223 protein-coding genes, 2 pseudogenes and 1 riboswitch (2 of these 226 running past the window's edge) are annotated in these 223,167 nt (G+C 71.8%); of the genes and pseudogenes, 112 read left to right on the forward strand and 113 right to left on the reverse strand.

All coding sequences use genetic code 11. The annotated features are described in order from the left end of the window. Together H4W80_RS07735 and H4W80_RS07740 are read right to left on the reverse strand one after the other, a co-directional pair. Nucleotides 1–240 carry the start of a sulfatase gene (locus H4W80_RS07735; protein WP_192784434.1) on the reverse strand. It extends 1,530 nt beyond the left edge of the window, so only the first 240 of its 1,770 coding nucleotides appear in the window; it begins with the start codon at nt 238–240; its stop codon lies beyond the left edge, outside the window. Then, nucleotides 237–830 (reverse strand): PadR family transcriptional regulator, encoded by a 594-nt coding sequence (locus tag H4W80_RS07740; protein WP_192784435.1) that lies wholly within the window; start codon nt 828–830, stop codon nt 237–239. The genes H4W80_RS07735 and H4W80_RS07740 overlap by 4 nt, the downstream gene beginning before the upstream one ends. A 66-nt stretch (nt 831–896) precedes the next feature. Here H4W80_RS07740 and H4W80_RS07745 point away from each other — a divergent pair, with 66 nt between their 5' ends. Continuing rightward, nucleotides 897–1,856, forward strand: coding sequence for a formylglycine-generating enzyme family protein (locus H4W80_RS07745; protein ID WP_318786751.1), 960 nt, complete (start codon nt 897–899; stop codon nt 1,854–1,856). A gap of 152 nt (nt 1,857–2,008) precedes the next feature. On the opposite strand, the gene H4W80_RS07750 is transcribed toward H4W80_RS07745, so the two are convergent. After that, entirely contained in the window at nt 2,009–2,641 is a 633-nt protein-coding gene (locus H4W80_RS07750; RefSeq protein WP_192784437.1) for a LysE family translocator, read from the reverse strand. A gap of 107 nt (nt 2,642–2,748) precedes the next feature. Between H4W80_RS07750 and H4W80_RS07755 the strand changes: the two genes are divergently transcribed. After that, complete coding sequence (locus H4W80_RS07755; RefSeq protein WP_192784438.1) at nt 2,749–3,534, forward strand: helix-turn-helix domain-containing protein; 786 nt, start codon at nt 2,749–2,751, stop codon at nt 3,532–3,534. A 4-nt stretch (nt 3,535–3,538) separates the two neighbouring features. Here the strand turns inward: H4W80_RS07755 and H4W80_RS07760 are convergent, their stop codons facing one another. Beyond that, on the reverse strand, nt 3,539–3,910 hold the full coding sequence (locus tag H4W80_RS07760) for a DUF4345 family protein (RefSeq protein ID WP_192784439.1): 372 nt from the start codon (nt 3,908–3,910) through the stop codon (nt 3,539–3,541). Between H4W80_RS07760 and H4W80_RS07765 the strand changes: the two genes are divergently transcribed. The 4 genes from H4W80_RS07765 (at nt 3,909) to H4W80_RS07780 (ending at nt 7,043) form a co-directional block, all read left to right on the forward strand. Beyond that, nucleotides 3,909–4,085, forward strand: a complete 177-nt coding sequence (locus tag H4W80_RS07765) for a hypothetical protein (RefSeq protein ID WP_192784440.1) — start codon at nt 3,909–3,911, stop codon at nt 4,083–4,085. The genes H4W80_RS07760 and H4W80_RS07765 overlap by 2 nt on opposite strands. Next, nucleotides 4,070–4,900, forward strand: a complete 831-nt coding sequence (locus tag H4W80_RS07770) for a TIGR02452 family protein (protein ID WP_192784441.1) — start codon at nt 4,070–4,072, stop codon at nt 4,898–4,900. Before H4W80_RS07765 ends, H4W80_RS07770 begins: the two co-directional genes overlap by 16 nt. Before the next feature lie 41 nt (nt 4,901–4,941). Then, nucleotides 4,942–5,718 carry a nucleotidyltransferase family protein gene (locus H4W80_RS07775; protein ID WP_192784442.1) on the forward strand — a complete coding sequence of 259 codons (777 nt, stop codon included), beginning with the start codon at nt 4,942–4,944 and terminating at the stop codon, nt 5,716–5,718. A 104-nt stretch (nt 5,719–5,822) separates the two neighbouring features. After that, on the forward strand, nt 5,823–7,043 hold the full coding sequence (locus tag H4W80_RS07780; protein ID WP_225963313.1) for a cytochrome P450: 1,221 nt from the start codon (nt 5,823–5,825) through the stop codon (nt 7,041–7,043). A gap of 47 nt (nt 7,044–7,090) precedes the next feature. On the opposite strand, the gene nuoH is transcribed toward H4W80_RS07780, so the two are convergent. Both nuoH and H4W80_RS07790 read right to left on the reverse strand, forming a co-directional pair. After that, nucleotides 7,091–8,371 (reverse strand): NADH-quinone oxidoreductase subunit NuoH, encoded by a 1,281-nt coding sequence (nuoH, locus tag H4W80_RS07785; protein WP_192784444.1) that lies wholly within the window; start codon nt 8,369–8,371, stop codon nt 7,091–7,093. A 58-nt stretch (nt 8,372–8,429) separates the two neighbouring features. Further along, nucleotides 8,430–9,230, reverse strand: a complete 801-nt coding sequence (locus H4W80_RS07790; RefSeq protein WP_192784445.1) for a helix-turn-helix domain-containing protein — start codon at nt 9,228–9,230, stop codon at nt 8,430–8,432. Nucleotides 9,231–9,367: 137 nt separating this feature from the next. Here H4W80_RS07790 and H4W80_RS07795 point away from each other — a divergent pair, with 137 nt between their 5' ends. Further along, nucleotides 9,368–9,820 (forward strand): hypothetical protein, encoded by a 453-nt coding sequence (locus H4W80_RS07795; protein WP_192784446.1) that lies wholly within the window; start codon nt 9,368–9,370, stop codon nt 9,818–9,820. A gap of 162 nt (nt 9,821–9,982) precedes the next feature. Here H4W80_RS07795 and H4W80_RS07800 read toward each other — a convergent pair whose 3' ends face one another. Together H4W80_RS07800 and H4W80_RS07805 are read right to left on the reverse strand one after the other, a co-directional pair. Then, nucleotides 9,983–10,201, reverse strand: coding sequence for a hypothetical protein (locus H4W80_RS07800; protein WP_192784447.1), 219 nt, complete (start codon nt 10,199–10,201; stop codon nt 9,983–9,985). Between the two features lie 103 nt (nt 10,202–10,304). Next, on the reverse strand, nt 10,305–11,525 hold the full coding sequence (locus H4W80_RS07805) for a pyridoxal phosphate-dependent decarboxylase family protein (protein WP_192784448.1): 1,221 nt from the start codon (nt 11,523–11,525) through the stop codon (nt 10,305–10,307). A 117-nt stretch (nt 11,526–11,642) separates the two neighbouring features. On the opposite strand from H4W80_RS07805, the gene H4W80_RS07810 reads away from it, so the two are divergent. Beyond that, nucleotides 11,643–12,584 (forward strand): GlxA family transcriptional regulator, encoded by a 942-nt coding sequence (locus H4W80_RS07810; protein ID WP_417629235.1) that lies wholly within the window; start codon nt 11,643–11,645, stop codon nt 12,582–12,584. A 142-nt stretch (nt 12,585–12,726) separates the two neighbouring features. Beyond that, nucleotides 12,727–13,935: an MFS transporter gene (locus tag H4W80_RS07815; RefSeq protein ID WP_192784450.1), complete on the forward strand. Its 1,209-nt coding sequence runs from the start codon at nt 12,727–12,729 to the stop codon at nt 13,933–13,935. A 61-nt stretch (nt 13,936–13,996) separates the two neighbouring features. Here H4W80_RS07815 and H4W80_RS07820 read toward each other — a convergent pair whose 3' ends face one another. Beyond that, nucleotides 13,997–15,526 (reverse strand): AMP-binding protein, encoded by a 1,530-nt coding sequence (locus tag H4W80_RS07820; protein WP_225963314.1) that lies wholly within the window; start codon nt 15,524–15,526, stop codon nt 13,997–13,999. A gap of 418 nt (nt 15,527–15,944) precedes the next feature. Between H4W80_RS07820 and H4W80_RS07825 the strand changes: the two genes are divergently transcribed. Continuing rightward, entirely contained in the window at nt 15,945–16,952 is a 1,008-nt protein-coding gene (locus H4W80_RS07825) for a hypothetical protein (RefSeq protein WP_192784452.1), read from the forward strand. Nucleotides 16,953–17,043: 91 nt separating this feature from the next. Here the strand turns inward: H4W80_RS07825 and H4W80_RS07830 are convergent, their stop codons facing one another. After that, complete coding sequence (locus tag H4W80_RS07830; RefSeq protein WP_192784453.1) at nt 17,044–17,589, reverse strand: TetR/AcrR family transcriptional regulator; 546 nt, start codon at nt 17,587–17,589, stop codon at nt 17,044–17,046. Nucleotides 17,590–17,743: 154 nt separating this feature from the next. On the opposite strand from H4W80_RS07830, the gene H4W80_RS07835 reads away from it, so the two are divergent. Both H4W80_RS07835 and H4W80_RS07840 read left to right on the forward strand, forming a co-directional pair. Continuing rightward, the gene (locus H4W80_RS07835; protein WP_192784454.1) at nt 17,744–18,517 is read left to right on the forward strand and encodes an SDR family NAD(P)-dependent oxidoreductase; all 774 of its coding nucleotides are present in this window, start codon (nt 17,744–17,746) and stop codon (nt 18,515–18,517) included. A gap of 324 nt (nt 18,518–18,841) precedes the next feature. Next, the gene (locus H4W80_RS07840) at nt 18,842–19,765 is read left to right on the forward strand and encodes an aldo/keto reductase (RefSeq protein ID WP_192784455.1); all 924 of its coding nucleotides are present in this window, start codon (nt 18,842–18,844) and stop codon (nt 19,763–19,765) included. 28 nt (nt 19,766–19,793) lie between these two features. On the opposite strand, the gene H4W80_RS07845 is transcribed toward H4W80_RS07840, so the two are convergent. From H4W80_RS07845 to H4W80_RS07865, 5 genes are all read right to left on the reverse strand, one after another. Then, the gene (locus H4W80_RS07845; protein ID WP_192784456.1) at nt 19,794–20,633 is read right to left on the reverse strand and encodes a hypothetical protein; all 840 of its coding nucleotides are present in this window, start codon (nt 20,631–20,633) and stop codon (nt 19,794–19,796) included. A gap of 3 nt (nt 20,634–20,636) precedes the next feature. Next, nucleotides 20,637–20,963, reverse strand: coding sequence for a hypothetical protein (locus tag H4W80_RS07850; protein WP_192784457.1), 327 nt, complete (start codon nt 20,961–20,963; stop codon nt 20,637–20,639). 75 nt (nt 20,964–21,038) lie between these two features. Further along, a complete protein-coding gene (locus H4W80_RS07855) occupies nt 21,039–22,433 on the reverse strand; it encodes a carboxylesterase family protein (RefSeq protein WP_192784458.1) in 1,395 nt (464 codons plus the stop codon). Between the two features lie 68 nt (nt 22,434–22,501). After that, on the reverse strand, nt 22,502–22,750 hold the full coding sequence (locus tag H4W80_RS07860; RefSeq protein ID WP_192784459.1) for a hypothetical protein: 249 nt from the start codon (nt 22,748–22,750) through the stop codon (nt 22,502–22,504). A 76-nt stretch (nt 22,751–22,826) separates the two neighbouring features. After that, entirely contained in the window at nt 22,827–23,252 is a 426-nt protein-coding gene (locus tag H4W80_RS07865; RefSeq protein ID WP_192784460.1) for a hypothetical protein, read from the reverse strand. A gap of 290 nt (nt 23,253–23,542) precedes the next feature. On the opposite strand from H4W80_RS07865, the pseudogene H4W80_RS63445 reads away from it, so the two are divergent. After that, nucleotides 23,543–23,977, forward strand: a pseudogene (locus H4W80_RS63445) (FAD-dependent monooxygenase); the annotation flags it as partial. 97 nt (nt 23,978–24,074) lie between these two features. Beyond that, nucleotides 24,075–24,674 carry an FAD-dependent monooxygenase gene (locus tag H4W80_RS63450; protein ID WP_318786753.1) on the forward strand — a complete coding sequence of 200 codons (600 nt, stop codon included), beginning with the start codon at nt 24,075–24,077 and terminating at the stop codon, nt 24,672–24,674. 90 nt (nt 24,675–24,764) lie between these two features. On the opposite strand, the gene H4W80_RS07880 is transcribed toward H4W80_RS63450, so the two are convergent. Then, nucleotides 24,765–26,270 carry a hypothetical protein gene (locus H4W80_RS07880; RefSeq protein ID WP_192784461.1) on the reverse strand — a complete coding sequence of 502 codons (1,506 nt, stop codon included), beginning with the start codon at nt 26,268–26,270 and terminating at the stop codon, nt 24,765–24,767. A gap of 143 nt (nt 26,271–26,413) precedes the next feature. On the opposite strand from H4W80_RS07880, the gene H4W80_RS07885 reads away from it, so the two are divergent. Next, nucleotides 26,414–26,920 (forward strand): hypothetical protein, encoded by a 507-nt coding sequence (locus tag H4W80_RS07885; RefSeq protein WP_192784462.1) that lies wholly within the window; start codon nt 26,414–26,416, stop codon nt 26,918–26,920. Nucleotides 26,921–27,082: 162 nt separating this feature from the next. Here the strand turns inward: H4W80_RS07885 and H4W80_RS07890 are convergent, their stop codons facing one another. Further along, nucleotides 27,083–27,637 carry a TetR/AcrR family transcriptional regulator gene (locus H4W80_RS07890; RefSeq protein ID WP_192784463.1) on the reverse strand — a complete coding sequence of 185 codons (555 nt, stop codon included), beginning with the start codon at nt 27,635–27,637 and terminating at the stop codon, nt 27,083–27,085. A gap of 116 nt (nt 27,638–27,753) precedes the next feature. Here H4W80_RS07890 and H4W80_RS07895 point away from each other — a divergent pair, with 116 nt between their 5' ends. Both H4W80_RS07895 and H4W80_RS07900 read left to right on the forward strand, forming a co-directional pair. Further along, nucleotides 27,754–28,401: a class I SAM-dependent methyltransferase gene (locus tag H4W80_RS07895; RefSeq protein ID WP_192784464.1), complete on the forward strand. Its 648-nt coding sequence runs from the start codon at nt 27,754–27,756 to the stop codon at nt 28,399–28,401. 322 nt (nt 28,402–28,723) lie between these two features. Beyond that, nucleotides 28,724–29,071, forward strand: a complete 348-nt coding sequence (locus H4W80_RS07900; protein ID WP_192784465.1) for an STAS domain-containing protein — start codon at nt 28,724–28,726, stop codon at nt 29,069–29,071. Between the two features lie 31 nt (nt 29,072–29,102). On the opposite strand, the gene H4W80_RS07905 is transcribed toward H4W80_RS07900, so the two are convergent. Then, nucleotides 29,103–30,803 (reverse strand): sensor histidine kinase, encoded by a 1,701-nt coding sequence (locus tag H4W80_RS07905; protein WP_192784466.1) that lies wholly within the window; start codon nt 30,801–30,803, stop codon nt 29,103–29,105. A 141-nt stretch (nt 30,804–30,944) separates the two neighbouring features. Next, nucleotides 30,945–31,352, reverse strand: a complete 408-nt coding sequence (locus H4W80_RS07910) for a pyridoxamine 5'-phosphate oxidase family protein (protein WP_192784467.1) — start codon at nt 31,350–31,352, stop codon at nt 30,945–30,947. Nucleotides 31,353–31,576: 224 nt separating this feature from the next. On the opposite strand from H4W80_RS07910, the gene H4W80_RS07915 reads away from it, so the two are divergent. Then, nucleotides 31,577–32,218: a response regulator gene (locus tag H4W80_RS07915; protein ID WP_192784468.1), complete on the forward strand. Its 642-nt coding sequence runs from the start codon at nt 31,577–31,579 to the stop codon at nt 32,216–32,218. A gap of 170 nt (nt 32,219–32,388) precedes the next feature. Here the strand turns inward: H4W80_RS07915 and H4W80_RS07920 are convergent, their stop codons facing one another. Beyond that, entirely contained in the window at nt 32,389–32,826 is a 438-nt protein-coding gene (locus H4W80_RS07920) for a hypothetical protein (protein WP_192784469.1), read from the reverse strand. A 324-nt stretch (nt 32,827–33,150) separates the two neighbouring features. Between H4W80_RS07920 and H4W80_RS63455 the strand changes: the two genes are divergently transcribed. Further along, nucleotides 33,151–33,957 (forward strand): TNT domain-containing protein, encoded by an 807-nt coding sequence (locus H4W80_RS63455; RefSeq protein WP_192784470.1) that lies wholly within the window; start codon nt 33,151–33,153, stop codon nt 33,955–33,957. 113 nt (nt 33,958–34,070) lie between these two features. Here the strand turns inward: H4W80_RS63455 and H4W80_RS07930 are convergent, their stop codons facing one another. The 4 genes from H4W80_RS07930 to H4W80_RS07945 form a co-directional block, all read right to left on the reverse strand. After that, nucleotides 34,071–34,985, reverse strand: coding sequence for a universal stress protein (locus H4W80_RS07930; protein ID WP_225963316.1), 915 nt, complete (start codon nt 34,983–34,985; stop codon nt 34,071–34,073). Between the two features lie 300 nt (nt 34,986–35,285). Continuing rightward, nucleotides 35,286–35,810, reverse strand: coding sequence for a hypothetical protein (locus H4W80_RS07935; protein ID WP_192784471.1), 525 nt, complete (start codon nt 35,808–35,810; stop codon nt 35,286–35,288). 94 nt (nt 35,811–35,904) lie between these two features. Beyond that, nucleotides 35,905–36,561, reverse strand: a complete 657-nt coding sequence (locus tag H4W80_RS07940; protein ID WP_192784472.1) for a CBS domain-containing protein — start codon at nt 36,559–36,561, stop codon at nt 35,905–35,907. A gap of 96 nt (nt 36,562–36,657) precedes the next feature. Further along, entirely contained in the window at nt 36,658–37,500 is an 843-nt protein-coding gene (locus H4W80_RS07945; RefSeq protein WP_192784473.1) for a universal stress protein, read from the reverse strand. A gap of 124 nt (nt 37,501–37,624) precedes the next feature. On the opposite strand from H4W80_RS07945, the gene H4W80_RS07950 reads away from it, so the two are divergent. Next, nucleotides 37,625–38,293 carry a helix-turn-helix domain-containing protein gene (locus H4W80_RS07950; RefSeq protein WP_225963317.1) on the forward strand — a complete coding sequence of 223 codons (669 nt, stop codon included), beginning with the start codon at nt 37,625–37,627 and terminating at the stop codon, nt 38,291–38,293. Nucleotides 38,294–38,304: 11 nt separating this feature from the next. On the opposite strand, the gene H4W80_RS07955 is transcribed toward H4W80_RS07950, so the two are convergent. Then, complete coding sequence (locus H4W80_RS07955; RefSeq protein WP_192784474.1) at nt 38,305–39,699, reverse strand: WS/DGAT/MGAT family O-acyltransferase; 1,395 nt, start codon at nt 39,697–39,699, stop codon at nt 38,305–38,307. A gap of 367 nt (nt 39,700–40,066) precedes the next feature. Here H4W80_RS07955 and H4W80_RS07960 point away from each other — a divergent pair, with 367 nt between their 5' ends. From H4W80_RS07960 to H4W80_RS07980, 5 genes are read left to right on the forward strand one after another with little or no spacing between them, the layout of a single operon-like run. After that, the gene (locus H4W80_RS07960) at nt 40,067–41,614 is read left to right on the forward strand and encodes an ABC transporter substrate-binding protein (protein WP_192784475.1); all 1,548 of its coding nucleotides are present in this window, start codon (nt 40,067–40,069) and stop codon (nt 41,612–41,614) included. Further along, complete coding sequence (locus tag H4W80_RS07965) at nt 41,614–42,573, forward strand: ABC transporter permease (RefSeq protein WP_192784476.1); 960 nt, start codon at nt 41,614–41,616, stop codon at nt 42,571–42,573. The genes H4W80_RS07960 and H4W80_RS07965 overlap by 1 nt, the downstream gene beginning before the upstream one ends. After that, on the forward strand, nt 42,570–43,439 hold the full coding sequence (gene opp4C, locus H4W80_RS07970; RefSeq protein ID WP_192784477.1) for an oligopeptide ABC transporter permease: 870 nt from the start codon (nt 42,570–42,572) through the stop codon (nt 43,437–43,439). Before H4W80_RS07965 ends, opp4C begins: the two co-directional genes overlap by 4 nt. Further along, on the forward strand, nt 43,436–44,416 hold the full coding sequence (locus H4W80_RS07975; protein WP_192784478.1) for an ABC transporter ATP-binding protein: 981 nt from the start codon (nt 43,436–43,438) through the stop codon (nt 44,414–44,416). Before opp4C ends, H4W80_RS07975 begins: the two co-directional genes overlap by 4 nt. Beyond that, nucleotides 44,413–45,444, forward strand: a complete 1,032-nt coding sequence (locus H4W80_RS07980; protein ID WP_318786754.1) for an ABC transporter ATP-binding protein — start codon at nt 44,413–44,415, stop codon at nt 45,442–45,444. The genes H4W80_RS07975 and H4W80_RS07980 overlap by 4 nt, the downstream gene beginning before the upstream one ends. Here H4W80_RS07980 and H4W80_RS07985 read toward each other — a convergent pair whose 3' ends face one another. Continuing rightward, nucleotides 45,445–45,651 (reverse strand): RNA polymerase sigma factor, encoded by a 207-nt coding sequence (locus tag H4W80_RS07985; RefSeq protein WP_225963318.1) that lies wholly within the window; start codon nt 45,649–45,651, stop codon nt 45,445–45,447. Nucleotides 45,652–45,733: 82 nt separating this feature from the next. Beyond that, on the reverse strand, nt 45,734–46,675 hold the full coding sequence (locus H4W80_RS07990) for a LacI family DNA-binding transcriptional regulator (RefSeq protein WP_192784479.1): 942 nt from the start codon (nt 46,673–46,675) through the stop codon (nt 45,734–45,736). Between the two features lie 164 nt (nt 46,676–46,839). Between H4W80_RS07990 and H4W80_RS07995 the strand changes: the two genes are divergently transcribed. The 6 genes from H4W80_RS07995 to H4W80_RS08020 all read left to right on the forward strand — a co-directional run bounded on the left by H4W80_RS07995 (nt 46,840) and on the right by H4W80_RS08020 (nt 51,934). After that, a complete protein-coding gene (locus H4W80_RS07995) occupies nt 46,840–47,631 on the forward strand; it encodes an ABC transporter permease (RefSeq protein WP_318786755.1) in 792 nt (263 codons plus the stop codon). Beyond that, nucleotides 47,628–48,419 carry an ABC transporter permease gene (locus tag H4W80_RS08000; RefSeq protein ID WP_192784481.1) on the forward strand — a complete coding sequence of 264 codons (792 nt, stop codon included), beginning with the start codon at nt 47,628–47,630 and terminating at the stop codon, nt 48,417–48,419. The genes H4W80_RS07995 and H4W80_RS08000 overlap by 4 nt, the downstream gene beginning before the upstream one ends. Further along, nucleotides 48,416–49,405, forward strand: coding sequence for an ABC transporter ATP-binding protein (locus H4W80_RS08005; RefSeq protein ID WP_192784482.1), 990 nt, complete (start codon nt 48,416–48,418; stop codon nt 49,403–49,405). The genes H4W80_RS08000 and H4W80_RS08005 overlap by 4 nt, the downstream gene beginning before the upstream one ends. Nucleotides 49,406–49,421: 16 nt before the next feature. Further along, nucleotides 49,422–50,474 (forward strand): ABC transporter substrate-binding protein, encoded by a 1,053-nt coding sequence (locus H4W80_RS08010; protein WP_192784483.1) that lies wholly within the window; start codon nt 49,422–49,424, stop codon nt 50,472–50,474. After that, a complete protein-coding gene (locus H4W80_RS08015; RefSeq protein WP_318786756.1) occupies nt 50,471–51,544 on the forward strand; it encodes an adenosine deaminase family protein in 1,074 nt (357 codons plus the stop codon). Before H4W80_RS08010 ends, H4W80_RS08015 begins: the two co-directional genes overlap by 4 nt. A 144-nt stretch (nt 51,545–51,688) precedes the next feature. Continuing rightward, nucleotides 51,689–51,934 (forward strand): hypothetical protein, encoded by a 246-nt coding sequence (locus H4W80_RS08020; protein ID WP_192784484.1) that lies wholly within the window; start codon nt 51,689–51,691, stop codon nt 51,932–51,934. An 87-nt stretch (nt 51,935–52,021) separates the two neighbouring features. Here H4W80_RS08020 and H4W80_RS08025 read toward each other — a convergent pair whose 3' ends face one another. Together H4W80_RS08025 and H4W80_RS08030 are read right to left on the reverse strand one after the other, a co-directional pair. Then, nucleotides 52,022–52,735 (reverse strand): hypothetical protein, encoded by a 714-nt coding sequence (locus H4W80_RS08025; RefSeq protein WP_192784485.1) that lies wholly within the window; start codon nt 52,733–52,735, stop codon nt 52,022–52,024. Between the two features lie 101 nt (nt 52,736–52,836). Then, nucleotides 52,837–53,220 carry an ArsR/SmtB family transcription factor gene (locus H4W80_RS08030; protein ID WP_192784486.1) on the reverse strand — a complete coding sequence of 128 codons (384 nt, stop codon included), beginning with the start codon at nt 53,218–53,220 and terminating at the stop codon, nt 52,837–52,839. A gap of 65 nt (nt 53,221–53,285) precedes the next feature. Here H4W80_RS08030 and H4W80_RS08035 point away from each other — a divergent pair, with 65 nt between their 5' ends. Further along, entirely contained in the window at nt 53,286–55,322 is a 2,037-nt protein-coding gene (locus H4W80_RS08035; RefSeq protein WP_318786757.1) for a heavy metal translocating P-type ATPase, read from the forward strand. Between the two features lie 101 nt (nt 55,323–55,423). Next, complete coding sequence (locus tag H4W80_RS08040; protein WP_192784487.1) at nt 55,424–56,365, forward strand: esterase/lipase family protein; 942 nt, start codon at nt 55,424–55,426, stop codon at nt 56,363–56,365. An 857-nt stretch (nt 56,366–57,222) separates the two neighbouring features. On the opposite strand, the gene H4W80_RS08045 is transcribed toward H4W80_RS08040, so the two are convergent. Beyond that, nucleotides 57,223–58,644, reverse strand: coding sequence for a glycoside hydrolase family 10 protein (locus tag H4W80_RS08045; protein ID WP_192784488.1), 1,422 nt, complete (start codon nt 58,642–58,644; stop codon nt 57,223–57,225). Nucleotides 58,645–59,173: 529 nt separating this feature from the next. Between H4W80_RS08045 and H4W80_RS08050 the strand changes: the two genes are divergently transcribed. Further along, nucleotides 59,174–61,153 carry an alpha-L-fucosidase gene (locus tag H4W80_RS08050; RefSeq protein WP_192784489.1) on the forward strand — a complete coding sequence of 660 codons (1,980 nt, stop codon included), beginning with the start codon at nt 59,174–59,176 and terminating at the stop codon, nt 61,151–61,153. A 48-nt stretch (nt 61,154–61,201) separates the two neighbouring features. Here H4W80_RS08050 and H4W80_RS08055 read toward each other — a convergent pair whose 3' ends face one another. Next, nucleotides 61,202–61,312: an aldo/keto reductase gene (locus H4W80_RS08055; RefSeq protein ID WP_192784490.1), complete on the reverse strand. Its 111-nt coding sequence runs from the start codon at nt 61,310–61,312 to the stop codon at nt 61,202–61,204. Between the two features lie 284 nt (nt 61,313–61,596). On the opposite strand from H4W80_RS08055, the gene H4W80_RS63460 reads away from it, so the two are divergent. The 4 genes from H4W80_RS63460 (at nt 61,597) to H4W80_RS08075 (ending at nt 66,366) form a co-directional block, all read left to right on the forward strand. Further along, nucleotides 61,597–62,832 (forward strand): CE1 family esterase, encoded by a 1,236-nt coding sequence (locus tag H4W80_RS63460; protein ID WP_318786758.1) that lies wholly within the window; start codon nt 61,597–61,599, stop codon nt 62,830–62,832. Nucleotides 62,833–62,915: 83 nt separating this feature from the next. Further along, nucleotides 62,916–64,475, forward strand: coding sequence for a cellulose binding domain-containing protein (locus H4W80_RS08065; RefSeq protein ID WP_318787609.1), 1,560 nt, complete (start codon nt 62,916–62,918; stop codon nt 64,473–64,475). A gap of 33 nt (nt 64,476–64,508) precedes the next feature. Next, entirely contained in the window at nt 64,509–65,936 is a 1,428-nt protein-coding gene (locus H4W80_RS08070; protein ID WP_192784492.1) for an arabinofuranosidase catalytic domain-containing protein, read from the forward strand. A 172-nt stretch (nt 65,937–66,108) separates the two neighbouring features. Further along, the gene (locus H4W80_RS08075; protein WP_225963321.1) at nt 66,109–66,366 is read left to right on the forward strand and encodes a hypothetical protein; all 258 of its coding nucleotides are present in this window, start codon (nt 66,109–66,111) and stop codon (nt 66,364–66,366) included. A 40-nt stretch (nt 66,367–66,406) separates the two neighbouring features. Here the strand turns inward: H4W80_RS08075 and H4W80_RS08080 are convergent, their stop codons facing one another. Further along, nucleotides 66,407–67,138, reverse strand: coding sequence for a class I SAM-dependent methyltransferase (locus H4W80_RS08080; protein WP_192784493.1), 732 nt, complete (start codon nt 67,136–67,138; stop codon nt 66,407–66,409). 86 nt (nt 67,139–67,224) lie between these two features. On the opposite strand from H4W80_RS08080, the gene H4W80_RS08085 reads away from it, so the two are divergent. Next, nucleotides 67,225–67,662, forward strand: a complete 438-nt coding sequence (locus tag H4W80_RS08085; RefSeq protein WP_192784494.1) for a MarR family winged helix-turn-helix transcriptional regulator — start codon at nt 67,225–67,227, stop codon at nt 67,660–67,662. 57 nt (nt 67,663–67,719) lie between these two features. On the opposite strand, the gene H4W80_RS64430 is transcribed toward H4W80_RS08085, so the two are convergent. Continuing rightward, a complete protein-coding gene (locus H4W80_RS64430; protein WP_192784495.1) occupies nt 67,720–67,830 on the reverse strand; it encodes a helix-turn-helix domain-containing protein in 111 nt (36 codons plus the stop codon). 150 nt (nt 67,831–67,980) lie between these two features. Here H4W80_RS64430 and H4W80_RS08095 point away from each other — a divergent pair, with 150 nt between their 5' ends. Beyond that, a complete protein-coding gene (locus H4W80_RS08095) occupies nt 67,981–68,802 on the forward strand; it encodes an alpha/beta fold hydrolase (protein ID WP_192784496.1) in 822 nt (273 codons plus the stop codon). A gap of 42 nt (nt 68,803–68,844) precedes the next feature. On the opposite strand, the gene H4W80_RS08100 is transcribed toward H4W80_RS08095, so the two are convergent. Beyond that, nucleotides 68,845–69,309: an RICIN domain-containing protein gene (locus H4W80_RS08100; RefSeq protein ID WP_192784497.1), complete on the reverse strand. Its 465-nt coding sequence runs from the start codon at nt 69,307–69,309 to the stop codon at nt 68,845–68,847. 146 nt (nt 69,310–69,455) lie between these two features. Continuing rightward, on the reverse strand, nt 69,456–70,763 hold the full coding sequence (gene xynC / locus H4W80_RS08105) for a glucuronoarabinoxylan endo-1,4-beta-xylanase XynC (RefSeq protein WP_192784498.1): 1,308 nt from the start codon (nt 70,761–70,763) through the stop codon (nt 69,456–69,458). Between the two features lie 583 nt (nt 70,764–71,346). Between xynC and H4W80_RS08110 the strand changes: the two genes are divergently transcribed. From H4W80_RS08110 to H4W80_RS08145, 8 genes are all read left to right on the forward strand, one after another. Then, the gene (locus H4W80_RS08110) at nt 71,347–71,610 is read left to right on the forward strand and encodes a hypothetical protein (RefSeq protein ID WP_192794437.1); all 264 of its coding nucleotides are present in this window, start codon (nt 71,347–71,349) and stop codon (nt 71,608–71,610) included. A 257-nt stretch (nt 71,611–71,867) separates the two neighbouring features. Beyond that, nucleotides 71,868–72,038 (forward strand): hypothetical protein, encoded by a 171-nt coding sequence (locus H4W80_RS08115; protein ID WP_192784499.1) that lies wholly within the window; start codon nt 71,868–71,870, stop codon nt 72,036–72,038. Continuing rightward, nucleotides 72,035–74,056, forward strand: a complete 2,022-nt coding sequence (locus tag H4W80_RS08120) for an RICIN domain-containing protein (RefSeq protein WP_318786759.1) — start codon at nt 72,035–72,037, stop codon at nt 74,054–74,056. Before H4W80_RS08115 ends, H4W80_RS08120 begins: the two co-directional genes overlap by 4 nt. Nucleotides 74,057–74,136: 80 nt before the next feature. After that, nucleotides 74,137–75,552 (forward strand): non-reducing end alpha-L-arabinofuranosidase family hydrolase, encoded by a 1,416-nt coding sequence (locus H4W80_RS08125; protein ID WP_225964615.1) that lies wholly within the window; start codon nt 74,137–74,139, stop codon nt 75,550–75,552. Nucleotides 75,553–75,664: 112 nt separating this feature from the next. Continuing rightward, nucleotides 75,665–77,029 carry a glycoside hydrolase family 43 protein gene (locus tag H4W80_RS08130; RefSeq protein WP_318786760.1) on the forward strand — a complete coding sequence of 455 codons (1,365 nt, stop codon included), beginning with the start codon at nt 75,665–75,667 and terminating at the stop codon, nt 77,027–77,029. Nucleotides 77,030–77,164: 135 nt separating this feature from the next. Continuing rightward, a complete protein-coding gene (locus H4W80_RS08135; protein ID WP_225963322.1) occupies nt 77,165–77,986 on the forward strand; it encodes an SAM-dependent methyltransferase in 822 nt (273 codons plus the stop codon). A gap of 154 nt (nt 77,987–78,140) precedes the next feature. Continuing rightward, nucleotides 78,141–80,429, forward strand: coding sequence for a polysaccharide lyase 8 family protein (locus H4W80_RS08140; protein ID WP_192784501.1), 2,289 nt, complete (start codon nt 78,141–78,143; stop codon nt 80,427–80,429). A gap of 104 nt (nt 80,430–80,533) precedes the next feature. Then, nucleotides 80,534–82,339, forward strand: coding sequence for a bifunctional copper resistance protein CopD/cytochrome c oxidase assembly protein (locus H4W80_RS08145; protein ID WP_192784502.1), 1,806 nt, complete (start codon nt 80,534–80,536; stop codon nt 82,337–82,339). A 57-nt stretch (nt 82,340–82,396) separates the two neighbouring features. Here H4W80_RS08145 and H4W80_RS63465 read toward each other — a convergent pair whose 3' ends face one another. From H4W80_RS63465 to H4W80_RS08160, 4 genes and pseudogenes are all read right to left on the reverse strand, one after another. Further along, nucleotides 82,397–82,537 carry a hypothetical protein gene (locus tag H4W80_RS63465; protein ID WP_318787661.1) on the reverse strand — a complete coding sequence of 47 codons (141 nt, stop codon included), beginning with the start codon at nt 82,535–82,537 and terminating at the stop codon, nt 82,397–82,399. Nucleotides 82,538–82,727: 190 nt separating this feature from the next. Further along, nucleotides 82,728–82,847: pseudogene (locus H4W80_RS63470) on the reverse strand (SAM-dependent methyltransferase); the annotation flags it as partial. A gap of 188 nt (nt 82,848–83,035) precedes the next feature. Next, a complete protein-coding gene (locus H4W80_RS08155) occupies nt 83,036–83,347 on the reverse strand; it encodes a hypothetical protein (RefSeq protein WP_192784503.1) in 312 nt (103 codons plus the stop codon). Between the two features lie 38 nt (nt 83,348–83,385). Beyond that, the gene (locus H4W80_RS08160) at nt 83,386–83,904 is read right to left on the reverse strand and encodes a PadR family transcriptional regulator (protein ID WP_318786761.1); all 519 of its coding nucleotides are present in this window, start codon (nt 83,902–83,904) and stop codon (nt 83,386–83,388) included. A 127-nt stretch (nt 83,905–84,031) separates the two neighbouring features. Between H4W80_RS08160 and H4W80_RS08165 the strand changes: the two genes are divergently transcribed. Continuing rightward, a complete protein-coding gene (locus H4W80_RS08165) occupies nt 84,032–84,253 on the forward strand; it encodes a hypothetical protein (RefSeq protein ID WP_192794438.1) in 222 nt (73 codons plus the stop codon). Between the two features lie 106 nt (nt 84,254–84,359). Here the strand turns inward: H4W80_RS08165 and H4W80_RS08170 are convergent, their stop codons facing one another. From H4W80_RS08170 to H4W80_RS08180, 3 genes are all read right to left on the reverse strand, one after another. Further along, complete coding sequence (locus H4W80_RS08170; RefSeq protein WP_192784504.1) at nt 84,360–84,617, reverse strand: hypothetical protein; 258 nt, start codon at nt 84,615–84,617, stop codon at nt 84,360–84,362. A 113-nt stretch (nt 84,618–84,730) separates the two neighbouring features. Then, entirely contained in the window at nt 84,731–85,552 is an 822-nt protein-coding gene (gene modA / locus H4W80_RS08175) for a molybdate ABC transporter substrate-binding protein (protein ID WP_192784505.1), read from the reverse strand. A 10-nt stretch (nt 85,553–85,562) separates the two neighbouring features. Further along, complete coding sequence (locus H4W80_RS08180; RefSeq protein ID WP_192784506.1) at nt 85,563–85,856, reverse strand: MerR family transcriptional regulator; 294 nt, start codon at nt 85,854–85,856, stop codon at nt 85,563–85,565. Between the two features lie 81 nt (nt 85,857–85,937). Here H4W80_RS08180 and H4W80_RS08185 point away from each other — a divergent pair, with 81 nt between their 5' ends. After that, on the forward strand, nt 85,938–86,435 hold the full coding sequence (locus H4W80_RS08185; RefSeq protein ID WP_192784507.1) for a hypothetical protein: 498 nt from the start codon (nt 85,938–85,940) through the stop codon (nt 86,433–86,435). A 155-nt stretch (nt 86,436–86,590) separates the two neighbouring features. Here H4W80_RS08185 and H4W80_RS08190 read toward each other — a convergent pair whose 3' ends face one another. After that, complete coding sequence (locus tag H4W80_RS08190; protein WP_318786762.1) at nt 86,591–87,352, reverse strand: FadR/GntR family transcriptional regulator; 762 nt, start codon at nt 87,350–87,352, stop codon at nt 86,591–86,593. A gap of 138 nt (nt 87,353–87,490) precedes the next feature. On the opposite strand from H4W80_RS08190, the gene H4W80_RS08195 reads away from it, so the two are divergent. The 7 genes from H4W80_RS08195 (at nt 87,491) to H4W80_RS08225 (ending at nt 94,938) form a co-directional block, all read left to right on the forward strand. Then, nucleotides 87,491–88,783, forward strand: coding sequence for an ABC transporter substrate-binding protein (locus tag H4W80_RS08195; protein WP_318786763.1), 1,293 nt, complete (start codon nt 87,491–87,493; stop codon nt 88,781–88,783). A 29-nt stretch (nt 88,784–88,812) separates the two neighbouring features. After that, nucleotides 88,813–89,763, forward strand: coding sequence for a carbohydrate ABC transporter permease (locus tag H4W80_RS08200; protein ID WP_225963324.1), 951 nt, complete (start codon nt 88,813–88,815; stop codon nt 89,761–89,763). Beyond that, on the forward strand, nt 89,760–90,575 hold the full coding sequence (locus tag H4W80_RS08205; RefSeq protein ID WP_192784510.1) for a carbohydrate ABC transporter permease: 816 nt from the start codon (nt 89,760–89,762) through the stop codon (nt 90,573–90,575). Before H4W80_RS08200 ends, H4W80_RS08205 begins: the two co-directional genes overlap by 4 nt. 4 nt (nt 90,576–90,579) lie before the next feature. Beyond that, nucleotides 90,580–91,728 (forward strand): galactonate dehydratase, encoded by a 1,149-nt coding sequence (gene dgoD, locus H4W80_RS08210; RefSeq protein ID WP_192784511.1) that lies wholly within the window; start codon nt 90,580–90,582, stop codon nt 91,726–91,728. 31 nt (nt 91,729–91,759) lie between these two features. After that, nucleotides 91,760–92,989, forward strand: coding sequence for a D-mannonate dehydratase ManD (manD, locus tag H4W80_RS08215; protein WP_192784512.1), 1,230 nt, complete (start codon nt 91,760–91,762; stop codon nt 92,987–92,989). Further along, nucleotides 92,979–93,524, forward strand: a complete 546-nt coding sequence (locus H4W80_RS08220; protein WP_192784513.1) for a gluconokinase — start codon at nt 92,979–92,981, stop codon at nt 93,522–93,524. Before manD ends, H4W80_RS08220 begins: the two co-directional genes overlap by 11 nt. 205 nt (nt 93,525–93,729) lie before the next feature. Continuing rightward, on the forward strand, nt 93,730–94,938 hold the full coding sequence (locus tag H4W80_RS08225) for an FAD-dependent monooxygenase (protein ID WP_192784514.1): 1,209 nt from the start codon (nt 93,730–93,732) through the stop codon (nt 94,936–94,938). Here the strand turns inward: H4W80_RS08225 and H4W80_RS08230 are convergent. Continuing rightward, nucleotides 94,932–95,858 carry an NmrA family NAD(P)-binding protein gene (locus tag H4W80_RS08230; protein ID WP_192784515.1) on the reverse strand — a complete coding sequence of 309 codons (927 nt, stop codon included), beginning with the start codon at nt 95,856–95,858 and terminating at the stop codon, nt 94,932–94,934. The two genes, H4W80_RS08225 and H4W80_RS08230, sit on opposite strands and share 7 nt — an antisense overlap. Before the next feature lie 96 nt (nt 95,859–95,954). Between H4W80_RS08230 and H4W80_RS08235 the strand changes: the two genes are divergently transcribed. Further along, nucleotides 95,955–96,557, forward strand: coding sequence for a TetR/AcrR family transcriptional regulator (locus H4W80_RS08235; RefSeq protein ID WP_192784516.1), 603 nt, complete (start codon nt 95,955–95,957; stop codon nt 96,555–96,557). Here H4W80_RS08235 and H4W80_RS08240 read toward each other — a convergent pair. Both H4W80_RS08240 and H4W80_RS08245 read right to left on the reverse strand, forming a co-directional pair. Next, nucleotides 96,548–97,840: a condensation domain-containing protein gene (locus H4W80_RS08240; protein WP_192784517.1), complete on the reverse strand. Its 1,293-nt coding sequence runs from the start codon at nt 97,838–97,840 to the stop codon at nt 96,548–96,550. The two genes, H4W80_RS08235 and H4W80_RS08240, sit on opposite strands and share 10 nt — an antisense overlap. Before the next feature lie 10 nt (nt 97,841–97,850). Beyond that, nucleotides 97,851–99,266 (reverse strand): condensation domain-containing protein, encoded by a 1,416-nt coding sequence (locus tag H4W80_RS08245; RefSeq protein ID WP_192784518.1) that lies wholly within the window; start codon nt 99,264–99,266, stop codon nt 97,851–97,853. 257 nt (nt 99,267–99,523) lie between these two features. On the opposite strand from H4W80_RS08245, the gene H4W80_RS08250 reads away from it, so the two are divergent. From H4W80_RS08250 to H4W80_RS08260, 3 genes are read left to right on the forward strand one after another with little or no spacing between them, the layout of a single operon-like run. After that, on the forward strand, nt 99,524–100,435 hold the full coding sequence (locus tag H4W80_RS08250) for a thiamine pyrophosphate-dependent dehydrogenase E1 component subunit alpha (protein ID WP_318786764.1): 912 nt from the start codon (nt 99,524–99,526) through the stop codon (nt 100,433–100,435). Between the two features lie 4 nt (nt 100,436–100,439). After that, a complete protein-coding gene (locus tag H4W80_RS08255; protein ID WP_192784520.1) occupies nt 100,440–101,441 on the forward strand; it encodes an alpha-ketoacid dehydrogenase subunit beta in 1,002 nt (333 codons plus the stop codon). After that, entirely contained in the window at nt 101,438–102,568 is a 1,131-nt protein-coding gene (locus H4W80_RS08260; protein ID WP_192784521.1) for a 2-oxo acid dehydrogenase subunit E2, read from the forward strand. The genes H4W80_RS08255 and H4W80_RS08260 overlap by 4 nt, the downstream gene beginning before the upstream one ends. 31 nt (nt 102,569–102,599) lie before the next feature. Here the strand turns inward: H4W80_RS08260 and H4W80_RS08265 are convergent, their stop codons facing one another. The 8 genes from H4W80_RS08265 to H4W80_RS08300 are packed head-to-tail and all read right to left on the reverse strand — an operon-like array spanning nt 102,600 to nt 117,593. Further along, the gene (locus H4W80_RS08265; protein WP_225963325.1) at nt 102,600–105,623 is read right to left on the reverse strand and encodes a non-ribosomal peptide synthetase; all 3,024 of its coding nucleotides are present in this window, start codon (nt 105,621–105,623) and stop codon (nt 102,600–102,602) included. Next, nucleotides 105,620–107,491, reverse strand: a complete 1,872-nt coding sequence (locus H4W80_RS08270; protein ID WP_192784523.1) for a non-ribosomal peptide synthetase — start codon at nt 107,489–107,491, stop codon at nt 105,620–105,622. Before H4W80_RS08270 ends, H4W80_RS08265 begins: the two co-directional genes overlap by 4 nt. A 15-nt stretch (nt 107,492–107,506) precedes the next feature. Beyond that, complete coding sequence (locus tag H4W80_RS08275) at nt 107,507–107,671, reverse strand: MbtH family protein (protein WP_192793361.1); 165 nt, start codon at nt 107,669–107,671, stop codon at nt 107,507–107,509. Between the two features lie 8 nt (nt 107,672–107,679). After that, nucleotides 107,680–108,963: a condensation domain-containing protein gene (locus H4W80_RS08280; protein ID WP_192784524.1), complete on the reverse strand. Its 1,284-nt coding sequence runs from the start codon at nt 108,961–108,963 to the stop codon at nt 107,680–107,682. A gap of 8 nt (nt 108,964–108,971) precedes the next feature. Further along, the gene (locus H4W80_RS08285) at nt 108,972–109,211 is read right to left on the reverse strand and encodes a phosphopantetheine-binding protein (protein ID WP_192784525.1); all 240 of its coding nucleotides are present in this window, start codon (nt 109,209–109,211) and stop codon (nt 108,972–108,974) included. Further along, nucleotides 109,205–110,704 (reverse strand): condensation domain-containing protein, encoded by a 1,500-nt coding sequence (locus tag H4W80_RS08290; protein WP_192784526.1) that lies wholly within the window; start codon nt 110,702–110,704, stop codon nt 109,205–109,207. The genes H4W80_RS08285 and H4W80_RS08290 overlap by 7 nt, the downstream gene beginning before the upstream one ends. Beyond that, complete coding sequence (locus tag H4W80_RS08295) at nt 110,701–112,206, reverse strand: class I adenylate-forming enzyme family protein (protein ID WP_192784527.1); 1,506 nt, start codon at nt 112,204–112,206, stop codon at nt 110,701–110,703. Before H4W80_RS08295 ends, H4W80_RS08290 begins: the two co-directional genes overlap by 4 nt. Beyond that, a complete protein-coding gene (locus tag H4W80_RS08300) occupies nt 112,203–117,593 on the reverse strand; it encodes a non-ribosomal peptide synthetase/MFS transporter (RefSeq protein WP_192784528.1) in 5,391 nt (1,796 codons plus the stop codon). Before H4W80_RS08300 ends, H4W80_RS08295 begins: the two co-directional genes overlap by 4 nt. Before the next feature lie 515 nt (nt 117,594–118,108). On the opposite strand from H4W80_RS08300, the gene H4W80_RS64435 reads away from it, so the two are divergent. Genes H4W80_RS64435 through H4W80_RS64440 form a run of 4 tightly spaced genes read left to right on the forward strand, consistent with a single transcriptional unit; the run spans nt 118,109 to nt 119,142 of the window. Beyond that, nucleotides 118,109–118,405, forward strand: coding sequence for an MBL fold metallo-hydrolase (locus H4W80_RS64435; protein ID WP_378526160.1), 297 nt, complete (start codon nt 118,109–118,111; stop codon nt 118,403–118,405). Beyond that, a complete protein-coding gene (locus H4W80_RS63475) occupies nt 118,402–118,608 on the forward strand; it encodes an MBL fold metallo-hydrolase (protein ID WP_192784530.1) in 207 nt (68 codons plus the stop codon). The genes H4W80_RS64435 and H4W80_RS63475 overlap by 4 nt, the downstream gene beginning before the upstream one ends. A gap of 35 nt (nt 118,609–118,643) precedes the next feature. Next, the gene (locus H4W80_RS63480; RefSeq protein WP_192784531.1) at nt 118,644–118,871 is read left to right on the forward strand and encodes an alkyl sulfatase dimerization domain-containing protein; all 228 of its coding nucleotides are present in this window, start codon (nt 118,644–118,646) and stop codon (nt 118,869–118,871) included. Nucleotides 118,872–118,878: 7 nt separating this feature from the next. Continuing rightward, on the forward strand, nt 118,879–119,142 hold the full coding sequence (locus H4W80_RS64440) for a hypothetical protein (RefSeq protein ID WP_378526161.1): 264 nt from the start codon (nt 118,879–118,881) through the stop codon (nt 119,140–119,142). Here H4W80_RS64440 and H4W80_RS08325 read toward each other — a convergent pair. Continuing rightward, a complete protein-coding gene (locus H4W80_RS08325; RefSeq protein ID WP_192784532.1) occupies nt 119,069–119,755 on the reverse strand; it encodes a TIGR00266 family protein in 687 nt (228 codons plus the stop codon). The genes H4W80_RS64440 and H4W80_RS08325 overlap by 74 nt on opposite strands. Before the next feature lie 166 nt (nt 119,756–119,921). Here H4W80_RS08325 and H4W80_RS08330 point away from each other — a divergent pair, with 166 nt between their 5' ends. The 4 genes from H4W80_RS08330 (at nt 119,922) to H4W80_RS08345 (ending at nt 123,935) form a co-directional block, all read left to right on the forward strand. After that, a complete protein-coding gene (locus H4W80_RS08330; protein WP_225964624.1) occupies nt 119,922–120,185 on the forward strand; it encodes a metal-sensitive transcriptional regulator in 264 nt (87 codons plus the stop codon). Between the two features lie 82 nt (nt 120,186–120,267). After that, nucleotides 120,268–121,755: an MBL fold metallo-hydrolase gene (locus H4W80_RS08335; protein WP_192784534.1), complete on the forward strand. Its 1,488-nt coding sequence runs from the start codon at nt 120,268–120,270 to the stop codon at nt 121,753–121,755. Between the two features lie 734 nt (nt 121,756–122,489). Next, nucleotides 122,490–122,633, forward strand: a riboswitch (cyclic di-AMP (ydaO/yuaA leader). Between the two features lie 13 nt (nt 122,634–122,646). Continuing rightward, nucleotides 122,647–123,414, forward strand: coding sequence for a glycoside hydrolase family 25 protein (locus H4W80_RS08340; RefSeq protein WP_192784535.1), 768 nt, complete (start codon nt 122,647–122,649; stop codon nt 123,412–123,414). 269 nt (nt 123,415–123,683) lie between these two features. Next, complete coding sequence (locus H4W80_RS08345; protein ID WP_192784536.1) at nt 123,684–123,935, forward strand: MarR family winged helix-turn-helix transcriptional regulator; 252 nt, start codon at nt 123,684–123,686, stop codon at nt 123,933–123,935. Nucleotides 123,936–124,008: 73 nt separating this feature from the next. Here the strand turns inward: H4W80_RS08345 and H4W80_RS60400 are convergent, their stop codons facing one another. After that, a complete protein-coding gene (locus tag H4W80_RS60400) occupies nt 124,009–124,356 on the reverse strand; it encodes a hypothetical protein (protein WP_225963327.1) in 348 nt (115 codons plus the stop codon). A gap of 130 nt (nt 124,357–124,486) precedes the next feature. Between H4W80_RS60400 and H4W80_RS08355 the strand changes: the two genes are divergently transcribed. After that, on the forward strand, nt 124,487–125,392 hold the full coding sequence (locus H4W80_RS08355; protein WP_192784537.1) for a helix-turn-helix transcriptional regulator: 906 nt from the start codon (nt 124,487–124,489) through the stop codon (nt 125,390–125,392). A 193-nt stretch (nt 125,393–125,585) separates the two neighbouring features. Here H4W80_RS08355 and H4W80_RS08360 read toward each other — a convergent pair whose 3' ends face one another. Then, nucleotides 125,586–126,008 (reverse strand): hypothetical protein, encoded by a 423-nt coding sequence (locus H4W80_RS08360; RefSeq protein WP_192784538.1) that lies wholly within the window; start codon nt 126,006–126,008, stop codon nt 125,586–125,588. A 185-nt stretch (nt 126,009–126,193) separates the two neighbouring features. Next, entirely contained in the window at nt 126,194–126,865 is a 672-nt protein-coding gene (locus H4W80_RS08365; protein WP_192784539.1) for a DUF6766 family protein, read from the reverse strand. A 128-nt stretch (nt 126,866–126,993) separates the two neighbouring features. Between H4W80_RS08365 and H4W80_RS08370 the strand changes: the two genes are divergently transcribed. Continuing rightward, nucleotides 126,994–127,950, forward strand: a complete 957-nt coding sequence (locus tag H4W80_RS08370) for a YihY/virulence factor BrkB family protein (RefSeq protein ID WP_192784540.1) — start codon at nt 126,994–126,996, stop codon at nt 127,948–127,950. A gap of 28 nt (nt 127,951–127,978) precedes the next feature. Here H4W80_RS08370 and H4W80_RS62540 read toward each other — a convergent pair whose 3' ends face one another. Then, complete coding sequence (locus H4W80_RS62540) at nt 127,979–129,019, reverse strand: patatin-like phospholipase family protein (RefSeq protein WP_192784541.1); 1,041 nt, start codon at nt 129,017–129,019, stop codon at nt 127,979–127,981. Between the two features lie 27 nt (nt 129,020–129,046). After that, entirely contained in the window at nt 129,047–129,430 is a 384-nt protein-coding gene (locus H4W80_RS08380) for a hypothetical protein (protein WP_192784542.1), read from the reverse strand. A 110-nt stretch (nt 129,431–129,540) separates the two neighbouring features. Here H4W80_RS08380 and H4W80_RS08385 point away from each other — a divergent pair, with 110 nt between their 5' ends. Further along, on the forward strand, nt 129,541–130,137 hold the full coding sequence (locus H4W80_RS08385; RefSeq protein WP_192784543.1) for a TetR/AcrR family transcriptional regulator: 597 nt from the start codon (nt 129,541–129,543) through the stop codon (nt 130,135–130,137). A 10-nt stretch (nt 130,138–130,147) separates the two neighbouring features. On the opposite strand, the gene H4W80_RS08390 is transcribed toward H4W80_RS08385, so the two are convergent. Then, on the reverse strand, nt 130,148–131,092 hold the full coding sequence (locus tag H4W80_RS08390; RefSeq protein ID WP_192784544.1) for a LysR family transcriptional regulator: 945 nt from the start codon (nt 131,090–131,092) through the stop codon (nt 130,148–130,150). A gap of 107 nt (nt 131,093–131,199) precedes the next feature. Here H4W80_RS08390 and H4W80_RS08395 point away from each other — a divergent pair, with 107 nt between their 5' ends. Beyond that, complete coding sequence (locus H4W80_RS08395; RefSeq protein WP_192784545.1) at nt 131,200–131,898, forward strand: MBL fold metallo-hydrolase; 699 nt, start codon at nt 131,200–131,202, stop codon at nt 131,896–131,898. Nucleotides 131,899–131,907: 9 nt separating this feature from the next. On the opposite strand, the gene dgoD (H4W80_RS08400) is transcribed toward H4W80_RS08395, so the two are convergent. The 6 genes from dgoD (H4W80_RS08400) to H4W80_RS08425 all read right to left on the reverse strand — a co-directional run bounded on the left by dgoD (H4W80_RS08400) (nt 131,908) and on the right by H4W80_RS08425 (nt 138,947). After that, on the reverse strand, nt 131,908–133,053 hold the full coding sequence (gene dgoD / locus H4W80_RS08400) for a galactonate dehydratase (protein ID WP_192784546.1): 1,146 nt from the start codon (nt 133,051–133,053) through the stop codon (nt 131,908–131,910). 11 nt (nt 133,054–133,064) lie between these two features. Next, complete coding sequence (locus H4W80_RS08405; protein ID WP_192784547.1) at nt 133,065–133,808, reverse strand: SDR family NAD(P)-dependent oxidoreductase; 744 nt, start codon at nt 133,806–133,808, stop codon at nt 133,065–133,067. After that, nucleotides 133,805–135,037, reverse strand: a complete 1,233-nt coding sequence (locus H4W80_RS08410; protein WP_192784548.1) for a cellulase-like family protein — start codon at nt 135,035–135,037, stop codon at nt 133,805–133,807. Before H4W80_RS08410 ends, H4W80_RS08405 begins: the two co-directional genes overlap by 4 nt. Before the next feature lie 10 nt (nt 135,038–135,047). Further along, complete coding sequence (locus tag H4W80_RS08415) at nt 135,048–135,875, reverse strand: carbohydrate ABC transporter permease (protein WP_192784549.1); 828 nt, start codon at nt 135,873–135,875, stop codon at nt 135,048–135,050. Beyond that, on the reverse strand, nt 135,872–136,489 hold the full coding sequence (locus H4W80_RS08420) for a carbohydrate ABC transporter permease (protein ID WP_318787610.1): 618 nt from the start codon (nt 136,487–136,489) through the stop codon (nt 135,872–135,874). The genes H4W80_RS08415 and H4W80_RS08420 overlap by 4 nt, the downstream gene beginning before the upstream one ends. A gap of 109 nt (nt 136,490–136,598) precedes the next feature. Beyond that, nucleotides 136,599–138,947 carry a beta-galactosidase gene (locus H4W80_RS08425; RefSeq protein WP_192784551.1) on the reverse strand — a complete coding sequence of 783 codons (2,349 nt, stop codon included), beginning with the start codon at nt 138,945–138,947 and terminating at the stop codon, nt 136,599–136,601. Between the two features lie 80 nt (nt 138,948–139,027). On the opposite strand from H4W80_RS08425, the gene H4W80_RS08430 reads away from it, so the two are divergent. Continuing rightward, nucleotides 139,028–139,900 carry a helix-turn-helix domain-containing protein gene (locus H4W80_RS08430; RefSeq protein ID WP_192784552.1) on the forward strand — a complete coding sequence of 291 codons (873 nt, stop codon included), beginning with the start codon at nt 139,028–139,030 and terminating at the stop codon, nt 139,898–139,900. A gap of 21 nt (nt 139,901–139,921) precedes the next feature. Here the strand turns inward: H4W80_RS08430 and H4W80_RS08435 are convergent, their stop codons facing one another. Continuing rightward, nucleotides 139,922–140,149, reverse strand: coding sequence for a hypothetical protein (locus tag H4W80_RS08435; protein ID WP_192784553.1), 228 nt, complete (start codon nt 140,147–140,149; stop codon nt 139,922–139,924). On the opposite strand from H4W80_RS08435, the gene H4W80_RS08440 reads away from it, so the two are divergent. Beyond that, nucleotides 140,132–141,184: a glycosyl hydrolase 53 family protein gene (locus tag H4W80_RS08440; RefSeq protein ID WP_225963328.1), complete on the forward strand. Its 1,053-nt coding sequence runs from the start codon at nt 140,132–140,134 to the stop codon at nt 141,182–141,184. The two genes, H4W80_RS08435 and H4W80_RS08440, sit on opposite strands and share 18 nt — an antisense overlap. Before the next feature lie 178 nt (nt 141,185–141,362). On the opposite strand, the gene H4W80_RS08445 is transcribed toward H4W80_RS08440, so the two are convergent. Next, nucleotides 141,363–142,295: a U32 family peptidase gene (locus tag H4W80_RS08445; protein WP_192784555.1), complete on the reverse strand. Its 933-nt coding sequence runs from the start codon at nt 142,293–142,295 to the stop codon at nt 141,363–141,365. A 137-nt stretch (nt 142,296–142,432) separates the two neighbouring features. Here H4W80_RS08445 and H4W80_RS08450 point away from each other — a divergent pair, with 137 nt between their 5' ends. After that, nucleotides 142,433–143,221 carry an IclR family transcriptional regulator gene (locus H4W80_RS08450; protein WP_192784556.1) on the forward strand — a complete coding sequence of 263 codons (789 nt, stop codon included), beginning with the start codon at nt 142,433–142,435 and terminating at the stop codon, nt 143,219–143,221. A 49-nt stretch (nt 143,222–143,270) separates the two neighbouring features. Here H4W80_RS08450 and H4W80_RS08455 read toward each other — a convergent pair whose 3' ends face one another. From H4W80_RS08455 to H4W80_RS08465, 3 genes are all read right to left on the reverse strand, one after another. Next, complete coding sequence (locus H4W80_RS08455; protein WP_318786765.1) at nt 143,271–143,987, reverse strand: transglutaminase domain-containing protein; 717 nt, start codon at nt 143,985–143,987, stop codon at nt 143,271–143,273. Nucleotides 143,988–144,088: 101 nt separating this feature from the next. Then, a complete protein-coding gene (locus H4W80_RS08460) occupies nt 144,089–145,480 on the reverse strand; it encodes an MDR family MFS transporter (RefSeq protein WP_318786766.1) in 1,392 nt (463 codons plus the stop codon). A 590-nt stretch (nt 145,481–146,070) separates the two neighbouring features. Then, on the reverse strand, nt 146,071–146,697 hold the full coding sequence (locus tag H4W80_RS08465) for a TetR/AcrR family transcriptional regulator (protein ID WP_192784558.1): 627 nt from the start codon (nt 146,695–146,697) through the stop codon (nt 146,071–146,073). A 72-nt stretch (nt 146,698–146,769) separates the two neighbouring features. Between H4W80_RS08465 and H4W80_RS08470 the strand changes: the two genes are divergently transcribed. Then, entirely contained in the window at nt 146,770–147,186 is a 417-nt protein-coding gene (locus tag H4W80_RS08470; RefSeq protein WP_192784559.1) for a VOC family protein, read from the forward strand. Nucleotides 147,187–147,401: 215 nt separating this feature from the next. Here H4W80_RS08470 and H4W80_RS08475 read toward each other — a convergent pair whose 3' ends face one another. Further along, a complete protein-coding gene (locus H4W80_RS08475) occupies nt 147,402–148,595 on the reverse strand; it encodes an FAD-dependent oxidoreductase (RefSeq protein WP_192784560.1) in 1,194 nt (397 codons plus the stop codon). Nucleotide 148,596: 1 nt separating this feature from the next. Next, on the reverse strand, nt 148,597–149,151 hold the full coding sequence (locus tag H4W80_RS08480; protein ID WP_192784561.1) for a TetR/AcrR family transcriptional regulator: 555 nt from the start codon (nt 149,149–149,151) through the stop codon (nt 148,597–148,599). Nucleotides 149,152–149,256: 105 nt separating this feature from the next. Here H4W80_RS08480 and H4W80_RS08485 point away from each other — a divergent pair, with 105 nt between their 5' ends. Continuing rightward, nucleotides 149,257–150,078 (forward strand): patatin-like phospholipase family protein, encoded by an 822-nt coding sequence (locus tag H4W80_RS08485; RefSeq protein ID WP_192784562.1) that lies wholly within the window; start codon nt 149,257–149,259, stop codon nt 150,076–150,078. A gap of 21 nt (nt 150,079–150,099) precedes the next feature. On the opposite strand, the gene H4W80_RS08490 is transcribed toward H4W80_RS08485, so the two are convergent. After that, nucleotides 150,100–150,549, reverse strand: a complete 450-nt coding sequence (locus tag H4W80_RS08490) for a cellulose binding domain-containing protein (RefSeq protein WP_192784563.1) — start codon at nt 150,547–150,549, stop codon at nt 150,100–150,102. Between H4W80_RS08490 and H4W80_RS62545 the strand changes: the two genes are divergently transcribed. Then, the gene (locus H4W80_RS62545; RefSeq protein ID WP_264085968.1) at nt 150,548–150,679 is read left to right on the forward strand and encodes a hypothetical protein; all 132 of its coding nucleotides are present in this window, start codon (nt 150,548–150,550) and stop codon (nt 150,677–150,679) included. The genes H4W80_RS08490 and H4W80_RS62545 overlap by 2 nt on opposite strands. Nucleotides 150,680–150,683: 4 nt before the next feature. Here H4W80_RS62545 and H4W80_RS08495 read toward each other — a convergent pair whose 3' ends face one another. Beyond that, nucleotides 150,684–151,628 carry a methionyl-tRNA formyltransferase gene (locus H4W80_RS08495; protein ID WP_192784564.1) on the reverse strand — a complete coding sequence of 315 codons (945 nt, stop codon included), beginning with the start codon at nt 151,626–151,628 and terminating at the stop codon, nt 150,684–150,686. Nucleotides 151,629–151,752: 124 nt separating this feature from the next. Here H4W80_RS08495 and H4W80_RS08500 point away from each other — a divergent pair, with 124 nt between their 5' ends. Further along, entirely contained in the window at nt 151,753–153,051 is a 1,299-nt protein-coding gene (locus H4W80_RS08500) for a lysine N(6)-hydroxylase/L-ornithine N(5)-oxygenase family protein (protein ID WP_192784565.1), read from the forward strand. A gap of 44 nt (nt 153,052–153,095) precedes the next feature. Here the strand turns inward: H4W80_RS08500 and H4W80_RS08505 are convergent, their stop codons facing one another. Continuing rightward, nucleotides 153,096–154,172, reverse strand: a complete 1,077-nt coding sequence (locus H4W80_RS08505) for an alpha/beta hydrolase-fold protein (protein WP_192784566.1) — start codon at nt 154,170–154,172, stop codon at nt 153,096–153,098. Nucleotides 154,173–154,266: 94 nt separating this feature from the next. Between H4W80_RS08505 and H4W80_RS08510 the strand changes: the two genes are divergently transcribed. The 7 genes from H4W80_RS08510 to H4W80_RS08540 are packed head-to-tail and all read left to right on the forward strand — an operon-like array spanning nt 154,267 to nt 172,137. Then, nucleotides 154,267–155,322 carry a FecCD family ABC transporter permease gene (locus H4W80_RS08510; protein ID WP_192784567.1) on the forward strand — a complete coding sequence of 352 codons (1,056 nt, stop codon included), beginning with the start codon at nt 154,267–154,269 and terminating at the stop codon, nt 155,320–155,322. Further along, nucleotides 155,319–156,383: a FecCD family ABC transporter permease gene (locus H4W80_RS08515; RefSeq protein ID WP_192784568.1), complete on the forward strand. Its 1,065-nt coding sequence runs from the start codon at nt 155,319–155,321 to the stop codon at nt 156,381–156,383. Before H4W80_RS08510 ends, H4W80_RS08515 begins: the two co-directional genes overlap by 4 nt. Before the next feature lie 58 nt (nt 156,384–156,441). After that, complete coding sequence (locus H4W80_RS08520; protein WP_192784569.1) at nt 156,442–157,485, forward strand: iron-siderophore ABC transporter substrate-binding protein; 1,044 nt, start codon at nt 156,442–156,444, stop codon at nt 157,483–157,485. A 43-nt stretch (nt 157,486–157,528) separates the two neighbouring features. After that, entirely contained in the window at nt 157,529–159,325 is a 1,797-nt protein-coding gene (locus H4W80_RS08525; protein WP_192784570.1) for an ABC transporter ATP-binding protein, read from the forward strand. A 7-nt stretch (nt 159,326–159,332) separates the two neighbouring features. Continuing rightward, complete coding sequence (locus H4W80_RS08530; protein WP_192784571.1) at nt 159,333–170,234, forward strand: non-ribosomal peptide synthetase; 10,902 nt, start codon at nt 159,333–159,335, stop codon at nt 170,232–170,234. After that, the gene (locus H4W80_RS08535; RefSeq protein WP_192784572.1) at nt 170,221–171,909 is read left to right on the forward strand and encodes an ABC transporter transmembrane domain-containing protein; all 1,689 of its coding nucleotides are present in this window, start codon (nt 170,221–170,223) and stop codon (nt 171,907–171,909) included. Before H4W80_RS08530 ends, H4W80_RS08535 begins: the two co-directional genes overlap by 14 nt. Before the next feature lie 18 nt (nt 171,910–171,927). Continuing rightward, nucleotides 171,928–172,137, forward strand: a complete 210-nt coding sequence (locus H4W80_RS08540; protein ID WP_192784573.1) for an MbtH family protein — start codon at nt 171,928–171,930, stop codon at nt 172,135–172,137. On the opposite strand, the gene H4W80_RS08545 is transcribed toward H4W80_RS08540, so the two are convergent. Together H4W80_RS08545 and H4W80_RS08550 are read right to left on the reverse strand one after the other, a co-directional pair. Continuing rightward, entirely contained in the window at nt 172,130–173,242 is a 1,113-nt protein-coding gene (locus H4W80_RS08545; RefSeq protein ID WP_192784574.1) for a cellulose binding domain-containing protein, read from the reverse strand. The genes H4W80_RS08540 and H4W80_RS08545 overlap by 8 nt on opposite strands. A gap of 58 nt (nt 173,243–173,300) precedes the next feature. Then, on the reverse strand, nt 173,301–175,085 hold the full coding sequence (locus H4W80_RS08550; RefSeq protein WP_192784575.1) for a cellulase family glycosylhydrolase: 1,785 nt from the start codon (nt 175,083–175,085) through the stop codon (nt 173,301–173,303). Nucleotides 175,086–175,258: 173 nt separating this feature from the next. On the opposite strand from H4W80_RS08550, the gene H4W80_RS08555 reads away from it, so the two are divergent. After that, on the forward strand, nt 175,259–175,552 hold the full coding sequence (locus H4W80_RS08555; protein WP_192784576.1) for a hypothetical protein: 294 nt from the start codon (nt 175,259–175,261) through the stop codon (nt 175,550–175,552). Between the two features lie 14 nt (nt 175,553–175,566). Beyond that, a complete protein-coding gene (locus H4W80_RS08560) occupies nt 175,567–176,910 on the forward strand; it encodes a translation initiation factor IF-2 (protein ID WP_192784577.1) in 1,344 nt (447 codons plus the stop codon). Here H4W80_RS08560 and H4W80_RS08565 read toward each other — a convergent pair. Further along, complete coding sequence (locus tag H4W80_RS08565; RefSeq protein WP_192784578.1) at nt 176,901–178,991, reverse strand: hypothetical protein; 2,091 nt, start codon at nt 178,989–178,991, stop codon at nt 176,901–176,903. The genes H4W80_RS08560 and H4W80_RS08565 overlap by 10 nt on opposite strands. A 205-nt stretch (nt 178,992–179,196) precedes the next feature. Here H4W80_RS08565 and H4W80_RS08570 point away from each other — a divergent pair, with 205 nt between their 5' ends. From H4W80_RS08570 to H4W80_RS08595, 7 genes are all read left to right on the forward strand, one after another. Next, complete coding sequence (locus H4W80_RS08570; RefSeq protein ID WP_192784579.1) at nt 179,197–179,592, forward strand: hypothetical protein; 396 nt, start codon at nt 179,197–179,199, stop codon at nt 179,590–179,592. A 195-nt stretch (nt 179,593–179,787) separates the two neighbouring features. Beyond that, nucleotides 179,788–180,441, forward strand: coding sequence for a family 16 glycosylhydrolase (locus tag H4W80_RS08575; protein WP_192784580.1), 654 nt, complete (start codon nt 179,788–179,790; stop codon nt 180,439–180,441). Nucleotides 180,442–180,465: 24 nt separating this feature from the next. Next, complete coding sequence (locus H4W80_RS62550) at nt 180,466–180,597, forward strand: hypothetical protein (protein WP_264085969.1); 132 nt, start codon at nt 180,466–180,468, stop codon at nt 180,595–180,597. Beyond that, complete coding sequence (locus H4W80_RS08580; protein WP_192784581.1) at nt 180,594–181,025, forward strand: hypothetical protein; 432 nt, start codon at nt 180,594–180,596, stop codon at nt 181,023–181,025. The genes H4W80_RS62550 and H4W80_RS08580 overlap by 4 nt, the downstream gene beginning before the upstream one ends. After that, nucleotides 181,022–182,251: an NRAMP family divalent metal transporter gene (locus H4W80_RS08585; RefSeq protein ID WP_192784582.1), complete on the forward strand. Its 1,230-nt coding sequence runs from the start codon at nt 181,022–181,024 to the stop codon at nt 182,249–182,251. The genes H4W80_RS08580 and H4W80_RS08585 overlap by 4 nt, the downstream gene beginning before the upstream one ends. Next, a complete protein-coding gene (locus H4W80_RS08590; protein WP_192784583.1) occupies nt 182,248–182,625 on the forward strand; it encodes a hypothetical protein in 378 nt (125 codons plus the stop codon). Before H4W80_RS08585 ends, H4W80_RS08590 begins: the two co-directional genes overlap by 4 nt. Further along, nucleotides 182,612–182,971: a hypothetical protein gene (locus H4W80_RS08595; RefSeq protein WP_192784584.1), complete on the forward strand. Its 360-nt coding sequence runs from the start codon at nt 182,612–182,614 to the stop codon at nt 182,969–182,971. The genes H4W80_RS08590 and H4W80_RS08595 overlap by 14 nt, the downstream gene beginning before the upstream one ends. A 7-nt stretch (nt 182,972–182,978) precedes the next feature. Here the strand turns inward: H4W80_RS08595 and H4W80_RS08600 are convergent, their stop codons facing one another. From H4W80_RS08600 to H4W80_RS08645, 10 genes are read right to left on the reverse strand one after another with little or no spacing between them, the layout of a single operon-like run. Further along, the gene (locus H4W80_RS08600; protein WP_318786767.1) at nt 182,979–183,275 is read right to left on the reverse strand and encodes a gas vesicle protein K; all 297 of its coding nucleotides are present in this window, start codon (nt 183,273–183,275) and stop codon (nt 182,979–182,981) included. Between the two features lie 10 nt (nt 183,276–183,285). Beyond that, nucleotides 183,286–183,525: a gas vesicle protein gene (locus tag H4W80_RS08605; RefSeq protein ID WP_192784586.1), complete on the reverse strand. Its 240-nt coding sequence runs from the start codon at nt 183,523–183,525 to the stop codon at nt 183,286–183,288. Further along, nucleotides 183,522–184,298 (reverse strand): GvpL/GvpF family gas vesicle protein, encoded by a 777-nt coding sequence (locus tag H4W80_RS08610; protein WP_192784587.1) that lies wholly within the window; start codon nt 184,296–184,298, stop codon nt 183,522–183,524. Before H4W80_RS08610 ends, H4W80_RS08605 begins: the two co-directional genes overlap by 4 nt. Further along, complete coding sequence (locus H4W80_RS08615) at nt 184,291–184,719, reverse strand: gas vesicle protein (protein ID WP_192784588.1); 429 nt, start codon at nt 184,717–184,719, stop codon at nt 184,291–184,293. Before H4W80_RS08615 ends, H4W80_RS08610 begins: the two co-directional genes overlap by 8 nt. Continuing rightward, complete coding sequence (gene gvpO, locus H4W80_RS08620; RefSeq protein ID WP_192784589.1) at nt 184,716–185,087, reverse strand: gas vesicle protein GvpO; 372 nt, start codon at nt 185,085–185,087, stop codon at nt 184,716–184,718. Before gvpO ends, H4W80_RS08615 begins: the two co-directional genes overlap by 4 nt. Before the next feature lie 4 nt (nt 185,088–185,091). Continuing rightward, nucleotides 185,092–185,337 carry a gas vesicle protein GvpG gene (locus H4W80_RS08625; protein WP_192784590.1) on the reverse strand — a complete coding sequence of 82 codons (246 nt, stop codon included), beginning with the start codon at nt 185,335–185,337 and terminating at the stop codon, nt 185,092–185,094. After that, nucleotides 185,337–186,143, reverse strand: coding sequence for a GvpL/GvpF family gas vesicle protein (locus tag H4W80_RS08630; RefSeq protein WP_192784591.1), 807 nt, complete (start codon nt 186,141–186,143; stop codon nt 185,337–185,339). Before H4W80_RS08630 ends, H4W80_RS08625 begins: the two co-directional genes overlap by 1 nt. 2 nt (nt 186,144–186,145) lie before the next feature. Next, nucleotides 186,146–186,556 (reverse strand): gas vesicle protein GvpJ, encoded by a 411-nt coding sequence (gvpJ, locus tag H4W80_RS08635; RefSeq protein ID WP_192784592.1) that lies wholly within the window; start codon nt 186,554–186,556, stop codon nt 186,146–186,148. Between the two features lie 18 nt (nt 186,557–186,574). After that, nucleotides 186,575–187,732, reverse strand: a complete 1,158-nt coding sequence (locus tag H4W80_RS08640; RefSeq protein ID WP_192784593.1) for an SRPBCC family protein — start codon at nt 187,730–187,732, stop codon at nt 186,575–186,577. A gap of 5 nt (nt 187,733–187,737) precedes the next feature. Then, the gene (locus tag H4W80_RS08645) at nt 187,738–188,211 is read right to left on the reverse strand and encodes a hypothetical protein (RefSeq protein WP_192784594.1); all 474 of its coding nucleotides are present in this window, start codon (nt 188,209–188,211) and stop codon (nt 187,738–187,740) included. 641 nt (nt 188,212–188,852) lie between these two features. Here H4W80_RS08645 and H4W80_RS08650 point away from each other — a divergent pair. Beyond that, a complete protein-coding gene (locus tag H4W80_RS08650; protein ID WP_192784595.1) occupies nt 188,853–189,092 on the forward strand; it encodes a hypothetical protein in 240 nt (79 codons plus the stop codon). Nucleotides 189,093–189,140: 48 nt separating this feature from the next. Here the strand turns inward: H4W80_RS08650 and H4W80_RS08655 are convergent, their stop codons facing one another. Together H4W80_RS08655 and H4W80_RS08660 are read right to left on the reverse strand one after the other, a co-directional pair. Continuing rightward, on the reverse strand, nt 189,141–189,461 hold the full coding sequence (locus H4W80_RS08655; RefSeq protein ID WP_192784596.1) for a plasmid stabilization protein: 321 nt from the start codon (nt 189,459–189,461) through the stop codon (nt 189,141–189,143). A 108-nt stretch (nt 189,462–189,569) separates the two neighbouring features. Continuing rightward, complete coding sequence (locus H4W80_RS08660; protein WP_192784597.1) at nt 189,570–190,136, reverse strand: SRPBCC family protein; 567 nt, start codon at nt 190,134–190,136, stop codon at nt 189,570–189,572. Between the two features lie 103 nt (nt 190,137–190,239). Here H4W80_RS08660 and H4W80_RS08665 point away from each other — a divergent pair, with 103 nt between their 5' ends. Next, entirely contained in the window at nt 190,240–190,845 is a 606-nt protein-coding gene (locus tag H4W80_RS08665) for a flavodoxin family protein (protein ID WP_192784598.1), read from the forward strand. A 12-nt stretch (nt 190,846–190,857) separates the two neighbouring features. On the opposite strand, the gene H4W80_RS08670 is transcribed toward H4W80_RS08665, so the two are convergent. Genes H4W80_RS08670 through H4W80_RS08710 form a run of 9 tightly spaced genes read right to left on the reverse strand, consistent with a single transcriptional unit; the run spans nt 190,858 to nt 199,915 of the window. Continuing rightward, entirely contained in the window at nt 190,858–191,805 is a 948-nt protein-coding gene (locus H4W80_RS08670; RefSeq protein ID WP_192784599.1) for a UDP-glucuronic acid decarboxylase family protein, read from the reverse strand. Then, a complete protein-coding gene (locus H4W80_RS08675; RefSeq protein ID WP_192784600.1) occupies nt 191,790–192,659 on the reverse strand; it encodes a glycosyltransferase family 9 protein in 870 nt (289 codons plus the stop codon). The genes H4W80_RS08670 and H4W80_RS08675 overlap by 16 nt, the downstream gene beginning before the upstream one ends. Then, nucleotides 192,650–193,327, reverse strand: a complete 678-nt coding sequence (locus H4W80_RS08680; RefSeq protein ID WP_192784601.1) for an SDR family oxidoreductase — start codon at nt 193,325–193,327, stop codon at nt 192,650–192,652. The genes H4W80_RS08675 and H4W80_RS08680 overlap by 10 nt, the downstream gene beginning before the upstream one ends. Nucleotides 193,328–193,338: 11 nt before the next feature. Next, the gene (locus H4W80_RS08685) at nt 193,339–194,691 is read right to left on the reverse strand and encodes a PfkB family carbohydrate kinase (protein ID WP_192784602.1); all 1,353 of its coding nucleotides are present in this window, start codon (nt 194,689–194,691) and stop codon (nt 193,339–193,341) included. Next, on the reverse strand, nt 194,688–195,239 hold the full coding sequence (locus H4W80_RS08690) for a D-sedoheptulose-7-phosphate isomerase (RefSeq protein WP_192784603.1): 552 nt from the start codon (nt 195,237–195,239) through the stop codon (nt 194,688–194,690). Before H4W80_RS08690 ends, H4W80_RS08685 begins: the two co-directional genes overlap by 4 nt. Beyond that, nucleotides 195,224–196,411: a glycosyltransferase gene (locus tag H4W80_RS08695; protein WP_192784604.1), complete on the reverse strand. Its 1,188-nt coding sequence runs from the start codon at nt 196,409–196,411 to the stop codon at nt 195,224–195,226. The genes H4W80_RS08690 and H4W80_RS08695 overlap by 16 nt, the downstream gene beginning before the upstream one ends. Further along, nucleotides 196,408–197,403, reverse strand: coding sequence for a glycosyltransferase family 9 protein (locus tag H4W80_RS08700; protein WP_225964638.1), 996 nt, complete (start codon nt 197,401–197,403; stop codon nt 196,408–196,410). The genes H4W80_RS08695 and H4W80_RS08700 overlap by 4 nt, the downstream gene beginning before the upstream one ends. Then, nucleotides 197,397–198,299, reverse strand: coding sequence for a glycosyltransferase family 2 protein (locus H4W80_RS08705; protein WP_192784606.1), 903 nt, complete (start codon nt 198,297–198,299; stop codon nt 197,397–197,399). The genes H4W80_RS08700 and H4W80_RS08705 overlap by 7 nt, the downstream gene beginning before the upstream one ends. Beyond that, nucleotides 198,296–199,915: a carbamoyltransferase family protein gene (locus H4W80_RS08710; protein ID WP_192784607.1), complete on the reverse strand. Its 1,620-nt coding sequence runs from the start codon at nt 199,913–199,915 to the stop codon at nt 198,296–198,298. Before H4W80_RS08710 ends, H4W80_RS08705 begins: the two co-directional genes overlap by 4 nt. Before the next feature lie 128 nt (nt 199,916–200,043). Here H4W80_RS08710 and H4W80_RS08715 point away from each other — a divergent pair, with 128 nt between their 5' ends. From H4W80_RS08715 to H4W80_RS08725, 3 genes are all read left to right on the forward strand, one after another. Further along, nucleotides 200,044–200,958, forward strand: a complete 915-nt coding sequence (locus H4W80_RS08715; RefSeq protein WP_192784608.1) for a glycosyltransferase — start codon at nt 200,044–200,046, stop codon at nt 200,956–200,958. 68 nt (nt 200,959–201,026) lie between these two features. Then, nucleotides 201,027–201,182, forward strand: a complete 156-nt coding sequence (locus H4W80_RS08720; protein ID WP_192784609.1) for a DUF6131 family protein — start codon at nt 201,027–201,029, stop codon at nt 201,180–201,182. 36 nt (nt 201,183–201,218) lie between these two features. After that, nucleotides 201,219–202,172 (forward strand): LLM class F420-dependent oxidoreductase, encoded by a 954-nt coding sequence (locus tag H4W80_RS08725; protein ID WP_192784610.1) that lies wholly within the window; start codon nt 201,219–201,221, stop codon nt 202,170–202,172. Between the two features lie 56 nt (nt 202,173–202,228). Here the strand turns inward: H4W80_RS08725 and H4W80_RS08730 are convergent, their stop codons facing one another. Next, nucleotides 202,229–204,022 (reverse strand): thiamine pyrophosphate-requiring protein, encoded by a 1,794-nt coding sequence (locus tag H4W80_RS08730; protein WP_192784611.1) that lies wholly within the window; start codon nt 204,020–204,022, stop codon nt 202,229–202,231. Between the two features lie 108 nt (nt 204,023–204,130). On the opposite strand from H4W80_RS08730, the gene H4W80_RS08735 reads away from it, so the two are divergent. From H4W80_RS08735 to H4W80_RS08745, 3 genes are all read left to right on the forward strand, one after another. Beyond that, nucleotides 204,131–204,322: an FAD-binding protein gene (locus H4W80_RS08735; RefSeq protein ID WP_318786768.1), complete on the forward strand. Its 192-nt coding sequence runs from the start codon at nt 204,131–204,133 to the stop codon at nt 204,320–204,322. A gap of 71 nt (nt 204,323–204,393) precedes the next feature. Further along, nucleotides 204,394–204,735 (forward strand): DUF3147 family protein, encoded by a 342-nt coding sequence (locus H4W80_RS08740; RefSeq protein ID WP_192784613.1) that lies wholly within the window; start codon nt 204,394–204,396, stop codon nt 204,733–204,735. Next, nucleotides 204,732–205,124 carry a DUF3147 family protein gene (locus H4W80_RS08745; protein WP_192784614.1) on the forward strand — a complete coding sequence of 131 codons (393 nt, stop codon included), beginning with the start codon at nt 204,732–204,734 and terminating at the stop codon, nt 205,122–205,124. The genes H4W80_RS08740 and H4W80_RS08745 overlap by 4 nt, the downstream gene beginning before the upstream one ends. 24 nt (nt 205,125–205,148) lie before the next feature. On the opposite strand, the gene H4W80_RS08750 is transcribed toward H4W80_RS08745, so the two are convergent. Beyond that, nucleotides 205,149–205,379: a hypothetical protein gene (locus H4W80_RS08750; protein ID WP_192784615.1), complete on the reverse strand. Its 231-nt coding sequence runs from the start codon at nt 205,377–205,379 to the stop codon at nt 205,149–205,151. An 80-nt stretch (nt 205,380–205,459) separates the two neighbouring features. Beyond that, nucleotides 205,460–209,008, reverse strand: a complete 3,549-nt coding sequence (locus tag H4W80_RS08755) for an alpha-N-acetylglucosaminidase TIM-barrel domain-containing protein (RefSeq protein WP_192784616.1) — start codon at nt 209,006–209,008, stop codon at nt 205,460–205,462. A 107-nt stretch (nt 209,009–209,115) separates the two neighbouring features. Here H4W80_RS08755 and H4W80_RS08760 point away from each other — a divergent pair, with 107 nt between their 5' ends. The 7 genes from H4W80_RS08760 to H4W80_RS60410 all read left to right on the forward strand — a co-directional run bounded on the left by H4W80_RS08760 (nt 209,116) and on the right by H4W80_RS60410 (nt 215,513). Next, nucleotides 209,116–210,387 (forward strand): ROK family transcriptional regulator, encoded by a 1,272-nt coding sequence (locus H4W80_RS08760; protein WP_192784617.1) that lies wholly within the window; start codon nt 209,116–209,118, stop codon nt 210,385–210,387. Nucleotides 210,388–210,619: 232 nt separating this feature from the next. Beyond that, the gene (locus H4W80_RS08765; protein WP_192784618.1) at nt 210,620–210,769 is read left to right on the forward strand and encodes a hypothetical protein; all 150 of its coding nucleotides are present in this window, start codon (nt 210,620–210,622) and stop codon (nt 210,767–210,769) included. A 50-nt stretch (nt 210,770–210,819) separates the two neighbouring features. After that, entirely contained in the window at nt 210,820–211,779 is a 960-nt protein-coding gene (locus tag H4W80_RS08770) for an MvdC/MvdD family ATP grasp protein (protein WP_192784619.1), read from the forward strand. Then, entirely contained in the window at nt 211,776–212,774 is a 999-nt protein-coding gene (locus H4W80_RS08775) for a TIGR04500 family putative peptide maturation system protein (protein WP_192784620.1), read from the forward strand. The genes H4W80_RS08770 and H4W80_RS08775 overlap by 4 nt, the downstream gene beginning before the upstream one ends. Next, on the forward strand, nt 212,771–212,959 hold the full coding sequence (locus H4W80_RS08780; RefSeq protein WP_192784621.1) for a hypothetical protein: 189 nt from the start codon (nt 212,771–212,773) through the stop codon (nt 212,957–212,959). The genes H4W80_RS08775 and H4W80_RS08780 overlap by 4 nt, the downstream gene beginning before the upstream one ends. Before the next feature lie 20 nt (nt 212,960–212,979). Then, entirely contained in the window at nt 212,980–215,091 is a 2,112-nt protein-coding gene (locus H4W80_RS08785; RefSeq protein WP_225963329.1) for a peptidase domain-containing ABC transporter, read from the forward strand. A 62-nt stretch (nt 215,092–215,153) separates the two neighbouring features. After that, complete coding sequence (locus H4W80_RS60410; protein ID WP_225963330.1) at nt 215,154–215,513, forward strand: class I SAM-dependent methyltransferase; 360 nt, start codon at nt 215,154–215,156, stop codon at nt 215,511–215,513. Between the two features lie 48 nt (nt 215,514–215,561). Here the strand turns inward: H4W80_RS60410 and dmpG are convergent, their stop codons facing one another. The 4 genes from dmpG to H4W80_RS08810 all read right to left on the reverse strand — a co-directional run bounded on the left by dmpG (nt 215,562) and on the right by H4W80_RS08810 (nt 218,967). After that, entirely contained in the window at nt 215,562–216,593 is a 1,032-nt protein-coding gene (gene dmpG, locus H4W80_RS08795) for a 4-hydroxy-2-oxovalerate aldolase (RefSeq protein ID WP_192784623.1), read from the reverse strand. Continuing rightward, nucleotides 216,590–217,480 carry an acetaldehyde dehydrogenase (acetylating) gene (locus tag H4W80_RS08800; protein WP_192784624.1) on the reverse strand — a complete coding sequence of 297 codons (891 nt, stop codon included), beginning with the start codon at nt 217,478–217,480 and terminating at the stop codon, nt 216,590–216,592. Before H4W80_RS08800 ends, dmpG begins: the two co-directional genes overlap by 4 nt. Further along, nucleotides 217,477–218,268 carry a 2-keto-4-pentenoate hydratase gene (locus H4W80_RS08805; protein WP_192784625.1) on the reverse strand — a complete coding sequence of 264 codons (792 nt, stop codon included), beginning with the start codon at nt 218,266–218,268 and terminating at the stop codon, nt 217,477–217,479. The genes H4W80_RS08800 and H4W80_RS08805 overlap by 4 nt, the downstream gene beginning before the upstream one ends. A gap of 105 nt (nt 218,269–218,373) precedes the next feature. Further along, complete coding sequence (locus H4W80_RS08810; protein ID WP_318786769.1) at nt 218,374–218,967, reverse strand: TetR/AcrR family transcriptional regulator; 594 nt, start codon at nt 218,965–218,967, stop codon at nt 218,374–218,376. A gap of 112 nt (nt 218,968–219,079) precedes the next feature. Between H4W80_RS08810 and H4W80_RS08815 the strand changes: the two genes are divergently transcribed. Continuing rightward, nucleotides 219,080–219,796 (forward strand): NADPH-dependent F420 reductase, encoded by a 717-nt coding sequence (locus H4W80_RS08815; RefSeq protein ID WP_192784626.1) that lies wholly within the window; start codon nt 219,080–219,082, stop codon nt 219,794–219,796. Here the strand turns inward: H4W80_RS08815 and H4W80_RS08820 are convergent. From H4W80_RS08820 to H4W80_RS08840, 5 genes are all read right to left on the reverse strand, one after another. Beyond that, nucleotides 219,793–220,194, reverse strand: a complete 402-nt coding sequence (locus tag H4W80_RS08820; protein ID WP_192784627.1) for a (R)-mandelonitrile lyase — start codon at nt 220,192–220,194, stop codon at nt 219,793–219,795. The two genes, H4W80_RS08815 and H4W80_RS08820, sit on opposite strands and share 4 nt — an antisense overlap. Nucleotides 220,195–220,347: 153 nt before the next feature. Beyond that, nucleotides 220,348–220,953, reverse strand: a complete 606-nt coding sequence (locus H4W80_RS08825) for a bifunctional 4-hydroxy-2-oxoglutarate aldolase/2-dehydro-3-deoxy-phosphogluconate aldolase (protein ID WP_192784628.1) — start codon at nt 220,951–220,953, stop codon at nt 220,348–220,350. Next, entirely contained in the window at nt 220,940–221,701 is a 762-nt protein-coding gene (locus H4W80_RS08830; RefSeq protein ID WP_192784629.1) for an IclR family transcriptional regulator, read from the reverse strand. The genes H4W80_RS08825 and H4W80_RS08830 overlap by 14 nt, the downstream gene beginning before the upstream one ends. Next, nucleotides 221,673–222,638, reverse strand: a complete 966-nt coding sequence (locus H4W80_RS08835) for a sugar kinase (RefSeq protein ID WP_192784630.1) — start codon at nt 222,636–222,638, stop codon at nt 221,673–221,675. The genes H4W80_RS08830 and H4W80_RS08835 overlap by 29 nt, the downstream gene beginning before the upstream one ends. A gap of 88 nt (nt 222,639–222,726) precedes the next feature. Next, nucleotides 222,727–223,167, reverse strand: partial view of a sulfatase family protein gene (locus H4W80_RS08840; protein WP_192784631.1) — the 3' end only. 927 nt of this gene lie beyond the right edge of the window; 441 of the gene's 1,368 nt are visible here — the last part of the coding sequence; the start codon falls outside the window, past its right edge; the stop codon is at nt 222,727–222,729.

Consider the following 223,167-nt stretch of genomic DNA (forward strand, 5'->3'; position numbering starts at 1 on the left):
CTCCGGCATCGAGTCGTCGAACGGCTCCAGCGGGCCCCAGCTGCGGTGCAGGAAGTTGTACCGGCCGGTGTGCATCTCGCGCCGCGCCGGCATGCACGGCAGCGACCCGGCGTAGAAGTTGTCGAACGTCACGGCCTTGGCCGCCAGCCGCGCGAAGTTGGGCGCGTCGACGAAGGTGTCGGCGTAAGGGGCGAGCATGTGCCGGTTCAGGCTGTCGAACATGAGGATGACGGCTCTCATCGCGTCGCCTCCTCGGCGTGGTCGGCGTTGATCGGCTCTCCGTCGAGGAGCCGGCGGCGCAGCTCGACCAGTGAGGCGATGTGGCGGTCCATCGCCTCGGCCCCGCGCCGGTGGAGCCACTCGTCCATCTGGCCGCCGAGCTCGACGTCGTAGCCCCGCGGCGGCTCGTCGAACCGGCTGCGGTCACGATGGCGGTACCGCGCGACCTCGGCGACCCGGGTGTTGATCTCGACGTCGAGGATGCCGATCACCTGCTCGACCGTCATGAACCCGGCACTGCCCAGCCGCGCGTACAGGTCGGGGTCCTGGAAGCGGGTGGGCGGGTTGTAGGGGCGCGTCAGCCAGTCGGTGAAGACCGTGTGGCCCTCTTCGGTCACGTGGTAGCGCTTGGCGTTGCTCGCCCCGGGGCGCTCCTCGATCGTGTGCTCGACCCAGCCGCGCTCCTCCATCGCCGCCAGCGTCCGGTACGCCTGGCTCATGGTCGTGTTCGAGCGCATGAACCGGCCGTGCGTGTCGAAGAACCTCTTCAGCTCATAGCCGGTGCTGGGGCGACTGAGCAGCGCGCCGAGCAGCAGAATCTCAAGCTTCATCAAATGTGCCCGTCCTTGTAACGGAGCTAACCGTGCCACAAGTGGAATGGTGATACCATGACACAAGTGGCACACCCTGTCGATAGGTCCGGCTCCTCTTCCTGCTGCGCGCCGCACCTGGCGGCTTCCCCGGGTCGCGAGCCGATTCCGGCCGGGCGCGGCGCCCATCCGATCGAGCAGTGCCACGTCGGGGCCGGCGTCTTCCGCATGGGCGACCCCTTCGGCGACGGCCTGGCCGGGGACGGCGAGACGCCGGCGCACGAGGTGTCGCTCGACGCGTTCGACATCGACGCGACCGCCGTCACCAACGCCGACTTCGCCCGCTTCGCCGACGACACGGGATATCGCACCGAGGCGGAGCTCGCGGGGCTGTCGGCGGTCTTCCACACGCTGGTCCACCCGCGGGCGGAGGTGGTCGGCAGGTCGCCCCGCGCCCCCTGGTGGCTCGGCGTCGCGGGCGCCGACTGGCGGCACCCGGAAGGCCCGCGGTCCGGCATCCTCGGGCGGGAGGACCATCCCGTCGTCCACGTGACCTGGCACGACGCCCGGGCCTACTGCGCCTGGGCCGGGCGGCGCCTGCCCACGGAGGCCGAGTGGGAGCGCGCTTCACGCGGCGGCCTCGAAGGCGCCCGCTACCCGTGGGGCGACGACCTCCTCGACGCCCACGGCAACTGGCGGGCCAACATCTGGCAGGGCTCGTTCCCTGATCACGACACCGCCGAGGACGGCTGGCCGGGCACCGCGCCCGTGCGCACGTTCGCGCCGAACGGCTTCGGGCTCTGGCAGACCGTGGGCAACGTCTGGGAGTGGTGCGACGACCCGTTCGACCCGCGCGCGTACGCGAAACGGGCCAGGGGGCCGGTCCACGACCCGCGTCCCCGGGTCGCCCCGGCGCTCCGGGTCCTGCGCGGCGGCTCGTACCTGTGCCACGACTCCTACTGCAACCGCTACCGCAACGCCGCCAGATCGTCGAACACGCCCGACTCCAGCATGGGCAACGCGGGCTTTCGCACGGTGGCGCTCTGAGGCGGTGGCCGGTCCTGACGGGCCCCCAGTTCGCGGTCCTCACCGCGCTCGACCACCGTCCGGGCGTCGATCAGGGCTCGCCGGCCTCGCCGGGTGCTGCGCGAGCTGACGGCGTGTACGGTACGATCGTCTCGGGCCGGCGATCGCGAAGGTCACTCGGTGGCCACGCGGACTCCGAGCGCGATCAGGGTGGCGCCGAGGAGGGCCTCCTGGACGCGCCGGACGCGCCGGGAGCGGAGCAGGTGACGAATCCGGTGAACGCTCAGGGCGGTCAGGCCCAGCCCGGTCATGCTGAAGGCCACGGCGATCATCGCCAGCCCCAGGGCGACCGGCACGGCCTGGCCCGGCGAGCCGACCGGCACGAACTGCGGGAGAGCCGCCAGGAAGAACAGGGTGGCCTTCGGATTCGTGAGATTCGTCAGGAGCCCCTGCAGGAAGGGCGTGCCGCGCCGTCCGGGCTCGGTGAGGGCCGGGACGGCGGCACCGTGCGCGGGGCCGATGCGCCAGGCCGCCCACAGCGAGCGGAGGCCGAGGCCGACCAGCACCACCGCACCGGTGAACTTGACGAGCGCGAACAGCGCCTCGCTGCGCAGCAACAGCTCCGCCAGGCCGAACGCGACCAGCGTGGCGTGCACGAAGAGCCCCGCCGCGCAACCGAGCGCCGTGCGGATGCCCGCCGACCGGCCGAACTTCATCGTGCTGCGGACGACCACGGCGGTGTCGAGACCGGGCGTGATCGTGATCAGCAGGCACAGGCCGATGAAGGGCATCAGATGATCGGTCATCACCCGATTGTGCCGCAGGACGACGCGGCGCGGCCCCCACGGGCGAACATAGGCGAACATGAGCGCCGTATCCTCCGATGAACGTTCCGAATCTGCGGGAGACGTCGATGTCAGCGCTTTCACGGACCGGTCGCGACAGGGAGGCGGCGGTGTGGCTGTGGCCCGGCCGCGCCCTGTACGCCGGGCCGTCCCTGCGACTGGGCCCGCACTCCGGCGCGGTGGCGTGCGTGGCCGTCGGCGTGGACGCGCCCTTCGCCGTACGGCGCACGCCCGGCGGCGAGCTGCGGGCGCGGACCGCTCTCGTCCCGCCGCGCATCCGGCACCACCTCACGGCGGGCGGCGACCGCATGGTCTTCCTCTACCTCGACCCGGGCTCGGCCGAGGACCGGGCGTGCCGGGCCAGATTCACCGCCGGCGACGACGGCGTCCTGACCGGGCACGAAGCCGAGGCCGGCCTGCTGGTCCGGGCGGCGGCCATCTCCGCGCACAGCCCGGACCGGCAGATCACCGCCTGGACGGACGAGGCCACCGGCCGCACGACGGCCTCGTTCACCGATCCCCGGATCGCCGCCGCCCTGCGCCGCCTGATCGGCGCGGACGAGCCCCTGCCCGCCGCACTGCTGGCCGCCGAGCTGGGGCTGTCGGAGTCACGCTTCCTGCGGCTGTTCAGGGAACGTACGGGCACCTCGTACCGGCGGTTCCGGCTGTGGGCGCAGATGCACCGGGCCGCCCGCGCGCTCGCCGCGGGCGAGAACCTCACCCGCGCCGCGGCCGACGGCTACTTCGCCAGCCCATCCCACTTCAGCACCGCGTTCCACGCGATGTTCGGCCTGCCCCCGAGCGACCTGCTCGCCCGGCGTCTCACGATCCGGTGCCTGGATCCCCTGGTGTGACGGCTCACCAGGCGACGGCGGCCAGCAGCGCGCCACCGCCCGCGGCCTCCACCCAGAAATACAGCCACGAGGGGTAGAACGCCGACGGCCGCTCGACCGACCGCGCCACCAGCCGGCCGGCGGCCATGCCCAGCAGGGACACGGCGACTGCCACGACCACGCCGGTCCGCATCCCGCCCGCGCCGGCCGCCGCGACCAGCAGCAGGCCCGCGACGGCCACGCCGAAGCCGCCGTACACGGCGCGGACCTCGGTCCGCGCCTCGGCCGAGTCGGCCACGATCCGGAACGGCCTGATCAGCGCGGCAGGCGCGAGGAGGCCGTAAACGCCCATCCCGAGGAAGAAGACCGCCGCGGCGGCGATCACGACAGTCGACATGAAAGTGCTCCTCAACGTCACGGCAGCTTGCCCGGCCAGGACAGCGTGCCGCTCGCGCACCGCCCCCGGCTTTCACCAACCCGCCGCGGTCGGGGCCGCTCAGATCGTGCCGCAAAACCGTTCGATCGCGGCGGTGGTCACGATCTACGATGAGGCCGCGTGGGCAACAGATTGAGCGGTGTCGCGACGGTCAACGAGCGGATCGCCACCGACGGGCACTACACCGCCGAGGACGGCACCCTCGTCACCGTGGGCCCCGCGCTGGCGGCCGCGGTCTCGGGCACGGTGAGCCATCCGCCGGACGAGCCGATCGCGGCGCCGACCCCCGGCGGCCACCGCACGTCTTTCGAGGTCACCGCGGAAGGCAGCCTGCAGGCCGCGCGGCGGCTGCACCTGGCGGGCGCCGAACGGATCGCCGTGCTGAACTTCGCCTCGGCCCGCAACCCCGGCGGCGGCTACCTCGGCGGGGCCAAGGCGCAGGAGGAGGACCTGTGCCGCGCGAGCCTGCTGCACCCCTGCCTGCTGAATGCCCCCGACTACTACGCCGCGCACCGCGCCTCCTCCGACCTGCTCTACAGCCACCGGGTCATCTGGTCTCCCGACGTGCCGGTGCACCGCGACGAGCGCGGCCGGCTGCTCGGTGAGCCGTACCCGGTCTCGTTCCTGACCTCGCCCGCGCCCAACGCCGGGCAGCTGCTGCGGCGCGATCCCGGCGCGGGGCCGCGGATCCGGCGGGCGCTGCACGAGCGTGCCGGGCGCGTGCTGGCGGTCGCCGCGCACCACGGCGCGCGGCAGCTCGTGCTCGGGGCGTGGGGGTGCGGAGTGTTCCGCAACGACCCGCGCGAGGTCGCCGCGGCCTTCCACGCCCACCTGGCCGGGGGCGGGGTGTTCGAACGGGTGGTGTTCGCGGTGTGGGACCGGTCGGAGGAGTCGGTCAACCGGGCCGCGTTCGCCGAACGCTTCGGTGAGCCGGTCACCGGGTCCGGGTGAGCGTGTCGGGGCCGGCGCCGCCAGACGGATAAATTGCGGGGATGACCTTCGACGATCTCATCCCCTCCGCCGGCGAGTCGCCGCCGGTGTCGCGGCCGGTGACCCAGGCCGTGATCCTCGCCGGTGGCAAGGGATCACGCCTGCGCCCTTACACCGACACCCGGCCCAAGCCGATGATCGAGATCCCGGGCACCGGCCTGCCCATCATCGGCCACCAGCTCGAATGGCTGGCGGCGGAGGGGGTGACCGATGCGATCATCTCCTGCGGCTACCTCTCCGAGGTCGTGCTCGACTGGCTGAGCGGCGTGAGCCTGCCGCTCAAGGTGACCCCGGTGATCGAGACCGAAGCGCTGGGGCGTGGTGGCGGGCTGAAGTTCGCCGCCGCCTCCCTGCCCCGCCCGGGTGAGCCCTGGTACGCCACCAACGGCGACATCTGGACCCGCTTCAGCCTGCGCGCCATGGCGGACTTCCACCATGAACGCGACGCCCATGCCACCCTCGCCCTGGCCCGCCCGCGCCTGCCTTGGGGGACCGTCGACATCGACCGCTTCGGCAACGTCCTGGACTTCGTCGAGGCCCCGCCGTCGCCCTATCCGATCAACGCCGGTGTCTACGTCTTCTCCGCCGAGTTCGCCTCGATGCTGCCGGAGGTCGGCGACCATGAGCGCAGCACGTTCCCCCACCTCGCCCGCCGGCGCCGCCTGGCGGGTTACGAGCTGCCTCAAGGGGTCTACTGGCGAGCCATCGACACGGCCAAGGATCTGAACGAGGCCGCCGAGGAGCTGGCCGCCTTCCGCAAGAAGAACCCGGCGCCCTGATCGCGAACGCCACGCCTCAAAAGAGTGCGTGGCGCGTTACTTCATTTTCGCCGCGGTGCCGGGGGAATGTGGACCGTACGCCCATCTCCGCAGGGAGGATGACGTTGTCGACATCCGTGGGCCAGGCACCCACTGCCCCGAACGTGCCGTTCCTCGACGTCCTGGATCCGGCCTTCGACTTCGGCGCCCCCGAGGTCGTCGCGGCCCAGGCGGAAAGCTGGTACGCGACCAGCCCCATCGGCCTGCTCGTGCTGCGCTATGAGCAGGCCAACGACCTCTTACGCGACCGGAGGCTGGACCACAACGGCAAGCGGTACCTGGAGACGAACGGGATCTTCGACGGCCCGATCTACGACTGGTTCGTCCCGATGATCGTCAACCACGAAGGAGAGGATCACCGCCGCCTGCGCCGCCTGACGAGCAAGGCGTTCACCGCGCGCACGGTGGAGAGCCTGCGGCCGTTCATCCGGGAGCAGGCCGAGCAGCTGGCCGAGGGCCTGGCATCGGCCGAGACGTGCGAGTTCGTCGAGGACTTCGGCTCCCGGCTGCCGCTGACGGTCATGTGCCGGTTGCTCGGCGTGCCGCCCGAGGACTTCGACGTCTTCGGCGCCTGGACCAGGGACATCGGCCTGGTCTTCAGCCTCGCGTCCGGCGGCGACGTCGTCGCCAGGGTGGAGGCCGCGGTACGCGGCCTGAACGACTACGCCGACTTTCTCATCGAGGAGAAGTCGGCCAGGCCGACCGACGACCTCAGCTCCGCCCTGGTCGCGGCCTACCATGCCGACGACGGCCGCGTCAGCAGGGACGAGCTGCGCAACCTCCTGGTCACGCTGGTGTTCGGCGCCCAGGACAACACCCGCTACCAGCTCGCCAACGCCATGGTCGTCTTCGCCGAGCACCCCGGCCAGTGGACCCTGCTGGGGCGGCGGCCGGAGCTGGCGGCGCAGGCCGTCGAGGAGGTGATGCGCTGGCTTCCCTCGGCGGGCACCATCTACCGCTTCGCCGCGGAGGACTTCGACTACGAGGGACTGCACATCGCGCGCGAGACGTTCCTCACGATGTGCGTGAGCATCGCCCAGCGCGACCCGCGCGCGCACAAGAACGCCGGCCGGTTCGACATCACGGCGGTCAGGGACAATCCCCCGCTGCAGTTCGGCGCGGGCCCGCACCACTGCCTGGGCGCGGCTCTGGCCCGCGTCGAGATAGGGGAGGCACTGCCCATCCTCGCCGCCCGGCTGGGCCCGCCCTCCGTCGCGGGCCCGATCGCCTGGCAGGGCCCCCTCGGGATCCAGGGCCCGGACACGCTGCCGCTGCGCTTCGGCTGATCGGGACCGGCGGCCCGCCCTCCTCCCGGGGAGGGCGGCGACGCGCCTCACGGCCGGGAGACGCCGTGGTAGTGCGGCAGATCGAGCGGCGGCACCGGGAAGCCGCCCGCCGCCGGCTCTTCGGACAGTTCCTCGAACTCGGCTTCGACCTGGGCCTTCCGGTCCTCCTTGCGCCGCTGGCCGACGGTGTCGAACCGCATCCAGATGGCCAGCCCACCGATCACGATGACCCCGGTCACCCCGAGGGCGATCATCCGGGACTCCTCGTTGAGCATCACGCTGCGCACGCCGGCCACGAGCATGATCCACGCCAGGTTGACGGGGATCAGCACCTTCCAGCCCAGCGACATGAGCTGGTCGTAGCGCACGCGCGGCAGCGAGGCCCGCACCCAGATGATGAAGCTGAAGGTGAGCACGAACTTGATGAGGAACCACAGCACCGGCCAGTAGCCCTGGTTGGCGCCCTCCCACCAGGAGATCGGGATCGGCGCCCGCCAGCCGCCGAGGAACAACGTCACGGCGATGCCCGAGGCGGTGAAGGTGTGCAGGTATTCGCCCATCATGATCAGGGCGAACTTCAGCGACGAGGAGTATTCGGTCTGGAAGCCTCCGACCAGCTCGCCCTCGCCTTCGGGCAGGTCGAACGGGATGCGCGCGGCCTCGCCGAACATGCAGATCACGTAGATCACGAACGACGGGATCAGCAGGAACACGAACCAGGTCTGCCCCTGCGCGTTGACGATCTCCGAGGTGGACAGCGTCCCGGCGAACAGGAAGATGGCCACGAACGACAGGCCCATGGCGATCTCGTACGAGACCACCTGGGCCGCCGAGCGAAGACCGCCCAGCAGCGCGTACGGCGAGCGCGACGACCAACCGGCCAGCACCACGCCGTAGACCGACACCGCGCCCATGGCGAGCATGAACAGCACCGCCACCGGCAGGTCGACCAGCTGCAGCGGCGTCCGCACGCCGAACAGGTTGACCATCCCCGCGAACGGCACGATCGAGAAGGCCAGGAACGCCGGCACCACCATGACGACCGGGGCGAGCAGGTAGAGCACCCGGTCCACCGTGCGCGGGAAGAGGTCCTCCTTCAAGCCCATCTTGATCGCGTCGGCGACCGACTGCAGGAGGCCGAACTTGCCGGCCCGGTTGGGGCCGTACCGGTGCTGCATCCTGGAGATCAGCTTGCGCTCGAACCAGACCCCGAAGACGACTCCCAGCGACAGGAAGAGGAACAGCAGCACGGCCTTGACGATCGTGATCCACAGCGGGTCCTCGCCGAAGTCGGCAAGGGTGGGATCGGCCGCGAGAACGCCTGCCATGACGTGTTGCCCCTTCCTCTCCCCCGGGCGCCCGTTCGGCCCGGAGCGGAAGGTCACGCTAGCCGGTGAGCTGATCGGTGTATTGAACGAATGCGAACAGCTGCTTCGGCGTCAGCTGCGCCATCGCCCGCGTCTCGCGGTTGAGGTGCGGCTGGTCGGCGTAACCGCAGGCCAGAGCCTCGTCCAGGGTGGCCGATGGCCGTCTCCACGTGTCCACGGTCCGCTGGAACCGGGCGATCCGGGCCACCGTCTTGGGCGACAGGCCCACCGACCGGCGGAATCTGAGCTCGACATAGCGACGGCTGACGCCCAGCTCACCGGCGAGTGACGCGATGGTGGGCGGGCCTGCCGGCTCCTGCAGCCGCCACCAGGCGCGCATGATGAGGTCGTCGGCACCGGTGCCGGGACGCAGCCACGCCGTCAGCCGCTCCTCCAGCAGCCTGAAGCGGTCCGCCCAGCTCTCCGGCGCGAGCAGCCGGCCGGTCAGCTCCTCGGCACGGGTGCCGAGGAGGTCCTCCAGACGCACGCTCGTGCCGGCCACCTCGCGCAGGGGCGCCCCCGTCAGCGCCGGCATCCCGGCGGGCGTGAGCCCGACCGCGACCCCGTGACGCCACGGCGTGTGGGCCGAGAACGTCGCGGTGGCACGGGGACCGGTGACGATCGGGCTCATGCCGGTGAAGTCGATGATCAGGGTGGCCGCGTTGAGCGGCAGCATCCGGCTGGGGTGGGCGGGCTCTCCCGCCCGCGTGCGAAAGCCGGCCCACCCCAGCACGTACGGACGCAGGTGCGGCGGTGGCAGACGGGTGATCAGCTGGTACGGCTCCGCCTGCCGCTGCGTGGGCAACGAATGAATCGCCATCACAACGGCTAGCCTGCCGTATCTCCCTGCGCGGAGGGCGTTCAACACCTACTCAACGCTGACTCAACACGCTCCACGGCACCTTGTTGCTCAGAAACGGACCGACAACGTCGCTGGAAACAGAAAGGCAGGTTCCCATGCGTCTCGCAAGCGTCTCCCTCGCCCTCGCCGCCACCGCCTCCAGCTTGTCCCTGGTGACGGCCGCACCGGCCGTCGCGGCCCCGGCGGCACACAGCGAGGTCTCGGCCCACGCGAGCACAGCGACGATGGCCGCCTGGCACACCCAGCGGCACGAGGCGCTGGGCCCCCAGAAGGGCTACTTCTCGACCGCGACCTGGCAGCGGCCCTCGGGTGTCCGCGTGATGCAGGTCAAGGCCCGCTGCTGGGGCAACGACTCGCAGCTCAAGGTCGACCTCTGGTTCCTGCGCCGCTGGGGTGGCGGTGAGAAGGTCGCCAAGTCCGGCAAGTGGCCCTGCAACGGCAAGTACGGCATCGTCCGCATCAGCAACGCCGGACACTCGACGTACTGGGCGACCTTCTCCCTCAGCAAGAAGCACACCGTCGAGTACTGGGTGCAGTACTACAAGTAGCCGACCCGACCCGACGCGGTGCGCTCCTTGACCTGACCTGCGCCGACGCCGCCTCCGCACGCTCGCGCGCCGCGGCGACGGCGTCGGCCGGGCCGGTGGTGACGACCACGTCGAAGAGCCGGCGGCCGAGGACGACGGCGCCCGGGCGGGCGGTCGCCTCCCCTACCGGACCCAGAGTTCCCAGTAGGTCCCGCCCCCCGAGCACTCGTACGCGTTCCACCCCTCGCGGACCCACATCTGGCCGGCGTCGACGCAGTTGTGCTTGCTGGTGTACACGCCGATATACGTCCAGGCGGCCGCCTGGGCGGAGGCAGGCGTGCTGAGAACGCTCACGATCGCGGCGGCCATGCCGGCCACCAGAAGCCCTGCGCGAAGACGCATCCGTTCCTCCTTGGAACCCGGGAAACGATCCATCAAGATCATGCTGGAAGGACGCGTCAGAACACAAGTGTTCAGCAAATCTGTTCACGATCGGTTCAAGCGGTCAAACAGCCTTGCGGGCCTGGTTGAGGGCGGTGACCGCGGCCTCGACATCCGAGACGGTCGTCCGGTGGCTGGTCAGGCAGAGGCGTAGCGCGGGCCGCCCGGCCAGGCGTACGGTGCTCAGCCAGGCCTGGCCGCCGCTCACGACGTGGTCGGCGACGGCGGCGTGCCAGGCGGCGCTGTGCTCCGGCCCCTGCGACTCCGCCTCGGGGTCGGCGACGCAGACCACCGGGAGCGGGGTGTCGTTGACGCGCGGCCAGCCCTCCTCGGACAGCCGGCGGGCGAGAAGTTCGCCGAGCCGGACGTCGCGTTCGAGCTGCTCGGCGTAGGCCGGTCGGCCGGCGATCGCCAGCGCGAGGAACACCTTCAGGCCCGCGAACCTGCGCGACCACTGCACGCTGGTCGCATACGGATCGGGGAACTGGCCGCTCTGCGCGGGCATGTAGGAGGTACTGGCGTGGAAGCTGCCGGCGAGCGCGTCCGGGTGCCGGGTGAGGAACATGCCCGCGCCCATCGGCGCCGACAGCCACTTGTGCGCGTCCACGGTGACGCTGTCGGCCAGCTCCACCCCGTCCAGCAGCGGGCGCAGGCGGTCGGACAGCGCGACGGCGCCCGCCCAGGCGGCGTCGACGTGGAAGTCCAGGCCCCACTCCCCGGCCTGGCGCGCCAGCTCCGGCAGCGGGTCCAGCGCGCCCCCGGCCGTGGTGCCGGCGGTGCCGATCAGGAGGAAGGGCTCGAACCCGCCGGCCAGATCGGCCCGGTGCAGCTCGCGCAGCGCCGCCAGGTCCATGCGGTGCCGGGAATCGGTGGGTACGAGCCGTACCGCGTCGCGGCCGAGCCCCGTCATGTGGGCGATCTTGAGCCAGGCCAGATGGCTCTCGGCCGAGGCGTACAGCACCGGCCTGCGCGCCAGACCGGCCAGGCCGCCGCCCGCGTAGGCCGGGAACCTGCGGGTCGGCGCGACGATGACGGCGGTCAGGTTCGCCTCCGCGCCGCCCACGGTGAAGCTGCCCTCGGCGGTGGGCAGGCCTAGCCGGCCGGCGACGAAGCGCAGCACGTGCCGCTCCATCTCCACGGCGGCCGGGGCGTGGCTGTAGGCCGCCAGCTGCGGATTGACACCGGCCGCCAGGAGCTCGCCGGCGATGCCCCACCAGGTCGGGGTCGGGTTGAACAGCCCGAAATAGCGTGGATGCGTCGTGTGCACCCCCCACTTCCGCAGCATCCCCATGACCTCGGCCAGCGTGTCCGCCGCCGGTGCGGGGCGGGCGAAGTCGTGGCCGGACAGCCAGTCGCCGAGCTGCTCGGCTCCCGGCCCGGCGGGCGCGACGGGCCCGTCCCCGTGCCGGTGCTTGACCGATGCCCGCTGTTCGAGCTGGCGGTGCCCTGCGAGGTCTTCGGCCGGGACCGGCGCGACCTCACCCCCGACTGGTACGACCTGACCCTCTGCCACAGCACGCCGGGCGAACAGGAGTCGCTGCCGGGGCTGTGGCTGCGCGCCCCCGGCGACCTGACGGTCCTGCGTGACGCGGACCTCGTGGTGGTGCCCGCCTGCGTCGACGCCTCCTACCGGCCGCCGGAGAAACTCCTCGACGCGCTGGTCGAGGCGCACGAGCGCGGCGCCCGGATCGCCGCCCTGTGCACGGGCGCCTTCGTCCTGGCCGCCGCCGGCCTGCTCGACGGCCGGGAGGCCACCACGCACTGGATGCACGCCGAGGAGCTGCGCAGGCTCCACCCCCGGGTCACCGTGAACGAGCGGGCCCTGTATGTCGACGACGGCGACATCCTGACCAGCGCGGGCACCGCGGCCAGCATCGACCTGTGCCTGCACATCGTCCGGCGCGACTTCGGCGCCGCGGTGGCCGCGGAGGTGGGCCGCCGGATGGTGATCGCGCCGCACCGCGAGGGCGACCAGGCCCAGTACGTCGCGCCCGCCCCCGCCGTCACCGGCGACCGGGGCCTGGCGCCGGTGCTGCAGTGGGCGCTGGAGCGGCTGGAGGCGCCGCTCACCGTCCCGCGCCTGGCCGAGTACGCCTCGATGAGCACCAGGACGTTCGTACGCAGATTCCGCCAGGAGGTCGGCCTGCCGCCGATGCGGTGGCTCAACCAGCAACGGCTGATCAGGGCCCGCGAACTCCTGGAGACCACCCACCTGCCCGTGGACGTCGTGGCCGAGCGCTGCGGGTTCGGCACCGGCACCGGGCTGCGTCAGCACTTCACCCGGTATCTGGGGACCACGCCGTCGGCGTACCGGCGCACGTACCAAGGGGCTTTCCGGGAGTAAGCCCGCATCACGGCAAAAGGCGACACTCCCGACTTGTCTGCTTCATCACCTATGTGCGCGCTTCTCCCCATTAACATTCATCTGTACGCCCGGCCGCCTCAGCCTGCCGAACATCCTCAGCCACCACGGAGACCCATCCTCAATGGACCTCGCCACGCGCCGACGCCGGCAGGCGCTGTTCCTGCTCTTCTTCCTCCCCGGAATCGCGCTGTCGTCATGGGTGACCCGCACCCCCGACATCCGCGACCGGCTCGAGGCCTCCACCGGCCAGATGGGCTTGATCCTGTTCGGCCTGTCACTGGGCTCCATGATCGGGATCCTCTGCTCCGGCCGGCTCACCTCCCGGTACGGGACGAGACCCGTCATCGGCACCGGAACCGCGCTGGTCGTCGTGAGCCTGGCCGTCATCAGCGCCGGCGCCCTCCTGCCGTCCGTACCGGTGGTCGTGGTGGGCCTGTGCGGGTTCGGCGCCGGCGTGGGAGCCGGTGACGTCGCCGCGAACGTCGATGCCGCCGACATCGAGCGCGTCACCGGCAAGACGACGCTGCCCACCCTGCACGGCTGCTTCAGCCTGGGCACCGTCGTCGGCGCCGGCGCGGGCATCGCGGCCACCGCCGCCCGGCTTCCGGCGCACTGGCATCTGGCCGCGGTCACCCTGATCTCAGCCGCGATCTTCCTGTACGCCATGCGCGCCATCCCCGCCGGCACCGGCATCGGCGCACCGGGCCAGGCCGGGTCCGGCGGCACGGAATCGAAGGTCTGGAAGGACGGTCGGCTGCTGCTGATCGGCGCGATCGTCCTGGCGATGGCCCTGGCCGAGGGAGCCGCCAACGACTGGCTGCCGCTGCTCATGGTCGACGGGCACGGCCTGGACACCGCCTCCGGGTCCCTCGTCTACGCCGGGTTCGCCGCGGCCATGACCATCGGCCGCTTCGGCGGCTCCTTCTTTCTCGACCGCTTCGGCCGCACCGCCGTCATCCGCGCCAGCGCCGTCTCGGGAGCGCTCGGTCTCGTCCTGGTGATCTTCTCGGACAACGCGGTGCTGGCCGGGGCGGCCGTGCTGTTCTGGGGGCTCGGCGCGGCGCTCGGCTTCCCCGTAGCGCTGTCCGCCGCGGGAGAGACCGGACCGAACGAGACCGCCCGCGTCAGCCTGGTGGCCACCATCGGCTACATCGCCTTCCTCGTCGGCCCGCCCGGCCTCGGCTTCCTCGGCGACCACTGGGGCCTGCGCGCGGCCATGCTCGTGGTGCTCGCCTTCGTGGCCTCCGCCGTCTTCCTGGCTCCCGCCGTCGACACCCGCCGCCGCGCCGCCACCGCCGCCCACGACGACGAGCGCTCCCGGACTCTCTGACGTCCGCCGCGGAGGCCGGCCGTGATCCGGCCGCGCCTCTCGGCACCCCCCGGACCCGGCGTCAGTTGACACCTCTGTCACGCCCGGCCCAGTACGGCTCCCGCAGCTTGAACTTCTGGATCTTGCCGGTCGCCGTGCGCGGAATCATGTCCCGGAACTCCACGCTCGTCGGCGCCTTGTATCCGGCCATCCGTTCCTTGCAGTACGTGATGATCTCCGCCTCGCTCACCGTCGCGCCCTCGGCCCGTACGATCAGTGCCTTGATCGTCTCCCCCCACCTGTCGTCCGGCACTCCGATGACCGCCACTTCGGCCACCGAGGGGTGGCTGAAGATGGTGTCCTCGACCTCGATCGAGGACACGTTCTCGCCGCCTGTGATGATCACGTCCTTCTTGCGGTCGGAGATCGTCAGATGCCCGTCCGCATCGTCGACGTCGCCGCCGTCGCCGGTGTGGAACCAGCCGTCGTCCAGCGCGTTCGCCGTCTCCTCGGGCTTGTCCCAGTAGCCGTCGAACACGACGTTCGACCGCGCCAGCACCTCCCCCGACTCGGCGACCCGCAGTCTGACCCCCAGCGCCGGGAGCCCGGCCCGCGAGAGCCTCCGGGCCCGTTGCTCGCCCGGCAGGTCCGCGTCCTGCGGCCGGGCGCGGTTGACGGTCAGCAGCGGCGAGGTCTCCGTCAGGCCGTAGATCTGGATGAACTCCCAGCCGAGCTCCTCCTCCACCCGCTGGATCAACCGGCTCGGGGGCGGCGCCCCCGCGCACACGATCCGTACGCGGTCACGGCCCGGGATCTCCCCCTCCCAGCCGGCCGCGGCGTCCAGCACCATGCTCCACACCGCGGGCGCGCCGCACATCAGGGTCACGCCGTGCTCGTCCACGCGGCGCAGGATCTCCGCGCCGTCCACCTTGCGCAGCACCACCTGCTTGACGCCGAGCCCGGCCATCACGAACGGCATGCCCCAGCCGTTGCAGTGGAACATCGGCAGCGTGTGCAGGTAGACGTCGCGCTCCCAGGCCCGCGTGTGCAGGCCGAGGGTCAGTCCGTTCACCCAGATGTTGCGGTGGGTGAGCTGGACCCCCTTGGGGCGGGCCGTCGTCCCGGAGGTGTAGTTGATCGTCGCGGTGGCGTCCTCGTCCGGGTTCGACCAGGGGCGCGGCTCCACGTCGAACCGCATCAGCTCCGTCTCGGTCTGCTCGCCCAGGACGAACCGGTGGTCCGTCTCGATTCCCGCGGTCACCTCCCGGACCTCGGGGTCGACCAGCACCACCGAGGCTCCGCTCTGCCGCACCACGTACTCGATCTCCTCGGCCTTCAGGCGGAAGTTGACCGGGACGCAGACGCGGCCGCTCATCGGCACCGCGAACAGCAGCTCCAGGAGGCGGGCGGAGTTGTGGCTGACGACCGCCACCCGGTCGCCTTCGCGCGTGCCGAGCGCGTCCAGCCCCGCCTGCCACGCCCTGACCCGCTCACCCAGCCGCCCGTACGTGGACGCCGTCACGGGCGGTGCGGGCTGGTCCGGCTCGTCGATCACTCCAGGGCTGTCCGCGAACCCCAGCTCGGCCCGGTCCAGGAAGTCCGCAATCGTCATCGGAACCCGCATCGCTCTCCTGACTCTCGTACCGTTCGATTCTGATGTTTACCGACGTACAAGAGATCCGCCAGTCCTTCAGGGCCGGCCGTGATCACGGGGAGACGTTTTCGGCTGCGCCGTGTGGTCGCGAGAAATCGCCCGGAACACCGGGACCACCCGGCACACTACGTGATGCCGAAAGATCGCCCGTGCCGCCATACGGGCATGGGCGGAGCTTGTCCCGACCGTCTCGGAGGATGACATCAAGACATCAGATCATCAGGACATCCAGCACCACCGGCGCCTTCCGCTCTCCCGCGCGCTCGCCCGGACCTGCTTCTCCGCCGTCGTCGCCCTCGCCTTCGTCGCCGCGGCCGCACTCTCCACGAGCGTCGTCACCGGCCCCGAATTACGTACGCGCGGCTCGGAGGAGGTCGTGAACGCCATCGACGCCCGGCCCAACGACGGCTCCGGCTACTGGCCGGACTTCTCCAACACCGGCTACGCCAACACCCCGGCCAACGCCGGAGGGCTGGGCCTGGGCGCGTATCCGGGCAAGCTCACCGACTACGCGCCGGACATGAGCGCCGACAAACCGCTGAGGCTCGAGTTCCCGGACAACAGCGTCATCTCCTTCACGCGCTTCCTCGCCGTGAAGGTGATGATCTACGGCGACAACCTCACGTTCGTCGGCTGCCTGTTCGAGGGCACCAACCCCAACGACAACCTCGTCCAGATCTACTCGGACAACAACATCAAGTTCCTCTACTCGACGTTCAAGCCGAGCTCCTACGCGATGCCGCCCGGCAACGACGGCACCGTCTCCTCGTCCCACACCAAGCCGGGCACGCCCTTCGAGAAGTCCTGGCAGCTCGCCACGACGATGAAGGAAGCCGTGGCCGTCATGGACCACAACGACATCTGGGGCAACGCCGGCATGATCATGGTGACGGGTTTCCCGGACCGCCCGTCGACGTGGACGAACAACTACATCCATGACATGGCCGACACCTCGCACGACGAATACCACCACGACGGCATAGGCCCGCAGAGCGAAGGCGACGGCGGCCCCATGATCGTCCACCACAACACCCTGGCCTCCCTGGGCAACACCAACGCCCTGGCCCTGCAGGGCGACGGCGTCTACGACCACATCTCGTTCACGAACAACTACGTCTCCGGCTGGGGTTACGCGATCAGCATCGGCGTCGTCGACAACGCCACGAACATCACCGTCACCGACAACGTCTTCTCGGCCGAGCTCGAGCAGCTCTACGGCTTCCTGTACGGCAACATCTGGGGCGGCTCGGCGCGCGGCTCCACCTGGCGTCGCAACCTCGTCCAGGCCCGTACGGGAGACGGCAACCGGACCTACACGACGGCCGACCACGGCAGATACCTGTGGCCGAGCGGCGAGACCCGCGCCACCGACTACACGGGCTGAGCCCCTTCCCGCCTGACGCCCGCCTCGCCGCTCCCCGCGAGCCGCTCCGGACCGGGAGCGGCGAGGCCGCCACCCCGAGGGCCGGCGGGCGTCAGCGGGTGAAGAGGGCTCGGTGCAGCATTTCCCGTGCGCGTTTGTGACGGCTGTCGCGCTGGGCGACGTCGCTGGTGGCGACGGCGCTCTCCCCCATGGAGATGGCGAGCATCAGGTCGTCCACGTCGACGACGGGGTGGACGACGCCGGCCGCGCGGCCGGCGTCGAGGAGAGGCTCGAAGCAGGCCGCGATGCGGCGGGCATGCTCGATGAACCACTGCAGGTCTGCGCTGGACAGGACCTGGGCGAGGCCGCGGTTTTCCAGCTGCATGTCCAGGACGAAGTCGAACAACCTGACCGCGCCGTCGGGCTGTCCGCGCAGCCCGGCGGCATGGTGCTCGATCTGGGCGACGTTGTCGGCGAAGACCGTGGCCGCGAGCTCCTCGCGGGTGGCGAAGTTGCGGTAGATCGTGGTGCGGCTCACCCCGGCGTCCCGGGCGATCTCCTCCAGCGCGACGTCGTGGCCGTGTTCGGCGAACATCCGCCGCGCCGCAGTGAGCAGCCGGTCCCGGTTGCGGACCGCGTCCTTCCTTGTCACTGGCACCCGCTTTCCTGCACGGTCCAACCCTAACTTGCCGCGAACCGTACATGATTGTACGTTTAGCGGCAGACAGAAACGTACACATATGTACGTTTTGACCGAGCGGGTGGCCGGATGGGATCGCGCCACCGGCCTTCATCGCCGATCGGAGCGGACAATGCGTGGTTTGAAGGACAAGTCGATCATCGTGGCCGGCGGGGCGACCGGCATCGGCGCGGCGACCGCGATCAGGCTCGCGGAGGAGGGCGCCAACGTCGTCGTCGGCGACATCAACCTCCCCGGCGCGCAGGCCACCACCGCCAAGATCACCGAGGCCGGCGGTTCGGCCGTCGCGGTGCGCTTCGACCTCGCCGACGAGGACTCCGTCAACGCGATGGTCGCCAGGACCGTCGAGGAGTTCGGCGCCGTGCACGGCCTGTTCAACGTCGGCGCGGACCTGTCGCCGGGCACCCTCGGGCGTGACAAGTCACTGCTCGACACCGACCTGGACGTGTGGGAACGCACTCTGGACGTCAACGTCCTGGGTTATGTCCGGACCGCGCGCGCCGTCCTGCCGCACCTGCTGGGCAACGGCGGCGGCGGCATCGTCAACTGCTCCTCCGGCGCCGCGGTCAGTGCCGGCGACCGCAAGCGCCCCGCCTACGGGGCGTCGAAGTCGGCGGTCAACGCGCTCACCCGGCACATCGCCGGGCGCTTCGGCCCCGAGGGCGTGCGCTGCAACGGAGTGATGCCCGGCCTGGTCATGGGCGAGACGCAGGCGGCGCAGAACGACGTCCAGCTCCAGAAGATGTTCCTGGACCACGTCCCCACCACCCGTCTGGGCCGCCCGGGCGACCTGGCCGCGGTCGTGGCCTTCCTGCTGTCCGACGACGCCGAATGGATCAACGGCCAGGTGTGGGCCATCGACGGCGGTGCGAACATGCGCGCCTGAGCTTCGTCCTCGTCTTGATCGCCTCCGGAAGGGCGACGCTGCCCCGCTGAGCCTGGCCGGTGGGTCCATGACCCTCCCGCCGCCCGCTCGCGTCAGGTCGCCGAGGGCCGGGGCCCGCCGGACGAGCGCCGGCCCGGACCGCGTCCCCGCCGTGATCGCCCTGGAGCCTCCGAGCCGGCCAGAGTAGAACTCGACCTGGACCTGGTGGAGCGCCCGGCCGTGCCGGCGGCCGAGGTGCCGACCCGTGACAGGATGGTGGACCGCCTACCGGTGACCTAGGGCGGCGCTGCGGCGGGCCGTTCGAGCGAAAGGTGACTTCGGATCATGCGTTACAGGACCTTGGGCGACTCGGGCCTGCGGGTGTCGGTGGTCGGCCTGGGCTGCAACAACATCGGCTCGCGGATCGACGTCGCCCGTACCAGGGAGGTGGTGGACGCGGCGATCGAGGAGGGCGTGACGCTCTTCGACACCGCCGAGGCGTACGGCGCCTCCGAGGAGATCCTCGGCGAGGTGCTGGCCGGCCGGCGGGACCAGGTGGTGCTGGCCACCAAGTTCGGCAGACCTGGCGACCAGGGTGCGGCGTGCGGAACGCTGGGCGGCCGGTCGTACATCCGGCGGGCGGTGGAGGGGTCGCTGCGCCGCCTGCGTACCGACTACATCGACCTCTACCAGTACCACTTCCCCGACGGCGTCACCCCGATCGAGGAGACGCTGGAGGCCCTGACCGAGCTGGTGCGCGAGGGCAAGGTGCGCTATCTCGGCAGCTCCAACTTCGCCGGCTGGCAGATCGCCGAGGCCGCGCACGTGGCCCGCGCGAGAGGGTGCGCACCGTTCGTGTCGGCGCAGAACCACTGGTCGTTGCTGGAGCGCGGCGCCGAGCGCGAGGTGGTGCCGGCGGCCCGGCACTACGGGGTCGGCGTGCTGCCGTACTTCCCGCTGGCCAACGGGCTGTTGACAGGGAAGGTGCGGCGCGGGCAGGAGCCGCCGGCCGGGAGCCGGCTCGCGGAGCGGCCCCACCTCGTCACGCCGGAGAAGCTGGACCGGGTGGAGGCACTCACGTCCTGGGCCGACAAGCACGACCGGTCTCTCCTGGACGTGGCCATCGGCGCGCTGGCCGCGCTGCCCGGCTGCGGCTCGGTGATCGCCGGCGCGACCTCCCCGGAGCAGGTCCGGGCCAACGCGGCCGCCGGCGGCTGGGAGCCGACCGCCGAGGAACTGTCCGAGATCACTGGGTTGGTGCCCGCTTGACGGCTGGGGCAGCCGGAGCCCTCGTACGTCAAGGCGTCCCCGCCAAGCTCGCGACCTCCTGGCCCGACCCGCCGTCCACGGCCACCCGCCCCGCCGCGACGAGCCCGTCCAACACCCGCGAAAACTCGAACAACTGCAGCCCCGACATCGCCTGAAGCTTGCGCAGCTCGGACTTGCCGTTGGTGCGCAGCACGTCCAGCAGCACCTGCTCGGCGGGCGGCGCCTGCTCGAAGGCGGGCCTCAACGACTCCACCAGCTCCCGCAGGACCTTCTCACCGATCAGGGCCTGCAACGACAGACCCAGCACGTACGACTTGACCTGCTCGGGAAGGGTGGCCTCGCGCCCCGAGCGCAGGGACCCGATCCGATCCTCGACCGCCTTGACCTCGGCGGGCGTGAAGTTCTGCAGCGCCGCCACCGCGTAATGGAACAGCGCGTCCGCGCCCCGCTCGAACGGGAACCCGCCCATGATCTCGCCGACCCCCTTGGACCTGATCCTGGCCCGCCCCCGATCCACCGCCCGGTCGGCGGCCGACAAGATCACCGTGAGCACCGCGCTCGGCCCGACCCCGATCACCTGGTTGCCCGCCGTGACGTTGAACAGCGAGCTGCGGAACAGCGCCCCCGACCCGAACCCCGCCACCAGCACCTGCGTGAACGTGACGCTCTCCCCCGTGGCGCCGAAGGTCCACCCGAACTGCGTGACCGTCCACAACGCCGCCGCCGCGCCGCCCGCGTTGACGGCGACGTAGAAGGCCGCCGGCACCGACCACAGCGCGCCGGCGGGGTTGTCGCGATAGCGCGACACCAACTCGGCCAGCGCGACGAGCGCGCCGATGAGAACGACCGCGAGAAAGGGCACCCACATGGCTCACACCTCGCGATACAGGTGGACGACCTCGTCGCCGGGAGGTCCCTTGACCGTCACCAACCCTTCTTCTGTCAGCTCGGCCAGCACCGCCGTGAACTGCAGGAACGACAGCTCCACCCGGTCCTGCAGCTCCGCGATGCGCATCTGGCCGCCGGCGTCGACCAGTGCCCGGACGGTATCCTGGGTCCGGGGCGAGTCCAGGGCGCGGCGGAACGCGGAGCCTCCGCCGTCCTCACCCGTGGCCCTCGAGAGGTCGTGCACCGAGCTGTCGCCCCGGCGTGGAGGCGGAGGGACGTTCGACGGTCCCGGAAGGCGCTCAGACGACATGGGAAATCCTTCTCTCAGCCTGCGCTCACCTTCCGGCAGCCGGTAACCGGTGTCAATGTCGGCCGGCGTATCGGCTCAGCCGCGTCCCTCCGGATGCGCTGGGCGTGGCGGCTCCACCGCCCGTGCCAAGGGGTCGTACACGCCCGTGGTGTCGGCCGCGAGGGCCGCTCCGGGCCGGCCGTATTCGCGCGCCGGATCGCCGAGCGCGCCGGTCGCCCGCGCCCAGGCGGGGTCCTGGCCGCGTACGAACCCGACCAGATCGGCGTGCATCAGCGTGGCCAGGCCGGCGGGCGGGTTCGGCCCGAGTGCCTCGGCGACGCCGGGCGCGTCGAGCACGTCGAAGAAGAACGGGAGGTCGGCGCAGTGCGCGGCCCCGCCGAGCACGGGAGACGGCCATTCGAAGGAGTACAGCCAGGTCCCGGCGGCGGCCCGGCGGCGGGCGGCCGCCGTGCGGGCGCAGGCGGAGCGGAACAGGGCGTCCGTCACGCGGGTGCCCGCCGCGCGGGCGGCGGCCCTCGCCTCCTGCTCGGCTCCGCCGTCGAACTCGTCGCCCGTCGCGCCGAGCAGCAGGGGCACGTCGTGCCCGTGGACGGCGAGGCCGTCGGCGACGGGCACCGGCAGGAGGTCGTCGCCGACGCGGGGCCCGAGCACGAGCCTGCCGCCGCTCTCGTCCCGCAGGTCGATGACCGCCTGCTGGATCTGCTCCACGGTGCGGCCGGCGAATCCGGCGCGCGTCGGCGGCACGCCGAGCCTGCGCCCGAGCCGTTCGAGCAGGTCGCGGGCGGCGTCCGCGTCCCCGCCGAAGAGGCCGCCGGACAGGCTGACCGCGCGGTGGAAGCGGCCGCCGCCCGCGGGTGAGGAGAGCAGCGCGAGCACCGCCGCGCCCCCGGCCGACTGGCCGGCGACCGTGACCCGGTCCGGATCGCCGCCGAAAGCGGCGATGTTCTCCCGCACCCAGTCCAGGGCGAGCAGCAGGTCGCGCAGCCCGAGGTTCGGCCGGACGCCGTCCAGCGGCGCGAACCCGTCGACGCCCAGCCGGTAGCCGACGGTGACGCAGACGACGCCGTCGCGGGCGAAGGCGCGGCCGTCGTACCACGGGCTGGCCGGGCTCCCGGCCAGGAAACCGCCGCCGTGGATCCACACCAGGACGGGGAGGGGTCCCCGGTCGTCGTCGGCGGCGGGGGCGACGACGCCGAGGTTCAGCACGTCGTCGCCCGGTATCGACGGCTCCGGGATGGTCGTCGTGGCGAACAGCGGCACGCGCTGCGAGGTGGCGCCGTGCCGGGAGGCGTCGAACGGCTCCGGGAGCCGGCCACGGGGGACCGGCGGGGCGAACCGCCGCATCCCGGTGGGGGCTTCGGCGTAGGGGATGCCGAGGAAGCGCCTCACCTGGCCGGCGCGACGGCCGATGATCGTGCCTGCGGGAGCGTGAACGGTGACCGGCTCGCCGGGCGCGTCGAAGGAGTCCATCCGCTCATCCAACACGGCTCACCGCAAGGGCGAGGGGCCGGATGGCGCCTATGGCGAGGGCGAGATGATCAGCCCAGCGACGCCTTGTCCGGCGCGAGGACGCGCGGCGCGACGGCGAGCCGGCCCCTGGAGGGCAGGGGGACGCCGAGGTCGGCCCGCGGGTCGCCTCCAGGCTGGACCACGTGCGCGGCCACCCGGCGGATCTGACGCACCTGGTCCCATCGGCCACGGTGCAGCATCAGGTGAGAAAGGGACGAGGCGAGGCCGATGGTGAGGTCGTCGTCGCCGGTCTCGGCCGCCTGCCGGACCACTGCCACCAGATTGGGCGCCTCGGCGTCGGCCCACTCCCGGGCGGCCTGGGGCCGGCCAGCCGCGATCCGGCGTGGACGGGTGTCACGGGATCGATGGCGGCCGGCCACTCGGGATGCGGGTTGAGCAGCCGGACGGCCCGGCGGGCGGTGGCCAGGAAGTGATGCAGGACCCGCCGTACGGCCTGCGGGGCGTCGGGGCCACGGGTCGCCGCGCGTTCGCAGGCGAACAGCCGTGCCAGGTGGTGCATCCGGTACCTGCCGGGCTCATCGGTCTGCAGGAGCCGGACGTCGGCGAGGAGTTCGAGCAGCTGCCCAGATGGCCGATCTCGTGCAGGATGATGTGCTCGCGGTGCACCGAGCCGGCGGATTCCTCGTAGAAGATGTAGTCGGCGGTCTTGGCGGACACCCACAGGCCGGAGGGGTTCGACGGCCGGGAGGACAGCGGGAGCAGGCGGATCGGCCGGTCGCGTTCCCTGGCCAGGTCCTCGCACAGTGCGGCGACGTTCAACGGCGGCGAGATCCGCAGTCGCCGGATCTGTTGCTCACAACGTTCTCGCACGCGGGCCAGATCCATGGACTCCGTCTTGACCGGTTCAACCGCACGACGCCATCCGGGCTTGTCAAAGATTCTCCGCCGAACGGCGCGCGGCCGCGCACCGGCACGTCCCCGGGGCCGGCTCGTTCTCCAGGCCGGGCGCAGGGCTGTGCCGCTTTCGTTGCGGTAAGGGACATCCCGCGTTCTAACGTCCCGCCATGGAGGTCGATGTGGTCATTGTCGGGGCCGGTCCCACCGGCCTCATGCTCGCCGCCGAGCTCGGTCTCGCGGGGGTGTCCGCGATCGTGGTGGAGGAGCTGCCCGCGCGCAGCGGCCAGTCCAAGGCACTCGGCCTGCAGCCGCGCACGGCCGAGGTGTTCGAGTCGCGTGGTTTGCTGGGCCCGCTCACCGACCGGGCGATCCAGCGCGTGCCCGGCGGACATTTCGCGGGGCTCCGGCTCGACTTCACCGCCTGGGACACGGCTCACCCGTACATGCTCGGCATCCCGCAGGCGCGCGTCGAAGAGCTCCTCGAAGCCAGGGCGGCGGAGCTGGGGGTCAAGGTGCTGCGCGGTCGAGGGCTGAGCGCGCTCGCGCAGGACGATCAGGGCGTCACCGCCGTCGCCGGAGCGGCCAGGCTGCGCGGCCGGTATCTCGTGGGCTGCGACGGCGGGCGCAGCACGGTGCGCGAGCTGCTGGGGGTCGGCTTTCCCGGGCTGGACGGCCGGTTGCGGATGGCGGTCGCCGACCTCACCCTCACCGGGCCGGCAGGTCACGCGCTACCGGCACGGCCGGGTGCTGCCGGCCGGGGACGCCGCGCACATCCACTCCCCGATGGGCGGCCAGGGGCTCAACCTCGGCCTTCAGGACGCCCACAACCTGGGCTGGAAGCTGGCCGCGCGGATCGAGGGCCGCGCCTCGGACGAGCTGCTCGACACCTACCACGCCGAACGGCATCCCGTGGCCGCGCGCGTGCTGGCCAACACCCGCGCCCAGGCCGTCCTGCTGGTGCCCGACGAGGAGAACCTGGCCCTGCGCGACATCGTCGAGGAGCCGCTGACGGTGCCGGACGCCAACAAGGTGGTCGCGGGGATGATCTCCGGGCTGGACATACGCTATGCCCTCCCCGGGCCGCCGCACCCCCTGCTCGGGCGGTACCTGCCGGGCCTCGATCTACGCGCCGGCCGGGGCTTGCTGCTCTCCGGCTCCGAGCGCCTGCGTGCGGCCGCCGCCCCGTGGTCGGCGTGGGTGGGCTACGAGGTGACGGGGCGCGAGCTGGGCGCCGAGGCCGTGCTGGTACGCCCGGACGGCTACGTCGGCTGGACCGGATCGGACGCCGCGCCCTTGGCCGACACCCTGTCCCGATGGGCCGGGCCGCCGGCGGGGAACCGCTGAAGGCATGGGCCGGGCCGTCGGTGGGGAACCGCTGAAGGCATGGGCCGGACCGCCGGCGGGGAACCGCTGGCGGCGTCGCGAGGCCGGGCCTCAGCCCGCCGCCAGGGTCTGGGCGGGTCCGCCGATGTGCTGCCAGGTGCCGGAGCCGGCGGACCAGCGCAGGATCCGCGAGCGGTCCTCGGTCAGGACGTACACCGACTCCCGGCCGACCACCACTTCCGCGCCCGCCGGGCCGATGTCCTGCCAGGTCTGGCTCACTACGGCGGTCGGCGAGTCCGCGAGGACGCGCAGCCGTGTGCGCGAGGGATCGGTGGAGAAGAGCCCGGCGGGGCCTCCGTACAGCTCTGCCGCCGGACCTGCCGCGTAGGTCCAGGGCGGCGAGGGTGGCGACGGATCCTTGGAGAGCCAGCGGTGGACCCTGGTGCGTTCTGGGCTGAGGCCGTACAGGTGACGGTCGGTGAGCGCGAACGAGGCTCCCGCCCACCCGATCCACTGCCAGTCGAAGGGGCCCGAGTAGCGGAAGATCCGGCCGTCCTTCGGATCGGTCGCGAACAGGCCCGGCTCGCCGCCGTACAGCCGCGCCGCCGGGCCGCCGACGCTGGTCCACGACGTGCCGTCCCCGTTCCACACGTCGACGGACTGACGGTCGGCGGTCAGCCGGAAGACGTGCGCGCCGCTGACCGCGAAGTCGCCGCCCGGCTCGCTGATCAGCGACCAGCGGCCTGGGCGGCCTTCGTACCGGTAGAGACGATCGTCGATCCCGGTCGCGAACAGGCCGGCCGGCCCGGAGTAGAGGCGCTTGGCGCCGTCCCCGATCCTGGTCCACCCGGCCGCGTCCGCGCCGTCCCAGCGGAAGACGCCGACGCCGCGCGGCCCCACGGCGAACACGGTGTCCCCGCCCGGATGACCCCATCCGAGCAGCAGCGCGAGCAGCGTGAGGAGCGCGATCGCTGTGCCGCCACCAGCGAGCAGGAGGGGACGCGGACGGCGTCTTCCCGCAGGCGCCGCGCCAGGGTCCGCGGACGATCTATCCGCAGACGCCGTACCGGGGTCGGCGGCCGGCCTTCCCGCAGGCGCTGTACCGGGGTCGGCGGCCGGCCTTCCCGCAGACGCCGTACCGGGGTCGGCGGCCGGCCTTCCCGCAGGCGCTGTACCGGGGTCGGCGGCCGGCCTTCCCGCAGGCGGCGCGCCGGGGTTCGCGGACGATCGTTGCGGCGCGATCGCCGGTTCGGCGGCCTCCGCCGGCGGCGGCGGGGCCGCCGGGGCGAGCTCATGGCGGGCCGCCTCAAGGGCCGCCGCGTGCAGCCGGGCGGCGGTCTCCAGGTGAACGTGGCGGGTGCGGTCGTCCGGCGCGTGGTCCTGGACCAGCAGCTTCAGCAGCCCCAATGGGATGATCTTCTGGCCTGAACGGTACTCGCCCCAGAGCGTCTTGCCCACGTGATACCGCGCGGCGAGCTCGCGGACGGTCATCCCGACGGTGAGCGTCAGCAGGAACTCCGCCAGCGCGTTCGCCTGCTCCGTGCCACCCCGGGGACCGCCCTGGGGCCTGCCCGCCTTGCGGTTCATCGCGGCCGCCTCCTCCCCCCCGATGATCAAGTCAACAGAACCGATTGTCCGCGGACAACTCATTGTCCGGATTTGGTGTCGGCCGCTTCCGGACAAACGCCGGGCCCGCCAGCCTCGAAGACGCCGGGTGATCACATCCGACGCTGTCCTGCCGACCCCGAGTGAGGAAATCCATGACCGGTAACGTCATCACGCGACTCGCCTCAGCGACCCTGCTCGCCACCGCGCTCGCCGGGTTGCCGGCGCCCGCCGGCGCCGCGAGCGGGTACACCCCCGAGCAGGTGTGCGGCAGCGGCTTCCACAGGGTGGCGCTGGGCACCCGGCCGGTGGCCGACCAGACGAACACCGTCCGGGGGGAGGTCCACCTGCTCTACAGCCCGTACACCGGGGAGCACTGCGTCGTCACCATCAAGTCGGACTTCGTGGGCACGCCCACCAGCACCACGGCGACCCTCCTCGTGAGGAACTCCTTCTTCGCCCCGCCCCTCACATACGAGGACCCGGCAGAGCCCAAGTACTTCAAGTACTACGCGGGGCCGGTGAAGGCGAACGTCCACGGCAAGTGCGTCAGTTTCAAGGGGACGATCAGCTCTCCCGACTCCGCCATCCGGGCCTCCGGCGGCTGGGGATCGTTCGGCGACTGCGGCAGGCAGCCCAGACGCCAGCGAGCCTTCCGTTGACAAGGACCCGGCCCTCGATGCCCGAACGCCGCCCGCCCTCGGGCGGGCGGCGTACCCGAACACGTCTGGGAGCGGAGGGAGGCCGTGCGCCGCTGATCCGGGCGCCGAATCCCATGCCCATGCCCAGCGTGGCGAGGCTCACCCCGCGTCGCGCGTACCCGGCTACCCCTGACCCAGCGTCGCCCGCACGCCCGGCTCGATCGCCGCGCGGAAGGCGGCGTCCAGTTCGGCGGGCGTGGCGGTGCCCTCGCCGTCCACCCACGCCCGCAGCAGCCCCATGAACGCGCCGACCACGCACACCACCAGCAGGTCGAGCGAGGCCGACGCCCGCGCGCCCGCGGCCACGAGCTCGTTCCTGACCACGGCCGAGAGCAGTTGCTCGCCGCGCGCGTACACCTGGCCGCCGCCGCGCCGCCCCAGCAGCGCGCGCACCAGCCGCCGCTGCTCGCGCACGTGCTCGAACATCGGCAGGCTGAATGCGAAAAGCTCGCCCGATCGGGTAGCCGGTACGGGATGGAGGAACGCGAGCTCGTCGAGGTTGCTGAACAGCACGTCCTGCTTGTCCGTGAAATGCGAGTAGAACGTGGACCGGCCCACGTCCGCGCGGTCGATGATGTCGGTGACGGTCACCGCGTCATACCCCTTCTCCAGGATCAGCGCCACGAGCGCCTCCTGGACGATCCGCCGGGTGCGCCGCACCCGCCTGTCTCCGGACACTTCCTCACCCTCTGGTCGGTAGCGCACAGCACGGCCGATCTGCTCGTTGCTCCCCGCGCCATTATGAACGCATCATTCATAACTGAACACCTTGTTCATCATCGGGAGGTAACACCATGGCTCTGGGAAAGCTCCTGCACACCCATGAAGAGCACGCCGACGCCGGCGGCACCATCGACCACCCGCGCGCCTACGACACCTTCGTCTCGATCGGATTCCTGGGCGGCCGCCGCGCCGCCTACACCCGCGTGGCGACGGCGGCCAGGCCACGAGCCGGCGATCGCGTCCTGGACGTCGGCTGCGGCACCGGCTATCTCAGCCGGATCGTCGCCCCGGTCGTCACACCCAGCGGCCACGTCACGGGGGTGGACCCGTCCCCCGCGATGATCGACTACGCGACCCGGCACGCTCCGGCCAACTGCACCTACGTGGAAGGCGAGGGCCAGGACCTGCCGTTCCCCGACGGCTCGTTCGATCTGGTGATCTCCAGCCTCGCCGTCCACCACATCCCCGCCGAGGCCCGGCCCGGGGCGCTGCGCCAGATGTTCCGCGTGCTGCGACCCGGCGGCCGCCTGCTCATCGCCGAGTTCCGCCCGCCGGCCAACCCCCTGGCCAGGCGGGTCATCGGCGCTCTCACCGGCCCCGCCATGCGGCACGACCCCCGCGACCTTCTCGGCACCATGATCCCCGACGCCGGTTTCCAGGTGGAGTCCGAGGGCGACCTGCCGTACCTGCTCTACTACGTCCGCGCCACGCGGCCATAGGCGCAGCGGGCGGAGGAACGCGCCCCGCGGCGTGCCGACGCCGGTGAGGACGACGGGCGGGGGCAGGTCCCGCACCAAGGAGCGGGGCCCGGCGCCGGCGACGCGGATCTCCACCCGCGTCGCCGCCCGCCCTCGCCGAGGCCGGCGCCGCAGCGGGGCGCGCGGGCACGCCTCCCGGCCGTACGGCGCCTGGGCACGGCGATCCGGCCGCTCAGCCGTCGTCCCGGAGGACCATCGGAGGACGACGGCCGGGACTTTCGGCCCTACTGCGGCCACCTGGGCCGCGACAGCATGGAGCGAGGGGATCCGGTGGGAGGCGAAGATGACCACGGAACGTGCCAATCCAGGCCCATATATGGAACATTTTCAACTTTCCGAGCAGGCGACGAACGGCGCCGCGAAGGTCATGGTCAGTGGAGAGATCGACCTGGCCGCGGTGTTGCCCCTGCAGGAACTGCTCTTCGGCACGATGAACGGCCCGAGCTCGACCACCGAGGTCGACCTGGGCAACGTGTCGTTCATGGACGCGTCAGGGATCACAGCGCTCATCCGGGCCGATGACAAGGCCCGAGACGTCGGCGGACGGCTGCATCTGTCCCATGTCCCCGAACGCGTCTTCCGCCTTCTCAGGATCTTCGATCTGGATCGCCGATTCACCATCCTGACCTGATCACGCCGCGCGTACAGGACCATGGCCCCCTTCACAGAGGGACGTGCCAGCGTAGTCGCGTGCCTTTCCCGTTCGGGGCCGGGCTCTCGAGCTCGGCGGCGCCGCCCAGGCGGACCGCCCGTTCCTCGATGTTGCGCAGGCCACTTCGTCGCCCGCCCTCCCCCAGGCCGACGCCGTTGTCGGAGACCACGAGGGTGACGCCGTCCCCCGACACCTCGGCTGAGACGTCGGCGCGGGTGGCGCGGGAGTGGCGTACCACATTGGACAGGGCCTCGCGCAGGACGGCCAGCAGCTGTTCCGCGACGCCTTCGGGCACGAGCGTGTCGATCTGACCCTCCATCCGCAAGCCCGGCATGAACCCCAGATGGCCGCCGGCGCCCTCCACCAGGTCCACGATCTGCCCCCGCAGGCTGGGCGCGGCCTGGTCGTGGGAGATCTGGAGGGCGAAGATGGACGAGCGGATCTGCCGGATCGTCTCGTCCAGTTCGTCGATGCCGCGCTGCAGCCGTTTGGCAGCCTCCGGATGCTCCACCAGCCGCACGGTGCTCATGAACGTCATCGCGGTCGCGAACAACCGCTGGATCACCACGTCGTGCAGGTCCTTGGCGATCCGGTCCCGGTCCTCCAGCAGGCCGAGCCGCTCCGCGTCCCGGCGCGCCTCGGCCAGTTCGAGGGCGATCGCCGCCTGGCCCGCGAAGGCATGCAGCATCTGCCGGTCCGCGGCGCTGAACGGCAGCCGCCCGCCCCGCTTGGCCAGCGCGAGCACCCCGCGCACCTTCGGCGGGGCGCCGAGCGGGATCATGAGCCCGGGGCCGTAACCCAGCCGCCGCAGCGGCGAGTCCAGATAGGGAGCGCTCTGCAGGTCCGCGTCGGTCAGCGGCTCCCCCTGGGCGAACGCGTCGCCGGCGAGCGTGGCCGACATCCCGAAGGCCGTTCCCAGCACTTCCTCGGCGCCCTCTCCGTCCACGACCTCCGCCCGCAGCGAGTCCCCGGCCGGGTCCGGCAGCAGCACCTGGACCAGGTCGGCGTCGCTCATCTGGCGGGCGCGGGCGGCCACCAGGGCGAGCACCTGACCCGGTTCGGCGCCGGACAGCAGGCTCGTGGTCACCTCCGAGGAGGCCTGCAGCCAGGTCTCGCGCCGCCTCGACTCCTCGTACAGGCGGGCGTTCTCGACGGCGACGCCGGCCGCGGTGGCCAGCGCGATCACGATCGCCTCGTCCTCCTCGTCGAACTCGCCACCGCCGCGCTTCTCGGTCAGGTAGAGGTTGCCGAACACCTCGTCGCGCACCCGTACGGGGACACCGAGGAAGGTGCCCATCGGCGGGTGGCCGGGCGGGAAGCCGTACGACTCCGGGTGATCCGAGATGCGGCGCAGCCGCAGCGGCCGGGCATCCTTGATCAGCAACCCGAGCAGGCCCAGCCCGTGCGGCCAGTGCTCGATGCGAGCGATCTCCTCCTCGCTCAGCCCGACCGGGATGAACTGGATGAGGCTGTTCTCCTGGCCCACCACGCCGAGCGCGCCGTAGCCGGCGTCGACCAGCTTGGTCGCGGTCTCCACGATGCGGCGCAGCACCGTTTCGAGGTCGAGGTCGCTGCCCACGGACACGACGGCCTCGAGCAGCGCGTGCACCCGGTCCCGGGTGGCCAGCACGGCGTTGAGCCTCACCTGCAGCTCGGCCAGCAGCTCATCGAGCCGCATGTGCGGCATCAACGGACGGTGCTCGCTTTCCATGTCGATCAGTCTGGCACCACGCCGAAACGCTTCCTACCCTCTGTTCCCGGGACTCTCCCGCCGAGGTCGGACGGCCGTCCGGCGGGCGTCGTCCGCCGACGGAACCTGCGCGACGATGACCGGATCAGGCGCCGCAGGCCCTCATCCGGGGACCAGCTCGTAGCCGGTGATGATCTGCGGACGGATGCGGATCACCTGGTCCAGTTGCCCCGTCACCCAAGGTGTGATCATGGACCTGAGCCGGGCCACCTCCCCAGGATCCTGTACGAGCTCGGCGAAGCCGGTGACGACCACGCTCCAGCCGAGGCGTTCCTCGACGTCCAGTTCGTCCGCTTCAAAGGCCACCACGGCCTCGACCGCCGCCACTTCCGCACTCAGGATGGTCCCCGCGCTGGAGCGGATGACGATCTGCCCGTCGATGACGACGTGATTCACCGGCCGTACGGCCGGAAGCGCGTGCCGCGTGAACACGACACGTCCGAGCGGCACGTCGGCCAGCCGTCGCAGTGAGTCCGCCGCGGACAGTTCCTTGAGGTTACGGCCGTTCATTCCACCAAACCACCTGTTGTCCTGTAGTCCACCGCGACAGCTTGGTCCACCGGCGGACGCCAGGAATAGGGTCCAACGTCCCTTCTTCTTCCGGACTTTCGCCGCTTCCATCTCCGCCCGGCCCTTCCCGGTGTAGCGGCCGACCGCGTACGCCGGCCCCGGCGCGCCCGGCTAGGGACTTTGGCCTCTTTGTGACCATGGATCGTGTGACTAGCGTCTGAGGCATGATTCGTGTGTTCCTCCTTGACGACCATGAGGTCGTACGGCGCGGGGTCGCCGCCTTGCTGGACTCCGAGGACGACATCGAGGTCATCGGCGAGGCGGGAACCGCCGAGTCGGCCATCGCCCGCATCCTCGCGCTCAAGCCCGACGTCGCGGTGCTGGACGTGCGGTTACCGGATGGCAACGGCGTCGACGTGTGCCGAGAGGTCCGTTCCCGGATGTCCGGCCTGGCGTGCCTGATGCTGACGTCGTTCGCCGACGACGACGCGCTCTTCGACGCGGTGATGGCCGGGGCGTCCGGCTACGTGCTCAAGCAGATCCACGGCTCCGACCTGGTCGGCGCCGTCCGCACGGTCGCCTCGGGGCAGTCGCTGCTCGACCCGCAGACCACCGCCGCCATGCTGCAACGCCTGCGCGACCAGGCCGCCAGGAAGGATCCCCTCGCCGCGCTGACGGAACAGGAACGCCACATCCTCGACCTGATCGGCGAAGGGCTGACCAACCGGCAGATCGGCGAGCAGCTGTTCCTGGCGGAGAAGACGGTCAAGAACTACGTGTCCAACCTGCTGGCCAAGCTCAACATGCAACGCCGTACCCAGGCCGCCGCCCTGTCCGCCCGCCTGCGGGCCGCCAGGCCGGAATGATCACCCGCAGCGCCCTCGGTGGCACGCCCGCCGGTTTCTGAGCGCCCGCCCACTGCGCCCTCGGTGGCGCGCACCCTCGGCCTGCTCGCGCGGAACGGCGGCGGGCGTGTCCTCGACGTTCTGTGCCGTCACCGCGAGTCGGCGGAGCGGACGGGGTTGAGCGGTGCGGCTCAGGTCGCGGGCAGGGCGGTGGCCAGCAGGACGACACCGAGCGACCCCACCAGCGAGGCCACCGCCATGGTCCGCGCCAGCCGGGGACGGGCCGCGCCCGAGGCCCAGCCGTGGAGAGCGGCGGCGGCCATGACCGCGCAGAAGAGCAGCAGCTTGGCGGCCAGGATCCGGCCATAACCGGGATCGGCGAGCGAGGACCAGGTGACGCCCTTGTGGCCGGCGAGCGCGACGCCGGTGCCGATCTGGACGGGCAGGAACGCGGCCACGGTGATGATCCCGAAGCGGCGACCGACCGCGGTCAGCACCTCGGCCCGCGGTCGATCCTCCAGCAGGCGGCGGGCCAGGGGCAGCACCACCAGCGACACCGTGAGCTGCCCGCCGACCCACAGCGCCGCCGACAACACGTGCAGGAACCGGACCGTCGTCCACCAGGTCATCGCGCACCCCTTTACATTGTAGATCAACTAGTGGTAGCAACAGGTGCGGAATCGACACATATCCGAAAAAGCGTAACATGCACAATAAATCTCATGAATGACAATTCTTATCACTTTTGTCGCACCATCTTTACGTTTTCCTTATAACGCCGAAGATGCGCCGCGGGCGGCACTGGGAATGTAGAAGCCGATCACCGCATTCAGCGCCTCCGTATGGACATACTCGGGCTGCCGGTGATCTATTTTTTCGTCTTCCTCAGTGCAAGCAACGGATAAATCATGAGATATCACCGACGAGGTGCCGTACTGGCTGCCGCGATATGCGTGGCCGCCGGCACCCAAAGCGGCGCGACCGCGCATGCCGACATCGCTCCCCCGCCGAACGGGAGCACGCAGATCACCGGCGAGGTATGCGGATCGCCGTACATCACCGGCGACCCGGATCTGGGGCCGACGACCCTGCCCCAGACCGGCTATCTCGGCAATCTCCTGCGCGGCTACGTGCCGCTGGGCGGGCTGAGCCCCCAGCATTTCCTCGGGCGCTACTGGGACTACGTCGTGAACAACTATCGTTTCCCGCCCGACGCCGGATTCGCCCGTTCCGGCGATTATCCCAACGGCAGGCTGCTGCTCAAGACGACGTTTCTCCAGCCTGGCATGAGACTCGACCGTTTCGGCGGCTACACCGGGTCATTCTTGGCGCCCTTGGGCGACCTCTACACCAGACGCTCGCTGCCACCCCGGAATCTCAACACCAACCCGCAGGATCCGGAGCACCTGTGCAACTATCATGCGTTCCGGGTGCTCAAGTCGTTCCGCGTCGACGTGGGCCCGGCGGCGCCCGCCTTTGAGCAGCCAGGCGGCGGCACGCAATATCACGTGCTCAGCAAGTACATTCCCGAAGCTCCTCAGACCAGCGACGAAGTCCCGATCAGCTGGCTGCTGCAGAACGGCTATCTGGAAGAGATCGAGCCGGTCACCGTAACCGACCTCGTTGCCGGCTATCCCATCACCAAAAGCGGCACAGTGAGCAACCAGAACACCGCCGTCGGCCGCGTCACGACCCCGCGGACCATGAGCGTCAAGGCCGGCGGACACCAGCCGAGCCGGGCACTCGCCGGAAAGGTGTGACGGGAAAGGCTCGCCTGTCCGCTGAGGCGCGGCAGATCGGCCGGCAAGGGCGGCGCTCGCCTTCAGTGGCCTCCCACTGGAGGCGAGCGGCCGGGCCCGGCCCCGCCGCCGCGTCATCGGACACGTGCGCCTGGGGTGCGGCGGAGTGGCCGTCTCCTCGGCGCGCTGACCACGCTCACCGGGCAGTGCGCTCGTTGCAGCACCCCACGGCTGACGGAGCCCAGCATCGCGGAGGTGAACCCACCGAGCCCGCGCGAACCCACCACCACGAGATCGGCGACCCGGGAGGCGGCCGCCAGGGCCGGAACGGGGTGCTCGTCGACGATCGACTCGATCAGCTCGACATCCGGGTATTTCTCCCGCCGGAGCGCCAGACGCCGTCCGATCTCATCGGCCTCGCCGACCGGCAACGGCCCGTACCCGACGGGGTGCGGAGCCGTGTACGGATATCGCCTGCCGTACAGGACCCGAAGGCGCGCCCGCCGGGCGACCGCCTGCGCCAGCGCGTACTCCAGCGCCATGTCCGCGCACGGCGAGGCGTCGTAGCCCACCACGATCTCCCCGCTGCCGTCGCGCGGGGGCCTCCTGACGACCACCACGGGGCTCTCGGCGTACCCGGCGAGGCCGAACCCGACCGAGCCGAGCACCAGCCCGGCGAAACCGCCCAGTCCCCGGCTGCCCACCACGACGGTGTCGGCCGTCTCCGACTCGCTCCTGAGCCGCTCGATCACCGCCCCGGTGACCAGGGCCGTCGAGGTTCGCGCGCCGGGGGCGAGCTCGTGCGCGCGATCGGCCGCAGCCGCGAGCAGCCTGTCGCACCGCTCGGTCAGGGTCTCCTGGTCGCTCGATGCGCTGAGCGGACGCTCGGCCAGCCAGGGCTCGCGTACGTGGACGATGCGCAGCGGCAGCTCTCGGCGTCCGGCGTCGCCGGCGGCCCAGGCGAGCGCCGCCCACGCGGTCCGCGAACCGTCGACTCCCACGACGACCGCTCCGTTCATCGCCGCCCTTTCGCCGGTCCTCGTACTCATATCTCCAGCTCACGCCCGGCGAGGCCACGTCTCCAGGGGAGGAAGTCCTCTCCGCGAGGGACCATTGGGCTCCACGACCGATACCCGGGACCTTCGCCTCTGGTGCGACCGGTGGCCGGTGGCGTGGGCTGGAAGTGCCAGGTCTCCTCGGGAAGGGGCCGTCATGGATTGGCCGCCTGTCGCGATCGTCATCGTCTCCGTGATCCTGGGTGTGGCGGTCGTCGTCACGACGTTCATCGCCCGTCCCAGGAAGTAGACGACGCCCACCCCTTCCGAGGGGTGGGCGTGGGGATCGCCAGGCTACCTGAGGTAGGGGTTACGCCGGATGATCGGGAGGTTGCCGAGTCCGAGGGTGGTTCCCGCGTCGGCGAGGGCGAGGCCGGCCAGGACGACGGAGTAGACGATGTGCTCGTCCATGAACGGGTTGTTGGCCAGGGGCAGCTCGGCCGCCCACATGAGAACCAGCATCAGGCTGCCGGTGACCGCGGCGATCCTGATCCCGACGCCCAGGGCCAGCGCCAGGCCGATGCCCAGCAGGCCGGCCATGAACAGCCAGTCCACCCACGGCTGCCCGGCCAGCGAGCCGAAGAAGCCGCCCAGCGCGTTCTCGCCGGTGCCCTTGAGGAACCCGGTCGTCGGGCTGCCTCCGGAGATCCAGGCGCGTTCGGCCGGGGTGGCTAATCCCCAGCCGAAGGTCTTGTCCAGGAACGCCCACAGGAAGATCCAGCCGATCGAGATCCGGGCGATCGCCCAGACGTAGCCGACGGGACGGCGTGCGGTGGCGGCGCCGGTCTGCGTGACGGGCCTGTTGACAGTGGCGGCCATGACGGCCCCCTTTCCATGGGAATCGATCGTTCTTGTCACACCTCAAGCACACCGTCCGTTGCTCGTGCTTGGGGTGCGGTTGCCGGACGGCCCTCTACATCCCCGAGGGGAGGATGAGGAGGTCGTCCTTGTCGAAGGTGATCTCGGATCTCACGTCCACGACCCCCTCGATCAGCCGGATCTGCTCCGTCAGCGCGAGGGCCTGAGATTTCCACTCGACCACGCCGCCGATCGTCACCACCCCCTGGTGGATGCCGACGGTGAACGCCGCGGGATCCGGCAGGACGGCTCTGATGTCCGCGGCCAGTTCCTCGGCCGGACGGATGAAGACGCGCAGCACATCGCGCTGGTGGAGGGTGCCGACGATGCGCCCGGTGTCCATGTCGATCACGGGCAGTTGCTTGACGCGCTTGGCGTGCATCAGCCGGGCCGCGTCCCGCACCGAGGTGCCCGGCGTGACGGTGATCACCGGGGAGGTCATCAGCTGAGCCGCCGTCACGCCCGCCGCCTTCCGGTGCTCCTGCTGCCGCCGGCGGGACTCGAAGATCGGCACGCCGAGCCTGACCGTGTCGGCCTCCTTGAGGAGCAGATCGTCTTCGGAGACGACTCCCACGGGCCGTCGGTAAGCGTCGATCACGGTGACCGCGCCCACCGCGAACCGCTCCATGGCCTCCACGATCTCGGTGAAGGAGGCCTCCTTCAGCACGGCGATGGCCACCCGGCCCATGATGTCCTTGACTTCGAGTGACATGACTCCACCTCCGCTTTCACGATCTGCCGGAGCGGCCTGCTCCGGCAGTGGCCAACGTCCCCGATGCCGGGTGACCAAGGTCCTGACCGGCGCTGATCAGGCCCGGACCACCGCCACCGGGCAGTGCGCGTGGTGCAGGACACCCCGGCTGACCGAGCCGAGCAGCATCGAGCCCACGGCTCCGCGCCCGTGCGAGCCCACCACCAGCAGGTCCGCCCGCTCGGACGCGTCGGTGAGCGCTTCGACCGGATGGGCGGACTGGACGTCCTCGACCACCTTCACCTCCGGGTGGTCATCGCTGAAGATCTTCACCCGGTCGCGGACGAGCTGATGCTGCGCCGTACGGATCTCGTCCATGTCGTACGCGATCTCCGGCGCGAAGGCGTGCACCGGCAGCTGCCAGGCGTGCACCACCCGCAGCGTGCTCCCGCGCAGCTTCGCCTGCCCGAAGGCGTAGGCCAGCGCGGGCTCGCACTGCGGCGAGTCGTCCACCCCGACCACGACCTCCTGGAACACCGGCCGCCGCTCCCCGCGCACCACCACGACGGGACAGGGCACGTGGCCGGCCACTTTCATGCTGACGGAGCCCAGCAGCGCGCCGGCGAACCCGCCCAGCCCCCGGCTGCCGACCACGACCTCGGTGGCGTCCTTGGCCTGCTCACGCAGGACCTCGGCGGGCGAGCCCTCGACGTCCTCGGTCGTGACCTCGACGGCGAGCTGCCGCTCGTGTACGAGCACCTCCGCCTCGCACAGGATCCTGCGCCCCTCGCGCCGCAGCGCGTCCGGGAGAGCGTCGATGGAGTATTTGCGGATCTGGTACGGCGAGCGGTCCACCGCATGGACGATCCGCAGCGGCACTCGCATCCGGAACGCGTCGTCGGCCGCCCATTCCAGCGCGGCGCGCGAATTCTCCGAGCCGTCGGCTCCTACGATGATCACGATACGCCTCCTTCGTCACCTCCATCCCACCCGCTCGCGCCCGCCCGCAGCAGGGCCGGAGGTCGGTCCGGCAAGGGCCGAAGGACCCTGTCCGCCGAACGGGCGGCTGGCTAGCTTCGTGGACATGACGAGGGAGGACGCACTCATGACCGGTACCGGCGACTTCGGGCGTCGCATCAGCTACCACCGTCACAGGCTCGGCCTCACCCCCGGACAGGTGGCCGACCGGGCGGACATGTCCGCCGGATACGTCCAGCACCTCGAAGGCCATCTGGGCACTCCTGACACGGGCACGGTGACCCGCCTGGCCGCCGCCCTCGAGACGACGGTCGAGGACCTGCTGGGCGGCGGGCGCGACCGACCGCCCGGCCCCGGATCCGGCGCGGCCGACGCGGTCCTGGAGGTGCTCGACCCCGAGGAGTGCCTGCGGCTGGTCGCGCCGGGCGGGATCGGCCGGGTGGCGTTCAACGGCCCGGAGGGGCCCACGGTGCTGCCGGTGAACTACAAGGTCCACGACGGCGCCATCGTCTTCCGCACCGCCCACGGCGGCCCCATGGACCAGGACCTGCGCACCGGTGCGGAAGGGGTGGAGATCAAGATCGGCTTCCAGGTCGACCGGATCGACGAAGCCCGGCGGGAGGGCTGGAGCGTGCTCGTCCAGGGCCCCGCCCACCACGTGCCCGAGGACGAGGCCGTCCAGGCCGACGTCACCCCGTGGGCGGGGGGCGAGCGCCGGCTCTACATCCGGATCATCCCGCACCGCATCACGGGCCGCCGCATCCACGGCCTCTGAGCAGCCCCGCCCTAGGTCCTCCTCCGGCTCGGGCTGAGCTCCTCCAGGGCCTCGCGCAGGTAGCCGGGAAAGGCCCACACGTCGGGAACCAGCTCCCCGCAGGCGGTGAACCCGACGTCGAGGCGCCCGTCGTAGGAGAAGGCCGTGATGTTGACGGCGCCGCTCACGTCGGTGACCACGGACACCGGGTAGTGCGCGAGCAGCCTGACCCCGGCGATCCGCAACGGGAACTGCGGGCCCGGAACGTTGGAGACGACCACGTTGACGGGCGGCCCCGTACGCCCCAGAAGATCAAGCGCGGCGCGGTCGGCCAGGCCGTTCAGGGCGGCGGGCATGCTCTCGCTCAGGTCACGCAGCAAGCGCGCGGGGGTCAGGGCGAACCGTTCCTTGAGCTGCCGCATCCCCTCGCTCACGAGTTCGAGCCGCCTGCGGGGATCGTCCACGTGCGTGGGCAACGGTGTGATCATCATGGTGACCTGGTTGCCCTCGTTCACGCCCTCCTGGCCGCGTACGGAGAACGGCACCCCCGCGACCAGGGGGATCTCCGGCAGCGCCGCGTGAGCCAGCAGCCAGCGCCGCAACGCGGAGGCCGCGAGCGCCATCACGACGTCGTTCACCGTGACGCCGAAGGCGTTCTTGACCCGTTTGATCTCCTTCAGCGACAGCTCGGCGAAGGCGTAACGGCGGCGGGAGGAGACCGGGCCGCTGAGCGGGGTGTGCGGGGCCTCCAGGTCCGGCAGTTCGGGCCGGGGTTCACGCCGGATCAGCCGCGCGACGCCGCTCGCGCCGGGCAGCCGGGAGATGACGGGGAGCTGGTCCAGCACCGGCAGGGCCTCCCCGGCGAACCGCAGCAGGTGCGCGGGATTCCCCGCGAGGTGCCAGGCGCTCCTGGCCAGCATGCGCCACAGCCCCGGAGGGGCTTCGAGCTCGTACGAGGCCGCTTCGGGCACGGGATCCATGAGCGCGGCCAGCACCTCCGCCCCCGTGAGCCCGTCGACGGCGGCGTGGTGGACCTTGGCGTAGATGCCGCAGCGGCCCCCGGCCAGGCCGTGGATCAGGTACATCTCCCACAGGGGACGGCTCCGGTCCAGCCGGCGCTCGTGCAGGCGGGCCACCTGCTCGCCCAGCTGCTCATCGTCGCCCGGAGGGGGCAGGGTGAGCTCCCGGACGTGATGGTCCAGGTCCACCTCGCCCTCGTCGGCCCAGTACGGGTGGTCCAGGCCGAGGGGCACGTGGACCAGGCGCTGGCGTAGCTGCGGCACCCCGGCCATCCGCTCCGCCAGCCTGCGCTGGATCCTCTTCCTGGACAGGTCCTTGTACAGCACGGCCAGGCCGCCGACGTTCGCGACGTTGGTGGCGGTCTCGAAGTTGAGGAACTGCGCGTCCAGCGCGCTGAGCTGCCGCATGTCTCCCCCCACCTCAGGCGGGCTCGCTACAGGGACCGCTACCCCTCATCCCACCGTGCGTCACCGCGCCGCCCCGACGCAAACGGATCCGAGGGGCTGAGAGCGGGACGGAACGGGCCTGGCGCGAGCGACGCGCGACCTCCTATGGAGACGCCGGAGAGCAGTATCGCGCGGCCAGAGCCCACCCTGTCAGAACGGTGGGACGTCGCACGCACCTGACCCGCTTGCGCCAACCCTACATTACTGTAAGTATTTACAAGGTAACCCATTGTGCATGATCCCTCCAGGAGGCGCCTCCGCCGGGCGGCGAGGTCCCGATCACCGGCCTCGGCGCGCTCGCCAATCCCCTCACGCCCAGGGAGGCCCCATGAACCGCCTGTCAGGCGCGCTGGCCGTCCTCGTCCTCGTGCTCGCCGCCGGCTGCTCCGGCCCGGCCGGCTCCCTCGCCCGGGACTCCTCGCACAACACGATCAGCATCCACCTGTACCAGAAGCCGAAGCGCTTCTCCCCGCTGGATCCGCCCACCGGCCCCGACCAGCAGGTCATGACGTTGATCTTCGACAACCTGCTGACGCTCGACGATTCCTACTCCTACGCGCCGCGCCTGGCCGAGCGCTGGGAGGTGCGCGCGGACCGGATCACCTTCCACCTGCGCCGGGGCCTGAAGTGGAGCGACGGCATGCCGTTCACCAGCAAAGACGTGCTGTTCACCTACAGATTGCTGGCCGACGCCAAGAGCGGCAGCGCGATGGCGGGCAAGCTGGCCGGGGCCGCCTTCGAGGCCCCGGACGACACCACGTTCGTGATCAGGCCGGCCAGGCCCAACGTCGGCTTCCTCAGCCTGATCGCCGGGCCGTTCGCCTTCATCCTGCCCGAGCACGTGCTCGGCATGGAGCCGGTGGACAGGATCGCGGGCAGCGTCTTCTTCAACCACCCGACGGTCGGCATGGGCCCGTACACCTTCGTGACCTACAAGACCGACCAGTACGTGGAGCTGGCCGTCAACCCGCACTACCGCAAACCCATCGCGATCTCCAGGATCTTCCTCAAGCCCATCAGCTCGGACGTGGCGGCGGCGCAGCTCGGCACCGGCGAGATGGACCTCGTGCAGATCTCCCCCACCGACCTGCGGGCGGTGGAGTCGCTCAAGGGCGTCACCGTCTCGGCGAAGCCGAGCCCGGGCTTCATCAGGATCGCGGTCGACCAGAGCGACAGGCGCTTCGCCGATCCCCGGGTACGGCGGGCGATGCTCCACGCCATCGACCGCGAGGCGCTGGTCGCCAAGCTCCTGGCCGGCAGGGGCCGGGTGCAGAACTCCTCGTTCGTCACTTCCTGGGCGCTGCCCGGCACGCTGGAGGCGTACGCCTACGACCCGGCCAGGGCCAGGTCGCTGCTGGCGCAGGCGGGCTGGAAGGCCGGCGAGAAGGTGACGCTGTCGTGGATCCCCGGCCAGCGCGACCGCGACGTGACGGCCACGGTGGTGCAGGGCGCGCTGAGCGCGGCGGGCATGACCGTCGAGCTCAAGCAGGTGCAGGCGGCCGAGCTGCTCGAATCCTATGAGAAGCGCACGTTCGACCTGGCGCTCTTCGGCGGCGGCAGCTACGCCGTGGACCCCTCCAGCAGCGTCACGATCATCAATTGCACCGCTTTCTACCCCAGCGGGGGAAATATCAGTAACTTCTGCGACGAGTCGTTGGACACCCTCACCGCCCGGGCCGACGCCGGCACCGACCGCGGCCAGCGTGCCAAGCTCTACCAGGAGGCCGCGGGCAAGGACAACGCCCAGGTCCCGTACCTGTGGTTGTACAACCCTGACACCCTGTGGGCCACCGGCTCGCGGCTGCGCGGCTTCAAGCCCAGCGGCGACTTCGCCACCGGCTTCTGGAACGCCGACGAGTGGACCCTGGCCGGCTGATGCTCGCCTACCTCATGCGCCGGCTCCTGACCAGTGCCGCCGTCTTCCTGCTCATCAGCGCCGGCGTGTTCCTCCTGATCCGCGCCGCGCCCGGCGACCCGGTCCGGATGATGGTCGACCCCGAGCGGCTGGCCTCGGGCGGCCCGGCGTTCGTCGCCGCCAAACGCGCCGAACTCGGCCTGGACCGGCCGGTCCTGGTCACGTACGGCATCTGGCTGCGCGACGTGCTGGGCGGCGATCTCGGCCACTCCTTCGTCAGCCGCCGCCCGGTGGCCGAGGTGCTCGGCGAGCGGATGGGGCCCACCGTGCTGCTCATGGGCACCGCCCTGGCGATCGGCCTGGTACTGGCGGTGGCGGCGGGCACGCTGGCCGCGATCCGGCGCAACACCGCGATCGACTACGCCACCACCGTCGCCGGCCTCGGCACGATCTCGGTGCCCGGCTTCTTCCTGGGCATCGCCGCGATCTACCTGTTCTCGCTGCGGCTCGGCTGGGTGCCGTCCTCCGGCATGTCCACGCCGGGCGACGGCGGCGCCGCCGACGTCCTGGCCCACCTGGTGCTGCCCGCGGCCGTCCTCGGGCTGTCCATCGCCGGGCCGTTCACCCGGTACGTGCGCGCCGGGCTGCTGGCGGAGCTCGGCGCCGACTACGTGCGCACGGCCGAGGCCAAGGGCGCCGGTCCGGCCCGGGTGCTCGTGCGGCACGCGCTGCGCAACGCCCTGGTCCCGCTCATCACCGTCGTGATGATCTCCATCCCGCAGCTGCTGGCCGGGGCGGTCGCCGTGGAGCAGGTCTTCGCCTGGCCGGGCATGGGGCAGCTCGCCGTCAGCTCGACAGCCCAGCTCGACCACCCGGTGGTGATGGGGTTCGCGATGTTCGTGGCGGTGCTCGTCCTGGTCTGCAACCTCGCCGCCGACCTGCTCTACGCGGTGGCCGACCCGCGGATCAGCCTGTCATGACCGCGACCGCCGCCCCCGCCTCGCCCCGCTCGCTCGCCGCCCGGCGCTTCCGGCGCAACCGCATGGCGCTGGCCGGCGCCGTGTTCCTCACCACCGTCGGCGTGCTGGCGCTGGCCGCGCCGCTGGTGGCCGGGCACGACCCGAACGCGGTCGATCTGGCCGCCTTCCGCGAGCCGCCGTCCGCCGCGCACCTGCTCGGCACCGACTCCTCCGGGCGCGACGTGTTCGCCAGGCTCCTGCACGCCGGCCGGGTCTCGCTGCTGGTCGGCCTGCTGTCGTCGCTGGCGGCGGTCGTCCTCGGCACGCTGCTCGGCGCCCTGGCCGGCATGTTCGGCGGGACGGTCGACGCCGTCGTCATGCGCGCCGCCGACGTGGTGCTCTCCTTCCCGCCGCTGGTCGTCATCGTCGTGCTGGCGGGCGTGCTCGGGCCGGGCGCCGCGATGCTCGTGCTCGTCTTCGCCGCCTGCAACTGGCCGACCGCCTGCCGCGTGGTGCGCGGGCTGACGCTCTCGCTGCGCGAGCGCGAGTACGTCCAGGCGGCGCGCGCCTTCGGGGCCGGGCGGCTGACGGTGATCGGCCGGCACGTGCTGCCCGCCGTCCTGCCGCAGGTGGCGGTGGCCGGCACGCTGCTGGTGGCGCAGCTGATCCTGCTGGAGGCGGTGCTGTCCTTCCTCGGCCTCGGCGTACGCCCGCCGCGGGCCAGCTGGGGCAACATGCTGACCGACGCCCAGAACCTCACCCTCATCCAGACCATGCCGTGGTTGTGGCTGCCGCCCGGCCTGGCCATCGCGCTGACCGTCCTGGCCGTGAACTTCGTCGGCGACGGCCTGCGCGACGCCGTGGACCCGAAGGGAGGCCGCGGATGACGCCGCTGCTCGCGGTCGACGACCTCACGGTCGAGTTCGCCACGCGGGAGGGCGTGCTGCGCGCCGTCGACGGAGTCAGCCTGGAGGTGGGGCCGGGCGAGATCCTCGGCGTGGTCGGCGAGTCCGGCTCGGGCAAGAGCGTGACCGCGATGTCGGTGCTCGGCCTGGTCCGGCCGCCGGGGCGGGTGGTGCGCGGCAGCGTCCGCTTCGACGGCGAGGACCTGCTGGCCCTGCCCGCGCGCCGGCTGCGCCGGATCCGGGGCCGCCGCATCGCGATGATCTTCCAGGACCCGATGACGGCGCTCAACCCGGTCGTCCCGGTCGGCGCCCAGATCGCCGAGGCCATCAGGCTGCACCAGCCGCGCCTCGGCCGCGCCGCCGTGCGGGCCCGCGTGCTGGACCTGCTGGCCTCCGTCGGCGTCGCCGACCCCGCCGGCCGGTACGGCCGCCACCCCCACGAGTACTCCGGCGGCATGCGCCAGCGGGCGATGATCGCGATGGCCCTGGCCAACGAGCCCGACCTGCTCATCGCCGACGAACCGACGACCGCGCTGGACGTCACCGTCCAGTCCCAGGTGCTCCGCCTGATCGACACGGCCAGGCGGGAGGCCGGCGCGGCGGCGGTGCTCATCACCCACGACCTGGGCGTGATCGCCGAGCTGGCCGACCGGGTCGCGGTCATGTACGCCGGCCGCGTCGTCGAGCACGGCGACGTGCACCAGGTCTTCGCCACGCCCCGCCACCCCTACACGCGCGGCCTGCTGTCCAGCCGTCCCCGCCTGGAGCCGGCGACGCGGGACCTGGTGCCGATCCCGGGCAGCCCGCCCGACCTGCTGGCGCCGCCGCCCGGCTGCGCCTTCGAGCCGCGCTGCGCGGTGGGCGCCGGCCGCGCCGCCTGCCGGTCGGAGCGTCCCGAGCCGGTCGCGGTGGCCGCCGGTCACCTGTCGGCCTGTCATTTCCACGAGGAGCAGGTGTGAGCAAACCCGTGCTGGCCGTCGAGGGCCTGGTCAAGCACTTCCCGATCCGTACCGGTGCCCTGCGCGGGCGGACCGGCGCGGTCCGGGCCGTGGACGGCGTGGACCTGGCGCTGCACTCCGGCCGCACCCTCGGGCTGGTCGGCGAGTCCGGCTGCGGCAAGACCACGACGGGCCGGCTCGTCGTGCGCCTGGCCGAGCCCACCTCCGGCCGCATCCTGTACGGCGGGCGCGACCTGGCCGCCCTGTCGCCCGCCCGGCTCAGGCCGCTGCGCGGCGAGATCCAGATCGTCTTCCAGGACCCGTACGCGTCGCTGTCGCCGCGGCTGACCGTGCACGAGATCGTCGCCGAGCCGCTGCGCACCCAGGGCCGCTACCGCCGCGGCGGCCGGGCGCGGGTCGGCGAGCTGCTGGAGCTGGTGGGCCTGTCGCCCGAACACGCGGGCCGCTATCCGCACGAGTTCTCCGGCGGCCAGCGCCAGCGCGTCGGCATCGCCAGGGCGCTGGCCCTGAACCCGCGCGTGCTGGTGCTGGACGAGCCCGTCTCGGCGCTGGACGTCTCGATCCAGGCGCAGGTCGTCAACCAGCTCGCCCAGCTCCAGCGGGAGCTGGGCCTGGCCTACCTGTTCATCTCGCACGACCTGTCGGTCGTGCGGCACCTGTGCGACAGAGTGGCGATCATGTATCTGGGCCGGATCGTGGAGGAGGGCGAGCGGGCGGAGATCTTCGCCCGGCCCGCCCACCCCTACACCAAGGCGCTCATCTCGGCCGTGCCGATCTCGTGCCCGTCGCAGCGGGGCGGGCGCAGGCGGATCGTGCTCGCCGGTGACGTGCCCAGCCCGGCGAACCCGCCGTCGGGTTGCCGCTTCCGTACCCGCTGCTGGAAGGCCCGGGAGCGGTGCGCCGTCGAGGAGCCGGAGCTGACCGGCGCGGGGCATCGCGTCGCCTGCCATTTCCCCGAGGAGAGCACCAGGCCCGGCGTAGGACCGGGAGGTGTCATTTGGGCTGGTCGTCGCTCCAGCCCGCCTTGATCATCGCGGTGGAGTTCCACATCGTGCCGGGCTCGAAGCCGGCAGCGCCGGCTCGGGCACGTCCTCCAACCGCCGCCAGGCGATCGCGAACGTCTCGCTCACCACCTCGTCCGCCACCTGGCGGCCCGCGCGGCTCACGACGTAGGCCCACACCCGTTGCCGGCATTCGTCGTACATGCCGGTGAACCGGTGCTCATCATCTGACACCGCCCAGCCCCTTCGTTCGGGATGCGTTCTTCTGACACCACGAAGTGGCCGCAACCCTCCCGTTGTTACACCCCTTTCGGGATCAGCTGATCGGGACGGTGAGGCGGCGTCTGGCGGGTGACGGCTCCCTGCGCTCGCCGAGGAGGGTCATGAGCTGGTCCATGGCCACCTCGCCGAGCTTCTCGCCGTCCACGTCGATCGCGGGGACGTCGCCCAGGCCGAGGCTCTCGACGATCATGCGCTCCGAGCTGACCACGACGTCGCGGATCCCGCGGTGGAGCAGGGCGAACATGAGGCCCAGGCCGATCGAGGTGGCGTACGGGACCACGGCGGTGGCGCGGGCGGCCAGCACGGCCTCCGCCGTCTCCACCCCGGCGGCGAACGTCGAGGGGTAGGGGCCGAGCATGGTCAGCGTCGCGCCGCTCGCCCCGGCCGCGGCGCGGATGGCCGCCTGGCGCTGGCGGTCCTGCCAGGAGCCCGCCGGGCCGCCGATGTAGACGATGCGCTCGTGGCCCATCTCGACGAACCGGGACACGAGCGTGCCGAAGGCGGTGGCCGTGTCGGCGACCGCGGAGGTCATGCCCTCGATCTCGCGGTCGATGAGCACGGTCGGCTTGAACGACGCGGCGGCGCGGACGATCTCGTCCGAGCCCCGCGGCGCGGTGAGCAGGAAGCCGTCGACCTGGTGCGCGAGCTGCTCGACCGCGGCGACGTGGGCGGCGTGCTCCAGGGAGTGCACCGCGATGGTCAGCTGCATGCCCGAGTCGGCCGCGCGCGCCTGGGCGCCGCCGATGATCGGGGTGAAGAAGGTGTTGTCGAGCGTGGGCACCACGACGGCGACCACCCCGGTCCGCCCGCGGGCGAGCTGCGTGGCCGCCCGGTTGGGGACGAATCCGAGCTGCTCGGCGGCTGCGCGGACGCGGGCCACCGTCTCCGGGGCGGCCAGGTCCGGCCGGCCCAGGGCGCGGGAGGCCGTCGCCTTGGAAACCCCGGCCAGCGCGGCGACGTCCGCGAGTGTCGGCACTGATCCTCCTTGAGTCGTTACACGGATTTCACACAGGGGTTTGTGCGACAGGCCGCTCATAATCTATGGTCAGGCTCATGCAACCGGTTCCGCAACCGGTTCCAGCCAAGCGTACGCCACGGAGAAAGGACGCCGACATCTCCCGCAAATCGGCCCTTCTGCTGGTGCCTGGTCTCGTCCTTCTCGTCGCGGGCTTCCTCATCCCCTCGGCGGCGATGCTCTTCGCGCCCCCGGACGTGCCGACCGGCGAGATCTTCACGCGCCTGGGCAGGATGCTGACGGATCCGTACGACCTGGAGGTGATCGGGCGCACGGTCGGGCTGGCCCTGGCTGTCACGATCATCTGCGTCGTCCTCGGCTTCCCCATCGCCTACTGGCTCGCCCGCTCGCCGTCACGCTGGAGCGGGGTCTTCCTGGCAGTGGCGATCTTCCCATTGATGCTGAGCAACGTGGTAAGGACGTTCGGCTGGCTGGTGATCCTCGGCTCCAAGGGGGCGCTCGGCCGGCTGCTCGTCCAGCTCGGCATCGTGGACGTGGCGCCGCAGCTGCTCTACACCAAGCTGGCGATCGTCCTGGGCCTCACCCAGCTGTTCCTGCCGCTGGCGATCATCTCCTGCTACTCGGCCGTCGCCCAGGTCGATCCCGGCCTGGACGACGCCTCGCGCGGGCTCGGCGCGAGCCGCATCCGCACGATGTGGAACGTCGTCATCCCGCTGACCATGCCCGGCATCGTGGTGGCCGCCACCCTGGTCTTCGCCGGGTCCGTCACCGCCTACACCACGCCGTACCTGCTCGGCGGGTCCAGCCAGCGGATGCTGTCCACGCAGCTGTTCAACTACGCGAGCACCACGGTCGACTGGGCCTCCGCCTCGGCGACGGCGCTCATCATGACGGTCCTGGTCTTCCTGGTCTCCGGGCTGTCCTCGCTGATCGGGCGGAAGGGGGCCACCTCATGAAGCGGCCGATCACGGCGGCGCTCGCGGTCATCGGCTACGTCATCATGATCGTGCCGATCATCTTCGTGGTCGCCACCGCCTTCACCGCCGGAAGCACCCTGAGGTTCCCGCCCGACGGGATCTCGCTGCGCTGGTTCGACGAGGCGCTCGGCTACGAGCCGTTCATCGAGGCCGCGCTCTCCAGCCTGGAGCTCGCCGTGCTCGCCACCGCGCTCGCGCTGGTGCTCGGCGTGCCCGTCACGCTCGCCGTCCACCGCGGCAAGCTGCCGGGCAAGGGCCTGGTCGAGGGGCTGTTCCTGTCGCCGCTCATCGTCCCCGAGCTGGTCGTCGGCCTCGCGTTGTTCCAGCAGCTGATGGTCGGCCTGGACCTGGACAACTTCAGCACCCTGCTGGTCGGGCACACCGCGCTGATGCTGCCGTACGCGGTGCGCGTGACCGGCGCCTCGCTCGCGCTGGCCGACCCCGCGCTGGAGGAGGCCGCCCGGGGTCTCGGCGCCTCGCCGCTGCGCGCGTTCCTCAACGTGACGTTGCCCGTCCTGCGTCCGGGCATCTTCTCCGCCGCGCTGCTCAGCATGGTGACGTCGTTCAACAACGTGCCGCTGTCGCTGCTGCTGCAGGGACGCGACTTCCGGACGCTGCCGGTGACGATGCTCGACTACGTGCAGCAGTCGTACGACCCGATGGTCGCCGCCGCGTCCACCCTCATCCTGGCCGCCACCGTGGTCATCGCGGTGATCGCCGAGCGCACGGTCGGATTCGCCAAGATCTTCGGAGGGATCAACCAATGACCGCCGCCGCCGAGCTGATCGGAGTCACCCAGAGGTTCGGCTCCTTCACCGCCGTCGACGCCATCGACCTCGCCGTGCCGGCGGGGCGGCTGACGACGCTGCTGGGCCCGAGCGGCTGCGGCAAGACCACCACGCTCAGGATGATCGCGGGCTACTCCGCCCCGACGTCGGGGACGATCCGCATCGACGGGGTCGACAGCACGCGCACGCCGCCGGAGAAGCGCGATCTCGGGATGGTCTTCCAGTCGTACGCGCTGTTCCCGCACATGACGGTGGCCGACAACGTCGGGTACGGGCTCAAGCTGCGCAAGGTGCCGGCCGCGGAGAGACGCGCGCGGGTCATGGAGACGCTCGACCTCGTCGGGCTCGCGCACCTGGCCGACCGCAAGCCGAAGAAGCTCTCCGGCGGGCAGCAGCAGCGGGTGGCGCTGGCCAGGGCGATCGCGATCAGGCCCAAGCTCCTGCTGCTCGACGAGCCGCTGTCCAACCTCGACGCCCGCCTGCGCGTCCAGATGCGGGCCGAGATCAGGCGCATCCAGGCGGAGACCAGGCTGACCGTCATCCTCGTCACCCACGACCAGGACGAGGCGCTGGAGATGTCCGACGAGATGGTCATCATGAACGAGGGCCGGATCGTCCAGCAGGGCACTCCCCAGCAGGTCTTCCCCCGTCCGGCCGACCGCTTCGTGGCCGAGTTCCTCGGCTACGAGAACTTCCTCACCGCGGCCGACGGCACGCCGCTGACCATCAGGCCCGAGCATCTGCGCATCGCCGAGACGGGTCCCGGCCTTGGACACAGCCTTGACGCGAAGGTCGTCGACGTGGCCTTCCGCGGCGTCGACCTGCTGGTCTCGCTCGACGCGGTCGATCCGTCGGGCGCGACGGTCAGGCTGCTCGCCGACGTCCGCAGCGGCGCGAGCCTGGCGCCCGGAGCGGCCGTGACGGTGATCGCGCCCGACGACCATCTGGTTCCACTCCCCCGCTGAAAGAAGGAACGACCTCATGCCCACGCGCCGCGCCGTACTGGCCGCCGCTCTGACGGTGCTCGCCGCAGCCGGATGTTCCGGCTCCGGGTCCGCCGAGAAGCAGGCCGATCAGAACACCATCGTCGTCAGCACCTTCCCCTTCGGGGTGAAGGAGTTCGAGCAGGCGGTCGTCGCTCCGTTCAGCAAGCAGACGGGGATCAAGGTCGAGCTGGACACCGGGTCCAACTCCGACCGGCTGTCGAAGCTGAAGCTCGCCAAGGGCGAGCCGGAGGCGGACGTGGTGCTGATCTCCGACTACTTCGCCGCGCTCGGGCAGAAGGACGGCCTCTTCCAGAAGGTCGACGTGCCCAACATGAAGCAGCTCGCGCCGTTCGCGACCGAGGGCTCCTACGAGGGGCCGGCCTACACGCACCAGCTCAACGGGATCATCTACAACACCGGCAAGCTCAGCCAGAAGCAGGCGGCCGACTGGGAGCTGTTCGCCAACGCGGCGAACAAGGGAAAGGTCGCGCTTCCCGATATTTCGGTGACCGCCGGACAACTCATGATTTCGGGGGTGGGTGAGTCGTACGGCAAGGGCCCCTACGACATCGACGGCTCGCTGAAGACCCTGGCCGGCTGGGCGCCGAACGTCCTGCAGTTCTACACCTCCTCGACCGAGGTCACGAACCTGCTGACCCAGGGCGAGATCGTCGCCGCCGACGCGCTGAGCGGCTTCGCCACCAAGCTCGTCACCTCGGGCGAGCCGATCGCCTGGACGGCTCCCGCCAAGGGCCGCTACATGGCCACCAACCGGGCGATGATCCCCAAGGGCGCGCGCAACGCGCAGGGAGCGGCGAAGTTCATCGACTACATGCTGTCGGCCGAGGCGCAGAGCGCCATGGCGAAGGCCGCCGGCGACCTGCCCACGAACCCGAAGGCCGAGATCCCGGCCGACATCGCCAAGGTGACCGGCGAGGCGGCGAAGGACCCGGTGGCCGCCGGGTTCAAGACCCTCGACCCAGCCCAGCTCGTCGACACCCGCGCCACCTGGGTCGACCGCTTCACCCGCGAGGTGGCCGGCAAGTGAACCTTGACCTGATGCCCAAGGTCGATCTGCACTGCCATCTCATCGGCACCGTACGCGCCTCGACCTTCGCCGAGCTGGCCCGGCGGGAGGGGCTCGACCTGCCCGACACGCCCGAGCGCATCTACGCGGACGTGAACTCGCTCCCGCCGGACCCGGCGCTCTACCTGGACACCCGGATCCCGGTCCCGCAGGGCAGGAGCGCGGACGAGCCCGAGGTCTCCTACTCGCTGTTCCAGGTGTCCTCGTGGGTCCTGCAGCTCCTGCGCGACGCCGACGATCTCACCCGGATCACCTACGAGGCGTTCGAGGACGCCCACCGGACCAGCGCGACCAGGCATCTCGAGGTCTCCTTCGACGCGCTGACCGAGCATCAGGAGAAGCTCGGCTACGCCACGGTGATCGAGGCGTACGCCGAGGGCATCAGGATGGCCGAACGCGACTTCGGCATGTCGGGCCGGCTCATCGCGGCCGTCGACCGGAGCAGGTCGGGAGACGAGGCGCTCTCCTGGGTGCGCACGGTCGTGGACAACCCGCACGACTACGTGGCGGGGATCGGGCTGGACAACCTGGAGACCGCCGGGCCGCCGGAGCGGTTCGAGGCCGCCTTCCGGCTCGCCGGTGAGGCCGGGCTGCGCCGTACCGCTCATTCCTCCGAGCACGCGCCCGTCGCCGTCAACACGGTCACCTGCCTCGACGTGCTCGGCTGCGACCGGATCGACCACGGCTACTTCGTGCTCGAGGACGACGAGGTCGTCGCCAGGGTGCGGGACGAGCAGATCCCGTTCACCGTCATCTCGACCACCTCGCGGCGCTCGTGGCGGCCGTGGCGGCGGGCGTCGATCGCGGCGATGCTCGAGGCCGGGCTCAACGTCATCCCCGCCTCCGACGACCCGGGGATGTTCCCGACGTCGCTGGCGAACGAGTATCGGATCCTCTCCGAGCAGCTCGCCGTACCGGATGAGCGGTTGCGGGCGATGGCGCTGGCCGGCGTGGAGGCGTGCTGGTTGCCGGAGCCCGAGAAGGACGCGCTGCGCAGGCGCTTCGAGAGCGAACTCGCGAACGCGGAGTGATCGGGACGGGCGGCTTCACGCGGCCCTGAAGGCGCGGACCGGGTCCCGCTTCGGTGCTCACTTCGGTGATGCCAGGGGCTGGGGCCGGTCGCTTTCGCGATCACGACGAAGACGAGTGCCAGGCCGACGCCGAGGGTGGCGAGCGTGAAGCCCAGGCTCTGGAAACCGAGCAGGTCGCCGAGGGCGGTCCCGGCGGCCGGCGCGAGGAACGCCGTGCGCAGGCCGCCGCCGAGCAGGGGGACGAGGGCCAGGACGGCGGCGGAGATGACCCGGTTGAGCACGAGGGTCGCGGCCGTCGTCCGGTCGACGTCGGGGGTGGCCGCGATGGCCGCCGAACTCGCGGCGACCGCCACCCCGGCCCCCGCGCCGGTCGAACACCGCGAAGCCTGACCCGCCGAACGCCAGATCGCCACCATGCGGCAGTTCCTGGACCTCCTCGGCCTGTCTTCAGCGTGTGCGGCGACCGGGCGCCGGGGCTCAGTCGCTCAGCGGTGAAAGGCCCTGCCACCAGGCGTACAGCGGCTGTGGGGTCCAGGCCTCTGCGGTCATGGCCACGGACCGACCCGTGTACGTCCAGGACATGGCGTAGTACGGCCCGTTGATGGTGCAGAGCAGCTTGCCCCTGACCCAGGTGCCTTTGTACTCGGCCCCGGTGGCGCAGTTGCCTCCCCGGCCGTCGTGCAGGGCCCACCAATACGACTCCACCCACGTCTCGGCGTCGGTGTCGCTGCGGAACAGCACGATCATCGGATCGTGAACCGGACCCGACCGGACGGCCGTGCAGTCGAGAGCGGCCACCGCACCGGCCGGAGGACGAGCGGCAGGCCGGCAGTTCCTCAAGTCCGCCGAGCCGAGCATCTTCTCCAGCCGGCACTCACCCGGCGCCATGACGCACGCCGGCCTCGTCGGCTCCGTCGGCTCGGGCGGCTCCGTCGGTTCCGTCGACGGGGCCTCCTCGGCCGTCGGCTTCGGTGTCCTGGAACGGGAGCGGGAAGACGGTGTCGCCGATTCGGTCACCGTCACCGTCGGCGTCGGTGGCGCCGGCGTGGTCGATGATCCGGGTTCTCCACCCGTCCGAAGCGCGGCAAGAGCGACGATCAATCCGCCGATGCCCGCCAGGGCGCCCACCATCTCCCAGTGGACGCGTTCGCGCCAGGACGTACGGGCACCCTGGGCCGGCCTCCTGCTCATGAAGCAATGTTCCCCCGGACGCGAGCGCGTCGCCTGGGGAACGTGGAGAAGCCTTATCGGGTCCCGGCTACGCCCATCAAGGGCTTGGCCGGCTGGACGGCTCAGCGTGCGTGCGCGGCCGCTCGTTCACCCGGCGGCGCGTCCGGCCGAGCCTCGGCGTGGCCGGCCCGGTCGAGGTGGTCGGCGTGGAACAGCCCTTCGGCCAGCAGGCGCCGAACGTGCTCGTCGGCGGCGCTGTAGTACACGAACGTGCCCTCGCGGCGGCCTTTGACGAGTCCGGCCAGCCGGAGCTTGGCCAGGTGCTGGCTGACCGCCGTGGGGGCGGCGTCGGCGAGCTCGGCCAGGCAGGCGACATTGGACTCGCCCTGCAGCAGCGCCCAAAGGATCTTGATGCGGGTGGGATCGGACAACAGGCGGAACGACTCGGCGGCCAGATGCACCTGTTCCTCGTTCGGCATGTCGAAGTCGGGCAGCGAGGTGTGCATACGGCAAGCCTACCCTCAACCTCACTGCATGCGTATCTGCGTGACTGCGCATATAGGATGCTTCGGTGACTACCGATCTGACCACGCCCGAGGCCGCCGCCGTACGCCCGGCACCCGCATCCAGACCACTGCGCTGGTGGCGCTCGGGAGCAGGCTCGCTGCCGGAGGTGCGCTGGGCCCTGGCGGCCACCGCGCTGTTCGCCGCCGGCGGCCTGGCCCAGCTCGCCGGCGCGCCCGCCTGGCTGTGGTGGGCGCTGTATCTGGCCTGCTACGCCGCCGGCGGCTGGGAGCCGGGCCTGGCCGGGCTGAAGGCGCTGCGCGAGAAGACCCTGGACGTCGATCTGCTCATGGTCGCCGCCGCGATCGGCGCGGCGGCGATCGGTCAGGTCTTCGACGGCGCGCTGCTGATCGTCATCTTCGCCACTTCCGGCGCGCTGGAGGCGGTGGCCACCAAACGCACCGAGGACTCGGTACGCGGCCTGCTGGACCTGACCCCCGACCAGGCCACCCGCGTCGACCCCAACGGCGAGGAGGAGGTCGTGGCGGCCGCCGACCTGCGCGTGGGCGACGTCATCGTGGTGCGGCCGGGCGAGCGCATCGGCGCCGACGGGCGCGTGGTGGACGGGGTCAGCGACGTCGACCAGGCCTCCATCACCGGTGAGAGCCTCCCGGCCGACAAACAGAGCGGAGACGAGGTGTTCGCCGGCACGATGAACGGCACCGGCGCGCTGCGCGTCCAGGTCACCCGGCCCGCCGGCGAGACGGTCATCGCCCGGATCGTGGCCATGGTCGAGCAGGCCGGCGCCACCAAGGCCCGCACCCAGCTGTTCATCGAGAAGGTCGAGCAGCGCTACTCGATCGTCATGGTCGCCGCCACCCTCGCCCTGTTCGCGCTCCCCCTGCTGTGGGGCACCTCGGTGCAGGACAGCCTGCTGCGGGCGATGACGTTCATGATCGTGGCCTCGCCGTGCGCGGTGGTGCTGGCCACCATGCCGCCGCTGCTGGCCGCGGTCGCCACCGCCGGCCGCAACGGCGTGCTGGTCAAGTCCGCGGTGGTGATGGAACGGCTGGCCGACGTCGACCGGGTCGCCTTCGACAAGACCGGAACCCTGACCGAGGGCCGGCCGCACCTGACCTGCCTGCGTGTCCTGCCCGGCACGGCGGCCATCGCGAGAGGCGGATCAGAGGGCGGGGCCGGGGCGCAGGCCGATCGGCTGCTCGCGCTGGCGGCCGCGGCCGAGCAGGGCTCGGAACATCCACTCGGCCGCGCCATCGTCGCCGCCGCCCATCACCAGCGCCTGCCGCTGCCCGCGGCGGCCGGCTTCGCCGCCCTGCCCGGGCGCGGCGTGCGCGCCCGCGTCGATGGACGCCTGGTCGAGCTCGGCAGTCCCGCTCACCTGCTGGACCAGAGCGCGGACGGCGCCACGTCCGGCGATGCCGAGCAGGCCCGCCAGGTCGTGGCCGAGATCGAGGAGGACGGGCACAGCGCCGTGCTGCTGCTCCTGGACGGTCGTCCCGTCGCGGTGCTCGGTCTGGCCGACCGCATGCGTGCCGGCGCGGCACAAGTAGTGGCGCAGCTGACCCGCCTGACCGGGGCGGCCCCCGTCCTGCTGACCGGTGACAACCCCCGCGCCGCGGCCCGTGTGGCCGCACAGGCCGGCATCACCGACGTACGGGCCGGGCTGCTGCCGCAGGACAAGGTCGAGGCCGTCCACGAACTGCGGCGGCAGGGCGCCCGGCCGGCCTTGGTCGGCGACGGCGTCAACGACGCCCCCGCTCTGGCCGGTGCGCACGCCGGCATCGCCATGGGCGGCTCCGGGGCCGACCTCACCCTGCAGGCCGCCGACGCCGTCATCACCCGCGACGACCTGACCACCGTCCCGGCGGTCCTCGCCCTGGCCCGCCGGGCCCGCCGCCTGGTGGTCGCCAACCTTGTCATCGCCGGCGCGTTCATCGCCGTGCTGGTGGCCTGGGATCTGTTCGGTGAGCTGCCGCTGCCGCTCGGGGTGGCCGGGCACGAGGGCTCCACCGTCATCGTCGGCCTCAACGGCCTGCGCCTGCTGCGCGATGCCGCGTGGAAGCGGGTACCGCTCGAACGTTGAGCCTCGCCCGCGCCGGGCGGAATGCCGAATGTTCGAGTGATTCACAGAATGATCGTCTGCGCGCTACTCTGCCTCCGGCCCAACGGAAACGGAGACCGTGGATGCACAAATTAGCCAGATCCGGTTTTGCCCTGCCCTTGGTCGGGGCCATAGTCGCGGCCACCCTGATCGCCACCGCACCGGCCGCCTCAGCCGCGCCCATGCGCGGCAACGGACACCGGGTCACCGTCATGGTCCACGGCTTCGACCGCGAAGCCGACATCAGCTGCTCCGGCGCATGGAACAGCGCCGAGAATGTGCTGAACGCCAATGGCTGGGGCGACGTCGTCACCTTCGGCTACTACAACAAGGCCACCAACTGCGACCTCAGGCTCCAAGGGACCACCGACACGCGCATCCAGGAGGTCGGCCGCCAGTTCGCGTGGACCGTCTACTACCTGTACTCCAGCAAGGACGTGGCGATCGACGTCGTGACGCACTCCATGGGCGGCCTGGTCGCGAAGGCGGCCATCGAGGGCGTCAACAGGTACGGCGTGGGCAAGCCGCCGCCCGACCTGAGCGGGCTGACCGTCGATCCGAACGACCTCGGCGCGACCGTGTGGCCCAGAGCCTGGCCCCCCTTCCTGTACATCGAGGACATGGTCACGTTCGCCACGCCGCACCTGGGCATCGGCAGCGCGGTGGTGACCGCGTGCGCCATCACCCACGAGCAGTGCAGCGACATGCGTCCGGGCAGCGGCTTCATCAGCTGGCTGGGAAAGCAGCCGCAGTCCCAGATGGGTACGGACTACACCTTCCTCGCCTCGAAGCACGACGACACGGTCAGCTCCGACTCGGCGACCAACAAGCGCACTGCCCACCATTGGGCGCTCTACGGCTCGAACGCCGACGGCGGCACGCTGAGTCACACCTCCATCCGGAACACCTCGACCGGCGACTGGCAAGCGTCGTACGGGGGAGAGTTCAGCGACGAGGGTGAGGGCTCGTACCCCGCTCCGCTCCTGCGGATGATGGACGGCCTGTACGACCAGCAGGCCCAGTAGCGCCGGCACGCACGCGACGACCCCCACCGGCGAACGAGACGCGCGAGCCGCGCGGCCCGACGTCAGGACCGGTGGGGGCTCCGAGGCGCGAAGGTGTCAGGTCCGGGTCCGGCGTTGTCCGGCGGATAGCCCGGGCCTGGTCGCCCCACTGCTGGGCGGTATTGATCAGGTTTCCGCCGGAGCCGCCAGGAGGGCGCTCGCGGCGACCAAGGCCAGGACGGCCGCCGCCGGCATGGCTCTGAGCCTTCGCGCCACGCTGTGTCCTTTCGTCGTACGAAGGCCATGGCACGACCACGCTGTGGTCGAACCCCTACACCGTCACCGGCGCGAGCCTCACCGTCCCGGTCGCGAACCAGAACGCCAACGGCGCCTACCGCCTGACGATCACCCCGAGGTGACAGGCGCCGCCCTTGAGACGGGCAGGCGGCTCGCAGATGAGCGTCAGGCCGGCGGCGGGCCGCTGCTCTCCCGCACGATGAGCTCCGGCTCGTTCCAGGACGGGAGGGACAGCGCGGCCGCCGGCTGCAGCAGACCGAAGCACGCGCGGCCGAGGCTTGCCGCACAGGATGGCGGTCACCGAGCGGTCCGCCAGCAGGGAACGCACCGCGAGGTATCCGGAGCGGGGAGTCCAGCCGCCGCGCAGACGTCGTTGAGCGCGGTGATGCCGGGCCAGACGGCGCCCGCCTGCGCGACGGCCTTCTGATGGCGTTCCGAGGCCGGCCACTCCCCCGGTTCCCATGCCTCCTTCGGGTGTTTCGTGCCGGCGTGGATACGGAGGGAGCCGCCGGAGGGATGCTCCGGCGGCGATCATTACCTGATGGTGAGTGGAGTTACCGATAACACCGCGGCCGTCGAGGTCAGCTACGGGTCCACTTCTGGTTGGCCCCGCCCCAGCAGGAGTAGATCTGCACCTTGGTCCCGTTGGCCGTGCCCGCGCCGACGACGTCCAGGCACTTGTTCGCGCCGACCGCGGTGACGGTGCCGTCGGAGTTGATGCGCCATTGCTGGTTCGTCTGCCCGTTGCAGTCCCAGATGATCACGCTGGTGCCGTCCGCCGTGCCGCCGCCGTTGACGTCCAGGCACTTGTTGCCGTAGACCCGCAGCTCACCCGAGCTGGTCGAGGTCCACTGCTGGTTGCCCTGGCCGTTGCAGTCCCAGATCTGGGCCTGGGCGCCGTTGGCCTGGGAGGCGTTGGCCACCTCCAGGCACCTGCCGGAAGGCGTGCTCCTGATCGTGCCGCCGCCCGTGGGAGGCGGGGTGGAGCCGCCGTTGAGGGCGTTCAGCACGGCGTCGTAGGCGGGCTTCTTGTTGTAGTTGCCGTCGAAGAGCAGGGGCGTGTCGCCGCTGCGCCATGAGTATTTGTCGGTGACGCCCCAGACGGTGATGCCGGTGCAGCGGGAAACGGCCATGCAGGCCTGGGTGACGCGGCGGTAGGCGTCGGCCTGGGCCGAGCCCGAGCCGCCGACGTCCAGCTCGGTGATCTGCACGTCCACGCCGAGCGCGGCGAACTGGGCGATGTTCTGCTGGTAGTTGGACGGCGGGTTCCCGAAGTGCGACTGCAGGCCCACGCAGTCGATGGGGACGCCGCGGGCCTTGAAGTCGCGGACCATGTTGTAGACGCCGCGGGTCTTGGCGGCGTTGGCGTCGTCGATGTTGTAGTCGTTGTAGCAGAGCTTGACGTCGGGGTCGGCGGCGCGTGCGGCGCGGAAGGCCTCTTCGATGAAGCCGTTGCCGAGCTTCTGGGTGAACACCGAGCTGCGCAGCGACCCGACCGCGCCGCCGTCGGCGAAGGCCTCGTTGACCACGTCCCAGGCGTAGATCTTGCCCTTGTAGTGGCCCATCACCTGGTTGATGTGGTTGGTCATCGCCGAGCGCAGGTCGGCGGCCGACATGTTGCCGTTCACCCATCCGGGCAGTTGAGCGTGCCAGACCAGGGTGTGACCGCGGATCTTCATGCCCTTGCTCACGGCGTGGTTGACGATCTGGTCGGCCGGGCCCCAGTTGAACGAGCCACGGGAGGGTTCGATGGGGCCCCACTTCATCTCGTTCTCGGCGGTGACCCCGTTGAACTCCCTGTCCCAGGTCGTCACATACGCCGACTCGCCGAGATGACCGGCCGCCACCGCGGCGCCGAAATAGCGCCCGCTCTGCGCCGCCGCCGCGCCCAATGTGCTCGCGGCGGCGGCCGCGGGTGTGGTCACCGCCAGTGCGGTGAGTACGCCGAGCGCGCCGGCGAGCAACGCCCGGGCGCCCGATGCGAGTATGGGTTTTTCGCCCATGACTGAGCCTCCACTACGGGATGCGAAAAAAGGGGATGCGGAAAATCCGCGCGATTCAGCACGCGGCCTGCCGCCTGGGCCGCGCCACGGGCTGCGCTCCCGCCGCCCACCACCGACTTCGGCGGAAGGCAGCCCGCTCGGGGACTCAGTGTGGAAAGCGGCACGAAACATGTCAAGGTTCCACCCGAAAGTTTCGCCGCCCTCTTGGTGACCGCCGCCCTCTCGCCTCGTGGAGAGCGGCCCTCGGCACTGCGCGTTCGCGGTGACCGGCCGCGGGCAGCGGCGATGAACGTTTCATCAACGCCGGCCCCGTGTACGGCGACCGGCCCGGGGAGTCATGTCCCAGCGCTCCGCACCATTCGAGCCTTCCTGGCCGCGGTCCTTTCGCGCGGCTCCATCAGCAGCCAGTACGGCCGATCCTTGACGTGCTCCGAGGAAGCATTTAGACGCTTGTGTTAGCGATAACGCAGCATTCGTCCCAGCCACAGCCCACCGCGTGCCGTCTCCCCGTCCCGAGAGGCTCCCGCCCATGTCCTCGTCGTCGTACCCGTTCAGCCGCCGCAGGCTGCTCAGCACGGCCGCGTTCGCCACCGCCGGCGGCCTGCTGGGCGTCGGGCCCGCACGAGCGGCCAGTGCTCCGACCAGCTACACCCCGAGCTGGTCCTCGGTCGACCAGCACCCACCGGCTCCGGAGTGGTTCCAGGACGCCAAGTTCGGCATCTACTACCACTGGGGCGTGTTCAGCGTTCCCGCCTTCGCCAACGAGTGGTACCCGCGCAACATGTACAACAACGGCTCAAACGAGAACAACCACCATAAAAGCGTCTACGGTGATCCCTCGGCGTGGCCGTACCACAACTTCATCAACGGCGCCCGGGACAAGGCAGGCAACTGGGTGCAGTTCGCGCCGAAGTTGAAGTCCGCCGGCGGCAACTTCGACCCCAGCGAGTGGGCCCAGTTGTTCGCCGACGCCGGCGCCAAATTCGCCGGACCGGTGGCCGAGCACCACGACGGTTATTCGATGTGGAACAGCCGGGTGAACGAGTGGAACTCGGTCGCCACCGGCCCCAGGCTCGACCTGCTGCGGTTACACGCCGACGCCGTCCGGGCCAAGGGCCTGAAGTTGCTGGTGTCCCTCCACCACGCGTACAACTTCACCGGCTTCTACCAGTGGGCGCCGTCGCAGTCCACCACCACCCTCAGGAAGCTGTACGGCCAGCTCGACAGGGCCACGGAGAACCAGCTCTGGTACGACAAGCTCAAGGAGGTCATCGACGGCTACCAGCCCGACATCATCTGGCAGGACTTCAACCTGAGCCAGATCCCCGAGTCCCAGCGCCTGAACTTCCTCGCCTCCTACTACAACCAGGCCATCGCCTGGAACAAGGACGTGGTCGCCACCTACAAGGACGGGTTCAACACCAAGGGCGAGGTCTTCGACTACGAGCGCGGCGGGCCGGCGGACATCCAGAATCCCTACTGGCTGACCGACGACAGCATCTCCAGCTCCAGCTGGTGCTACACCGTGGGCATCGGCTACTACTCCCTCAACGCCATGCTGCACGCACTGATCGACCGGGTCAGCAAGAACGGCAACATGCTGCTGAACATCGCCCCCATGGCCGACGGCACCATCCCGTCCGGGCAGCGGTCGATCCTGCTGGGCATCGGGGACTATCTGCGGCGTTTCGGCGAATCCATCTACGCCACCCGGGCCTGGGCGAGCTACGGCGAGGGCCCGACCAAGATGGGCGGCGGCTCCTTCGTCGAGCCACGCCCCGGAACCAACCGGGACATCCGCTTCACCCGCAGCAAGGACGGCACCGTGCTGTACGCCACCGTGCTGGGCTGGCCGGGCGGCACCCTGGACGTCACGACCCTGAACTCGAACCGGATCAACCTCGGCAACCTGGCCTCGGCGCAGCTCCTGGGCTCCGCGGCCGGCTCGTACATCAACCTGCCCAACCGCACCCAGGACGGTGCCGCCCTGCACCTGTCCATGCCCTCGTCCACCGCACCGTTCAGCGCCCCGGCGTACGTGGTCAAGCTGACCTTCAACGGCCAGATCCCCGCCCTCGGCTCGGGCCCGCTCCCGACCACCTGGGTGCGGATCACCAACGTCACCACCAACCTCGCGCTGGACAGCGGCGGGAACGTCGCCTCCGGCTCGGCGCTCAAGCAGTGGAACTACGACGGCAGCACCAACCTGCAGTGGCAGCTGGTGGACCTGGGCAACGGGTATCACCGGCTCGTCAACCGCACCAACGGCATGGCCGCCGACAGCTGGGGCAACACCGCCAACGGCGCCTACTGCATGCAAGCCGCCTGGAACGGCGGCAACAACCAGCAATGGAGACTCAACAGCCTCGGCAACGGCCGCTACCAGATCATCAACCGCGCCACCGGCACCGCGCTGGACAGCGGCGGCAACACCACCGCCGGCTCCAACGTGAAGCTGTGGAGCCCCGACTCCAGCACCAACCTCCAATGGACCATCACCGCCGTCTGATCGGCTTGCCGCACTTCGACCTGCTCGGGGCCGGCGCCGGTGGCGCGGTCAGGCGAGCGCGGTCAGCCGCGCCACCTCGTCGTCCGACAGGGTGAGCCTGGCCGCCTGCAGGTTCTCGGTGAGGTGCTCCAGAGACGTGGAGCCGGGAATCGGCAGCACGACGGGCGCGGGAAGTCAGTCATGCTGCGGCTCTTGCCGTTGCTCTGACTCGCATCGGTGCCGTCCCATTTTCCGACCAGGAAATGACGGCGATGGCCGCCGACGAGCCACGAAGAAACTTTCACCGAGCCTTGACCTGCGGCAGGCGCACCCTTACATCGTGGTGTGTTATCGATAACGCACTCCATGCGGCTGCCCCTCCCATCGACGTACGCCGGCATCGGATCGGCAGAGAGAGTCCCACGATGTCAAGACGTAGACCCTTGTTGACCGCCTTAGCGGTCGTGGTACTTGCCGTCCTGGTGACCACCGGTGGCCCGGCGTTGAGCGCCAGCCTCGGCACCACCACCACGCGCACGGTCAGCGCCCTGGCCGCATCCGCGGGATGCGGCCAGGCGCCAGGGCTGGCGAGCGGCACGCGTTCGATCCAGACCAGCGGCAAGAACCGCAGCTACATCCTCAAGATCCCCGACAACTACGACATGAACCACCCCTACCGGCTGATCTTCGGGCTCCACTGGCTGGGCGGCACGGCCACCGATGTCGCCACCGGTCAGACCGTGCAACGGGACGTCTGGGCCTACTACGGCCTGCAGCGCCTGGCGAACAACAGCACGATCTTCGTCGCGCCCCAGGGCTTCAACAACGGCTGGGGCAATTCCAACGGCGAAGACCTGACCTTCGTCGACGACCTGGTCAGGCAGATCGAGGGAGCTCTCTGCGTCGACACCACGCAGCTGTTCGCCACGGGTTTCAGCTACGGGGGCGCCATGTCGTACGCGATCGCGTGCGCCCGGGCGAACGTCTTCCGCGCGGTCGCCGTCCAGTCCGGCGGCCAGCTCAGCGGGTGCAGCGGCGGCACCCAGCCCATCGCCTACATGGGGATCCACGGCATCAGAGACGGCGTGCTCAACATCTCCGGCGGACGATCCCTTCGTGACCGGTTCGTCAGGAACAACGGCTGCACCGCCCAGAACCCGCCCGAGCCGGCGCAGGGCAGCCTGACGCACAGGGTCACCACCTACTCCGGGTGCTCGGCCGGGCATCCGGTCGTCTGGGCCGCGTTCGACGAAGGCCACATCGCCGCGCCACAGGACGGGGCCGGCGGCGACAGCGGCTCACGGACCTGGGTGCCGGCAGAGGTGTGGAAGTTCTTCACCCAGTTCCAGAGCGGCCAGGACCCGACGCCGACTCCCACACCGACACCCACGCCGACGCCCGTTCCGGGAGCGTGTTCGGCCACGATCGAGACGGTCAACAGCTGGGACGGCGGGTTCCAGTCGACGGTGACGGTCCGGGCGGGCAGCGCGCCGGTCGACGGCTGGACCGTGAAGTGGACCTGGCCGGGCGGGCAGAGCATCAGCAGCCTCTGGAACGGCACGCAGAGCGGCTCCGGCTCCGCCGTGACGGTCCGCAACGCCTCCTACAACGGCTCCGTCGCCGCGGGCGCCTCCACCACCTTCGGCTTCACCGCCAACGGCACCGCGGCCACGCCCACCGCCACCTGCACCAGCCCCTGATCCCGTGTTCATCCGGGGTGGCCGATGCCACGTCACCGAGGCCGGCCACCCCGATGCGGCCTTGAGGAGGGCCCTTGCGCAAGGTGAGAACGCTTCTCGCCGCCGGCATTCTCGTCGGCGGTCTGATCGTCCTGCAGGACCAGGCCGGCGCCCTGGACAACGGGGTCGCCCGCACGCCCCCCATGGGCTGGAACAGCTGGAACACCTTCGGCTGCAACATCAACGAGACACTGATCAAGCAGATGGCCGACGCCATCGTCAACTCCGGCCTGCGCGACCTCGGCTACAAGTACGTCGTGGTCGACGACTGCTGGTTCGACCCCACCCGCGACTCCGCGGGGAACCTGCGGGGCAACCCGTCGCGCTTCCCCGGCGGGATGAAGGCCCTCGGCGACTACCTGCACGCCAAGGGGCTGAAGTTCGGCATCTACCAGGTGCCCGTGGACAAGACCTGCGCCCAGTACTTCGGCGGCTACCCGGGCGCGACCGGAAGCCAGGGCCACGAGGTCCAGGACGCCAAGCAGTTCGCCGCCTGGGGCGTGGACTACCTGAAGTACGACTGGTGCTCGCCCAGCGGCACCATCGACGACCAGGTCCGCACGTTCGCGAAGATGCGCGACGCGCTGGCGGCGACCGGGCGGCCGATCGTCTACAGCATCAACCCGAACAGCATCCACGCGAAGACCGGGCCGCAGCGCAACTGGGGCGACGTCGCCAACCTGTGGCGGACGACCGAGGACATCACCAACAAGTGGAACACCGGCCAGACGAACGGATACCCGATGGGCATCCAGAACATCGTCGACGTCACCGTCCCGCTCGCCTCGTACGCCAGGCCCGGCGCGTTCAACGACCCCGACATGATGGAGATCGGCCGGGGCGGCATGACCGACACCGAGATGCGCAGCCACTTCGCCCTCTGGGCGATCATGGCCTCGCCCCTCATCGCCGGGAACGACCTGCGCAGCATGGACCCGGCGACGACGACCATCCTGAAGAACCAGAACCTCATCGCCATCAACCAGGACCCGCTTGGCCTGCAGGCAGGCCAGGTCAGCAACGACGGAACCCGGCGCGTGCTGGCCAAGAAGCTCGGCAACGGCGACGTCGCGGTCGCCCTGTTCAACCAGGGCGACAGCACGACCACGATCAGCACCACCGCGTCCGCGATCGGTCTGGCGGGCGATTCGTTCACCCTTCGCGACGCGTGGACGAACGCCGTCAGCGCTAGCACCGGCACCATCTCGGCCGCCGTGCCGTCGCACGGCACCGTCGTCTACCGGGTCAGCGGCGGCACCTCCTCGACGCCGACGCCGACGCCCACGCCGAGCGGCCCGGCGGACGGTTGCACGGCGGCGTACCGGCTGGTCAACGACTGGGGCACCGGCTTCCAGAGCGAGGTGACCGTCAGCAACCCCGGGCCGTCCGCGATCGACGGCTGGACCGTGAAGCTGACGCTGGCCGGCGGCCAGACCATCTCCAGCCTGTGGAACGGCGTGAACACCGGCACCAGCGGCACGGTCACCGTCAAGAACACCGCCTACAACGGCACCGTCGCCGCCAACGGGACGACCACGTTCGGCTTCACCGCCGGCGGCAACGGCTCGGCCGCCCCCACCGCCGTCACCTGCACGACCCCGTAGTGGAGCGTCACGTCTCAAGGAAGGTAAGCACCCATGCGACAGCTCAGCCATTCGCACCGGCGGATGGCACTCTCGGCCGCCTCCGTCGTCGCGCTGTCGACAGCCGGGGTCGGCATGGCCGCGGCGCACGTGGCATCAGCGGCCGCGGCGGGATGCCAGGTCACGTACACGGTGACCAACCAGTGGTCCGGAGGCTTCGGCGCGAATGTTAACGTTACCAACCTCGGCGATCCCATCAACGGCTGGAAACTGACCTGGGCCTTCCCCGCCGGGCAGGCCATCACCCAGCTGTGGAACGGCTCCTACACCCAGTCCGGCGCCCAGGTCACCGTCGCCAACGTGGACTACAACGGCAGCATCCCCGGCGGCGGCACCGCCGGCTTCGGCTTCAACGGGAGCTGGAACGGCTCCAACCCGGTGCCGTCGAGCTTCGCCCTGAACGGCGTCCCCTGCACCGGCAACGTCTCCACCCCCACGCCCACCGTCACGCCACCTCCGCCGCCGTCGAGGCAGCCGTGCGACATCTACGCCGCCGGCGGCACGCCGTGCGTGGCGGCGCACAGCACGACCCGCGCCCTGTACGCCTCGTACAACGGCCCGCTCTACCAGGTACGCCGCTCCTCGGACAACGCCACCCGGGACATCGGCGTCCTGAGCGCGGGCGGGGGCGCCGACGCCGCGGCGCAGGATTCGTTCTGCGCCGGCACGACCTGCCTCATCACCATCATTTACGACCAGTCAGGCCGTAACAACCGCCTCACCCAGGCGCCCCCCGGCGGGTTCCCCGGCCCGGCTCCGGGCGGATACGACAACCTCGCGAACGCCACCAAGGCACCGACCACCGTCTACGGCCGCAAAGCCTACGGAGTCTACGTGGATCCCGGCGTCGGCTACCGCAACAACACCACCAACGGCATCGCGAAGGGGGACCAGCCCGAGGGCATGTACGCCATCTTCGACGGCACGCACTACAACGGCGGCTGCTGCTTCGACTACGGCAACGCCGAGACCAACAGCCGCGACAACGGCAACGGCACCATGGAGGCCATCTACTTCGGCAACATCAAGGTCTGGGGCTACGGAGCCGGCAACGGCCCGTGGATCATGGCCGACCTCGAGAACGGCCTGTTCTCCGGGGTGGACCAGAAGTACAACGCCAACGACCCGACCATCAGCCACCGGTATCTGACGGCCATCGTGAAGGGCGAGCCGAACCACTGGTCGATCCGGGGCGGCAACGCGCAGTCGGGCGGCGTGTCGACCTTCTACAACGGGCCACGGCCCAACGTTGCGGGCTACAACCCGATGAAGAAGGAAGGAGCCATCATTCTCGGCATCGGCGGCGACAACAGCCACGGCGCGGCCGGCACCTTCTACGAGGGCGTGATGACGTCCGGCTATCCGTCGGACGCCACCGAGAACGCCGTCCAGGCCAACATCGTCGCCGCCGGCTACCGATGAATCCGGCCAGCTAGACCAGCCATTGGGATGACCGAGCCCCGCAGCCGGGCCATGCGTCGATCCACCTTTTCCAAGGAGATCTCCGTGCGCTTCAGCCGACCTCGGCGCTGGATCGCGGCCGCGATGGCTGCGGCGCTCGGCGCCCATCGCCGGCACCGACACCGGCAAGGCCGTGCGAGACGCCGGCATCGTCTGCTGCGTCACCACCTCCACTGCGCCGCTGTTCACCCTCGACCAGGCGGCTGAGCACGCTCACGTCAACGCCGTGGGCGCGTTCCGCCCGGCCATCGGGGACCACCTGATCGGGCTGGGCGCCGCACTCGCAGGCGGCGTGCCGCCGAGCGGGGGGCGCACGGTCTTCAAGACGGTCGGCGTCGCCCTCCAGGACTGGGCGATCGCTCAGCTGCTGGCTCAGCGCTGCCTTCAGTGATCGCCCGGTCCCCTGTAGCCCGGGCGAATGAGACGATGTCCTAACCGGCGGCTTGCAGCCGGAATTGCAGGTCGGAGGCGCCTGGCGTCTCCAGGACCGACACCGCGATCAGGCCGGCGGCCGCGGCAAGGCTCTCGAATCCTGAGCGGGTGTACCAGTGCAGTACCCAGGGGCGGTCCACGATGGTGCTCTCGCCAGCGCGGTACCGCTCGTAACGCAACACCGTCGTCTGCGTCCGCGCGGAATCGCTACGCTCCTCGGACAACACCGAGACACGCAACTCAGCACCGTCGTCCGCAATAGCGGTGCGTGCTCGGCCGATCCGTTCGGCAGGCGTGGGCGACGGGACGAACAGCGGCACCAGGGCGGTGCCGCCCACGGCGAGGTGGTTACGGATGCGGTGGAGTGCAGCCAGAGCGATGGAGTCGTCGGGGAGCAGGTTGAAGGTCGGCCCGGCAAGAAAGATCGCACGGTAGCGGCGCGGCAGATCGAGCGCCTCCATGCGCTGGTGGTGGACGACGACATCGACGCCTTGCGTCCGCGCCCGGCTACGGCACCGCTGCAGCATGTCTGCCGAGGAGTCGACACCCTCGACGTCCAGGCCGCGCCGGCGCAGGTCGAGCAATGGATCGCCGTCCCCACACCCCAGCTCCAGCGCCGGGGACCCAGCCTCTTGGACAAACGTCGCATAGGGCTCTGGGTCTTGGGCGACGGACTTCAGCGGCCCATACAACTCGGCGACGATGCCCGTGTAGAAATCAGCAGGAAGCACGCCCGCACCTTACGCTCCAGCCGAAGGCTCGGCGACAGCATTTCCAGCAACTTGCTTTTCTAAGTTAGCATGTTAAGTTAGAGGGCGTGGAACGGAACCTGAGCCTCGACCTGCATGTGCTGACCGCCCGCCTGGACCGGGCGGCCGACCGGCTGCTGCGCGCCAGTCACGGCATCTCCTACAGCCGCTTCCTCGCCCTCACCCTGGTGGGCGAGCTGGGCGCGACCACGCAGCGCACGCTGGCGGAATACCTGGGGGTGACCGAGGCGTCGGTGAGCCGCATGACGGGGGTCCTGGCCGCCGACGGGCTGCTCGACGTGCGGCCCGACCCGGGCGGCGGGCGGCGGCACCGCCTCAGCCTGACCAAGGCGGGCGAGGAACTCGTCGCCTCGGTGCGGCGCGGCTTCGAGGACAAGCTGGCGGTGCTGGTGGAGCAGAGCGGCATCGCCTACGAGGAGTACGCCGAGCAGACCGCCCGGCTGCTGAGCACGTTCGACCGGCTAGAGAAGGAAGCAGGACGTTGACCTCCTCCCCCTCGTAAACGAGGGGGATGCCAACCGCCGCCGGTTGGCCTTCCTGCTTCACCGCCGGTCGCCCGCCCGAGAGGACTCTCGTTGAGGTCTTACACCAGCTCCCTGCTCGGGGGTCGGGTAGAAGCGGTACTTGTAGGCCCGCTTCACCAACTGCGCCACACCTCACATTTTCGCAGGAAGACCAGCCAAGTACTGCCCGCTTGTCGTAGACAGCGGTCCGCCTGACGGCGAATCGCCTGCTCCTGCCCTGCTTCGCAGGAGCCCAATTCCTTCCCCGCCTGAGGGCGGGGGTCTCCTCGGAGGTATCAGATGAACGACACCATTGTGACCTCAGCCGACGGCACGGCGATCGCCTTCCGCACCATGGGCAGGGGACCGGCCATGATCCTGTTCGGCGGGACGTTCCGCACCGCCGACGACTACCTGCCGCTGGCCTCGGCGCTGGCCGGCTCGTTCACGGTGCACCTGGTGCAGCGGCGGGGGCGGGACGGCAGCGGGCCCTTGGGGCCGGACTACTCCTTACGCAAGGAGGTCGAGGACCTGCTCGCCGTACGGGCCGGGACGGGGGCGCGGCTGGCGTTCGGGCACAGCTACGGTGGGCTCGTCCTCCTGGAGGCGGCGCGCACGTCCGGCGTTTTCGACCGGATCGCCGTCTACGAGCCCGGCGTGCCGGTCGCGCCCGTGCCCACCGACTGGATGGCGCCCTACCGGGAACGGCTGGCGGCGGGCGACCCTTATGGGGCGTTCGTGCACTTCATCCGAGGGTCGGGCGGGGCACCGCCGTTCATGGAGAAGCTGCCGCACTGGTACCTGCGTACGGTGATGCGGCTGTTCTACCGGGGGGCGGGCTGGCGACGGATGCGGCCGCTGCTGGCGGCGAACCTCGCCGAACACGGGCAGATCGCCGCCCAGCAGGGCCGCCTGGCCGAGTTCGCGGCGGTCAAGGCGGCGGTGCTGGTGTTGTGCGGGGGGCGTTCGAAGGCGGCGCACCGGGAGGAGTTCGCGGCCCTGCGCGACATGCTGCCGGACGCGGCCCTGGAGACCCTCGACCGGCTCGACCACTTCGGCCCGGAAGGCAGGACGGCCGCGGTGGTGGCCGAGCGGGTGCGGCCCTTCCTTGACCTCCGTTGAATCATGTGGCGGCCCGGTCCTTTGTGATGGCTTCTGGGGCCGTCACACGCCCGTGATGGTCCATTGGTTGTTGGTGGTGTTGTTCGGTGTCCACATGGCCACGGTGGAGCCGGCGGTGTTGTTGCCCATTCCGTCCAGGGCGGTATCGGTGCCTCGGTTGATGATCTGGTAGCGGCCGCTCCCCATGCTGTTGAGGCGCCACTGCTGGTTGTCGCCGCCGTTCCAGGCGGACTGCCGCGCGCCGGCGCCGTTGGCGCCGTCGCCCCCGCTGTCGATGACCATGCCGTTGGTGCGGTTCACGATGCGGTACCAGCCGCCGCCCAGGTCCAGGAGCTGCCACCGCAGGTTGGTGCTGCCGTTGTAGCTCCACTGTTTGAGCACCGAGCCGGAGGCGACGTTGCCGGACACCATGGCGCCCAGGCGGCCGTTGCCGATCGGAAGCGCTCTCAGCCAGTCCGTGCCGGCGCTCTCGTCGTACCAGAGGGCCAGATCGTTCGCGGCGCTCACCTCGGGATGCCGAATCTCAACACTTGCCTTCGCGAAAAATCAGACATCTCCCTTCTCATTTTCTGCGGGGATGTGGTCGGCTACCCACTCGGCACCTACGCGACAGGAGCCGACCGGCGGCGCGGCGATGGCGGGAGGAGGCTGGGTCACGCGGTCACGAAGGTCGTCACGCTTCGGGCGGGTAGCGTGACGGTGAAGGAACCGTTCGACACGCCGGTCCCGCTCTGGGGTGCGACGTTCCTGCTCGCGTCGGTCAGCCAGGACGAGACCCTGGACGCCGCGCTGTTCCTCAAGGTGAACTGCTGGCTCACCGCGGAGGTCCCCTTGTTGATGGCGACGATGACGACCGTCGAGCCACCCCGGTACGCCGACACGTAGACGTTCGACGCCGGGCTCGCCGTCGCCTCGATGCGCACGTATCCGGGGCGGACGAACCTGGCGAAGTGCGCCATGTTGGCGCCCCGCTTGCTGATCTGGCCGTCCTCACGCATGGGGCCGTAGCCGCGCCGGATGTACCACCAGATGTACGCCTGGAACTCCGCCTCCACCATCGCGCGGTGGATGTGCTCCCCCACATCCAGCGCCTGGGGCCACAGGTCCGCCGAATCGCTGCTGTTGGGGTAGTAGACCTCGGTCATCCAGAGCTCCTTGCCCGCGCCCTTCTGCTTGAAGAGGGGGTAGGGGAAGTTCGCGAACGAGGTGCCGTAGAGGTGGGCCCCGATGATGTCCACGTTGGCGAGCGCCGCGGGGTCGTTGAGGATCGGGTCCGACATGTTCTTCAGGTACTGGAAGGACTCGGGCGCGATGACCCTGGTGCCGATCGAGCCGGCGTTCTCCCGCAGGAACCGCACCATCTCGGCGGGAGTCCACCACGTCCAGTCATGGGCGTAATCGGGCTCGTTCTGCACCGAGATGCCGTACAGGTTCACCCCGTTGTTGCGCAGGTAGGTGGTGAAGTCGTTCAGGTGCTGGGCGTAGGCGCCGTACATGTCGTAACTGAGGCGTCTGGCGTTGGTCTGGCTGCCCCGGACGAAGGTCTCGACCATGCGGGCGGGGGGATTCCACGGCGAGGCGATGACGGTCGCCCCGAGCTCGATCGCTCGCCTGGCCGTCGCCACGTCACGGCCCCAGTCCGCCTGGTTCTCGGGGACGGGCATCCTCAGCACGGAGAACCCCAGCCGGCCCTCGCCGGTGCCGAACGCCGTCTCCCGCTGGGCGGCCGTCAGGTCGCCGATCCAGGCCGTGTGGGTCATGCCGCCGAAGCCTCGTATCGTCTGCCGCTGCACCGACGCATCGACGACCGCGGCGGCGGCCGACACGGTTGCGGCGCGCGAGGCCGCCGCGGCCGGCGTCGCGGCCGCGAGGACCGGCAGTGCCCCCATCGTCGCCAGGACGCTTCTCCGGCTCAGCGCCCCTCGCTCGCCGCCGACGGGCTCATTCCGACCTTGCGCCATGTCTCCTCCTCTTGACTGTTGGAACGACCACACGCTTGTCTTCTCGAGCGGCTCGGATGACTTCGACGAGGCTCAAACAGGGACCATCTCGGAGCGCCGATTGTTCGCGCTAACATCCCCAGGAAAGTAAAGCCCCTACTGCGGCCCGTCAACCGTTCACAGGGAAGAAACTTAACCAAGATCAAGACCGCTCCCGCAGCCATGTTGCTCTCCTCACGCGGGGACCGATGGAGAGCGGTGGGCCCTGTCGACGAGCACGAACGCAGACGGCCCACCGGCACGGCCACTCCAGAGGCCGCAAGTTAACGCCCTGCGCGTCGCAAATTAGCCTGTTGCCAACCGGTAACTTCTGTGAAACTTTCACTTGCACGGGCCGTACAGCGCGATCTCGTTGGAGGCGAAACTCCAGACGGGAAGGTATTCCGATGGCAACGCCCAGGTCGTCACGGGTGGCCCCTCGTTGACGACAGGTCGGACCCTCGGATGTACTCCGTGTCAACGCACTCATCGGAGTAGACCACACAGCTCCGCAGGACCGAATGTTAACGCTCACAGCTCCGCATCCCCTGCTGAAAGGAAGCCGGTGTCCCTGAGCCGCAGGCAGTTCGGAAAGGCCGCCCTGACATCGGCCGCGCCGGCGCCCACCGGTGTGGCCGGCTTTGCCCGTGCGGCGTGGGCCGTCAGCCGGGACGGCCTGAACTGGACGCCCCTCAACCAGAACAACCCGGTCGTCACTCCGACCGCCGGGCAACAGGGCCCGCGCGATCCCCAGGTCTACCGCAACCCGCTCAGTTCCTCGTCGAGCGTCGCCGACCGCCAGGACGGGACCTTCCGGGTGACCTCATGAGCGGAATGTTATCGATAACGCACGGCGCCTTCCGGCCGTTGGCTGGACGACCAGAACCGCACCCTGAGCTACCCGCGCTTCGTCGATGCCGACCGGCTGCCGTACGTCTTCCGGGCCAACCATCGCCTCTCCACCAGCGGCGCAATCCACCACTGGCGGTCCGTGCCAGACGGCGGGCGGCGTATCCAGAGCGTGGGCACCGGGATGGTGCTCGGTGTCACCGGCATGTCCACGGCCGATGGCGCGCTCGTCATCCGATGGGGCGATGCCGACCCCGCCGGCGGCTGCGCCGCGGGGTGGGCACCGCCTTCCGCATCCAGTGCGCCAACGGCGGCCGGGTCCTGGGCCTCGGTGGGACGGCCCAAGGCGCGCAGGTCGTGCTCGCCGACGACAACGGCCCGAACAACAACCTCTGGAGGTTCCTGTGAGGCGCGTGCTCGCGATGCTCTCGTCTCTGCTTCTCGTGGGCGTGTTCCTCACGGCCCCGGCGTCAGCAGCGACGGTCGACACCAACGCGTGGTACGTCCTGGTCAACCGCAACAGCGGCAAGGCCCTGGACGTCTACAACGCATCCACCGCCGACGGCGGCCGGATCACGCAGTGGACCCGTAACAACCAGAACCAGCAGCAATGGCAGTTCGTCGATTCCGGCGGCGGCTACTACCGCCTCAAGTCCCGTAACAGCGGCAAGGTCCTGGACGTCAGCGGCTCCTCCACCGCCAACGGCGGCTCCGTCGTCCAGTGGGCCGACCACAACGGCACCAACCAGCAGTGGCGCCTCGCCGACTCGGCAGGCGGCTACGTACGGCTGATCAACCGCAACAGCAGCAAGGCCCTGGAGGTCCAGGGCGCCTCCACCGCCGACGGCGCCAACATCGTCCAGTACGACGACTGGGGCGGCGACAACCAGCAGTGGCAGCTCGTCCCGGTCGGCAACGACCCGGCTCCGGGCGGCGACTACACCAACCCGGTCGTCTGGCAGGACTTCGCCGACGGCGACATCATCCGGGTCGGCGACACCTACTACTACTCGGCCTCGACGATGCACTACTCGCCGGGCGCGCCGATCCTGCGCTCCTACAACCTGGTCGACTGGGAGTACGCCGGACATTCGGTCCCGAGGCTCGACTTCGACTCGGGCGCCTACGACCTCAACGGCGGCCGGGCGTACGTGAAGGGCATCTGGGCCTCGAGCCTCAACTACCGGCCCAGCAACAGCACCTACTACTGGATCGGCTGCGTCGAGTTCAACCGGACCTACGTCTACACCGCCTCGGCCGTCGACGGCACGTGGACCAAGCGCTCGCAGATCAACAACTGCTACTACGACGCCGGCCTGCTGGTCGACACCAACGACACCATGTACGTCGCCTACGGCAACAGCACCATCAGCGTCGCCCAGCTCTCGGCCGACGGGCTCAGCCAGGTGCGCGCCCAGCAGGTGTTCCAGACCCCGAGCGACGTCGGCACCCTGGAAGGCTCCCGCTTCTACAAGCGCAACGGCTACTACTACATCTGGCTGACCCGGCCCGCCAACGGCCAGTACGTGCTCCGCTCCACGTCGCCGTGGGGCCCGTACGAGATGCGGCAGGTCCTGCTCAACATGCCCGGCCCCATCTCCGGCGGCGGCGTCCCCCACCAGGGCGGGCTCGTCCAGACCCAGAACGGCGCCTGGTACTACATGTCGTTCGTCGACGCCTACCCCGGCGGCCGGGTCCCGGCGCTCGCGCCGATCACCTGGACCAACGACTGGCCGACCGTGCAGACCGTCAACGGCGGCTGGGGCGTCAACTACCCGAAGCCGAACATCCAGACCAGCCGGACCGTGGCGTCCATGATCGGCCCCGACACCTTCACCTCAGGCAGCCTCGGCCACCGCTGGGAGTGGAACCACAACCCCGACACCAGCCGCTTCTCTACCGGCGACGGCCTGCGCCTGCAGACCGCGACCGTCACCAACGACCTCTACAACGCCCGTAACACTCTCACCCACCGCATCCAGGGACCGTCCTCGACGGCGACGATCGAGCTCGACTACTCGCAGATGGCCAACGGCGACCGCGCCGGGCTGGCCATGCTGCGCGACCAGTCGGCCTGGATCGGCGTCAAACGCGACAACGGCGTCAACCGGGTGGTGATGGCCAACGGGCTGACCATGAACAGTTCGTGGCAGACCACCGGCACCGGCACCGAGGCGGCGAGCGCGAACATCTCGGGTGGCCGGCTCTGGTTGCGGGTCAACGCGGACATCCGGCCCGGCTCCGGCAGGCAGGCCCGCTTCTCCTACAGCACCGACGGCAGCACCTTCGTGAGCCTCGGCCCGGCCTTCACGTTGAACAACGCCTGGCAGTTCTTCATGGGCTACCGCTTCGGGATCTTCAACTACGCCACCCAGTCCCTCGGCGGAGCGGTGACCGTGCGCCGCTTCGACCTCACCACCCCCTGACCGTCAGCAGTGGCAACTCGCCCGAGTCGGATGAATCGGAGCACATCGTGAAACACAGATCACTGGCCGTCCTCGCGACGCTGGCCGCCTTACTGGTGAGCCTGTTCGTCGCCAACCAGCCCGCCAACGCCGCAACCGTCGACACCAACGCCTGGTACGTCCTGGTCAACCGCAACAGCGGCAAGGCCCTGGACGTCTACAACCTCTCGACCGCCGACGGCGGCCGCATCACCCAGTGGACCAGGAACAACCAGAACCAGCAGCAGTGGCAGTTCGTCGACTCCGGCGGCGGCTACTACCGCATCAAGTCCCGCCACTCCGGCAAGGTGCTCGACGTCTACAACCTGTCGACCGCCAACGGCGGCGCGATCGTGCAGTGGGCCGACGGCAACGGCACCAACCAGCAGTGGCGGCTGGCCGACAGCTCGGACGGCTACGTGAGGTTCATCTCGCGCCACAGCAACAAGGCCCTGGAGGTCCAGGGCGCCTCCACCGCCGACGGCGCGAACATCGTCCAGTACGACGACTGGGGCGGCAACAACCAGCAGTGGCAGCTCGTCCGGGTGGACGGCGGCGGCAACCCCGGTCAGTGCGATCTTCCGTCGACGTACCGCTGGACCTCGACGGGCCCGCTGGCGACCCCGAAGTCGGGTTGGGTCTCGCTCAAGGACTTCACCGTCGCCCCGTACAACGGCAAGCATCTCGTCTACGCCACGACGCACGACACGGGCACGAGGTGGGGTTCGATGAACTTCAGCCCCTTCACCAACTGGTCCGACATGGCCTCGGCCAGCCAGAACACGATGTCCTCCTCCACCGTCGCGCCCACGCTCTTCTACTTCGCCCCGAAGAACATCTGGGTGCTCGCCTACCAGTGGGGCGGCACCGCCTTCTCCTACAGGACCTCCACCGACCCCACCAACCCGAACGGCTGGTCATCACAGCAAGTGCTCTTCTCCGGAAGCATCTCCGGCTCCGGAACAGGCCCCATCGACCAGACGCTCATCGGTGACGACACGAACATGTACCTGTTCTTCGCCGGCGACAACGGCAAGATCTACCGGGCCAGCATGCCCATCGGGAACTTCCCAGGCAGTTTCGGCAGCACCTCGACGGTGATCATGAGCGACTCGACGAACAACCTGTTCGAAGCCGTCCAGGTCTACAAGCTCCAGGGCCAGAACAAGTACCTCATGCTCGTCGAGGCGATCGGCGCGCAGGGCCGCTACTTCCGCTCGTTCACGGCCACCAGCCTGAACGGTTCGTGGACGCCCCAGGCCGCCACCGAGAGCAACCCCTTCGCCGGCAAGGCCAACAGCGGCGCCACCTGGACCAACGACATCAGCCACGGCGAACTGATCCGCGCCGGCGCCGATCAGACCATGACCGTCGACCCCTGCAACCTGCAACTGCTCTACCAGGGACGCAACCCCAGCTCCGGCGGAGACTACGGGCTCCTGCCCTACCGGCCGGGCCTGCTGACCCTGCAGCGCTGATGACGTGACACGGATCCTGTGAACCGGGTCCTGGACGCGGCGGCTGGGAGTGTGCGCCGTGTCCAGGACCCACGAACACCGCCGTCACCTACCTGCCCGAGGGAGACAACAGGTGAGACCCGCCCTGCGCACGGTCCTGTGCACCGTGGGCCTGCTTCTGACGACCGTGCTGTTCCCGTCGGCGGCCAGGGCCGACAACCCGATCGTGCAGACCATCTACACGGCCGACCCCGCACCGCTCGTCCACAACGGCCGCGTCTACGTCTACACCGGCCACGACGAGGACGGCTCCACGTACTTCACCATGCGGGACTGGCACGTCTACTCCTCCTCGGACATGGCCAACTGGACCGACCACGGCTCTCCCATGAGCCTGGCCACCTTCGCCTGGGCCGACGCCAACGCCTGGGCCGGCCACGTCACCCCGCGCAACGGCCGCTTCTACTGGTACGTGCCGGTCCGCGACCGCGCCACCGGTTCGATGGCCATCGGCGTCGCGGTCGCCGACAGCCCGACCGGGCCCTTCCGGGACGCCATCGGACGCCCGCTGGTCAACAACGGCGAGATCGACCCCAACGTCCTCATCGACGACAACGGCCAGGCCTACCTGTACTGGGGCAACCCTCGGCTCTGGTACGTCCGGCTGAACACCGACATGATCTCCTACTCCGGCAGCCCGACCCAGATCCCCCTCACCACCGCCGGCTACGGCACCCGCACCGGCAACGCCAGCCGCCCGACCCTGTTCGAGGAAGCCCCCTGGGTCTTCAAGCGCAACGGCCTGTACTACAACGTGTTCGCCGCCGAATGCTGCTCGGAATTCATCGCCTACTCGACGGCCCCCAGCGCCACCGGGCCGTGGACGTACCGAGGGGCGATCATGCCCCGACAGGGAGGCAGCTTCACCAACCACGCCGGGATCGTGGACTTCAACGGCGGGTCGTACTTCTTCTACCACAACGGCGCCCTCCCCGGCGGAGGCGGTTTCACCAGGTCAGTGGCTGTGGAGAAGTTCACCTACAACGCCGACGGCACCATTCCCACCATCAACATGACCACCGCCGGACCGCCCCAGGTCGGCACGCTCAATCCGTTCGTCCGCCAGGAGGCCGAGACCAGCGCCTGGGCATCCGGGGTCGAGACCGAAGCCTCCGGCGAGGGCGGCATGAACGTGGGCTTCATCGAGAACGGCGACTACATCAAGGTCAAGGGCGTGGCCTTCGGCAACGGAGCCTCCTCCTTCACCGCCCGCGTCGCCTCGGGCACCGGCGGCGGCCGGATCGAGCTGCGGCTCGGCAGCGCCACCGGCACCCTCGTGGGCACCTGCACCGTCGCCGGCACCGGCGGCTGGCAGAACTGGACCTCGGTCACCTGCCCGGTGTCCGGCGCGACCGGCACCCGTGACCTCTACCTCCGCTTCGCCGGCGGCAGCGGCTACCTGCTCAACCTCAACTGGTGGCAGTTCACCAGCGGCTGACCAGGCGGAGATTTTACTCAACGGGCGGCGTTTCGATCGGCAACGCGGCGTCACGTTCCGTTACCCTCCCCACCGCGACCCTGCCCACCGCGGACCCCCACAGGAGAAGACCCGACGATGCTGACCGACCCGTTGATGTCAGAACGGTTCCCGCGGACCTCGCGCTACAACCCGGACTGGATCCGCTCCAGCGTCAGCGGCGGGGCCAACTCGCTGTGGCTGGCCGAGTGGCTCACCGAGGCGATGTCGCTGGGCCCGGGCATGCGGGTGCTGGATCTGGGTTGCGGCCGGGGCGCCTCGTCGATCTTCCTGTACCGCGAGTTCGACGTGCAGGTATGGGCGGCCGACCTGTGGTTCAGCCCCGACGACCGGATGGAGCGCATCCGCGACGCCGGCGCCGAGCACGCGGCGTTCCCCATCCACGCCGACGCCCGGTCCCTGCCGTTCGCCGCGGGCTTCTTCGACGCGGTCGTCAGCATCGACTCGTTCGTCTACTACGGCACCGACGATCTGTACCTGAACTATCTGGCCAGGTTCGTCCGGCCGGGCGGCCAGATCGGCATCGCCGGTGCCGGCCTGACGCGGGAGATCGACGGGCCGACGCCCGAGCACCTGGCGGCGTGGTGGGAGCCGAGCATGGCCAACCTGCACTCGGCCGAGTGGTGGCGCCGCCACTGGGATCGCAGCGGCGTCGCCCACGTGGACGTGGCCGACACGATGAGCGACGGGTGGAAGTACTGGCTGGAATGGCAGCGGGCGATCGCGCCGGACAACCAGGTGGAGATCGACGCCCTGACCGCTGACGGCGGCCGCCACCTCGGCTATGTGCGCGCGGTCGCCCGTCGCCGGCCGGACGTCGCGCTCGACGAGCCCATCTCCTCCGTCCCCGTCACGTATGTCAAGCGGCCCCTGCACCGCCCCCGGAGGAGGGCCCAGAGGTTCGACGCCGGCATGTGAGGGATGCCCGCGCGCCCGGGTTGGCACCTCGCCGTTTCAGCACGTCGCGGTGCCGGCCCGAGGGCCTTCCCGCCGGCAACGCGGGGCCGGGCACGCCACGGAATGGACATATGATCTTTTCTGCTGGTGTTTGCCCGATTGTCGGAAGGCCTCCATGACCCACCCCCTCAGTCGGCGGTCCGCCCTGCTGGGCGCCGCGGCCCTGGCCGGCCTCGCCGCGTGGGAGAGACCTGCCGAGGCGGCGGGCGCCGCCGCGTTCGACGCCGCGCGCGAGCGGTGGGTGAGCCTGCTGGCCGGCGGGTCGTACGACTCCGCGTATGCCGACAAGACGCAGGCGGTCGAGGGCTCGGCCAACGCGGTGCTGCGCAAGCTGAAGCCCGTCCCCGGCGGCCCGAGCCTGTGGCCGGACCTGCCGCTCGCGGACCCCCGGACGGGCAACTTCAACCGCGCCTACAACCGCATGCGCACGCTGGCGCTGGGCTGGGCCACGCCGGGCACCGCCATGCACCGGAACGCGGAGGTCGCCGAGACCGCGGTCAGCGCGCTGGACTTCCTGTACGAGCACGCCTACCGCGAGGGGCTCGACCGGCAGGGCAGCAACTGGTACTGGTGGGAGATCGGCGTGCCGCGCGCGCTGACCGACACCTGCGCCCTGATGTACGACGGCCTGCCCAGGGACCGCATCGAGCGCTGGCTGCGCCCGTTACGCCGCTGGTGCCCCGACCCCGAGCGCCGCGTCAGCCACCCCGGCGTCGTCGAGACCGGCGCCAACCGGGCGGGCAAGGCCATGGCGGTGGCGATGCGCGGCCTGCTCACCCACGACGCGCGCCTGGTCAAGCGGGCCAGGGACGCGGTCTCCGACCTGCTGCGGCGGACCAAGGGCCCGGGCGACGGGTTCTACCGCGACGGGTCGTTCATCCAGCACGACGTGTTCCCCTACACCGGCAGCTACGGCGTGGACTACCTGGACAGCGTGGCCAAGCTGATCGCCATGCTCGCGAGGTCGCCGTGGGAGATCGGCGGGATCGGGAACGTCTACGAGATCGTGGACCGCTCGTTCGCGCCGTTCATCTTCGACGGGCTGATGATGGACTGCGTACGCGGCCGGCAGATCTCGGTGCAGGGCCACCGCGACTACCACTCCGGGCAGAAGGCGGTCGAGGCCATCCTCACCTTGCTGGAGGCCGCGCCCGAACGCTATGCCCAGCGCTGGCGGCCGCTGGTCAAGGGCTGGCTCACCCGCAACCAGGCCATCCCGTACGACACGCTCGCGCCGCTGCCGAGCATCGCGGGGGCCAAGGCCCTGCTGGAGGACCCGTCGGTGCCGGTGGGTCCGCGCATGACGGGCACGTACGTCTTCGCCGACATGGACCGCGTCGTGCACCGCCGCCCCACCTGGGCGTACGCGATCGCGATGAGCTCGGAGCGCATCGGCGCGGCCGAGGCCATGAACCTGGAGAACCTGCACGGCTGGTACACCGGCGACGGCATGACCTACCTCTACACCGGCGACCTCACCCACTGGAACGACGACCTGTGGCCCACGATCGACCCGTACCGGCTGCCGGGCACGACGGTCGACACCCGCGGACGCGCCGATCTCCGGCACGGCAAGCGTCGCCTGCCGCCCACCCCGTGGGCGGGCGGCGTGGCGCTCGACGGGGAGTACGGCGTGGCGGCCATGAGGCTGATCGCCGACGGCTCCTCGCTGCGGGCCAGGAAGGCGTGGTTCCTCCTCGATGACGCGGTGATCGCCCTCGGCGCCGGCATCACCGCCTCCGACGGCCGCCGTATCGAGACCATCGTGGAGAACCGCAACACCCACGACACCCACCCGCCGCTGACCCAGGGCGACGGCTGGTTCCACCTGTGCGGGGTGGCCGGTTACGCGCTGCTCGACGGCGTCAAGGCGAAGGTGATCCGCGGCAAGCGCACCGGCCGCTGGCGGGACATCGACAAGGGCGCCACCACGGGAGGTGACGACACCCCCGTCACCAGGCACTACACGACGATCGTGGTCGACCACGGCGTGGATCCGCGCAGGGCGCGCTACGCCTATGCCGTGCTGCCCGACGCCTCCGCCGCCCAGACGGCGGCGTACCGCGGGCGGGTCGAGATCCTCGCCAACTCCCGTACGGTGCAGGCCATCGCCCGCGACGACGTGCTCGCCGCCGTCTTCTGGCGCGCGGGCACCGTCGAGACCGCGGACGGCCCGCTCGCCGCCGACGGCCCCTGCACGCTGCTGATCCGCCGCGACCACCAGCGGGTGCGGCTCGCGGTCTCCGACCCGTCCAGGACCGCCGACGAGGTGCGGATCAGGCTGCCCTGGCCGGTGAAATCGGTCAAGGAGAGCGACCGCAGCGTGCGCAAGTCCAAGAAGGCGGTCAAGGTGGAGGTCGGCGGCAGCCGCGGGCACGCCCACACCGCGGTGGTGCGCGTCTGAGACCTCCCGGGCGAGCCCGTCGGCCGATCACCGTGGCCGGGGCGCCGCCGGTGTGGCACCATGCGAATGTCCCAGCGTGGTCACCCTAGCCGGGCGGAGCCGCCATGAAGGCCCCGGAACGGATCTACGCCGGTGCGGCGGTGGCCGCCGGCGTGGTCGTGCTGGTCGTCGTGCTCCGGTTCGGGGGCGCGATCCAGCCGGAGCTCCCGGGACTGCCCACCGCGGGGCCTGTCACCGTGTGGGGGCTGCCGCTGGTCCGCTTCTGCTACGACGTGTGCGCGCTCGCCTGCGTCGGAACGCTCACGGCGGCCGCCCTCGCCCCGGCCGGTGCGAAAGAGACCGAGACGTGCCTGCGCGCGGCCGGCTGGTGGGCGCTCGGCTGGACCTTCGCCGCGCTGCTGAGCTACGTCCTGACCCTGTCCAACCTCATCCCCCTGCCCGTCGCGGACCTGCTCGCGGCCCCTGACCTGCTGCGGTTCGGCACGGCGCTGCCGCAGACCCGGGCCCTGCTGTGGATCCCGGCCGTGGCGGCGCTCGCGGCCGTCTCCACGCGGCTGCGGACGCTGCCCGCCTGGTTACGGCCGTTGATCGCCGCCTTCGGCCTGCTGCCGCCCGCGTACGTGGGGCATGCCGCCTCCGCCGCCGACCACGACATCGCCGTGTCCGCGTTGATGTCGCACCTGGTCTCGGTCTCCGTCTGGGTCGGCGGCCTGGCCGCGGTGCTCGTCCACTTCCGCCGCTCTTCAGACCTGCCGGTGGTGCTGCCCCGCTTCAGCACGCTCGCCCTGTGCTGCTTCGCCGCCGTCGCCGTCTCCGGCGTGGCCGGCGCCTGGGTACGGCTCGGCACCCCGTCCGACCTGTGGCAGAGCACGTATGGGCAGCTCCTGGTGGCCAAGACCGTGGCGCTCGTGACCCTGGGCCTGTTCGGCTGGACGCACCGCCGCCGCACCGTCGCGGGCGTCGCCGACCGGACCGTACGCCACACCTTCGTACGGCTGGCGACCGGCGAGCTGACCGTGATGGGGGCCGTCGTCGGGCTGGCCGTCGGCCTGTCCCGCACCCCGCCACCCCCTGGCAGCGGCGGCGGCCACGACCACCTCGTCCTGGAGTACCCGCTCGCCCCCTTCACCCCGGGCGCGCTGGTCACCGAGGTCCGCCTGGACCCGACCGTCCTGCTGCTCCTGGCGCTGCCGGCCGTCGCGTACCTGGCCGGCGTGCGCCGGGCCGCGTCGTGGCCGGCCGGACGTACGGTCGCCTGGTGCGCGGGGGTGGCGCTCATGGCGGTGGTGCTGCTCGGCGGCGTGGGCGGGTACGCGCGGGCGATGCTGTCGGCGCAGGTCCTGCAGCACGTCGTGCTCACCGCCGTCGCCCCGCTCCTGCTCTGCCTGGGCGCGCCGCTCACCCTGGCCGCGTCCTTACGCCAGGACCTCGGACTCCCCGCCCGCCGCCTGACCCACCCGACCTTCCTGCTGGCCGCCTACCCCGTGGCGTTCCTGCTGCTGTACGCCACCCCGTGGCTCCCGTGGTCCCTGTCCGGCTACGCCCAGCACCTGCTCACCCAGGTGCTGTTCTTCCTCCTCGGCCTGCTGACCTTCTGGGTGCCGGCAGGCGTCGACCCGCTCCCCCGCCCGATTCCCTGGGGCGTCCGCGCCCGGCTGCTGGCCGCCGTCGCCCTGACCCATCTGGCCCTGGGCGCGTTCCTGCTGCTCGGGCCGCCGGTCGCGAACGACTGGTTCTCCCTCGCGGCCCCGCCCGGCGTCCCGGACCTCCTCGCCGACCAGCGGCTCGCCGGAGCGGTGGCCCTGCTCCTCCCGCTGCCCGGGTTCGCCCTGCTGGCCGTGCGCATGGCCTGGCTCAGGCAGGCGGCGCTCGACCGCGTGCGGACGAGCCCGCCCGCTCAGCGGCGGTGAAGTGGCGGAGGTAGACGGCCTGGCGCGACTCCGCGGCCGCGGCGCGTGACCCTCAGCTCACGGATGTCCGGCCACGAGCCGGAGCGAGCCGACGAACTCGGGCTGCTCGCGCAGCCGGCCGAAGCGGTCGTCCCAGGCGTCGCTGTCGAGGTCGCGCCGCAGCCTGTCGACGGCCCGCGCCTCGGCGTCGTCGTCCACGAACCCCCGGGCCGACTGGGACGCGCGGACCCGCGGGTCGAGGAAGCGTTCCGGGCGGGCGTAGTACGCCTCGGTGAAGCAGGTCGAGGGCGTCGCCGTCGAAGGTGAGGATGACGACCGGGCCGTGGGAGACCCGGCGCAGCTCGCGCAGGCCCTGTTCGGTGTCGCTCCCCTGGTGGACGGTGACGGTCGCCATGGCGGCGTCGAAGCTGTCGTCGTCGAAGGGCAGGCGTTCGGCGACGGCGTCGAGGGCGGGGGCCAGGTGGCGGGGGCGCTGGGCGCGCATCGCCGCCGAGGGTTCGACCGCCACGACGTGGCGGTCCTCGGGCTCGTACGAGCCCGCGCCGGCGCCGACGTTGATGACGGTGCGGGCCTGGCCGAGCGCGGCGTGGACGCGGGCGGCGTGGACGCGGGCGGCGATGCGCGGGTCGGTACGGCGCTGGCGGGCGTAGCCCTGGCCGTGACGGTCGTAGTCGAAGTCACCGGCGAGCGTGGCGGTCAAACGGGTCTCCGATCGGTTTCAGCGGTGTGCAACGAGCGTGTCCACGCCCCAGCCGCGCAGCAACTCCTCCAACCGCGTGCGGTAGAAGGCGCCCAGCGCGGCTTGGACAGGGCGACCTCGCGCTCTCCCAGGGGCTGCGGCTCGCCGGACAGCGGCAGGCCGGCCTTCAGCGGCGGCGCGTCCGGCGGGAGCAGTTCGGGGGCGAGGTCGCTGCCGGGGCTGCCGGGCACCACGATGGCGGCGCCGGACGCGAGCAGCGTGCGCCGTACGAGGTCGGCGTCGTGGCCGTCAGGGTCGTACAGGCGCACGACGTGGACGATCGGCCGTCCGGCGGCGCGGTCCGGGGTCAGTGCCGGGCCGTGTGCATCAGGCGCAGCGCCGCCTCGGCCGTCTCACACCGCCAGGCGGCCACGACGTGGTCGAAGCCATGCGCCCGGTCCCGCTGCCTGCGCAGGCTGAGGATGATCGGCTCGATGCGCCGCGCCTGCGCGTCCAGCAGCGGGCGCGGGTCCGCGCCGGACCGCTGGAGCAGGGCGAACTTGATCAGGAACTCCGTACGGATGTCGCGGATGTGCTCGACCGGGCGTATCAGCCATCCGTCCACGGCCGACGTCCCGGCCGCCGTGGCGGTGAACACCGTACGCTGTGGACCGCCCTGTCCCCGCTCCCTGCCGCACGGCTCGATGAGGGACAGGTCGGCGAGCCGATCGAGCGCGCGGTAGACCCGCGGCCGCGGCACCTGCCAGATCGCGCCGACGGCACCGGTGGCGGCGGTGAGCCTCGCGACGGCGAAGCCGTGCGTGGGCCCCTCCGTCACGAGCGCGAGCACGATCCACTCGGTGAGCGACAGGGCGCGAGGATTCACAGGCTCAAGGGTAGGGCCAGTCGCGGGCGTCAGAAGGTCGCCAAGTAGTCTCGCATTGACTAGCCACGGCTGCGGAGGACTGCTCTGTGAGGGAGAACGAGGCCGGCACCTTAGGGCGTCGCCAGGGATGAAACCCGCCCCGAACGCCATCTGCGTCGGCGGCCCCCACGACGGCATGCTGACCCGCATCGACCAGGAGGTCGGCGTCGTGGAGGTCTTCGCGTTCGAGGCGGACGGCTCGACGCGCGGGGCCCCCTATCGGGTCACGGCGGGTCGCGTCCACCATCCTTCGTGCGCCGCTCCGTTCGTCGTGCTCAGCTGGGTCGAGCCCGCCCACGATCAGCCCTGAGGCCGCGGACCGAAGGCGGCAGGCGCTCACCCGCGGCCTGGCTCGTAGTCCCTGTGAGACTATCGACCGGGTGCTGCTCCACCTCGCGGTGCGCGCGGACGACCGGTCATGCGTCCAGGCCACAGGAGCAGGGCGGGTCGGCCCAGTGCAGGGCGATGTACGGTTCGGCCTGGCCGAAGTAGCGCACCCGCTCGCGGGTGATGCGGTAGCGGGCGCACGTCTCGGGCTCGTCCGGCGACAGGCGCGGCACGGGGACGGTCAGGATGCCGATGTCCTGGTCGACGTGGGTGAGCACACCGTGGCAGGGCCCGCCGAGACAGATGGCGTTGCAGTCGTGGCGGCCGTCCGGCGGGAGCTCGTTCATGCGGGGTAGGCGTGGGTCTCGGCCGCCTTCACTGAGGCCCAGATCTGCCTGGCGGGCCCGCCGTGCGGACCCGCCGGGTCGAGTTGCTCCGGCGCCGAAGAGCTCATCCTCGATCAGGGAGCCTCGAAGCCGGCCTTGGTCAGCACGTCCTTGCCCTGCTGCGATAGCACCAGGTCCACGAACTGCCTGGCCAGGTCACCCGCGGGCGCCTTGGCCAGCGTCGCGATCGGGTAGTCGTTGATCGCCTTGTCGGCCTCGGGGAACTCGATGCCCTGGACCTTGCCCGCCGACGCGATCACGTCCGTCTTGTAGACCAGCGCCGCGTCCACCTCGCCCAGCTCGACCTTGGTCAGCGTGGCCTTGACGTCCTGCTCCAGCGTCACCGGCTTGACCTTGAGCCCGGCCGCGTCCAGCGCCTTGATCGCCGCCGCCCCGCACGGCACCTGCTCGGCGCACAACGCCACCTTCACCTTGCTGTCGGTCAGATCCTTCAGCTCGTCCACCTTGGCCGGATTGTCCTTCGGCACGGCGATCTCCAGCTTGTTGCGCACGAACGTGGTCGGCGAGCTCGCCAGCGACGCGTCGGTCACCGTCTTCATCGTGGCCGGGCTCGCCGCGGCGAACACGTCCGCCGGAGCCCCTTGGATGATCTGCTGGGCCAGCGTCGCGCTGGAGCCGAAGTTGAACTTCACCGTCGTGCCCGGGTGCGCGGCCTCGAAAGTCTTGCCGAGGTCGGTGAACGTCCCGGTCAGCGACGCCGCCGCGAACACCGTCACCTCCTTGGCCCCGCCACCGGCGGCCGGGGCCGACGAGGCCCCGGCTGTGGACGCGGTCGTGGACGTGGCCGGTCCGCCGGAGCCGCAACCGGCCAGGCCCGCCAGCGCGAATGCGACGGGCAGGGCGATCGCCCATCGGGAATGACGCCTGAACACCACAGGGGGCTCCTCACAAGTAACCGGCCACGCGCTCGTGACCGGGGATCTCGACGACGACGTTGGTGGACTTGATCACGGCGACCGCCACCACCCCCGCCTCCAGGCCCAGCTCGTCCGCGGCCTTGCCGTCGCCGCTCCCCTCGATCTGCGAGCGTGCGAAAGCGGCCAGGTCGGCGCCGTTCACCTGCCGGTGGCCGTGCTCGTCCCGCTCGGCCCCCGGCCGGCCCGCGTCCACCCACCGGCGGACCGTGTCGGAGCTGACCCCGAGCAGCGTCGCGGCCTCGCTGATCCGAAACGTCGTCACAAGCTCTCACGATACCGTCCGCACATTCGAGCCTGAATACCTGACTTCCGCCGCATCAGCGGCATGATCTAACGTTCTGGCATGGCATCCACGAGATCGGAGAGCATCGCCGTGAGCCTCGGTTCCCCCCGACGCCGGGCGGTCGCGTCCGCACTCGCCACCGCCCTGCTGGCCACGCTCACGCCCGCCGCCCCAGCCACGGCCACGGCCACGACCACGGCCGAGACCGCGACCGGCTTGTCCTCCGCCGGGCAGACCGCCGCGCGCCCCTTCTCCGCGCAGCAGGCCACTGGCGGGACGGTCAAGGTGCCGCGCATCGATCCCGACGTCAAGAACGCGCAGCTACGCCTGGTCGTCACCGCCACCGGCTCCGACGACTACCGCGCCACCCTCGCCTGGGCCGAGCTCGACCCGGCCTTCTCCGGCAAGAAGGTGCTGCTCGCCGTCACCCAGGACAGCGCGAAACTGGACAGGGAAGGCCCGCGCCTGGTCGTGCCCGGCGACGTCAAGGGCGGCCGCTACGTCAGCGGCGTCGTACGCCTCCACGTCGGCGACACCGACGCCCTCGACCCCTCCTGACCGGAGGGCGGGGCGGAACGCCCATGTCACGACGTCTGCTGCGGCGGGCCGGTGCGCTGCTCGCCACCGGCGCCCGCCCCGATCGGCGCGACGGCTTCGTGAACGGCGCGGCCCCGCGCCTGCGGACTGCCGCACGCTGATGCGAAGGCCGCCGGTCAGGCGCCGCCCGGCTCGGCGGTCCGCTCCCACAGCGACTTCATCTCGGCGAACCCCTGCTCCATGATCCCCACCATGGCCCGCCTGGCCCGCTCGCCGTCGCGCCGCTGGATCGCCTGGGCCACGTCGGTGTGCAGCCGCAGCGCCTCCTCGTCCGGGTAGTGCGGCATCAGGTGGTAGTGGTGCCGGCCGGCCAGCACCTCGGCGACGATCAGCTGCAGCTTCGCGAACATCTCGTTGCCGGAGGCGGCCAGCACCCGCCGGTGGAAGTCGATGTCCAGGTCGAGGAAGCGGGCCTCGTCGCCGGCCTTCCCGGCGGCCCACATCCTGGCCGCGAGCCCGACCAGCTCGCTCGCCTCGTCGTCGTCCACCCGCTCGGCGGCCAGCCAGGCGGCGTGCGGCTCGATCGCGGTCCGCAGCTCGGTGATCGAGCGCAGCTGCGCCATCCGTCCCTCCGAGGCGAGCCGCCAGCGGATCACCTGCGGATCGAAGACGCTCCACATTCCGGGCGGCTGGATCATGATCCCGACCCGGCGCCGGGTCTCGACGAGCCCCATGGAGGCGAGCACCCGCAGCACCTCGCGGATCACCGAGCGGGAGACCTGGTAGCGATCGACCAGGTCTTCGATGCTCAGGACCGAGCCGGCGGCCACGTCGCCGCTGCAGATGGCGGTGCCGAGGTGGTCGAGGACCCGCGCGTGCAGCCCAGCCTCCGCAGGGGCGGGCCGGGTGGGGGCGGCCCCCGGGGAGGACTGATTCACGGCATAGAACATATCAGTTGGAGGCTGACTCTTGAATAAGTCAGCTTTTTTGTCCTAGCATCCCGGCATTAAGCAGATGTTACGAGCAGATGGCACTCTTCCGCGGGGGCGGCGGCCATGACAGAAAGGTGGGATGACGTGCGACGTCGAGCGATATTCGGTACATCTCTGGCCGTGGTGGCCGCCATGGGCCTGTCCGCCTGCGGCGGTGGCGGCGACGGTGGCGACGGCGGGTCCAAGACGGTCCGGATCACCCTGGCCAACCACGTGTGGACCGACAACATCAAGAAGGCCCTGCCCGAGTTCGAGAAGCAGACCGGGCTCAAGGCCGAGATCACCCAGCTCGGCGAGGACCAGCTCTCCGACCAGTACAACGTCAAGCTGAACGCCGGCTCGTCCGACATCGACGTGATGATGTACCGCCCCCTGCAGGAGGGCAGGCTCTTCGCCAAGAACAAGTACCTGGCCGACCTGTCGGAGCAGGTGAAGGCGAACAAGGACTGGGACTTCGGCGACTTCCAGTCCGGCCCGGTCGAGGCCACCACGTACGAGGGCAAGCCGGTCGGCGTGCCGATCATCACCGAGCAGGAGGTCCTCTACTACCGCAAGGACCTGCTCGCCAAGGCCGGCCTGAGCGCCCCGCCGAAGACCCTCGACGAGCTCAAGGCCGCCGCCGCCAAGATCAAGGCGTCCGAGCCGGACGTCGCCGGCTTCGTCGCCCGCACCGGCAAGTCGCCGGCGGTCACCCAGTTCTCCAGCTTCCTGTACAGCTTCGGCGGCGACTTCGTCGACGGCAGCGGCAAGGCCGCGGTCAACAGCGACGCGGCCAAGCAGGCGTACGCCTTCTACGGCGGGCTGATCAAGGACTCCGGCCCGGCGAACGTCAGCACCGACATGGGCTGGCCCGAGGCGATGGCCATCTTCACCCAGGGCAAGGCCGCCTTCTACACCGAGGCCAACTCGCTCTACAAGAACGCCACCGACCCGGCCAAGTCGAAGGTCTCGGACAACGTCGGCTTCGCGCCGTTCCCGGCCGGCCCGGGCGGTTCCAAGCCGTACAACATCCCGTCGTGGGCGCTGGGCGTCAACTCCAGCTCGGAGAACACGGCCAACGCCTGGAAGTTCATCGAGTGGGCCACCGGCAAGGCGCAGACGCTCGCCCAGCAGAAGTCCGGCGTGCCGGGCGCCCGCACCTCCGTCTGGGCCGACCCGGAGGGCACCTCGACCTTCCCGAAGGACCTGGTGGAGGCCATCGCGGCCAGCACCAAGGACGGGGTGGGGCATGACCGGCCGCTGGTCGTGAAGGTCGCCGAGTCGCGCGAGATCGTCGGCCAGCCGATCGTCGACGCGATCACCGGCAAGGACGCCGCGGCGGCCGCCGACACGGCCAACGCCGCGTTCCAGAAGTTCCTGGACGACGAGGCCAAGTAAGCGGCACCCGCCGACCCCTGGAGTCCCCCATGGCAACGATCACCACCCCCACCACCGAGGCGCCGCGCGGCGCCCCCGCCGCCCCCGGCACGCCCGGCTGGCTGCGCTGGGTGGACGAGCACCGCAAATGGCTCTTCGCCGCGCCCGCGATGGCCTTCGTCGCCGCGCTGCTCGTGTTCCCCCTGGCCTGGACCGGCTACCTCAGCCTGACCGACGCCGAGGGATCCGTCCGCGCGGAGAGCGAGTTCGTGGGCCTGCGGAACTATCTCGACGTCCTGTCGGACACCGAGCGGTTCTGGCCCGCGGTCGGGCGGACCGCCACGTTCACCGTCGTCGCGCTGCTGTTCGAGGTGGTCCTCGGGATGGCGATCGCGCTGCTGCTCTGGCGGCCGTTCAAGGGGCAGCGGTGGGTCCGGGTCGCCATCCTCATGCCGCTCGTGGCCACTCCGGTCGCGGTCGGCATGATGTGGCGGCTCATCTTCGACCCGAACATCGGCATGGCCAACCAGCTCCTCGGCTGGTTCGGCATCGGGCCGCAGCCGTGGCTGGCCGGCCAGCATTCGGCGCTGCCCACCACGATCTTCATCGACGTGTGGCAGTGGACGCCGATGGTGGTGCTGATCCTGCTCGCCGGGCTCACCTCGCTGTCGGAGGAGCCGCAGGAGGCGGCGCGCATCGACGGCGCCAGCACCTGGCAGCGGTTCCGGCACGTCACCCTGCCGCTGCTGATGCCCACGCTGACGGTGGCGGTGCTGCTGCGCGGCATCGACGCGCTGAAGACCTTCGACATCCTGTACGCCACGAAGGGCCGCGGCGGCGGTTCGTTCCACGAGGTCGAGACGCTGAACGTGTACGCCTACGGCCTCAGCTTCGACTACAACGAGTACGGCGTCTCCTCCACCGTCCTCATCCTCTTCTTCCTTATCATCATCGGGGCCATGTGGGCCCTGACCGCCCGGCGCAAGGAGGCGCAGCGATGAAGGCCCGGCCCGCGTACCAGGTGTTCCGGGTGGTGGCGCTCACCGTCGTGGTGCTCACGCTGGTCGCGCCGCTGCTCTGGATGATCTCAGCGTCGTTCAAGACCAACGTCGACATCTACGACCCGGGCAAGGCGCTGGCCTTCTCGCCCACCATGGACAACTACGCCAAGGTGCTCCAGCAGGCGAACTACGTCGAGTTCATCGTCAACAGCCTCTGGGTGGCGTTCGCCGCCACGGTGGCCTCGCTGTTCCTCGGCGTGCCGGCCGCGTACTCGATGAGCCGGTTCAACATGAAGAAGTCCGCGCTCGTGGTGCTGATGGCCCGGGTCATCCCCGGCGTCTCGCTGCTGGTGCCCTGGTACTACGTCTTCTCCAACCTGAAGATGGTCGGCGGCTTCGGGGTGCTGATCATCAGCCACATGTTCGTCTCGCTGCCGCTGGTGGTCTACATCATGATGGGCTACTTCGACAGCCTGCCCGAGGAGCTGGAGGAGGCGGCGCTGGTGGACGGGCTGACGCACGTCGGCGCGTTCCGGCGCATCACGCTGCCGCTGTCCGTGCCGGGCATCGCCACCGCCGGGATCCTGTCCTTCATCTTCTCCTGGAACAACTTCATGTTCGCGCTGGTGCTCTCCGACGCCGACACCAAGACGCTGCCCGTGGCGATCTTCGACTTCGTCGGCTACGCCAGCATCGACTGGGGCGGCCTGATGGCCGCGGCCACCGTGGTCACCGTGCCGATCATGGTGATCGCCCTGTTCGTGCAGAAGTACGTGGTCTCCGGCCTCACCGCCGGCGCGACGAAGGGCTGACCGCATGACGACCATCGCGCGCGTGGAGACCTTCCTCGTCGCCCCCCGCTGGCTCTTCGTCCGGGTGGAGACCGACTCGGGGATCGTCGGCTGGGGCGAGGCCACCTGCGAGGGGCGCTCCGAGACCGTCCGCGCCGCCGTCGAACAGCTCGCGGAGCTGCTGATCGGCCGCGACGCGCTGCGCATCGAGGACCACTGGCAGGTGCTGACCAAGGGCTCGTTCTACCGGGGCGGCCCGATCCTGGCCAGTGCCGTGGCGGGCCTCGACCAGGCCCTCTGGGACATCGCGGGCAAGCACTTCGGCGCTCCCGTTCACCAGCTGCTCGGCGGTCCGGTCCGGGACCGGATCCGGGTGTACGGCTGGGTCGGCGGCGACGAGCCCGCCGAGGTCCGCGAGCACATCGCCGCCCAGGTCGAGGCCGGGCTCACCGCGGTGAAGATGAACGCCTCCGGCGCGATGAGCCCGGTCGCGTCGGTCGCCGAGCTGGACGGCGTGGTCGCGCGGGTCGCGGCCGCCCGCGAGGTGCTCGGCGACCACCGCGACGTGGCCGTCGACTTCCACGGGCGCTTCACCCTGGCCAACGCCCGCCGGGTGGCGCCGCTGCTGGAGCCGTACCGGCCGCTGTTCCTGGAGGAGCCGGTCGTCCCGGAGAACTCCCACCTCATCGGCGAGTTCGTCCGCTCGACGACCACCCCGGTCTCGACCGGGGAGCGGCTCTACAGCCGGCAGGAGTTCCTGCCGGTCTTCCAGGCCGGCATCGCGGTCGCCCAGCCGGACCTCTCGCACGCCGGCGGCATCACCGAGGTGCGCAAGATCGCCACGCTCGCCGAGGTGTACGACGTGCAGCTCGCCCCGCACTGCCCGCTCGGCCCGATCGCCCTCGCGGCCTGCCTGCAGGTCGGCTTCGCCACCCCCAACTACCTGATCCAGGAGCAGAGCATCGGCATCCACTACAACCGTGGCGCCGAGGTGCTCGACTACTGCCTCGACAAGACCCCGCTGGCCTTCGTGGACGGACACGTCGAGCGGCTGACCGCGCCCGGCCTGGGCATCGAGGTCGACGACCAGGCGGTCCGCGCCGCCGACAAGAAGGGACACGCCTGGCGCAGCCCCATCTGGCGGCACCGGGACGGTTCGTACGCGGAATGGTGACCATGACCCCCGAAGTGAGAAAGGTACCCGCGTGAAGATCATCGCAGCGGACGTCATCGTCGCCAGCCCCGACCGCAACTTCGTCACCCTCAAGATCACGACGGATGAGGGGATCACCGGGCTGGGCGACGGCACCCTCAACGGGCGCGAGCTGGCGGTCGCGTCGTACCTGGCCGACCACGTCGTCCCGCTGCTGATCGGGCGCGACCCGCATCGCATCGAGGACACCTGGCAGTTCCTCTACCGCTCGGCGTACTGGCGGCGCGGGCCCGTCACCATGGCCGCCATCGCGGCCGTGGACGTGGCGCTCTGGGACATCAAGGCCAAGGCCGCCGGAATGCCGCTCTACCAGCTGCTCGGCGGCGCCTCCCGGACCGGGATCATGGCGTACGGGCACGCGTCGGGCCGGGACCTGCCGGAGCTGTTCGACTCCATTCGCCGGCACCTGGAGATGGGGTACCGGTCGATACGGGTGCAGACGTCCGTGCCGGGCATCAACGCCGTGTACGGCGTGGCCGCCCAGCCCAGCGTCGACGGCAAGCGGTACGACTACGAGCCGGCCCAGCGCACCGCGCTGCCCGCCGAAGAGGACTGGGACACCCGCGCCTACCTGCGCCACCTGCCCGGCGTCTTCGAGGCGGTGCGGGGCGAGTTCGGCCCCGACCTGCCGCTGCTGCACGACGGGCACCACCGGATGACCCCCATCCAGGCCGCCAGGCTCGGCAAGGCCCTCGAGCCGTACGACCTGTTCTGGCTGGAGGACTGCACCCCGGCCGAGAACCAGGAGGCGCTGCGCCTGGTCCGCCAGCACACGACCACCCCGCTGGCCATCGGCGAGGTCTTCAACACCGTGTGGGACTACCAGACGCTGATCCGCGAGCAGCTCATCGACTACGTCCGCTCCGCCGTCACCCACACCGGCGGGATCACGGCCATGCGCAAGCTGCTCGACTACGCCGCCCAGTACCAGATCAAGTCCGGCATCCACGGCCCGACCGACATCTCGCCGGTCGGCATGGCCGCCGCCCTGCACCTGGACCTGGCGATCCACAACTTCGGCATCCAGGAGTACATGCAGCACGGGCCGGCGACCAACGAGGTGTTCCGGCAGTCGTTCACCTTCAGCGACGGCTACCTGCACCCCGGTGAGCTGCCGGGGATCGGCGTGGACCTCGATGAGGAGGCCGCGGCGAAGTTCCCGTACCAGCCGGCGTACCTGCCGTTCAACCGGCTCAAGGACGGCACCGTCCATGACTGGTGAGCGGCGGCGCACCCGGCACATCGTGGTCATGGGGGTGTCGGGCGCGGGCAAGACGACGGTGGCCCGCAGGATCAGCGAGCTGACCGGGCTGCGCTTCGCCGAGGCGGACGAGTTCCACCCGGAGGCGAACGTGGAGCGGATGCGCGCCGGCATCCCGCTGGACGACGCGGACCGCTGGCCGTGGCTGCGCGACCTGGCCGCCTGGATGGCCGCCCGGCACGCCGAGGGCGTCTCCACGGTGCTGGCCTGCTCGGCGCTCAAGCGCTCCTACCGGGACGTGCTGCGGCAGGGCCCGCCGGAGGTGGAGTTCGTCCTGCTGGACGGGCCCGCGACGCTGATCCGGGACCGGTTGACCCGCCGCACCGATCACTACATGTCGCCCGGCCTGTTCGACTCGCAGCGGGCGATCCTGGAGCACCTCGGCCCGGAGGAGTCCGGGATGGTGCTGGAGGTGGGGCCGCCGCCGGACGAGCTGGCGGCGGCGGTGACGGCCCGGCTCGGCCTGCCGCCGGCCACCCGCCCGGCGATCCCCTGATCAGGGGCCCAGTCACGTCGGAGCGCTGAACGGCCCGCGCGCTCGAGACGGCCGTGCGCAGCGGAAACCTGCCCGCCGCCGCGGACGCGGTGGACGGCCTGGCCGGGGCCGCGGGCTGACCGCCGAGGAGGTGCTCGACCTGGCCGGTGAGTGACGGTGAGCGCGCGGTGAGCGGCCGGCGAGCGGGACCGGCGACGCTGTGGCCATGACACAGCACCTCGTGAACAAGACGGTCCTCATCTCCGGCGCCAGCGTGGCCGGTCCCGCCCTGGCGTACTGGTTGCGGCGCCACGGGTTCGCCCCGACCGTCGTGGAGCTGGCCCCCGCGCTGCGGGAAGGCGGCTACAAGGTCGACCTGCGCGGCGTGGCGATGGACGTCGTCGACCGCATGGGCCTGACCCCGGCCGTCAAGCGGTACAGCACGCAGATGCGCGGCGGCGCCTGGGTGAACGCGGCCGGCAAGCCGCTCGCCACCCTGGGCCCCGACCTCATCGGCCTGCGGGCCCCCGGCGACGACGAGGTGCTGCGCGGCGACCTGGCCCGCATCATGTACGACGCGACCAAGCAGGGCGTGGAGTACCTGTTCGGCGACCGCGTCACGGGCCTCGACCAGGGCCACGACGGCGTCATGGTGACCTTCGAGCGCTCCGCGCCGCGCGTGTTCGACCTGGTGATCGGCGCCGACGGGCTGCACTCGAGCCTGCGGGCCCAGGTCTTCGGCGAAGAGGCGGAGTTCGTGCGCCAGCTCGGCATGCACGCGTGCGTGTTCACCGTGCCCAACCACCTCGGCCTCGACCGCTGGGAGCTGATCTACCCGACGCCGGGCAAGGTCGTGAACCTCTACAGCACCCGGCAGTCCGCCGCCAAGGCCCAGTTCATCTTCCCCACGCCGGCCGTGCTGCCCGGCCGCCGCGACGTGGCGGCACAGCAGCGCCTGGTCGCCGAGACGTTCGCCGGCGCCGGTTGGGAGAGCGCCACGCTGCTGGCCGCCATGCCGCACTCCCCCGACTTCTACTTCGACTCCGCCAGCCAGGTCCGGCTGGAGCGCTGGTCGTCCGGGCGGGTCGCGCTGGTCGGCGACGCCGCGCACAGCCCGTCGCCGCTGTCGGGGCAGGGCACCAGCCTCGCCCTCGTGGGGGCGTACGTGCTGGCCGGCGAGCTGAAGGCCGCCGGCGGCGACCACCGGGTGGCGTTCGCCCGCTACCAGGAGGAGATGCGCGGGTACGTCGAGGTGAACCTCAGCCTCGGCGAGAGCAACGCCAAGCAGATGGTGGCCGGCAGCGCCCGCCAGATCCGCACGCAGACCACCATGATGCGGATGGTCAGCCACCTGCCCTGGAAGGACCTGGCCCTGCGCCCGATCCTGAAGCCGCTCAACGCCGCCGCGAACGCCATCACCCTCAAGGACTACTGAGCGGCCCGCAGGTGCTCGTGCGCCCATTCCTCGAAGGTCGTGAGCGGGAGGCCGAGCGCCCGCGCGTACTCCGGGCGGGCGGGTTGCCCGACCACGTTGAGGAACTCGTGTGAATCGACGGCATAGCCGGGCATGCCCGCGGCGACCGCCTCCTCGACGGTCATGTCGGGCGCGGTCAGCTCGGTGCCCAGAGCGCGGGAGAGCACCTTGGCGATGTCCGTCATCGTCAGGTAGTCGCTCGCCAGCTCCAGCTCGACCCCGTCGAACCGCCCCGGCGCGGCGATGGCCGCGGCGGCCGCCGTGCCGATGTCCTCGACCGCGACGAGGGAGAGCCGGGTGCCGGGCCTCAGCACGGTCGCCAGGCCGCCCTCGACGCCGCGCGGGAGCAGGTACGCCACGGACGGGAGGAAGTTCTCCATGAAGAAGCCCGGCTTGATGATCGTCCAGTGCGGGAAGCCCGCCTCGCGTACCCGGTCCTGGGCGCCGACCTTGGCGCCGAGGACGGGCTCCATCGACGCCCAGCGGCCTTCGGCCCAGCCGGGGGCCTCGGTGTGCTGCCCGGCGCCGGAGACGGAGGTGTGCACGAACTGCGGCACGCCCGCGGCGAGCGCGCCTTCGACCAGGTTGACGGCCTGGGTCACCTCGCCCGCGAAGTCGAAGGCTCCTGCCTTCAACGCGGGCATCTGCACCGAGAAGACGGCTCGGGCCCCTCGCGCGGCCCTGATCACGGAGTCGCGGTCGTGGAGGTCGCCGGTGACCAGCTCGGCGCCGAGCGCCTCGACGGCCTTGGCCCGGTCGGTCGCGGGGTCGCGGACCAGCGCCCGTACGGGGACGCCCGCCGCGAGCAGGGCGCGGGCGGTGGCTCCGCCCTGCTGTCCGGTGGCTCCGGTGACCAGGACGGGTGCGGGATCGGTGGACATGTGGCTCCTCCCATGGAGACTAAACGGCGGCCTCCGCCGTTTATCTTCCGGTAAGATACGGCGGACCCCGCCACTTAGCAAATGTGAGGTGACGCCATGCCGGTCCAGCGCGCGGACGCCCGCCGCAACTACGCGCTCCTGCTCGCCGTGGCCGAGGAGGCGATCGCCACGTACGGCGCCGACGCGTCCCTGGAGCAGATCGCCCGCACCGCGGGAGTCGGCTCCGGCACCGTGCGCAGGCACTTCCCCACCCGCCAGGCACTGCTGGAGGCGGTCTTCCGCGAACGGGTCGAGACCCTGTGCGCCCACGCCCGCGACCTGACCGGCCGGCCCGACACCCGGGAAGCGCTGCTGGAGTGGCTGGGCGCCGTCACCGCTCAGGCCGCGACCATCCGGGGGCTGGCCATCGCGCTGACCCGCGACCGCGCGACCGGTCCCGGCGAGACGCACGAGCACTGCGCCTCGGCGCAGCTCACCGAGGCGGGCGAGCCGCTGGCGCGCCGCGCCGCGGACGACGGCGCGCTGGCGCCGGGCGTGACCATCGACGATCTGCTCACCCTGATCACCGGCATCGCCCTGGCCACCGAACACCACCCCGACCCCGCCGCCGAGTCGGCCCGGCTGCTCGGCCTGGCCGTGGCGGGGCTCAGCCCCGTCAGGGGTGAGCCGTGGCGGGGCTCAGCACCCGGTCAGGGGTGAGCCGCACCGGTCACGAAGCGCTCCAGCCGGTGCAGGAGGGCGGCCATCTCGCCTTCGGGCAGGCGGGCGGTGTCGGCGCTCAGTTCCACACCGAGCGTGCCCTTCCAGCGCATCAGGGCCACGCAGAAGTCGCAGCTGCGCCGGTCCATGCCGGGCAGCCACTCCAGCTCGGACTCCCCGTCCGCACGGTCGGCGCCACCCGGATCCGCGCCGGGGCGCAGGTCGTTGAAGCAGCACAACGGGAACATGGGGATGCCCCGGTCGGCGCTCATCCGGTCGACCATCGCGTGCAGGGCCAGCGAGTCGAAGCGGGCACGCCGGTAGGACGCGAGCACCGCCGGATAGGCGCTCACGAGGGTCTCCGCAAGGCTTCCGCACGGGCCCAGGGTGAACAGCCCCAGCTGATTCAGGCTGGTGACCAGGCCCCGGGTCCGGCTGTCGAAGCGGTTGTGCACGATCGGGGTGATCGCGCACACCTCGTGCCCGGTCAGCTCTCGCAGCAGCATGGCGACCGCCACCAGCAGGACCGTGGCGGTGCTGACGCCGGTACGGCGGGCGAGCACCTGTGCGGCGTGGTCGAGCCGGGGCGACGACAGCACGGCCCGCGCGAACCTCGGCGTCGCGCCCCTCCTGACGACGGTAGGGAACATGGCGGACGGTACGGTCCGCAGCAGCGCCTCCCACTGCGCGATCGACCGGTCCGAACGGGCCGACGCCGCCTCTTCCTCCCGTACCAGGTCGAGCAACTGCGCCGACGGCGGTCGCGTGATCACTCCGCGGAGCAGCAGCATCCGCAGATCGCGCACCACGACGTCGGCCGCGCGCCAGTCCGCGACGACATGGTTCATCACGAGCGCCACGTGGGTGGCGGCGCCGTCGCAGACCACGATCCCGGCGCGCAGCGGCTGCTCGCCGTCGCGGAAGGATCGCCCGGCCAGACGGGCGACAAGACCGGCCGCGGCATCGTCCACGTCGCCGCGTGCCGCCTCGACCAGCTCGATCGCCAGGGTCCCGGTCGCCGCCACTTCCTGGTGCGGCCCCGTCGCACCGAGCCGGACCACGGATCTCAGGGCGTCGTGCCGACCCATCACCTCGGCCAGGGCGGCCGCGACGGCCCCGGGATGGCGCGGGCCTCCCGCGCCCGGGACGGCCAGCAGCCGGGGCACGTTGAAGTAGCGTGCGTCCGGCCCCACCCTCTGGATGGCCCCCCAGATGTCCCGCTGTCCCCACGCGAGCTCGGCCTTACCGGAACGGTCGGAGGCGAAGTCCACCGAAAGCCGCATGGCGCTCTCCTCAGTTCCGGACCGCTGCTCCCAGCTCGGATAGCCGCAGGCTCGGGTCGCCGCCCGCGCGCGTGACCACGCGGGCGAACGCCTCCGTCAGGCGGTGGGCGGTGGCGGCGTCGAACAGGTCGGTCGCGTACTCCAGCCAGCCGCCGATCCCCTCGGGCCCCCGGTACAGGTCGAGCGACACCTCCACCCGGGCCCGGCCCAGGTCGGGCTGCGGGCACACCTCCACGGCCAGGTCCCCCAGCTCGGTGCGGAGCAGGTCGCCGATGGGCAGGTTGTGGGTGAGGTTGAACATCGCCTGGCACAGCGGCGGGCGGCTCAGGTCGCGGGGCACCCGCAGGGCGCCCAGGATGCGGTCCAAGGAGGTTCCGGCGTGGGCGAGGGCCTTCATGGTGGCGATCCGGGTGCGCCGCAGCAGTTCGCCGAAGGCCGGATCCCCCGACAGGTCGGCCCGCGCGACGAGCGTGGTGGAGAAGTAGCCGATCAGCGGGGCCAGCTCGGGCCGGTCGCGGCCGGCCACGGGCACGCCCACGCAGAAGTCGTCCTGCCCGGCGGCCGCGCCCAGCGTGATCTGCCACGCGGCGAGCAGGGCCATGAACGGGGTGGCCCGGTGGGCGCGCGCGACGGCTTCCAGGCGGGTGACGTCCGCGTCCGGCACGGCCACGTCCGCCTTCGCGCCGCGGCCGGTCCAGCGGGCCGGGCGCGGGTGGTCGAGGGGCAGGTCCAGGGTCGGCGCCCCGGCGAGCCGCGCGGTCCAGTAGTCCAGGTGGTCCCGGCCCTCCTCGGCCCGCCGCCGCTCGGCCGCGGCGAAGTCGCGGTACTGCGTGGGCAGCTCGTCCAGCACGGGCGGCCGGCCCTCCCGGTGGGCCCGGTAGCACTCGCCCAGCTCGCGCATGAGCACGTCGAGCGACCAGTGGTCGACCACGATGTGGTGCAGCACGATGCACAGGACGGCGTCGTCGGCGGCCAGGCGCAGCAGGCCCGCCCGCCACGCGGGGGCCGCCGCGAGGTCGAACGGCCGCCCGGCGTAGCCGGCGACCGCTTGCCCGTGGTCGGCGGAGTCAGGATCCAGGCGGTCCAGCCGCACCTCGCCGGGCTCGTCCACGACCTGCGCGGGCAGGTCGCCGTCCAGGACGAAGCGGGTGCGCAGCACCTCGTGCCGGGCGGCGATCGCGGTGAACGCCGCGGCGAGCGCGGTCTCGTCCACGGGGCCGCGCAGCCGTACCGGCCAGGTGATGTGGTAGGCGCAGTCGTCAGGGTCGAAGCGCTGCAGGAACCACAGCCGCTCCTGCCCGGTGGACAGCGGCCAGGTGCGCTGCTCCCGGCCGCCGAGCAGCGACCTGCGCAGCGCCGCACGGCGCTCGGGGGGCAGCGTGGCCAGGCGCCGCCGCAGTTTCTCGCGCTCGAGGTCGGGGCTCACGCAAAGTCACCTCGAAAGTTGGGAACGCTCCCAAAGGAGCCTAGAGTTGGCGCCGGAAGCCGGTCAAGATCCCCGATAGCGACACCATGTGACCGAGCACGGACGATCAGCGATCAGCACACGTGGCACAGGCCCTTCATTCTCGGCGTTTGACAGTCTGGAAAGCTCTCCGTTCGACATTGCCTGCCCCTCACGGTGATCGATAGAATTTGTGGGAGCGCTCCCAATTCCACCATTCCCCTCAAGGAGTGCCGATCGTGCCGGAACGCCTGCTGGAAGAGATCACGGAGAACCTGTCCGACGACGACCTCGGGCTGCTCCTGCTGATCAGGCACTTCGAACGCAAGCTGCTCGACCTGTTCGGCCAAGGGCTCGTGCAGGGCACCACCCACACCTGCCTGGGGCAGGAGTACGTGCCGGTCGCGCTCGCGCCGCTGCTGGACGAGCGGGACTTCGTCTTCAGCAATCATCGCGGGCACGGCCACTACCTGGCGAGGTTCCGGGATCCGTACGGACTGCTCGCGGAGATCACGGGGCGGGAGGGCGCGGTCTGCGGAGGCGTGGGCGGCAGCCAGCACATCCTGTCCGGCCGCTACCTGTCCACCGGGATCCAGGGCGAGAGCCTGCCGGTCGCGACGGGCGTGGCCCTGCACCTGCGGGACGCCGAGCCGGGCGTGCTGGCGCTGGCCTACGTCGGCGACGGGACGTGGGGCGAGGGCGCCGTGTACGAGGCGCTCAACATGGCCGCGCTCTGGCGGCTGCCGCTGGTCGTGGTGACCGAGAACAACGGGATCGCGCAGACCACGCCGACGTCGGCGCAGCTCGCGGGCACGATCGGGGACCGGGCACGGGCGTTCGGGTGCCGGTTCCTGCACGTGGACTCGCGGCACCCGCACGAGATCCGGGACGCGCTGCGGCCGCTGTTCGAACGGACCAGGCAGGGCGCGGGGCCGCTGGTGGTGGAGTTCGCCACGCACCGGATCGGGCCGCACAGCAAGGGTGACGACACCCGCTCCGCCGAGGAGATCCGGCACGCCCGCGACCACGACTGGTACCCGCGCCAGGGCGGCTCCCCCCGCTTCGCCCGCCTGGACGCGGAGGCGCGCGCGTTCGTCGAGGTGGTGGCCGGTGAAGTGCTCGCCCGGCCGCTGTCGGGGCGGGAGGGCTGAGGCGATGCGGGTCGCGGAGAGCCTCAACCGGGCGCTGCACGAGGTGCTGGCCGAGGATCCGTCCGTACGGGTGCTCGGCGAGGACGTGCTCGACCCGTACGGCGGGGCCTTCAAGATCACGAAAGGGCTGTCCAGCCGATTCCCCGGCCGGGTGCTGGCCACCCCGATCAGCGAGAACGGCATCGTCGGCGTGGCCGGCGGCCTGGCCCTCGCGGGCGGCAAGGCCATCGTCGAGATCATGTTCTCCGATTTCGTGGCCCTGGCCTTCGACCAGATCGTGAATTTCGCCAGCAAGTCGGTCTCCATGTACGGCAGACCGCTGCGGCTGCCGCTGATCGTGCGCTGCCCGTCCGGCGGCGGTCGCGGCTACGGCCCCACGCACAGCCAGAGCCTGCAGAAGCACTTCATCGGCGTGCCCGGACTGGCGGTGTACGAGGTGTCGCCCTTCGACGACCACCGCGAGCTGTTCGGCGAGATGCTCGCGCTCGGCGAGCCGTGCCTGCTGTTCGAGGACAAGATCCTCTACACCCGGCGGCTCTTCGGCGACGGGGTCGCGGACGACCTCTTCCAGTACGACCTGCTGCCCGGGTCCGGCGGGGTGACCAGGGTGTACGTGGACGATCCCGGGCAGGCCGACTGCGTGATCATCGCGCCGGGCGGGGTGGCGCACCGGGCGCTGGCCGCGATGCGCACGCTGCTGCTGGAGCGGGAGATCTCCTGCCTGCTGCTGGTGCCCCGCCGCCTGTACCCCTTCGACGTGACCCCGCTGTCGCCGCTGCTGGAGCGGGCCGGCGCCGTGGTCGTCGCCGAGGAGAGCACCGCGGGCGGCACCTGGGGGGCCGAGGTGGCGCACCAGGTGCACAGCCGGCTCTGGGGGCGCCTGCGGCGTCCCGTGTCCCTCGTCCACTCGGCGGCCGGCGTGATCCCGGCGGCCGCCCATCTCGAGCGTGACGTGCTGGTGCAGGACACCGCCATCGTCCGCGCCGTACAGGAGCTCCTGACTTGACCGAGCTGCGCGTGCCCAAGCTCAACAACAACGACACCGAGTACCTGCTGGTCGAGTGGCTGGCCGAGGACGGCGCCGGGGTGGTGAAGGGCGATCCGGTGGTGGTCCTGGAGACCTCGAAGGCGGCCGAGGAGCTGATGGCCGAGGCCGACGGCGTGCTGCGGCGGACAGCGGAGACCGGCGCGACCTGCCGGCCCGGGGACGTGATCGCGCACATCTCCGACGGCTCGGCACCCCCGCCGTCGGCCACCGATCCCGGCGCGGCGACGGACGGCACGGCAGCTCCGCCCGCGGCCGACGGCTCGGCACCTCCACCGGCCGCCGATCCCGGGCCGATCGTCACCGCGCCCGCCCAGGCGCTGATCGACGAGCACGGGGTGGACCCGGCGCGGATCCGCGCGCTGGGCAAGAAGGTGATCAAGCGCGCCGACGTGCTGGCCCTGCTGGAGACCGGCACCGGCGACGCGCAGCCGCTGCCGCCGGTTCAGCGGGCCGTGGCCGCCGCGGTCACCCGTTCCCACCAGACGATCCCGGCCGCCTTCACCGCCGTGAAGCTGGACGCCGGCCCCGCGATCGCCCGGGCCCGCGCTCTCGGCAAGGAGGCCAGGGCGCTGATCGGGCTGCCGGAGCTGCTGGTCGCGGCGGTCGCGTCGCTGCACGGGCAGTTCCCGATGTGCTTCGCCGAGCCGGTGGGAGCCGACCCGTTGGCCGTACGCCCCTCGACGGCGCCGAACGTCGGCGTCACCGTGGACGTCGGCCACGGCCTGTACGTCCCGGTGCTGCGCGACGCCGGCCGCCTGTCCGTCAAGGAGATCGCGGAGCGGCTCGCGGCGTACCGGACGAAGGCGGCGCAGGGGGCGTTCCGCGAGGACGACCTCGCGGGCGGGAACATCGTCGTCACCCTGCACACCGACACGGCCGTGCTCCTCGCCGTGCCGATCGTCTTCCCCGGGCAGACGTGCGCACTGTCGCTGTGCGCGCCGCAGCACGAGTTCGCCCTCGACCCGGCCGGGAACGTCGTGAAGCGCACTACGGTCACCCTCGGGCTGGCGTTCGATCACCGCCTCGTCAACGGGCGCGAGGCGGCGATGTTCCTGAACGCCATCCGGAAGGCCATCACTCCCTGAGCGGATCAACGAGCGGATCAACTGGGCCCAGTCAGCCGGGCCCGGTCAGCGCGCGCCGGGCGTCCTCCTCGCTCATCGCGTCGATCTCCTCGATCAGCAGGTCCTCGACGGCCTCGGCGAGCTCGGCCACGGTGCCGCAGCCGAACACCACCCGGATCGGCACCTCCACCTCCAGCATCGCCCGCAGCCGCGCCGCGACCCGGGTGGTCATCAGCGAGTGCCCGCCCAGCTCCAGCAGATCGTCCAGCACGCCGACCCGTTCGAGGCCGAGCACCTCGGCCCAGATCTCGGCGACCAGCGCCTCGCTGTCGGTGCGCGGCGCCGTGTAGTCCGTCCCGGTGACCCGGTCCGGCTCGGGCAGCGCGGCCCGGTCGAGCTTGCCTCGGGAGGTGAGCGGCAGCTCCGGCAGCCGTGACCACCGGGTCGGCACGAAGCCTCGCGGCAGCCGGCCCGCGGCGTGCGCGCGCAGCTCCGCGGGGGCGGCGGGGCCGGTGAAGTACGCCACCAGGTCCTCGCCGCGCGCGGCCACGGCCACCTGACCGGCGCCGGGGTGCTCGCGCAGTGCGGCCTCCACGTCGCCGGGCTCGATGCGCACGCCGCGCACCTTGACCTGGTCGTCCAGGCGGCCCAGGAACTCCAGCTGCCCGTCCGAGCGCCACCGCGCCCGGTCGCCGGTGCGCAGGCGCCGGGCGCCGGGCTCGCCGTACGGGTCGGGCTCGAAGGCGGCGGCGGTGCGGCGGGGCAGCCCGGCGTATCCGCGGGCCACCCCCGCGCCTCCGATCGTCAGCTCGCCCGCCGCGCCCGGCGGCACCGGCTCTCCCCGGGCGTCCAGCACCCGCACCGACGTGGCCGGCAGCGGCCGGCCGATCGGCGGGCGCCCGCCGGGGTCGCTCCCGTCCAGCTCGGCCCAGGTGGCGATGACGGTGGCCTCGGTCGGCCCGTACGTGTTGACCAGCCGGGCCCCGGGTCCCTCGCGATGCCACCGGGCCACGGCCGCCCCGTCGGCCTGCGAGCCGCCGAGGATCACCAGCCGCAGCGCGGGCGGCCAGGCCACCTCCGAGGGCGACTCGACGAGCCGGTGCCAGTACGCGGTCGGCAGGTCCAGCACGGTGATCCGGCGCCCGTCGGGCCCGGCCAGCAGGTCGGGCAGGCTCGCGGGGCCGTCCGGCAGCGGCATCACCGCCGCCCCGGACGCCAGCGCCGGGAAGATCTCCTCGACGTGGGTGTCGAAGCTCAGCGACGCGAACTGCACCACGTGGTCCCCGGGCCGCAGGCCGTACTCCCGCCGCATCCAGGCGACCCTGGCCGCCACGGAACGATGCTCGACGAGCACCGCCTTGGGCAGCCCGGCGGACCCCGAGGTGGTCATCACGTAGGCGATTCCCCTGGCCCCGCTGCTCTCGGCCACGGCGCGCACCCCATCCTCGCCGACCAGCCAGGCGGCGCCCGCGGCGGCCATGGCGTCGGCGTGCCGGGCGGGCGGGTCGGCGGGGTCGAGGGGCAGGTACGCGGCGCCCGCCCGCCACACGCCCAGCAGCGCGGCGATCACCTCGGCGGACGGGGCCAGCCGCACGGCCACCACGTCGCCCTCCCGGACGCCGCTCTCCCGCAGGGTGCCGGCCAGCGCGCCGGCCCGGTCCCACAGGGCCGCGTACGAGACCACCTGATCGCCGCAGCGCACGGCCACGGCCTCCGGCGTGCGGCGCACCACGTCCGCCACCAGCTCCAGCACCTCGTCCGCGACCGGCTCGGCGGGCCCGTCGGCCAGCTCGGCCATCGCCTTCTCGTCCGTCCCCGTCCACGCGGGAAGCCGCGAGATCGGCGTGTCCGGCCTGGCCAAGGCCCCGGCCAGGAGTGTCAGGTAGCGTTCGGCGATCGTCGCCACCTCGCCGGGCTCGAACACCGCGCCGTCGTAGCCGAAGCAGATCGCCAGCTCGTCCCCCGCCGGCCAGACCTCCACCATCAGATCCACCACGATCTGCTCGTGGCGGCCCTCGAAGTCCGACACCCGGACTCCCCCGTACGCCCGGTCCTGCCCGGCGGCGTAGTCCTGCATGATGAACACGGTCGGCAGCAGCGTCTCGACGCCGCGCGCCAGCCGCTCCAGCAGCGGCGCGGGCCGGCCCATCGCGTCCAGCGCCACCGCTTTGACCCGCCCGAGCAGCTCGGCGAACGTCGGATCGCCCTCCAGGTCGCCGCGCAGCGGCAGGGTCTGGGTGAGGTAGCCGACCATCCGCTCCAGCTCGACCCGGTCCCGCCCGGCGACCACGGTGCCGACCACGATGTCCCGCTGCCCGCTGTGCCGGAACAGCAGCGCCTGGTAGGCCGCCATGAGCACCATGAACGGGGTCGCCCGGTGGGCCACGGCCAGCCGCTCGACCTCGGCGAGGTGCCGCGCGCCCAGCCGTACCCAGTGATAGCCGCCCTCCCGGACCGCCGCGCGCGCTCCCGGGCGGGCGAAGGGCAGCTCGGTGACCGGCGGCGCGGCCAGCGCCTCGGTCCAGTACGGCATGGCCTTGTCGGCCCTGCGCCGCTGCCAGCGGGCGTAGTCGCTGGCCTGGACGGGCACGTCCGGCAGGCGGGCGGGGCGGCCCTCGACGGCGGCGGCGTAGTGCTCGCCCAGGTCGTCGAGCATGATCTCCAGGGAGTGCCCATCGGCCAGGATGTGGTGCAGCGTCAGGCACAGCACGTGATCGTCCGGGGCGGTCTCGATGACGGCGACCCGCAGCGGGACGCCCGCGGCCAGGTCGAAGGCGGCGTTGGTGCGCTCGGCGACCAGCGCGGCCGCCTGCTCGCCGGCCGCCGCCAGCCACTCGATCGGCGGCGCCCAGCCGGCCGGGCCGGCCACCGCCCAGGGCGTGCCGTCCTCCTCGGTGAAGGCGGTGCGCAGGCTCTCGTGCCTGGCCACGAGCGCCCCGACGGCGGCGGTGAACGCTGCGCGGTCGAGCGGGCCGCGCAGGCGCCGCACCAGGTACATCGTGTACGAGGCGTCGCCGGGCTCCAGCCGCTGAAGCATCCAGAGCCGCTCCTGCGCGGGCGACAGCGGCGCCCTCATGACCCGGCCGCCAGGTCGTCGAACAGCCCCTGGAGCTCCTCCGCGCTGAGGCCGTCGAGCTGGTCGCGCAGCGCGGCGACGTCGGCCAGGCTGAGCTCGGCGTCGTCCAGGTCGTCGAGCCGGGCGGCGAACCCGGCGATCGTCGGATGCTCGAACAGCACGACGATCGGCACCTCGAGGCCGTACCTGGCCTGGACCCTGGCGATGAGCTGCGTCGCGGCCAGGGAGTGGCCGCCGAGCTCGAAGAAGTCGTCGTCGGCGCCGATGGGCTCGGTGGCGCCGAGCACCCCCGCCCAGATCTCGGCGAGGTCGGACTCGACCCCGGCGGCCGGGGCTCGGAAGGCGGCGGTGCCGGGGCGCGTCCACGACGGGGTGGGCAGGGCGGCGCGGTCGAGCTTGCCGTTGGGGGTGAGCGGCAGGGCCGTCAGGGTCGTGTGCCGGACCGGGATCATGTAGTCGGGCAGCGCGGCGCGCAGCCGTTCGCGCAGGGCGGCCCAGTCCACGGCCTGCGCCCGCGGGACCAGGTAGGCCACCAGCCGACCGTCGCGGACGGCTGCCGCGGCGTCCTTGACCTCGTCGGCCGCTCGCAGGGCGGCCTCGATCTCGCCCAGTTCGATGCGGAATCCGTGCACCTTGACCTGCTGGTCGGCGCGGCCGAGGCACTCCAGCCGGCCGTCGGGCGTGATCCTGGCCAGGTCGCCCGTGGCGTACATGCGGGCGCCGGGGACGCCGGCGTACGGGTCGGGCAGGAAACGCGCGGCCGTCTGGCCGGGCAGCCCGTGGTATCCGCGGGCGACCCCCGCGCCGCCGATGTGCAGCTCGCCGGCCTCCCCTTCGGCGACCGGCGTGCCGTTCCCGTCCAGCAGGTGGAGCGTGGTCCGCCCGATGGGCGAGCCGAGGTCCACGGCCTCGGGTCCCGGCCGCACCCGGCCTGCCGTGGACCACACGGTGGTCTCGGTGGGGCCGTACACGTTCCAGAGCTCGGCGCCGTCGGCCAGCAGCGCGTCCGCGAGATCGCGGGGCAGCGCCTCGCCGCCGCACAGCCGGGTCCTGATCGTCGCCGGGACCCCGCCGGACTCCAGCAGGATCCGCCAGCCCGCCGGCGTCGCCTGCATGATCGTGACCCCTTCGGCGACGGCCCGCTCGCGCAGCGCCCACCCGTCGGAGACCTCCCCGGTGGCCGCGATCACCACCCGGCCTCCGGTGAACAGGGGCAGCAGCAGCTCCAGGACCGAGATGTCGAACGACAGCGTGGTGACGGCCAGCCACCTGTCCTCCGGCCCGATCGGCAGCAGCTCGGCGAACGACTCCAGCAGGTTCGCCACGGCCCGGTGCGGCACCGCCACCCCCTTCGGGCGGCCGGTGGAGCCCGAGGTGAACATCAGGTACGCCAGCCGGTCCCCGTCGGCCGCGACCCCGTCGGACAGGGCGGGAGCGCCGGTCAGCGGCCGGCCCCCGGGCGAGAGCGTGACGACGGCGGGGACGCCGTCCAGCAGCGCGGGATCGACGCCCGCCTGGGTCAGCACCAGGCCGATGCCCGCGTCCTGGCGCATCATCCGCAGCCGTCCGGCGGGGAAGGCCGGATCCAGCGGCACGTACGCCCCGCCCGCCGTCCACACGGCGAGCATCGCCACGAGCATCCCGGTGGTCCGCTCCATGCACAGCCCCACGGGCGCCTCGGGGCCGACGCCGTGCCCGCTCAGCACGGCGGCCAGGTGCTCGACGCGCCGGTGCAGCTCCCGGTAGGTCAGCCGGCCGTCGGAGCCGGTCACGGCCACCGCGTCGGGCGCCTTGTCCAGCCACCGCCAGATCGTGCCCGCCGCCCCGTTCGCGGCACTGCGCGGGGGCGGCGTCGTGTCGTCACTCAACGTCGGTATCGCCTTTCAGTTTCGCAGGCTGAGCGGGCGCATGTCCGTCCAGACGGTCTCGATGTGGGCCAGGCACTCCTCCCGGGTGCCCGCGAACCCCGCGTCGGACCAGCCGGGCGGCAGCTCGCGAGCCGCGGCCCAGATGGAGTACTGCTCCTCGTGGTTGACGACCACGCGCATCTCGGCACTCACGTGTTCTCCTCGCTGACCAGTAGCGTCTCGACCTCGCGCAGCGTCGCCTCGATCGCCTCCCGGGGCAGCAGGGAGGTGTCGGCGAGCAGGTCCAGCCGGCAGGTGTGGGTGGCGGGCCCGGCGGTGAAGAACACCTCGGCGTCCACCTCGGGCCAGGCCCCCACCGGGAAGATCCGGCCGGGGGTGGCGGGCGGGCGCGGCGGCAGGTTGGGCCAGCCCCCGGCGACCCGTACGTCGTTGAAGTAGGCGGTGGGCGGCGGCCCGGTCTCCTCGATCAGCGCCCGCTGGGCGGCCGGGTCGTAGCGGGCGTGCCGGTAGGCCGCCAGCACCCCGCGGTTCGCGGCCCGCACCACCTCGGCGAGCGGCTGGTCCGGGGTCACGTCCAGGACGAAGATCCCGTCCTGGACGAGGGTGGCCACCATGGGCGCCAGCCGGGGATCGTGCCGGTTGCCCACGATGAGCTGCAGCGCGACCGTGCCGCGGCCGGTCAGCCGGGACAGCAGCACCGCGTACGCGCCGAGCAGCACGCTGCTGGTGCTCACGCCCCAGCGCGCGGCCAGCCCGGTGGCCGCCGCGCCCAGCGCCGCCGACTCCATGCCGAGCTTGACGAACCTGGGCTCCTCGGGCGTGCCCGGCGACGCGGCGAACAGCGGGCGCGGCATCCGTTCCAGCGCCGCCCGCCAGTACCTGAGCGCCCGCTCGCCGCGCGCCACGCCCTCGGGCGAGCGTTCCTCGGCGGCCAGGTCGAGCGGCTGCGGCACGTCCTGCGGCAGCGGCTCCCCGGACAGCAGCCGCGGCCACTCGCCGGCGATGACGTCGAGCGCCCGCCCGTCCACCGCCAGGTGCGTGAACGCGAACGCCACCGCGCGCGGCCTGCCGCCGTCCATGACGACGGCGCAGCGCACCGGCAGCTCGTCGGCGTAGTCGAAGCCCTTGGCCGCGAGCTCGGCGGCGAGCTCCCCGGCCAGCGCCCTGGGCCGGGAGCCGGCGGCCTCGACCAGCTCGACGGTCAGCCGCCCCTGCCCGGTGACCCGCTGCACCATGTCGGCCTGCTCGGGGCCTGGGATCCAGTTGGTCCGCAGGCTCTCGTGCCGTCCGAGCAGCCGCGCGAGGGCGGCGAGTACGACCGGCAGGTCGGGTTTGCCGTGCACCGGCAGGGCCCACGGCATGTTGAAGTACGGGTCGCCGGGGGGCAGCCACTCGGTGAGCCGCCAGATCGCCCGCTGGCCCCAGGTGAGCGGCCCCTGGCCGGACCTGGCGCCGGTGAACTCGACCGTCACAGGGCCGATCATGACGGGCGGCCCACGGACCGGGACAGGTGCTCGACCAGCCCGTCGAGCGTGTCGAGGCTGCCGTCGAACTCGAGGTCGAAGCCGAACGCCTCCTCGATCGCGTCGATCAGCCGGATGTAGCCCAGCGAGGTGAGGCCGAGCGCCGTCAGCGAGCAGTCGGCCGCCAGCACCTCCGCCGTGGTGAGCTCGCCGTCGCTGGCCTGGGCCACCAGCGCGGCCACGCGCTCCCTCAGCATGCCTGCTCCCGCAGGCGGGCGACCTCCGCGGCGATGCGCGTCGCGGTGGCGTCGTCGATGAACACCTCGAAGGACAGCTCCACGCCGAACCGCTCCCGGGCCCTGGCCATGATCTGGGTGATCGTGAGGGAATGGCCGCCGAGGTCGAACAGGTCGTCGTCGGGCTCGACGTCGTCCAGTTCGAGCTCCTTGGCGAAGATGGCCTGCATCTCCCGTACGAGCTCGGCGGGCGCCGGCCCGTCCGCTCCCGTGCCGGCGGTGGCCATGGATGCCGCCGGCGCGGGACCGGGCAGCGGCAGCCGGTCCAGCGGCGCGTCCGGGTCCGCGGCGACCGCCGCCAGCAGCGCGGTGAGATCCTCCCGGATCCGCTCGGCCCCCGCCGGGTCGAGAAGCGCCGGGTTGTACTGCAGCCGCGCCGCCGTGCCCGCGTGGTCGTCGACGATCTGCAGGTGGAGCGTGTTGCGCACCCAGCCGTTGAACATCATCCACTCCACCGACGCGCCCAGCCCGGGGAACAGCGGGCCCGCCTCCGGCCGCCGGCGGTAGCTGAGCGAGACGGGGGTGAGCGCGGCGCGCGGCCCGATCCCGTCCACGGCCCTGGCCAGCGGAACCTCGCGGTGCCGGTACAGCCGCCGCAGCTCGGTCCGCAGGCTCCGGGCGAACTCGCCGAACGTGCCCGCCTCCGGCGCCCCGATCACGGGCAGCTCGTTGACGAAGGCGCCCACGTGGTCCCGGCTCCGCTCGGTCCGCGTGGACAGATCCACGCCGATCGCGGGCCGCGCGTTGCCGTACGCGCGCAGCAGCGCCACGTACGCGGCCAGCACCGTCTCGAACCGGGTGACCTCCAGCCGCCCGGCCGGCCCGCTGAGGTCCTCGACGACGAAGTCGAGGGCGCAGCCGGGCGCGGCGGCCACGGACACGCCGGTCAGGCCGGGCAGGTGCAGCTCCCGCTGGTCCTGCCACCGGTCCTGCCAGTAGCGCCGCGCGTCCGGCAGCGCGTCCGCCAGCCTGACCCCCTGCTGGACGGTGACCTCCTGATGCGTCAGCACCAGCGGCGCGGGCGCCGCGCCCCCGTACCAGGAGGCCAGGTCCCGCAGCAGGATGTCCTTGGACTCCCCGTCGAACACCGCGTGATGGGCCTGGAACAGCAGCACGTGCCGCTTGGCGTCCTCCCGGATCAGCGTGAACCGCGCCGCGGGCCCCGCGGCCGGATCGACCGGCCCGGCCAGCTCCTCCTCCAGGTCGCCGCCTTCGCGCATCGGCGGCACCCCTTGGGGGACCACCCGCAGCTCACCGCCGTCCTCGGCGAGCACGCCGCCCAGCACGGGGTGCCTGCGCGCCACCTCCTCACACGCCTCCCCCAGGGCCGCCACGTCGAGCGGCCCGTCCAGCCACACGGCCAGCGGCATGTGGAAGGCCCGCCCGGCGACCCCCGCCCGTTCGGTGAGCCACATCCCCTGCTGCGCAGGGGAGGCCGGCCACGATCCGGTCATCTCCCGCCTTCTTTCTCCACAGAGCCTGTTTCCATCACGGAGTCCGCCTGCGCCAGCAGATCGCGCAGGCCGGACTTGACGACCTTGCCCGAGTGGTTCCTGGGCAGGCGGTCCACGAAGATCACTCGCGCCGGCAGCTCGTGCGCGGCCAGCCTGGTCATCAGGAAGGCCCGCAGCTCCGTCACGCGCGGCGCCCCCGAACGGGGCACGACGGCCGCGGCCAGCACGGTGCCGAGCACGGGGTGCGGCACGCCGGTGACCGCCGCCTCGGCCACGTCCGGGTGCTCGTGCAGCGCCGCCTCCACCTGCACGGTCGACACCTTGTACGCCCCGGACTTGACGACGTCGCTCTCCCGGTCGACGAGATACAGGTAGCCGTCGGCGTCGAGGTAGCCCAGATCGCCCATCCGCACCCATCCGTCGCGGAAGGTGTGCGCGCTGGCCTGCCGGTCCCGGTAGTACGAGCGCGCTGTGGCGGGAGAGCGCAGCCAGATCTCCCCCGTCTCCCCCGCCGGCAGCGGCCCGCCGTCGGGGCCGGTGATCCTCAGCCCGCTGCCGAGCGCCGGCCGGCCCAGGGCGGCGGGCCGCGACGGGTCGTAGATCATGACGGTCTGGGCGGGCGCCGCCTCGGTCGAGGTGTAGTAGTTCGTCACGGTCGCCTTGGGGAAGGCCGCCGCCAGCCGCGCGCACAGCGCCGCCGGCAGCGCCGAGGCCGCCGACCCGAGCAGGACCACGCCGGAGAAGTCGTGCCGCTCGTGCAGCCCGGCGTTGAGCAGCTCCAGGGCCATCGCCGGCACCAGGAACACCGTCCCCACCCGCCGCGACTCGATCAGCCGGGCGAACCTGCCCGGCGTGAACCGCGCCAGGGTCAGCACCGCCGGCCGCGCGTCCAGCGCGTTGATCAGCATGGCCTGGCCGGCGTTGGTGCCGATCGGGAAGGCGTGCAGCAGCAACCGCGAATGCCCGAACCTGCGGCGATTGGCCCGGGTGGCGCTGCCGAAGGTGAGGTTGGCGTGCGTGGCCGCCACCGCCTTGGGCCGGCCCGTGGTGCCGGAGGTGTAGAGGATCTGCGCCAGATCGCCCGGCCCCGGCGGCTCGGGTTCGCGCGAGCCGGGCTCCAGCTCGGCCGGCACGGCGCTCCAGTACCCGCCGTCCGGCGGCGCGGCCGGCCCCTTGCCGGCGTGCAGCACGCCGGTCGCCGAGCAGTGCTCCAGCATGTACGCCACCTCGGCCGGCGCGAACCGGTCGGAGATCGGCACGGCCACCCCGCCGGCCAGCTGGGTCGCGCAGTAGGCCACGGCGAAGTCGGTCCAGCTCTCGGCCCCGAACAGCAGCCCCACCCGGTCGCCCCGCCGCACCCCGCGCCGGACCAGCCCGCGCGCCAGCGACTCGGCGTGCAGGTGCCACTCCGCGAAGGTCAGCGTGCCGCCTCCGGCGACCTCCAGAGCGACCCGCTCGGGCTCCTCCGCGGCCCGCCTGGCGAGCAGCTCAGGAACGATCACGACTCACCTCCGCCGCGCCGCCGCAGCTCCTCGACTCCGGACTCGTCCCCGGCGTGCCGCCGCAGCTCCTCGACCCCGGACTCGTCCCCGGCGCGCCGCCGGAGCTCCTCGACTCCGACGAGATCGTCGGGCAGCGCGTCGGGCACCTCGCGGTCGAAGCGCGCCAGCACCCGCACCCGCATCGCGCACACCGCGATCAGCGCGATGGCCAGCCCGAAGGCCACGTACATCAGCCCGATCCCGCGCCCCTCCCCCGTCCCGAGCAACGCCCCCGCCGTCGCGGCCAGCGGCCCGTCCGGCGCCATCAGCGGCTCCAGCACCGTCGCCCCGTACGGCGCCACCAGCCCGAACCCGATCGGCAGCGTGGACCAGGCGACCAGCGTGTTGAGCGCGATGACCCGCCCGTGGAAGCGCTGCGGCACCTTGACCTGGATGATCGTCGCGTACACGCCGTTGAGCAGCGTCAGGCACAGCGACATCCCGAACGCCCCCGAGGCGATCGCCACCAGATCCGCCCGTACGCCGACGAGCACGCAGAACACCGCCAGCGCGAGCGTGAACAGCAGCACCCCGCGCAGCCGCCGCCGGCGCGGCCCGCCCCACACGGCCATCAGCACCCCGCCGGCCAGCACGCCGATCCCGCCCGCCAGCGAGACCCGCCCGACGTCCTGCAGCGTCGCGAACGACAGCACCAGCGGCGAGATCATCAGGAACAGCGGCGACAGGAACACGTTCAGGACGGCGAAGAACACCAGCATCCCGCGGAAGCCCCGGTTTCCCCAGGTCAGCCGCCAGCCACCGGCGATCTCGGCCATGACCGTCTCGCGCCGCCGCCAGGCCATGCTCCGGGGGAACCGGACCGCCAGCACGACCGCCGCCGCGAACACGTACGACAGCACGTCGACGACGAGGATGCCCTCCAGCCCGATCACCGCCATCAGCCCGACGGCCACCAGCGGCACCACCACCTGGGCCGTGCCGGTGACGAGCTGCACCACCCCGTTGGCGTGGCCCAGGAAGCGCTTGGGGACGAGTTGCGGGATCGCCGAGGCGTACGCGAACCGCTGGAAGGTCAGCGCCACCGACAGCAGCGCGAGCAGCGGGTAGACGTGCCAGATCTCCAGGTTGCCGGTCCACAGCAGCACCCCGAGGACCAGTTGCACGCCGCCCGCGGTGACGTCGCCCGCGAGCATCACCTTGCGCCGGTCGTGCCGGTCCACGATGGCCCCGGCCAGCGGGGCGACCAGCATGCCCGGCAGCAGCCCGAGCACCGCGAACAGCGCGAAGTTCGCCAGCGAGCCGGTGGTCGTGTAGATCCACAGCGGCACGGCGAACTCGGTCAGCGCCGACCCCAGGATCGACACCAGCTGCCCGGCCGCGACCAGCGCGAACCGACCCATGCCCGGCCGCGCCCGGCGCTCCTCCGAGGGGGCCGGGGAGTCTCCGGGGGACACGCCCTCCAGCCACCACGTCGATCGCGGGGTGCGGGCCAGAGGTTCGGTCCGCCCCTCGGCGATGGCGCGGTGCGTGCCGGTCACGATGGCCGCCAGCTCCTCCGCCCGATATTTCAGGAAGAAGTGCCCGGCCTCGTCCAGCACGACCAGGGCCGTCAGCTCCGACAGCACGTGCCATTCGCGGTAGCGCTCCTGGTAGAACTCCATCGCGGGGTCACGCTCGCCGGCCAGCGCGATCACCGGCGCTCGCAGCAGGTCCGCGGACTCCTCGAACATGCGGGTGAAGTACCGCTCCGCCTGCCGGGTGCCGCGCCGCCGGTTGCGGACCATGAGCTCGAGCTGGTCGCGCCCGACCTCCTCCACGTCCAGTCCGGCCGAGCGCAGGTCGTCGATCCAGGCCTGGTCGCCGCGGATGCGCTCCATGAGCTCGGTCAGGCCCGAGAGGCGGCCGCGGGGGCGGGCGAAGGGGAAGACGCCGCCGAGGTACACCGCCTCGACCTCGCGGCCGGCGGCCTCCAGCCGGCGGGCGATCTCCGCGGCCAGCATCACGCCGAGGCCGCAGTGGCCGTACAGGGTGACGGGGCCCTGGATGCCGTCGAGGATCTCCCGCACGCACCCGTCGGCGACCTCGTCCAGCGGCCGGGCCTCCTCGCCCAGCTCGTGCCCGGGCACGGCGATCGAGTAGAGCGCCCAGTCGGCCGGCAGCGCGTCGGCCAGCGGCTGGTAGATGACCGCGCTGCCGCCCCCGTACGGCGCGCAGACCAACGTCGAGGTGGCCGTCCTGGCGGGGGTGAGCCGGTGCAGCAGGTGGCGCGGGCCGTCGGCGGCCGACTCCAGCAGCGCGGCCAGCTCGCGTACGGTGCGGTGCTTGAACAGGTCGAGCACGGTGACGGCACGCTCCGGCAGCTCCTGCCTGAGCCGGGCCACCACCCGCATGGCCAGCAGGGAGTGGCCGCCGAGCTCGAAGAAGTCGTCCGTGGCGCCGACCTCGGCGACACCGAGCAGTTCGGCCCACACGGCGGCGACCGTCCGCTCGGCGGCGGTCCGCGGCTCCTCGAACCGGCCGGTCGTCTCCGGCGCCGGGTCGGGCAGGGCGGCCCGGTCCACCTTGCCGTGCGACTTCAGGGGCGGGGGCTCGTCCAGCCACACGTACCGGGCGGGGATCATGTAGTCGGGCAGCCGCTCGGCCAGCCACGTCCGGATCTCGGCGGCCTCCGTCCGGGCCTCGCCCAGGAGGTACGCCACGAGGAGACCGCCGCGCAGGTCGGCGATCACCGACGTCACGCCCGGATACCGCCCGAGCACCGACTCGACCTCGGCCAGCTCCACCCGGTAGCCGCGGATCTTCACCTGCAGGTCGCGGCGGCCGAGGAACTCCAGGTTCCCGTCGGGAAGGTGCCGGGCCAGGTCGCCGGTGCGGTACATGCGGGCGCCGGGCGGGCCGTACGGGTCGGGCAGGAACTTCTCCGCGGTCAGGGCGGGACGGTCGAGATAGCCCCTGGCCAGCCGATCCCCGCCGAGGTACAGCTCCCCGGCGACGCCGATCGGCACCGGCTCCAGGTGCTCGTCCAGCACGTACGCCCGAGCCCCCGGCAGCGGCCTGCCGATGGGCAGCGTGGTGGTCGTGCCGCCGGCGGCCTCGACCGGGTAGGTGGTGACGCCGACCGTCGCCTCGGTCGGGCCGTAGTGGTTGACGACCCGGCAGCGTCCGGACGCGGCCAGCTCCTCCGCCCAGTCGCGGGGCGCCGCCTCGCCGCCGAGGATCAGCAGCTTGCGCGGCAGCACGTCGGCCTGCAACGCGGCCAGATGGGACGGGGTGATCTTGAGGTAGTCGATGCCGGCGTCGCGGACGTACTCGGCCAGCTCGTGCCCCGCCGTGCGCGGCGGGATGATGTGCAGCGTACCGCCGGTCATCAGGCACGCGTAGAAGACCGTCACGCCGAAGTCGAAGGCGAGCGACTGCAGCAGCCCGTACGAGCCGCCGGGTTCGATCCCGAGCCGCTCCCGCAGGCCCGCGAGATAGACCAGCGCCTGCCGGTGCTGGATCGCGACGCCCTTGGGCCTGCCGGTGGTGCCGGAGGTGTAGATGACATAGGCCAGGTCGTCGGGGGTCACGTCGGGCGGGACGGGCGCCTCGTCACCGTCGGGCTCGTCCAGGCCGACCGTGACCAGCCCGTCGGGTAACCGCGCTCTGGAGGACGGGTCGGTCACCGCGATCCGTACCCCGGCGTCCCGCACCACATAGGCCAGCCGCTCGGGTGGATGCTCCGGATCCAGCGGCAGGTACGCGGCCCCCGCCTTGAGCACGCCGAGCACCGCCACGGCGAGGCCGGCCGACTGCTCCAGGCACAGCGCCACCCGTTCCCCGGGCCCGGCGCCGAGCGCTCTCAGCCGCCGGGCCAGCCGGTCGGCGCGGGCGCCGAGCTCGCCGTACGTGAGCGAGACGTCCCCCGCGGCCACCGCGACCGCCGCCGGATCTTGCCCGGCGACGACCTCGTGCAGCAGCCCGACCTCCGCGGGCGGCGCCGGCTCGGCGACCGCGAGGGCCAGCACGCGCCGCCGCTCGTCCGGGCCCAGCAGCGGCAGGCGGGAGATCGGCAGCCCGGGGTCGGCGACCGCCGCCCGCAGGAGCGTCTCCAGGCATCCCGCCAGCCGCCGCGCCGTGTCCTCCCGGAACAGCGCGGTGCTGTACGTGAGCTGCCCGTGCAGCCCGCCGCCGCCCTCGAAGAGGTAGAGCGCCAGGTCGAACCGGCTGGCCACGGTCGGGATCGGGTACGGCTCCGCGCCCAGCCCGGAGGTGTCCAGGGTCCGGCCGCGATAGTTCTGCAGCGCGAACATGGTCTGGTAGACCGGCGTGCGGCTGACGTCCCGCTCCACGGCCAGCTCGGTGACCAGCCGGTCGAACGGCAGCGCCTGATGCGCGAAGGCGTCCAGGGTGGAGTCGCGGACCCGGCCGAGCAGCTCGCCGAAGGTCGGGTCGCCGCGCAGGTCGGCCCGGATGGCCAGGGTGTTGATGAACGGCCCGACCACCGTCTCCAGCTCGGGCAGCTCCCGCCCGGACACCGGCGAGCCCACCGCGAAGTCGTCCTGCCCGGCGAACCGGCCGAGCAGCACCTGGAAGGCGGCCAGCAGCGTCATGTACGGGGTGGCCCGGTGCGCCCTGCCCAGCTCCGCGATCGACGCGGTGAGGGCGGGGTCCACGACGACGTCCACGGCGGAGCCGGCCCAGCGCTGCTCGGCGGGCCGGGGCAGGTCGGTCGGCAGTTCCAGGGCGGGCACCCCGTCCAGCCTGGACACCCAGTAACGCACGTCGTCGTCGAAGGTCCGGCCGCGCTGCCAGTGCGCGTAGTCGCCGAACTGCAGCGGCACCGGCGGCAGTTCGCGGCCCGCGTGCAGGGCCAGCAGCTCCTGGAACAGGATGTCGCACGACCAGCCGTCGGTGATCGCGTGGTGCATGGTGAGCAGCAGCACGTGCTCACGCGTGGTTTCCTCGGGGGCCGCGCGCACCAGCAGGGCGCGCAGCAGCGGCGGCCGGGCCAGGTCGAACGGCCGGGCCAGCTCCCGGTCGATCTCGCCGGGGTCGCCGGTGACGCGGAACTCCACGACCGGCTCCTCGGCGATCACCGCCTCCGGACGGCCGTCCGGGGTGGTGACCAGGCTGGTACGCAGGCTCTCGTGCCGCCGGGTGAGCTCCGTCAGGGCTCTGGCCAGGGCGTTCTCGTCGAGTTCGCCGGTCAGCCGGACCGCGAACGGCACGGTGTAGGCGGCGGTGCCGGGGGCGTACTGCTCAAGGAACCACAATCGCTCCTGCATGGCCGACGGCGGCGGCGCGGTGCCGGGGTCACGGCGGGGAACACTGACCTTGGTGCCGCGCGCCTTGAGGCGGCGCTCCAGCAGGGCCTGCTTGGCCGGTGAAAGGGAGCTCCTGGTCACGCGTCTTTCTCCTCGGAACACGCGGTGGTGCACGTACACGTACGGAGGTCCGCGGCGAGGACGCGGAGGTGTTGCAGCCGGGGCGGCGAAGCCTGATGAGGCCGTGGGAACGCTCCCACGAGGGAGGCTAGGTTTCGGCTCCTTCGAGGTCAAGGGCTAGATCCGCATTTCCGGATGCCCAGCGTGGTCTAACAAGAACAATTCGCGATGTGCGCACGTCGCGCCCGCTATTCCGTGCGCTTCATCTTTCGGGTTCTTGACAGTTCGGAAACATCTCCGTCATATATCTGGGAGCGCTCCCACGGCCGGTCATCATCTTTGACCTGCGCCTGCAAGGAAGCCGGGCACTTGCGCCCTTGACCCGCGCGTCAAAGGCGGGATCCCGCCGCGACGAATCGGACGGCAGCGTCGTGGACGCCGGCCTGCAGGGCAAGGGTGTTCAGCCGATCGCCGACGGTCTCGGCTGGTGGCCGGGTTTCGGCAATGTGACCGCATTCCAGACCGAGGGCGAGCTGGTGTTGTTCGACACCGGCAGCGCGTTCTCGGCGGCGAAATTGCACGAGGATGTCCGGGGCTGGACGCGGGCGCCGCTCACCACGGCGTTCTACTCCCACGGGCACGTCGACCACGTCTTCGGGACGGGGCCGTTCGAGGAGTCAGGGCCGCCGCCCGGACGTCACCTACACCGGCGCGCTGACCGTGCGGCGCGGCGGGCTCACGTTCGACCTCGTCCACGCCAAGGGCGAGACCGACGACGGGACCATCGGTTACATGCGCGAGCACAAACTCCGGCGACCTGTTCCTCTGGGTGACGCCCAGCTGCGGCAACCCGCAGAAGGCGCAGCGCTATCCCCGGGAATGGGTGCACGCGCTGCACCGGATGGCCGCCATGGACGCCGAGATCATGCTCCCCGGCCACGGCGTCCCCGTCTTCGGCCGCGACCGCATCCGGCAGGCGCTGCTGGAACGGCCGAATGGCTGGAGTCGCTCATCACGCAGACCCTGCGACTGCTGAACGAGGGCGCCCGGCTCGACGAGATCGTCCACTCCGTGAAGGCGCCGGAGCAGCTGGCCGACCGGCCCTATCTGCGGGCGCGTTACGACGAGCCGGAACTCGTCGTACGCAATCTGTGGCGCCTTTACGGCGGCTGGTACGACGGCAACCCGGCCCATCTGAAGCCCGCTCCCGAGGCGGCGCCGGCGAAATCGGTCGCCGAACTGGCGGCCTTGGGCGCACGCCCTCGCGGACGCGGCGCTCAAGGCCCTTTCCGAAGGTGACGAGCGGCTGGCCGGACATCTGGCGGAAATGGCCGCCCTGGCGGCTCCGGACGACGCGGGAGTGCATCGCGTACACGCGGAGGTCTTCTCCGCCAGGGCGGCCGGCGAACCGTCCCTCATGGCGAGGGGCATTTTCGCCTGGGCCGCCGCCGAGTCCAGAAAACGCTCGTGGCGACCGGCCGGGCGCCTGCGCGGGGTCAGGCGCGCTCGAAGGGGAGCACTTCCGTCAGATGGAGGATCAAGGCCCCGGGGTTCCTGGTCTGCGTCATGATCCTGCCCGGCCCGGTGAACTCGAAGACCAGACCTTCGCCCGACTTGAGCGATTGGACCGTCTTCCCTTCGACCGCCCGGCGCAGATTGCTCTTGACCGTCTCGTCGTAGGCGACCAGGTGCCCGGAGTCCACCACGACCTGCTGTCCGGCTGCCAGCTCGATCACGTCCATCGCGCCGTAGCAGCCGAGCACGACGACGCCGTCGCCCTGCGCCTTGATGAGGAAGCCGCCCTCGCTGCCGATGAGGTTGGACATGCCGCCCCACTTGGTGGCGATCTCCACGCCGTCGCTGGACGCGATCCACGATCCCCTGGTCAGCAGGAGCGCGTTGCCGCCTCGTACCTCGGCGGCCTGGACATCGCCTGGCAGGTGATGCGCCACGTCCACCCAGCCGCCGCCTTCCGGAGCGGTGTAGCGAGTGGTGAACAGCGACTCCCCGCCCAGCGCCGAACGCGCCAGCCCGCGCAGCAGACCGCCCTCCACCTTGGCCCGGAGCTGGACCCCCGCGCTCGTCGCGTACATCGCGCCGGCCTCGACGCGCAGGGTCTCCCCGCCGTCCAGATGGCAGCGCGCGACCGCGAACGAACCAGGGTGACGGATCTCGGTCTTCATGTACCCCTCCATCCCGATCATCTTGTCCGGAGCGACTCTGCTGTACGGCCGTACACGATTCGTTGACAAGGCGTAAACGCGGCCAGGCCCTGGCGGCCACCGCCGGGAGGTGGAACGGCGCAGTACCCCCGGGGGTATATTGGGCGCGGAGGTGGTCCGGGTGGAGATGGACGCGACCGTCCTGAGGGACGCGCTGACGCGACTGAAGCGGGCCCATGGCCAGCTCGGCGGGGTGATCGCGATGATCGAGAACGCCGAGGACTGCGAGAAGGTGCTGACGCAGCTGGCGGCGGTGTCGAAGGCGTTGGACCGGGCCGGATTCAAGATCATTTCGACTGGGTTGCAGCAGTGCCAGGTGGCGCAAGAGCGGGGCGAGGAGCCGCCGATCAGCGTGGAGCGGCTGGAGAAGCTGTTCCTCGCTCTCTCGTGACCACGTGATCGGGCGGGGCAGGGCACCCGTACGTTCTCTTGATACCCCCTGGGGTATTTGCCGAGCGAAAGGAGACAAGCAGATGACGATCCAGGTCGAGGTGATCGAGACCTCCTCCCTGGGGGACCGCAGCTATCTGGCCCATGACGGGCACGTCGCGGTGGTGATCGATCCGCAGCGCGACATCGACCGCGTCCTCGCCGTGGCCGGTCGCCTGGGGGTGCGCGTCAGCCACGTGGTGGAGACCCATCTGCACAACGACTACGTCTCCGGCGGCCTGGCGCTGGCCCGGGTGACCGGGGCGGCGTACCTGGTGGGCGGGGCCGAGGAGGTCGGCTTCGACCGCGTGCCGGTCGCCGACGGAGACCGGATCGCCGTCTCCGAACGGATGTGGCTGGACGCCGTGGGCACGCCGGGACACACCTTCCATCACCTGTCCTACGTGCTGGCCGGTCCGGACGGGCCGGAGGGGGTGTTCACCGGCGGATCGCTGTTGTTCGGCGGCACCGGGCGTACCGACCTGCTGGGCGCGGAGCACGCCCGCACCCTGGCCCGCCACCAGCACGCCTCCGCGCGGCGGCTGTCCGCCCTGCTGCCCGACGGCGCGCGGCTCTGGCCCACGCACGGGTTCGGCAGCTTCTGCGCGGCCACGCAGTCCGACACGTCCGCCTCGACCATCGGCCGGGAGAAGGACGTCAACCCGGTGCTGCGGATGGAGGCCGACGACTTCGTCGCCCACCTCCTGGAAGGGCTGGACGCCTTCCCCGCCTATTACGCCCACATGGGCGCGCGTAACGCCGCCGGCGCGGAGCCGATCGACCTGACCCCTGCACGACCTGCAGACAGCGCGGAGCTGCTGGCCCGCCTGCGGGCGGGCGAGTGGGTGGTGGACCTGCGCTCACGCAAGGCGTTCGCGGACCGGCACCTGGCCGGCACGCTCAGCTTCGGCCTGGACGGGCCGATGGCGACCTGGCTGGGCTGGCTGGCTCCCTGGGGCACGCCCCTCACGCTGCTCGGCGAGTCGGCCGAACAGGTCGCCGCCGCCCAGCGCGAGCTGGCCCGCATCGGCATAGACCGCCCGGCCGCCGCAGCGACCGGCTCCGTCGAACAGTGGGCCGGGCACGACCAGGGCCTGATCGCCGAGCTGGCCACCGCCAGCTTCGCCGACCTGGCCGCCGCCCGCACGAGCGAACCACCCACCGCCCGTGCGAGCGACCCGGCTGCCGCCCGCACGAGCGAACCAGCCACCTCCCGCGTGGGCGAGCCGACCACCTCCCCTGCGGGCGAGCCGGCCGGTGGTCCGCTCGTCCTGGATGTGCGGATGGGTAACGAATGGCGGGCCGGTCACGTGGCCGGCGCCGTGCACATCCCGCTGCCCGAGCTGCCGGGACGCCTGGCCGAGGTGCCGGAGGGAACGGTGTGGGTGCACTGCGGCACCGGCTATCGGGCCGCGGCGGCCGCGAGCCTGCTGGCCCGCAGCGGCCGCCAGGTGGTCCACATCGACGACGCCTACTCCCACGCCGCCGACGCCGGCCTGCCCATCACCGCCCCCGACGAGGAGCCCTCTTGACCACCTTCGGCGCCGGCGACGCCGGGACGCCTGCCAGAATCCGGTGACACGACGGGGCCGATCGACGTGCACGCCCCCTGAGAGACCGACATGCGCGCTCCCGGAGAGACCGACGTGCACGCTCCCAAGAGGGACCGACGTGCACGGCCCCGAAGCGACCGACGTGCACGCCCCCAGAGGGACCGACGTGATCGCCCCCGGAGGGTTGGAGAGCCGCCCGTCGGCCCGGCTCCCGTGACGCGCCCCTGAGGCTCCACGTGAGCGCGCCGAGTGAACCGCCGTCGTCGCGTGCCAGGTGCCGGGCGTCAGCGGTACCGCGGCGCCCTTCGGGTTCCTCCGCCCAGGGCCGCATGTACGGCCGAGCGCTCGAGCCGAGCGGCGGTGTGCTTGCCGTGCCCGACAGCCCAGCGGACTCCAAAGGACGCGGCTGGAGTCACGATTACGGCGTTTAGTCACAATGGCAACGCAAGAATGGCCTGCCTCACCGGTGCCGAGATCATAAAGGCGTGGAAGCGACACCCCAGATTTTTTGCCAAGTGCCAGATCCCTACAGGCACGGCATTTCAGCGCCGCCAAGTCGCCGACACCCGCGAATCCGATTTGCACTACTTGCAATATCTATGGGTATATGTCTATCTTTTGCCTAGTTGGGGCACAGATGTGGTGCCCTTTCGCCGCATCGTTGCCGCTTCGTTGACCGGACCGCGCGCTGCCCGAAGAAGCTCTTCGCGGACAGCGTCCGGCCGCCGAATCCGCGCCTCGCGGAACCGGGGACCCACGTTCTTGGGGTGAATCGGACGCCAGCTCAGGCTGCGCCATGTAGGGCACTTCCAGGCCCGAACCCGTCAGCTAACCCGGTAGGCGGTATGGGAGCAAGGAGTCAATGCCGTCATGTCCAAGCCTCGGCTTGCCACAATCGCCTGCGTCCTCAAGAATCGCCGCGATCTCCTCACCAAGTATCTCAGCTTCGTCGTCGCCGGTGCGATCCTCGCCGGAGCCTTCGCCGTCGCCAGCTTCGCCTTCGCATCACCCGCCGCGCACAACCCGGCGCAGGTGACTCATCAGGGAGCCGGAGCCTTCACCTACGGGCTGGACATCTCCAATTACGAGCCCCTGTACGACTGGAATGCCAGCCCGGCCAAGTTCGGCATCATCAAGGCCACGGAAGGCACGAACTTCCGCGATGCCTCATTCGCCAGGCACTGGCGCGCGCTGGGCGAGAAGGGGATCGTACGCGGGGCGTACCACTACGGCCACCCCCGCAACAACCCCGTCGCGGAGGCCGAGCACTTCCTGTCCGTGGTGAACGCGCAGCCCGCCGAGGCCGGCGACCTGCTGGTCCTCGACCTGGAGACCTCGGACGGCAGATCCGTCGCCGAGGTCAACGCCTGGGCCAAGACGTGGCTGTCGTACGTGAAGGACAGGACGGGCATCACCCCGATGTTCTACAGCGGCTGGAACTTCGCCGACAAATACGGCAAGGGCCTGGCCGAGTACCCGCTGTGGGTCGCCCACTACAGCAAGGCCAAGGGGGCGGTCACCCCGCCCGCCGACTGGAAGTCCTGGACCATCCACCAGTACTCCGAGTCTCCGGTCGACCAGAACGTCTCCGCGCTGACCGCCGACCAGTTGCGCGGCCTGGGCCGCCCCACCGCCTGAGCCGGGCCCGCACGGCGAGAGCCGTCGCCGCGGGTCCGCAACCGCGCTCCCAGGTGAACGACTCCCCGCGCAACGTGCTCCTCCTGGCCCGAAGGAGCACGTTGCGCCGGGAGTCGGCCAGGGAAGTGCCGATGGCGCCAGTGAACTCCCCACCCGGCCGCGGAAGTGCCGATACCGCCGGTGAACTCCCCGCCCGGCCGCGGAAGCGCCCATGCCGCCGGTGAACTCCCCGCCGGGCCGCGGAAGTGCCGGTTAACTCGCTTCCCACAGTGGCGGCCGGGCTGATCGTACGGGAGGTCAACCCGCACAACCGGCGCGAGAGCCTGATGCGGCTGACGGATGAGGGACGCCGCATCGTGGACGAGGTGACCGCGCGCCGCAGGGAGGAGATCGGCGCGATCGTGGCGCGGATGTCGGCCGGGCAGCGCCGGGCGCTCATCTCGGCGATGAACGCCTTCAACGAGGCGGGCGGCGAGCCACCCATGACCGTGCCGAACCCGCTGGGCTGGTCCGCCGTCTGAACTCCGGACCCCGCGCCGCCGCCATCCGGTGCCCGCTGGGTACGTCGAGGCGGCCGGAAGCCGTGATGGGCCGTCAGATGGACGGGGTGGGGAAGCTCTCCGGCGTGGTCAGGCCGGTGCTCTCCAGGAGGCGCTGGTGGTTGAGCACCGCGGCGTTGGCATTGTGCAAGATTTGCATTGGGCAAGACTGCCGGAGCCCGCGCCTGCGGCTGAGCCGCTGGTGGGCCATCGTGACCAGCTTGGTCTCACCGTGGCCGGCCAGCACCACCAGCATCCTGAACTGCGGCAACGTGACCCTGTCCCCGACCGTCCCCAATGACCTCACCGCGACCGCCACCAACAGCCGCGACCCCGTCAACACCGCCGTGACGACAGCCGAAAGATCCTCTCCCCCCGTCTGGAGGTCATCGTCTTCCTTCATAGGCACTGTTGTACATGCGCGGCGCGGACCACGGGCACGAGATCCCCATCGACCGGGCCCCGCCGAACCTGGGTCCAGGTGGGCCACCCTCGTCGCGGTCGTCAACCTGGCACGCGGAGATACTGGAGACATGGATCCGAACGTTGAGCTGGGGGATTTCCTCCGCTCCCGCCGGGCCCGCCTGCGGCCCGAGGAGGTGGGCGTGGTTCTCGGCGCGGGCGGCGTCCGCAGGGTGCCGGGGCTGCGCCGCGAGGAGGTCGCGCACCTGGCCGGGGTCAGCGCGGACTACTACACCCGGCTCGAACAGGGCAGGCATCCCCACGTCTCCGATGCGGTCCTGACGGCCGTGGCCCGCGCGCTGCGCCTTGACGACGTCGAGCGCGGCTACCTGTTCGAGCTCGTCCGCCCCGCGCCGGCCCGCCGCCGTCCCGAGCCCCCGCAGCGCGTACGGCCGGAGGCCCACCGCATGCTGGAGGTCCTCAACGACGTCTCACCGGCCCTCATCCTCAATCACCGGCGCGACGTCCTTGCGGCCAACCAGCTGGCCCGCGCCCTGATCAGGGACTTCGACGCGCTGCCGGTCCGCGAGCGCAACCTCGCCCGCCACGTCCTGCTGGACCCGGCGGCCCGCGACCTCTACATCGACTGGGACGAGGTCGCGCAGACCTTCGTGGCCAACCTCCGCCTGGCCGCCGGCCGCCGTCCTGACGATCCCCTGCTGAACGAGCTCATCGGCGAGCTGTTCGTCAAGCTGCCGGAGTTCAACGGCTGGTGGGCCACTCACCGGGTGGGCCAGTGCGCCCACGGCGTTCAGCGGCTGCGCCATCCCGTGGTCGGCGAGCTGGCGCTGTCGCACGAGACGCTGGCCTTCCCCGCCGACCCCGACCAGCTGCTCTGCCTTTACACCGCCGAGCCCGGTTCCCCGTCCGCGGAGGCGCTGCGGCTGCTCGCCAGCTGGAGCGCCCCGGACCGGCCGGCCCGTACGAGCGCGTCGCCTCCCCGCCCGGGCCAGGGCATGACCACCCACCGGCCGTGAATCATCCCGGCGGTGGCGAGCCTTTCCGAAAGGGACCAAGAGGAACCGACATGACCTGTCCCGACTCCTCGCCGGCCGTCCCGTCCGGGGGCGGCGGTCACCTGCGGCTCGTCTGGCCCCAGTGGCAGGGCGCCGGCACCTCCAGCGTCGAGGCGCTCGCCGCCGAGTTCCCGCTCCAGACCGCCCGTTGCGGCTACGCCGTCGGCACGACCGTCCTGGAGGCGGTGCTGCCGCCGCACCACGGCCCCACCGGACCGTACCGGTCACCATGTCCGACGACGGCGTCGAGGCCAAGACGGCGGTCGTCGGCCAGCTCGCCAAGGCCCTGGAGGTCATCCGCCGGAACGACCCGGCACGGATCACGACCTTGGGCGGCGAATGCTCGGTGAGCGTGGCGCCGTTCAGCGAGCTCGCCCGCCGCTACGGCGACGACCTGGCCCGAGCGGGTGGCGCCGGCGGGCCTGCGCTCGTGGACCGACGACGACATCGGCAACGTCGCCGCGTGGGGCATCCGGTCCTTCGCTCCCAAGGAGCTGCGCTCGTCCACGCGGACCCTGCTCGACCGGCTGGCCGCCACCGGCTGCTCGCGCGTCGCCGTCCACTTCGACGTCGACACGGTCGACAGCGTCGAGGTCCGGCGCGGGCTCGGCGCCGAACCGGCCGGCTCACCGGCGGCCAGGTACGGCGCATCGTCGCCGACATCGACGGCGGGCCGAATGCACGACGCCGGGGCAACGGCAGACCGACTGCCTGACGCCGCGACGACGGCGGGCCGACTGCCTGACGGCGAAGCGACGGCCGTCAGTTCTCGACGCCCGTGGCCGCGTGGGACGTCCCGACCGGCTTGGACTCGGGCGAGCCCCGCTGCCGCAGGTAGATCGACAGCACCACCATCGACAGCACGGCCAGCAGCTCCGACTGCCAGTTCTGCAGGCTCCGGTTCCAGAACTCCGGCGAGGTGACGTACGCTCCCCACCCGACGGGATCGCGCAGGTCGGTCAGCCGCTCGCTGTTGTACGCGGCCAGTCCCGCCACCGACTGCGCCAGCCACGACAGCACGAAGATCGCCCCCATCACCAGCGCCAGCGAGTTGCCGAACAACCACAGCCGCAACCCCTCGGTCCTGGCCCACGCCGGGGAACCGTCGTGGGCATACCGCCCGGCCTGCTGCTCCTCGTCCGACTCCGGCCCCGCCTGGTCCACCTTCTTCGACTCGGGCGACCCCTTCTGCACCAGCCAGACGGTGAACACGATGAACAGGAAGAACTGCAGATACTCCGACTGCCAGTTCTCCGCCACGTCGACGGCGAACGTCGAGGAGGTCACGTACTGCAGGACCGAGACCGGCTCGCCGCCCTGGGCCAGCTCCTGGTCGTTGTAGTCCAGCATCCCCGCCACGGCCTGTCCGGCGATCGCGAGCACGAAGAGGATCAGGAACGCCAGCGCCAGCGAGTTCTCCTTGAGCCACCTCACAGCAAAATCCTCATGAGGCGCCCGCTACCCGAAGGTCAAGTGGGCATGCGGCCCGATGGTGAATAGCTCCGGGAGGGCGGGGTAGCGAGACGCGGTCCCATGACGCGCACCCCGGGGAAGGCAGACCGATGAAAGGCCACGACGCAGCGGTACGGCGGGCGGCGCCGGAGAGCCCGGCCGAGCTGAGCAAGCGCTCGTGGTGGGGAATCCTCAAGCGCACGGCCAGGGAGTTCCGCGACGACCAGCTCACCGACTGGGCCGCCGCGCTCACCTACTACGCGGTCCTGTCCATCTTCCCCGCGCTGCTCGCGGCGGTCTCCCTGCTGGGCGTGTTCGGCCGGTCGGCGACCCGGCCGCTCGCCGACAACCTGGCGGCCATGGCGCCCGGCCCCGCCCGAGAGGTCGTCGACCACGTGCTCCAGGCCCTGCAGAGCAGCCCGCGGGCCGCGAGCATCACCACCGTCATCGGGGTCGCGGTCGCCTTGTGGTCGGCGTCCGGCTACGTGGGGGCGTTCATGCGCGCCGCCAACGTGATGTACGAGATGCCGGAAGGCCGGCCGATCTGGAAGATCCTCCCCCTGCGCCTCGCGATCACCACCGTCCTGGTGATCCTCATGGCCGTCGGCGCGGTCGTGGTGACGTTCACCGGAGAGCTCGCCGGCCAGGCGGGCCGGCTGCTCGGGATCGGCCAGAGCGCGCTGACCGTGTGGAGCATCGCCAAGTGGCCGGCCCTGGTGGTCATCGTGACGCTGGTGCTGGCGCTGCTGTACTGGGCCGCCCCCAACGTCGTACAGCCCGGATTCCGGTGGATCACGCCGGGCAGCGTGCTGGCGGTCGCGGTGTGGATCGTCGCCTCGGCCGCCTTCGGCTTCTACGTCACCAACTTCGGCTCCTACAGCAAGACCTACGCGGCGCTGGCCGGCGTCGTCGTCTTCCTGATCTGGTTGTGGATCACCAACGTGGCCGTGCTGCTCGGCGTGGAGTTCGACGCCGAACTCGCCCGCGGCCGCGCCATCGCGGCCGGCCAGTCACCCGGACAGGAGCCCTACGCGGAGCCGCGCGACGAGCCGGAGGGACCTCGGTGAGCCGGTGCCGGAGGCCGCGTGGCGGGGTCTACGGTGCGGCGGCCGGCCGGCCGAGCGGTCGCAGCAGAAGGTCGACGGCCGCGCGGCCGGCTTCGAGCGCGGCTTTGAGGGGTTTGCCGTCGCGGGTGAGGCGGCCGACGCGCGGGGAGTCAGCCGCGGGCCGCACGGACAGCACCGCCGGACCGGGCGTGGCCTGCCCTCCAGGGGGTGGCGGGGGCGCGGGCCGGTCGTACTGAGCGAGCAGATCGTCGTCGTGCAGCAGGCGGTGGTCGCGCGCGTAGAAGCTTCGGTGCAGCGCCTCCGGGTAGCTCCGCAGCACGGTCGCGGCGATCAGGCGCGCCCCGTAGGACGGCCGCGCGGCCGGTGCTCCGGCCCCGGCTGAGGGCGCCGCTGGGGGCGCGGCCGGGAGCGCGGGACGGGACCGCAGGACGAGGACGTGGCTGGCGCCCTGCGCCAGGGCGGTGCGGTACGGGATGGACTCGGCGAGTCCCGCGTCGTAGAAGAGCCGCCCGGCCAGCTCGACCGGCGGACCGGCGAGGAACGGCAGCGCGGCGCTGGCCCGCAGGGCCAGCCGCAGCTCGACGGGGCCGGTCAGATACGGGCGCAGATCGGTGGACTGCCCGGTCTGTACGTCGGTGGCCAGCGGGTGGTACTCGACGGGGTTGGTCAGGACGGCGTCGAAGTCCATCCGGGTCACTTCGCAGTACAGGTACTCGACCAGGTTCCGGACATCGACCATCGGGCGGCCGCGCAGGAGGTTGGACGGGCGGATCATCGCTCTGGCGTAGACGGGCTCGGCCCAGCCGGTCAGGTTCTCGGGGGTCCCGCTCAGCAGCCAGGCCCCGGTGATGGCCCCGGCCGACGCCCCGTAGACCGCGTCGAAGGCGTGCGCCGCCCCGGCCTCGTGCAGGGCCAGGGCCATGCCGGCGGAGACCGTGCCGCGCATGCCGCCACCCTCGATGGCCAGCGCCACCCGGTGGCCGTCGCGGCGGGCGCCGGGCCGGCTGCCGCTACGGACCCGGTCGGCGATGACGCGCAGCACTTCGTGTTCGCCGTTTTCGCTTGGCATGGCTCCTTCTCCGTGTCGGGTGGCCGGTCAGGATGCGCCGGACAGGTACGAGCAGGCCCGGGCCCAGACGCCGGGGTCGGGCTGGGTGGTCGTCCACGTGGTGGACCTGAGCTTTCCCCGCCCGCGGTAGCGCCGCACGATGGCGACGTGGTCCGGCCAGGCGACGAACTTTCGCAGGGCCTGTTCATCCTGCCAGATCGACACCGAGCCGCACCTGCCCTCCAGCGGCTCGGTCCACAGCCACATGCCGACCGCGCCGGGCAGCTCCGGCCACGCGCGGCGCAGGGTGAGCCCGGCGAGGTAGACGCCGGGCAGGTCGTGCAGCCGGCCGGCCCGGAAGTCGGTGACGCTGACCAGCACCGTGCCGGTGGCGCCGGCCGCCGGTCCGGGAGTCCATCGGGATCTCAGCATACCGTCCCACCCCTTCTTTGTACGAACGTTCGTGCCGAGAATAGGGACGCGCCAAGGAACACGTCAAGCCGCTATCCTGGTCCGAACGTTCGTACGTGGAAGGGGTCGAGATGGCGGGACGGCCACGGGACGAGGGGGCCCGCCAGGTGATCCTGCGCCGGGCCGCGGACCTCGCCTCGCAGGACGGGCTGGAAGGGCTGTCGATCGGCCGGCTGGCCGCGGAGCTCGGCGTGAGCAAGAGCGGCCTGTTCGGCTACTTCGGCTCCAAGGAAGAGCTCCAGCTCGCCACGATCCGCACCGCGATGAGCGTCTACGTCGCGGAGGTCATCGAGCCCGCGCTGAGCGTGCCGCCGGGCCTGGAAAGGGTGCGGCGGCTGTGCGAGAGCTGGTTGAGCTACTCACAGCGGCGGGTCTTCCCCGGCGGCTGCTTCTTCTTCGCCGTCACCGCGGAGTTCGACGCCCGGTCTGGCCGGGTGCGGGATGCCGTCGCCGCCGCCGGCCTCGACTGGATCCGCTTCGTGACGCGTACCGTCGAGGACGCCCGCCAGCTCGGCGAGCTCGCCGGCGACACGGACGCCGACCAGCTCGCCTTCGAGCTGATCTCTTTCATGGAGAACGCCAACGTCGTCTCCTTGCTGCACGACGACCCGGGCGCCTACGAGCGCGCCAGGACCGCCATCCGCAACCACCTGAGCACGTACACCTGACAAGCCGGCCTCAGCCGGAGGGGCCCAAAGGGGTCAGGTCGATCTCGGGCACCCACACCCCAGGATCGGACGGAAGAGAAACCGGCCGCAGCTGCCGCAGGAGCGCCCGCAGCAGCGGGCGGGGGTTGCGCCGGTGCCAGACGATCGACCAGGGCATCAGCGGCGCCGGCTCGACGATCGGGATGCGGCGCAGGCCGCTCCCGGACGGGTCGATGCTCATCTCGCCCAGCCCCACCGCGCTCTTCTCCGCCAGGAACTGCTCCACGAGATGCCGCAGGCCGATGGCCGGAGCGTTGAAGCGCAACGGCACGCCGAGCCTGCCGGCCAGCCGTACGAGATAACCACGCCATTCCGCCGCGCCCGCCGGGTCGGGCATCGCGATGCCGGCCTCGCGCAGGTCAGCCGGTCGCAGCACGTCCCTGGCCGCCAGGCGATGATCCTCGGGCACGAACGCGTGCAGCGGCTCCAGCCGCACCAGCCGGTACGCCAGCTCGGCGGGCCAGGGCGCCGGCGTGTCGTGTACGCGCCCGAACGCGGCGTCGAGCTCCTGCCGACGCAGGGCCGGCAAGGCCACGGACAACCCCTGCCGCATGCTCAGCTCGATCCGTACGCGGGAGTCGCGCTCACTCGCCTGACGCAAGATCCGCAGCGGCGTGAACCGCTCGTCGTACACGTCCACCCGCAACGGCTCGTCGACCGGGCGGACCGCCTGGACGGCCCGGTCGAACGCGGAGAGCGCCTCACGTGCGTGCGGCAACAGCCGCTCCCCCGCCTCGGTCAGCTCCACAGCGCGGGTCGTCCGCTCGAACAGCGGCACCGCCAGCGCCCCTTCCAGCCGGCGAATGCGTTTCGACAGCGCCTGCTGGCTGATGAACAGCCGTGCGCCGGCCCGGCCGAAGTGCAGCTCCTCCGCGGTGACGACGAACGCGCGCAGTCCCTCGATGTCCGCCTCCACGCCTTGAGGGTGGATTGAAAACCGCTGGTTGTCAATCCGGCCCGGATCGATGTTGGACACCACCGGCCGCCGGCGAGTTTGCTGGTCCCCACCGAAGGGGGCACGAGATGAAGATCGTGGAAATCCGTCCAGAGCTGCACCTGATCCTGCTGGGGTTCGGCCAGGCGTATCTTTGGAACGACGCGGGCGCGCTCACGTTGGTCGACACCGGCATCGCCGGCTCCGGCGCGGACATCGCTGCCGCGATCGGGCGACTGGGCCACCGCAGGAGCGACGTCAAGCGTGTCGTGCTCACCCATTTCCATGAGGACCACTGCGGCGCAGCCGCCGAGATCAGCGGGTGGGGAGACGTCACCGTGCTGGCCCACCGGCTGGAGGCGCCGGTGATTCGCGGCGACAAGCCCGCTCCTCCGCCCCGCTTCACCGACGAGGAGCGCGTCCTGCATCGCGACCTCGGGGCCCACCTGCTGCCCGCCGCGCCCGCGTGCCGCGTGGACCGCGAGCTGGAGGACGGCGACGCGATCGATTTCGGCGGTGGCGCGCGGGTGATCCACACTCCCGGCCACACCGACGGCAGCATCGCGCTCCACCTGCCGCGCTCCGGGGTGCTCTTCACCGGAGACACGGTCGCGCACGTCAACGGGCAGGTCATGCCGGGGGTGTTCAATCTGGACCGCGCAGAGCTGCTCCGCTCCTTCCGCAGGCTCGCGGAGGTCGGCGCGCAGCTGGCGTGCGTCGGTCATGGCGAGCCCCTCCCCGACGCCCACGCGGCCCTCACCGCGGCCGCGACGGCCCTGCCCGGCTGAAACACTCCGTCACCATTCGGCGAAGGAGCCGTCCGGGTACCGCCAGACCGGGTTGCGCCAGCGGTGCCCGCGCTCGGCCGCGCGCTCCACGGCCGCCGCGTCGACCTCGATGCCCAGGCCCGGTACGGAGGTGCGTTCGGCGAAACCGCCGGCGAACTGGAAGGGGGTGCGGTCGACCAGGTAGTCCAGCACGTCGTTGCCCTGGTTGTAGTGGATGCCCACGCTCTGCTCCTGGATGAGGAAGTTCGGGATCGCGAACGCCAGTTGCAGGCTCGCCGCCAGCGCGATCGGGCCGAGCGGGCAGTGCGGGGCCATCGTGACGTCGTACGCCTCGGCCATGGCGGCGATGCGGCGCACCTCCGAGATGCCGCCGGCGTGGCTGACGTCCGGCTGGGCCACCGCGATGCCGTCGCGCAGCACCTCGCGGAAGTCCCAGCGGGAGTAGAGGCGCTCGCCGGTGGCCAGCGGGAGCGAGGTCGACCGGGCCAGCGCGGCCAGGTTGGGGGTGTGCTCGGGCAGCACCGCCTCCTCGACGAACAGCGGCAGGAGCGGCTCGATGAGCGGCAGCACCCGCCGGGCCATCGCCGTCGACATGCGGCCGTGGAAGTCGATGACGACGTCGTTGTTCTCGCCGACGGCGTCGCGGACCGCCGCCACCCGTTCGACGACCTCGCGGGTGCGGGCGGGGGTGTCGATGGGGGTCAGCGCGGCCGAGCCGTTCATCTTGACGGCGGTGAAGCCCGCCTCGATCTGGGCTCGGGCCTCGGCGGCGACGTCGGCCGGGCGGTCGCCGCCGATCCACGCGTACATGCGGACCCGGTCGCGGACCGGGCCGCCGAGCAGGGCGTGCACGGGCAGCCCCGCGGCCTTGCCGGCGATGTCCCACAGCGCCTGGTCGATGCCGGCGACGGCGCTGGACAGCACCGGGCCGCCCCGGTAGAAGCCGCCCTTGGTCAGGACCTGCCAGTGGTCCTCGATGCGCAGGGGGTCCTCGCCGACGAGGTACTCGCCGAGCTCCGCGACGGCGGCCCGGACGGTCTCGGCGCGGCCCTCGACGACCGGCTCGCCCCAGCCCGTGATGCCCTCGTCGGTGCGGACGCGCAGGAACAACCAGCGGGGTGGGACGAGGAAGGTGTCCATGGACACGATCTTCATGGGGGTCCGTTCTAGGAGGAGGTGGTGGAGATGCTCCAGCCGCCGTCCACCTTGAGGCAGGCGCCGGTGATGAAGGAGGCCTCGGCGGAGGCGAGGAAGGCGACCGCGGCGGCCACCTCGTCGGGGCGGCCGAACCGGCCCGCGGGAGTCTCGGCGATCGTCGCGGCCCGGCCCTGCTCGCCGATGCCGTCCCAGGCGGCGGTCATGATCGGCCCGGGGACGACGACGTTGACCCGCACGTCCGGGGCGTACTCGACGGCGAGCTGGCCGGCCAGGGACTGCAGGCCGCCCTTGGCCGCGGCATAGGGGCCGCAGCCGGGGATGCCGGTCCGGGCGTGTACGGAGGAGGTGATGACGATCGAGCCCCGGGTTTCCGCCAGGAGGGGGCAGAAGACGTGGGCGGCCAGGTAGGCGGCCTTGAGCGAGACCGCGATCTGCCGGTCCCAGTCGTCCTCGGGCAGCTCGTGGACGGGGAGCGGCGGCACGACCCGGCCGAGGCCGTTGACGTGCAGGACGTCCAGGCGGCCGTACCGGTCGGCGACGAGGTCGCGGGCGGCGGTCCAGGCGGCCATGGAGGAGACGTCGCCGTGCAGGTAGTGGCCGCCGATCCCGGCGGCGAGCGCGGCCCCCGCGTCGTCGGCCACGTCCATGACGACGACGGAGGCGCCCCGCTCGGCCAGCAGCCGGGCGGTGGCCGCGCCGATGCCCGACGCGGCGGCGGTGACCAGGGCGGCCTTCCCGTCGAAACGGATCATCGTGCGGCTCCCGTGAACAGTGCGTTGGCCTCTTGCTGGAGGGCGCGGTCCTGCCACATCGGGTGGTGGGGCGCGGCGTTGGAGCACACGACCGTGCCCCACGCGCCGACCCTGGCCGCGTGGGCGACCGCCTCCAGGCAGACCGCGCGCCCGACCGGCCCCTCCTCGAAGGTCCCGTGAAGAGGGGTGTACCCGATCCAGCCCTCGCCGAGCACGAGCGGCACCTGCGCCTGGGCGGCCCAGTCGGCGGCGGCGTCGATCCAGATGCGCAGCCGTTCGGACATGCCGTAGCGGTAGGCCGAGTAGCGGTCGTACAACCACTGGTCGAAGCGGACCGGGTCGCACCAGTCGTGGACGTAGACCTCCCGGGCGGGCACCACCGTCGCCGCGCGCCGCCACTCCTGGTCGGGACCCCACTCCTCCAGCGGCGGGGCGTCCGGCCGCAGCAGCTCCCGCTCCTGCGGGAACGGCCGCGTGGCGTCCCGCAGGGCGAAGGTGTCGATCAGCTCGTCGAGCACGCCGTAGACATAGGGGTGGAACACCCCGACGTCGGCGTTGCGCGGCAGGCCGCGCATCTCGCCGACCGGCACCCGGGCGTAGTTGGCGGTGACCGGCTCGGGGCGGCGGGCCTTGAAGGCGTCGATCGCCGCCTCCAGGTACGGCCGCAGCCCGAGCACCTTCGACCGGCCCGGCTCGACCACCTCGTTGAGCCAGGTCGACTGGATCTCGTTGTGCAGTTCGACGAAGGCGATCCGGTCGGCCAGGCCGTGCTCGTCGAGGAAGTCCACCAGGTCGGCCAGCGCCGTGGCCAGCGCCGACGCCCGGTCGGCCGGCGGCACGGCCCGCAGCGCCTCGTACCAGGAGGGGTCGTCCAGGAAGACCGAGCTCTGCTGGAACTCCCAGCTGGAGACGATCACGTGGCAGTCGTGCCGCCGGGCCGCCTCGAACAGCGCCAGCAGGTGGCGGCGCCCGTCGAGGGTGGTGCGCTCGCGCACGTCGTACCAGCGGGTGCGCCCGCCGTAGCCGCCGAAGGGGCTGAAGGTCAGCGCCGTGGTGTCCAGGCCGGAGCCGAACAGCAGGTACGGCATCGCGCAGATCCGCACCGTGTTGTACCCGCGCGCCACGGCGTCGGCGAAGGCCGTGTCCAGGTCGGCGAACGGCTCGCCGGGCCCGGTGCGCGTGTACCAGGTGAAGTCCCAGAGGGTGATGGTCAGACGGGAAGGGGTCACGGGGTTTCTCCTAGGACTTGACGGCCCCCGCCGTCAGTCCGTCGAGCAGCTGCTTGCGCAGCAGGAACATGATCAGGCTCGGGATGGCCGCCAGGACCGAGCCGGCGAGCACCATGTCGACCTGGCGGCTCTCGGCGCCGTAGAGCGCCTGGATGCCGAGCGGCAGGGTGTACTGGGCCGGGTCGGAGACCACGATGAGCGGCCAGAAGAAGCTGTTGTAGCTGTTGAGGAAGTTCCACACGGCCAGCGCGCCGAGCGCCGGGCGCAGCAGCGGGAGCACGATGCGCAGGAACAGGCCGAACTCGGAGGCCCCGTCGAGCCGGGCGGACTCCAGGATCGAGTCGGGCACCGACTGCTCGACGTACTGCCGCATCATGAAGATGCCGAACGCCGGGGCCAGCCAGGGGACGATCAGAGTGAAGTACACATTGGTGACCCCGGCCTTGATCAGCATGATGAAGAGCGGCACCACGATCACCGCGAACGGCACCGCCAGTGAGCTGAACATCACGTTGAACAGGAACTTCTTGCCCGGGAAGCGGTACTTCGCAAAAGCGAACCCGGCCAGCGCGCAGACGAACACCGACACCGCCGTGGAGACCACCGCGACGACCGTGCTGGTCAGGAACCAGCCCCAGAACGGCTGGGTCTCCAGCAGCCGGGTGTAGTTCTCCCAGGTGAACGGGATCGGCAGCGGCTGCGGCGGATAGGCGAAGATGTCGCCGCGCGGCTTGAACGACGAGCTCAGCGCCCACAGCAGCGGCACGGCGAACAGCACCACCAGAATGGCCAGGAACACGTGGACCAGGCCGCGCCGGGGCCGCGGGCTGGCCTTCATCGCTCCCTCCCCACGCCGTACACCGCGTTGGCGGCCCGCCCGAGCACGAAGACGAGCAGGAACATGACCACCCCGGCCGCCGCGGCGTAGCCGAGCTGCTGGCGGGTGAACGCCTCGCGGTAGATGAACATCGCCACCGACAGCGTCGCCTCGCCGGGGCCGCCCTTGGTGAGCAGCATGGGTTCCTCCAGGATCTGGGCCGTGCCGACCAGCACCGTCACCGCGACGAACGCGGTCACGGGCTTGAGCATCGGCACGGTGACGCTGAAGAAGGTGCGCACCCGTCCGGCGCCGTCGATCTCGGCGGCCTCGTAGAAGTCGCGCGGGATGTTCTTCAGCCCGGCCAGGAAGAAGATCGTCAGGTAGCCGGTCCAGCGCCACAGGACCAGCAGCATCACGCTGACCCTGGCCCAGCTCGGCTCGCCCAGCCAGTCGATGCCGCCCCAGCCGAAGAACCCGCGCAGGGCGGCGTTGAGCAGGTCGTACTCGCGGTCGTAGAGCAGGGTGAAGACCAGCGCGATGATGATCGGCGACAGCACCACCGGCATGAAGAACGTCAGCCGGAAGAAGTCCCGGCCCTTCAGCCCCCGGGTGTTGAGAACTCCTTCGAGGATGGGGGATTCGCCTCAAGGGGCGTGTCGAACAGCATGCTCGGCGGCCGGTGCCGGTGTCAATGAATCAGTACTACTATTTTTTATATTGATATGATTTTTCGAAACATGATCATGCTGGGCGCAGGACGGCGCGGCCCACCCGTACCACCACCGCGGAGGCGACGGCGATGCCGTCGGGAACGTTCCGTACGGCCGCGTCGACCCACACGCCGGTGTCGCGGCGCCACGGCAGCAGTTCGAGCCGCACGCCCTGCCCGGCGACGTCGTCACGCCAGGGCGTGAGGTCGATGTCCCAGGTGCGCCCGTGCCAGAAGTGGTCACTGACGAGCCGGTCGCCCACGTACGCGCGCCCGGCGTCGCCCGTCCAGGTCAGCCGCAGCAGCACGCGGTCGGTGCCCTCGAACACGTCACTCGGCACGTCCAGGTGAACCTGCGCCGCGCCGGAGTAGTCGGCCGGGGCGCTGAGCCGGTCCATCGGCCCGCCGCGTACCGGCTCGGGCGGAGCGGGGGCGTGCGGGCGCAGGTCTTCGGCGACCGTTCGGGCGCCCGCGCCGGAGACGTTCACCGACCAGGTGCGCCACAGCCCCTCCCCGCGAGGGCCGGCGAGCTCGCCGCCGTCGGCCGTCAGCCCGGCGGGCGCCGGCAGCAGCGCCACGGCGCACCGCTCGGCCTCCGAGTGGAGCACCAGGGCGCCGTCGAGGGCGTACACCGGCGCGTCGGACAGCACCAGCCGCTCGCGGCCCGCGACCTCCAGCCGGTACAGGCGGTTCGCGCTCGCCTCGTCGAGGACGAGGACCCGCGCGCCGGGCAGGTCGATGACGCACTCCGGCCCGGGCTCGGCGACGTCCACCACCGTCGCGTCGCCGGCGGACCGGGCCCCGTCGATCGCCACGTCCCCGTCGAGGACGAGCTCCACCGGGACGCCGCCGGTCGCGCACAGGACGACCAGGTCGCCGTCCTCATCGGTGATCCGGGTGACGAGTTGCGCGGTGGCGCTGCGCAGGACGAGCCCCGGGGCGAGCTGATAGCGCAGCGGCCACACCAGGGACACCCCGGCGGGAAGGTCGAGCGGCCTGGTCGGAACGGTGACGTCGGCGTCCTCGAACGACACCGTGACCTGGACGTCCTTCTGCGCGTCGAGCGGCCGCCCGGGCGGCTGGTACGTGGTCAGGAAGAGGTAGCCGGCGTGCCCGTCCGAGCGGACGGCCCAGCGCAGCTCGCCCGGGTCGTCCCCGCCGCCGCCGACGGTGACGCCCATCGGCGCGAGCCGGGCGCCTTCCGCGGCCAGCCAGAGGTGCAGGCGGCGCAGCAGGTGGTGGTGCGGGCGGATCTGGGCGTGCTCCCCGATCGGGGCGTAGAAGTCGTAGCTCAGGCTCGGCACGTCGTTGGGGTAGCCCGTGGCGTGGGACTCCTGCTCGGTGCCGTGCGGCCCGACCCGCTGGGTGCCGCCCGCGTACATGTAGTAGCCCTGCCAGATCGACCCGCTCCCGATCTTGGCCAGGGCGAGCGCGGCGACGTCCTGAGCGGTGACCAGCGGGCGCCGGTGGTAGGCGACATGCATGCCGCCCCCGATCTCGCAGGTGGCGAAGGGGGTCGCGGCGTCGTCCTTGAGCGGGACCGCGGCGGGGTCGAGCACGATGCCGTCGAGCGCCTCGCGCAGGTCCGCGCCCACCGTCAGATCGTCGCGGACCTCGCTGTAGCGGAAGTGGTGGGCGGCGAACCGGGGCCACTCCGTCTGCGAGTCCTCCCAGAATCCGTCGGAGTAGGCGCTGTAGAGCGGGAGCAGCGTCTCGGGCACCAGGGCGCCGCCCCAGCCCGTCGCGGTCCACAGGGGCACCCGCAGTCCGAGGTCCTCGGCGATGCGTCTGAGCATGGCGAGATGCTGCGGCTGGTCGTACAGCTCGTTGTCCATCTGGGCGCCCACCACGGGCCCGCCCTCGGCGTGGGTGAGGCCGGCCAGCCGGCTGATCGTCTGGGCGTAGAGCGCGCGGGCCAGCTCCAGGTAGGCGGGGTCGTTGGTGCGGGTCTTGAGGCCGCGCTCGACGAGCCAGTCGGGGAACCCGCCGCGGCGCGCCTCGCCGTGTGCCCACGGGCCCATCCGGACGATGACGTCCAGGCCGTGGCGCGCGGCGAGCTCCACGAACGCGCGCAGGTCGAGGTTGCCGTCCCACCGGAACCGGCCGGGCTCGGGCTCGTGCGCCTGCCAGAGCACGTACGTCGCCACCGTGTCCAGCCCGCCGGCGCGCGCGTGCCCGAGGACCTCGTTCCACCGCTCGCGCGGGATGCGGGAGTAGTGGATCTCCCCCGTCACCGGGAACCAGGGCTTGCCGCCGCGTTCGAGCCACCGGCTCGTGACCTCGATCCGGTCCGGCGTCCTGGCGTCGTCTCCCAGCGGGAGGTGTCCCCGGCGGGGCGGGGCCTGCGGGGAGACGCGCAACCTGCGGGTCTTGTCGTTCATCGTTCTCCTTCGAGAGGGTGGCCGTGGGTGATCGTATGACCGGTTGACCCGATAAGCCGATGGGCGTTTCACTGCCTCATATGGACGAAACGACGCTGCCTGAGGAGTTCGCCGGCGGACGCATGCTGGTCGTTCCCCGGCCCACGGTACGCAAGGCGCTCGGCCGGCCCGTGACGAACCGGCTTCTTGTCACCGATACCGGGATCTTTCTCCGCGCCGCCCGGCACGGAGCGGCCCGGTCCGGCGGCGCCGGACAGCACATCCTGCTGGTCTGCACCGACGGTTCAGGATGGGTCGAGACCGGCGATGGACGTTTCGCCGTTCAGCGGGGCGACGCCGTCCTCCTGCCCGCCGGGATGGCCCACGAGTACGGGGCCTCGGACACCGACCCCTGGACCCTGTGGTGGTTGCACGCCGTGGGCGCCGACGCCGCCGACCTCGTCAGCGCCGGGCTGGCTGCGGCCGGTGGGATCGTCACGCATCTCCGGGATCCCGCACCCGTCGCCAGCCTCATCTCCCAGGTGATCGACGGCCTCGACGCCGGGACCACGGGTGGCCTCGTACGGGCCGCCGGCGCGGCATGGAACGCGCTCGCCCAGGTCGTCGCCACCGGCCGCCGTCCCCTCGGCACCTCGCTCAGCCCGGTCGAACGCGCCGTCGAGCACCTGCGGGCGACCACGCCGCGGCGCACCTCCGTCGGCTCGCTGGCGGCGATGGTCGGCCTGAGCACGTCCCAGCTCGGCGCCCTGTTCCGGGAGCAGCTCGGGGTCTCTCCGCTGAAGTACCAGACGCAGCTGCGCATGGCGCGCGCACGGGAGCTGCTGGACAACTCCGGCCTCACGGTCAGGGCCATCGCCCGCGAGGCCGGATACGACGACGCGCTGTACTTCTCCCGCAAGTTCGCGAGCGTCCACGGGCTCGCGCCCACCGCGTACCGCAACCGCGCGCGCTGAGCCGCGTCATGCGGGTCTACCTCACACCGACGGCGGGCGGTCCGGCCAGACCGCCGCCGCCGGGCGCTCTCCCCGCTCGGCCAGGGCCCACCGCACCAGAGCGGCCGTGCTGCGCCGGGCCGACGTTCTGGCGGGCCCCGTACGGCAGCGGCCGGTCCGGATGCCGGCGTGCCGGCCACGGGGGGGGACGGCGTACGTCGGCGTGCCGACGATGACCTTGAGGCCGCGCTGATGCGCCTCGTCGATCACCCGGCTCGGCGCGGCGAAACCGATCTCTTGAAGATCATGGCGGAGAACGGGATGGACATCGTCCGGCCGCGCCTCTACAACGACACCGGCCCCGATCACCCGCGGGTCGGGTATCCCGGCCACTACCTGCCCGAGGGCTACCAGGACGAGGAGGACATCCTCGACCTCGCCCGGCGCGCCACCCGGTACGGGATGCGGATCCAGCTGACGTTCCACTACAGCGACTACTGGACCAACGGCGAGATCCAGGACATCCCCAAGGACTGGCGCGACGTCACGGACCTGCCCCGGGACCAGTCCGTCGACAAGCTGGAGAGCCACGTCTACGACTACACCAGGTCCTTCCTCCAGCGCATGGCCGCCCAGGGCACGCCCCCGGCCTTCGTCTCGCTCGGCAACGAGATGCAGGGCGGGCTGCTCTTCCCCTACGGCTACTCCTACACCGCCGACGGCGCGCCGGCGCTGGCCCGGTTCCTCAAGGCGGGCTACCGCGCCACCAAGGAGGTGTCGCCGGACACGCAGGTCATCATCCACATCCACGACGCCGGGGACTACGACGAGTACCGCTGGTTCTACGGCCTGCTCAACCAGCTCGGCGTCCCGTACGACCTCATCGGCTCGTCCTACTACCCGTTCTGGACCCGCCGCGACATCCCCACCGTCGTGCGGTTCTTCGACACCATCAGCCGGGAGTTCAACAAGAAGATCATGGTGATGGAGACCGGCATCAACTGGAACCCAGTCACCCACGAAGGTCTCGAGGGCCAGCTCCACGACAACGGCCCCGTGCCTTACGGGGAGACGCCCGCCGGGCAGCGCGACTTCCTCTACGAGCTGTTCGCCGCCCTCAAGAGCGTGCCCGACGGCGCCGTGATCGGCGATCTCTACTGGGACCCCGTCATGATCCCGGCGCCCGGGGTCGGCTGGGAGGTCGGCGAGCCGAACTTCGTCAGCAACACGACCCTGTTCGACTTCAGCGGCAAGGCGTTGCCCGCGCTGAAGGCGTACCGCTACAACATCGACGGCGGGCGCTGACCGACCCGGCGTGGGGCGCGCCCTCCCAGGCCCGCCCCACCCGGTGCCAGCCCGCGACCAGCGCGGCCGGGCCGTCGCGCCCGGCCCTGCGCGCCCGGCCCTGCGTGGTCAGCCCTGCGTGGTCAGCCCTGCGTGGTCAGCCCTGCGTGGTCAGCCCGGCTTGGTCAGCCCGGCTTGGTCAGCCGGTGACCGGCAGGGCCAGCCCGGCGGCGCCGGCGGCGGAGCAGACCGCCTCCGAACCGGCCCGTGCCAGCAGGTCCAGCCCCAGCCTGGCGCGGCGGACCCGCTCGATCGACAGCGCCACCGAGGTGGACTCCAGGTGGCTGCCCGACGGGTAGATGTCCGGGGCGTTGCGCAGGCCGAACTTCGCGTACACCGGCGCCGCCAGCTCCACCAGCCGGGGCAGCTCGTAGTGGCGGACGAACCCGCCCAGGTTGTCCGGCGACTCGACATAGATGTCCAGCGGCTGGCTGACCGCGCCGCGGATGGCCCCGATCTGCGCGAGGGTCAGGTCGGTCGGCAGGTTGAGCGTGTCCGCGCCGAGCCCGGCGATCACCTGGGCGGTGGCCGCGTTCGCGATCGGGAGCATCACCGAGACCTTGGCCTGCATCTGCGCGGGCAGCTCCCCGCTGTCACGCAGCCGGCCGAACACCGAGAGCACGCCCACGTCGGCGATCAGAACGCTGCGTACGCCCAGCTCGGCCGCCCGGCGGATCTCGTCCACCACGGCGACGAGCTGGTCCTGCCCGCGCACCGCCGGCGCCAGGCCACCCCCGGCGGGCGCGCGGCTCATCGCGGAGGTGTCCCAGCCGGCACACGGCCGGGCGAACAACGACAGCTCCACCCCGGCGTCGGCGGCCATGCCGACCATTTCGGTGATCTCGCCGTCCGTGAGCAGGCCCACCCCGCTGCCCTGCGAGACCCGGGTGACCGGGACGTCCAGCCGTCGCGCCTCGCTCAGGACGGCGGCGAGGCTGGCCGGCCCCTCCACGCTGGGGATCTCGACCCGGTACTGGGCCCCGTCGGGGAACCGGCCGGGAGACGGCGGCGGCGCGGACCCGTCGTCAGCCGGCAGCCCAAGACGGACGAGCAGCTCATTGGTGGTGGACATCGCGCTCCCAGTCCCGTATTGTTCGAAATCTCGAACAAGGTTCGGTATATCGACATGCGGAGGCTAACGATTCAGGCTCGCGGTCGTCAATGCCGGCCGACGGATCTGCTGCGCCCCCCGACCGGCAGGAGACAGCGATGGCCCGAACCGTTCCGGCGGTCAACCGAGCGCTCGACATCCTCGAGCTGTTCCTCGCCGAGGGCGCGCTGGCCGCCTCCGACATCACCGCCCGGCTCGGCCTGCCCAGGACCACCGTGCACGAGCTGGTCAACACCCTGGTCGACCGCGGCTACCTGGTGGCCGAGCCGAGCGCCCCGATCCGCTACCAGCTCGGCATGAGGCTCTTCGAGCTGGGCGGGCTCTTCGCCGACCGCCTCGACCTGGCCAGGCAGGCCCAGCACGCGGCCACCGAGGTGGCCGCCGCCTGCGACGAGAGCGTGCACGTGGCGATCCTGGACGGGGCCGAGGTGGTCTACATCGCCAAGGTGGACAGCACCCATTCGGTACGGATGGTCTCCGCGGTCGGCCGCCGGCTCCCGGCGCACTGCACCGCCGTCGGGAAGATGCTGCTGTCCGCCCTGCCACCGGAGGCGCTAGACGCCCGCTACCCGCACGACCGGCCCCTCCAGCCGATGACCCCGAACAGCATCACCACGCCCGCGGGGCTGCGCACCCAGCTGGCGGAGATCCGGCAGGCAGGCGTGGCCTACGACGACTGCGAGTCCAACGAAGCGGTCGCCTGCGTCGCCGTCGGCGTGTTCGACCACACTGGGCGCATGGTGGCCGCGATGAGCGTCTCGGTGCCCACCGTCCGCTGGACCGACCAGCGCCGAGAGCAGTGGACCGACCTCGTCCGCACCGGCGCCGCCACCCTCTCCCGCCGCCTCGGCCACCCCGACGGCCCGCCCACCCGACACGGCTCATGACCCGTGGGGCGCCAGCCGACCGCCCCAGGTGTTGCCGTACGGACTCGTCTCAGGCCGTCCGACGTCGCATGATGAGATCAGCGGGAATGCGTGCCGGCAGGCACAGGGTCTGCCCGTGCTCGTCGAACAGGTCGTCGCGGGCGGCGAAATAGCCCAGATCAGCGAGGACGTGACCTGACAGATCGCAGGAGGAGCAGGTGCTGCCGTCCCAGTCCACGGCCGTGCGCCCGATCGCGTCGAAGAGTGTCTCGCCACCTGTGTTGGCGAATCGGCCTCCCGCTCGCAGCGCGCCCAGCTCGCCATAGAGCTCGGAAACGGCCGTCCACTGATCGTCGAGGAGGAATTCCGGCCAGGCGAGCACCACCTGCCTGGGGATCAGTGGGCGCAGGCGCGGGAATCGAGGATGCCAGAAGCGCCCGTCGATCAGCAGTCCTCTGACTCGGCTGGCGATCCCGTGGCCGCGCGCCACGGCCTCCAGCAGCGCCAGCCGCTGGCTGCACGAGCCGCGTCCCAGAGCCAGGGTCGTGGAGACAGGCTGCCGTTCGTTCAGGGCGTAGACCGGGCGCACGCGGGCTGCGATGAGCTGGTGGGCCGTGATCAGGAATGTTCGGTCCGTACACGGATCGGCATCCTGCACCTCGGCCGCGAACCCCAGCACCCGAGGGTGTCTCCAGTCGAGGATGGGCGTGGCCGCCACGCTCCCCGCAGCCGCTTTCCGTGGGGAAACGGCTGCGCCGCCGCCGCGTCTCAAGAGCGCCAGTTTCACGCGTTGATCATATTCGGCGAGCAGCCGGGAGGAGGCACGGACCCGTGGTCACGGCATACAGGCCGAGCCCGACCAGGTCAGCCGGGCCGGGCGATGCCGCTTCAGCGACCGGGCTCCTCCAGCTCGACGGTGTGTTCCGCCCGGGCCGGCAGGAGCAGGGCGGTGATGACCACCGCCACGGACAGCACCGCGCCGAGGATGAAGGCCAGTCGCATCCCGTCGAGGTCGGCGAGCGCCTCGGCGACTCCCTCGGCCTTCAGGGCGTCGGCGCGCGCGCTCATCACGGTGATCACGATGGCGGTGCCGAGGGCCGCCGAGACCTGCTGGAGCGTGCTCAGGATCGAGCTGCCGTGGGAGTAGAGCCGCGGGGGGACCGCGCCGAGCCCGAGGGTGAAGACCGGGGTGAAGGTCGCGGCCAGGCTCACCATCAGCAGCGCGTGCAGGCCGAGGATCTGCCAGTACGGCATCGTCATCGTGACCTGGGTGAAGCCGGCCAGCGAGAGCATGATGCCGATCGCGCCGGGGATGACCAGGACCCGGCCGCCGAACTGGTCGAACAGGCGGCCGACGGTCGGACCGAGCAGGCCCATCGCCAGGCCGCCGGGCATCACGAGGAGGCCGGTCTCCAGGGCGCTGAGGCCGCGGACGCTCTGCAGGTAAAGCGGCAGCAGGATCATCGAGCCGAGCATCGCCATGAAGGACACCGACATCAGGATCAGCGCGACGGTGTAGGTGCGGTGGCGCAGGGTGCGCAGGTCCATCAGCGGTTCGTCGCGCTTCTGCAACGACAGCTGGCGGAAGACGAAGACGGCGATGGTGACCAGCCCGGCCGCCACGATCCCGGCGGCAAGGCGGGCGTCACCGCCCTCGAACCGGCTGAGCCCGTAGACCAGGCCGCCGAAGCCCGCCGCGGCGGTCACCACGCTGAACCAGTCGATGGTGCTGAACCGGGGCTCGCCGATGTTCTTGAGCCGCTTCAGGCCGCTCCAGGCGATCAGGGCGGCGATGGGGAACACCACGGCGAACAGCAGGCGCCAGGACCCGAACTGCAGGATCACCCCCGAGATCGCCGGGCCCATCGCGGGCGCCACCGAGATGGCCAGGGTGACGTTGCCCATGACCCGGCCCCGGTCCTCCTCGGGCACCACCTGCATCAGCGTGGTCATCAGCAGCGGCATCATCACGGCCGTCCCGGACGCCTGGACGATGCGCGCGCCCAGCAGCACCTCGAACGTCGGCGCGACGGCGGCCAGCGCCGTGCCGGCCAGGAACAATCCCATCGCCACCGTGTAAGCGCGGCGGGTGGTCACCCGCTGCAGGAACCAGCCGGTGATCGGGATGACCGCGGCCATGGTCAGCATGAAGGCGGTCGAGAGCCACTGCGCGGTCTGCTCCGTGATGTGCAGCGCGTCCATCAACCGCGGGATCGCGTTGATCATGATCGTCTCATTGAGGATGACCACGAACGTGGCGAGCACAAGCAGCCGGATCACGGCCGGGGTGCGGCCCGAACCGGCGGCCGCGGGCTTGGCGGGTGAGTCTAGCTGTGGGCTGGGCACGGCACCTCGATCAGAGTTGTCGGAAACAGTGTGGTCAGGGCTGGTGGTCCAGCCTCGGGTCTCACGAGCAGTCGTGGTCATACACAGACTGACCGGCAGCACTGACAAAACTCATCGCCCACGTCCAACATTCCGGCACGTGAGGCGAAATGTCACCCACTTTTCTCGGCATGCGAGAAGCGCGAGACCGGTAGCCGCCGCCGTCATGGGCCGGTCGGCGTGCTGCTCCTCCGCGGCGCGGCTCGACGGCGCGGGAGCGGTGCGGCTGTTCATCCGGATCGTCTTCCCGCTGATCTGGCTGGGCGTCCTCACCGCGGGCCTGATCGCGGGGCTGCAGGCGTACAACGAGTTCCTGCCGGCCGTGACGTTCATCCAGGACAGCGAGAAGCTGCCGGTCTCCCTGTCGCTCTACTCCTTCCAGCAGGGCTTCTCCCCCGACTGGGCGCTCGTCGGCGCGGCCGGTCTGATCATGGCCCTGCCGCCCTGGTGTTGTTCCTGTCCCTGCAACGCCGCTTCGTCGCGGGTTACACCTCGTCGGGGATGTCGGGCTGAGCGGGCACGTCGCCGCGTAGCGCCTCCAGGAGCCGCGCCAGGGCGGCCTGGGTGGCCGGCAGGTCCGCGGGGTCGTCAGAGCCCGCCACCCAGAGCGCCGCCTCGTTCATCGCACCCGACAGCAGGTGGGCCAGCGGCGCGACCGGCTGGGGCGCGATCGTGCCCGCCCGGATCAGGTCGGTGAGCGCGTCGGCCAGGTGGCGGGCTGAGGCGGCCTCGTCCATCGCGCGCCATTCGGTCCAGCCGAGCACGGCGGGGCCGTCGACGAGCATGATCCGTTGAACGCCCGGGGCCGTGCTCGCGGTCAGGAACGCCTGGCAGCCGGCGGTCAGGCGGGTCCAGAGGTCGTCGTGGGCGTCGGCGGTCCGCGCCACCGTCCCGGCCACCTCCTGCTGCACCTGCTCCAGGACGGCCCTGAACAACTCGGCCTTGCTCTCGAACAGATGGTAGAGCGCGCCCTTGGTCACCCCGGCCTCGGCGACGATCTCCGACAGGCTCACCGCGCCGTAACCCCGGTCCGCGAACAGGCGCCTGCTCTCGCGCAGCAGGGCCCGCCTGGTCTGCTCCCGCTGCCGCGCCCGGACGCCGTGCGTCTTCATGCTTCCTCCTTGACATACCGATGGTACGTCAAATACACATTCACGTACCGATGGTACGTGAAAGGAGCTCGCGTGGAACTGACCAGTTTCTATCCCGTGATCTGCACCGCCCGGCTTCAGGAGTCCCGCGACTTCTACACCGGGCTGCTGGGGTTCGAGACGACGTTCGAGTCCGGCTGGTACGTCAGCCTGCGACGCCCCGGGACGCCGGCCTACGAGCTCGCGCTGCTCGACCACACCCACCCGACGCTGCCCGAGGCGTACCGCGCCCCCGTCCGCGGGCTGCTGCTCAACTTCGAGGTGGCGGACGTGGACGCCGAATGGGAACGGCTCGTCGTCGGCGCGGGGCTGACCGCCGAGCTCGCGCTGCGCAGCGAGGACTTCGGGCAGCGGCACTTCATCGTGGCCGATCCCAACGGGGTCCTCATCGACGTCATCACCCCGATCGCGCCCTCGGCGGAGTACGCCGGGCAGTACGTCGGCTCATGACGCCCGGTCGGGCCGATCCGATCGGACAGCACCCCCCGACGGGCTGCGCCAGGCGCGCGACGGCCCCGGATTTCACGCACGGCACCCCCGACGCACCGCTTGCTGCTCGACCTGGAGCTCGGGGCGGTGGTGCCAGCGGCCATCACGTTCGGCTAACGGCCAGGCCGGCGTTCGGCCGGCTCACCGCCTACCCGGCTTGATCTCGGTGGTGTCGGCTATGCGGCGATGTGCTCCGGACGGACGCCCATGCCGATGAAACGACCCAAGAGGTGCCGCAGCGGCGGCAGCGTCCGGAACGCTGTGAAGATCGGCGGCACATGCCGGGTCGTGTCGTCACCCAGGTCCTTGGGATAGAGGTCGCGCAGGATGCCGACCTGGAAGGCCTGGGTGATCCTCGCGGCGCGTTCTCTGCGTGACTGCACCCGGGCCAGATCGGCGTCTTCTGGTTCGCCGCCCCGGGCGAGAAGCGGACCCAGCAGGTTGGCGGTGGCCACGGCGTCCTGCACGGCCAGGTTGATGCCCACGCCGCCCGCGGGCGACATGGCGTGGGCGGCGTCACCGATGCACAGCAGTCCTGGCCGGTGCCAGCGTGGCAGCCGGTCCACCCGGACGCTCAGATGGTGCACCGCCTCCCAGCCGTGGATCTCGTCCACGCGGTCGCGCAGGGCGGGCGCCAGTTCCGCCACCCGGTTCCGGAACGCCGGCAGCCCGGCGGACTTCAACTCCTCGAAGGCGGCCGCCGGGATCGCGTAGGCGAGCTGCCAGTAGTCACCGCGGTCGATGGAGATCAGTGCCCCCTTGCCGCCCTGGAAGAAGGGCACCCGATCATGTGGGCGGCGGGACAGGTGGAACCACAGCACGTCCATGGGGGGCGAGGCGCTCACGGGCGCGAGGCCGGCGCGGGCCCGTACGGTGGAGTGGCGTCCGTCGGCCCCGATCACCAGACCGGCCCGCACCTGCACGGGACCGTCCTCGGTGTCGGCCAGGACGCCGCTCACCCGCCCCTGGTCTGTGAGGAGTTCCGTGGCCTGGGCGCTGCGCAGGAGCCGGAAGGAGGGGTAGGCCGCGGCCTTGCCGGCCAGGAAGTCCAGCACGTCCCACTGCGGCATGAACGCGATGTAGGGGCAGCGCACGTTCAACCGGCTGAAGTCGGCGAAGGTGACGTCCCGGCCGCCCATGTTGACCGCCACCTGAGGCATCTTGGTGTGCGGGAGGTCCAGGAACTCATCGATCCAGCCCAGCTCGGCGATCAGTTGCAGGGTGGAGGGGTGGACGGTGTCGCCGCGGAAGTCGCGCAGGAAGTCCGTGTGTTTCTCCAGCACGATCACCTCCACGCCCTGGCGGGCCAGCAGCAGCCCGGCCATCATGCCCGCCGGGCCGCCCCCGACGACACAACATTGTGCGCGCATCTCATCCTTCTTCCGGAAACAGCAGCCCGACCAGGGCCGCGATGTCGATGGGGGTGCCCATGCGCCGGTTGACGGCGACGGTGGCGAACAGGGTCCTGGCGGCCGTGACCGTGTCGTGCGGGCGCAACTCGCCGGCCTCGACCCGTTCGAGCAGGAAGTCGCCGATGAGCAGCTGGCCCTCGCTCACCAGCGTCGCCAGCGGAACGCGGGCCTGGGCGGAGCTGAAGAACACCGCCATCAGCTCGGCGTTGTCGGCCAGCAACCGATCGAACGCCTCCAGCAACTCGGCCAGCACCTCGCGAGCCGGCCGGGTGCCGTGATCCTGGGTCCGCAGCTCCCGCAGTCGGGGCAGGAAGCCCCGCTCCGACAGCAGCGTCTCCACCATCGCCTCCTTGCTGTCGAAGTAGCGATACAGCAGGCCCGGCGTCACCTCGGCGGCCTGAGCCACATCCTTGACCGTGGCCCCGTCCACGCCCTTGTCAGCGAACACGCGCAGGGCCGCGTCCAGCAGCTGCTCCCGGCGCCATACCGCCTGCTCACTTCGCGTCCTGGCCATGGCCCACCTCATTGAGTAAACGTTTATTCAACATACCACGCAGGCCCGCCGTCGCCAGTACCGCCCTGTTGACCTCAAGCATGGTTGAGGAGACAGGATGACGGCATGACCTCTGTTCAGCACGGAAAAGCGCTGGTCCTCGGTGCCGGTGGACCTGTCGGCACGGCGTGGCTGGCGGGCCTCGCCACAGGGCTGCGCCACGCGGGCATCGACCTCGCCGATGCCGATCTCATCGTGGGCACCTCGGCCGGAGCGATCGCCGCGGCCATGCTCACCACCGGCCGTGACCTCGCCGATGTGGAAGTGCTGCCGTCCGCGCACTCCGGACGTTCCAGACCGCCGGACCTGGCCGCGATGGGGCAGGCGTTCGCCACGCTGAGCGACCCGGCCCTGGATCCGGACGACAAACGCCGCCGGGCCGGGCGTATCGCGCTCACTGCCGACGCCCCGTCCGAGGACGGGCACCTGGCCGGGATCTCCTTCCTGGTCGAGACCCGGACGTGGCCCGACCGCCCCTTGCTGATCACCGCGGTGGACGCCGAGACCGGCGAACCGAAGGTATGGGACCGCGACGGCGAGGCGACCCTGGTCGAGGCCGTCGCGTCGAGCTCCGCGTTTCCCGGAACGGTCGCTCCGATCACCGTCAACGGCCGCCGCTACATGGACGGCGCTCTGCGCAACGGCGTGAACGCCGACCTCGCCGCCACCGCCGCGACCCGCGTTGTCATCGAGCCGATGGCCGACCGCTTCCCGGCGAGCGAGCACCACGATGTGCGCATCGGCCCGGATGCCGAAGCGTTGGCGGCGTTCGGCACCGACCTCGGCAACCGCGAGGCATGGACGCCCGCCTACCGCGCCGGAGTCCGACAGGCCCCGCAGGTCGCCGTGCTCCTGCGTCCCGTCTGGGACGCGGCTCCCGTCACCTGACCGCGAACGAAGACGTGCCGTTCATGTCGCGGTGCAGGTGAGCGCCGGGGTGGCGGCGGTCCCGGCGGCGGTGAAGCCGAAGGCGGTGGTGGCGTCGGCGGCGAGCCTGCCGTTCCAGGACTCGTTGCGGACACTCACAGACGGTGCAGTGCCCGAGCGGACGCGGCCCCACAGCTGGGTGATGCTCTGCGATCCGGGCCAGTTCCAGGTGACCGTCCAGCCGTTGATCGCCGAGCCGCCGGCGCGGACGGTGACCGTGGGCTGGAAGCCCCCGCCCCAGGCGTTGACCGTTTCGATCGTCGCCGCGCATCCGGTCGGCACCGGCGTGGGGGTGGGCGTCGGAGTGGGGGTCGGGGTCGGGACGGGCGTGCCGTCGGTGGGGACGGTCCAGGGGATCTGGGCCGGGTACGCCGACGGCGTCGAGCTCTCCGGCGGCCAGTGACAGAAGATCGCCCTGTCGCGGGCCTTCATGCGGCCGACGCCGCTGCTCGCCGTGCTCGACGGCGGCCGCATCGTCGAATGCGGCACGCACGCCGAGCTCATCGACCCGGCCGGCCGGTACACCCGCCTGTACGACCTGCAGGCCTCCGCCTACCAGTGACCGCTCACGGCTGGCGGGAGAGGTAGCCGCCCATCGTCCGGAACACCTCGCCCGCCGGCAGGTCGGTGCCGTCCTCGGTGCGCACCCGTTCGATCACCAGGCCGTGGCTGCGGCCCCGGCGGGCCTCGGCGCCGGCGACGATGACGATGCCGTCGCCCTCGCGGATGAACACCCGGCCCGGAGTGCCGCCGTAGACGCCCTGGGAGACCGAGGCCTTCAGGACGCGGACGCGCTCGCCCTTGTAGTGGGTGAAGGCGTTGGGGTAGGGGTCGGACTGGGCGCGCACGAGCCGTTCGATGTCCTCGGCCGGCCAGTTCCAGTCGATGTTGCTGTCCTCGATCGAACGTTTGTGGAAGAAGCTGGCCTTGGTGCGGTCCTGGGGCGTCCAGTCGGTGCGGCCGGAGGCGATGAGATCCAGGGCCTCGGCGACGATGGGGGCGATGAGGTCGACCGTGCGGTGGAACAGGTCGGTGGCGGTGTCGGCCGGGCCGACCGGGACGGCGCGCTGCACGACGATGTCCCCGGCGTCCAGCTCGGCGTTCATCATGTGGGCGGTGACGCCGACCTCCCGCTCGCCGTTGATGAGCGCCCAGATGAGCGGGGAGAAGCCGGCGTAGGCCGGGAGCAGCGAGTCGTGCACGTTGAGGATGCCGTGCCGGGGCAGGGTGAAGATCTCCGGCGGGATCCAGGTGCGCCAGTTGTTGGCGACGATGAGGTCGGGCTCGGCCTGCTTGAGGGTGAGCAGGAGCTCGTCGTCGGGCCGGTTGCGCAGCACGACCGGGACGCCGTGGGCCTCGGCCAGTTCGGCCACCGAGTCGCTCCAGATCTTCTCGTAGGCGTGGTCGCTCTGAGGGTGAGTGACCGCCAGCACCACGTCATGCCCGGAGTCCAGCAGGGCTTGGAGGGTGCGATGCCCCCAGGTCTGGTAGCCGAACATCACGACCCGCATCAGCGCTCTCCTTGTGAGGTGAGGGGAATAAAGGTTAGGCTCGCCTAATTAGGCGAGCCTAACCTAAGTTGGTTTCCGATTCCACCCATGGCTCCCCCCTCGGACCGCTCTAGAAAGGCCTTTCATGCCCACTGCCGAGCAGCCCGTCCACGACCTCGTCGGCATCGGTTTCGGACCGTCCAACCTCGCCCTGGCCATCGCGCTGCGCGAGCGGCAGGCGCGCACCGGCGAGCGCATCGACGCGGTGTTCCTGGAGAAGCAACTCTCGTTCGGATGGCACCGCGGCATGCTCCTCGAAGGCACCACGATGCAGGTCTCCTTCCTCAAGGACCTGGTCACCATGCGCAACCCCGCCAGCGAGTTCGGCTTTCTGTCCTATCTGAAGGCGCGCGGGCGGATGCTGGACTTCATCAACCACAAGACGATGTTCCCCTCCCGCATGGAGTTCCACGACTACCTGGAGTGGGCCGCCGCGCCCTTCGCCGACCAGGTCGAGTACGGCTCGGAGGTCGTCACCGTCACTCCCGTCACCGTCGACGGCGCGGTGGAGTGTCTCGACGTGGTGGTCCGCCAGGCCGACGGGGAGCTCAGCACCCGCCGCACCCGCAACCTGGTCGTCGCCGTCGGCCTGGTCCCGGTGCTGCCCGACGGGATGGTCGGCGACGAGCGCGTCTGGCACAGCGAGGAGCTCCTGGACAGGCTCCCCACGCTGACCGACCCGCGCCGGCTGGTGGTGGTCGGCGCCGGCCAGAGCGCCGCCGAGGTGACCGACCACCTGCACGGCCGCTTCCCCGGAGCCGAGGTGTGCGCGGTCTTCTCCAAGTACGGCTACACCCCCGCCGACGACAGCTCCTTCGCCAACCGCATCTTCGACTCCGTCGCGGTCGACCACTACTTCGGCGCGCCCGAGGCGGTCAAGGACAGCCTGCGTTCCTACCACGCCTCCACCAACTACTCGGTGGTCGACCTCGACCTCATCGACGAGCTGTACCGCAGGCACTACCAGGAGAAGGTGCAGGGCAGGCAGCGGCTGCGCATCCTCAACGCCTCCCGGCTCGTCGAGGTCGCCCGGGACGCCGAGGGCGTGCGCGCCACCGTCGAGTTCCTGCCCACCGGGGAACGGACCGTGCTGGAAGCCGACGCGCTCGTCTACGCCACCGGCTACCGGCCCGGCGACCCGTTGACCCTGCTGGGCGCGGTCGGCGAGCACTGCGAGCGGCTGCCCTCGGGCGCCCTGCGCATCGAGCGCGACTACCGGATCGCCACCTCCGCGAACCTGCGCTGCGGCATCTACGTGCAGGGGGCCACCGAGCACACCCACGGCCTGACCTCGACGCTGCTGTCCAACACCGCCGTGCGGGCCGGGGAGATCGTCGACGCGGTGGCGGGGCGGCTGCGCACCCCCTACGCGTTCTCGCGCTGACCCCGGCCGCGGCACTGAGGCCGGCTGCGGTGACGGCCGGGTCGTCACCGCAGCGCCCAGGCGACATCCCTGAGCAGGGCGTGCCGCCAGCCGGCCCGGTCGTGGCCCGAGGCCGAGCGGGAGACCCGCACGGTCGCGCCCGCCTGTTCGGCCAGGGTCTCGACCAGCTCGCAGTGCGGGAGCATCCGCGTCTCGTGCTCCCCCACGTCGAACGCGACCCGCAGACCGGACAGGTCGGGGCGCTCCCGCAGGCGCGCGGCGACGGCGCCGCCGACCGGTCCGCCCATGGGGTCGGCCCGGCCGGCGGCGTCCGGCGTCCACCAGAACGACCCCGACTGGCAGGCGACGGCGGACACCAGCTCCGGGAACTCCAGGGCCGCGTACATCGCGCTCAGCCCGCCGAGGCTCTGCCCGGCGACCACCAGCCGGTCCGGGTCGGCGGGAACGCCGCTCCCGGCGACCAGCGGCAGCAGCTCGTCCCGGACCGCCTCCCACAGCCCGGGCCCGCACCCGAACTCGGCCTCCCTGTCCCGGGCGGGCAGGAAGACGAGCGTGACGGCGGGCAGGTCGCCGCAGGCGACGGCCGAGTCGAACGCGGTCATGGCCGGGTGCAGGTACAGCCAGTCGTCCCCGTCGAGCAGCAGGACCACCGGCCCGCCGCCGCCCGCCGGGTGGACCCGCACGGTGCGCCGCCCGCCGAGCCGCTCACTGGTCCAGCGAAGGCGGGTGCGCGGGAGGGGCAGCACGTCGGCGGCGCCGACGGCGGGCCAGTGCGGCTGGGCTGGGGCGTCCGGGGTCGCGGCGATGGACCGGTCACCGCCCGCGCCGGCCGGGTTGAACGGGTCGGCGTACGCCCCGTCGTCCGTGACGAACCGGTACGTCACCCGCAGCCGCGCCGGCATGGCCACCACGGCGTACCAGCAGTCCGTCTCGCCCCACCGGCGCAGCGGCACCGGCTCCGACCAGCTCTCGAAGCCGACGCTCGCCGGGGACCCGCGCCACAGGAACAGCGTCGCCCAGCCGTCGCCGGCGGGCACCGACGCGGGCGCTCCCGCCGCCGCCCAGAACTCGTCGGAACCGGGTTCACCGGGGAACCCGAACGTGGCGAAGGTGATCTCCATGCGCGGTCGCACTCCGTCCCTACCGTCGGCCAAAAACTAAGGATAGACTTACCTAAGTTTCATGATCGAGATGGGCTCCGTGGATTGTAGGTCGATGAGCACGACTCTGGAGAAACGTCCCACGTCCGAGGTCACAGGGGTCCACCGGCGGCGGGTGGCGGGCCTGGGCGCGCTCTCGGTGGTTCTCCTGGTCGCGGGGGCGGTGTCGCTGGCCGTCGGCGCGCGCGGGCTGAGCCTGGCGGAGGTGTGGCAGGGACTGTTCCCGGAGCCGGGCTCCGACCAGCGGCTCACCGAGATCGCGCTCATCGTGCAGACCGTACGGGTGCCGAGGACCGTGCTCGCGATCGTGGCGGGCGTCGCCCTGGGGGTCAGCGGGGCCCTGATCCAGGGGTACACGCGCAACCCGATCGCCGACACGGGGCTGCTGGGCGTGAACTCCGGCGCCTCCTTCGCCGTCGTGTCGGTGATCCTCCTGTTCGGGCTCGCCAATCCGTACCAGTACGTCTGGTTCGCCTTCCTGGGGGCGGCGGCCGCCGGCGCCGTCGTGTTCGGGCTGGCCAGCATCGGCCGGGGCGCGGGCAGCCCGCTGACGCTCGCGCTGGCCGGGCAGGGGGTCGCGGTGTTCCTGGCGGCGATGACCACGGCGGTCGCGTTATCGGACCAGGCGTCGCTGAACGCCCTGCGGTTCTGGAACGCGGGAACCGTCGCCGGGGTCGGGTTCGACGTCATCCGGCCGGTGGCCGCGTTCGTCGTGGCCGGGTTGCTGCTGGCGCTGACCACGCTGCCCGCCATCAACCTGCTCAACCTGGGTGACGACGTCGCGCGCGGGCTGGGCGTGAACATCACGCGCACCCGGACCGTCGGCATCGTCGCCATCACCCTGCTGGCGGGCGCGACGACGGCGGCCTGCGGCCCCATCGCCTTCCTCGGGCTCATGGTGGCCCACGTGGCCCGGTATCTCACCGGGCCGGACTATCGCTGGCTGGTGCCGTGCGCGGGCCTGCTCGGCGCCGTCATCCTGCTGGTCTGCGACATCGTGGGGCGCGTGGTGACGCGGCCGGGCGAGTTGCAGGCGGGCGTCGTCGTGGCCGTCGTCGGCGCCCCGTTCTTCGCGGCGCTGGTCTGGCGCGGAAAGTTCAAGACGGTATGAACGAGACAGCGGTGAAGCGGCCGGTGACACCGGGCGTGCGGCTCGGCCACGCGTCGTTCGTGTGGCGGCCCTGGATGGTGCTGGTCACGCTGCTGCTGGCGGCGGCGGCCTTTCTGGTGTTCTGCCTGTCCATCGGCACCGGCGACTTCCCCATCGGCCTGCCCCAGGTGATCGCCACGCTCTTCGGCCAGGGCGAGCGGGTGGACGAGTTCGTCATCATGGACCTGCGCCTGCCGCGCGCCCTGGCCGGGCTCGTCGTGGGGATCGCGCTCGGGGTGTCCGGGGCGATCACGCAGTCCATCGCGCGCAACCCGCTGGCCAGCCCGGACGTGCTGGGCATCACCGGGGGCGCGAGCGCGGTCGCGGTGTTCCTGGTGACGGTGTCGGGCGGGGCCGCCGCGGCCATCGTCGATTCCGTGGGACTGTCCGCGGCGGCGCTCGCGGGCGGTCTCGGCACCGGGCTGCTGGTGTACTTCCTGGCGTGGCGGCGCGGGATCGACGGCCTGCGGCTCATCCTCATCGGCATCTCGGTGAGCGCCGTGACGGAGGCGATCACGATCTGGCTGCTGGTCACGGCCGACATCCGGGACGTGGCCCGGGCCCAGGCGTGGCTGGTCGGCTCGCTGGACGACCGGTCGTGGGGCGAGGTCTGGGTGGCGCTGTGGTGCGCGCTCGCCCTCATGGCCGTCGTGTCGTGCGTGGCGTTCCAGCTCAGGCCGCTGCACTTCGGTGACGAGGTCGCGGCGGGCCTGGGTGTGCGGTACTCGATGGTGCGGGCGGTCCTGCTGCTGTGCGCGGTGCTGCTGGCCGGCGTGGCGGTGAGCGCGGCGGGGCCGGTGCCGTTCGTGGCGCTGGTGGCGCCGCAGGTGGCGATGCGCCTGTCGCGGTATCCGACGCCGCCGCTGGTGGCCTCCGGGCTGGTGGGCGCGCTGCTGCTGATCGGCGCGGACCTGGTGGCGCGTACGGCGCTGCCGGTCAGCCTCCCGGTCGGCGTGGTCACCGCCGCGATCGGCGGCCCTTTCCTCGTCTACCTGCTGGTGCGAGCGAACCTGAAGAAGTAAGGTTAGGCTAACCTAATATCGGCTCGTCACGGTTGCAGTGGAAAGCAAGGGATTCCGGATGCTCCTCCAGCGAAGAACAGGCACGAAGACCTTGCGGCGCATCGCAGTGGTGTTGTCCGCCGCGACATTGATCGCGGGATGCGGTTCCGGCTCGGCGGAGAAGCCGAGCGGCGCCCCCGCGCCCGCCACGGACGGTGGCGTGTTCCCGGTGACCGTGGAGCACGCGTTCGGGTCCACGCAGATCGCCAAGGCCCCGCAGCGGGTCGTCTCCGTCGGTTACACCGACGACCAGGCCATCCTGGCCTTCGGCATCAAGCCGGTCGGCATGGTCGACCAGTACCCGAACCCGCCGGGCAAGACCCCCGACGTCAACACCCAGTGGCCGTGGGTGAAGGACAAGTGGGGCGACACCCGCCCCGAGGTCGTCATGAGCAACGGCGACTCCGGCCCCAACTACGAGAAGATCGCCGCCCTGCGGCCCGACCTGATCATCGCGGTCTACTCCGAGATCGACCAGGCCGCCTACGACCGGCTCTCCAAGATCGCTCCGACGGTGGGCCGCACCAAGACGGAGAAGGAGCCGTTCAGCGCGCCGTGGCAGGACAACGCGCTGCACATCGCCAAGGCGCTCGGCAAGGCCGACGAGGGCGCCAAGCTGGTGCAGGGCATCCAGGACAAGCTCGACGCCGCCCGCACCGCGCACCCGGAGTTCGCGGAGCGCACCGCCGTCGCGGTGTCCTGGTACAAGAACTCGGTCGCGCCGTTCACCACCACCGACGTGCGCGGACGGCTGGTGTCGGGCATCGGCTTCAAGGGCGCGACGGAGATCGACAAGATCGCGGGCGGCAGTTTCTACACCGTGCTGTCCCCCGAGCGCATCGACCTGATCGACGTCGACCACATCTTCGTCATCGCCGACCAGGCGGACCAGACCGCGCTCAAGAACTTCAAGCTGTTCGCCAACCTGCCCGCCGTCAAGGGCGGCAAGGTGTCGTACCTGCTGGACAGCGAGGGCCCGGCGATCGGCGCGGCCATGTCGCAGGGCACGCTGCTGTCCCTGCCGTACGCGATCGACGAGCTCGTCAAGTCGGCCGCCTGGTGACGCCGGCGAACCAGTCCTGTCCCCGGCCTGCCCGGGGCCGGGTGTGAGCACCGCCGGCACGCGCGTCGCCCCCGCGATCCTGCGCACGGCGACCGGGCGCGAGGCCACCCGGTGGGTCGCGGCGTACTGCCGCGAGGCGCCCTGGCTGACGGGCGCCACCGTGCTCACCGCGGTGGCCGCGGCGGCGCTCCAGGTGCTGCCGTTGCTCCTGCTCGGCCGGGTGGTGGACGGCGTGGTGGCAGGCCAGTCGCGGTCGGTCCTGGTCACCGTCGGGGTGCTGATGGTGGCCGCCGCGCTGCTCGGCTCGGCGGCCACCACGGTGTCCACGTACCTGATCGGGCGGCTGGGCGCTGACCTGCTCGCGCGGCTGCGGGAAGGCGCCGTCCGGGCGGTGCTGGGCATGCCGAGCGCGCGGATCGAGGAGGTCGGCCGGGGCGACGTGCTGTCCAGGGTCGGTGACGACGTGGCCGTGGTGTCCAAGGGCATCAGGACGGCGGTCCCCACGGTGTTCTCGTCGGGGGTGCTGGTCGTCATCGCCACGGCCGGCATGTTCGGGCTGGACTGGCGGCTCGGCCTGGCGGGCGCCGGCGCGCTGCCCGCGTACGCGCTGGCCCTGCGCTGGTATCTCCCCCGGTCCGCGCCGCTCTACCAGCGGCAGCGGGAGGCCCAGGCCGATCGCGCGCAGGCGCTGATCAGCGGCCTGAACGGGATCGGCACCGTCCGGGCGTACCGCCTTGAGGAGTCCTTCCGCGAGCAGGTCACCCGCGAGTCGTGGCGGGTGCGCGATCTCGGCGTCGAGGTGTTCCGCTTCTTCGGCCGGTTCGTCGGCAGGGAGAACCGCGCCGAGTTCATCGGGCTGGTCCTGATCCTCGTGGTGGGCTACGTCCTGCTGGAGGCCGGCGCCGTCACCCTGGGCGAGGCGTCGGTGGCGCCGCTGCTGTTCCACCGGCTGTTCAACCCGCTGGGCGCCATCCTGTTCACCTTCGACGAGGCGCAGAAGTCGGGCGCGAGCCTGACCCGGCTGGTCGGAGTGCTGGGCGAGGCCACGGAGGAGAGGCTGGTGGGGCGAGTGCCGGCGGACGCCGGGCCGCACCCCGTGGTGGTCGAGGGCCTGACCTTCAGCTATCCCGGCTCCGGGCGGCCGGTCCTGCGGGACGTCGACCTGGTGATCCCGGCGGGCGGCTCGCTCGCGCTGGTGGGCGCGACGGGCGCGGGCAAGTCGACCCTGGCGGCGCTGGTCGCGGGCATCGGCACCCCGCAGGCCGGGTCGGTGCGCATCGGAACGGCCGATCTCGCCGGGCTGGACGAGGCCGGCGCGCGGGCCCTGGTGAGCATCCTGACGCAGGAGACGCACGTGTTCTCCGGTCCGCTCGCCGGCGACCTGCGGCTGGCCGCTCCAGAGGCGACAGACGCCGAATTGATGGACGCGTTGCGCAGAGTCGGCGCCGACACGTGGGTCGCGGCGCTGCCCGATGGGCTGGACACCGTGGTCGGGGAGGGTGGTGAGCGGCTGGACGGCACCAAGGTCGCCCAGCTCGCCCTGGCCCGGCTGGTGCTGGGCCGATCGCCGGTGGTGGTGCTGGACGAGTCGACCGCGGAGGCGGGCAGCCAGGGCGCCGCCGAGCTGGAGCGGGCCGTGGCCGCCGCGTGCCGGGGCCGCACCACGCTGTTCGTGGCGCACCGGCTCACCCAGGCGATGGCGGCCGACCGCATCGCCGTGCTGGACGCGGGACGCGTCGTGGAGCAGGGAACCCACGAGGAACTGGTGGCTCTGGGCGGCAGGTACGCGCGGCTGTGGCGCGCGTGGCAAGAACCTTCATCCTTCGAAAGGGACGGCTGAGTCTTCGATGACGGAACCGAGCACTCGTCTCGCGCTGCTCTCTCCCGCGCGGCTGGCCGGCGTGCGCCGGCGGACCGGCGGCTACTCCGACAGGACCATCTCCAAGGCGTGCGCCATCGGCCTGGCCTACTGGGCGACCGGCCGGAGCCCCGACAGCCTCGACCTCACTTCCGGCACCCTGTTCGCCGACGTCCTCGGCTGGGCCGACAACGGCGGTGACGGGGTCGCCGGCTGGGAGGTCGGCGCGGACGGCCGGAGCATCACCGTCCCCGAGGGCGTGGAGCCGGCCGACGCGCAGCTCGCGCTGGACGACCTGGCCGACTTCCCGGACCGGCCCATCGGCACCATCGGCCCTTCCAGCGTGGCGGCCCGGCTCGCGGCCCTGGCCGAGTGGAACGACAACGCCGTGGACCGGGTCCGCCCGACCATCGTGGAGATGTTCCGCGAGCAGGCCAGGACCAGGCCGGACGCCGTCGCCATCGTGGACGGGCACCGGTCGCTGACCTACCGCCAGGCGGCCGAGCTGTCCAACCAGCTCGCCCACCACCTGATCGAGCGCGGGCTCACCGCCGAGCAGATCGTCGGCATCTCGCTGGGCCGCTCCGCCGAGATGGTGATCGGCCTGCTGGGCGTGCTCCAGGCGGGGGGCGCGTTCGTGCCGCTCGATCCGCAGTGGCCGGCCGCGCGCCGGGCGGTGGTCATCGAGGACGCCGGGGTCGTGGCGCAGCTCAACGACTCCGGCGAGCACGGCGCGGGCGAGCCGGAGGCCGTGGCCGTGGACCTCGATGACTGGCGGTTCGGCTCGTATCCCACCGGGGACACCGGGATCGCCGTCCCCGGTCCCGCCCTGGCGTACGTGATCTTCACGTCCGGTTCGACCGGGCGGCCCAAGGGCGCGATGATCCGGCACGAGGCGATCAGCGAGCGCCTGCTGTGGCAGTCCCGCGAGATCCTGGGCTTCGGCCATGACGACGCGTCGCTGTTCAAGGCGCCGCTGTCGTTCGACATCTCCATCAACGAGATCTTCCTGCCGCTGGTGTGCGGCGGCCGGCTGGTGGTCCTGCGGCCCGGCGGCGAGCGCGACCCGCACCACCTGCTGAGCGTGATCGCCGAGCAGCGCGTCACCTTCACGTACCTGGTGTCGTCCATGCTGGACGTGCTGCTGGAGATCGCGGGCGACTCCGGGCGGCTGGACAGCCTGCGGCACGTGTGGTGCGGCGGCGAGGTGCTGACCCCGGAGCTGTACGAGCGCTTCCGCACCCGGCTCGACATCCCCATGTACCACGGTTACGGCCCCGCCGAGACGACGATCGGCGTCTCGCACGTCATCTACCGGGGCGCGGCCGAACGCCTGTCGACGTCCATCGGCAAGGCCAACCCCAACACCGAGCTGTACGTGCTGGACGAGGAGCTGCGCCCGGTCCCGGTCGGCGTCGGCGGCGAGCTGTACGTGGGCGGCTTCCTCCTGGGCCGCGGGTACGTCAACGCGCCCGGCCTGACGGCGTCCCGGTTCGTGGCCAACCCCTTCGCCGGCGACGGGTCCCGGCTCTACCGCACCGGCGACCTCGCGCGCTTCGCCCCCGACGGGTCGCTGGACTTCCTCGGCCGGGCCGACAACCAGATCAAGATCCGCGGCATGCGGCTGGAGATCGAGGACGTCGAGATCGGCCTCGCGGAGCACCCCCGGGTGCGGCACACCTGCGTCGTCGCCAAGAAGAACGCGGCGGGCGGCACCTACCTGGTGGGGTACGTGATCCCGGCGGCCGGGAGCGGCGACCTGCGGGCGGAGGAGGTCAAGGCGTGGGCCGCCGAGCACATGGTCGAGTACATGGTGCCCGCGCACGTCGTCGTGATGACGGAGTTCCCGCTCACCGCCAACGGCAAGCTGGACCGGGCCGCGCTGCCAGAGCCGGCGATCGGGACGGGCGCGATCGTCGCGCCGGCCACCGAGAACGAGCGCCTGGTGTGCGCGGCGGTCGCGTCGGTGCTGCGGCTGGACGAGGTCGGCGTCGACCAGAACTTCTTCAGGCTCGGCGGCGACAGCATCCTGGCGATCTCGCTGCTGAGCGCGCTGCGCGACGCGGGCCTGCACGTCACGGCGACGCAGATCTTCGCCTGCCGCAACGTGGGAGCGCTCGCGGCGGCGGCCACCCGCGAGGACGTCTCCGCCGCGGACCGCGGGGACGTCGCGACCGGCCCCGTCGCGGGAACGCCCATCGTGCGGTGGCTCGGCGAGCACACGGACGCGATCGACGGCTTCGTGCAGTCGGTGGTGCTCAACACCCCGGCCCACCTGACCGCCGGCGCCCTCGGCGAGCTGCTCACCGCCCTGGTCAGGCGGCACGACATGCTGCGCGCCAGGCTGGTGCGCGGCGAGCGCTGGGGCTTCGACATCCCGGAGGCGGACCGGGCCATCGCCGGGTGGCAGGAGAGCGACCGGCCGCTCGACGAGTGCGTCCGGCTCGCCACCGCCGGGCTGGACCCGGACGGCGGCGTGATGCTGCGCGCCGTCTGGCGGCGCGAGGCGCGGCAGCTGGTCCTGGTCGCCCATCACGTGGTGATCGACGGCGTGTCCTGGCGGATCCTGATGGAGGACCTGGCCACGGCCTGGCGGCAGCTCACCTCGGGCAGGCCGATCGAGCTGCCCCCGGTGGGCACGTCGTTCCGGCGCTGGACGCAGCTGCTGGAGCGCGCCGCGTTCGACGCGGACCGCGGCTACTTCGAGCGGCCCCTGCCGGGAGCGGACGGACCGCTGGGCCGGCGACCGCTGTCCGCGTCCGACACCGTCGCGCGCGAGCGGACGCGGGTCGTCGCGGTCGGCCCCGAGGTCACCGCCGCGCTGCTGGGCGAGATCCCGGCGAGGTTCCACGCGGGCGTCAACGACGTGCTGCTGACCGGGCTCGCCGTCGCCCTCGCCCGGTGGCGCCGCGACCTGGGGCAGGACCAGACGTACGCGCACGTCGAACTCGAGGGCCACGGCCGCGAGGGACGGTTCGTGGCGCGGGCCGCCGGCTACGAGCCGGACCTGTCGCGGACCGTGGGCTGGTTCACCACGCTGTTCCCGGTGACCGTGGACCCCGGCGCGACGGCCGATTTCACCGCCCCCGATTATCTGTCCACGGCGCTCAAGGCGGTCAAGGAGGACCTCGCCCGGGTGCCGGGCAACGGCGTGTCCTACGGCGCCCTGCGGTACCTGGCCGGCGCCCGGTTCGCCGCGCCCGCCCCGCAGGTGCTGTTCAACTACCTGGGCCGCTACGACGCGGGCGAGTCCGGGGACTGGCGGCTCGCGGGCGCCACGGGGCAGCTGGGCGAGAGGCGCGACCCGGGGATGCGGCTGCCGCGCGCCCTGGAGTTCAACGCGATCGCCGAGCCCGGCGCGAGCGGCGAGTACGAGCTGCTCACCACCATCTCCTGGCCGGACGGGATGTTCGCCGAGGAGGACATCGCGACGATCGGGGAGTACTTCCTGGCGGCCCTGACCGGGCTGGCCGCGCTCGACCGGGGCGGCCACTCCCCCAGCGACTTCGCCGCGGTGTCGCTCACGCAGGCCGACGTGGACGCCCTGGACGGCCCGGCGCTGCGGGACATCCTGCCGCTGACCCCGTTGCAGGAGGGCCTGTACTTCCACTCCGTCTTCGACGACGACTCGGCCGGCAGCTACGTCGAGCAGCAGATCATGACGCTGGACGGCGACGTGGACGCCGACCGGCTGGCGGCGGCGGCCACCCGGCTGTTCGAGCTGTTCCCGAACCTGGCCGCGCGCTTCGTGGCCCTCGCCGACGGCCGCGTGGTCTCGGTGCTGGACAGCGGGGTGGCGGCGCCGTTCACCACGCTGGAGCGCCCCGGCATCACCGAGGAAGAGATCCGCGACCACGCCGAACGGGACCGCCGGGCCGGGTTCGACCTGGCCACCGGCCCGCTGATGCGCTTCACCCTCATCCGGACGGGTTCCGGCGGGGACGTGCTGGTGCAGACCGTGCATCACATCGTCGCCGACGGCTGGTCGGTGCCCCCGATGCTGCGCGCGCTGCTGGCGGAGTATCACGCGCCGTGGACCGCGTACCCGCAGGGCGGCTTCGCCGACCACGTGCGCGCGCTGGCCGCGCGCGACGGCGACGAGAGCGACCGGGTGTGGCGCGATCAGCTCGCCGGGCTGCCCGGCCCCTCGCTGGTCGCCGAGGGGCACACCCCGTCCGGCCGGTTCGCCGAGACCGCGGTGGAGCCGGACGACGACGTCGAGGCGGCCGCCCGGTCGGCGGGCGTGCCGCTGAGCGTCGCGGTGCACAGCGCGTGGGGGGTGACGCTGGGCGGCATCCTGCCTGGCAAAGATGTGGTGTTCGGCTCCACGGTGTCCGGGCGCGACGCGGACGTGCCGGGCATCGAGGACATGGTGGGCCTGCTCATCAACACGATCCCCGTACGCGTGCGGTGGGACGGCGCCACCACGGCGCGCGAGCTGCTCGCCTCGGTGCGGGACCACCAGAGCGCGGTGCTGCCGCACCAGCACGTCTCCCTGACCGGGATCGCCCGCCAGGCCGGCGGCGGCCCCCTGTTCGACACCCTGGTGGTGTTCGACGTCGCGGCCGACGTGGCGGCTCTGCGCAGGCCCGGCGACGAGTTCGCCATCACCGGCATCGTGAACGAGGGTGCCCCGCACTACCCGCTGACGCTGGTGGTGGAGCGCGCGCGCGACGGCCGGCCGCGGTTCAACCTGATCTACGACGGCGAGCTGCTGCGGGAGGCCCGCGCCCGGGCGATCCTGCGCGCGTTCACCCGGGCGCTGACCGGCCTGCTCACCCGGCCGGACGACCTGGTGCCGGACGGCGCCGGGCGGCCCGCGCCGGTCACCCCGGCGACCCTGGGCGAGCTGTTCGACGCCGCCGCCGGCCGCGACCCGGCCGCCACCGCCGTCACCCAGTGCGGTCTCGACGGCGGCACCCGGTCGCTGACCTACGGCGAGCTGGCGCGGGCGAAGAACGAGCTGGCCGGGGCGCTGCGCGCGGCCGGGGCCGGGCCGGGCAGGCGGGTCGCCGTCGCCGTGCCGCGCTCCGTCGAGCAGGTCGTCGCCCTGGTCGCGATCGTCAGCGCGGGCGGCGCGTACGTGCCGCTGGAGCCGGCGTACCCGGACGAGCGGCTGGAGTACATCCTCGCCGACGCCGCCCCGCAGGTCGTTCTCGTGGCCCCGGACCAGCGGGACCGCTTCGCGGAGCTGACGGCCAGGGCGGGCGTGCCGGCCCGCGTGCTCGTCCAGGGGGACGAGCTGCCGGTGGACGCCACCGCGCCGGAGGTGACCTGGCACGACCCGGCGTACGTGATCTACACCTCAGGATCGACCGGCAGGCCCAAGGGGGTCGTCGTCCCGCACTCCAGCGTGGTGACGCTGCTCGCGAACACCCGGCCCGCCATGGACTTCGGCCCGGACGATGTGTGGGTGCAGTTCCACTCCTACTCCTTCGACTTCGCGGTGTGGGAGCTGTGGGGGGCGCTGGCGCACGGCGCCGAGCTGCTGGTGCCGGAGTACGGGCTGACCCGCTCCCCGGTCGACTTCCACCGGCTGGTCCGCGAGCGCGGAGTGACCGTGCTCAACCAGACCCCGTCGGCGTTCTACCAGTTCATGGAGGCCGACCGGCACGCCGGCGAGCCGGTCACCGCGCTGCGCCGGATCGTCTTCGGCGGCGAGGCGCTGGACCTCGGGCGGCTGCGCGGCTGGGTCGAGCGGCACGGCACGCGCTCGCCCGAGCTGGTCAACATGTACGGCATCACCGAGACCACCGTCCACGTCACGCACCGGGTGCTGACCGACGCCGACTTCGCCGCCGGCGACGACGCCAGCCCGATCGGCGGCCCGATCCCCGGCCTGGTCACCTACCTGCTCGACGACCGGCTCCGGCCGGTGCCGCCGGGCCGGGTGGGGGCCATCTACGTCGCCGGGGACCAGGTGTCGCTCGGCTACCTGGGCAGGCCGGGGCTCACGGCGAGCCGGTTCGTGGCCGACCCGTTCGCGGGGGACGGCTCCCGCATGTACCACACCGGCGATCTCGCCCGCCGCACGCTCGACGGCGAGCTGGAGTTCGCCGGGCGCGCCGACGACCAGGTGCAGCTCAAGGGGTTCCGCATCGAGCTGGGCGAGGTGGAGTCCGCGATCAGGGAGCTCGACGGCGTGATCGACGTGGCCGTCACCGTCGCGGCCGGCGGCGATCACCTGGTCGCGCACGTCGTGGGCCGGGTGCCCGGCGACGTCGCCGGCCTGCTGTCGGCGAAGCTGCCCGCGCACATGGTGCCGAGCCGGGTGCTGCGGGTCGAGGCGCTGCCGCTGACGGTCAACGGCAAGCTGGACCGCAAGGCCCTGAGCGAGCACGCCGAGCGGGACGACGCCCCGATGCCCGCGATCGCTTCCGAGCACACCGCCCAGGACGATGCCCCGATGCTCGCCGCGCTGGTCGGCATCTTCGCCGACGCGCTGCCCGGCTGCGAGGTGGACGCCGACACCGACTTCTTCAGGGCCGGCGGCGACAGCATCGTCATCATCACCGTGGTCAACCGGGCCAGGGCGCTCGGCCTGCCGATCACCCCGCGGGACGTGTTCCTGCTCAGGACGCCGCGCGCGCTCGCCGGGCGCCTGGGGACGCCCCAGGCCACGGAGCCGGTGCCCGCTTCTCCTGCGGACGGCCCGCTGGCGCCGACGCCGATCATCCTGCGCCAGCGGGAGCTGGGCGGCTCTCTCACCCGGTTCGCCCAGGCCAGGACGCTGGTGGCGCCCGAGGGGACCGGGTTCGCCGACGCCGGGCGCGCCGCGAACGCCGTCGTGGCCGCGCACCCCGCCCTCCGGCTGCGGCTGCGCGTCGAGCACGGGGTGTGGGCGCTGCGCACCGAACCAGCCCGCGAGGTCACCGTCGCCCGCACGGACGCGACCGACGCGACAGCCGTCGCGAACGAGGCCGCCGGACGGCTCGATCCCGAGGCCGGGGAGGTGATCGCGTTCTCGTGGCTGGCGGCGAGCCGGACCCTGGTGGTCACCGCCCACCACCTCGCCGTGGACGCGGTGTCCTGGCTGGTCCTGCTGGACGACCTGGCCGCGGCCATGCGCGGGGCGACCCTGACCCCGCCGGGCACGTCCTACGCCGAGTACGCCGACGCGCTGGCGGCGGGGTCCGCCCAGGCGATCGGCGACCTCGGGCACTGGCTCACCACGCTCGAAGCGCCCTTGCTGCTGCCCCTCGTCGAGGGACCGCGCGAGATCGTGGTGGAGGTCGCGCCCGAGCTGACCGCCCGCGTGACGCGTACCGCGCCCGCCACGCTCGGCGTCGGGGTCACCGAGCTGCTGTGCGGCGCGCTGCGGGCCGCGCTGACGCACGTCCAATCCTCGCCCACCGACCTCGCGATCGAGCTGGAGCGGCACGGCCGGGTCCCGGCGCTCGACCACCACGACTACACCCGCACGGTCGGCTGGTTCACCTCCATCGCCCCCGTACGGCTCACCGCGCACACCGACCCCGTCGCGGCGGCGCGCGAGCTCGCGGAACGCCAGCCGGACGAGCGCGGGCACGTCGCCTACGGCCAGCTCAGGTACCTCAACCCGCAGACGGCGCCGCTGCTGAACGCGCGCCCGCAGGTGCTGTTCAACTACCTCGGCCGGGGCAGCGAGTCCCAGGCCCTCCAGATCAGCGGCGGCGACCCGGGCACCCCGTACGCCGTCGAGGTCAACGCGTGGATCGACGCGGCCACCGGAAGCCTGCGCGCGGCCTTCACCCTCGCCGAAGGCGTCCCCGGCGAGCTCACCGAGCACTGGCGGCGCGCCCTGGAGCGGATCGCGGAGGCCGCCGCGACGGCCGAGTGGACCGCGCCGGTCACCCCGCTCCAGAAGGGCCTGTTCTTCCAGGCCCAGCTCGCGGGCCCGGCCGGGCACTACGTCGCCCAGAACTACTTCACCTTCGACCGGCGGCTGGACACCGATGCCCTGGCCGAGGCGATGGCGTACGTGATCGCGCGGCACCCGGTCGTGGGCGCCGGCTTCACCACCGACGCCGGCGGCGACCCGGTCCAGGTCCTCGCGGCGGGCCGGCGGGTGGATGTCCGCACGGTCACGCTGGCCACGGACACTGAAACGGACTCAGCGGTCGAGGACCTGCGCGCCCGGGACCGGGACACGGGCTTCGACCCGGGCGAGCCGCCGCTGATCCGGCTGACCGTGGTGCGCCTGCCCGGCGACCGCGACGGCCTGCTGCTGAGCTATCACCTGCTGCTGTGGGACGGCTGGTCCCGCGAGATCGTGCTGCGGGACCTGTTCGACGCCTATCAGGCCGTCCTCGCGGGCGAGCCACTCGTCGCGGTCCCGGCCACGCCGAGCTTCGAGGAGCACGCCCGGGCGCTCGCCGCCAGGGACCTCGCCGCGTCGGAACGCTTCTGGGCGGAGCACCTGACCGGGCTCCCGGGACCGACGCTGCTCGCCGGGCCGTCGCCGTCGCTGCCGGACGAGCTGCCGCGCGCCCTCGTGCGCACGCTCTCCCCCGGGCAGTCGGACCTGCTGCGCGAAGCGGCCAGGACCCACGGCGTCACGCTGAACTCGGTGCTGACCGGCGCGTTCGGCCTGCTGCTGGGCGCGCACACGGGCCGGAGCGACGCCGTGTTCGGCGTGACCGTCTCCGGGCGGGAGGGCGAGGGCCTGGCCGGCATCGTCGGTGTGCTGCTCAACACCGTGCCCATGTGGACGCGGGCCCGGCCGGACGACACGGTGCGGGAGTACCTGTCCGCCGTGCAGGCGGCCAGGGTCGCGGCGATGGAGCACGAGCACCTGGGGCTCGGCGAGATCCAGCGGGCGAGCGGGCACGACACCCTGTTCGACAACCTGTTCGTGCTGCAGAACTTCCTGGACCTGGACGCGCTAGCCACGATGAACGCCCGGCACGGCATCACCGAGGTGCGCGCCGAGGACTCCACCCACTACCCGTTCACCTGGGTCGTCACGCCCGGCGACCGGCTCACGATCAAGCTGGAGCACCGCGACCGCGACGACGGGCGCGCCCGCCGGCTCCTGGACGACTACGTTCGCGTGCTCGAGGAGCTGGCCCGCTCGACCGGTCCGGTGGGCGCGCTGCGGGGCCTGGGGCCGGAGCCCGAGCCGGCCGTGCGTACGGACATCGGCACGGACACCGTGGTCGACCGCTTCGACCGGGCGGCGGACGGCGGCCCGGAGCGGGTCGCGCTCGTCGCCCACGGCAGGACCATGACGTTCGCCCAGCTCAGGGACCGCAGCCGCGAGGTGGCGGGGGTGCTCGCCCGGCGCGGCATCGGCCCGGAGACGACCGTGGGCCTGGCGATCCCGCGCTCTCTCGACTCGATCGTGGCGCTGTTCGCCGTGCTGCGCGTCGGCGCCGCGTACGTGCCGCTGGAGCTGGACCACCCGGACGAGCGGATCGCCGCGATCGTCGCGGACGCCCGCCCGGACGTGATCCTCACCGTGAGCGCGGTCGCTCCCCGGCTGACCGGCGAGCTGATCGAGCTGGACCGCCCCCTGCCCGAGGCCGAGCCGTTCACGACGTTCGCGCCGGACGACCCGGACCGGCTGCGGCACCCGGCTTACACCATCTACACCTCCGGATCGACCGGCAGGCCCAAGGGCGTGGTGACCGAGTACGCCGGGCTCACCAACATGCTGATCAACCACCAGCGCCGCATCTTCGGGCCGGTGCTGGCGCGGCACGCGCACCGGGTCTTCCGGATCGCGCACACCGTGTCGTTCGCGTTCGACATGTCGTGGGAGGAGCTCCTGTGGCTCGCCGACGGCCACGAGGTGCACATCTGCGACGAGGAGCTGCGGCGCGACGCGCCCCGTCTGGTCGAGTACTGCCTGGAGCACGGGATCGACGTCATCAACGTCACCCCCACCTACGCGCAGCAGCTGGTGGCCGAGGGGCTGCTGGACGACCCCGCGCGGCGGCCCGCGCTGGTGCTGCTGGGCGGCGAGGCGGTCACCCCGGCGCTGTGGCGCCGGCTCGCCGAGACCGAGGGGACGGTCGGCTACAACCTGTACGGGCCCACCGAGTACACCATCAACACCCTCGGCGTCGGCACCTTCGAGTGCCAGGACCCGGTGGTGGGCGTGGCGATCGACAACACCGACGTGTACGTGCTGGACCCGTGGCTGCGGCCGGTGCCGGACGGCGTGCCCGGCGAGCTGTACGTGTCGGGCGTCGGCATCGCGCGCGGCTACCTCGGGCAGCCCGCCCAGACCGCGCACCGGTTCGTCGCCTGCCCGTTCGGCGAGCCCGGCGAGCGCATGTACCGCACCGGGGACCTCGTGCTCCGGCGGCCCGACGGGAACCTCATGTACCTGGGCCGCACCGACCAGCAGGTCAAGATCCGCGGGCATCGGGTGGAGCCGGGCGAGGTCGAGGCCGCGTTCGAGGCGCACCCGGCGGTGCGGTTCGCCGCCGCGCTCGCCCAGCCGGACCCGCAGGTCGACGGCGCGTACCGGCTGGCCGCCTACCTGGTGCTGGACGGCTCCGACCTCGCGACCGTGGCCGCCGAGGTGGGCGCCGGGCTGCCGGACTTCCTGCGCCCCACGCACTACGCCCAGGTCGGCGCCATCCCGCTGACCGTGAACGGCAAGGCCGACGCCAAGGCGCTGCCGGAGGCCAGGCCGCTGGGCGCGCTGACCACGGCGGGCGAGCGTGGCCCGGCGACCGAGACCGAGACCGTGGTGTGCGAGCTCTTCGCCGAGGCGCTGGACCTGGACGACGACGAGGTGAGCGCGGTGAGCGACTTCATGTCCCTCGGGGGGCACTCCATGCTGGCGGTGCGGCTGATCGGGCTGCTCCGCCGCGAGTACGGTCCCGTGATCACCGTTCGTGACCTGTTCGCCCTGCGGACCCCCGAAGCGATCGCCGGGCACCTCGATGACCGCTCCTGACCGTACCGGGTCCGGCATCCTGCGGACCGCACTGCGACGCAACGCGGGCGCCATGGCCTGGGGCACCGTCCTCATGGGCCTGTACCAGGCCGGCGAGACCGCCTTCCCCATCGCGCTCGGCCTGATCGTCGAGCACACGATGCGCGAGCGCGGCCTCGGCTCGCTCGCGCTGTCGATCGCCGCGCTGGCCGTGATCATCACGACGGTGTCGCTGTCGTGGCGGTTCGGGATGCGCATCCTGCAGAAGGCCAACACGACCGAGGCGCACCGCTGGCGGGTCCGGGTCGCGGCCTGCGGGCTCCAGCCCGTGGCCAGGGACGTGGACCTGAAGTCCGGCGAGGTGCTGACCATCGCCACCGAGGACGCCGACCAGACCGCCGACATCATCGAGGTGGTGCCGCTGCTGGTCAGCTCGCTGGTCGCGGTGCTGATCACGGCGGTCGCGCTGGGCACGGCCAACGTGTGGCTCGGCCTGCTGGTGATCGTGGGAACCGTCGCGATCCTGTCGATCCTGAGCGTGCTGTCCAAGCGGATCGGCGCCAGTACCCGCGAGCAGCAGGCCCGGGTGGCGCGGGCGGGCGCGAAGGTCGCCGACCTGATCACCGGCCTGCGCCCGCTGCACGGCTTCGGCGGCAACCACGCGGCGTTCCTGTCCTACCGGAAGGTCAGCTCGGAGGCGAGGAGCCAGGCGGTCACCGTCGCCAAGGTGAACGGCGCGTACGCCGGCGCCGCGCAGATCCTGAACGCGGTCCTCGCCACCGTGGTGACCCTGGCGGCGGGGTGGCTGGCCTTCGACGGCCGGATCACCATCGGGCAGCTCGTCATGGCCGTGGGGCTGGCGCAGTTCGTCATGGAGCCGCTCAAGCTGTTCTCGGAGATGCCGAAGTACGTGATGATCGCGCGCGCGTCGGCCGAGCGGATGGCGCTGGTGCTGGCCGCGCCCGCGGTGATGACCCCGGGGACGGAGCACCCGGCCGCGGGCGGGGACCTGGAGGTCGACGGCGTCCGGTACGGGTCGCTGCGCGAGCTGAAGTTCCACGTGCCCGCCGGGGAGTTCGTGGCGATCGCCGCCTACCAGCCGCGCGCGGCGGCCGAGCTCGTGTCGATCCTGGCCGTGAACGTCCCGCCCGGCGCGTACGAGGGCGTGGTGCGGGTCGGCGGGCGGGAGGTGGCGGAGCTGTCGATCGAGGGGGTCCGCGAGCGCATGCTGGTGAACCCGTACGACGGGGAGATCTTCGCCGGCACCCTGCGCACGAACATCGACCCGGCCGGCACCGGCCGCCTGGTCTCCGAGGCCGTCGAGGCGTCCATGCTGGTCGACGTCGTCGCCCTGCACCCCGAAGGGCTCGACTACGGCGTGCGCGACCGCGGCGCCAACCTCTCCGGCGGGCAGCGCCAGCGGCTGTCGCTGGCCCGCGCCCTGGCCGCCGACGCCGACCTCCTGGTGCTGCACGACCCGACGACGGCCGTCGACGCGGTCACCGAGCAGCTCATCGCGCGCAACGTCGCGGAGCTGCGCCGGGGCCGCACCACCGTCGTGATCACCAGCAGCCCGGCCCTCCTGGACGCCGCCGACCGGGTCCTCGTCCTGGACGACGGCGTCATCACGGCGGAGGACACCCATCGCAACCTGCTCACCACCGACGAGAACTACCGCCTGGCCGTGGCCCGGTGAACCCAGAAGGGATCAAGCATGACCACCAACCCGTTCGACGACGCCGACGGCCGCTTCCTGGTCCTGGTGAACGCCGAGAACCAGCACTCCCTGTGGCCCTCCTTCGCCGAGGTCCCCGCCGGCTGGACCGTCGTCCTGCCCGAGAACAGCCGTGCCGCCTGCCTGGACTACATCGAGCGGCACTGGACCGACCTGCGCCCGCGTTCGCTGGCCGAGAAGCTCAGCTGAGCACGCAGCTCACCTGGGGCGGCGTGTTGGTCGCGTTGTTCCAGGTCGCGTTGAAGCCGAACGCGGTCGACGCGCCGACCGGCAGGCCGCCGTTGTAGGCGGCGTTGCGGGCCGTGACGGTGGCGCCGTTCTGCGTGAGCGCGGTGTTCCACGATTCGCGGACCTGCTGACCGTCGGCGAAGACGAGGGTCGTCGTCCAGGCGGAGGCGGCACGCGTGGAGGTGTTCTTCACGGTGACCTCGGCCTGGAAGGCGCCGCCCCACTGGGAGATCACCCGGTAGGTGGCGGCGCACCGGCCGTCACCGGGCGTCGGGGTCGGCGTCGGGGTGGGGGTGGGGGTGGGCGTCGGCGTCGGCGTCGGCGTCGGGGTGGGCGTGGTCGGCGGGATCACGCCGTCGAGCACCCGCGCCAGGGCCGGGTACCAGCGGTCGGCCATCTTCTGGAAGCCGGCGTCGTTGGGGTGCACCCCGTCGCCGGTGTCCGTGGCCGTGTTGAAGCCGGTCCACTGGTCCACGACGACGATGGGCGACTGCGCGGTCGTGAGGCCGGCGGCCCAGCCCGGGATCGCGTTGTCGAGCGCCGTCACACTGGCCGCGCAGGTGGGACAGCCGGACGGGTCCATGGGGATGATCTGCGCCACGATGATCTTCATGTTGGGGTTGTTCGCGCGCATCTGACCGACCAGCTTCGTGTACGCGGCCAGAACGCTGCTGGTCGGGATGTAGCCGCCCCACATGTCGTTGGTGCCCAGGTGCATGAGGACGATGTCGGGCCTGGCCGCGGCCAGCCACGGCGGCAACTGGTTCTGGTCGGCGATGCCGGTGGCGGAGTAGCCGCCGTGGCCCTCGTGGTCGCCGTCGTAGGTGTAGCCGTAGTTGCAGCCGCCGTCGGGGTCGCTGCCGACGAAGTCGATGCCGGTGTACCCGGTCGTCTGCAGGCGGTGCCAGAGCATGGCGCGCCAGCAGCCGGGTCCGGCGGTGATGGAGTCGCCGAGCGGCATGATGCGCACGGGCGCCGCCGCCGACGTGGCGGGCAGGGCGGCCCCGAGGGTGACCGCCAGCAGGAGCGCGGTGAGCAGGGCGTACAGGTGGGATCGGCGCAGCATCGGTGACTCCCCGGGTGAGGGGGCCCGGTCCGCCCGGTGGCGGGCCGGGCCTGGGGTTCTACGAGTAGGGGTTCTGGGTGAGCAGGTGTGCCTTGAAGCCCTCGCCGTACGTGCTGGTGGGGGTGCCGTTGTAGTCGGTGATGAGGACGTTGCCCTGGCTGCAGCCCCACGGGTTCCAGGTCCAGGCCGTGTATCCGACGCCGTGCGCGTCGGCCCAGGCCATCACCTGGTCGATGTAGTCGTGGGCGCAGGAGTTCTGGCCGATCTCACCGGCGGACACCGGCACCTGCGCGGCCACGGCGCCGACCTGGCTGTCCCAGCAGGAGACGTTGGAGCAGGTGTTGAAGTTGTAGGTGTGCCAGGCGGCCATCAGGTTGCCGGCCGGGTCGGTCGGCTTGTAGGTCAGCCACTGGCTCAGGTCGTTGGACCAGGCCAGGCCGCCGAGCATGATCACGTTGGTGGCGCCGGTGGCGCGCACGGCGTTGACCAGCGACTGCATGCCGGCCACCTGGTAGCTGATGCCGGTGCAGGTGCCGCCGTCGCGCCAGCAGGTCCAGCCGGCGGTGGCGTTCCAGTTCGCGGCGGCGTCCGGGTAGGGCTCGTTGAACAGATCGAAGATCACCGCGTTGTTGCCCTTGAACGCGTTGGCCACGCCGGTCCAGAAGGTGGGCGCGTACTGCGCGTCGGGCATCGGCTTCTGGCAGGTCGCCGCGGTGTCTGAGCAGCCGGCGCCCTGACCGGTGTACTGGCCGTAGTTCCAGTGCATCTCCACGATCGGCGTGACGCCGTTGTTCACCAGCAGGTTCACGTAGTCCTTGACGTTCTGCTGGTACGCGGCGCCGCTGGGCGAGCCGTTGGTGCCGATCCAGCACTCCTCGTTCAGCGGGATCCGGACCGCGTGGATGTTCCACGCCTTCATGGCGTCGATCGAGGCCTTGTCCACCGGGCCGCTGTCCCACATGCCCTTGCCCTGCACGCAGGCGAACTCGCCGCTGGCCCGGTTGACGCCGAGCAGCCGGTAGGTGTTGCCATTGTTGGCGACCAGCTTGTTCCCGGAGACGCGCAGGCTCGGCGCAGGGAGGTTGGTGCCGTCGTCGTCATCGGTCTCGGTGGCGTTGACCGTGACGCTGGTCAGGCCGGAGGAGGCGACGCTGATGGGCCGGGTGCCGTTGACCCGGTCGGTGTCCTGCGCGGCGCGCAGCGTCACGGTCTGCGCGGTGTTCCAGTTGGCCGTGGTGAAGGTCAGGCTCGCGCCGGCGCTCACGGTGATGTCGCTGTCGCCGGTGCCCGCGGTGCTGGTGACCGTCACGTTGCCGGTCGGCTGGGACTGCAGGCGGACCGTGTAGCTCGCGGTCCCGCCCTCGGGCACGTTCACGCTGGTCGGGGAGACCACCAGAGCCTGCTGCTGCGGGCCGCCGTTGCCGTTGGCGGCGCACGAGACGCCGGGCGGCGGGTTGTTGGCGCCGGTGTACGTGCCGTTGAAGCCGACGGTCCACGTCGCCCCGGCGCCCTTGACGGCGTTGTAGGAGGTCGGGTTGACGGTGACGGCCGCACCCGCCGGGGTGGGCGTGGCCGGGGTCGGCACGCCCTCCCACATCTGGGTGATCACCTGGTTGCCGGGGAAGTCGAAGCTCAACGACCACGTGGTCAGCGGGTCACCGGTGTTGGTGACGTTGATGTTGGCGCCGAAGGCGCTGCCGTTGTCCCAGACCTTGGAGTAGGTGGCCGTACAGGACGCGGCGGCCTCGGCGGCGGTCTGCGCGGTGGCGAGACCGAATCCGGCGAGCAGCACGGCGGCCGCGGCCGACAAGGCTCTGCGCCACGCGTTCCGGTGAATGGACATGGGGGGTTCTCCGTGACTCTATGGATGGGAGCGCTCCCAAACGTTCTTCCCGACCGGTCCGCTTCGCAAGAACGCGCCCCGCGCCGGGAACGGGGCAGCCGCGCCGACCTTGAATAAGGCGGCGAACGCTGCTGAAACTTTCATCCCGGCGGGTGAAGATACAGTGTGATCTCATGAGCGGCGGGCGTTGGCTGCGCGTTCCGGTCGGGGACGAGGCTTCCCGGTGGCGCACGGTCGGCGCCGGCCGCACCGTCCTCGCGGTGGCGCGCACGGTGACCTCGGCCGGCCGGCTGCTGGAGATCCTGCCGCTGTTCCGGTCCGACCCTCGCGTGCAGGTGCTGTTCACTGTCGCGGCCGGCTCGGCCTTCGACGATGGCGTCGGTGACTTCCTGCGCGGCGTGCAGGCGCGGACCGTGCCCTGGTCGCAGGCGGTGGAGACGCCGTTCCACCTCGCCGTCCCCGGCTGAAGCCCTCGTTATGGGTGGTGCAGCACGGTGCCGGGCACAACCGGCTCCTCAGTCCGGCGGACGGCCCCGGGAGCGGGGCCTCGGGCCTCGCGCGGCGCCAGCTCGTCCACGAGGGCAGGGTCGTGCCGGCGGCCATCGCCCTGTCGCATCACGAGCAGCTGGCGCGGCTGGAGCGGGACTGCCCCGAGGCGCTCCCGCGGGCCGTGGTGGTCGGCGACCTGGTGTTCGACCGGATCCGGGCCAACCTCGCCCGGCGCGACCGCTACCGGCGGGCTCTGGAGGTGGGCCAGGACCGCAAGCTGGTGCTGGTCAGCTCCACGTGGGGCGCGCACTCCCTGCTCGGCGCGAACGGCGACCTGGTGGCCCGGCTGGTGGCCGAGCTGCCCGTCGACGAATACCAGGTCGTGCTCGCGGCGCACCCCAACGCCTGGTACGGCCACGGCGGCCTGCAGCTACGCCTGTGGCTGGCCGACGCCCGTGACGGCGGCCTGCTGCTGCTCCCGCCGCAGCAGGGCTGGCAGGCCGCGCTCGTGGCGTCGGACGTGATCGTCGGCGATCACGGCTCCGTCACCTTCTACGGCGCCGCCCTGGGCCGCCCGGTGCTCCTGGCCTCCTCCGGACGCGAGGCCGCCGAGCTCGACCCCGACTCCCCCACCGCCCTGCTGTCCAGCACGCTGCCCCGGCTGGACCCGGCCGGCGCCGTCCTGCCGCAGATCGAGCAGGTCATGGCGGCCCACGTGCCGCACGACGACGTCACCGGACGTACCCTCGGCATGCCCGGCCAGGCGGAGGGCCTGCTGCGGCGCCTGGCGTACCGGCTGATGGAGCTGCCCGAGCCCGGCACGCCCGCGACCGCCCGGCCGCTCGCCGAGCCGCTGCCCGAGCGCGGCGAGGTGCTCTCCTTCGAGGTGGAGACGGTGGTCGGCGGCGACCGCGTGACCGTCCGCCGGTACCCCGCCGTCCTGGAGCGCCGGCCCGGCGGCCGGGTGCGGGACCCGCACCTGGTCGTGGACGCCGAGGAGGTGAACCCGCGGCTGCTGGAGAACGCCGCGATCGTGGTCGGCCGGGACCCGCGGCCGGGCTGGGCCCAGGAGACGCTGCGCCGCTACCCCGGCTGCTTCATGGTGGCCGAGCTCGTCGGCGGCCGCTCGATCGACCTGACGTTGAGGAGCGGGGAACGGCTGCGGGTCGGCACCACGCCGGTCCGCGGCGGCGATCCCGACCCTCGATGCCTGCCGTCCGCGGTGTACGGCTGGCTCGTGCGGGGCCGGAGCCGGGAGGAGCTTCGCTCCGGGATCACCGTCCGGGTGGGCGACCGGCAGGTGGTCATCGACTGTGACGCCTGGGATCAGGGTTGATCCACGGCGGCCAGGCGGGCCCGCAACGTCTCGGCCCTGGGCAAGTTGCCCGAGGCCAGGCAGATCGCCAGGGCGCGGCGCAGGCAGTCCGCCGCCTCCTCGCGGTCGCCGCGATCCTCGGCCAGCTCCGCCAGGAGCTCCCACGCCTGGGTCTCCTTCACCGGCACCCGGCACTCGCGCGTGATCTCCGCGGCGGTCCGCGCCGACCGGACCGCGTCGGCGGGACGGCCGAGTCCGCGCTGGGCCCTGGCCAGCTCCAGGTGGATGCGCCCCTGGCTGAGCGCGTCTCCGGCGGCGACCATGAGGGGCAGGGCTCGGCCGAGGGCGGCCGCCGCCTCCCCGTGCCGGCCGGCGTCCAGGTGGGCGAGGCCGAGGTGGTACTGCTGCATGCCGACCCCTCGGCCGTTGCCCGCCCGCTCGTGGATGGCCGAGGCCGCGGCGAAGCTCTCTGCGGCGGCGTCGGGCTCGGCCCGGAGGAGGGCGGCACGGCCCAGCGACTCCAGGACCACCGCCTCCATCCTCGGGTCGCCGGACGCGCGGGCCGCCCGCCGGGCCCGTACGAGCTGGTCCCGCGCCTGGTCGAGCTCGCCGAGCATCAGCAGGGCGCGGGCCGCCTGGTTGCGCATCCTGGCCTCCACGGCGGGGGCCTCCAGGCGGAGCGCGGCCTCCACCCCCAGAGCGTTGGCCTCGGCGCAGTCGGCGTGATAGCCGCGATCGTGGTGCAGCGGCCAGAGCGCTTCGGCCAGCTGCCAGACGAGCTCGTCCCACTCGCGCGCGGCGGCGGCGCGCAGCACCGCGAGCAGGTCGGCGCGTTCGGCGTCGAGCCAGTCGAGGGCTTCACCGCGCGAGGCGAACGACCAGCCGGCGCCGGAAAGGCGCTCGCCGTGGTCGGCCAGCCGCAGCCTGCGGCCCATCGCGGCGTCGGCGGCGGCCGCCCCGGTCAGGTACCACTCCGCCGCCCGCCGCAGCGCCGACTCCCGCGCCTCGGGCGGCTCCGCGCCGCGCGCACGACGGGCGGCGTGCAGGCGGACGAGGTCGTGCATCCGGTAGCGGTCCTGCGCGAACTCCTCCACCAGATGCGCGTCGAGCAGCAGGTCCAGCGCCTGATCCGGCTCGCCGTCCAGGACGGCGGCGGCGAGGTCCGGGCTGAACGCGCTGCCCGGCAGCACGCCGAGCAGCCGGTAGAGCCGGGCGGCGCCTTCCGGCAACCCCTCATAGACCGCCTCGAAGAACGCGTCCACGTACACCCCGCCCTCCCCGGCCGGCCGGTCGAGACGCCGTCCGGCCTCTACCAGGTCCCGGATCAGCCGTTCGACCGTCCACGCCGGGTGCCGCAGCAGTTGCGCGCCGGCCATCCGCAGGGCGATCGGTAGCCCGCCGCACAGCCGTACCAGCTCGGCGGCGTGCGCGCGCTGCCCGGCGACGCGTTCCTCGCCGAGGATCCCGGCCAGCAGCCGCAGCCCCTGCTCGGCGTCCAGCGGGCCGATCGTGACGGGCACCGCGCCCTCGGCGAGCAGCCCGCGCAGCTGACGGTGGCTGGTCACCACGACGGCGCTGCCGGGCGAGGCCGGGCACAGCGGCGTCACCTCCGCGGCGTGCTCCGCGCCGTCCACCAGCACGAGCAGCCGCGACCCCGCCGTCATCGAGCGGAACATCGCCGCCCGCTCCGGCAGCTCCTCCGGGATCCAGCTGTCGTGGACGCCGAGCGCCCGCAGGAAGGCGGCGAGGACGTCGCTCACCCCGGTCGCCCCGCCGTGCCGCAGCGCGCCGAGGTCCACGTAGAGCTGGCCGTCGCTGAAGCGCTCCCGCGCCCGGTGGGCCCAGCGCCGCCCGACCGCGCTCGTGCCGACCCCCTTCAGGCCGCTGACGACCGCCACGGCGGGGCCGGCGGCGAGGTGCCGGTCGAGCAACGACAGCTCGGCCGTCCTGTTGACGAAACCGGGTGGCTCCGCGGGCACCTGCCGGGGGACCCGGGCGGGAGCGGCGGGCATGGCGGGCGCTGCGGCGATGTTGATGACGCCGACGTCCGCGGCCTGCACCACCGCACCGGTCACCTGCCCGGAGAGCTCATTGCGGACCATTCCGCCCCCTTCGGCGCTCACCGCGCCCGCCTCGCCCATGAACGCTCTTCGCCGGTCACGGTTCAGGAGTGTTCCCCTTCGGCCGGGGCTCCCGGATCCGCAAGGGGAAGCCATAACCGATCGGCATGAGTATCCGTGCCGCGCTCGCCCGGCCCCGGTGGGGATCTACGCTCGAAGGACACCTGTCACCCGCGAAAGAGGAGCGATGGATCCGAGCGTCATCGCCACCTTGACTGCGGTGGTCTCCGCCGTCGTCGGAGGCGCCGCGGGCGAGGCCGGCAAGAGCGCGTGGGGCTCGCTGACGGCCCTCGCGCGGCGGCGGTTCGGCACGGACGCCGCCGTGACGGCCGCCTTGGAGCAGGCCGACACGAGGTCACCGGAGGAGACGACGCGCGTCCTGGTGGACCACGCGCACGCGGACGCCGAGTTCGGGCGGTCGCTGACGGACTGGGCCGGCGAGACGGCCCGCCTCCTGCAGTACAAGCATGACGTCAGCAACACCATCGGCGGCGACGCGCGCATCACCGGCACGGTCGTCCAGGCCGGCGACATCTCCGGCTCCATCAACATCGGCACGCCAGGTCCGCCCGACCGGCGGTGAGCCACGCCGAGGCGTCAACGCGGGGCGCTGGCGGACGCGGCGGGCCATGCCGCCGATCGCGCCGGCCGTAGTGCGGCCACCTGGGAGAACCTCGTCGAAAAGACCTCGTTCAACAGTCAGACGGCCTTCAACGCGGCGTGGAACCACCTTTATCCCTGGGACAGCGACCCCGACACGCACAACGGCGCCGCGCGCATGGACGCCGCCCAGGTCTCCCTCAGCCAGGGCGTGCTGACCCTGAAGGCGACCAGGCTGCCGGCCCCGTCCGGGATCAGCCCGCAGCCCCCGCACGCCCCCCTGTGGTACCGCTCCGGCGCCGTCCACGCCAAGCGGCAGATCATCGTCAACGACCAGTTCCCCGAGTACGACATCGAGGGCGAGTTCGCGACGCAGACCGGGCCGGGCATCTGGCCCGCTTTCTGGACCACCGGCACCTGGCCGGAATGGCCGCCGGAGACCGACATCCTGGAATACGTCGGCGTCGACGAGCAGGGCAAGGCCGTCAACTTCTTCAACACGTACTACAAGACCGGCAGCGGAGAGACCTACCAGCGCTCCGAGGTGCCCGTCGCCGACCCCGACGTGTTTCACACGTATCGGGTCTGGATGTACAAGAGCGGCGACGACGTCAAGCTCGACTACTACTTCGACGGGGATTACGTGGCCACCCACATCGGCTACGGCTGGGCCGGTGTCGCGCAGACGCTCATCATCAACCTGCAGATGGGCTCCTACGCCTCCAACGTCGAGAAGGGCGGCGACGGCTGGGCCGACCAGCGGCCCGGCCCCGACGGCGACACCTATTTCCGCGCCCGCAACGTGTGGTTCGGCCGGACGCGCGCCTGGTGAGGTGAGTCCGTCAGTAAAGGACCGGTGACTGTTCGGCGTCGGCCTGGGCAGTCCACGGTCATGATGGATGAGGGTCTTGTCTTACTGCTGGCCTGGGGACAGTACCTCGCCCTGCTGGGCGCGCTCGCGTACGTGCTGCTGCGGCGGCGGGCATGAGGCGGGTGTGGGCGCTCGTACTGGTCGGCCTGCTGGTGCCGGGGTGTTCGAGTCCGGCGTGGGACGAGCGTGACTACGAGCTGAAGGCGGCCGCGTCGGCGGAGGCGGTCGGCTCGACGGTCGAGGCGGTGCGGCTGGCCGTCGGCGGGGGCGGGCGGCTGACGCGGCCGTACCTGACGGTGCTGCTGACGAACGCGGCCGAGCAGGTGCAGGTCGTCAACGACCAGTTCGGGGCCGTGCAGCCGCCGTCGGAGCGGGCCGAGGCGCTGGGCGGGCGGTTGCTGGAGATCGGCGATCGGGCCGAGAAGGCCGTCTCCGGGCTGCTGGTGGAGGTCAGGCGCGACCGCGTCGAGGATCCGGCCGGAGCGGCACGGGAGCTGGCCGGGCTGGGCGAGAGCCTGCGACGTTTCCAGGACGAGCACGAATGAAGCGATTCCTGGGCATCACGCTGGGCATCCTGACCGCGATCGGCGGCTTCGTGGACATCGGCGATCTGGTCGCCAACGCCCTGGTGGGCTCGCGGTTCGGCATGTCGCTGGCGTGGGTGGTGCTGCTGGGGGTGCTGGGCATCTGCGTGTTCGCCGAGATGTCGGGCCGGATCGCGGCGGTCTCGGGGCGGGCGGTGTTCGACCTGGTACGCGAGCGGCTCGGCCCGAAGGCGGGGCTGGCGAACCTGGGCGCGTCGTTCTTCATCCTGGCGATGACGGTGGCGGCCGAGATCGGCGGCGCGGCGCTGGCCCTGGAGCTGGCCACCGGCGTCAACTACCTGCTGTGGGTGCCGGCCGTGGCGTTCGCGGCGTGGCTGGTGATGTGGCGGGTGCGGTTCGAGACGCTGGAGCGCGTCTTCGGGCTGGTCGGGCTCGCACTGGTGATCTTCGTCGTCGCGCTGTGGCAGCTCGGGCCCGACTGGGGCGAGCTGTGGCGCCAGGCCAGCCGGCCCGCGCCGCCGCCGGACGAGGGGCTGCCCACCTACTTCTACTACGCGATCGCGCTGCTCGGCGGGGCGATGACCCCGTACGAGGTGTTCTTCTTCTCCTCCGGCGGGGTGGAGGAGAACTGGACCCGCCGCGACCTGTCGGTCTCCCGGGCGAACGTGCTGATCGGCTTCCCGCTCGGCGGGCTGCTGTCGCTGGCGATCGCGGCGTGCGCGGCCACCGTGTTCCTGCCGGTCCACGTGCAGGTGGAGTCCCTGGACCAGATGGTGCTGCCGGTCGCCCTCGGGGCCGGGCAGGTCGGGCTGGCGCTGGTGATCCTCGGCGTGTTCGCGGCCACGCTCGGCGCGACGCTCGAAGTGGCGCTGTCGTCGGGCTACAGCCTGAGCCAGTATTTCGGCTGGCAGTGGGGCAAGCGGGTGCGCCCGCGCGAGGCGGCCCGCTTCCACGCCACGGTGCTCATCGTGATGATCGTGGCGACCGCGCTGATCCTGACCAGCATCGACCCGATCATGGTGACCGAGTACTCGCTGGTGTTCTCGGCGGCGGCGCTGCCGCTGACGTACCTGCCGGTGCTGATGATCTCCAACGATCGCGACTACATGGGAGACAAGGTGAACGGCGTCTTCTCCAACACCCTTGGCACGGTTTTCATGATCCTTCTCGTCGTGGTGTCGATCGCCGCCATCCCCCTCATGCTGGCCACGAAGGCGGGCCAATGACGGAAGCACGCGTGCTGCACGCCCAGTTGCACCTGCTCGACCGGCAGGTGGTGCACGACCGCGACGGCCGGCTGGTGTGCAAGGTCGACGATCTGGAGCTGGCCCTCGACGAGCAGGGCCGTCCGTACGTCACCGCGATCCTGATGGGCCCGCTCGCGCTCGGGCCGCGCCTCGGTGGGGTGCTCGGCAGGCTCATGACGGGCGTCGCCCGCCTGCTCGGCGCCCAGGACCCGCCCCGCCTCCCCATGGCGGACGTCAGCCGCGTCGCCAGTGCCGTCCACGTCGGCGGCGACCTGACCCCGCCCGCGCTCGAACGCTGGGTCCGCACCCGCCTCATCGAACCCATCCCCGGAGCCTGGCATGAGACTGAGTGACCTGCTCGCCCGCCCGGTCCGCGACAGCTCGGGCCGGCCCGCCGGTCAGGTCGCCGACGTGCGCCTGGTGCAGGACGGGCCGCTGCTCCGGCAGGTCCAGCACGCCTTCCGCGTGGCCGGCCTGATCGTCGTGACCCGCCACACCGGACGGCTGTTCGGCTACGAGCGGGGCCCGGCCATCAAGGGCCCGTGGCTGGTCAGGGCCGTGCTCAAGGTGCTGCACCGCAACACCCGCTACGTGCCGTGGGAGCACGTGGACAGGATCGACGACGACGGCGTCCTGCTGCGCGTCCCCCTGGACGAGCTGACCTCGGTCCACGACCTCTACCAGGACAGCGGCCCTTGAGCCGGGGTCAGCGGTCCTCGGGAAGGAGCGTGCCGAGCGGCCCGAGGTCGAGGTTGAGGTCCGACGGCGACAGGTCGAAGCGCTCGCACAGCTCCGTCATGGCCTCCTCCAGCCGCATCAACGTCACGCCCAGCACCTCGACCTGCTCGTCCGACAGGTCGCCCTGCTCCATCCGCCGCACGCACTGCCGCTCCACGAGCTGGCGCACGAGCTCGACCAGGGTCAGGACGAGGCGTGACAGGTCGCGTTCGACCGCTTCCCGGTCGGCTTCGATGCGCAGCCGGCTGGATCGCGCCTCCCGCACCCGGGCCGGCTCATTTCCAGGGCTCGCCATCGACGCCCCCGAACGTGTCGGATTCGCGAATCGACATGATCAGCGCGCGGACGGAGATGCGTACCAGGTCGATGTCCGCGATGGACAGGACGAGGTCCCCGCTCACCACCACGCCGCCGGCCAGGAGCCGGTCCAGCAGGTCGACCAGCGCCACCCGCTCCGCCGGCAGGCGCTCCTCCGCTGCCAGGACGGCGCCGCGCGGCGGCGCGTCGTGGGTCATCGCGGGCCTCCCTCCTCCAGGACCGTGAACGAGTAGGGCGCCCATGGGCCGGTGAGCTCCAGCTCGATCCCCTGCCCGCGCAGGTCGTCCAGAGCGCGCGCGAACTCCTCCGCGCGCTCCTCGTCGACCAGGTAGGCGCCGTTGAGGACCATCCACTCGTCCCTGCCGGAAAGCTGCGGGTCCTGCGCCCGGTGCCGGCGGCTCGCGACCGCGACGCACCTGAGGACGTCGTGGATGCGCTCGGCGCGCGCCCCCGCGTCGCGCCACGACTCCTCGCGGGTGCGCAGGCTCGCCTGGCGGCGCTTGAGGTAGGCGGTGCCGGGACTGGCCGGCTCCTCGGCGGCCGGCTCGGGCGCCACGGGGGCGGCCTCGGTCTTCACTACGTACGCCTTCACCCCCCACTCCTGCCGGCCCGCGACGCGGGCGAGCGTGTCGGCGAAGTCGTCGTGCCGCTCCTCCAGCAGGCGGCGGACCTGCTCCTCGCCGCTGTAGACCGTGACGAGGCGCACCGGTGCGACCGGCCCGAGCCGCGCCACCGCCTCCACCACGCGGTGGTGGGCGTGGGCGGTCGCGCCCAGCCAGTCGAGGTCCTCCATGGACCGCCGCAGCGGCTCCTCGCCGAACTGCTCCAGCGGGACGGTGCTCACGTACGCGACCAGGCCGGACTGGGCGATGGCCCGCACGTCCCGGCCGGCCACCCCCTTCAGGCCCTCGGGGCAGGGAACGGCCACGTCGCTCGCCACGGCGTAGAGGTACGTACCGGCGTCATCCACCACGCTCGTCCCTTCTCGCCTCCGTCCTCCTGACCGGCCGGTCCTCCACGGACTCGACCTCGCCCTCGATCGGCTCGATGGCACGCCGCCGCGGCCGGCCCTCCTCCAGTGCCGCGATCCGGTCGCGCAGCCGACGGTTCTCCTCGACGAGGGCCTGGTCCTTGCCGGTGAGCCAGGGGTCGTGCTCCCACCAGTCGATGCCCATCTCCCTGGCGGTGTCGACCGAGGCGATGATCAGCCGCAGCTTGATCGTGAGCAGCTCGATGTCCAGCAGGTTCACGCGGATGTCCCCGGCGATCACCACGCCCCGGTCGAGGACCCGTTCGAGGATGTCGCCCAGGTTGGCCGGTTCGCGACCCGAGGACACCGAGGAAGGGTAGGACTGGCGTCCCACGACCCCCGGCCGGTACTGCTCGGTCATCGCGACTCCTCCGCGTAGTCGCCGCTGCCACGCCGGTAACGCCGCAGCCTCCGGTAGGAGAGCAGGTCGCCCTCCGGGTCCAGCTCGGCCTCGTACAGTGCGAGGATGTCGCCGGAGGAGGGGATGCGGCGGTCCTCGACGACCTCGACGTTGACGAGCCACCCGTCCTCCTCGGGCTTCACCCGGGTCACGCCCTCCGTCTCCCTGCCGGTCAGGTCCGCGATGTGCTGCAGCCCGAGCCCTCCCGCGCTCGCGGCGGACAGCCCGCGAGGGCGGCGCTTCGGCCGCTCGGCGGTGTCGCCGGCGGGATCTCTCGAGCGCGCCGGAGGCGGAACCCCCTCTTCGCGAGACCTTCGCCTCTCAGGCACGGGATCACCTCCCCTCGACCGGACCGAAGCCGCCCATCATGCCCTGAAGGACCTCCCGCATCTGCAGGGCCTCCTCCTCCTCGGAGATCAGGCCGGCGGCCCGGGACGCCTCGATCTCCTCCAGTCGGTGCCTGACCACCGTCGGATCGCGCATCTCGCGCTCGACCTGTTCCTGGATCAGCTCACCGAGCCGGATCACGCCGCGCAGCGGCGCCACCGGCCAGCCGAAGACGAGGCTGAGCAGGCCCATCAGCCGCCCTCCCCGCCGCTCACCACGAAGTCGTACGGCGCCAGCGGGCCGTGCAGCTCCAGCTCGATCCGTCCCGCCCACAGCCGGGCGTACTCCTCCACGGCCTTCTCCAGCTCGCCGCGGCGGTCGCTCTCGACCAGGAGCGCGAGGTGGACGGCGTCCCGCTCGTGGGACGGCTCGCGGACGACGGTGAAGACGCTGAGCGGGGCGAGCCGGTCGAGGACGGCCCCGGTGTCGGCCTCCCGTTTGGCGCTGACCGCCTGGTTGACGACCTCTCCGAGCCGGATGCGCGCCTCCCTGGTCGCCGCCTCGGGCTTGCCCCGGATCTCGTCGCGGAGCTGGGCCGCCTCGACGTTCTCGTTGAGCACCTCCATGAGCACCGCCCGCTCGTCGTAGCGTCCCTTGACGACGAACTCGGCCCGTCCCTCCAGCTCGTCGAGGGCGGAGAGGAACTCGTCGTGGTACGGGCCCAGCAGCTCGTCCACCACCGCCTGCCGGTCCGTCAGCACCGCGCCGAAGCGCAGGGGAAGCACGGGGACCTCGGCCGCGGTGGCGTCCAGCAGCTGCTGGTGCGCCACGAGGTCGTCGGGCGTGCCCAGCGGGCGCTCGATCGCCACCTCGCTCACCAGGGCCGCGATCTTGCCGTGCCGTACCAGGCGCACGGGGGCGCCGGCCACACCGCGCGCGTCGTCGGAGACCTGGACGTCCTCCGGCACGATTCCGTAGACGTAGGTGCTGAGGTCCCGGTCCAGAGGCGTGCGCTCCTCCTCCGCGGAGGAGGGAACGGTGTCGACAGACTCGGCCATGGTCAGCCTTCCTCCCTCCGGCGGGGCCGGGCGGTCCGGCGTCCGGAGTCCTCGGTGACGTCGCCGACGAGCTCGTGCAGCTTGTCCCCGGCGGCCTCCAGCACCCCTTGCGTGATGTCCTTGGTCCTGTCGCCGATCTGGCCGCCCTTCATCTCCTGCATGATCTCCGGCAGGCCCTGGCTCTGCTCGGTGAGATCCAGCCGGTTCACGGCCTCGGCGAAGCGCAGGTAGGTGTCGACGCTGGCGATCACGATGCGCGTGTCGATGGTCAGAAGCTCGATGCCGACCAGTGAGACCCGGACATAGGCGTCGATCACCAGTCCCTTGTCGAGGATCGTGTCGATCACGTCCGCCAGACCCGTCGGGGTCGGACGTTCTGCCATTCCGCCGCCCGCCGCGGGTTGTACAGTCATTTCCTCGCTCCTCGATCGTCACCCGCGTCGGGTCGCCACCCTGCGGCGCACCGGCCGCCGGGGCTCCTCTTCCTCTTCCTCTTCCTCTTCCGCGGGACGTCGTCGCGCCGGGCGCCGGGCGCCCTGGCCCTTTCCGGTCTCGGCACGGGTTCGCTCTTCTTCTTCCTCTTCCTCTTCTTCCGGCTCCTCCTCGTATTCTTCTTCGGGCTCCTCTTCCTCCTCGTATTCGCCTTCCGGCTCCTCTTCCCGCTCTTCTTCCGCGGGCTCCTCGGCCTTTCCCTCTTCCGGCCGCTCCTCTTCTTCTTCGGCCCGCCCCTCTGCTTCGGCCTGCTCTTCCTCGACGGCCTCCTCGTGCGTCTTGACCACCTTGCTGTCGTGGATCACGCCACGCCAGCCGTCTTCCTCCGCCTCTTCCGGATGCAGCATGGTCTGCGTCATCACGTGCCGCCGGAAGTGCTTGAACTCCAGCCGCGCCCGCCTGCCCTGCGCCCGCCAGATGTTGCCGACGTGCTCGAACATGCCCTGCGGGTGGTACTCGAGGACGAGCAGGATGCGGGTGAGATCGGGGGTGACGGCGTGGAAGGTCACCGCGCCGTCGACGAAGCCCTTGGGCCCCTTCGACCGCCAGATGATCCGCTGGTCGGGCACCTGCTCGATGATGTGCGACTCCCAGGTCCGGTGGGACCAGAAGATCTGCGCCTTCCAGTTGACCTTCTCATCGGAGGCCTGGTCGACGTTCTCCACCTTTTTCATGTAGCCCGGGAAAGACTCGAACTGGGTCCACGTGTTATAGACGATCCGGATCGGGGCGCCCACGTCGATCCATTCGACGATGTTGACGACGCGCACCTTCCCGGCTCTTTTCCCTTTCTTCCCCAGTCCTTTGATCGTCTCCTTGACGGCCGTTCCCGCTCCGGACAGAAGCGATTTCCCGAGGATTTTCCCGGGACTCACGCCCTCCGATCCGGTGATGGCGCTCAGCAGCCCGCCGCCTCCGCCGCCCTCCGCGAAATCGGTCAGCCGGCCCGTCATGCCTTCGAGCCGATCGGTGAGGGACGACAGCGCCCGCTCCACGAGAGCCTGGACCAGCTTCTGCGCCCCCTCCATGAGGAGGTCCTTCGGCAGCACCTCTTGTGCGGCCTTCTGGACCGGCCCGGCCTTGCTCTCCTGCGCCATGGCTCTCACCTCCGCCCTCTGCGCACCGGCGGGACGGACGGCACCCGTCCGACTCTCGGCCGCCGCACGCGGGGCTTCTCCTCCGGAGGCTCCTCGTCGTACGCCTCCTCGCCGTACTCTTCTTCCTCCTCTTCCGGCTCCTCCTCCTCGGCACGCGGGCGGCCCGCCTGCCGGATCGACTCGGCTCGCCCGTGCAGCTTCTCGGTCAGGGAGTCGATCTGCCTGCTGGTCGCGGCGACAGCGGCCGCCTTGCCGACCTCAAGCAGTTCTCCTCGCAGCCGGCCGGTGAGTTGCTCGATCTCCGGGGACGAGCCGAGAATCTTCAGCCCTTGTCCCAGGAGGCCCCCGCCACCTTCGCTCTTGCGCAACGCACCGGCCACCCCGGCCGCCGCCAGGGCGGTCGCCCAGCGCAGCTTGCGACGCCGGCCCAGGTAATAGCCTGCGGCGAGAGCCAGCGCCACTCGGCACCTGTCCTTCATGACCAGCCCTCCTCAGTCGGGTGACCCGATCGGTCCCACCCTGCCCGTGAAGCGGACACAGAAACACATAAACCCCAAAAATGGACAGAGCTTCGTTCGGTTGGCAACGATTGCTCTTCCTGAACCTGGCCATCCGCAGACGCGCCACGCAGGGGGTTCGTGCGATCACGATCCGGGTGGAGGGGCGGCCTTAACTCCGCTCCGGCGACCTGGCGCGCTGGGTGACCGGGCACTACCCGCGCCGCCCGTACCCGGTGGCCTTCATCGGCTCCTCCAACGGCGCCATGATCCACCTCGCCGCGGGCCAGGCGCTGCTCGATGCCAACCCCGACCTGGTGCTGCACCACATGCACGACGCCAACCAGGACCGGCTGATGATCGCCGGTATGACGTACTTCCGGGTCAAATGGCGGCGGCGTACCGCGCGTGGCCGACTACCTCGCCCGCTACCGGGCCGGGCGATCGCGCTGGGACTATCCGCCTGCCGACGGCGAAAGCCGGGAGGCGGAGTGGGGATTCCGGCCCGAACTGCTCGCCGACCTGGAAGAGCTCGCCGAACGCAACCGGTGGCGGCTGGTCCGCATGCGCTTCGGCGAGCCGGAGGACCTGAGCCCGGTGGTCGCCGACCTGTACCGGGACTGGTGGACTCCGTCGGTCTGTCCTCCGCCGACGACTGGCGCAAGATGCTGGCGCGGGCCCGCAAGCTGGGCGTCTTCACCGGGGTCGACACCCGCGCCTACCCGCGCGACTTCGCCGGCCTGGCCCGCGCCCACCGGGAGCTGTCCCGGATCCGCACCACCTGCCCGATGCCGCGGCCCCTGGAATGGCCCGTGGCCGAGGAGTTCCTCACCGGACGCGGCGAGCTGGAGTGGCACGGCTGACGCCCTGCCGGAACGCTGGAGGCCCCCAGCTCCCGGCAGGGCGTCCGGCTAACCGAGGGCCTTCTCCAGTTGTGCCTTGCTCATCTTCGAGCGGCCCTTGATGTTGCGGCGCTTGGCCTCCTCGTAGAGCTGATCCCGCGTACGGCCACCCGCTCCGGAGTGCGAGCGCAGCCCTCCGCGCCGGCTTGAGGACATGTCCTGAGTCGAGGTACGGCTGGCGGTCCGCGACTCACCGGCCCTGGCGCGTTCCTTGTTCACGGTCCGGGCGGCGATCTCCTTGGCCCGCTTGTCGCTCTCGCCCCGCTTCTTGGAGCTTTCCTTGATGTGCTCGTACTGTCGTTCCCGTTTCCGGCTTGATCCGCGAGGCATGTCTCCCCCTTTGCCCACTGTTCGCGGTTGGCTTGTTTGCCATCTACCCAGCTGAAAGCCACGAAACGAACCGGCCGCGCCTCCCGGCGGGAGGCGCGGCCGCGTGGACTACAGGCCGGGCTGCGTGGGCGGCGGATAGCCGGTGCCGGGGCCGGGGCGCGGCGACGGCGTGGCGGCCCCCGGAAACGGCGCGTCGGGCCGCGGGACGGCGTCGCCGGCGTGCTGGGGCGGCACGCTGCCGCGCCAGGCGCCGGTCTCGCTGCCGCGGGTCTCGATGTAGTCCTTGAAGCGGCGCAGGTCGCCCTGGACGCGCATGCGGACGATCTGGAGCCAGTCGCCGGCGGTCTCGACGAAGCCCTCGGGGTCGTACTCCATCTGGAGGGTGACGCGGGTGGTGGTGTCGTCGATGCGGTGGAAGGTGACGACGCCGGCGTGGTGGGGCTTGTCGAGCGTGTGCCAGGCGACGCGCTCGTCGGGGTGCTGCTCGGTGATCTCGGTCTCGAACTCGCGCTTCACCCCGGCGATCTCGGCCAGCCAGGTGGCGCGGGTGTCGGTGTGCTGCTTGACCGACTCCACCCCTTCCATGAATTCGGGGAACGTCTCGAACTGCGTCCACTGGTTGTAGGCGACGCGGATCGGGACCTTGACGTCTAGGGAGTACTCGATCGTGCTCATGGTCTCGCTCTCTGCCCAGTGTGGATCGTGGCTAACGTCAACCGTTTGACGGTCTCCGTTCGGGTATGCGGGCCTATAACGTCCGACGGAGAGGCCCCGAATCATGCAAGCCGTGGTCATCAACTGCACTTTGAAGCCCTCGCCCGAGCCCTCCAACACCGAGGCCCTCGCCGAGGTCGTCAGCGCCGCACTGCGCGAACGCGAGGTCGACGTGGACATGATCAGGGCCGTGGACCTGGACCTGCGTCCCGGCGTCCGGACGGACATGGGCCCGGGCGACGACTGGCCCGCCGTGCACGACAAGCTGCTCCGGTCGGAGATCCTCGTCATCGCCACTCCGACGTGGGTCGGTCACCCGTCCTCACTCGCGCAACGCGTGATCGAGCGGCTCGACGCGATGATCTCCGAGACGGACGACACCGGCCGACCGGTCGCCTACAACCGGGTCGCCGGGGTGGTCAACACCGGCAACGAGGACGGCGCCCACCACGTGATCAGCGAGGTCTGCGGCGCCCTGGTGGACATCGGCTACACCATCCCCGGCCAGGCGTGGACGTACTGGCACCTCGGGCCGGGCGCCGGGCCGGACTACCTGGACGACGCGCGCGGCCACGAGTGGTCGCACAAGACCGCTCGCGCGATGGCGGCCAATCTGGTCGCCGTCGCCCGGGCGCTGGAGGCCAGGCCCATGACCGCGCCACCGGAGTGAGTCCGGAGCCGGTCAGGTCGTGGGGACGGGGCTGTCGAGCCTGGAGAACCACGCGATCGTTCTGCGCAGGCCCTCCTCCATCCCCACGACGGGCCGCCAGCCCAGCTCGGCCTCGGCCAGGCTGGTGTCGGGCCGGCGGACGCTCGGATCGTCCACGGGCCTGTCGATGAACTCGATCGGTGACGACGAGCCCGCCAGGTCGCGGATGAGACCGGCCAGCTCCGCCATCGTCAGCTCGTCGGGATTGCCGATGTTCACAGGTCCGGCGAAGTCGCTGCGTGCCATGCGCAGGACGCCGTCCACGGTGTCGTCGACGTAGCAGATGGAGCGGGTCTGGCTGCCGTCGCCGGTCACCGTGATCGGCTCGCCCGCCAGGGCCTGCCGGACGAAGGTCGGGATCGCCCGGCCGTCGAAGGGCCGCATCCGGGGCCCGTAGGTGTTGAAGATGCGCACGATGCCGGTGTCCACGCCGTGGGAGTTGCGGTAGGCGGTGGTCAGCGACTCGGCGAAGCGTTTGGCCTCGTCGTAGACGCTGCGCGGTCCGACGGGGTTGACGTTGCCCCAGTACGTCTCGCGCTGCGGGTGTTCGAGCGGGTCGCCGTAGACCTCGCTGGTGGAGGCCAGCACGAACCGGGCCTGCTTCTCCTTGGCCAGGCCGAGCGCGTGCAGCGTGCCCATGCTGCCCACCTTGAGCGTCTCGATCGGGTGCTTCAGGTAGTCGGCGGGCGAGGCGGCCGAGGCGAAGTGCAGCACCAGGTCCACCTCGCCGGGCACGTGTACGAAGCCCGTCAGGTCGCACTCGACGATCCGCAGCCCCGTACGGTCCAGCAGGTGTTCGAGATTGCGCGGGGAGCCGGTGAGGAAGCTGTCCATGCAGACGACCTCCGCTCCCCCGTCCAGCAGCTTCTCGCACAGGTGGGAGCCGAGGAACCCGGCCCCTCCGGTCACCACGACTCGCATCGCGCCATCACCTCGATCACCTCGTCGACTCCGATCTCCAGCAGGCCGGCGTCGGGCTCGCGTCCGTGCGGGTCACCGGTGCCGCCTTTCCACAGCACGACGTGCGGCCCGGCTGCGGGCGGCCCCCACAGAGCGGGAGAGACCGGCCCGAACAGCAGCACCGAAGGGGTGCGGTAGGCGGTGGCCAGGTGTCCTACCCCGGTGTCGCCGCACACCACCAGCCGCGCGTCGCGGACCAGCCGGGCCAGCCGCCGCACGTCCGTGCGCCCGGCGGCGACCGTGGCACCCGTGCCGCCGGCGACCCGCTCGGCCAGCTCCCGCTCGGCCGGGCTCCCCGTGACGACCACCCGCCTGCCGCGGGCCCGCAGCGCGGCGACCACCGCCGCGAACCGGTCCACGGGCCACCTTCTGGACGGGGCGCCCGCGCCGGGATGGACCACCACGGGCCCGCTCCGGTCGCCGCGCCCCAGGTACAGGTCGGCCGGGTCGGCCGCGATGCCGTACCACTCCAGTAGATCGCACCAGCGGCGCACCTCGTGCACGTCCGCGCGCCACGGCGGGCCGTCCCCGCCGTGGGTGAGCAGCAGCCCCGGGCGGGTCGCGCGCAGCGCCCGCGTGCTCTGCGGGCCGCGGCCGTGCAGGTTCACCGCGACCTCGGCCCCGTCATACGGGACGGGGCCCGGACCCCGCACCTCGATCACCTCGTCGACGGGCAGCAGCGGCGCGAGCGCCGGCGGCCCGGCCAGCACGAGGCGGCGGGCGGGGAAGGCGCGGCGCAGCGCCCGCAGCGCCGGGACCGCCGTCAGCAGGTCACCGAGCCCGAGCCCGCGCAGCGCCAGCACGTCTAGGGCCACGAGGTCTCCGTGGACGGGCAGACGACCAGCTCGCGCACCTCGCAGCCGGGCGGCTGCGACAGCGCGAACACCACGGTCTGCGCCACGTCCTCCGGCCGGTTGAGCCGCGCGTCGGGTCCCGGCTGGTACTGCTCCGGCCGCCCGTCGAAGAAGCGCGTCGCCATCCCGCCGGGGACCAGCATCGTGACCCCGACCTGGCCGGCCAGCTCGGCGGCCAGCGCCCTGGTGAAGCCCACCACGCCGAACTTGGCCGCGCAGTAGGCCGTCGCGTCGCTCACCGCGCGCAGGCCCAGCGTCGAGGCGCAGGTCACCACCCGCCCGGAGGACTCCCGCAGGTACGGCAGCGCGGCCCGGACGACCGCGGCCGTCCCCATGAGGTTGACCTTGATCACCCGTTCCCAGTCGTCGGCGGTCACGTCCTCCAGCCGGCCGCAGGCGTCGATCCCGGCCGCGGTGACGACGCCGTCGAGGCCGCCGGCCCGCTCGGCCAGCTCCCGCACCGCGCGTTCGGCCTGGCTCCGGTCGGCCAGGTCGGCCACCGCGTGGTCGAATCCGTCGGCGGCGCGCAGGTCCACCACCAGGGGCCTGCCTCCCGCCTTGGCGACCGCCTCGGCCACGGCGTGGCCCAGGCCCGACGCGCCGCCGGTGATCAGGATGTCTCCGAGCATCGTTCTCCTCCTCACGCCGCGTGCATCGCGGCGATGATCCGGGTCGTGGACCTGCCGGGCACGCTGGCCAGAACGACCGTCTCCGCGCCCAGTTTCCGCAGCGACTCCGCCTCCGGCAGCTCCCTGCCGGAGTAGTCGCCGCCCTTCACCCACACGTGCGGCCTGAGCCGTTCGATGGCCTGGGCCGGGGTGTCCTCATCGAAGATCATGACGGCGTCGACGCATCCCAGCGCGCCGAGCACCTCGGCTCTGTCCTGCTGCCCGACGACGGGCCTGTTCGGGCCCTTGAGCCGCCTGGCCGAGGCGTCGGAGTTGAGGCACACGATCAGCGCGTCGCCGAGCGCCCTGGCTCTGCGCAGCAGGCTCACGTGCCCGGCGTGCAGCAGGTCGAAACAGCCGCCGGTGGCGATCAGCCGGCCGCCGTTGGCCCTGACCAGGTCGGCGATCTCGGTGACGGTACGCGGCCGGTCGCGCATCTGCGCGCGGGGCGGCCTGATGGCCGCGGCTCCGCCCGCCTCGACGAATCTGGCGGCCTCCCCGACGCCGAGGGCGACCGCGTCCTCGACCGGCAGCCGGTCGCGCAACGCCAGCGCCGCCGCCGCCGCGAACCTGTCTCCCGCGCCGCACACGTCGTGGCCGCCGTCGAGCAGGGGCGGCGGGATCCTGGTGTGGTGGCCGCCTTCGTGCGCCAGCACCGCGCCGTCGGCGCCGAGCGTCACCGCGACCGCCCGCGCGCGCAGGGCCTTCACCAGGCTGCGGGCCGCCTCGTCCGGCCCGGCGTACGGCGGCGGGCACAGCAGCCGGGCCTCGCTCTCACTGGGGGTGATGAGCGCGCACCCGTGGAGGGGGCTCGGGCCCTTCGGATGGGGGTCCCACACGATGGGCGCGTCCACCTCCCCGAGCAGATCGAGCAGCGAGCCCGCCATGCCCCTGCCGTAGTCGGAGACCAGCACGGCGCCCGCCGTCCGCAGAGCGGAGCGGACCGTGCGGGCCACCTCGCCGGCCAGGCCGCCGGCGACGTGCCCGTCGCCGGTGTCGAGGCGCACCAGCGTCTGCCCTGCCGCTCTGACCCGCGTCTTGCAGACCGTGGCGCCGCGCAGCGGCACCGGGACGACCCGCAGCCGGCCGTTCAGCAGCCCCCGCAGCGTGCGCCCGCTCTCGTCGTCGGCCAGCGCGGTGACCAGCACCACCTCCGCGCCGTCCCTGGCGGCCAGCAGCGCCGCCAGTCCCGCGCCGCCGGGCCGTGGGTGTCTCGCCTCGACGTCGACGACGGGCACGGGGGCGTCGGGCGCGAGCCGTTCGGCGTTGCCCTCGATGTCCACGTCCAGCAGCGTGTCGCCGATGACGACCAGCGGTCCGTTCACTCTCCCGCCTCCTCGATCGCGTGGCAGAGGAGGTGGATCATGGCCAGGTGCACCTCCTGCACGGTCGCGGTGTCCGTGGCGGGCACCGCGACCACCTCGTCGCTGATCTCGGCCAGCGGGTTCGGCGTCCTGCCCGTCATGGCCCAGGTGACCAGCCCGCACTCGCGCGCCGCCCGGGCGGCGGCCAGCACGTTGCCGCTGGCGCCGCTGGTGGACAGGCACAGCAGCACGTCGCCCTGGCGGCCGTGCGCGCAGACCTGCCGGGCGTAGACGGCGTCCGCGCCGAAGTCGTTGGAGATCGCCGTCACCGACGAGGTGTCGGCGTGCAGCGCGATGGCCGCGTAGGGCCGCCGCTCCCCCTTGAACCTGCCGACCAGCTCGGCCGTCAGGTGCTGGGCCTCGGCGGCCGAGCCGCCGTTGCCGCACACCAGCAGCCGTCCGCCGCCGCCGAGGACGGCCGCGAGCTTGCGGCCCCACGCCTCCACGGTCGGCGCCTGGCCGGCGCTCATCGACAGCGCCTCGCGCAGCATGGTCAGGTGCCTGTGCATGTCATCCCCCTCACCTCGGCGCCCAGCACGGCGCGGTAGACGGCCTCGGTCTGCTCGGCCACCCGCGGCCAGCCGTAGCGCTGCCTGGCTCGGCGCGCCCCCGCGGCGCCGAGCTCCGCCGCCCGTTGCGGGGCGCCGAGCAGGTCTCTCAGCTCGCGTGCCAGCGCCTGCGGCCGGCGCGGCGGAACCAGTACGCCGCAGCCGTCGACCGTGTCGAGATGGCCGCCGACGGCCGAGGCGATCACCGGCACGCCGCAGGCCATCGCCTCCAGCGGCACCATGCCGAACGGCTCGTACCAGGGCACGGTGACCACGACGTCGGCCGAGCGCATCAGCGCGGGAACCTCGTCGTGCGGGACGCCGCCGAGCACCTTCACCCGGTCAGCCAGTCCGTAGGCGCCGGCCAGACCCGCCAGCCGGGCGGCTTCCGGGTCGCCGTCGGAGCCGCCCGCGATCAGCAGCTCGGCCTCCGGCACCTCGCGCAGCGCCCGCAGCACGGTGTCGACGCCCTTGCGCGGCACCAGCCGGCCGATGCTCAGCACCCGCGGGCGCGCGCCCCTGTCCGCGCGCGGACCTTCGGGGGTGAAACGGTCCAGGTCCACCCCGCAGGGCACGATCGAGATGACGTGGCCGGGCACCCCCATGGCGTGCAGCTCGCCGACCTCGTCCGAGCAGGTGGCCAGCACCGCCGCCGCCTCCCGGCCGATCCGCCGCTCGGCGTCGATCCGGCCCGGCGGGCTGGTGTCCGCGTCGCCCTGCCAGCGCCGTTTCACCGTGCCCAGCGCGTGGAAGGTCTGCACGACGGGACGGTGACCCGCCGCCAGCAGCGCGGCCGTGCCGCTCATCCAGAAGTGCGCGTGCACGACGTCCGGGGCGCGCCGCGTCCAGCGCCGCGCCAGTTGCTCGGCGAAGGCGGGCATGTACGGGGGCAGCTCGTCCTTGGGGATCGGCACGGCGGGCCCGGCCCGGACGTACTCGACCCGCACCCCGTCGCCCAGCGGCACGCTCCGCGGCTGCTCGGGCGAGCCGCGCCGGGTGTGGACCAGCACGTCGTGGCCGCGCCGGGCCAGGGCGAGCGCGAGCGCGGCGACATGGACGTTCTGCCCGCCCGCGTCGACCCCGCCGATCGCGGCCAGCGGATCGGCGTGCTCGGAGACGAGATCGATCTTCATCGGACCAGTTCCCTCACTGCCTTGACGACTTGCGCGGCCGTGACTCCTGCCAGACACGGATGTCCGTCGACCGGGCAGATCCGCGCCCGCGTGTCCTTGCACGGGCCTTCCTGGTCGCCGAGCAGCACGTACGGCACCCCGTACGGGGCCCACCGCCCGGCCGGCACCACCGGGGAGAAGAGGCTGACCACCGGGGTGCCGACGGCGGCCGCCAGGTGGGCGGGGCCGGTGTTGCCCGCCACCAGCGCGCAGGCGTCCCGGAGCACTCCGGCCAGCTCCGGCAGGCTGGTCAGCCCGCCGAGATCGATCGCGTGGCCGCCCGCCACGTGGGCGGTCAGCGCGCGTTCGCCCGGACCGCCGGTGACCACCACCGCGAAGCCCTCATCGGCCAGCGCCTCGACCGCCTCCCGGTGCCGGGACGGCGGCCAGGCGCGGGCGGGGGCGGCGGTCCCCGGATGGACGACGACGTAGCCGGGCGGGCCCACCCGGCTCGGCGGCGGCGGGGTGATGGCCAGCGCGCCGCCGTCGACCGGTGGGAAGCCCGCGGCCGCGGCGACCGCCAGCATCCGCTCCGCCTCCGGCAGGTGCCTGGCCTCGTCGATCCGCACCCTGACGTCGAGCAGGGAGCCTGGGTAGTCCTCGCTGATCGCGGTGATCCTGCCGACCCCGCGCAACCTCAGCAGCAGGGCGAGCGGCAGCGCCGACTGATGGAAAGAGGTGAGAATCACCGCCTCGCCAGCGTCGGGCAGCGCCTCCATGAGGCGGGCGACGTGCTCGCCGGTGACGGGCGGCGGGTCGGCGTCGATCCACGGCGCCTGCCACTCGATGACGCGGTCGACGCCGGGCAGGAGCTCGGCAGCCGCCCGGCCGCGCGGGCCGGCCAGGAAGACCACCCGGTCGGCGTGCGCGCCGACCGCGCGCACGGCGGGACCTGCGAGCAGCACATCACCGGCGCTGTCCGGGCGAGCCACCAGGACGGTGCGGCTCACCAGCGCTCCCTCAGCTCCCCGCGAAGCCGGTGCGCGCAGGCGACGGGCGGGATGGCCGCGCTCGTGACCAGCATCCTGACGATCTCGGCGGGCGTCCGGGGTCCCGGCGCGATGCGCTCCCACGCGAAGCGCGCGGTGAGCGCCGCCCACCCCGCCGCCGCGAGGAGCGCGGCATCCGCCACCCGGTTCCTGGCGGTGCCGTCGCGCTGCCCTGCCGCGGCCACGGCCGTGGTCAGGGCCAGGGTGAGGGCGGACATCCCCAGTGCGGCCGTGACGGCGTGCCTGGGCAGCAGCCCGCCCGCCCCGATCAGCGACCGCCAGCCGGGCCCGTGGATCCGGCGCATCAGCGCGTCGTCGGCGTTGCCCCGCTGGAATCGCACGCTGGCCCAGAAGCCGTCGTCCCGCACGGGGTGCCGGGTCACCCGCCGCCCCTTGACCAGCCGGTAGCCGGCCGCCATCACCCTCAGCGCGAGATCGGCGTCCTCCCGGTAGGCGCGGGGGAAGCGCTCGTCGAACCCGCCGACCTTCTCCAGCGCGGCCCGCCGGTAGGCCATGTCCGCGGTGATCCAGTCCGCGTCCGCCAGGCCGGCCGTGTTGCGCTCGGCGTCCGTCGGCCGGCGGCCCTCCGGCAGCGGCACCACGATCCTGCCCTGGCTGCCGCCCACGTCCTCCGGCAGGTCCGCCAGGTCCTTGACGGCCGCGTCCAGCCATCCCTCGGCGGGCACCACGTCGTCGTCGAGGAAGACCACCCAGGGTGTGCGCGCCTGCCGCCAGCCCTGGTTGCGCGCCGCGGCGGGTCCTCTGCGTTCGGTGTCCTCCACCACGATCACCGGCACGCCCGCCGGAACGGCGTCGGCCAGGGAGGCCCGCCCGATCGTGGGGATCACCACCGTGATCATGCCGGCCTCCGCACCACGAACGGCCCGATCACGAGCACGTCGACCGGCGCGGAGCCGAAGCACTCCAGCGCGTCCCTCGGCGAGTCGACCATCGGCCGTCCCGCCGTGTTCAGGCTGGTGTTCACCACGACGGGCAGCCCCGACAGCGCCTCGAACCGTTCCAGCACCGCCGCCATCAGGGGATCGCTCTCCGGGGAGACGGTCTGGATGCGGGCCGTCCCGTCCACGTGCACGACGGCGGGGATCCGCTCCCGCCACTCCGGCCGCACGTCGTGGACGAACAGCATGTACGGCGAGGGCACCGGGCCCCGGCCGAAGATCTCCCTCGCCCTGGACTCCAGCACCATGGGCGCGACCGGCCGGAACTGCTCCCGGCCCTTGACGTCGTTGAGCCGCTCGGTGTTGCGGACGTGGCCGGGGTGGGCCAGCAAGGAGCGCCGGCCCAGCGCGCGCGGCCCGTACTCGCTGCGGCCCTGGAACCAGGCCACGATCCTGTCGTCGGCCAGCGCCGCGGCCACCTCGCCGGCCAGGTCCCGCGGCCGCGTGTACGGCACGCGCGCCACGTCCAGCCACGCGGCCACCTCGTCGTCGCTCCAGCGGCGCCCCAGGTCCGCGCCGGGCATGGGGCCGGCGGGCTCGCCGTGCTCCTGCGCCAGGTGCAGGGCGCCCCCGAGCGCCGTGCCCGAGTCGCCGGCGGCCGGCTGCACCCAGATGTCCTCGAACGGGCCCTCGGCCAGCAGCCGGGTGTTGGCCACGCAGTTGAGCGCCACCCCTCCGGCCATCGCCAGGCGCCGCGCGCCCGTCCGGCCGTGCAGCCAGAAGGCCAGGTCGAGCAGGACCTCCTCCAGCCGCGTCTGGACGCTGGCGGCCAGGTCGGCGTGGTCGGCGGTCCACTTCTCCCCGCCGGCGAGCTTCTTGGCGAAGCCGCCCCAGTCGATGGGCTCGACCCTGAAGCCGCCCTCCGGCGTGGCCGCGATCAGCTCGCGCAGCACGTCGAGGTGCCGGGGCGTGCCGTAGGAGGCCAGGGCCATGACCTTGTACTCGTCGCTGGAGCGCATGAAGCCCAGGTGCTCGGTGACCTCCTCGTACATCAGGCCGAGCGAGTGCGGCAGCTCCTGCGTGGCGAGCGTGGTCAGCTCGCCGTCCCGGTAGTGGCCGGCCAGGTGCGAGACGGACTCGCCGCGGCCGTCGCACACCAGGACCGCGCACTCCTCGAACGGCGCGGCGAGCCCCGCCGAGGCCGCGTGCGCCACGTGGTGCGGCACGAACCGCACCTGCGCCGGGTCGAGCCCGGGCAGCGCCGTGGCCAGGAAGCTCGGCGCCCTCGTCGCGTACGTGGTGCGCAGGTCCTCCCACGGGGCTCCCGTCTCCTGCCGCACCAGCGAGGGATCGTAGGAATAGGCGACCGCGTCGAGATCCTCGGGCCGCAGCCCGGCCTCGGCGAGACACCAGGCGGCGGCCAGCTCGGGCAGCTCCCACGCCGAGAACGGCACGGGCCGCTTGCCGTGCTTGCGCCGGCTGAACCGCTCCTCTTCCGCGGCCGCGACGACCTCGCCGTCCACCACGAGGGCGGCGGCGGGATCGTGGAAAACCGCGTTGATCCCCAGGAACTTCATACGAGAAGCGCTACCGAGCGAAGCGGTCGTTAAACAGCCGGTAGAAGGGGCAGCCATCCCTCATGCCGACGCCATGGCCGAGGGGGCCGGGTTTTCGAGCATGACGAAATCCAGAAAACGGTGCGCGTATGAAAATCCTGGTCTGGCACGTGCACGGCTCGTGGACCACCTCGTTCGTCCAGGGCCGTCACACCTACCTCGTCCCTCTCACCCCCGGCCGCGACGCCGACGGCAGAGGGCGGGCGCAGAGCTTCGACTGGCCGTCCTCGGTACGCGAGGTGCCGTGGGACCGGCTCGCGCACGAGCAGATCGACCTGGTCGTCTACCAGCGCCCACACGAGATCGAGCTGGCCCGCGACTGGCTCGGCGGCGCGGTGCCCGGCGTCTACGTCGAGCACAACACCCCCAAGGGCGACGTGCCCGCCACCCGGCACCCGCTGGCCGGCCAGTCGGCCATCCCGCTCGTGCACGTGACCCACTTCAACGCGCTGTACTGGGACAACGGCATCGCCCCCGTCCGCGTCATCGAGCACGGCGTGGTCGATCCCGGCCACCGCTACACCGGCGAGCTGCCCAGGGCCGCTGTGGTGATCAACGAGCCGGTCCGGCGCGCGCGGGTGGCCGGCACCGACCTGCTGGCCGCCTTCGACGTGCCGCTCGACGTGTACGGCATGAAGGCCACGGGCCTGCCGTACCCGGCCTACGACCTGCCGCAGGCCGAGCTGCACGCGGCCCTCGCCATGCGCCGCGCCTACCTGCACCCCTACCGGTGGACCTCGCTCGGCCTCGCGCTCATCGAGGCCATGATGCTGGGCCTGCCCGTCGTCGCCCTGGCCGCCACGGAGGCGATCGAGGCCGTCCCGCCGGAGGCCGGCGTCCTGTCCACCAAGCTGCCCGTCCTGGTGGAGGCGCTGTCGGAGTTCGTCGGGGACCCCGCCCTGGCGAGTCAGTACGGCAAGGCCGCCCGCACGGCGGCGCTTTCCCGGTACGGCATCGCCCGGTTCCTCGACGACTGGGACCGCGTGCTGGGCGAAGCGCCGTGAACGTTTACCGCGTACAGCTCGGGTAGCCGAGTTTTCGACAAAATCAACGTCTCGGGATCGGTGAGAACATGATCATCATCGGTATCATCCTGGTGCTCCTGGGGTGGCTGCTCGGCATCTCGGTGCTCTACACGATCGGCGCCATCCTGCTCGTCATCGGCGTGATCCTGCTCGTCCTGGGCTCCATCGGCCGCCCGGTCGGGGGCCGGCGATATTGGTTCTGACCTCGCCCGCCAGTCCGCGACGAGAAGGATTCAGCCATGGCACGCATCGGATACTTCCTGAGCAGCGAGGAGCACGGGCCCAAAGAACTCGTCCGGCAGTCGAAGCTGGCCGAGCGGGCGGGCTTCGAGGGGCTCTGGATCTCCGATCACTACCATCCCTGGCTCGACGAACAGGGCCAGAGCCCCTTCGTCTGGTCGACCATCGGAGCGATCGCCGAGGCGGTGACGCTGCCGATCACGACGGCGGTCACCTGCCCCCTGGTGCGCATCCATCCGGCCGTCATCGCGCAGGCGGCCGCGACCAGCGCCGTACTGACGGGGGGCCGCTTCCAGCTCGGCGTCGGCACGGGCGAGGCGCTGAACGAGCACATCATCGACTCCCGCTGGCCCCCGGCCGCCGAACGGCTGGAGATGCTGGAGGAGGCGATCGAGGTGATGCGGCGGCTGTGGAGCGGCGAGCTGACCACCCACCGCGGAAAGCACTACTCCGTCGACAACGCGCGCCTCTACACGCTTCCCGACCAGCCGCCGCCGGTGTACATCTCCGGCTTCGGCAACAAGTCGGTCCAGCTGGCGGGGCGGATCGGCGACGGCTACATCTGCACGGGCCCGGCCGCCGACCTGGTCAAGCTGTTCCGCGAGTCCGGCGGGGCGGGCAAGCCCACGCAGGGCGGGCTGAAGGTCTGCCACGCCGACGACGAGGCGGCCGCCCGCAAGACCGTGCACCGGCTGTGGCCGACCGAGGGCCTCAAGGGTGAGGCCTCCCAGCTGCTCCCCCTGCCACGGCATTTCGAGCAGCTGGCGGAGATGGTCAGCGAGGAGGAGGCCACCGCCTCGATCCCGTGCGGCCCCGATCCCGAGGCGCACGTCCAGGCGATCCAGAAGTACGTGGACGCCGGGTTCGACGAGGTCTACGTCAGCCAGATCGGCACCGAGCAGGACGCCTTCTTCGAGTTCTACGCCCGCGAGGTCCTGCCCCGGCTGCGATGACCCGGTTGCGATGTGTCCGGCCGGCGTCAGGCGACTGACGCCGGCCGGACGGCATCTCACCCCTTGCCGCGGGCGAACAGCTCCTGGGCCTTGGTCTTGAGCCCCTTCTTGACCACGCCGAGCGCGTCGGGGTCGCCCTTGATGATGGCTTCGGCGGCGTCCTTGAGCTGCTCGAACTCCGTGTGCGGCGGGATCGGCGGGATGTCGGGGTCGCAGTGGACGTCGAGGACGACGGGCCGGTCGGCGGCCAGGGCGCGGTCCCAGGCCGGGCCGATCGCCTCGGGCTTCTCGACCTCGATGCCCTCCAGGTCCAGCGAGCGGGCGAAGCCGGCGTAGGACACGTCCGGCAGCGTCTGGGACTCCTCGAACTTCGGCGCGCCGCCCATGGCCCGCAGCTCCCAGGTGACCTGGTTCAGGTCGTTGTTGTGCAGGACCGCCACGATCAGGCGCGGATCGGCCCACTGGGAGGCGTACCGCTTGATCGTGATGAGCTCGGCCAGCCCGTTCATCTGCATGGCGCCGTCGCCGACGAAGGCGATGACGGGGCGGTCGGGGTGGCCGAACTTCGCGCCGATCGCGTACGGCACGCCCGGCCCCATCGTCGCCAGGGTCCCCGACAGCGAGCCGCGCACGCCGGCGCGGATCTTCAGGTCGCGCGCGTACCAGTTCGCGGCCGAGCCGGAGTCGGCGGTCACGATGGCGTTCTGCGGGAGCCTGGTGTTCAGCTCCCAGAACAGCAGCATCGGGTTGATCGGGTCGGCCTCCACCTTGGCCTGGCGTTCGACCGTGTCCCACCAGCGCGCGAGGTTGCCCTCGACGGTGTCGCGCCAGGACCGGTCCTGTTTGCGGTTCAGGAGCGGGATCAGCGCCCGGAGCGTCTCGGCGGCGTCGCCGACGAGGTTGACCTCGGTCGGGTAGCGCATGCCGATCATGCGGCCGTCGATGTCGATCTGCACGCCGCGCGCCTCGCCGAAGGGCGGCAGGAACTGCGTGTACGGGAAGTTGGACCCGACGATCAGCAACGTGTCGCAGTCGCGCATGAGCTCGTAGGAGGGCCGGGTGCCGAGCAGGCCGATGGACCCGGTGACGTACGGCAGGTCGTCGGGCAGCACGTCCTTGCCGAGCAGCGCCTTGGCCACCCCGGCCCCGGTGAGCTCGGCGACCTCGATGACCTCGGCGGCGGCCGAGCGGGCGCCCTGGCCGACCAGCATCGCCACCTTCGAGCCCGCGTTGAGGACCTCGGCCGCGCGGGCGATCTCCGCGTCCGGCGCGCGGGTCACCGGCGCCGTGTAGCCGGGCGCCGACGACGGCACGTTCTTGAACGCGTGGGCGGGCGGCTCGTAGGGCTCCTCCTGAAGGTCGGAGGGGATGATCACGGCGGTCGGGGCGCGCTCGGCGACGGCGATGCGCATGGCGCGGTCGATGAGGTTGGGCAGCTGCGCCGGGACGGTCGCCATCTGCACGTACGCGCTCGCGACGTCCTTGAACAGGCTCAGCAGGTCCACCTCCTGCTGGTAGTGGCCGCCCATGGCGCTGCGGGCCGTCTGGCCGACGATCGCCACGACCGGGACGTGGTCGAGCTTGGCGTCGTACAGGCCGTTCAGCAGGTGGATCGCGCCGGGCCCGCTGGTCGCCAGGCACACGCCGGGTTTGCCGGTGAACTTGGCGTATCCGACGGCCTCGAACGCGGACATCTCCTCGTGCCGCGACTGGACGAACCGGGGGCGGTCGTCGGCGCGTCCCAGCGCCGCGATGATCCCGTTGATGCCGTCGCCCGGATAGCCGAACAGGTGGTCGACGTCCCACTGACGCAGGCGAAGGAGCAGGTAGTCGGCAACGGTAGGCGCCATGACCAGATCCTCTCGAGGTGGTAGTGGCTCTTTTCAGGCCCTTCCCGAGCCACACGGTTGAAACCGGGGAGCTGGGTAATCGACCCCGTATGTCCGCATCGCTGCAACGTGATCCCGCGCACCGTTGACGCGGTGGTGGAGGCCGTGGCCGTGTGCCACCGGCACGACGTGGCGGTGTTCTCGCGCGGCGGGGGGACGAGCCTGGCCGGGCGGTGCTGCAACACGGGCGTGGTGCTCGACTGGTCCAAGTACTGCCGCCAGCTGCTGTGGGTCGAACCCGGAGCCTGCCTGGACGAGTGAGACCGGCCTTTACCTCATCGGGCGGTTACCGGATCGGCTGGAGGGCAGCCGGACGACGAGAGGGGCCGCTGATGAGCGAGGTGTGGTGGATCGTGGGACGCGGATTGCTCGGGGGCCTGCTCGTGATGGCCTTCGCGGTGATCGGCGAGATGCTGACGCCCAAGCGGTTCGCCGGCATCTTCGCCGCCGCCCCCGCCGTGGCCCTGGCCGGGATGACCGTCACCGTGGTGCAGAAGGGCGAGCACCAGCTCGACGAGGACGCGCTCGGCATGATCGCCGGAGCGGTCGCGCTGGTGGCCTACTGCGCGGTGGCCGTGCCGCTCGTGCGCCGCGTGGGCGCCCTGGCGGGCTCGCTGATGGCGCTCGCGGTGTGGGCGATCGTCGCCGGCGCGGGCTGGGCGCTGATCGCGTGAACGGCATCCGGCTGCGGCCGTCCAAGCTGCGGGAGACGCCGGTACGCGGGATGGTGGTGCGCTTCGCCTTCGGGGCGGTCGTCTCCGTGGCCGCCGGCCTGGTCGGGCTGCGCTGGGGGCCTGTGGCGGGCGGAGTGTTCCTGGCCTTCCCCGCCATCCTGGCGGCCACTCTGACCCTCATCGAGGAGGAGGAGCACCGGCGCGACCCGGTCGCCCAGGACGCCCGCGGCGCGGTGCTGGGGGCGACGGGCATGGTCGCCTTCGCCGCGTGCGTGTGGGCGCTGGCGCCCCTGCTGCCCGCCTGGCTCGTCCTGGTGGTGGCCACCGTGGCCTGGGCGGTGGTCGCCGGCCTGCTGTATCTGGGGTTCGGCCCCCGCCACGGCCAGTGAGCCACCGGCCGTGGCGGGCCGTGTTCAGCAGGGTGTCCAGGTGACCTTCAGCTGGCCGTCCTGCGACCCCCACTGGCCCGACTGGCTGCACCCGAACCAGCGCTGCCCGACGATCGTGTCCCCGGCGTAGTAACTGAGGACCGTGAGGTTGTCGCCTCCCGGTGGAGGCGGCGGAATGGCGTGGGCGGGGGCGGAGCCGACGGCGAGCACGGCGGCGGCTAACGTCGCCGCGACAATCCCCTGCTTAATTCTCACGAAGGTCCCTCCAGGAGCACGTGAACTTCAAGCAACGCGAACCGAACTTTATTCTCTCCGGATCATGGGCCCTGTCAACATCATCGCGCCGGCGTCCCGTACACGCTGACCTCGGTGAGGTGGAACGACAGGTTGGCGGTGTTGTGCGTGCCGATCACCCGTACGTACCGGGCCTTCGCCTCGGTGGTCATCGTGTCCCCGGCGTCGGTCGCGGCCCGGGGGCCGCGGCGGCCGCCGAGGGTGTACCAGGTGACGCCGTCGAGGCTGCCCTCCAGCCGGTACTCGTAGTAGCGCCCGCCCCCGACGTAGGTGCGCACGTTGACGCGCGAGACGTCGTCGACCGCCCCCAGGTCGACCTGCCACCAGGTGGTGTCCCAGGTCATCTGGCTGGCGAAGTACGGCGAGTTGGCGCGGTTGCCGTCGTTCGCGTGCTCGGGGCCCCGGTTCGGCTCCCAGCTCAGCGCCGTGACCGGTTTGCGGAGGCTCTGCAGGGTGTCCTGCGCCCCGTCGCGGGCGGTCGAGGGGGACGGCGCGGGATCGGTCAGCACGGCGACCGCCTCCTGGCCGGTGTCCCGGTTGGCCGCGCTGACGAACAGCCCGGCGTCGAGCGTCGCGCCGGCGCCCGGGACGCGGGCCGCCCCGATCACCGCCCAGTTCCTGCCGTCGCTGCTGCACGACCCGGTGAGCCGGTCGCCGGACTTTCCGACGCGCACGTGTACGGGCGGCGCGAACCCGCCCACCTCGGCGTACGAGTCGAGCTGCCCGTTGCCGTCGGAATCCCAGCTGAACACGCAGCCGTGGCCGGGGGTGACGGCGATGTTGGCATAGCCGGCGGACCCGGCGGTGGCCAGGTCGTCGCTCACCACCAGCCCGGACCGCGTCCAGTCCGACGCGCCGTCCTGGCGCAGCACCGTGCTGACGAGCTGCTGCCCGTCGGCCAGGGCGTCCGCGCGGTAGGCGGTGGCCAGCTCGTTGGTCTCCCGCCACAGGTCCGCGCCGCCCGCCGCGATCGCGAGCCCGTCGCCGGTGGCGGCGAACTCGGCCTGCGTGCTGCTCATCGTCCGGTACGACGCGGGCGCGGCCCCGGCGATCAGCAGGCGGGTGGAGGCGGTGTCCCGCCGGTCGGCCTCGCCGGAGCGCCAGGAGGCGGTGACGTCCAGCGCCGGGGTGGCGCCCGGGGCCTCGCCGGCGGGGACGGTCACCGTCCAGGTCACGGTGAGCCTGTCGCGCGGGGCGACGTGGTCCGCGCGGGCCGGCGAGGTGGCGCGCACCTGGTAGCCGGGCGGGGCGTCGAGCCGGAGCGTCACCCGGCCGGTGGCCCGCAGCGCGTTGTCGTTGGTGAACACGGCGGTGACCTGTACGGCCCCGCCCGGCTTGACGCCCTTGCGGTCGGTTCCGACGGTCACCGCGCCGTCGGGCAGCGCGGCCACCCTGCTCGCCTCAGTGTAGGCGTCGCCGCTCGGCTCGGATGCGAGCCTGGTGCCGGCCTTCGCCCAGTCCTGGGCGACGGCCATCCAGTCGATCCGCTCGGGATAGTCCTTGCCCGAGCGCAGCGCGGCCTTCAGGCTGTCGAAGAACAGCTGCCACCGCTTGGCGTAGTACTGCCCGACGAGGCCGTTCATCTCCCTGCGGGCGTAGTCCTGCAGGCGGGCGCCGCCGGCCCAGAGCGTGACCAGCGACTTGAGGTTGTAGTCGAGGGTCGCCGCCTCGGCCGGGGTGGCGGCCTGTCGGCGGGCCTCCTTCTGCCACGCGCCGAGCAGGAAGTTCTCGTCGGTGCCCAGCAGCCGGTCCATCAGCCGCATCCGGTCCGTCCACTGGCGGGTGAGGCGCTCGAAGCGGTCGAGATCCCTGGCGCGGTAGGCGGCGCGGATCTGGGGCAGCTGCAGCCGGCTGTGGTTGGCCAGCACCTGCCGGGCGACGTCGACGAGGTCGTAGCGGTAGGCGCCGGAGCCGCGCAGCCGCCGGTCGACCTGGAGCAGCTCGTCGAGCGCCTTGTCGAAGGCGGCGATGTCGTACGGCAGCGGGTAGCCGGTGTTCGCCAGGCCGGGCTCGTCGTCGTACAGGCCGGTGACGTGCCGGCTGTCGGCGCCGGCGGGCCAGCTGTAGACGGTGTCGAGCAGGATCCGCCAGGCCGCCTTGGCGTGCGGGTCGTCGCCGCCGTACCGGGCGGTGGCGTACTCGTCGAACCACTGCCGCATGTCGGCCGGGCCGTCCTGCCACGGCAGGTCGGCGAAGAACGCGACCGCGGCCGGGTTGTTGTCGATGGCCTCCGGCATGAGCGCGATGCCGTTCATCGCCGTGCCGGACTTGCCGCGCCAGGCGTGGAACTTCTCGTTCCACAGCGTCAGGCGGGCGCCGAGGTTGAAGTGGCCGCCGAAGTTCCAGATGGTGCCGAACGCGTACCCGGTGCCGAGGAAGTCCTTGTCCCGGTCGGTGATGCCGGGCTCCTCGCTGATGCCGTCGACGATGAACATCTTGCTCCGGTCGATGGCCTGGAGCGTGGCCGGGAGCGGGTTGCTCTGCCAGCCCAGGATCGTCCAGAGCGCGTCGGGGTGGGCGTCGTTCAGCGCCTGCTGCACCGCCTGCGACGCCTGCGCGACGTCGACCTTGCCGGCCGTGCCGCCCTCGTGCAGCAGGTCCATCTTGTACATCGTGCTGGGCCCGAACAGCTCGGTCTGCACCCGGTAGAACGTGGCCGCGACGCGCGCGAAGACCGGATCGGTCGGGTCGAGCCAGTGGGGGCGTTCGAGCTGGTTCCAGGTGCCCTGCGGGACGGTGTTGGCGCCCGGGTTGCGGACCTTGAAGTCGGTCGGCACGGTGCCGAAATAGCCGGGCAGCACGGGCACCATGCCCAGGGAGCGCAGGCGGTCGGCCATCTTGCGGCCGAGTTCGACGCGCCGGTCGATGAGCTGCTGGGAGATCGGGCTGTCGGTGCAGCACATGTTCTGCAGCAGCCACCAGGACTGGTGGCCCGGCTGCGGGATCCACTCGCGCATCTGCTGGTCGGAGTAGCCGAACTCCATGAAGGTGCGCTGGTAGACCGCCTCCTGGCCCTCGTAGACGAGCACCTCGTTGATGCCGTGCAGCGCGAGGACGTCGATCCGCCGCTGCCATTCCGGCCAGCTCAGATACGCCCCCGCATAGCCCTGGTTGGTGTCGTTAAGGGCGAAGCGATGGTCCACCGAGGAGTCCTTGGCGATGGGAGCCGTCGGTAGAGGGAGGCGCTGGGGCAGGTCGACCTGGGAGCCGTTGATCGAGACGTCGGCGTGCGCGACCTGGCGCAGGTAGTGGCCGAAGCCGGTCAGCTGCACCGCGGGCGTCGTGCCGGCGACGACGAGGCGGCCGTTCTCGGCGTACACCTCGAACCGGTCGCGGCCGGTGCCCTTGTCGATCGCGCGCAGCGTGACCTGCCTGGCGCGCGCCGTCCCGATCAGCCGCTCCAGGGCCTGCGCCGCCGGGCCGTCGAGCCGGGCGGGCGCGGACTGCGCGGGGGTGCCGGCCGCCACCGCGGGCTGGGCGGCGAACGGCGCGGTGAGCAGCGTGAGCAGGACGGCCAGCGCCGCCAGAAGGGGTCGCCGCAGGCGCGGTAACGGGGCGGCGAGGCTCTGCGGTTCGCGGGAACGGGTCATGGGGGGCGGCCACCTCCGGGAGGGCGAACCTATTATGTAAAGACTTTTCGTAAGGTCTCTGCGGAATATACTCAGCCGGAGACGACAGAAGGTCAAGAGGGGCGTTGATGACGGAGGAGCGGCCGGCGGGCACCCCGGTCCTGCGCAGGATGAACCGGGCCGCGGTGCTCGACGCGGTCCGGCGGCGCGCGCCCGAGCCCGTACGGGTGGCCGAGCTCGCCCGGCTGACCGAGCTCACCCGCCCGACGGTCGCCCAGGCCGTGGAGGACCTGCTGGCCGCCGGCTGGCTGCGGCAGGTCGCGCCGGAGCAGGCCACGGTGGGCAGACCGGCGACCCGGTTCTCGCTCAACGGCCGGGCGGCGCCCGTGCTCGCCCTGGACGTCGGCCCGCACACCGTGACGGCGGGCATCGCCGACCTGGCCGGCGAGCGCCTCGCGACGATCCGCCGGCCGGTCGGCCGCCGCGGCGCCCGGCACCTGCTGGAGGCGGTCGACGAGGCGACGGGCGCGGCCCTGGCGGCGGCCGGCCTGACCGCCGGGCAGATCGCGGCGGTCACCGCGGCGACCCCGGGCATCGTCGAGGAGACCACCGGCCGGGTGCTGTTCGCCCCGAGCGTGCCGGGCTGGCCGGAGATCGACCTCGCCGGCCGCCTGCGCGCTCGTTTCAGGTGCGCGGTCACGGTGGAGAACGACGCGAACCTGGCCGCGCTGGCGGCCGTCCACCGACGCGCGGGCGCGGGCACCCTGCTCGCGGTCCAGTGGGGCGAGCGGCTGGGAGCCGGGGTCGTCATCGACGGGCGGCTGCACCGGGGCGCGGGCCAGGCCGGCGAGATCGGCTTCATCCGCCCCACCGGCGTCCTTCCCGGCCCGGCCAGCGGCCTTCCCGACCCCGCCAGCGGCCTTCCCGACGCCGCTGGGGACCTTCCCAACCCCACCGGCGACCTTCCGGACCCTGTCGGGGACGGTCGCGGGCCGCTGGAGCGCGCGATCGGCGCCGAGGCGATCGTCGATCTGGCCCGCCGCCGCGCCGCGGGCCGGCCGGAGTGCAGGCTCGCCCGCGTGACGGACGCGGCCGCCGTCTTCGCGGCCGCCGCCGACGGCGACCCGATGGCCGTGGCGGTCGTCGACCAGGTCGCCGCCGTCTTCGCCCAGGCGATCGCGCCCGCCGTCCTCGTGCTGTCACCGCACGCGATAGTGATCGGCGGCGGCATCGCCCGCGCCGGCGCGGTCCTGCTGGACGCCATCGCCCGGCACCTCGCCGACCTGGTCCTCACCCCGCCGAGCGTGGAGCTGTCGGAGCTGGCCGAGGGCACCGTGCTCACGGGCGCGATCCAGCTCGCCCTGGAGGAGGTGTGGCGCGACACCCTGGCCGGCTGCTGACCGACCTGCCGCTCGAGCAAGGACGCGGACGTCACCGACGGCGTACTGCGGGCCGGCCTGCCACCGATGTCGTGGACCGCGATCCGCCTGACCACCGGCTGACGCTGCTCCGCCCCCAGGGTGACAGCTGATCATCCATGCGACGGACGACGCCCTGTGTACCGCCTCTCTAACGTGTTCCACGCGACGGGGTGCATTCGGCTCCCCGTATGGACAAAGGGTGGGAATGAACATGGGTAAGACACGTACCAGCCTCGACACCATCGCGGCCCTGGGCGCTGAGCTCGACGAGGGCCAGCTGCTCCAGGTGAGCGGTGGCGCCAAGAGCCAGGTCATCGAGATCCACGGTGGCCACACGCACACCTCCGGCGACAGCAACTAGTCAGCCGCGGGGGCGCGGCCCAGGTCGCGCCCCCGACCGGAACCACGCTGATGATCCTCGTACTGACCTGCGACGGAGACGAGCACGCCGAACGTGTCGTGGGGGCGCTCGCCGGGGCGGACGTCACCGTCTTCGACCCCGCGCAGTTCCCCGCCGCCGCGACCTTGGAGATCGGCCATCCGGGAGACGGCTCGACCGTTCGGACCCTCAACCGTGGCGGACGCCGTCTCGTCCTCGACGAGCTGACCGCGATCTGGTATCGCCGCCCGGGGAATCCCGTGGCCCACCCTCTGACCGTCGCCCGCGACCACGTCGAGGAGGAGTGCCGCGTCATGGCCGAGAGCCTGTGGGACGGCCTGGGATGCCTCAAGGTCCCCGCCTCCAGGCCGGTCATCGACCGCGCGGGGCGCAAGCCGTACCAGCTCGAAGTGGCCAGGCAGCTGGGCTTCGAACTGCCCGCGACGCTGATCACGAACGATCCCGAGCGCTTTCTCGACTTCTACGACCGGCACGAAGGCCGAGTGATCACCAAGCCCGTGCACGGCAACCAGCTGGAGGCGGACGGTGAGCGGTTCGGGCGGTTCGCGGCGCCCGTGACTCCGGCGGACCTCGGTCATGCCGACGCCCTGCGCCTATGTCCGATCATCGTCCAGGCGTACGTTCCCAAGCAGGTCGAGGTGCGAGTGACGGTGGTGGGCGGCGAGCTCTTCGCGGCGGAGATCCACTCGCAGGTCAGCAACCACACACGATACGACTGGCGGCACTACGACCCGGGCGCCACCCCCGTGCTGGCGCACGACCTGCCCGGCGAGGTCTCCCGGCGCTGCCTGGAGCTGGTCGAGCGGCTCGGGTTGTCCTACGGCGCCATCGACCTGATCCTCACGCCGGACGGCCGCCACGTCTTCCTGGAGATCAACCCGAACGGCCAGTTCCTGTGGATCGAGGACGCGACCGGGCTGCCGATCAGCGCAGCGATCGGCGAACTGCTCAAGAGGGGAGTGAAGCGATGACGTACGGGCCGATGCTCGCCGACGCGGTCGGCCTGCTCAGGTCGGGCGGGCCCGAGCGTGGCCTGGAGGGGTTCCGTGCGGCGTACCCGCAGGCCCGGACGCGACTGGTCGCCCAGCGCGAGGAGTTCGACGGCTCGCTGCACCACGCCCTGCTCATCAAGGACGGCGACGGTGCCACGATCTCGCTGTCCTGGTGTGCCGACCGGGCCCTGCCATGGCCGTTGCGCGGCGTGCACCGTGCGGGCGAGCACCTGCTGCTTCGGGTCAATGGCATCGAGACACCGGTGGCCAGGGCGATCGCCTGCCTGGACTTCATCTGGGACGAGTCCGCGCTGGCCGACCGGCTCGTGGCCGACAGCCTCGTACGTGAGGAACTGGAGGAGACGCGGGAACCGCTGAGCGACGCCGCGCTGCAGGAGGCGATGGACGCCTTCCGCCGCGCCCGCGGTCTGCTGACCGGGGAGGCGACCCGGGCCTGGATGGAGCGCAACCGCATCTCCCACCAGGAGCTGGAGGAGCTGGTCGCCCTTGAGGCAGCCGTCGCCGCGCTCCGCTCGCGGGTTGCCGCGGGACGGGTGGAGGACTGGTTCGCCGAACACGGCGGGGAGCTCGACGTCGCCCGCGTCGCGCGGGCGGTGTTCGTCACCGAGCCGGCCGTGCCCGACGCGGCCGGGTTCCTGCACGTGGTCGAGCGGGCCTTCGCCGACGGCAGCGCCCGTCCGGGCGAGGTGTTCGCCACCCTCCGCCGGGGCGACCTCGATGAGGAGGTGGCGGAGCGGATCTTCGCGGCCCCTCCGGGGACGATCATCGGGCCGTTCCCGGTAGAGGGCGGGCACCTGCTGGTGAAGGTCCTGGCGGTGGAGCCGGCCGTCCTTGACGAGACCCTACGCGACCTCGTCGAACGCCGGATCTTCAGCGAATGGATCGAGGAGCGCAGGAACGCGGCCAAGATCGAATGGTTCTGGGGAGTCGCGGAACGGACGGCGGGCAGGTGAAGCCGCTTCCGTACCGGGAAAGGGCGGTTCACCACCATCAGGGCGTCCGGCGGCACGCCGAGCCCCCCTACCGCGTCTCCGCGACACTCCTGGCCTGGCTGTGGATCTACGTGGGCCTGCTCGCGCTGGCGCTGGCGATCGTGGTGCTGCTCGGCGTCCTTCCCGCGCTCGGTGACGCGCGATGAGACGGGCCCGGGTACCCGTGATGAGGCAGAACACGATGGCCGACTGCGGCGCGGCGTGCCTGGCGATGGTGCTCGGGCACCACGGGCGCCGCGCGAGCGTGCGTGAGGTCGCCGCGGATCTCCAGGTGTCCAGGGACGGGCTGACCGCCTTCGCGATCGTCGAGGCCGCGAAGTCGTACGGCCTGCGCGCCAAGGCGCTCTCGATCGCGCCCGAGCGGCTCGGATCGGTGCCGGGGCCGTTCGTCGTGCACTGGGAGTTCAACCACTTTCTGGTCGTCGAGCGCTGGCGCCCGGATGTCGTCGAGGTCGTCGATCCGGCCTCCGGGCGGCGCCGGCTCACGCCGGAGGAGTTCGACCTCGGGTTCACCGGGGTCGTGCTGGCCTTCGAGCCGGGCCCGGACTTCAGCGTCCAGGGGCCCGAGCGGCGCCCGTGGCGCGCGAACCTGCTGCGCGCCCTGCTCATGCGCCACCGCGGCCTGCTGATCCAGGCGCTGCTCGCCTCAGTGCTCCTGCAGGTGGCCGCGCTCGTGCTGCCCCTGCTCTCCGGGCTCGTCGTCGACGAGGTGCTGCCCGGCCGCGACCGGTATCTGCTGCGCGTCCTCATCGTCGGCCTGCCGATCGTGGTGCTGATCCAGGCAATCCTCAACTACCTGCGTACGGCCGTGCTCCTCATGCTGCGGGCACGGGCCGACACGGAGTTCACGGGCGGGGTGGTCGGACAGCTGTTCGCGCTGCCTTACGGGTACTTCACCCTGCGCGGGACGAGCGACCTGGTCATGAGCACACAGAGCGCGGCCAGCCTGAGAGCCATGCTGTCCGGCCAGGTGCTGTCGGCGTTCCTCGACGGTCCGCTGGCCGTGGTGCTCATGATCCTCGTGCTGGCAGGCGATCCCGTGCTCGGCGGGTGCCTGGCCGCGGTGGCGGCCGTCCAGGTCGTCCTGCTGCTCCTCACCCGAAGACGGATCGCCGATCTCACCGGGCGCGGGCTGACCGCCGCCGCCACGACCCAGGGCCGGCTCATCGAGTCCATCCGGGGCATCGAGTCGATCAAGGCGTCCAGCTCGGAACGGCGTGCCGTCGAGCGGTGGTCAGCGATGTTCACCTCGCAGATGAACGCCGACCTGCGCCTGGGCCTGGCCCGCGGGCTCCTGGACTCGGTCCTGTCCGGCATCAGGATCCTCGCTCCCGCGCTGCTGCTGCTCGTGGGCGCGGTCCGAGTGCTCGACGGCGGGCCGAGCCTGGGAACGATGCTCGCGCTCAACGCGCTCGCCGTCTCCGCGCTCACCCCGCTGACCTCGCTGCTGACCAGCCTCCAGGAGCTCCAGGAGGCCGGGGCTCACGTCGAGCGGCTCGCCGACATCGTCGAGGCCGAGCCGGAACGCACCGGCGGCGCGCGGCCACGGCTGCGCGGGGAGGTGGCGCTGAGCGGCGTCGGGTTCCGCTTCGACCCACGTTCCCCCTGGACGCTCAGGAACGTCACGCTCAGGATCGATCCTGGACAGAAGGTCGCGCTGGTGGGCAGCTCCGGCTCGGGCAAGAGCACGCTGGGCAGGATCCTGCTCGGCCTGTACGAGCCGATCGAGGGCGAGATCCGCTACGACGGGACGCCCGCGCGCGACCTGGACCCAGGCTGGCTGCGCGGCCGATTCGGCGTGGTCACCCAGGACCCGCACCTGTTCACCGGGACCATCAGGGAGAACATCGCCCTGGCCGTCCCCGGCGCCGCGCTGGACAGGATCGTGGCCGCCGCCAGGCTGGCGCACGTCCACGACGACATCATGGCCATGCCCATGGGGTACGAGACGATGCTCACCGAGGGCGGCGGCCTGTCAGGCGGCCAGCGGCAGCGGATCGCCCTCGCGCGGGCCCTGCTGCCCGAGCCGCGGATCCTGCTGCTCGACGAGGCCACCAGCCACCTGGACACCGTGGCCGAGGCGGCCATCGAGCACAACCTCGCGGCCCTGCCGCTGACCCGCGTCGTGATCGCCCACCGGCTGAGCACCGTGCGCGACGCCGACCAGATCCTCGTCATAGAGGCGGGACAGGTGGCCGAGCGAGGAACCCACGACGAGCTGATGCGATCCGGCGGACGGTACGCGGCCCTGTCCGACCTGACACGACCGCGGCTGTGACCCTCCACGGAGCGGGGCTCACAAGGCGGGATTCTCCACACGCCGGGAGTGAGGATGCAGGCATGAGTTCATCGCAGTCCCTCGCCGACCCCGGGTCCGAGCCGGACACGACCTCAGGCGGGGCGGTGCCGCCGCAGCCGGGCACGTTCGACCTGGTACACGCCCGGCTCGTGCTCGTCCACGTCCCCGACCGTGCCCGGGCGCTGGCGACGATGGTGGCGGCGCTGCGCCCCGGTGGCCGGCTGTCGGTCGAGGACGCCGATACCGGGCTGCAGCCGCTGGCCTGCCGCTGTACGAGATGCCCGCCACCTCATCGAGTCCGCCCCGGGCGTGGACCACGCCACGACGACGATCCTGAGCCACCGCCTCATCGCGAGGGAGACCACCGCCCGCCGGTGAGGTCGGCGCCGTGGTTCACGTAGCGGGTCGCGTGAGGCCCCGACCTGCGGCGATGCGGGGCCTCACGGCTGTCAGGGCCGGGCGTGCGGGCGGTCGCGCTCCTCGACGAGCCGCAGGGCGACGTCGATGATCATGTCCTCCTGGCCGCCGACGTAGCCGGCCTCGCCGACCCGCTGCAGGATCTCGTGGGCCGGTACGCCGTACCGCTCGGCGGCCCGTTCGGCGTGCAGCAGGAAGCTGGAGTACACCCCCGCGTAGCCCTGCGTGATCGCCGAGCGGTCGGCGAACGGCAGGCGGTTCAGGAACGGCTTGACCACGTCCTCGGCGGCGGCCAGCGCGCCCTGCACGCTCACCCCGGTCGGGATGCCGAGCCGGTCGAAGGTGGCGACCAGCACCTCGGTGGGCGAGTTGCCCGCCCCGGCGCCCAGCGCGCAGAGGGCGCCGTCGATCTGGCGGGCGCCGTTCTGGGTGGCCAGCACCGAGTTGGCGACGCCGAGCGAGAGGTTCTGGTGGCCGTGGAAGCCGACCTCCGCCTGGTCGCCGATCTCGTCCACCAGCGCGCTGACGCGGGCCTGGGCCTCGCCGAGCACGAGGGCGCCGGCCGAGTCGACCACGTAGACGCACTGGGCGCCGCCGTCCACCATGATCCGGGCCTGCGCGGCCAGCTCGGCCGGGCCGACGCGGTGCGACAGCATGAGGAAGCCCACGGTCTCCATGCCCAGCTCGCGGGCGGCGGCGAAGTGCTGCAGCGACACGTCGGCCTCGGTGCAGTGGGTGGCGATCCGGGCCACGGACGCCCCCGCCCCGTGGGCCTTGCGCAGGTCCTCGACCGTGCCGAGGCCGGGCAGCAGCAGGACGGCGATCTTCGCGCTCCGCGCCTCGTCCACGGCGGCGGCGACGAGCTTGATGTCGTCCTCCAGCGAGAACCCGTAGTTGAACGACGATCCGCCCAGCCCGTCGCCGTGGGTGACCTCGATGACCTCCACCCCGGCGCCGTCCAGGGCGTGCACCACGCCGCGTACCTGCTCCTCGGTGAAGCGGTGGGCCATCGCGTGGCTGCCGTCGCGCAGGGTGGAGTCGGTGATCCTGATCTTGCCGGTCATGCGCCCACCTTCGCGAGTCGCTCGCCGACGCGGGCGGCCGCGGCGGTCATGATGTCGAGGTTGCCGGCCCACGGCGGCAGATGGTCGCCGTTGCCGCGGACCTCGAGGAAGGCGGCGACGCGGGCCATGCCGTTCCAGATGTCGCGCGGCGGGTCGAACTGCGGCTCGGCCCGCAGGGTGTAGCCGGGCACGTAGGCGGCCACCTCGGCCGCCGCCGCCGCGATCGACGCGCCGATCGCGGCGGTGTCGGCGTCGGCGGGGATCGCGCAGAACACCGTGTCCCGCATGATCATCGGCGGGGTGACGGGGTTGAGGATGATGATCGCCTTGCCCTTGGCGGCGCCGCCGACCGTCTCGATGGCGCGCGCGGTGGTCTGGGTGAACTCGTCGATGTTGGCCCGGGTGCCGGGACCTGCCGAGCGGGAGGCGATGGAGGCGACGATCTCCGCGTACGCCACCGGGACCACGCGGGAGACGGCGTGCACGATCGGGATCGTCGCCTGCCCGCCGCACGTGATCATGTTGAGGTTGGGCGCGTCCGACAGCGTGCCCAGGTTGACCGGCGGGCACACGAACGGCCCGACGGCGGCGGGCGTGAGGTCGATCGCCTTGATGCCGGCTTCGGCGTAGCGGGGGGCGTTGGCCAGGTGCGCCTTGGCGGAGGTGGCCTCGAAGACCAGGTCGGGCAGGGTGTCCTGGGCCAGCAGCCAGTCCACGCCGCCCGCCGAGGCCTCGACGCCGAGCGAGCGGGCGCGGGCCAGACCGTCGGAGCCCGGGTCCACGCCCACCATGGAGTGGACCTCGACGGCCTCGCTGCGCAGCAGCTTGACCAGCAGGTCGGTGCCGATGTTGCCGGGGCCGACGATGGCCGCCGTCAGCCTGCTCACGACGCCTGCCTGAAGTTCGCGGTGACGGTGCCGAGCCTCGCGAAGGTGGCCGTCACGACGTCCCCCTGTTCGACGGGGATGGCCGCGGTGACCGAGCCGGGCAGCACGACGTGCCCGGCCTCCAGCGCCACCTTGCGCTCGCCGAGGACGTTCGCCAGCCACACCAGCGCGTTGAGCGGAGACCCGAGCACGGCGCCGCCGGCGCCCGTCTGGACCAGCTCGCCGTTGCGGTGCAGCAGGCAGCCGGTCAGCGCCAGATCGGCGTCCGCGAGCGGCGTCGGCCGGTTGCCGAGCACGAACCCGCCGCTGGAGGCGTTGTCGGCGATGGTGTCCGCCAGCGTGATCTTCCAGTCCGCGATGCGCGAGTCGATGATCTCCAGGGCGGGCAGCACGAAGTCCACCGCGGCCGCCGCCGTCGCGGCCGTGACGCCCGGCCCCGCCAGCGGCCTCTTGAGGACGAAGGCGATCTCCGGCTCGACGCGCGGCTGCAGGAAGCGCGCGGCGTCGATGGGGGCGCCGTCCATGTACGCCATGCCGTCGAGCAGGTGACCGTAGTCGGGCTGGTCCACGCCGAGCTGGCGGCGCATCACCGCCGAGGTCAGGCCGACCTTGTGCCCCACGATCCGGGCGCCGCCCGCCTGCCACGTCTCCACCTGCGCGAGCTGGATCTCGTACGCGGCTGAAACCGACATGTCGGCGTATGTCGCGGTGAGCGGCGCGATCGGGGTCCGCGTGGCGTACGCATCCAGCAGCCCGGTCGCGGCGTCACCTATGGAACGAGGGTCCATCGTGATCCTTCCGTTGTTCTCCCGGGCAGACCTTGCTGCTCGAAGGCGACGCCGGGCAAGCGATCCGTCCCGCCAGGCGGGCCGGGTAACAACGGCCCCCGCGTGTCAGCGCGGCGCGAGGGCGGCGAAGGCTTCGTCCAGGAGCTCGACGAGGTCGAGCCGGCCGTCGGACGCGGTCCAGTGGTCGACGGCGACGTTCAGGCAGTCGAGGGCGGCGGCCACCCGCACCGACCGGACCAGCTCCGTGGATCGGGGGGCGGCCGTGCGCTCGGCCAGGGCCCGGGCCAGCTCGGGCCACCAGCAGTGCTGCTTCTCCCGGTGGCGCGCGCACAGCGCGGGGGTGTCCTTGATGAGGCGGGTCGTCGCGAGGGTGCCGGCGGGGTCCTGGTGGTAGAGCTCGATGACGGCGTCGAGCGCCCGCCGCAGCGCCGTCCAGTCGTCCTCGCCGGCGGGGCGGGCGCGCAGGGCGTCGGCGACCCTGTCGCCCTGGGCGTCGAGGGCGCTGACGACCGCGTCCTCCTTGGTGCCGAAGTAGCGCAGGAAGGTGCTGCGGGAGACTCCGGCCGCCTCGGCCAGGTCGTTGATGGTGACCTTCTCGAAGCCCTCGCGCATGAACAGGTCGAAGGCCACCTGGGCCAGCTCGGCCCGGACGGCGGCCCGTGCGATGTCCCGCGTGCTCGTACGCGCTGCTTCGCTCACCCCGCGATCCTACCTCTTATCCGGATCTAGCTTGCAGAGATAGAACCGCATAGCTAACCTGACACTCAGTTTCACTAACGAAGCAATGATTCAGCACTGGAGACGTGACACCGTGACCCAGACTCTCGGCCTCATCGGCAGCGGCATGATCGGCGGCACGTTGGCCCGCCTCGCCGTCGCCGCCGGCATCGACGTCGTCCTCAGCAACTCGCGCGGGCCGGAATCCCTCGCCGACCTCGTCGCCGAGCTCGGCGAGCACGCGAGCGCGGCCACGCCCGCCGAAGCCGCCCGCGCCGGCGACCTGGTGGTGGCCACCATCCCCTTGCACGCCTACGACCGGCTCCCGGCCGCGGACCTGGCCGGCAAGACCGTCATCGACACGATGAACTACTACCCCGACCGCGACGGCGACCTGCCGGAGCTGGGCGGCGGGGCGCTGACCTCCACCGCCCTGGTGCAGCGGCACCTGGCCGGCGCCCACGTGGTCAAGGCGTTCAACAACATCGACTTCCACCGCCTGCTCACCCTGGCCCGCCCCGCCGGCGCCCCCGACCGCAGCGCCCTGCCCGTCGCGGGTGACGACGAGGGCGCCAAGGCGCAGGTGGCGCGGCTGCTGGACGCGCTCGGCTACGACGCGGTGGACGTCGGCACCATCGCCGACAGCTGGCGCGTCCAGCCCGGCACCCCCGTCTACGTCCAGCCGTACTTCCCGTCGCAGCTGCCCGAGGGGCTGGACCTGGATGAGTCCCTGCGCTGGTTCGTGGACACCCCCGGGGTTCCGGTGCCCGCCGACCAGGTGCGGAAGCTGGCCGACCAGGCCGTCCTCTAGCGCTTCGCGCTGACGCGCGGGCCGTTGTACTCGGCGTCGGTGACGTGGTCCAGCCAGGCGGTGTCGTCGCCCTCCCACATCGCCAGGTGGATCATGAACCGGTCCGGGGCGGCGCCGTGCCAGTGCTCCTCGCCCGGCGGCGTATGGACGATGTCGCCGGGATGGGCCTCGACGATCTCGCCGCCGCGCGACTGGATCAGCGCGACGCCCTCGACGATGTAGAGCGTCTGGCCCAGTCCGTGCGAGTGCCACGCGGTACGGGCGCCGGGCGCGAACCTGACGAGGTTCGCCCGCGCGCGGGAGGGGTCCTCGCCCCGCAGGATCACGTCGGCCCAGGCGTCGCCGGTGAACCACTCGGCGGGCAGCTTGGCGGTCGGCGGCTGCTTAACGATCTTCATGGGTGTCTCCGTCCACGACGGGTCAGGCGGCCGGCCGCCACCCGGCGAACGCGCCCCGGCAGCGGCCCATTGCCCATGAAACACCTGGTCAGACGGCTATGACAGGACCTGGTGTGACACGCACCCGCAGAACACCCTTGGGCTGCCAGAAGGTCAGGAGCTGGTGCTCTTGCGCAGCCGTTCCAGCGCGTCCGGATCGCTCAGCGCCGATCCCACGGCCACTCCCCTGCAGCCCGCGGCCAGGAAGGCGGCCGCGTTGCCCGCGTCGACACCCCCGGTCGCGACGAACCGGACGCCGGGGAACGGCGCGAGCTGCGCCTTGATCCAGTCGGGCCCGAGCTGCGCGGCGGGGAACGCCTTCAGCCAGGTGAAGCCCTGGGCGAGGGCGGCGGCGATCTCCGTGGAGGTGGCCACGCCCGGCAGGTGGGGCAGCCCGAGCCGCAGCGACTCCGCCATGACCTCGGGGTGGAGTCCGGGCGCGACGGTGAAGGCGGCGCCCAGGTCGCTGACGGCGGTCAGCTGCTCGGCCGTGGTCACCGTCCCCGCTCCGACGCTCTTGCCGTTGGCCCGGGCGGCCTCCAGCGCCGCGCGCAGCGACGGCAGCGCGTCGGGCGTCTGCACGGGCACCTCGATGAGCTCGACCCCGAACGCCCAGGCGCGCTCGCACATGGCCACGGTGGCCACGGGGTCGAGATGGCGGAAGATGCCCAGGATCGGGCTCCTGCCGAGGTGTGTGCCGAAGAAGTCAGCGGCGTCCATAGCGGTCTCCTCCCCAGCCCAGACTCTTGGAGATCTCGTGGGCCGCGTCGCGCAGGTCGTCGATGGACCCGCGTAGCTCTTCCAGTGGTACGACCGCCCGCAGAGCGGTGATCGAGATGGCGTGCGTGACCTTGCCCCGGGCGTCGAAGACCGGCAGCGCCACGCAGTTGATGTAGTCCTCGTGCTCGCCGTCGTCCTCGGCCCAGCCCCGCTCCCTGGTCAGGGCGAGCTCGGCCGCGAGCGCCTCGGCGGTGGTGATCGTCGTGGGGGTGAAGCGGGTGAACGTGATGCGCTCCATGACGCGCGCCCGGCTCGCGGCGTCCTGGTAGGCGAGGATGACCTTGGCGACGGCGGCGGTGTGCGGCTGGGCGGGCAGCCCGATGCGCGAGCCCATGGCCACGGTGCCCCGGCCGTCGATCTTGTCCACGTAGATGACCTGGTCACCGGCCAGCTCTCCCAGGTGGACGGTCTGGCCGTAGCGCTCGCTCAGGCCGTGCAGGATCGGGTGCGCGAGCGAGCGGGCCTCCACCTGGTCGAGCGCGAGCTGGCCGAGCGCGATGAGCTGGAAGCCCATGCCGTACCCGCCGCCGGGGACGCGCCGTACGAAACCGCCCTCCTCCAGCGTCTGCAGCAGGCGCAGCGCGGTGGACTTGTGCACGCCGAGGTGATCGGCGATCTCGCCGAGCGTGCGGTGACGTACGGAGACGAACCCGACGATGTCAATGGCCCGTGCGACGGTCTGCGACATGCTCGTACGCCCCCTGTTCGAGCAGTGGGACGATCTCGGCGGCGGGAGGGAGATCGGTCAGGTCGGCCGGGGACATCAGGACGCGGGAGGCCGCGTAGTGTCCCAGCCGCAGGCGCGTGAGCTCGTCCCGGCCGTCGAGGAACCCGCTCAGCCAGCCGGCCGCGAAGGCGTCGCCCGCGCCGACGGCGTCGAGCACCTCGACCGGCGTCGACGGCGCTCGGTGGACGCCCTCCGGGGTGAAGGCGACCGCCTCGATCGCGGCGTCCTTGACGATCAGGTACGGGGGCCGGTCGATGATCCGGCGCACGCTCTCGGCGTCGGAGGTGCCCCACAGCGTCTCCGCCTCGTCGCGCCCGACGAAGACGATGTCGGCGCGCTGGGCGAGCTCCAGGAGCACGGCCGGCGCGTCGGCGTCCTTCCACAGGCTCGGCCGGTGGTTGACGTCGAAGCTGACCGTGGCCGGTCCGAGCGGCCGGTCGAACACGATGTGCCTGGTCAGCTCCAGGCACTGCGGGGAGATGGCCGCGGTGATGCCGGAGATGTGCGTGATCCTGGACGGCCGGGCAGCCCAGCCCGCGACCTCGGCCACGGTCATGGCCGAGGCGGCCGAGCCGCGCCGGTAGTAGTAGACGCGGGTGCCCGAGGCGGTCGGGTCCTTGAAGTACACGGCGGTGGGCCGCTCGTCGTCGCGGCGGACCAGATCGACGTCCACGCCGTGGCCGCGCAGCGCGTCGAGGACGAGGTCGCCGAGGGGGTCGCGGCCGACGGCGCTCGCCCAGGCCGTGGCGTGGCCGAGCCGGGCCAGCAGCGCGGCGACGTTCGACTCCGCGCCGCCGGGGCGCAGGATGAACGCGCTGTCCGCGTCGAGGCGGCCGCCCGGCGTCGGGGTGACCATCACCATGGTCTCGCCGATCGCGAGCACGTCTGCGGGTCTCATCGGCCGCTCACCCTCCGCAGGCACTTCATGGACGCACTCCTTCATTGCAAATGTCGCAACGCATATGCTGTATTTGCAATATAGCGTGCTATGCCCCGATGTTCACCTGGAGGTAGGACCGGTAGGTGTCGAGCAGCGGGTCGCCGGTCCCGGCCATCCACGCGAGCAGGTCCTGCCGGGCCGCGTCGAGGTCCTTCCGGCGATCCGGGTCGCCGGCCAGGTCCGCCAGCGCGTGCAGATCGGCCCGCAGGTCGTAGAGCTCCTCGGGTGTCCGGTGCCGGTAGAAGCGGGCGCGCTCGGCGAGCCGCTCGTCGCCGGAGGCGGCGGCGAGCATCGCGGGCCAGGTGCGTCCCGTCATGTTCTCGGCCCGGTACTCCCGGGTGCCGTCGGACCACTCGTTCCAGATGTAGCCGAAGCGGTCGTCCAGCCGGCACCGCATCTCGTAGCGGCCCTTCGCCGCCGTCTCGTGGAACACGGTGAACACCGCCTCCCGGCCGTCCTGGGGCTCCCCGCGCAGCAGGGGAAGCAG

The sequence above is a fragment of the Nonomuraea angiospora genome (assembly GCF_014873145.1).
Taxonomy (GTDB): Bacteria; Actinomycetota; Actinomycetes; order Streptosporangiales; family Streptosporangiaceae; genus Nonomuraea; species Nonomuraea angiospora.

What these genes read in the sequence shown, in the direction of transcription:
- H4W80_RS08495 (WP_192784564.1), bottom strand. Translation starts at nt 151,628, where the DNA reads ATGCGGGTCGTGATGTTCGGCTACCAGACCTGGGGGCATCGCACCCTC.
- H4W80_RS08520 (WP_192784569.1), top strand. Translation starts at nt 156,442, where the DNA reads ATGCTCCTCCAGCGAAGAACAGGCACGAAGACCTTGCGGCGCATCGCA.
- H4W80_RS08220 (WP_192784513.1), top strand. Translation starts at nt 92,979, where the DNA reads ATGACTGGTGAGCGGCGGCGCACCCGGCACATCGTGGTCATGGGGGTG.
- H4W80_RS07795 (WP_192784446.1), top strand. Translation starts at nt 9,368, where the DNA reads ATGCGTCTCGCAAGCGTCTCCCTCGCCCTCGCCGCCACCGCCTCCAGC.
- H4W80_RS08010 (WP_192784483.1), top strand. Translation starts at nt 49,422, where the DNA reads ATGCCCACGCGCCGCGCCGTACTGGCCGCCGCTCTGACGGTGCTCGCC.
- H4W80_RS08710 (WP_192784607.1), bottom strand. Translation starts at nt 199,915, where the DNA reads ATGAAGTTCCTGGGGATCAACGCGGTTTTCCACGATCCCGCCGCCGCC.
- H4W80_RS08395 (WP_192784545.1), top strand. Translation starts at nt 131,200, where the DNA reads ATGAAGATCGTGGAAATCCGTCCAGAGCTGCACCTGATCCTGCTGGGG.
- H4W80_RS07955 (WP_192784474.1), bottom strand. Translation starts at nt 39,699, where the DNA reads ATGCGGCAGCTCAGCGCGCTGGACGCGCAGTTCCTCAACTTCGAGACC.
- H4W80_RS08615 (WP_192784588.1), bottom strand. Translation starts at nt 184,719, where the DNA reads ATGACCGAGCAGTACCGGCCGGGGGTCGTGGGACGCCAGTCCTACCCT.
- H4W80_RS08385 (WP_192784543.1), top strand. Translation starts at nt 129,541, where the DNA reads ATGGCGGGACGGCCACGGGACGAGGGGGCCCGCCAGGTGATCCTGCGC.
- H4W80_RS08070 (WP_192784492.1), top strand. Translation starts at nt 64,509, where the DNA reads ATGCGACAGCTCAGCCATTCGCACCGGCGGATGGCACTCTCGGCCGCC.
- H4W80_RS08740 (WP_192784613.1), top strand. Translation starts at nt 204,394, where the DNA reads ATGAGCGAGGTGTGGTGGATCGTGGGACGCGGATTGCTCGGGGGCCTG.
- H4W80_RS08570 (WP_192784579.1), top strand. Translation starts at nt 179,197, where the DNA reads ATGGATCCGAGCGTCATCGCCACCTTGACTGCGGTGGTCTCCGCCGTC.
- H4W80_RS08655 (WP_192784596.1), bottom strand. Translation starts at nt 189,461, where the DNA reads ATGCCTCGCGGATCAAGCCGGAAACGGGAACGACAGTACGAGCACATC.
- dmpG (WP_192784623.1), bottom strand. Translation starts at nt 216,593, where the DNA reads ATGACCGGCAAGATCAGGATCACCGACTCCACCCTGCGCGACGGCAGC.
- H4W80_RS08715 (WP_192784608.1), top strand. Translation starts at nt 200,044, where the DNA reads ATGAAAATCCTGGTCTGGCACGTGCACGGCTCGTGGACCACCTCGTTC.
- H4W80_RS08185 (WP_192784507.1), top strand. Translation starts at nt 85,938, where the DNA reads ATGGCATCCACGAGATCGGAGAGCATCGCCGTGAGCCTCGGTTCCCCC.
- H4W80_RS07855 (WP_192784458.1), bottom strand. Translation starts at nt 22,433, where the DNA reads ATGGACTCCTTCGACGCGCCCGGCGAGCCGGTCACCGTTCACGCTCCC.
- H4W80_RS08145 (WP_192784502.1), top strand. Translation starts at nt 80,534, where the DNA reads ATGAAGGCCCCGGAACGGATCTACGCCGGTGCGGCGGTGGCCGCCGGC.
- H4W80_RS07800 (WP_192784447.1), bottom strand. Translation starts at nt 10,201, where the DNA reads ATGCGTCTTCGCGCAGGGCTTCTGGTGGCCGGCATGGCCGCCGCGATC.
- H4W80_RS08450 (WP_192784556.1), top strand. Translation starts at nt 142,433, where the DNA reads ATGGCCCGAACCGTTCCGGCGGTCAACCGAGCGCTCGACATCCTCGAG.
- H4W80_RS08825 (WP_192784628.1), bottom strand. Translation starts at nt 220,953, where the DNA reads ATGGACGCCGCTGACTTCTTCGGCACACACCTCGGCAGGAGCCCGATC.
- H4W80_RS08140 (WP_192784501.1), top strand. Translation starts at nt 78,141, where the DNA reads ATGACCCACCCCCTCAGTCGGCGGTCCGCCCTGCTGGGCGCCGCGGCC.
- H4W80_RS08290 (WP_192784526.1), bottom strand. Translation starts at nt 110,704, where the DNA reads ATGACCGGATCGTGGCCGGCCTCCCCTGCGCAGCAGGGGATGTGGCTC.
- H4W80_RS08355 (WP_192784537.1), top strand. Translation starts at nt 124,487, where the DNA reads ATGGATCCGAACGTTGAGCTGGGGGATTTCCTCCGCTCCCGCCGGGCC.
- H4W80_RS08770 (WP_192784619.1), top strand. Translation starts at nt 210,820, where the DNA reads ATGATCCTCGTACTGACCTGCGACGGAGACGAGCACGCCGAACGTGTC.
- H4W80_RS07775 (WP_192784442.1), top strand. Translation starts at nt 4,942, where the DNA reads ATGACCTTCGACGATCTCATCCCCTCCGCCGGCGAGTCGCCGCCGGTG.
- nuoH (WP_192784444.1), bottom strand. Translation starts at nt 8,371, where the DNA reads ATGGCAGGCGTTCTCGCGGCCGATCCCACCCTTGCCGACTTCGGCGAG.
- H4W80_RS08540 (WP_192784573.1), top strand. Translation starts at nt 171,928, where the DNA reads ATGACCACCAACCCGTTCGACGACGCCGACGGCCGCTTCCTGGTCCTG.
- H4W80_RS08445 (WP_192784555.1), bottom strand. Translation starts at nt 142,295, where the DNA reads ATGTCCACCACCAATGAGCTGCTCGTCCGTCTTGGGCTGCCGGCTGAC.
- H4W80_RS60410 (WP_225963330.1), top strand. Translation starts at nt 215,154, where the DNA reads ATGAGTTCATCGCAGTCCCTCGCCGACCCCGGGTCCGAGCCGGACACG.
- H4W80_RS07915 (WP_192784468.1), top strand. Translation starts at nt 31,577, where the DNA reads ATGATTCGTGTGTTCCTCCTTGACGACCATGAGGTCGTACGGCGCGGG.
- H4W80_RS08405 (WP_192784547.1), bottom strand. Translation starts at nt 133,808, where the DNA reads ATGATCCGTTTCGACGGGAAGGCCGCCCTGGTCACCGCCGCCGCGTCG.
- H4W80_RS08665 (WP_192784598.1), top strand. Translation starts at nt 190,240, where the DNA reads ATGCAAGCCGTGGTCATCAACTGCACTTTGAAGCCCTCGCCCGAGCCC.
- H4W80_RS08670 (WP_192784599.1), bottom strand. Translation starts at nt 191,805, where the DNA reads ATGCGAGTCGTGGTGACCGGAGGGGCCGGGTTCCTCGGCTCCCACCTG.
- H4W80_RS08325 (WP_192784532.1), bottom strand. Translation starts at nt 119,755, where the DNA reads ATGAAGACCGAGATCCGTCACCCTGGTTCGTTCGCGGTCGCGCGCTGC.
- H4W80_RS08200 (WP_225963324.1), top strand. Translation starts at nt 88,813, where the DNA reads ATGGCAACGATCACCACCCCCACCACCGAGGCGCCGCGCGGCGCCCCC.
- H4W80_RS08585 (WP_192784582.1), top strand. Translation starts at nt 181,022, where the DNA reads ATGAAGCGATTCCTGGGCATCACGCTGGGCATCCTGACCGCGATCGGC.
- H4W80_RS08340 (WP_192784535.1), top strand. Translation starts at nt 122,647, where the DNA reads ATGTCCAAGCCTCGGCTTGCCACAATCGCCTGCGTCCTCAAGAATCGC.
- H4W80_RS08510 (WP_192784567.1), top strand. Translation starts at nt 154,267, where the DNA reads ATGAGCACGACTCTGGAGAAACGTCCCACGTCCGAGGTCACAGGGGTC.
- H4W80_RS08330 (WP_225964624.1), top strand. Translation starts at nt 119,922, where the DNA reads ATGGACGCGACCGTCCTGAGGGACGCGCTGACGCGACTGAAGCGGGCC.
- H4W80_RS08630 (WP_192784591.1), bottom strand. Translation starts at nt 186,143, where the DNA reads ATGGCCGAGTCTGTCGACACCGTTCCCTCCTCCGCGGAGGAGGAGCGC.
- H4W80_RS08640 (WP_192784593.1), bottom strand. Translation starts at nt 187,732, where the DNA reads ATGGCGCAGGAGAGCAAGGCCGGGCCGGTCCAGAAGGCCGCACAAGAG.
- H4W80_RS08590 (WP_192784583.1), top strand. Translation starts at nt 182,248, where the DNA reads ATGACGGAAGCACGCGTGCTGCACGCCCAGTTGCACCTGCTCGACCGG.
- H4W80_RS08000 (WP_192784481.1), top strand. Translation starts at nt 47,628, where the DNA reads ATGAAGCGGCCGATCACGGCGGCGCTCGCGGTCATCGGCTACGTCATC.
- H4W80_RS07900 (WP_192784465.1), top strand. Translation starts at nt 28,724, where the DNA reads ATGACCACGGAACGTGCCAATCCAGGCCCATATATGGAACATTTTCAA.
- H4W80_RS07895 (WP_192784464.1), top strand. Translation starts at nt 27,754, where the DNA reads ATGGCTCTGGGAAAGCTCCTGCACACCCATGAAGAGCACGCCGACGCC.
- H4W80_RS08205 (WP_192784510.1), top strand. Translation starts at nt 89,760, where the DNA reads ATGAAGGCCCGGCCCGCGTACCAGGTGTTCCGGGTGGTGGCGCTCACC.
- H4W80_RS08690 (WP_192784603.1), bottom strand. Translation starts at nt 195,239, where the DNA reads ATGCACAGGCACCTGACCATGCTGCGCGAGGCGCTGTCGATGAGCGCC.
- H4W80_RS08500 (WP_192784565.1), top strand. Translation starts at nt 151,753, where the DNA reads ATGCCCACTGCCGAGCAGCCCGTCCACGACCTCGTCGGCATCGGTTTC.
- H4W80_RS08370 (WP_192784540.1), top strand. Translation starts at nt 126,994, where the DNA reads ATGAAAGGCCACGACGCAGCGGTACGGCGGGCGGCGCCGGAGAGCCCG.
- H4W80_RS08725 (WP_192784610.1), top strand. Translation starts at nt 201,219, where the DNA reads ATGGCACGCATCGGATACTTCCTGAGCAGCGAGGAGCACGGGCCCAAA.
- H4W80_RS07975 (WP_192784478.1), top strand. Translation starts at nt 43,436, where the DNA reads ATGACGCCGCTGCTCGCGGTCGACGACCTCACGGTCGAGTTCGCCACG.
- H4W80_RS07850 (WP_192784457.1), bottom strand. Translation starts at nt 20,963, where the DNA reads ATGTCGTCTGAGCGCCTTCCGGGACCGTCGAACGTCCCTCCGCCTCCA.
- H4W80_RS08265 (WP_225963325.1), bottom strand. Translation starts at nt 105,623, where the DNA reads ATGAGGGCGCCGCTGTCGCCCGCGCAGGAGCGGCTCTGGATGCTTCAG.
- H4W80_RS08230 (WP_192784515.1), bottom strand. Translation starts at nt 95,858, where the DNA reads ATGTCCACCGATCCCGCACCCGTCCTGGTCACCGGAGCCACCGGACAG.
- H4W80_RS08225 (WP_192784514.1), top strand. Translation starts at nt 93,730, where the DNA reads ATGACACAGCACCTCGTGAACAAGACGGTCCTCATCTCCGGCGCCAGC.
- gvpJ (WP_192784592.1), bottom strand. Translation starts at nt 186,556, where the DNA reads ATGACTGTACAACCCGCGGCGGGCGGCGGAATGGCAGAACGTCCGACC.
- H4W80_RS08335 (WP_192784534.1), top strand. Translation starts at nt 120,268, where the DNA reads ATGACGATCCAGGTCGAGGTGATCGAGACCTCCTCCCTGGGGGACCGC.
- H4W80_RS07820 (WP_225963314.1), bottom strand. Translation starts at nt 15,526, where the DNA reads ATGACGATTGCGGACTTCCTGGACCGGGCCGAGCTGGGGTTCGCGGAC.
- H4W80_RS08820 (WP_192784627.1), bottom strand. Translation starts at nt 220,194, where the DNA reads ATGAAGATCGTTAAGCAGCCGCCGACCGCCAAGCTGCCCGCCGAGTGG.
- H4W80_RS08440 (WP_225963328.1), top strand. Translation starts at nt 140,132, where the DNA reads ATGCGCCTCGTCGATCACCCGGCTCGGCGCGGCGAAACCGATCTCTTG.
- H4W80_RS08170 (WP_192784504.1), bottom strand. Translation starts at nt 84,617, where the DNA reads ATGAACGAGCTCCCGCCGGACGGCCGCCACGACTGCAACGCCATCTGT.
- H4W80_RS08115 (WP_192784499.1), top strand. Translation starts at nt 71,868, where the DNA reads ATGGGGCGATGCCGACCCCGCCGGCGGCTGCGCCGCGGGGTGGGCACC.
- H4W80_RS08135 (WP_225963322.1), top strand. Translation starts at nt 77,165, where the DNA reads ATGTCAGAACGGTTCCCGCGGACCTCGCGCTACAACCCGGACTGGATC.
- H4W80_RS08025 (WP_192784485.1), bottom strand. Translation starts at nt 52,735, where the DNA reads ATGAGCAGGAGGCCGGCCCAGGGTGCCCGTACGTCCTGGCGCGAACGC.
- H4W80_RS08430 (WP_192784552.1), top strand. Translation starts at nt 139,028, where the DNA reads ATGGACGAAACGACGCTGCCTGAGGAGTTCGCCGGCGGACGCATGCTG.
- H4W80_RS08595 (WP_192784584.1), top strand. Translation starts at nt 182,612, where the DNA reads ATGAGACTGAGTGACCTGCTCGCCCGCCCGGTCCGCGACAGCTCGGGC.
- dgoD (WP_192784511.1), top strand. Translation starts at nt 90,580, where the DNA reads ATGACGACCATCGCGCGCGTGGAGACCTTCCTCGTCGCCCCCCGCTGG.
- H4W80_RS08705 (WP_192784606.1), bottom strand. Translation starts at nt 198,299, where the DNA reads ATGATCACGGTGGTGATCCCCACGATCGGGCGGGCCTCCCTGGCCGAC.
- H4W80_RS07950 (WP_225963317.1), top strand. Translation starts at nt 37,625, where the DNA reads ATGACGAGGGAGGACGCACTCATGACCGGTACCGGCGACTTCGGGCGT.
- H4W80_RS08625 (WP_192784590.1), bottom strand. Translation starts at nt 185,337, where the DNA reads ATGGGCCTGCTCAGCCTCGTCTTCGGCTGGCCGGTGGCGCCGCTGCGC.
- H4W80_RS07760 (WP_192784439.1), bottom strand. Translation starts at nt 3,910, where the DNA reads ATGTCGACTGTCGTGATCGCCGCCGCGGCGGTCTTCTTCCTCGGGATG.
- H4W80_RS08095 (WP_192784496.1), top strand. Translation starts at nt 67,981, where the DNA reads ATGAACGACACCATTGTGACCTCAGCCGACGGCACGGCGATCGCCTTC.
- H4W80_RS07885 (WP_192784462.1), top strand. Translation starts at nt 26,414, where the DNA reads ATGACCGGTAACGTCATCACGCGACTCGCCTCAGCGACCCTGCTCGCC.
- H4W80_RS08030 (WP_192784486.1), bottom strand. Translation starts at nt 53,220, where the DNA reads ATGCACACCTCGCTGCCCGACTTCGACATGCCGAACGAGGAACAGGTG.
- H4W80_RS08235 (WP_192784516.1), top strand. Translation starts at nt 95,955, where the DNA reads ATGCCGGTCCAGCGCGCGGACGCCCGCCGCAACTACGCGCTCCTGCTC.
- opp4C (WP_192784477.1), top strand. Translation starts at nt 42,570, where the DNA reads ATGACCGCGACCGCCGCCCCCGCCTCGCCCCGCTCGCTCGCCGCCCGG.
- H4W80_RS08660 (WP_192784597.1), bottom strand. Translation starts at nt 190,136, where the DNA reads ATGAGCACGATCGAGTACTCCCTAGACGTCAAGGTCCCGATCCGCGTC.
- H4W80_RS08775 (WP_192784620.1), top strand. Translation starts at nt 211,776, where the DNA reads ATGACGTACGGGCCGATGCTCGCCGACGCGGTCGGCCTGCTCAGGTCG.
- H4W80_RS08645 (WP_192784594.1), bottom strand. Translation starts at nt 188,211, where the DNA reads ATGAAGGACAGGTGCCGAGTGGCGCTGGCTCTCGCCGCAGGCTATTAC.
- H4W80_RS08550 (WP_192784575.1), bottom strand. Translation starts at nt 175,085, where the DNA reads ATGTCCATTCACCGGAACGCGTGGCGCAGAGCCTTGTCGGCCGCGGCC.
- H4W80_RS07840 (WP_192784455.1), top strand. Translation starts at nt 18,842, where the DNA reads ATGCGTTACAGGACCTTGGGCGACTCGGGCCTGCGGGTGTCGGTGGTC.
- H4W80_RS07920 (WP_192784469.1), bottom strand. Translation starts at nt 32,826, where the DNA reads ATGACCTGGTGGACGACGGTCCGGTTCCTGCACGTGTTGTCGGCGGCG.
- H4W80_RS08545 (WP_192784574.1), bottom strand. Translation starts at nt 173,242, where the DNA reads ATGCTGCGCCGATCCCACCTGTACGCCCTGCTCACCGCGCTCCTGCTG.
- H4W80_RS08515 (WP_192784568.1), top strand. Translation starts at nt 155,319, where the DNA reads ATGAACGAGACAGCGGTGAAGCGGCCGGTGACACCGGGCGTGCGGCTC.
- H4W80_RS08005 (WP_192784482.1), top strand. Translation starts at nt 48,416, where the DNA reads ATGACCGCCGCCGCCGAGCTGATCGGAGTCACCCAGAGGTTCGGCTCC.
- H4W80_RS07740 (WP_192784435.1), bottom strand. Translation starts at nt 830, where the DNA reads ATGAAGCTTGAGATTCTGCTGCTCGGCGCGCTGCTCAGTCGCCCCAGC.
- H4W80_RS08475 (WP_192784560.1), bottom strand. Translation starts at nt 148,595, where the DNA reads ATGCGCGCACAATGTTGTGTCGTCGGGGGCGGCCCGGCGGGCATGATG.
- H4W80_RS07805 (WP_192784448.1), bottom strand. Translation starts at nt 11,525, where the DNA reads ATGCTGCGGAAGTGGGGGGTGCACACGACGCATCCACGCTATTTCGGG.
- H4W80_RS08045 (WP_192784488.1), bottom strand. Translation starts at nt 58,644, where the DNA reads ATGGGCGAAAAACCCATACTCGCATCGGGCGCCCGGGCGTTGCTCGCC.
- H4W80_RS07835 (WP_192784454.1), top strand. Translation starts at nt 17,744, where the DNA reads ATGCGTGGTTTGAAGGACAAGTCGATCATCGTGGCCGGCGGGGCGACC.
- H4W80_RS07845 (WP_192784456.1), bottom strand. Translation starts at nt 20,633, where the DNA reads ATGTGGGTGCCCTTTCTCGCGGTCGTTCTCATCGGCGCGCTCGTCGCG.
- H4W80_RS08785 (WP_225963329.1), top strand. Translation starts at nt 212,980, where the DNA reads ATGAGGCAGAACACGATGGCCGACTGCGGCGCGGCGTGCCTGGCGATG.
- H4W80_RS62540 (WP_192784541.1), bottom strand. Translation starts at nt 129,019, where the DNA reads ATGCCAAGCGAAAACGGCGAACACGAAGTGCTGCGCGTCATCGCCGAC.
- H4W80_RS08050 (WP_192784489.1), top strand. Translation starts at nt 59,174, where the DNA reads ATGTCCTCGTCGTCGTACCCGTTCAGCCGCCGCAGGCTGCTCAGCACG.
- H4W80_RS08555 (WP_192784576.1), top strand. Translation starts at nt 175,259, where the DNA reads ATGAGCGGCGGGCGTTGGCTGCGCGTTCCGGTCGGGGACGAGGCTTCC.
- H4W80_RS08485 (WP_192784562.1), top strand. Translation starts at nt 149,257, where the DNA reads ATGACCTCTGTTCAGCACGGAAAAGCGCTGGTCCTCGGTGCCGGTGGA.
- H4W80_RS08575 (WP_192784580.1), top strand. Translation starts at nt 179,788, where the DNA reads ATGGACGCCGCCCAGGTCTCCCTCAGCCAGGGCGTGCTGACCCTGAAG.
- H4W80_RS08755 (WP_192784616.1), bottom strand. Translation starts at nt 209,008, where the DNA reads ATGACCCGTTCCCGCGAACCGCAGAGCCTCGCCGCCCCGTTACCGCGC.
- H4W80_RS08255 (WP_192784520.1), top strand. Translation starts at nt 100,440, where the DNA reads ATGCGGGTCGCGGAGAGCCTCAACCGGGCGCTGCACGAGGTGCTGGCC.
- H4W80_RS07905 (WP_192784466.1), bottom strand. Translation starts at nt 30,803, where the DNA reads ATGGAAAGCGAGCACCGTCCGTTGATGCCGCACATGCGGCTCGATGAG.
- H4W80_RS08760 (WP_192784617.1), top strand. Translation starts at nt 209,116, where the DNA reads ATGACGGAGGAGCGGCCGGCGGGCACCCCGGTCCTGCGCAGGATGAAC.
- H4W80_RS08580 (WP_192784581.1), top strand. Translation starts at nt 180,594, where the DNA reads ATGAGGCGGGTGTGGGCGCTCGTACTGGTCGGCCTGCTGGTGCCGGGG.
- H4W80_RS08240 (WP_192784517.1), bottom strand. Translation starts at nt 97,840, where the DNA reads ATGCGGCTTTCGGTGGACTTCGCCTCCGACCGTTCCGGTAAGGCCGAG.
- H4W80_RS08680 (WP_192784601.1), bottom strand. Translation starts at nt 193,327, where the DNA reads ATGCTCGGAGACATCCTGATCACCGGCGGCGCGTCGGGCCTGGGCCAC.
- H4W80_RS08480 (WP_192784561.1), bottom strand. Translation starts at nt 149,151, where the DNA reads ATGGCCAGGACGCGAAGTGAGCAGGCGGTATGGCGCCGGGAGCAGCTG.
- H4W80_RS07750 (WP_192784437.1), bottom strand. Translation starts at nt 2,641, where the DNA reads ATGACCGATCATCTGATGCCCTTCATCGGCCTGTGCCTGCTGATCACG.
- H4W80_RS07960 (WP_192784475.1), top strand. Translation starts at nt 40,067, where the DNA reads ATGAACCGCCTGTCAGGCGCGCTGGCCGTCCTCGTCCTCGTGCTCGCC.
- H4W80_RS08415 (WP_192784549.1), bottom strand. Translation starts at nt 135,875, where the DNA reads ATGAAGGCCAGCCCGCGGCCCCGGCGCGGCCTGGTCCACGTGTTCCTG.
- H4W80_RS08565 (WP_192784578.1), bottom strand. Translation starts at nt 178,991, where the DNA reads ATGGTCCGCAATGAGCTCTCCGGGCAGGTGACCGGTGCGGTGGTGCAG.
- H4W80_RS08835 (WP_192784630.1), bottom strand. Translation starts at nt 222,638, where the DNA reads ATGAGACCCGCAGACGTGCTCGCGATCGGCGAGACCATGGTGATGGTC.
- H4W80_RS07910 (WP_192784467.1), bottom strand. Translation starts at nt 31,352, where the DNA reads ATGAACGGCCGTAACCTCAAGGAACTGTCCGCGGCGGACTCACTGCGA.
- H4W80_RS07965 (WP_192784476.1), top strand. Translation starts at nt 41,614, where the DNA reads ATGCTCGCCTACCTCATGCGCCGGCTCCTGACCAGTGCCGCCGTCTTC.
- xynC (WP_192784498.1), bottom strand. Translation starts at nt 70,763, where the DNA reads ATGGCGCAAGGTCGGAATGAGCCCGTCGGCGGCGAGCGAGGGGCGCTG.
- H4W80_RS08765 (WP_192784618.1), top strand. Translation starts at nt 210,620, where the DNA reads ATGGGTAAGACACGTACCAGCCTCGACACCATCGCGGCCCTGGGCGCT.
- H4W80_RS08165 (WP_192794438.1), top strand. Translation starts at nt 84,032, where the DNA reads ATGAAACCCGCCCCGAACGCCATCTGCGTCGGCGGCCCCCACGACGGC.
- H4W80_RS08285 (WP_192784525.1), bottom strand. Translation starts at nt 109,211, where the DNA reads ATGCTGAGGGAGCGCGTGGCCGCGCTGGTGGCCCAGGCCAGCGACGGC.
- H4W80_RS07765 (WP_192784440.1), top strand. Translation starts at nt 3,909, where the DNA reads ATGAAAGTGCTCCTCAACGTCACGGCAGCTTGCCCGGCCAGGACAGCG.
- H4W80_RS07935 (WP_192784471.1), bottom strand. Translation starts at nt 35,810, where the DNA reads ATGGCCGCCACTGTCAACAGGCCCGTCACGCAGACCGGCGCCGCCACC.
- H4W80_RS07790 (WP_192784445.1), bottom strand. Translation starts at nt 9,230, where the DNA reads ATGGCGATTCATTCGTTGCCCACGCAGCGGCAGGCGGAGCCGTACCAG.
- dgoD (WP_192784546.1), bottom strand. Translation starts at nt 133,053, where the DNA reads ATGAAGATCGTGTCCATGGACACCTTCCTCGTCCCACCCCGCTGGTTG.
- H4W80_RS07930 (WP_225963316.1), bottom strand. Translation starts at nt 34,985, where the DNA reads ATGAGTACGAGGACCGGCGAAAGGGCGGCGATGAACGGAGCGGTCGTC.
- H4W80_RS08490 (WP_192784563.1), bottom strand. Translation starts at nt 150,549, where the DNA reads ATGAAGGCCCGCGACAGGGCGATCTTCTGTCACTGGCCGCCGGAGAGC.
- H4W80_RS08530 (WP_192784571.1), top strand. Translation starts at nt 159,333, where the DNA reads ATGACGGAACCGAGCACTCGTCTCGCGCTGCTCTCTCCCGCGCGGCTG.
- H4W80_RS08730 (WP_192784611.1), bottom strand. Translation starts at nt 204,022, where the DNA reads ATGGCGCCTACCGTTGCCGACTACCTGCTCCTTCGCCTGCGTCAGTGG.
- H4W80_RS08040 (WP_192784487.1), top strand. Translation starts at nt 55,424, where the DNA reads ATGCACAAATTAGCCAGATCCGGTTTTGCCCTGCCCTTGGTCGGGGCC.
- H4W80_RS08380 (WP_192784542.1), bottom strand. Translation starts at nt 129,430, where the DNA reads ATGCTGAGATCCCGATGGACTCCCGGACCGGCGGCCGGCGCCACCGGC.
- H4W80_RS08275 (WP_192793361.1), bottom strand. Translation starts at nt 107,671, where the DNA reads ATGCGCGTGGTCGTCAACCACGAGGAGCAGTACTCCATCTGGGCCGCG.
- H4W80_RS08720 (WP_192784609.1), top strand. Translation starts at nt 201,027, where the DNA reads ATGATCATCATCGGTATCATCCTGGTGCTCCTGGGGTGGCTGCTCGGC.
- H4W80_RS08695 (WP_192784604.1), bottom strand. Translation starts at nt 196,411, where the DNA reads ATGAAGATCGATCTCGTCTCCGAGCACGCCGATCCGCTGGCCGCGATC.
- H4W80_RS62545 (WP_264085968.1), top strand. Translation starts at nt 150,548, where the DNA reads ATGCGGCCGACGCCGCTGCTCGCCGTGCTCGACGGCGGCCGCATCGTC.
- H4W80_RS08425 (WP_192784551.1), bottom strand. Translation starts at nt 138,947, where the DNA reads ATGAACGACAAGACCCGCAGGTTGCGCGTCTCCCCGCAGGCCCCGCCC.
- H4W80_RS07940 (WP_192784472.1), bottom strand. Translation starts at nt 36,561, where the DNA reads ATGTCACTCGAAGTCAAGGACATCATGGGCCGGGTGGCCATCGCCGTG.
- H4W80_RS08605 (WP_192784586.1), bottom strand. Translation starts at nt 183,525, where the DNA reads ATGACCCACGACGCGCCGCCGCGCGGCGCCGTCCTGGCAGCGGAGGAG.
- H4W80_RS07755 (WP_192784438.1), top strand. Translation starts at nt 2,749, where the DNA reads ATGTCAGCGCTTTCACGGACCGGTCGCGACAGGGAGGCGGCGGTGTGG.
- H4W80_RS60400 (WP_225963327.1), bottom strand. Translation starts at nt 124,356, where the DNA reads ATGAAGGAAGACGATGACCTCCAGACGGGGGGAGAGGATCTTTCGGCT.
- H4W80_RS08465 (WP_192784558.1), bottom strand. Translation starts at nt 146,697, where the DNA reads ATGAAGACGCACGGCGTCCGGGCGCGGCAGCGGGAGCAGACCAGGCGG.
- H4W80_RS08505 (WP_192784566.1), bottom strand. Translation starts at nt 154,172, where the DNA reads ATGGAGATCACCTTCGCCACGTTCGGGTTCCCCGGTGAACCCGGTTCC.
- H4W80_RS08535 (WP_192784572.1), top strand. Translation starts at nt 170,221, where the DNA reads ATGACCGCTCCTGACCGTACCGGGTCCGGCATCCTGCGGACCGCACTG.
- H4W80_RS08805 (WP_192784625.1), bottom strand. Translation starts at nt 218,268, where the DNA reads ATGGACCCTCGTTCCATAGGTGACGCCGCGACCGGGCTGCTGGATGCG.
- H4W80_RS07815 (WP_192784450.1), top strand. Translation starts at nt 12,727, where the DNA reads ATGGACCTCGCCACGCGCCGACGCCGGCAGGCGCTGTTCCTGCTCTTC.
- H4W80_RS08830 (WP_192784629.1), bottom strand. Translation starts at nt 221,701, where the DNA reads ATGTCGCAGACCGTCGCACGGGCCATTGACATCGTCGGGTTCGTCTCC.